This is a genomic window from Arthrobacter sp. StoSoilB22, from assembly GCF_019977315.1.
GTDB lineage: Bacteria > Actinomycetota > Actinomycetes > Actinomycetales > Micrococcaceae > Arthrobacter.
In genome coordinates this window covers 2,116,035-2,346,720 of sequence record NZ_AP024652.1, presented here as the reverse complement: position 1 = coordinate 2,346,720, position 230,686 = coordinate 2,116,035, and the positions used below count along the sequence as shown (strand labels likewise).

200 protein-coding genes (2 of these 200 only partly in view) are annotated in these 230,686 nt (G+C 62.0%); 88 read left to right on the top strand and 112 right to left on the bottom strand.

Annotated elements, in window-relative coordinates:
- Together LDN70_RS10930 and LDN70_RS10925 are read right to left on the bottom strand one after the other, a co-directional pair.
- Positions 1–489 carry the 5' portion of a sulfite exporter TauE/SafE family protein gene (locus tag LDN70_RS10930; protein ID WP_142939206.1) on the bottom strand. 297 nt of this gene lie to the left of the window's left edge, so only the first 489 of its 786 coding nucleotides appear in the window; its start codon is at positions 487–489; its stop codon lies beyond the left edge, outside the window.
- Positions 490–508: 19 nt separating this feature from the next.
- Positions 509–1,294, bottom strand: coding sequence for an ABC transporter ATP-binding protein (locus tag LDN70_RS10925; RefSeq protein WP_142939207.1), 786 nt, complete (start codon positions 1,292–1,294; stop codon positions 509–511).
- A gap of 111 nt (positions 1,295–1,405) precedes the next feature.
- Here LDN70_RS10925 and serB point away from each other — a divergent pair, with 111 nt between their 5' ends.
- Positions 1,406–2,299 carry a phosphoserine phosphatase SerB gene (gene serB / locus LDN70_RS10920; protein WP_223940318.1) on the top strand — a complete coding sequence of 298 codons (894 nt, stop codon included), beginning with the start codon at positions 1,406–1,408 and terminating at the stop codon, positions 2,297–2,299.
- Positions 2,300–2,627: 328 nt separating this feature from the next.
- Complete coding sequence (locus LDN70_RS10915) at positions 2,628–3,197, top strand: hypothetical protein (protein WP_223940317.1); 570 nt, start codon at positions 2,628–2,630, stop codon at positions 3,195–3,197.
- Positions 3,198–3,274: 77 nt separating this feature from the next.
- On the opposite strand, the gene LDN70_RS10910 is transcribed toward LDN70_RS10915, so the two are convergent.
- The 3 genes from LDN70_RS10910 to LDN70_RS10900 form a co-directional block, all read right to left on the bottom strand.
- On the bottom strand, positions 3,275–4,777 hold the full coding sequence (locus tag LDN70_RS10910; RefSeq protein WP_223940316.1) for a sugar ABC transporter ATP-binding protein: 1,503 nt from the start codon (positions 4,775–4,777) through the stop codon (positions 3,275–3,277).
- Positions 4,778–5,102: 325 nt separating this feature from the next.
- Entirely contained in the window at positions 5,103–5,855 is a 753-nt protein-coding gene (locus LDN70_RS10905) for an SDR family oxidoreductase (protein ID WP_142939209.1), read from the bottom strand.
- Between the two features lie 116 nt (positions 5,856–5,971).
- Entirely contained in the window at positions 5,972–6,697 is a 726-nt protein-coding gene (locus LDN70_RS10900) for a beta-ketoacyl-ACP reductase (protein WP_142939210.1), read from the bottom strand.
- A 154-nt stretch (positions 6,698–6,851) separates the two neighbouring features.
- On the opposite strand from LDN70_RS10900, the gene LDN70_RS10895 reads away from it, so the two are divergent.
- Genes LDN70_RS10895 through LDN70_RS10880 form a run of 4 tightly spaced genes read left to right on the top strand, consistent with a single transcriptional unit; the run spans position 6,852 to position 8,957 of the window.
- Positions 6,852–7,349, top strand: coding sequence for a DUF3099 domain-containing protein (locus LDN70_RS10895; RefSeq protein WP_223940315.1), 498 nt, complete (start codon positions 6,852–6,854; stop codon positions 7,347–7,349).
- On the top strand, positions 7,346–7,621 hold the full coding sequence (locus LDN70_RS10890) for a hypothetical protein (RefSeq protein ID WP_142939212.1): 276 nt from the start codon (positions 7,346–7,348) through the stop codon (positions 7,619–7,621). The genes LDN70_RS10895 and LDN70_RS10890 overlap by 4 nt, the downstream gene beginning before the upstream one ends.
- Positions 7,622–8,488: an SURF1 family cytochrome oxidase biogenesis protein gene (locus LDN70_RS10885; protein WP_142939213.1), complete on the top strand. Its 867-nt coding sequence runs from the start codon at positions 7,622–7,624 to the stop codon at positions 8,486–8,488. It abuts the gene before it with no gap.
- Positions 8,472–8,957 (top strand): YbaK/EbsC family protein, encoded by a 486-nt coding sequence (locus tag LDN70_RS10880; protein ID WP_223940314.1) that lies wholly within the window; start codon positions 8,472–8,474, stop codon positions 8,955–8,957. The genes LDN70_RS10885 and LDN70_RS10880 overlap by 17 nt, the downstream gene beginning before the upstream one ends.
- A 177-nt stretch (positions 8,958–9,134) precedes the next feature.
- On the opposite strand, the gene LDN70_RS10875 is transcribed toward LDN70_RS10880, so the two are convergent.
- Positions 9,135–10,733 (bottom strand): ABC-F family ATP-binding cassette domain-containing protein, encoded by a 1,599-nt coding sequence (locus LDN70_RS10875; RefSeq protein WP_062068715.1) that lies wholly within the window; start codon positions 10,731–10,733, stop codon positions 9,135–9,137.
- A 275-nt stretch (positions 10,734–11,008) separates the two neighbouring features.
- On the opposite strand from LDN70_RS10875, the gene LDN70_RS10870 reads away from it, so the two are divergent.
- The 3 genes from LDN70_RS10870 to LDN70_RS10860 are packed head-to-tail and all read left to right on the top strand — an operon-like array spanning position 11,009 to position 13,016.
- Positions 11,009–11,638, top strand: coding sequence for a biotin transporter BioY (locus LDN70_RS10870; protein WP_166840752.1), 630 nt, complete (start codon positions 11,009–11,011; stop codon positions 11,636–11,638).
- A 17-nt stretch (positions 11,639–11,655) separates the two neighbouring features.
- The gene (locus LDN70_RS10865; RefSeq protein WP_142939216.1) at positions 11,656–12,393 is read left to right on the top strand and encodes an energy-coupling factor ABC transporter ATP-binding protein; all 738 of its coding nucleotides are present in this window, start codon (positions 11,656–11,658) and stop codon (positions 12,391–12,393) included.
- The gene (locus LDN70_RS10860; RefSeq protein ID WP_142939217.1) at positions 12,390–13,016 is read left to right on the top strand and encodes an energy-coupling factor transporter transmembrane component T family protein; all 627 of its coding nucleotides are present in this window, start codon (positions 12,390–12,392) and stop codon (positions 13,014–13,016) included. The genes LDN70_RS10865 and LDN70_RS10860 overlap by 4 nt, the downstream gene beginning before the upstream one ends.
- Before the next feature lie 13 nt (positions 13,017–13,029).
- On the opposite strand, the gene LDN70_RS10855 is transcribed toward LDN70_RS10860, so the two are convergent.
- Together LDN70_RS10855 and LDN70_RS10850 are read right to left on the bottom strand one after the other, a co-directional pair.
- On the bottom strand, positions 13,030–14,250 hold the full coding sequence (locus LDN70_RS10855) for a thiolase family protein (protein WP_223940313.1): 1,221 nt from the start codon (positions 14,248–14,250) through the stop codon (positions 13,030–13,032).
- Positions 14,243–15,634, bottom strand: coding sequence for a class I adenylate-forming enzyme family protein (locus tag LDN70_RS10850; protein ID WP_223940312.1), 1,392 nt, complete (start codon positions 15,632–15,634; stop codon positions 14,243–14,245). Before LDN70_RS10850 ends, LDN70_RS10855 begins: the two co-directional genes overlap by 8 nt.
- A gap of 61 nt (positions 15,635–15,695) precedes the next feature.
- On the opposite strand from LDN70_RS10850, the gene ypfJ reads away from it, so the two are divergent.
- The gene (ypfJ, locus tag LDN70_RS10845; RefSeq protein WP_142939220.1) at positions 15,696–16,601 is read left to right on the top strand and encodes a KPN_02809 family neutral zinc metallopeptidase; all 906 of its coding nucleotides are present in this window, start codon (positions 15,696–15,698) and stop codon (positions 16,599–16,601) included.
- An 81-nt stretch (positions 16,602–16,682) separates the two neighbouring features.
- Here the strand turns inward: ypfJ and LDN70_RS10840 are convergent, their stop codons facing one another.
- Genes LDN70_RS10840 through LDN70_RS10815 form a run of 6 tightly spaced genes read right to left on the bottom strand, consistent with a single transcriptional unit; the run spans position 16,683 to position 21,837 of the window.
- Positions 16,683–17,015 carry a metal-sulfur cluster assembly factor gene (locus LDN70_RS10840; protein ID WP_089595078.1) on the bottom strand — a complete coding sequence of 111 codons (333 nt, stop codon included), beginning with the start codon at positions 17,013–17,015 and terminating at the stop codon, positions 16,683–16,685.
- Positions 17,016–17,028: 13 nt separating this feature from the next.
- Positions 17,029–17,814, bottom strand: a complete 786-nt coding sequence (sufC, locus tag LDN70_RS10835; protein ID WP_142939221.1) for a Fe-S cluster assembly ATPase SufC — start codon at positions 17,812–17,814, stop codon at positions 17,029–17,031.
- Positions 17,815–17,857: 43 nt separating this feature from the next.
- On the bottom strand, positions 17,858–18,214 hold the full coding sequence (locus LDN70_RS10830; protein ID WP_166840760.1) for a non-heme iron oxygenase ferredoxin subunit: 357 nt from the start codon (positions 18,212–18,214) through the stop codon (positions 17,858–17,860).
- A gap of 22 nt (positions 18,215–18,236) precedes the next feature.
- Complete coding sequence (sufD, locus tag LDN70_RS10825) at positions 18,237–19,550, bottom strand: Fe-S cluster assembly protein SufD (RefSeq protein ID WP_166840762.1); 1,314 nt, start codon at positions 19,548–19,550, stop codon at positions 18,237–18,239.
- Positions 19,551–19,552: 2 nt separating this feature from the next.
- Complete coding sequence (gene sufB, locus LDN70_RS10820) at positions 19,553–21,016, bottom strand: Fe-S cluster assembly protein SufB (RefSeq protein ID WP_011774792.1); 1,464 nt, start codon at positions 21,014–21,016, stop codon at positions 19,553–19,555.
- Positions 21,016–21,837: a helix-turn-helix transcriptional regulator gene (locus tag LDN70_RS10815; protein WP_502773715.1), complete on the bottom strand. Its 822-nt coding sequence runs from the start codon at positions 21,835–21,837 to the stop codon at positions 21,016–21,018. The genes sufB and LDN70_RS10815 overlap by 1 nt, the downstream gene beginning before the upstream one ends.
- 109 nt (positions 21,838–21,946) lie before the next feature.
- Here LDN70_RS10815 and LDN70_RS10810 point away from each other — a divergent pair, with 109 nt between their 5' ends.
- The 3 genes from LDN70_RS10810 to LDN70_RS10800 are packed head-to-tail and all read left to right on the top strand — an operon-like array spanning position 21,947 to position 24,666.
- Entirely contained in the window at positions 21,947–22,912 is a 966-nt protein-coding gene (locus LDN70_RS10810) for an ABC transporter ATP-binding protein (RefSeq protein WP_223940311.1), read from the top strand.
- Entirely contained in the window at positions 22,909–23,673 is a 765-nt protein-coding gene (locus LDN70_RS10805; RefSeq protein ID WP_142939226.1) for an ABC transporter permease, read from the top strand. Before LDN70_RS10810 ends, LDN70_RS10805 begins: the two co-directional genes overlap by 4 nt.
- A 48-nt stretch (positions 23,674–23,721) precedes the next feature.
- On the top strand, positions 23,722–24,666 hold the full coding sequence (locus LDN70_RS10800) for a COX15/CtaA family protein (protein ID WP_142939227.1): 945 nt from the start codon (positions 23,722–23,724) through the stop codon (positions 24,664–24,666).
- On the opposite strand, the gene LDN70_RS10795 is transcribed toward LDN70_RS10800, so the two are convergent.
- Together LDN70_RS10795 and LDN70_RS10790 are read right to left on the bottom strand one after the other, a co-directional pair.
- A complete protein-coding gene (locus LDN70_RS10795) occupies positions 24,663–25,478 on the bottom strand; it encodes an ABC transporter permease (RefSeq protein WP_223940310.1) in 816 nt (271 codons plus the stop codon). The two genes, LDN70_RS10800 and LDN70_RS10795, sit on opposite strands and share 4 nt — an antisense overlap.
- Before the next feature lie 186 nt (positions 25,479–25,664).
- Positions 25,665–26,627 carry a heme o synthase gene (locus LDN70_RS10790; protein WP_142939229.1) on the bottom strand — a complete coding sequence of 321 codons (963 nt, stop codon included), beginning with the start codon at positions 26,625–26,627 and terminating at the stop codon, positions 25,665–25,667.
- Between the two features lie 428 nt (positions 26,628–27,055).
- Between LDN70_RS10790 and tkt the strand changes: the two genes are divergently transcribed.
- From tkt to pgl, 6 genes are read left to right on the top strand one after another with little or no spacing between them, the layout of a single operon-like run.
- Positions 27,056–29,182, top strand: a complete 2,127-nt coding sequence (gene tkt, locus LDN70_RS10785; RefSeq protein ID WP_223940309.1) for a transketolase — start codon at positions 27,056–27,058, stop codon at positions 29,180–29,182.
- 33 nt (positions 29,183–29,215) lie between these two features.
- On the top strand, positions 29,216–30,334 hold the full coding sequence (gene tal, locus LDN70_RS10780) for a transaldolase (protein WP_142939230.1): 1,119 nt from the start codon (positions 29,216–29,218) through the stop codon (positions 30,332–30,334).
- Positions 30,335–30,340: 6 nt separating this feature from the next.
- On the top strand, positions 30,341–31,972 hold the full coding sequence (locus LDN70_RS10775; RefSeq protein WP_142939231.1) for a phosphoglucose isomerase-related protein: 1,632 nt from the start codon (positions 30,341–30,343) through the stop codon (positions 31,970–31,972).
- 15 nt (positions 31,973–31,987) lie between these two features.
- Positions 31,988–33,532 carry a glucose-6-phosphate dehydrogenase gene (gene zwf, locus LDN70_RS10770; protein ID WP_223940308.1) on the top strand — a complete coding sequence of 515 codons (1,545 nt, stop codon included), beginning with the start codon at positions 31,988–31,990 and terminating at the stop codon, positions 33,530–33,532.
- Entirely contained in the window at positions 33,529–34,470 is a 942-nt protein-coding gene (locus LDN70_RS10765) for a glucose-6-phosphate dehydrogenase assembly protein OpcA (protein WP_142939233.1), read from the top strand. Before zwf ends, LDN70_RS10765 begins: the two co-directional genes overlap by 4 nt.
- 37 nt (positions 34,471–34,507) lie before the next feature.
- The gene (gene pgl / locus LDN70_RS10760; RefSeq protein ID WP_208095884.1) at positions 34,508–35,278 is read left to right on the top strand and encodes a 6-phosphogluconolactonase; all 771 of its coding nucleotides are present in this window, start codon (positions 34,508–34,510) and stop codon (positions 35,276–35,278) included.
- On the opposite strand, the gene LDN70_RS10755 is transcribed toward pgl, so the two are convergent.
- The 15 genes from LDN70_RS10755 to LDN70_RS10685 form a co-directional block, all read right to left on the bottom strand.
- Complete coding sequence (locus LDN70_RS10755) at positions 35,231–35,626, bottom strand: RNA polymerase-binding protein RbpA (protein ID WP_223940307.1); 396 nt, start codon at positions 35,624–35,626, stop codon at positions 35,231–35,233. The genes pgl and LDN70_RS10755 overlap by 48 nt on opposite strands.
- Before the next feature lie 143 nt (positions 35,627–35,769).
- Positions 35,770–36,027, bottom strand: a complete 258-nt coding sequence (secG, locus tag LDN70_RS10750) for a preprotein translocase subunit SecG (protein ID WP_017198454.1) — start codon at positions 36,025–36,027, stop codon at positions 35,770–35,772.
- A gap of 36 nt (positions 36,028–36,063) precedes the next feature.
- On the bottom strand, positions 36,064–36,879 hold the full coding sequence (gene tpiA, locus LDN70_RS10745; RefSeq protein WP_166840771.1) for a triose-phosphate isomerase: 816 nt from the start codon (positions 36,877–36,879) through the stop codon (positions 36,064–36,066).
- Between the two features lie 75 nt (positions 36,880–36,954).
- A complete protein-coding gene (locus LDN70_RS10740; RefSeq protein WP_223940306.1) occupies positions 36,955–38,181 on the bottom strand; it encodes a phosphoglycerate kinase in 1,227 nt (408 codons plus the stop codon).
- A gap of 9 nt (positions 38,182–38,190) precedes the next feature.
- Positions 38,191–39,201 (bottom strand): type I glyceraldehyde-3-phosphate dehydrogenase, encoded by a 1,011-nt coding sequence (gap, locus tag LDN70_RS10735; protein ID WP_089595055.1) that lies wholly within the window; start codon positions 39,199–39,201, stop codon positions 38,191–38,193.
- Positions 39,202–39,472: 271 nt separating this feature from the next.
- Positions 39,473–40,096 (bottom strand): superoxide dismutase, encoded by a 624-nt coding sequence (locus tag LDN70_RS10730; RefSeq protein WP_091467344.1) that lies wholly within the window; start codon positions 40,094–40,096, stop codon positions 39,473–39,475.
- Between the two features lie 173 nt (positions 40,097–40,269).
- Positions 40,270–41,250 carry a DNA-binding protein WhiA gene (gene whiA, locus LDN70_RS10725; RefSeq protein WP_223940305.1) on the bottom strand — a complete coding sequence of 327 codons (981 nt, stop codon included), beginning with the start codon at positions 41,248–41,250 and terminating at the stop codon, positions 40,270–40,272.
- 9 nt (positions 41,251–41,259) lie between these two features.
- Entirely contained in the window at positions 41,260–42,276 is a 1,017-nt protein-coding gene (locus LDN70_RS10720; RefSeq protein WP_223940304.1) for a gluconeogenesis factor YvcK family protein, read from the bottom strand.
- On the bottom strand, positions 42,276–43,199 hold the full coding sequence (gene rapZ / locus LDN70_RS10715) for an RNase adapter RapZ (RefSeq protein WP_142939239.1): 924 nt from the start codon (positions 43,197–43,199) through the stop codon (positions 42,276–42,278). Before rapZ ends, LDN70_RS10720 begins: the two co-directional genes overlap by 1 nt.
- 132 nt (positions 43,200–43,331) lie before the next feature.
- Positions 43,332–45,347: an excinuclease ABC subunit UvrC gene (uvrC, locus tag LDN70_RS10710; protein WP_166840776.1), complete on the bottom strand. Its 2,016-nt coding sequence runs from the start codon at positions 45,345–45,347 to the stop codon at positions 43,332–43,334.
- Positions 45,348–45,405: 58 nt separating this feature from the next.
- Positions 45,406–46,074 carry a lysophospholipid acyltransferase family protein gene (locus LDN70_RS10705; protein ID WP_142939241.1) on the bottom strand — a complete coding sequence of 223 codons (669 nt, stop codon included), beginning with the start codon at positions 46,072–46,074 and terminating at the stop codon, positions 45,406–45,408.
- Complete coding sequence (locus LDN70_RS10700; RefSeq protein WP_166840778.1) at positions 46,061–46,777, bottom strand: HAD hydrolase-like protein; 717 nt, start codon at positions 46,775–46,777, stop codon at positions 46,061–46,063. The genes LDN70_RS10705 and LDN70_RS10700 overlap by 14 nt, the downstream gene beginning before the upstream one ends.
- Before the next feature lie 114 nt (positions 46,778–46,891).
- Positions 46,892–49,816, bottom strand: a complete 2,925-nt coding sequence (gene uvrA, locus LDN70_RS10695) for an excinuclease ABC subunit UvrA (RefSeq protein ID WP_223940303.1) — start codon at positions 49,814–49,816, stop codon at positions 46,892–46,894.
- Between the two features lie 65 nt (positions 49,817–49,881).
- Positions 49,882–50,262 carry a GntR family transcriptional regulator gene (locus LDN70_RS10690; protein WP_142939244.1) on the bottom strand — a complete coding sequence of 127 codons (381 nt, stop codon included), beginning with the start codon at positions 50,260–50,262 and terminating at the stop codon, positions 49,882–49,884.
- Between the two features lie 154 nt (positions 50,263–50,416).
- The gene (locus LDN70_RS10685; RefSeq protein ID WP_223940302.1) at positions 50,417–51,226 is read right to left on the bottom strand and encodes a trans-aconitate 2-methyltransferase; all 810 of its coding nucleotides are present in this window, start codon (positions 51,224–51,226) and stop codon (positions 50,417–50,419) included.
- Positions 51,227–51,297: 71 nt separating this feature from the next.
- Here LDN70_RS10685 and LDN70_RS10680 point away from each other — a divergent pair, with 71 nt between their 5' ends.
- Genes LDN70_RS10680 through LDN70_RS10665 form a run of 4 tightly spaced genes read left to right on the top strand, consistent with a single transcriptional unit; the run spans position 51,298 to position 57,113 of the window.
- A complete protein-coding gene (locus tag LDN70_RS10680; protein WP_223940301.1) occupies positions 51,298–53,832 on the top strand; it encodes a DEAD/DEAH box helicase in 2,535 nt (844 codons plus the stop codon).
- A gap of 26 nt (positions 53,833–53,858) precedes the next feature.
- On the top strand, positions 53,859–55,232 hold the full coding sequence (locus LDN70_RS10675; RefSeq protein ID WP_223940300.1) for a CoA transferase: 1,374 nt from the start codon (positions 53,859–53,861) through the stop codon (positions 55,230–55,232).
- Positions 55,233–55,264: 32 nt separating this feature from the next.
- Complete coding sequence (locus LDN70_RS10670) at positions 55,265–55,777, top strand: GNAT family N-acetyltransferase (protein WP_142939255.1); 513 nt, start codon at positions 55,265–55,267, stop codon at positions 55,775–55,777.
- Complete coding sequence (locus LDN70_RS10665; protein WP_223940299.1) at positions 55,770–57,113, top strand: alpha/beta fold hydrolase; 1,344 nt, start codon at positions 55,770–55,772, stop codon at positions 57,111–57,113. The genes LDN70_RS10670 and LDN70_RS10665 overlap by 8 nt, the downstream gene beginning before the upstream one ends.
- Here LDN70_RS10665 and LDN70_RS10660 read toward each other — a convergent pair.
- The 4 genes from LDN70_RS10660 to coaE all read right to left on the bottom strand — a co-directional run bounded on the left by LDN70_RS10660 (position 57,110) and on the right by coaE (position 63,054).
- Complete coding sequence (locus LDN70_RS10660; RefSeq protein ID WP_223940298.1) at positions 57,110–58,462, bottom strand: MFS transporter; 1,353 nt, start codon at positions 58,460–58,462, stop codon at positions 57,110–57,112. The genes LDN70_RS10665 and LDN70_RS10660 overlap by 4 nt on opposite strands.
- 29 nt (positions 58,463–58,491) lie before the next feature.
- The gene (locus LDN70_RS10655) at positions 58,492–59,520 is read right to left on the bottom strand and encodes a TerC family protein (protein WP_142939258.1); all 1,029 of its coding nucleotides are present in this window, start codon (positions 59,518–59,520) and stop codon (positions 58,492–58,494) included.
- 168 nt (positions 59,521–59,688) lie between these two features.
- Positions 59,689–61,785: an excinuclease ABC subunit UvrB gene (gene uvrB, locus LDN70_RS10650; protein ID WP_142939259.1), complete on the bottom strand. Its 2,097-nt coding sequence runs from the start codon at positions 61,783–61,785 to the stop codon at positions 59,689–59,691.
- 30 nt (positions 61,786–61,815) lie between these two features.
- Positions 61,816–63,054, bottom strand: coding sequence for a dephospho-CoA kinase (gene coaE, locus LDN70_RS10645; protein ID WP_166840789.1), 1,239 nt, complete (start codon positions 63,052–63,054; stop codon positions 61,816–61,818).
- Between the two features lie 22 nt (positions 63,055–63,076).
- Between coaE and LDN70_RS10640 the strand changes: the two genes are divergently transcribed.
- Positions 63,077–63,766, top strand: coding sequence for an IMPACT family protein (locus LDN70_RS10640; RefSeq protein WP_223940297.1), 690 nt, complete (start codon positions 63,077–63,079; stop codon positions 63,764–63,766).
- A 214-nt stretch (positions 63,767–63,980) separates the two neighbouring features.
- Here the strand turns inward: LDN70_RS10640 and rpsA are convergent, their stop codons facing one another.
- The 4 genes from rpsA to polA form a co-directional block, all read right to left on the bottom strand.
- Positions 63,981–65,462 (bottom strand): 30S ribosomal protein S1, encoded by a 1,482-nt coding sequence (gene rpsA / locus LDN70_RS10635; protein ID WP_026540604.1) that lies wholly within the window; start codon positions 65,460–65,462, stop codon positions 63,981–63,983.
- Positions 65,463–65,646: 184 nt separating this feature from the next.
- Positions 65,647–66,609, bottom strand: a complete 963-nt coding sequence (locus LDN70_RS10630) for a polysaccharide deacetylase family protein (RefSeq protein WP_142939262.1) — start codon at positions 66,607–66,609, stop codon at positions 65,647–65,649.
- Positions 66,610–66,671: 62 nt separating this feature from the next.
- Entirely contained in the window at positions 66,672–67,985 is a 1,314-nt protein-coding gene (locus tag LDN70_RS10625; RefSeq protein ID WP_223940296.1) for a GNAT family N-acetyltransferase, read from the bottom strand.
- A 105-nt stretch (positions 67,986–68,090) separates the two neighbouring features.
- Positions 68,091–70,733, bottom strand: a complete 2,643-nt coding sequence (polA, locus tag LDN70_RS10620) for a DNA polymerase I (RefSeq protein ID WP_286198885.1) — start codon at positions 70,731–70,733, stop codon at positions 68,091–68,093.
- Between the two features lie 160 nt (positions 70,734–70,893).
- Here polA and LDN70_RS10615 point away from each other — a divergent pair, with 160 nt between their 5' ends.
- Positions 70,894–71,358 (top strand): hotdog fold thioesterase, encoded by a 465-nt coding sequence (locus LDN70_RS10615; protein ID WP_142939265.1) that lies wholly within the window; start codon positions 70,894–70,896, stop codon positions 71,356–71,358.
- On the opposite strand, the gene LDN70_RS10610 is transcribed toward LDN70_RS10615, so the two are convergent.
- The 5 genes from LDN70_RS10610 to LDN70_RS10590 form a co-directional block, all read right to left on the bottom strand.
- Entirely contained in the window at positions 71,352–71,891 is a 540-nt protein-coding gene (locus LDN70_RS10610; RefSeq protein WP_166840795.1) for a dihydrofolate reductase family protein, read from the bottom strand. The genes LDN70_RS10615 and LDN70_RS10610 overlap by 7 nt on opposite strands.
- Positions 71,892–72,080: 189 nt before the next feature.
- Positions 72,081–73,178 (bottom strand): hypothetical protein, encoded by a 1,098-nt coding sequence (locus LDN70_RS10605; protein ID WP_223942567.1) that lies wholly within the window; start codon positions 73,176–73,178, stop codon positions 72,081–72,083.
- Between the two features lie 98 nt (positions 73,179–73,276).
- Positions 73,277–73,498, bottom strand: a complete 222-nt coding sequence (locus LDN70_RS10600; protein WP_142939268.1) for a hypothetical protein — start codon at positions 73,496–73,498, stop codon at positions 73,277–73,279.
- Positions 73,495–74,700 (bottom strand): inorganic phosphate transporter, encoded by a 1,206-nt coding sequence (locus LDN70_RS10595; protein ID WP_142939269.1) that lies wholly within the window; start codon positions 74,698–74,700, stop codon positions 73,495–73,497. The genes LDN70_RS10600 and LDN70_RS10595 overlap by 4 nt, the downstream gene beginning before the upstream one ends.
- 181 nt (positions 74,701–74,881) lie before the next feature.
- Positions 74,882–75,400 (bottom strand): HAD domain-containing protein, encoded by a 519-nt coding sequence (locus LDN70_RS10590; protein ID WP_223942566.1) that lies wholly within the window; start codon positions 75,398–75,400, stop codon positions 74,882–74,884.
- A gap of 122 nt (positions 75,401–75,522) precedes the next feature.
- Between LDN70_RS10590 and kynA the strand changes: the two genes are divergently transcribed.
- Genes kynA through LDN70_RS10575 form a run of 3 tightly spaced genes read left to right on the top strand, consistent with a single transcriptional unit; the run spans position 75,523 to position 78,546 of the window.
- Positions 75,523–76,392, top strand: a complete 870-nt coding sequence (gene kynA, locus LDN70_RS10585; RefSeq protein WP_142939271.1) for a tryptophan 2,3-dioxygenase — start codon at positions 75,523–75,525, stop codon at positions 76,390–76,392.
- A gap of 44 nt (positions 76,393–76,436) precedes the next feature.
- Positions 76,437–77,675 carry a kynureninase gene (gene kynU / locus LDN70_RS10580; protein ID WP_142939272.1) on the top strand — a complete coding sequence of 413 codons (1,239 nt, stop codon included), beginning with the start codon at positions 76,437–76,439 and terminating at the stop codon, positions 77,673–77,675.
- 7 nt (positions 77,676–77,682) lie between these two features.
- On the top strand, positions 77,683–78,546 hold the full coding sequence (locus LDN70_RS10575; protein ID WP_223942565.1) for a PaaX family transcriptional regulator: 864 nt from the start codon (positions 77,683–77,685) through the stop codon (positions 78,544–78,546).
- A gap of 18 nt (positions 78,547–78,564) precedes the next feature.
- Here the strand turns inward: LDN70_RS10575 and LDN70_RS10570 are convergent, their stop codons facing one another.
- The 6 genes from LDN70_RS10570 to LDN70_RS10545 form a co-directional block, all read right to left on the bottom strand.
- Complete coding sequence (locus tag LDN70_RS10570; RefSeq protein ID WP_223942564.1) at positions 78,565–79,908, bottom strand: MFS transporter; 1,344 nt, start codon at positions 79,906–79,908, stop codon at positions 78,565–78,567.
- Positions 79,909–79,949: 41 nt separating this feature from the next.
- Positions 79,950–80,240 (bottom strand): Dabb family protein, encoded by a 291-nt coding sequence (locus LDN70_RS10565; RefSeq protein ID WP_142939275.1) that lies wholly within the window; start codon positions 80,238–80,240, stop codon positions 79,950–79,952.
- Positions 80,237–81,922: a 4-oxocyclohexanecarboxylate 2-dehydrogenase gene (gene chcC1 / locus LDN70_RS10560; RefSeq protein WP_223942563.1), complete on the bottom strand. Its 1,686-nt coding sequence runs from the start codon at positions 81,920–81,922 to the stop codon at positions 80,237–80,239. Before chcC1 ends, LDN70_RS10565 begins: the two co-directional genes overlap by 4 nt.
- 104 nt (positions 81,923–82,026) lie before the next feature.
- A complete protein-coding gene (locus tag LDN70_RS10555; RefSeq protein ID WP_223942562.1) occupies positions 82,027–82,812 on the bottom strand; it encodes an SDR family NAD(P)-dependent oxidoreductase in 786 nt (261 codons plus the stop codon).
- A 173-nt stretch (positions 82,813–82,985) separates the two neighbouring features.
- The gene (locus LDN70_RS10550; protein ID WP_166840813.1) at positions 82,986–83,780 is read right to left on the bottom strand and encodes an IclR family transcriptional regulator; all 795 of its coding nucleotides are present in this window, start codon (positions 83,778–83,780) and stop codon (positions 82,986–82,988) included.
- A gap of 1 nt (position 83,781) precedes the next feature.
- Positions 83,782–84,504 (bottom strand): GntR family transcriptional regulator, encoded by a 723-nt coding sequence (locus LDN70_RS10545; RefSeq protein ID WP_166840815.1) that lies wholly within the window; start codon positions 84,502–84,504, stop codon positions 83,782–83,784.
- 256 nt (positions 84,505–84,760) lie between these two features.
- On the opposite strand from LDN70_RS10545, the gene LDN70_RS10540 reads away from it, so the two are divergent.
- The 5 genes from LDN70_RS10540 to LDN70_RS10520 all read left to right on the top strand — a co-directional run bounded on the left by LDN70_RS10540 (position 84,761) and on the right by LDN70_RS10520 (position 89,385).
- Positions 84,761–85,669 (top strand): N-acetylglucosamine kinase, encoded by a 909-nt coding sequence (locus LDN70_RS10540; RefSeq protein WP_223942561.1) that lies wholly within the window; start codon positions 84,761–84,763, stop codon positions 85,667–85,669.
- A gap of 87 nt (positions 85,670–85,756) precedes the next feature.
- Positions 85,757–86,875: a LolA family protein gene (locus LDN70_RS10535; protein WP_223942560.1), complete on the top strand. Its 1,119-nt coding sequence runs from the start codon at positions 85,757–85,759 to the stop codon at positions 86,873–86,875.
- A complete protein-coding gene (locus LDN70_RS10530) occupies positions 86,872–87,888 on the top strand; it encodes an ABC transporter ATP-binding protein (protein ID WP_223942559.1) in 1,017 nt (338 codons plus the stop codon). The genes LDN70_RS10535 and LDN70_RS10530 overlap by 4 nt, the downstream gene beginning before the upstream one ends.
- Before the next feature lie 40 nt (positions 87,889–87,928).
- Positions 87,929–88,744, top strand: coding sequence for an ABC transporter permease (locus LDN70_RS10525; RefSeq protein WP_223942632.1), 816 nt, complete (start codon positions 87,929–87,931; stop codon positions 88,742–88,744).
- 20 nt (positions 88,745–88,764) lie between these two features.
- Positions 88,765–89,385 carry an L-threonylcarbamoyladenylate synthase gene (locus tag LDN70_RS10520; protein ID WP_142939283.1) on the top strand — a complete coding sequence of 207 codons (621 nt, stop codon included), beginning with the start codon at positions 88,765–88,767 and terminating at the stop codon, positions 89,383–89,385.
- A 42-nt stretch (positions 89,386–89,427) separates the two neighbouring features.
- Here the strand turns inward: LDN70_RS10520 and LDN70_RS10515 are convergent, their stop codons facing one another.
- Complete coding sequence (locus LDN70_RS10515) at positions 89,428–90,426, bottom strand: serine hydrolase domain-containing protein (RefSeq protein ID WP_223942558.1); 999 nt, start codon at positions 90,424–90,426, stop codon at positions 89,428–89,430.
- A gap of 282 nt (positions 90,427–90,708) precedes the next feature.
- Positions 90,709–91,734, bottom strand: coding sequence for a non-homologous end-joining DNA ligase (ligD, locus tag LDN70_RS10510; protein ID WP_223942557.1), 1,026 nt, complete (start codon positions 91,732–91,734; stop codon positions 90,709–90,711).
- A gap of 76 nt (positions 91,735–91,810) precedes the next feature.
- Between ligD (LDN70_RS10510) and LDN70_RS10505 the strand changes: the two genes are divergently transcribed.
- Positions 91,811–92,476, top strand: a complete 666-nt coding sequence (locus LDN70_RS10505; RefSeq protein WP_223942556.1) for an alpha/beta hydrolase family protein — start codon at positions 91,811–91,813, stop codon at positions 92,474–92,476.
- Here the strand turns inward: LDN70_RS10505 and LDN70_RS10500 are convergent.
- The 3 genes from LDN70_RS10500 to LDN70_RS10490 form a co-directional block, all read right to left on the bottom strand.
- A complete protein-coding gene (locus tag LDN70_RS10500; protein ID WP_223942555.1) occupies positions 92,473–94,596 on the bottom strand; it encodes an elongation factor G-like protein EF-G2 in 2,124 nt (707 codons plus the stop codon). The genes LDN70_RS10505 and LDN70_RS10500 overlap by 4 nt on opposite strands.
- A gap of 156 nt (positions 94,597–94,752) precedes the next feature.
- Positions 94,753–95,487 carry a M50 family metallopeptidase gene (locus tag LDN70_RS10495; protein ID WP_223942554.1) on the bottom strand — a complete coding sequence of 245 codons (735 nt, stop codon included), beginning with the start codon at positions 95,485–95,487 and terminating at the stop codon, positions 94,753–94,755.
- The gene (locus LDN70_RS10490; protein ID WP_166840827.1) at positions 95,488–96,105 is read right to left on the bottom strand and encodes a TetR/AcrR family transcriptional regulator C-terminal domain-containing protein; all 618 of its coding nucleotides are present in this window, start codon (positions 96,103–96,105) and stop codon (positions 95,488–95,490) included.
- Between the two features lie 159 nt (positions 96,106–96,264).
- On the opposite strand from LDN70_RS10490, the gene LDN70_RS10485 reads away from it, so the two are divergent.
- Positions 96,265–97,722, top strand: a complete 1,458-nt coding sequence (locus tag LDN70_RS10485) for an APC family permease (protein WP_223942553.1) — start codon at positions 96,265–96,267, stop codon at positions 97,720–97,722.
- Positions 97,712–99,346 (top strand): amidohydrolase, encoded by a 1,635-nt coding sequence (locus LDN70_RS10480; RefSeq protein WP_223942552.1) that lies wholly within the window; start codon positions 97,712–97,714, stop codon positions 99,344–99,346. Before LDN70_RS10485 ends, LDN70_RS10480 begins: the two co-directional genes overlap by 11 nt.
- 58 nt (positions 99,347–99,404) lie before the next feature.
- Here the strand turns inward: LDN70_RS10480 and hrpB are convergent, their stop codons facing one another.
- Complete coding sequence (gene hrpB, locus LDN70_RS10475; RefSeq protein WP_502773814.1) at positions 99,405–102,182, bottom strand: ATP-dependent helicase HrpB; 2,778 nt, start codon at positions 102,180–102,182, stop codon at positions 99,405–99,407.
- A 56-nt stretch (positions 102,183–102,238) separates the two neighbouring features.
- Positions 102,239–103,282 (bottom strand): NAD(P)-dependent alcohol dehydrogenase, encoded by a 1,044-nt coding sequence (locus LDN70_RS10470; RefSeq protein WP_142939292.1) that lies wholly within the window; start codon positions 103,280–103,282, stop codon positions 102,239–102,241.
- 129 nt (positions 103,283–103,411) lie between these two features.
- On the opposite strand from LDN70_RS10470, the gene LDN70_RS10465 reads away from it, so the two are divergent.
- From LDN70_RS10465 to LDN70_RS10455, 3 genes are all read left to right on the top strand, one after another.
- Positions 103,412–104,302 carry a helix-turn-helix transcriptional regulator gene (locus LDN70_RS10465; RefSeq protein ID WP_223942550.1) on the top strand — a complete coding sequence of 297 codons (891 nt, stop codon included), beginning with the start codon at positions 103,412–103,414 and terminating at the stop codon, positions 104,300–104,302.
- Between the two features lie 144 nt (positions 104,303–104,446).
- Positions 104,447–106,126, top strand: coding sequence for an acyltransferase (locus LDN70_RS10460; RefSeq protein ID WP_223942549.1), 1,680 nt, complete (start codon positions 104,447–104,449; stop codon positions 106,124–106,126).
- Positions 106,127–106,254: 128 nt separating this feature from the next.
- Entirely contained in the window at positions 106,255–108,354 is a 2,100-nt protein-coding gene (locus LDN70_RS10455; RefSeq protein WP_223942548.1) for an HNH endonuclease signature motif containing protein, read from the top strand.
- 523 nt (positions 108,355–108,877) lie between these two features.
- On the opposite strand, the gene LDN70_RS10450 is transcribed toward LDN70_RS10455, so the two are convergent.
- A complete protein-coding gene (locus tag LDN70_RS10450; RefSeq protein WP_031216440.1) occupies positions 108,878–109,267 on the bottom strand; it encodes a heavy metal-responsive transcriptional regulator in 390 nt (129 codons plus the stop codon).
- 172 nt (positions 109,268–109,439) lie between these two features.
- On the opposite strand from LDN70_RS10450, the gene merA reads away from it, so the two are divergent.
- Positions 109,440–110,882, top strand: a complete 1,443-nt coding sequence (gene merA / locus LDN70_RS10445) for a mercury(II) reductase (protein ID WP_011691634.1) — start codon at positions 109,440–109,442, stop codon at positions 110,880–110,882.
- 52 nt (positions 110,883–110,934) lie between these two features.
- Here the strand turns inward: merA and istB are convergent, their stop codons facing one another.
- The 4 genes from istB to LDN70_RS10425 form a co-directional block, all read right to left on the bottom strand.
- The gene (gene istB / locus LDN70_RS10440; RefSeq protein ID WP_011691635.1) at positions 110,935–111,750 is read right to left on the bottom strand and encodes an IS21-like element helper ATPase IstB; all 816 of its coding nucleotides are present in this window, start codon (positions 111,748–111,750) and stop codon (positions 110,935–110,937) included.
- Positions 111,747–113,423, bottom strand: coding sequence for an IS21 family transposase (gene istA, locus LDN70_RS10435; RefSeq protein ID WP_011691636.1), 1,677 nt, complete (start codon positions 113,421–113,423; stop codon positions 111,747–111,749). Before istA ends, istB begins: the two co-directional genes overlap by 4 nt.
- Positions 113,424–113,842: 419 nt before the next feature.
- Positions 113,843–114,400 carry a hypothetical protein gene (locus tag LDN70_RS10430; protein WP_166842127.1) on the bottom strand — a complete coding sequence of 186 codons (558 nt, stop codon included), beginning with the start codon at positions 114,398–114,400 and terminating at the stop codon, positions 113,843–113,845.
- A 201-nt stretch (positions 114,401–114,601) separates the two neighbouring features.
- Positions 114,602–115,552, bottom strand: coding sequence for a 5'-3' exonuclease (locus tag LDN70_RS10425; RefSeq protein ID WP_223942547.1), 951 nt, complete (start codon positions 115,550–115,552; stop codon positions 114,602–114,604).
- A 169-nt stretch (positions 115,553–115,721) separates the two neighbouring features.
- Between LDN70_RS10425 and LDN70_RS10420 the strand changes: the two genes are divergently transcribed.
- From LDN70_RS10420 to LDN70_RS10385, 8 genes are all read left to right on the top strand, one after another.
- The gene (locus LDN70_RS10420; RefSeq protein ID WP_223942546.1) at positions 115,722–117,656 is read left to right on the top strand and encodes an FAD-binding monooxygenase; all 1,935 of its coding nucleotides are present in this window, start codon (positions 115,722–115,724) and stop codon (positions 117,654–117,656) included.
- A gap of 108 nt (positions 117,657–117,764) precedes the next feature.
- Entirely contained in the window at positions 117,765–119,063 is a 1,299-nt protein-coding gene (locus LDN70_RS10415; protein ID WP_223942545.1) for an SWIM zinc finger family protein, read from the top strand.
- Positions 119,060–120,502: a DUF5691 domain-containing protein gene (locus LDN70_RS10410; RefSeq protein ID WP_142939300.1), complete on the top strand. Its 1,443-nt coding sequence runs from the start codon at positions 119,060–119,062 to the stop codon at positions 120,500–120,502. Before LDN70_RS10415 ends, LDN70_RS10410 begins: the two co-directional genes overlap by 4 nt.
- Entirely contained in the window at positions 120,499–121,605 is a 1,107-nt protein-coding gene (locus LDN70_RS10405; protein ID WP_142939301.1) for an ATP-binding protein, read from the top strand. Before LDN70_RS10410 ends, LDN70_RS10405 begins: the two co-directional genes overlap by 4 nt.
- Positions 121,606–121,608: 3 nt before the next feature.
- Positions 121,609–124,014, top strand: a complete 2,406-nt coding sequence (locus tag LDN70_RS10400; RefSeq protein ID WP_223942544.1) for a DUF5682 family protein — start codon at positions 121,609–121,611, stop codon at positions 124,012–124,014.
- On the top strand, positions 124,011–125,237 hold the full coding sequence (locus LDN70_RS10395; RefSeq protein WP_223942543.1) for a VWA domain-containing protein: 1,227 nt from the start codon (positions 124,011–124,013) through the stop codon (positions 125,235–125,237). Before LDN70_RS10400 ends, LDN70_RS10395 begins: the two co-directional genes overlap by 4 nt.
- 55 nt (positions 125,238–125,292) lie before the next feature.
- Positions 125,293–126,600, top strand: a complete 1,308-nt coding sequence (locus LDN70_RS10390) for an MFS transporter (RefSeq protein ID WP_166842121.1) — start codon at positions 125,293–125,295, stop codon at positions 126,598–126,600.
- 99 nt (positions 126,601–126,699) lie between these two features.
- A complete protein-coding gene (locus tag LDN70_RS10385) occupies positions 126,700–126,960 on the top strand; it encodes a hypothetical protein (protein WP_142939305.1) in 261 nt (86 codons plus the stop codon).
- A gap of 17 nt (positions 126,961–126,977) precedes the next feature.
- On the opposite strand, the gene LDN70_RS10380 is transcribed toward LDN70_RS10385, so the two are convergent.
- Positions 126,978–127,334: a TraR/DksA family transcriptional regulator gene (locus LDN70_RS10380; protein ID WP_142939306.1), complete on the bottom strand. Its 357-nt coding sequence runs from the start codon at positions 127,332–127,334 to the stop codon at positions 126,978–126,980.
- A 6-nt stretch (positions 127,335–127,340) separates the two neighbouring features.
- A complete protein-coding gene (locus LDN70_RS10375; protein WP_223942542.1) occupies positions 127,341–127,823 on the bottom strand; it encodes a pyridoxamine 5'-phosphate oxidase family protein in 483 nt (160 codons plus the stop codon).
- A gap of 248 nt (positions 127,824–128,071) precedes the next feature.
- Between LDN70_RS10375 and LDN70_RS10370 the strand changes: the two genes are divergently transcribed.
- A complete protein-coding gene (locus LDN70_RS10370; protein ID WP_223942541.1) occupies positions 128,072–128,512 on the top strand; it encodes a hypothetical protein in 441 nt (146 codons plus the stop codon).
- Positions 128,513–128,579: 67 nt separating this feature from the next.
- On the opposite strand, the gene LDN70_RS10365 is transcribed toward LDN70_RS10370, so the two are convergent.
- On the bottom strand, positions 128,580–129,200 hold the full coding sequence (locus tag LDN70_RS10365) for a dihydrofolate reductase family protein (protein WP_142939308.1): 621 nt from the start codon (positions 129,198–129,200) through the stop codon (positions 128,580–128,582).
- Positions 129,201–129,296: 96 nt separating this feature from the next.
- Entirely contained in the window at positions 129,297–129,692 is a 396-nt protein-coding gene (locus LDN70_RS10360; RefSeq protein WP_142939309.1) for a hypothetical protein, read from the bottom strand.
- 161 nt (positions 129,693–129,853) lie between these two features.
- On the opposite strand from LDN70_RS10360, the gene arfB reads away from it, so the two are divergent.
- Positions 129,854–130,273, top strand: a complete 420-nt coding sequence (gene arfB, locus LDN70_RS10355) for an alternative ribosome rescue aminoacyl-tRNA hydrolase ArfB (RefSeq protein ID WP_142939310.1) — start codon at positions 129,854–129,856, stop codon at positions 130,271–130,273.
- 112 nt (positions 130,274–130,385) lie between these two features.
- Here arfB and LDN70_RS10350 read toward each other — a convergent pair whose 3' ends face one another.
- Positions 130,386–130,820, bottom strand: a complete 435-nt coding sequence (locus tag LDN70_RS10350) for a nuclear transport factor 2 family protein (protein ID WP_223942540.1) — start codon at positions 130,818–130,820, stop codon at positions 130,386–130,388.
- A gap of 92 nt (positions 130,821–130,912) precedes the next feature.
- On the opposite strand from LDN70_RS10350, the gene LDN70_RS10345 reads away from it, so the two are divergent.
- Positions 130,913–133,501, top strand: coding sequence for an ATP-binding cassette domain-containing protein (locus LDN70_RS10345; protein ID WP_223942539.1), 2,589 nt, complete (start codon positions 130,913–130,915; stop codon positions 133,499–133,501).
- A 1-nt stretch (position 133,502) separates the two neighbouring features.
- Here LDN70_RS10345 and LDN70_RS10340 read toward each other — a convergent pair whose 3' ends face one another.
- Positions 133,503–135,251, bottom strand: a complete 1,749-nt coding sequence (locus tag LDN70_RS10340; protein WP_223942538.1) for a pyruvate dehydrogenase — start codon at positions 135,249–135,251, stop codon at positions 133,503–133,505.
- 87 nt (positions 135,252–135,338) lie between these two features.
- On the bottom strand, positions 135,339–135,611 hold the full coding sequence (locus LDN70_RS10335; protein WP_223942537.1) for a DUF3846 domain-containing protein: 273 nt from the start codon (positions 135,609–135,611) through the stop codon (positions 135,339–135,341).
- 501 nt (positions 135,612–136,112) lie between these two features.
- On the opposite strand from LDN70_RS10335, the gene ligD (LDN70_RS10330) reads away from it, so the two are divergent.
- The 3 genes from ligD (LDN70_RS10330) (at position 136,113) to LDN70_RS10320 (ending at position 139,053) form a co-directional block, all read left to right on the top strand.
- The gene (gene ligD, locus LDN70_RS10330) at positions 136,113–137,354 is read left to right on the top strand and encodes a non-homologous end-joining DNA ligase (RefSeq protein ID WP_223942536.1); all 1,242 of its coding nucleotides are present in this window, start codon (positions 136,113–136,115) and stop codon (positions 137,352–137,354) included.
- 81 nt (positions 137,355–137,435) lie between these two features.
- Entirely contained in the window at positions 137,436–138,638 is a 1,203-nt protein-coding gene (locus tag LDN70_RS10325; RefSeq protein WP_142939316.1) for a cation:proton antiporter, read from the top strand.
- A gap of 211 nt (positions 138,639–138,849) precedes the next feature.
- Positions 138,850–139,053, top strand: a complete 204-nt coding sequence (locus LDN70_RS10320; RefSeq protein WP_014921815.1) for a cold-shock protein — start codon at positions 138,850–138,852, stop codon at positions 139,051–139,053.
- Positions 139,054–139,121: 68 nt separating this feature from the next.
- On the opposite strand, the gene LDN70_RS10315 is transcribed toward LDN70_RS10320, so the two are convergent.
- The 7 genes from LDN70_RS10315 to LDN70_RS10285 all read right to left on the bottom strand — a co-directional run bounded on the left by LDN70_RS10315 (position 139,122) and on the right by LDN70_RS10285 (position 147,531).
- Positions 139,122–140,318 carry an NAD(P)/FAD-dependent oxidoreductase gene (locus LDN70_RS10315; protein ID WP_223942535.1) on the bottom strand — a complete coding sequence of 399 codons (1,197 nt, stop codon included), beginning with the start codon at positions 140,316–140,318 and terminating at the stop codon, positions 139,122–139,124.
- A gap of 4 nt (positions 140,319–140,322) precedes the next feature.
- Entirely contained in the window at positions 140,323–140,529 is a 207-nt protein-coding gene (locus LDN70_RS10310) for a hypervirulence associated TUDOR domain-containing protein (protein ID WP_043470236.1), read from the bottom strand.
- A gap of 93 nt (positions 140,530–140,622) precedes the next feature.
- Positions 140,623–142,104: an APC family permease gene (locus LDN70_RS10305; RefSeq protein WP_142939318.1), complete on the bottom strand. Its 1,482-nt coding sequence runs from the start codon at positions 142,102–142,104 to the stop codon at positions 140,623–140,625.
- A 115-nt stretch (positions 142,105–142,219) separates the two neighbouring features.
- Positions 142,220–143,224 carry an NAD-dependent epimerase/dehydratase family protein gene (locus LDN70_RS10300; RefSeq protein WP_142939319.1) on the bottom strand — a complete coding sequence of 335 codons (1,005 nt, stop codon included), beginning with the start codon at positions 143,222–143,224 and terminating at the stop codon, positions 142,220–142,222.
- Entirely contained in the window at positions 143,221–145,941 is a 2,721-nt protein-coding gene (locus LDN70_RS10295) for an alpha/beta fold hydrolase (RefSeq protein WP_166842113.1), read from the bottom strand. The genes LDN70_RS10300 and LDN70_RS10295 overlap by 4 nt, the downstream gene beginning before the upstream one ends.
- Positions 145,935–146,957 carry a 3-oxoacyl-ACP synthase III gene (locus tag LDN70_RS10290; RefSeq protein WP_142939321.1) on the bottom strand — a complete coding sequence of 341 codons (1,023 nt, stop codon included), beginning with the start codon at positions 146,955–146,957 and terminating at the stop codon, positions 145,935–145,937. Before LDN70_RS10290 ends, LDN70_RS10295 begins: the two co-directional genes overlap by 7 nt.
- Positions 146,958–147,105: 148 nt before the next feature.
- Complete coding sequence (locus LDN70_RS10285; protein WP_142939450.1) at positions 147,106–147,531, bottom strand: ChaB family protein; 426 nt, start codon at positions 147,529–147,531, stop codon at positions 147,106–147,108.
- A gap of 191 nt (positions 147,532–147,722) precedes the next feature.
- Between LDN70_RS10285 and LDN70_RS10280 the strand changes: the two genes are divergently transcribed.
- Both LDN70_RS10280 and iolB read left to right on the top strand, forming a co-directional pair.
- Positions 147,723–148,463 carry a GntR family transcriptional regulator gene (locus LDN70_RS10280; protein ID WP_062065541.1) on the top strand — a complete coding sequence of 247 codons (741 nt, stop codon included), beginning with the start codon at positions 147,723–147,725 and terminating at the stop codon, positions 148,461–148,463.
- Positions 148,464–148,491: 28 nt separating this feature from the next.
- The gene (iolB, locus tag LDN70_RS10275) at positions 148,492–149,385 is read left to right on the top strand and encodes a 5-deoxy-glucuronate isomerase (protein WP_142939322.1); all 894 of its coding nucleotides are present in this window, start codon (positions 148,492–148,494) and stop codon (positions 149,383–149,385) included.
- Between the two features lie 67 nt (positions 149,386–149,452).
- Here the strand turns inward: iolB and LDN70_RS10270 are convergent, their stop codons facing one another.
- The 16 genes from LDN70_RS10270 to LDN70_RS10195 form a co-directional block, all read right to left on the bottom strand.
- A complete protein-coding gene (locus LDN70_RS10270; protein ID WP_223942534.1) occupies positions 149,453–150,487 on the bottom strand; it encodes a Gfo/Idh/MocA family oxidoreductase in 1,035 nt (344 codons plus the stop codon).
- Positions 150,484–151,539 carry a Gfo/Idh/MocA family protein gene (locus LDN70_RS10265; protein ID WP_223942533.1) on the bottom strand — a complete coding sequence of 352 codons (1,056 nt, stop codon included), beginning with the start codon at positions 151,537–151,539 and terminating at the stop codon, positions 150,484–150,486. The genes LDN70_RS10270 and LDN70_RS10265 overlap by 4 nt, the downstream gene beginning before the upstream one ends.
- Positions 151,536–152,534: a Gfo/Idh/MocA family oxidoreductase gene (locus LDN70_RS10260; RefSeq protein ID WP_142939325.1), complete on the bottom strand. Its 999-nt coding sequence runs from the start codon at positions 152,532–152,534 to the stop codon at positions 151,536–151,538. Before LDN70_RS10260 ends, LDN70_RS10265 begins: the two co-directional genes overlap by 4 nt.
- Before the next feature lie 92 nt (positions 152,535–152,626).
- Positions 152,627–153,550 (bottom strand): ATP-binding cassette domain-containing protein, encoded by a 924-nt coding sequence (locus tag LDN70_RS10255; RefSeq protein ID WP_223942532.1) that lies wholly within the window; start codon positions 153,548–153,550, stop codon positions 152,627–152,629.
- A 10-nt stretch (positions 153,551–153,560) separates the two neighbouring features.
- Entirely contained in the window at positions 153,561–154,610 is a 1,050-nt protein-coding gene (locus LDN70_RS10250) for an ABC transporter permease (protein WP_105691435.1), read from the bottom strand.
- 63 nt (positions 154,611–154,673) lie between these two features.
- Positions 154,674–155,675 carry a substrate-binding domain-containing protein gene (locus LDN70_RS10245; RefSeq protein WP_166842109.1) on the bottom strand — a complete coding sequence of 334 codons (1,002 nt, stop codon included), beginning with the start codon at positions 155,673–155,675 and terminating at the stop codon, positions 154,674–154,676.
- Between the two features lie 228 nt (positions 155,676–155,903).
- Positions 155,904–157,334 carry a sugar porter family MFS transporter gene (locus tag LDN70_RS10240; protein WP_166842108.1) on the bottom strand — a complete coding sequence of 477 codons (1,431 nt, stop codon included), beginning with the start codon at positions 157,332–157,334 and terminating at the stop codon, positions 155,904–155,906.
- Positions 157,331–158,206, bottom strand: a complete 876-nt coding sequence (locus LDN70_RS10235; protein ID WP_223942531.1) for a sugar phosphate isomerase/epimerase family protein — start codon at positions 158,204–158,206, stop codon at positions 157,331–157,333. The genes LDN70_RS10240 and LDN70_RS10235 overlap by 4 nt, the downstream gene beginning before the upstream one ends.
- A gap of 12 nt (positions 158,207–158,218) precedes the next feature.
- The gene (locus LDN70_RS10230; RefSeq protein WP_223942530.1) at positions 158,219–159,232 is read right to left on the bottom strand and encodes a Gfo/Idh/MocA family protein; all 1,014 of its coding nucleotides are present in this window, start codon (positions 159,230–159,232) and stop codon (positions 158,219–158,221) included.
- Between the two features lie 62 nt (positions 159,233–159,294).
- Positions 159,295–160,212: a sugar phosphate isomerase/epimerase family protein gene (locus LDN70_RS10225; RefSeq protein ID WP_142939334.1), complete on the bottom strand. Its 918-nt coding sequence runs from the start codon at positions 160,210–160,212 to the stop codon at positions 159,295–159,297.
- Between the two features lie 33 nt (positions 160,213–160,245).
- Entirely contained in the window at positions 160,246–161,757 is a 1,512-nt protein-coding gene (locus tag LDN70_RS10220; protein ID WP_223942529.1) for a CoA-acylating methylmalonate-semialdehyde dehydrogenase, read from the bottom strand.
- 45 nt (positions 161,758–161,802) lie between these two features.
- Positions 161,803–163,749, bottom strand: a complete 1,947-nt coding sequence (iolD, locus tag LDN70_RS10215) for a 3D-(3,5/4)-trihydroxycyclohexane-1,2-dione acylhydrolase (decyclizing) (protein WP_223942528.1) — start codon at positions 163,747–163,749, stop codon at positions 161,803–161,805.
- Positions 163,750–163,755: 6 nt separating this feature from the next.
- Positions 163,756–164,718, bottom strand: coding sequence for a Cgl0159 family (beta/alpha)8-fold protein (locus LDN70_RS10210; protein WP_142939336.1), 963 nt, complete (start codon positions 164,716–164,718; stop codon positions 163,756–163,758).
- Positions 164,715–165,749: a 5-dehydro-2-deoxygluconokinase gene (gene iolC, locus LDN70_RS10205; RefSeq protein WP_142939337.1), complete on the bottom strand. Its 1,035-nt coding sequence runs from the start codon at positions 165,747–165,749 to the stop codon at positions 164,715–164,717. The genes LDN70_RS10210 and iolC overlap by 4 nt, the downstream gene beginning before the upstream one ends.
- 162 nt (positions 165,750–165,911) lie before the next feature.
- Entirely contained in the window at positions 165,912–166,316 is a 405-nt protein-coding gene (locus tag LDN70_RS10200; RefSeq protein WP_223942527.1) for a tautomerase family protein, read from the bottom strand.
- 275 nt (positions 166,317–166,591) lie between these two features.
- Positions 166,592–167,530 carry a LysR family transcriptional regulator gene (locus LDN70_RS10195; protein ID WP_223942526.1) on the bottom strand — a complete coding sequence of 313 codons (939 nt, stop codon included), beginning with the start codon at positions 167,528–167,530 and terminating at the stop codon, positions 166,592–166,594.
- Positions 167,531–167,771: 241 nt separating this feature from the next.
- Between LDN70_RS10195 and LDN70_RS10190 the strand changes: the two genes are divergently transcribed.
- Positions 167,772–168,884, top strand: a complete 1,113-nt coding sequence (locus LDN70_RS10190) for a PrpF domain-containing protein (protein ID WP_223942525.1) — start codon at positions 167,772–167,774, stop codon at positions 168,882–168,884.
- Between the two features lie 12 nt (positions 168,885–168,896).
- Positions 168,897–170,342, top strand: coding sequence for an SLC13 family permease (locus tag LDN70_RS10185; RefSeq protein ID WP_223942524.1), 1,446 nt, complete (start codon positions 168,897–168,899; stop codon positions 170,340–170,342).
- A gap of 166 nt (positions 170,343–170,508) precedes the next feature.
- On the opposite strand, the gene LDN70_RS10180 is transcribed toward LDN70_RS10185, so the two are convergent.
- The 8 genes from LDN70_RS10180 to LDN70_RS10145 all read right to left on the bottom strand — a co-directional run bounded on the left by LDN70_RS10180 (position 170,509) and on the right by LDN70_RS10145 (position 180,553).
- On the bottom strand, positions 170,509–171,933 hold the full coding sequence (locus tag LDN70_RS10180) for a glycoside hydrolase family 32 protein (RefSeq protein WP_353618937.1): 1,425 nt from the start codon (positions 171,931–171,933) through the stop codon (positions 170,509–170,511).
- Between the two features lie 133 nt (positions 171,934–172,066).
- Positions 172,067–173,629 (bottom strand): glycoside hydrolase family 32 protein, encoded by a 1,563-nt coding sequence (locus LDN70_RS10175; RefSeq protein WP_223942522.1) that lies wholly within the window; start codon positions 173,627–173,629, stop codon positions 172,067–172,069.
- Positions 173,626–174,720: an ATP-binding cassette domain-containing protein gene (locus LDN70_RS10170; RefSeq protein ID WP_142939343.1), complete on the bottom strand. Its 1,095-nt coding sequence runs from the start codon at positions 174,718–174,720 to the stop codon at positions 173,626–173,628. Before LDN70_RS10170 ends, LDN70_RS10175 begins: the two co-directional genes overlap by 4 nt.
- Positions 174,717–175,679, bottom strand: a complete 963-nt coding sequence (locus LDN70_RS10165; RefSeq protein ID WP_223942521.1) for an ABC transporter ATP-binding protein — start codon at positions 175,677–175,679, stop codon at positions 174,717–174,719. Before LDN70_RS10165 ends, LDN70_RS10170 begins: the two co-directional genes overlap by 4 nt.
- Positions 175,676–176,614, bottom strand: a complete 939-nt coding sequence (locus LDN70_RS10160; RefSeq protein ID WP_142939345.1) for an ABC transporter permease — start codon at positions 176,612–176,614, stop codon at positions 175,676–175,678. The genes LDN70_RS10165 and LDN70_RS10160 overlap by 4 nt, the downstream gene beginning before the upstream one ends.
- A 10-nt stretch (positions 176,615–176,624) precedes the next feature.
- Entirely contained in the window at positions 176,625–177,602 is a 978-nt protein-coding gene (locus LDN70_RS10155; RefSeq protein ID WP_166842098.1) for an ABC transporter permease, read from the bottom strand.
- Positions 177,603–177,733: 131 nt separating this feature from the next.
- Positions 177,734–179,407 carry an ABC transporter substrate-binding protein gene (locus tag LDN70_RS10150; RefSeq protein ID WP_142939347.1) on the bottom strand — a complete coding sequence of 558 codons (1,674 nt, stop codon included), beginning with the start codon at positions 179,405–179,407 and terminating at the stop codon, positions 177,734–177,736.
- Positions 179,408–179,485: 78 nt separating this feature from the next.
- Positions 179,486–180,553 carry a LacI family DNA-binding transcriptional regulator gene (locus LDN70_RS10145; RefSeq protein ID WP_223942520.1) on the bottom strand — a complete coding sequence of 356 codons (1,068 nt, stop codon included), beginning with the start codon at positions 180,551–180,553 and terminating at the stop codon, positions 179,486–179,488.
- Between the two features lie 206 nt (positions 180,554–180,759).
- On the opposite strand from LDN70_RS10145, the gene LDN70_RS10140 reads away from it, so the two are divergent.
- A complete protein-coding gene (locus LDN70_RS10140) occupies positions 180,760–181,536 on the top strand; it encodes a type 1 glutamine amidotransferase domain-containing protein (protein ID WP_223942519.1) in 777 nt (258 codons plus the stop codon).
- An 84-nt stretch (positions 181,537–181,620) separates the two neighbouring features.
- Here the strand turns inward: LDN70_RS10140 and LDN70_RS10135 are convergent, their stop codons facing one another.
- Positions 181,621–182,577, bottom strand: coding sequence for a LysR family transcriptional regulator (locus tag LDN70_RS10135; RefSeq protein WP_142939350.1), 957 nt, complete (start codon positions 182,575–182,577; stop codon positions 181,621–181,623).
- Positions 182,578–182,793: 216 nt separating this feature from the next.
- Here LDN70_RS10135 and LDN70_RS10130 point away from each other — a divergent pair, with 216 nt between their 5' ends.
- The 7 genes from LDN70_RS10130 (at position 182,794) to LDN70_RS10100 (ending at position 190,233) form a co-directional block, all read left to right on the top strand.
- Positions 182,794–183,813, top strand: coding sequence for a VOC family protein (locus LDN70_RS10130; protein ID WP_166842095.1), 1,020 nt, complete (start codon positions 182,794–182,796; stop codon positions 183,811–183,813).
- 4 nt (positions 183,814–183,817) lie between these two features.
- The gene (locus tag LDN70_RS10125) at positions 183,818–184,759 is read left to right on the top strand and encodes a fumarylacetoacetate hydrolase family protein (RefSeq protein ID WP_142939352.1); all 942 of its coding nucleotides are present in this window, start codon (positions 183,818–183,820) and stop codon (positions 184,757–184,759) included.
- 44 nt (positions 184,760–184,803) lie between these two features.
- Positions 184,804–185,763 carry a cyclase family protein gene (locus LDN70_RS10120; RefSeq protein WP_223942631.1) on the top strand — a complete coding sequence of 320 codons (960 nt, stop codon included), beginning with the start codon at positions 184,804–184,806 and terminating at the stop codon, positions 185,761–185,763.
- Positions 185,764–185,869: 106 nt separating this feature from the next.
- Positions 185,870–186,994 carry an FAD-dependent monooxygenase gene (locus LDN70_RS10115; RefSeq protein ID WP_223942518.1) on the top strand — a complete coding sequence of 375 codons (1,125 nt, stop codon included), beginning with the start codon at positions 185,870–185,872 and terminating at the stop codon, positions 186,992–186,994.
- Positions 186,991–188,067, top strand: a complete 1,077-nt coding sequence (locus tag LDN70_RS10110) for an amidohydrolase family protein (protein ID WP_223942517.1) — start codon at positions 186,991–186,993, stop codon at positions 188,065–188,067. Before LDN70_RS10115 ends, LDN70_RS10110 begins: the two co-directional genes overlap by 4 nt.
- Before the next feature lie 8 nt (positions 188,068–188,075).
- Positions 188,076–189,071, top strand: a complete 996-nt coding sequence (locus tag LDN70_RS10105; protein ID WP_223942516.1) for a fumarylacetoacetate hydrolase family protein — start codon at positions 188,076–188,078, stop codon at positions 189,069–189,071.
- 139 nt (positions 189,072–189,210) lie between these two features.
- Positions 189,211–190,233, top strand: coding sequence for a DUF808 domain-containing protein (locus LDN70_RS10100; protein ID WP_142939356.1), 1,023 nt, complete (start codon positions 189,211–189,213; stop codon positions 190,231–190,233).
- Positions 190,234–190,315: 82 nt separating this feature from the next.
- Here LDN70_RS10100 and LDN70_RS10095 read toward each other — a convergent pair whose 3' ends face one another.
- Positions 190,316–191,350, bottom strand: a complete 1,035-nt coding sequence (locus LDN70_RS10095; RefSeq protein ID WP_223942515.1) for an AAA family ATPase — start codon at positions 191,348–191,350, stop codon at positions 190,316–190,318.
- A gap of 124 nt (positions 191,351–191,474) precedes the next feature.
- Here LDN70_RS10095 and LDN70_RS10090 point away from each other — a divergent pair, with 124 nt between their 5' ends.
- The 3 genes from LDN70_RS10090 (at position 191,475) to mtr (ending at position 195,199) form a co-directional block, all read left to right on the top strand.
- A complete protein-coding gene (locus LDN70_RS10090) occupies positions 191,475–192,674 on the top strand; it encodes a pyridoxal phosphate-dependent aminotransferase (RefSeq protein ID WP_223942514.1) in 1,200 nt (399 codons plus the stop codon).
- A complete protein-coding gene (locus LDN70_RS10085) occupies positions 192,671–193,630 on the top strand; it encodes a 2-hydroxyacid dehydrogenase (protein ID WP_223942513.1) in 960 nt (319 codons plus the stop codon). Before LDN70_RS10090 ends, LDN70_RS10085 begins: the two co-directional genes overlap by 4 nt.
- A 159-nt stretch (positions 193,631–193,789) precedes the next feature.
- Positions 193,790–195,199, top strand: a complete 1,410-nt coding sequence (gene mtr / locus LDN70_RS10080) for a mycothione reductase (protein WP_223942512.1) — start codon at positions 193,790–193,792, stop codon at positions 195,197–195,199.
- A 47-nt stretch (positions 195,200–195,246) separates the two neighbouring features.
- Here mtr and LDN70_RS10075 read toward each other — a convergent pair whose 3' ends face one another.
- Both LDN70_RS10075 and LDN70_RS10070 read right to left on the bottom strand, forming a co-directional pair.
- On the bottom strand, positions 195,247–196,407 hold the full coding sequence (locus tag LDN70_RS10075) for a fatty acid desaturase family protein (RefSeq protein WP_223942511.1): 1,161 nt from the start codon (positions 196,405–196,407) through the stop codon (positions 195,247–195,249).
- A 13-nt stretch (positions 196,408–196,420) separates the two neighbouring features.
- The gene (locus LDN70_RS10070) at positions 196,421–197,521 is read right to left on the bottom strand and encodes a ferredoxin reductase (RefSeq protein WP_223942630.1); all 1,101 of its coding nucleotides are present in this window, start codon (positions 197,519–197,521) and stop codon (positions 196,421–196,423) included.
- A 215-nt stretch (positions 197,522–197,736) separates the two neighbouring features.
- Here LDN70_RS10070 and LDN70_RS10065 point away from each other — a divergent pair, with 215 nt between their 5' ends.
- From LDN70_RS10065 to LDN70_RS10050, 4 genes are all read left to right on the top strand, one after another.
- Positions 197,737–199,200 (top strand): MGDG synthase family glycosyltransferase, encoded by a 1,464-nt coding sequence (locus LDN70_RS10065; protein WP_223942510.1) that lies wholly within the window; start codon positions 197,737–197,739, stop codon positions 199,198–199,200.
- Positions 199,201–199,290: 90 nt separating this feature from the next.
- Complete coding sequence (locus tag LDN70_RS10060; protein WP_223942509.1) at positions 199,291–199,983, top strand: histidine phosphatase family protein; 693 nt, start codon at positions 199,291–199,293, stop codon at positions 199,981–199,983.
- Between the two features lie 24 nt (positions 199,984–200,007).
- The gene (locus tag LDN70_RS10055) at positions 200,008–200,556 is read left to right on the top strand and encodes a DUF3090 domain-containing protein (RefSeq protein WP_142939365.1); all 549 of its coding nucleotides are present in this window, start codon (positions 200,008–200,010) and stop codon (positions 200,554–200,556) included.
- Positions 200,556–201,323 carry an SCO1664 family protein gene (locus LDN70_RS10050; RefSeq protein ID WP_223942508.1) on the top strand — a complete coding sequence of 256 codons (768 nt, stop codon included), beginning with the start codon at positions 200,556–200,558 and terminating at the stop codon, positions 201,321–201,323. The genes LDN70_RS10055 and LDN70_RS10050 overlap by 1 nt, the downstream gene beginning before the upstream one ends.
- A gap of 40 nt (positions 201,324–201,363) precedes the next feature.
- Here LDN70_RS10050 and LDN70_RS10045 read toward each other — a convergent pair whose 3' ends face one another.
- Positions 201,364–202,614, bottom strand: coding sequence for an FAD-dependent oxidoreductase (locus LDN70_RS10045; RefSeq protein WP_142939367.1), 1,251 nt, complete (start codon positions 202,612–202,614; stop codon positions 201,364–201,366).
- Positions 202,607–203,911: an MFS transporter gene (locus LDN70_RS10040; RefSeq protein ID WP_223942507.1), complete on the bottom strand. Its 1,305-nt coding sequence runs from the start codon at positions 203,909–203,911 to the stop codon at positions 202,607–202,609. Before LDN70_RS10040 ends, LDN70_RS10045 begins: the two co-directional genes overlap by 8 nt.
- Positions 203,912–203,959: 48 nt before the next feature.
- Between LDN70_RS10040 and LDN70_RS10035 the strand changes: the two genes are divergently transcribed.
- The 4 genes from LDN70_RS10035 (at position 203,960) to LDN70_RS10020 (ending at position 207,704) form a co-directional block, all read left to right on the top strand.
- Positions 203,960–204,802, top strand: coding sequence for an IclR family transcriptional regulator (locus tag LDN70_RS10035; RefSeq protein WP_223942506.1), 843 nt, complete (start codon positions 203,960–203,962; stop codon positions 204,800–204,802).
- A 188-nt stretch (positions 204,803–204,990) separates the two neighbouring features.
- A complete protein-coding gene (locus LDN70_RS10030) occupies positions 204,991–206,118 on the top strand; it encodes a cupin domain-containing protein (RefSeq protein ID WP_223942505.1) in 1,128 nt (375 codons plus the stop codon).
- Positions 206,119–206,955, top strand: coding sequence for a fumarylacetoacetate hydrolase family protein (locus LDN70_RS10025; RefSeq protein WP_223942504.1), 837 nt, complete (start codon positions 206,119–206,121; stop codon positions 206,953–206,955).
- Positions 206,955–207,704 carry a maleylpyruvate isomerase family mycothiol-dependent enzyme gene (locus LDN70_RS10020; protein WP_223942503.1) on the top strand — a complete coding sequence of 250 codons (750 nt, stop codon included), beginning with the start codon at positions 206,955–206,957 and terminating at the stop codon, positions 207,702–207,704. The genes LDN70_RS10025 and LDN70_RS10020 overlap by 1 nt, the downstream gene beginning before the upstream one ends.
- Before the next feature lie 154 nt (positions 207,705–207,858).
- On the opposite strand, the gene LDN70_RS10015 is transcribed toward LDN70_RS10020, so the two are convergent.
- Complete coding sequence (locus LDN70_RS10015; RefSeq protein WP_223942502.1) at positions 207,859–210,792, bottom strand: polysaccharide lyase family 8 super-sandwich domain-containing protein; 2,934 nt, start codon at positions 210,790–210,792, stop codon at positions 207,859–207,861.
- Positions 210,793–211,082: 290 nt separating this feature from the next.
- On the opposite strand from LDN70_RS10015, the gene LDN70_RS10010 reads away from it, so the two are divergent.
- The 7 genes from LDN70_RS10010 to LDN70_RS09980 all read left to right on the top strand — a co-directional run bounded on the left by LDN70_RS10010 (position 211,083) and on the right by LDN70_RS09980 (position 217,282).
- Complete coding sequence (locus LDN70_RS10010; RefSeq protein ID WP_223942501.1) at positions 211,083–212,174, top strand: substrate-binding domain-containing protein; 1,092 nt, start codon at positions 211,083–211,085, stop codon at positions 212,172–212,174.
- Between the two features lie 88 nt (positions 212,175–212,262).
- Positions 212,263–213,567, top strand: coding sequence for an ABC transporter substrate-binding protein (locus LDN70_RS10005; RefSeq protein WP_142939374.1), 1,305 nt, complete (start codon positions 212,263–212,265; stop codon positions 213,565–213,567).
- Positions 213,568–213,629: 62 nt separating this feature from the next.
- Positions 213,630–214,559: a carbohydrate ABC transporter permease gene (locus tag LDN70_RS10000; RefSeq protein ID WP_223942500.1), complete on the top strand. Its 930-nt coding sequence runs from the start codon at positions 213,630–213,632 to the stop codon at positions 214,557–214,559.
- On the top strand, positions 214,556–215,467 hold the full coding sequence (locus tag LDN70_RS09995; RefSeq protein WP_223942499.1) for a carbohydrate ABC transporter permease: 912 nt from the start codon (positions 214,556–214,558) through the stop codon (positions 215,465–215,467). The genes LDN70_RS10000 and LDN70_RS09995 overlap by 4 nt, the downstream gene beginning before the upstream one ends.
- The gene (locus tag LDN70_RS09990) at positions 215,464–216,477 is read left to right on the top strand and encodes a hydroxyacid dehydrogenase (RefSeq protein WP_142939377.1); all 1,014 of its coding nucleotides are present in this window, start codon (positions 215,464–215,466) and stop codon (positions 216,475–216,477) included. The genes LDN70_RS09995 and LDN70_RS09990 overlap by 4 nt, the downstream gene beginning before the upstream one ends.
- Positions 216,478–216,636: 159 nt before the next feature.
- On the top strand, positions 216,637–217,047 hold the full coding sequence (locus LDN70_RS09985; RefSeq protein ID WP_223942498.1) for a multicopper oxidase domain-containing protein: 411 nt from the start codon (positions 216,637–216,639) through the stop codon (positions 217,045–217,047).
- A gap of 139 nt (positions 217,048–217,186) precedes the next feature.
- A complete protein-coding gene (locus LDN70_RS09980; RefSeq protein WP_223942629.1) occupies positions 217,187–217,282 on the top strand; it encodes a multicopper oxidase domain-containing protein in 96 nt (31 codons plus the stop codon).
- 40 nt (positions 217,283–217,322) lie between these two features.
- Here the strand turns inward: LDN70_RS09980 and LDN70_RS09975 are convergent, their stop codons facing one another.
- A complete protein-coding gene (locus LDN70_RS09975; protein WP_223942497.1) occupies positions 217,323–219,728 on the bottom strand; it encodes a phosphoketolase family protein in 2,406 nt (801 codons plus the stop codon).
- Positions 219,729–219,735: 7 nt separating this feature from the next.
- Positions 219,736–220,890, bottom strand: coding sequence for an acetate/propionate family kinase (locus LDN70_RS09970; RefSeq protein WP_223942496.1), 1,155 nt, complete (start codon positions 220,888–220,890; stop codon positions 219,736–219,738).
- A 170-nt stretch (positions 220,891–221,060) separates the two neighbouring features.
- Here LDN70_RS09970 and LDN70_RS09965 point away from each other — a divergent pair, with 170 nt between their 5' ends.
- The 3 genes from LDN70_RS09965 to LDN70_RS09955 all read left to right on the top strand — a co-directional run bounded on the left by LDN70_RS09965 (position 221,061) and on the right by LDN70_RS09955 (position 225,198).
- Complete coding sequence (locus LDN70_RS09965; protein ID WP_223942628.1) at positions 221,061–221,855, top strand: universal stress protein; 795 nt, start codon at positions 221,061–221,063, stop codon at positions 221,853–221,855.
- A gap of 216 nt (positions 221,856–222,071) precedes the next feature.
- Positions 222,072–224,672 (top strand): cation-translocating P-type ATPase, encoded by a 2,601-nt coding sequence (locus LDN70_RS09960; RefSeq protein WP_223942495.1) that lies wholly within the window; start codon positions 222,072–222,074, stop codon positions 224,670–224,672.
- A gap of 67 nt (positions 224,673–224,739) precedes the next feature.
- On the top strand, positions 224,740–225,198 hold the full coding sequence (locus tag LDN70_RS09955) for a universal stress protein (RefSeq protein WP_223942494.1): 459 nt from the start codon (positions 224,740–224,742) through the stop codon (positions 225,196–225,198).
- Here the strand turns inward: LDN70_RS09955 and pta are convergent.
- Positions 225,195–227,270, bottom strand: a complete 2,076-nt coding sequence (pta, locus tag LDN70_RS09950; RefSeq protein ID WP_223942627.1) for a phosphate acetyltransferase — start codon at positions 227,268–227,270, stop codon at positions 225,195–225,197. The two genes, LDN70_RS09955 and pta, sit on opposite strands and share 4 nt — an antisense overlap.
- 209 nt (positions 227,271–227,479) lie before the next feature.
- Between pta and LDN70_RS09945 the strand changes: the two genes are divergently transcribed.
- On the top strand, positions 227,480–227,902 hold the full coding sequence (locus tag LDN70_RS09945; protein WP_142939383.1) for a pyridoxamine 5'-phosphate oxidase family protein: 423 nt from the start codon (positions 227,480–227,482) through the stop codon (positions 227,900–227,902).
- On the opposite strand, the gene LDN70_RS09940 is transcribed toward LDN70_RS09945, so the two are convergent.
- Both LDN70_RS09940 and LDN70_RS09935 read right to left on the bottom strand, forming a co-directional pair.
- Complete coding sequence (locus LDN70_RS09940) at positions 227,841–229,775, bottom strand: heavy metal translocating P-type ATPase (RefSeq protein ID WP_223942493.1); 1,935 nt, start codon at positions 229,773–229,775, stop codon at positions 227,841–227,843. The two genes, LDN70_RS09945 and LDN70_RS09940, sit on opposite strands and share 62 nt — an antisense overlap.
- Before the next feature lie 9 nt (positions 229,776–229,784).
- On the bottom strand, positions 229,785–230,686 hold the 3' portion of the coding sequence (locus tag LDN70_RS09935; protein ID WP_223942492.1) for a zinc-dependent alcohol dehydrogenase family protein. The gene runs 166 nt beyond the window's last position; 902 of the gene's 1,068 nt are visible here — the last part of the coding sequence; its start codon lies beyond the right edge, outside the window; its stop codon occupies positions 229,785–229,787.

Sequence of the window (230,686 nt, the reverse complement as noted above, 5' to 3'; positions counted from 1 at the left end):
CTGTGCTGCCACGAAGTAACCTCCGTATACGCCCGCCAGGTACACGAGGACCACTAAAAGGACGTCGTGATTTCGATCGCGGATGGCATGCTCGGGGTTTTGTTCCCTGTTCTTCACCCAGGACTGCAGCTTGGGCTGGAAGACCACCATCAGCAAAGCCAGTATCAGCAGCACTGGGGCTACGTAGTGGAACACCTTCTCCGGAAGGTGGAGCAGCAGCCAGGCACCGGTAATGCCGCCCAGCAACGAGGCCGGCAAGAGTTTCATCAATTGCCGACCGCGGCCGGCGAGTTCGCGCCGGTAGCCCCAAGCGCCGGCGGCGTTCCCCGCCACCAGGCCCATGGCGTTGCTCATGGAGGCAACCACTGGCGCTGTGCCAATGGCGATGAGAACGGGGAATGTAACAAGGGTGCCGGAGCCGACGACGGCATTGATGGTGCCGGCCCACAAGCCCGCGAAAAAGACCAGGATGCTGCTAAGAATCTCCACAGTAAGTTACAGAACTCCTCTAGCGCCGGGCAGTAGCCGTGTAGCGGCCGGCGTTCTCCGAAACATCCAAGGCCAGGCCGAAGGTGTTGCTGAGGTGCTCGTCGGTAAGTACTTCCTTGATGGGACCAGCAGCTACCACTCCGCCTTCGCGCAGCAGCATGGCGTGAGTGAACCCTGGCGGCACTTCCTCAAGGTGGTGGGTGACAAGGACCATGGCCGGAGCTGCTTCGTCACTGGCGAGTTCGCCCAACTTGTGGACCAGTTCTTCGCGTCCCCCGAGATCAAGGCCGGCCGCGGGCTCGTCCAGCAGAAGCAGTTCGGGGTCCGTCATCAGTGCGCGGGCAATCTGGACACGTTTGCGCTCACCCTCGGACAGGGTGGCGAACGTCCGGTTCAGGAGAGGACCCATCCCCCAGTCGTTGAGCAGGGCAAAGGCGCGGCGTTCGTCGTCGCGCTCATAGCCCTCGCGCCAGCGGCCGGTAACTCCGTAGGCAGCGGTCACCACAACGTTGAGAACGTTCTCGTGTTCGGGAATCTGGGTGGCAAGAGCGGCGGAGGAAAGTCCGATCCGGGGTCGCAGTTCAAAGACGTCCACGCGGCCCAGGGTTTCGTCAAGGATTCCGGCCCTGCCGCTGCTTGGGTGCAGGCGGGCGGCAGCAATCTGGAGGAGGGTGGTCTTGCCGGCTCCATTGGGTCCCAGGATGACCCAGCGTTCGCCTTCGTTGACCTGCCAGTCAACCTTGTCCAGCAGGGTCTTCTTGCCTCGGACAACGCTGACGGAAGCCAATTCCAGAACATCACTCATAGCAGTAGACACTAGGACAAAAATCCATATGACTGATAACCGGCAGTGAAGCAGGCTCTGTGTGGCGAAACGAATTCGGGCGCGTGCAACGCCCTCAGTAGGATTGGGGCCATGACTTCGAACTTGGCTGCAGTCAGCTATGGCGTGAACTTGTCCCCCGAATCCCTCGACAATGTGCGGAAGACGCTGGCCGATGCCGGCGCGGCAGTGTCATCGGAATCACAGGGTGGAGACGAGCGCTTTGGAGTGCACACGGCCGCTCTCTTGGTGGGCGGGGACACGGATGTGGAACTGCGCACCATGCGTCGGCTGGTGGCAGAGGCCGCAGAAGCAGGGGTGGATACTGCCATCGTGCCTGAATCGTTGCGCCAAGCCGCCCGAAAGCTCTTGATCATGGATGTTGATTCCACGCTGATCCAGCAAGAGGTCATTGAACTGCTGGCAGCGCACGCTGGCAAACGCGAGGAAGTCGCTGCCGTCACCGAAGCCGCAATGCGCGGCGAGTTGGACTTTGCCCAGAGCCTCCACGCCCGCGTTGCCGTCCTCGCAGGCCTGCCGGCCGCCGTCGTCGATTCTGTTCGCCAAGAGGTGCGCCTCAGCCTTGGTGCTGCAGAACTTGTGGCGGCTTTCAAGAAGGCGGGCCACGTGGTGGCGGTGGTGTCCGGAGGATTCAACCAGATCCTGGGTCCGATCGCTGATGAACTCGGCTTGGACCATTGGATCGCCAACGAGCTTGAAATCGTCGACGGCGCGTTGACCGGTAAGGTGCTGGGCGCGGTGATCGATCGGGCCGCCAAGGAAAAGTACTTGCGCGAGTGGGCGGCTGCTGAGGGCATCAGCCGTGAGCACACCATCGCAGTGGGCGACGGTGCCAATGACCTTGACATGCTCAGTGCTGCCGGCATTGGAGTTGCTTTCAATGCCAAACCTGCTGTTCGCGCGGTGGCAGACGCCGTGATCACCATGCCGTATTTGGACGCCGTGCGGCACATAGCCAACGTGTGATTGCAGGGGCGCATTTTCCCCGAGCCCCTCTCCAGTCCCCTCGCAAAGCACCGGCGCGGTTATCCCGCCGGTGCTTTGACGTATCTGCGTGCCCGTTATCGACGCTCAAAACGTAAAGACCCGATCTGAAACAGTAAAACCAATTTCGTGACGCAGAAACAGAAACAATTTATACAATTGTCATTCTTTCTGGTGACGGAATACCCTCGATGGTAGCCGAGGGCGTATTTCAGTCTCCGATGCCCCTTAATTGTGTAAAGTGGAGATTCTTATCAATATCTCCGCATTATCAGCGGTTGACCGGAATGACGAAATTCGAGGGTAGGAAGTGGGCCGTTCAGAGCGCACATGGAAATGGTGGAAACGCGGCGAAGGCTACCAATCCAACGCCCATGAACAAGATGGCGCGGAAGGTCCCTTGTCACCCTTGCTTGAGATCCTCCACTTGGATCTTGATGACGACGACGCAAGCCGGTTTGCCGACTTCACAGAAACTCCCGATTACTCAACAGAACAGGAACTACCGGATATGAGCACACTGGACGAAGCCATAAAGCAACTGCTGGCCATCGAAGGATCAACTGGTGCTGCCGTGGTGGACTACTCCAGCGGCATGGCCTTGGCCCAGGGCGGAAGCCCCGGTTTTGACCTCGGAGTTGCAGCAGCCGGCAACTCCAACGTGGTGAGCGCCAAGTTGCGTACCATGGCCGACCTAAGCCTTGACAGCGACATCGAAGACATTCTTATTACCTTGGGAACGCAGTACCACCTCATCAACGTACTGAACTCGAGCGGCTCCAAGGGGCTGTTCGTCTACCTTGTGCTTGACAGGACCTATGCGAACCTGGCGCTTGCCCGGCACAAGCTCAAAAACCTCGCCAAGGACATCACCATCTGATCTTTCGAGGAAAGTCACTAGGGGCGGTGGCGCATCATGCGTCACCGCCCCTATTGCCGTGGCAGGGATCCAACGCGTCAAATTCTCGCGCGCCGGGCCTCGCTGCTGCCTGATTCAAATTTCACGCCCAACATATGGTGCACCAGCACATCTTCGTTGGTGTTGGCATTGGCCTCGATGGTCACGAGTTCGCCGTCTCGCATGACACCCACCCGGTGGCACCAGCTGATCAGTTCGGACAGGTCCGAGGACAGGAGAATAATGGCCACGCCTGTTTGGCTGAGCTCGTTGAGCATCTGGTAGACCGCTTCCTTGGCGCCGATGTCGATTCCGCGGCTCGGATGGCTAAGGATCAAGAGGTCGCAGCCTGTGGTCATCCACTTGGCAAGCTGCACTTTCTGGCGGTCGCCGCCCGAAAGCGTACTGATGTTTCCGTGGATGTTGGTGGTGCTGATGCGCATGCGTTGAATGACTTCCGCAACCCCACGAAGCTGCGTGATCTCATCCCGAAGGCTCGTTTCTCCCCCTTCCACGCCTCGCTGAAGGCCTGCCACTATGGTTCCCGTGGCCTGGTCAGCGTCGAGGGCATCGGACAAGTATCCGATCTTCAACCGCATGGCATCCTCGACCGACCGTATCTGCACTGCTTGTCCATGCATGAGCAGGTGGCCTGAGGTGCCGGGGCGGACGCCCGCCAGCGCTTCGACCAACTCGTAGACGCCGGAACGATGCGTTCCTGCCAAGCCAAGAATCTCGCCCCTGCCCACACTGAAGGTAATGTCCCGAACCCTGTCCCCCACGCTGAGGGACACTACCCGCAGGACTTCATCAACCTCGGCGGGGTCGCTGGGCCTGGCGCTGCCTTCCAGTTCGTGCTGAAGCAACAGGAAGGCCAGTTCGTCGACGTCGGTATGGCTGGCCTCCAGGATTTTGTGCACCCGGCCTTCCCTGAGTACGGCTATGCGGTGGGCAATGGATCGGACCTCGTCCAGGCGATGGGTGATGTAAATGATGGCCCGTCCTTGCCGGACGAGCATGCGCAGAACCTGATGGAGCACGGCGACGTCATGGTCCGGAAGCGATGCAGCAACCTCGTCCATGATGACGAGCTGGGCTTCTTCGGCGACCATCCTCAGGACTTCAACCAGGGCTTGCTCAGCACGGATGAGGGATCCAGCTTTGGTGTCCGGATCCAGGCTGACGCCGATGTCACCGATCAGCTGGCTTGCTTGCTCACGGAGTTCCTCGTGGGGCCTGTCTGCCTGGAACGTACCGCGAAAGATGGCTTGTGCGATGGTTAGCTGGGGGTCGATCCTGAAGTTCTGCGGGATGAGGCCGACTCCGCAGGCTTGCGCTTCATCAAGGGATTCCGGCCCATACTTTTCTCCCGCCAGCGTCATCAGCCCGGCGTCGTGTTGATGCAAGCCGGCCAGTACGCCCATCAGCGTGGTTTTTCCCGCACCGTTGGTTCCGATCAAACCCAGGATCTCGCCTCGTCGTACCGAAAGTGCAACGCCTTTGAGGATTCGCCGCTGATCGTATGATGCATGAATATTATCGGCGTGCAATAACAGGTCCAACGAAAGCTCCTAATGCAAGGGGACAATAATCGCCCTGTGAGTCAACCGAGTAGCTTCCACATGCTGCATGAGGTTGCTGAGTGTATCTAAACTCCCAACCCGGGGTTGTGCGGCCCGTTGATAACCAAGGGCGAGGGCGCCTTTGAGAGTCAATCAGATCAAATCCCATATTGCAAAGCGATTGCCCTAAAACAATAAAGCGCATTTCGTGACGCGAAAATCAAAATAATTGTTGGAATCGTTATTGTTCACACGCCAAGGCGTGTTTAAGCAGCAGAGGCCCGGGACACATGTCCCGGGCCTCTGCTGGAGTGGTGTGCGAAGGCTACTCTGACGTTTTGTCGAAGTAGTCGGCGCCGCCCACATATTCAGTGTGGCCGGATTCGACGTCGGCGGTCACCATCTTTGCCACCTCGGCTGCGAACTCCTCCACGGAGTAGAGCTTGCCGGCTTCCGCGCGGCGCGCTTCGATAGCGCCCGGGTTGGAGCGATCAAGCAACGTGGCAGTCACGGTGCCCTCGATCATATCGCCGGACACAACCACCAGTGAGATGCCCTTGTCCGCAAGGTTGGGCAGGAGGGCGCGCAGGGCATCCTCACCGGCGCGCTTGCTCTTTGCCACAGGCTCATACTCGGGCATAGTGGGCACGGTCTCCACAAAGTGCGCCTGGTGGCTGGTGACGAATACCACGCGAGATCCCTCGGGCATGAGGGGAACAGCCGCATTGAGCATGTTGACCTGGGCATCGCGGTTCAGCTTGAGTGCGTACCCCTCCTCCATGCCGGATTCCATACCGCCGGAGGCATTGAGGACCAGGATATCGAGGGAGCCGAACTCTTCCATCGCGGTGCTGGCCAGTGCGTGAACTCCTTCATCGGTAGTGAGGTCTGCGCCGACGGCGGCGGCACGTCCACCTGCAGCCTGGATCCCGGCCACTACCTTGTTGGCGCGAGGCGCCTTCTGGCGGTAGTTGACCACGACGGCGGCGCCCTCACCTGCGAGGATCTTGGCAACTTCGGCGCCAATTCCGCGGGAGGACCCTGTGACGATCGCGGTCTTGTTATCCAGCATTCCCATTCGTGCTCCTTTTGTTCACTTCATCCAAATTCGGTGGGCTCGGGTTCCATCATGCCAGCGGCACGGGAGAAATCCGTTGTTGCCCTCGAACAAAAACTTATGTGCGGGCTAGTTGCCTAGTGGCCCATCCCCAGGCCGCCATCCACAGGAATCACGGCTCCGGAGATGTACGCGGCCTCGTCACTGGCAACCCAGCGCACCACGTTTGCTACCTCGGAAGCTTCAGCGAAGCGTCCGGCGGGAACGTTGGCCAAATAGGACTTCTGCGTTTCCTCCGGCAATTCAGCAGTCATATCTGTGTTGATGAACCCGGGTGCAACAACGTTGGCCGTAATGCCGCGGCTGCCGAGTTCGCGCGTCAGCGAGCGTGCAATGCCCACCATGCCTGCCTTGGAAGCGGAGTAGTTGATCTGGCCGGGGGCGCCATAGAGACCGGAAACCGACGAGATGAGGACAACGCGGCCTTTCCGCAACCGGATCATGCCTTTGGAGGCCCGCTTGATGACACGGAAGGCGCCGGTGAGATTGGTGTCCAGGACTGACGTAAAGTCGTCCTCGCTCATGCGCAGCAGCAGCGTGTCCTTGGTAATGCCCGCGTTGGCAACCAGTACCTCCACAGGGCCATGCGCCTCTTCGACAATCTTGAACGCAGCGTCAATCGACGCCTCGTCCGTGACGTCGGCCTTCACCCCCAGGATGCCCTCAGGCAATTCTGATTCACTGCGGTAGGTGACAGCCACCTTGTCTCCATTGGCAAGGAAAGATTTGGCAATGGCGAGGCCGATGCCCCGGTTGCCGCCGGTGATCAGGACGCTGCGGCCGGTGGTTACTGCTTCAGACATGGGTTTGCTCCAGGTTCCGCGGCATTTGCCAGGCCGCTATGAGAGAGGGATTTTCTGAGTTGATCCTATCTGGCGGGCGCTGCAACCGGCGGGTAACCGGTCATCAGTGTGGTTTGGGCGAGTACGTCCTTGGTGAGAGAATTGATGAAGGCCTTTGGAGCGTGATGATTCAGTTGTGACACGAGAAAACAGTCCCCTGCAGCAAGTGCCCGGGGAACCGGACGCTTTTTCCGGTGCCCCCGAAGTCCACAGCATCACAGACGCCGCTGCTGCCCACTCCGAAGACATGCGTGATCGCATGGTCAAGTACGCGGTAGCCATGGGTATTCGCATGGTCTGTATCATCCTCATTTTTGTGGTCGATGGCTGGTTCAAGATCATTGCCATTGTGGGCGCCGTCTTCCTGCCGTGGATTGCGGTAGTCATAGCCAATGGCAATGACAAGGCCGAGGACCATAGCGAGTCCTTGTTGGACTACGTCGCCGTCCCTGAATTGGAACGTTCCCCCGAGCCTGAAGAAGCTCCCGTGGACGCCCCAACCGTGCTCCAAGGTGAACTGGTGGATGACGAAACACCTGGCACATCAGGAGGCCCGGCCACGGGCCATTCAAGCGATGCCGGACAGTCCGGCGACGAACGGGCGGCTTCATGAATATCTTCAACCTCGGCGGCCCGGGTGCGGCCAGCGGGGAGTCCGGACGCGCCACGGCTACGGCAACGTGCTCCCGCAAAGGTTGCCGCGCCGGCGCAGAGTGGCAGCTCCTGTGGAACAACCCGCGCATTCACACGCCGGATCGCCGTAAGGTGTGGCTTTCGTGCGGCGAACACCGGGACTGGCTGGAGGATTACCTGCAGACGCGTGGCCTCTGGAAGGAAACACTGCCGTTCAAGGCCAGTGAAGCAACAGCGAATGAGGCTGGCTGAATGTACCGTTTTCTCTTCTCCAGCAAGTGGCTGGGGTACTTCGTGCTGGCTGTTATTTTCGCCACAGCCTGTGTCTTCCTGGGGCGATGGCAGATGGACCGCCGGGCTGAGACGTTGGCAGAAATCAATCGGGTGGTGAGTAACTACTCGGCCACCCCCATCCCCTACGCTCAGATCAAGGACGAGTTCGACTCCCTGGACCCTGAACGGGAATGGACGCAGGTTGAGTTACGGGGCAGTTATGACCTCGACGGGCAGCGGGTTGTGCGCAACCGGCCGCTTAACGGCCAGCCAGGCTACGACGTCGTGGTTCCATTCCGGCTGACTACAGGCGAAGCAGTCGTGATCGACCGCGGCTGGCTACCCATCGGCAACAACACACCAGGCCGGCCTGACGTGATCCCTGCTCCACCCACTGGTGAAGTAACTGTGGTGGCCCGTCTCAAGCCTGCCGAACCCAAGCTGGATCGTGGCGCGGTTGACGGTCAGCTGGCTTCGATTGACCTCGCAAGCTTTGCCGAGGAACTCCCTTATCCAATCGCAACAGGTGCTTACGGGCAGTTGGCCAGTGAATCTCCTGCAGTGCGGCCGATGCCCACGCCTTTCCCCAAGCCGGCCACTGAGGAAGGGACGCACCTCTCCTACTCACTGCAATGGTTCGCCTTCGGCGTCCTGATGTTCATCGGCTTTGGATACGCTGCACGGCAACAGGCCCGGAACGCCGCCATTGATGCCGAAGACGAAGAGGACGAGCAGATCATGGCCGCGGGTGGCACGCCCAGGAAGCGTGCCCCCGCTCCCCGGAAAAACAAGCGACCCACGTCCGAAGAAGAGGAAGACGCCATCCTTGATGCTCAGGGTTACTGATCCGGTTCACGATCCGGTGCTCAATGTCCGGTCCGCTTTGACTGCCGCCGGCGCCGAGGACACCGTCCGGACATTCGAGGAAAAGGTCCCTACAGCTGCCGCCGCTGCTGCTGTGTTGGAATGTGAAGTCGCGGCAATCACCAACAGCCTGGTCTTCGAACTTGATGGCGAGCCGCTGCTCATCCTCGCAAGCGGTGCGGCGAAGGTGGACACGGGGCTTGTGGCGGAGAAGCTGGGGGCCGGCAAAATCCGCCGCGCAAAACCCGACTTCGTGCTGGAACACACAGGCCAGGAAGTAGGCGGAGTAGCGCCCGTAGGCCACCCCAGGAAACTCCGCACCATCCTGGACACCTCGCTCCAAGAACACCCACTTCTCTGGGCAGGAGCCGGAGACCACAACTCCATGTTCTCCATCAGCTACGAAGAACTAGCGCGCATCACCGACGCTGAAGAACTCCGGGTCCGCTAGCTGCATCAGCCTGCGGGGGTGACCCCACCGCGAGCGAAGCGACGAGGTTGATCTGCGTAGCGTGCGTCTAAGCGAGGAACGAGCGAGCACGCGGCAGATCGAGCACGCCGCGCAGCGGAACGCAACCAGACGCGACGCAGCGGACGCAACACGCGCGCAGCCGAACGCAACCAGGGCTTACGCCAGCGTGATCAAGTCCAGGTAGTCCTCGTTCCAGTGGTCTTCAACACCGTCCGGAAGCAGGACAACACGTTCCGGGTTCAGCGCTGACACGGCACCTTCGTCGTGGCTGACCATGACGACGGCGCCACTGTAGTTCTTGAGCGCACCCAGGATCTCTGCGCGGCTGGCCGGGTCCAGGTTGTTGGTGGGCTCATCGAGGAGCAGCACGTTGGCGCTGGAGGCAACAATGGTCGCCAGGGCCAGGCGTGTCTTCTCACCGCCGGAGAGGACGCCGGCGGGCTTGTCCACGTCGTCGCCGGAGAACAGGAACGAGCCCAGGATGCCTCGGACTTCGGCATCCTTCATGTCCGGAGCTGAAGACCGCATGTTTTCCAGGACCGTTCGGTCGACGTCGAGGGTCTCATGCTCCTGGGCGTAGTAGCCCACCTTGAGGCCGTGTCCGGGGATGATGTCGCCGGTGTCAGGCTTATCGACGCCGGCCAGCATGCGCAGAAGAGTGGTCTTGCCCGCACCGTTGAGTCCAAGGATGACCACCTTGGAACCGCGATCGATTGCCAGGTCCACGTCCGTGAAAATCTCCAGCGAACCGTAGGACTTGCTCAATCCCTCCGCAGTCAAGGGGGTCTTGCCGCAAGGAGACGGATCCGGGAACCGCAGAGCTGCCACGCGGTCGTTTTCGCGCACTGCCTCCAAGCCGCTCAGGAGCCGCTCTGCTCGCTTGGCCATGTTTTGGGCAGCGACGGCCTTGGTTGCCTTGGCGCGCATCTTGTTGGCCTGGTCGATCAGGACCTGCGCCTTCTTTTCGGCGTTGGCGCGTTCACGCTTCCGGGCGCGTTCATCCGTTTCGCGCTGGAGCAAGTAGCGCTTCCAGTCCATGTTGTAGTAATCGATCTGGGCGCGGTTGGCGTCCAGGAGGAAGACCTTGTTCACCGTCGCCTCGAGCAGGTCGGTGTCGTGACTGATCACGATCAAGCCACCCTGGTGGTTCTTCAGGAAGTCACGCAGCCAGGTGATGGAGTCGGCGTCAAGGTGGTTGGTGGGTTCGTCGAGGAGCAGGGTCTCCGCATCGGAGTACAGGATGCGCGCCAACTCCACACGGCGGCGCTGGCCACCGGAAAGGGTCTTGAGTGGCTGGTTGAGGAGGCGATCCGGCAACGCAAGGTTGGAGGAGATCGCAGCAGCTTCAGCTTCCGCTGCGTAGCCACCGCCCGAGAGAAACTCAGCCTCCAGGCGGTCATAGCGATTCATGGCTTTACGCTGGACCGCCGCGTCATCGCTTGCCATATCCTCGTGGGCCTTCTTCAGCTTGCCCACCACCACATCCAGGCCGCGGGCCGAAAGGATGCGGTCACGGGCGAGCTGTTCCATGTCCGGAGTCCGCGGATCCTGTGGAAGGTAGCCGATCTCACCGCTGCGGGTGACTTTACCCCCGGCGGGGAGCCCTTCGCCGGCGAGGACCCGGGTGAGTGTGGTCTTGCCGGCACCGTTACGTCCGACGAGTCCAATCTTGTCCCCTTTGTCCACCCTGAAGTTGACCTGGTCCATGAGCAGGCGTGCGCCGGCGCGGAGTTCGAGGTCCTGGACGGTAATCAATTCGGGTGATGCCTTTCAATGGGGAACGCTCGCGGGGACCGGTGGGTCCGATAAGTGCGGCGGGGGCGGCCGTGAGAACAGCCTGTTCAAGTCTACCGGTACCTAGGCCGCTGCCTGACATCGGTCCTCCCAGGAGGAAACTGTGCTGACGGCCAAAGAATTCCGGGTCAGTGTTGTGGAAAGACTCCAAAATCCCGATTCCGTTCCCTCCGTACTCTCGACAACAGGGGAAACAAAAACATCCATCGCATCGCATTACACCCGATAGGACCGTCATGAGCCAGACCAACTCTTCCACTTCCGCTGCCACACTGCAGCGAACCGCGTCCTCCCGAAAACGCTGGACCGCCACAGACCTGGGCCTCATCGCAGTTTTCGCTGCCCTCGTAGCGGCATCGGCAATTGTCCCGGGCATTCCGGTAGGAGCCCTTGGGGTTCCCATCACTTTGGTGACGTTGACGGTGATGCTCAGTGGACTGGTGCTCGGAGCCGGGCGCGGTTTCGCCGCCGTCGGGCTTTACGTGTTGCTCGGCTTCGCCGGTCTGCCGATCTTCAGCGGCGGGCGCAGCGGTTTGGGTATCCTCGCCACGCCCTCCGCCGGTTACATCATCGCGTTCCCGCTGGCGGCAGCCGCGACCGGTTACCTAACATCGGTGGTCATCCGCAGGACAGTCAAGTTCCGTGCACTGTGGCTCTTCGCAGCGACCATGGTGAGCAGCATCGTGGTTATTCACGCCCTCGGCGTCCTGGGCATGATGGTCAATGCCAAGTTGGATTTCACCAAGGCCTTCCTCGCAGACCTCCCTTTCGTCCCCGGCGATATCATTAAGAACGTCCTGGCCGTGATCATCGCCGTGGCAATCCACAAAGCCTTCCCGGATGTCTTGGTACGCCGGGTCAAGTAAGCGGGAACAATCACTCCATGAATTCCATCAGTTTCAGCAGGGTTTCGGTGCGTGTCGCAGTCGATGGCAGCGACACCCCCAAAACCCTGCTGCAAAATTTTTCCCTGGACCTCGCAGAACGCAGGATTGGAGTCATCGGCGCCAACGGCTCCGGAAAGTCCACGCTGCTGCGGCTCGTGAATGGCTTGGTTGAACCGAGCGAAGGCACAGTGGTAGTCCACGGAGATGACACTCTTGCCGATGTCCGCCGTGTCCGGGGCAATGTGGGTTTCGTCTTTACCGATCCCCTGTCACAGTTGGTGATGCCTACCGGGCGGGAAGATGTTGAGCTCTCGTTGCGCCGCTCCGTCAAGAACTCTAAGGAGCGGGCGGCGCGGGCAGAAGCAGTGCTGGATCGCTTCGGCCTGCTGCATCTGGCCGATCAAAGCATCTATGAACTGTCCGGTGGTGAAAGGCAGCTACTGGCCTTGGCCGCAGTCCTTGCGGTGGATCCCACCGTCCTGGTTCTCGACGAACCATCCACCCTCCTGGATCTTCGAAACCGCGAACTGCTGCGCCGCACAGTCGCTGGCCTGGATCAACAAGTCATCATGTCCACGCATGATCTCGACCTGGCCTTGGACATGGACAGGGTGCTGGTAGTTGAGGCCGGGCGTATCGTGTTCGACGGCGGTGCTGCAGACGGCGTCGCCCGGTACCGCGAACTTTGCGCGGCTGCCCTGCCCGGTGCCGGCGTGGGTGATGTGCCGAGATGAGGGGGCATGGCTTCCTTATAGCCAACTACGTGCGAGGGAACTCGATCATCCACCGCACTCCCCTGTGGCTGAAATTTCTGGTTGTAGCGGCCTGCGGAGCGGCGTCCTTCCTTATTGTGGACTGGGCCGTGTCGCTGGTGGTCTTCGCCGTCATGTGTGGCTTATTCATGCTGACGGGGGCAGGCTTCCGCCGCCTCCTGAAGGCCATTTGGTTGGTGGCTCCTATCCTGCTGGTCATCGGTCTCTTCCAATGGTGGCAACTGGGCGGGCCCACCGCGGCACGCATCGTGTTCAATGTGCTGGTCTGCGTAGTGGCAGCTTCGGTCCTCACCGCGACTACTCCCGTGCAGGATCTTCTGGACGGCGTGGTGGCGTTGGCAAAACCGTTCCGGCGTTTCGGTGCCGATCCTGAACGATTCGCTTTGACCATCGCAGTGATGCTCAGGAGCATTCCCTTCATAGCCGGCGCCTTCACTGACGTAAGGGACTCAGCGCGGGCACGCGGGCTTGAACGCAATCCCCGCGCACTGGTGCTCCCTGTCTTCATCACCACTGTTGCGTATGCGCGCCAAACCGGTGATGCTTTGGCGGCCCGCGGGTTGGGCGAACCGGAGAGGGACTAGACCGGCGCAGGGGCTACAGCTTGGCGTACTGAAAGAGAGCTGCGGTTCCCATGCCTCCGGCGATACTGATCATGGCCAATGCCAGCGAACTCTCGCCCCGCACTGCGTAACTGCGGCGTGCTTGAGCCATCAACCTCGTCACCAGGACCGCTCCCGAAGCTCCGTAGCCATGACCCAAGGCAAGCGCGCCGCCATCAAGGTTGGCTTTCTGAGGATCAACGCCCAGATACTCCAGGCATGCGATGGTTTGGGAGGCGAATGCCTCATTGAACTCCACCAGATCAATGTCATCTGCGTCCACTCCATGGCGGTCCAGGAGCCGCTTGGCCGCGTGGGCTGCCCCTATGCCAAGAAATTCCGGATCAACGCCGACGGTCTCGCACCCCAGCACCAGCATCCCGTGCGTCGCGCCCAGGGTGCGGGCTCGTTTAAGGGACGTCATGACGACGGCGGACGCTGCGTCCGCGTCAAAGCATGAGTTTGCTGCCGTGACCGATCCGCCCGCCACGAATGCTGCTGGGAACCTCGCCATCAGCGGGGCCCGCAGTGAAGCTCGGGGGCCATCGTCCAGCGCCACCTGTTTCCCCTTGCTCTTGAGCGGAACAATTTCATCCTCAAAGAGCCCTGTCCTGGCAGCGTCAACGGCACGGTGATGGCTCCGGAGCGCGTACTCGTCCTGCCTCTGACGTGTCACGCCGAATTCGCGGGCGACATTCTCCGCCGCAACACCCATGTCCGGGTCGCCGAACTGCGGCGGCACAAAGCTGGCCCTGGAGTAGAAGTCGAGTTCGCCGTCGTCGTTTCTATTGGCCCGGGCCGGGGCGTTACTGATGCTTTCAACGCCCCCTGCCAAATACAGCGGATCCCCGCCGGCTGCCACCAAGCGGGATGCCAGTGCAATAGCGTCCAAACCTGAGCCGCATTGGCGGTCCACGGTAAGGCCAGGGACGTTGATGGGCAAACCCGCCTGGAGAGCTGCGAATCTGGCAACATTCCCGCCGCCGCCCACAGCATTGCCCACAATGACATCGTCCACCTCCGCCAGGTCCACGCCCGCTCTTTCAACCAGGGAAGCCAGTACGGGTGCCAGGAGGTCCGCGGCACGTAACTGCTTCAACTGACCGTTGGCACGACAAATAGGAGATCGGAGCGCGGCAATAATGACAGGCTGGCGGGATTCGTCAAACCCTCCGGCTGAGCCGGTCCAGCTATCCAGGGGCTTGTGGCTATCCAAGGGCTCGCGCCCGGGGGTCGTGGTTCTTGATCCAGTCCAGGAGCACCTTTCGGCTGACCTTGCCACGGTCCGTCATGGGCAGCTCCGACAACACGTAATACTGCAACGGCCACTTGTCGCGCGCCAGCAGGCCATCCAAGCCTGTGCGGAGCTGGGTGGCGGTGATCGCACCGCAGGCAGGAACGACGCCGGCGATCACCTTGTGACCGCGGATGTCATCCGGTACTCCGGCAGCAACCGCCCCTTCCACGCCCGGCACGGAAGCAACGGCCAGCTCAACCTCATGCGGGTAGACGTTCTTTCCCGAGGTGATGATCATGTCCGAGCGCCGTCCAAGGATGTGAAGGGTGCCGTCCTCCAGAAAGCCCTGATCCCCCACGGTGTACCACCCATCAAGGCACCGCAGGGCCTGCCCGTCGTCGCCCCACAGGTAGCCATTGCTGATCATCCCGCTGCGAACGCTGATATTCCCGTGTTCCCCGTCCCGGAGAGGGCTGCCAGCGTCGTCAAGGATGGTCACTTCAACCCCCGGAAAAGGCAACCCAATGCCGGTACCGCCAGCATCCAACGGCTCGCCGGCGGCCAGGCGGGTACCGGAAACGAAACTCAGCTCCGAGGCACCGTAGTACTCGTAGATGGCTGCACGGGGTGCCCACCGCCGGGCTGCCTCCAGTGTCCGGGCGTCCAACTTGGAACCGGCACAGATGATGCTGCGGATACCGGAAGCATCAACGTCGCCGGCCAGTCCCCGCTCGCTGAGCAACCTCAGGGCAGTGGGCGCCAAAACAAGGCGGGTGATGCCGTCATGGCTGATGGCGGCATGGGCGTCGGCGACATCGAACGACTCAAGCGTATGGAAAGCCGAACCCGCGTACAGGCACTCTGAAAGGGCGAAAAGATTCAGGCTTGCTGACAAAGGACCGGGCGCAAGGGTCCGGTCCTCCTGGGACAAGCCAAAGAACTCGATGGAGGCATCGAAAGACACCTGCCAGGACCGGCGGGACCTGGTGAAGGCCTTGGGCACGGACGTGGTACCGGACGTGAGGCCGATGAGGAAGGTACTGGACGCGTCCCCGTCCACCAGTTCGGCGCCAAACGGTGTGGTGGTTGGCAGGACGCGTGAGGATACTTCTTCGATCATCGGGGCCGGCCATTCGGGGTCCAGAACGGCGCACCGCCGATCCCCCGCCACAGCGGCAGCATAGCGCTCCACGAAGCGCACAGAGTTGGGCTCGGCCAGAACGGTGGTGGCAGGGGCGTCCGCAACCAAGCCAGCTGCGGCGTCGCGGAGTCCCGCCCAGGTGAGCCGGCCGCTGCCCACAACGACGGCGGTGTCGTGGGGGCGCTCCTCGGCCCAGAGCTGAAGTTTATCCAGGAAAGGCATCCAAACAATTTTACGGCAGTGTCTGGCGCCAAGCACCAAAAGTGACGTCTATTCTGACTGTATGAGTTTCAATGACGGCGCGCAGCTTGACCCCTCCCAAGTGGAGGACCGACGTGGCAGTGGCATGGGCCGCGGTACCAAGATCGGTGGTGGAATTGGTGGCGGTATTGTGGTGCTGCTCCTGGCACTCTTCGGCATCAATCCCAACATCCTTGGGGACCTGACCGGGGGCGGAAGCCAGCCACCCGCCGTCGAAGGTGGCAGTGCCGGAGCCGGCGGCGTCCAGGAATGCCAGACCGGCGCCGATGCCGACAAACGCCTGGACTGCCGGATCACCGGTACGGTGAATAGCTTGAATGCTTTCTGGCCTGACTATCTGGCGGATTACAACGTCCAGTACCCGCGGCCCAAGACTGTCATCTTCAGCGAGGCCACAAACACCGGCTGTGGCGCGGCTACCAGCGCTGTTGGCCCCTTCTACTGCCCTGCAGACACCACCGCCTATTTCGATCCCGGCTTCTTCGATGAACTGGTGACCCGTTTTGGCTCTTCTGGAGGCCCGCTGGCACAAGAGTACGTAGTAGCCCACGAGTTCGGGCACCACGTCCAGAACATCCTCGGAAGCCTGGACAAGGCCCAGCAGGATCCACAGGGACCGCAGTCGGGGGCGGTGCGGGTGGAGCTCCAGGCAGACTGCTATGCGGGACTGTGGGTCCGCCATGCCACCACGCAGACGGATGCGAGCGGGAAGCCTTTCCTTGACCCCCTCACCCAGCAGGACCTGCAGGATGCGCTCTCGGCCGCTTCCGCCGTCGGCGATGACCGCATCCAGGAAGCCGCAACCGGCCGCGTCTCACCTGAGTCATGGACCCACGGCTCCAGCGAGCAGCGGCAAAAATGGTTCTATCAGGGGTACACCACGGGCGACATCAACAAGTGCGACACCTTCGGTGTGGCTGCGCCCTAAGGCATGACAACACCAAAAAGGAAGGGTTCCGGGTGATATACCCGGAACCCTTCCTTTGCCCGTTGCACGGGTGAAGGCTGGTTAGATGTTGAAGCCGAGGGCCCTCATCTGGTCCTTGCCGTCGTCGGTGATCCGTTCCGGACCCCATGGCGGCATCCATACCCAGTTCAGGCGCCAGTCGTCAACCACTCCGTCGAGGGACTTGCCCACCTGCTCTTCAAGCACATCCGTCAGCGGGCAAGCCGCCGTGGTCAGTGTCATGTCGATCAGGAGCGCGCCGTCATCGTCGGAGTACTTGAGTCCGTAAAGAAGGCCCAAGTCCACGATGTTGACCCCGAGCTCTGGGTCAATGACGTCCTTGAGCGCTTCCTCGACGTCCTCGAGGCTGGTTCGCGCCGTGTTGATTTCGGTCATGGAACGATCCTAACTAGGCCTGCACAGCAGGAGCAACGGCAACGCCGGCGCCTGGAGCGTAGCGGTCGTAGCCTTCTTCTTCAAGACGGTCTGCGAGCTCGGGGCCGCCCTCTTCAACAACCCTGCCGTCAACGAACACGTGAACGAAGTCCGGCTTGATGTAGCGCAGGATGCGGGTGTAGTGGGTGATGAGCAGCGTGCCCATGTTGCCCTCTTCGTGGGCGCGGTTGACGCCCTCGGAGACAACCTTCAAGGCGTCGACGTCCAAGCCGGAGTCGGTTTCGTCAAGGATGGCGAACTTCGGCTTGAAGAGTTCGAGCTGCAGGATCTCAACACGCTTCTTCTCACCACCGGAGAAGCCCTCGTTGACGTTGCGCTGTGCAAAGTCGGCGTCGATGCGCAGCTGCTGCATGGCAGCCTTGACGTCCTTGGTCCAGGTGCGCAGTGCCGGTGCTTCGCCGTCGATCGCGGTCTTGGCGGTGCGCAGGAAGTTGGTCATGGTCACACCGGGAACCTCTACCGGGTACTGCATGGCCAGGAACATGCCTGCACGGGCGCGCTCGTCGACGCTCATTTCCAGGACGTCTTCGCCGTCCAGCGTAATGGTGCCGCTGGTGACGTTGTAGCGCGGGTGACCGGCGATCGTGGAGGCGAGGGTGGACTTGCCCGAGCCGTTGGGGCCCATGATGGCGTGCGTTTCACCGGTCTTGATGGTGAGGCTGACGCCCTTCAGGATCTCCTTGGTGCCCTGCTCCGTTTCGATGCTGACGTGCAGGTCCTTGATTTCAAGAGTTGACATGCTCTTCTTTCTTTCCGTTCGTAAGTCTGGCGGTACTGGGCGCTCAGTAGTGATCTACCGAGGCACCGTTCACAACGTTGGTCACGTCCACGTAAACGTCGTCTCCATCGATGGTGACGGCAAAAACGGGGACGGGGTCATAAGCAGGCAGCTGGAGCGGTTGTCCGCTGCGGAGGTCGAACTGCGAACCGTGTCCCCAGCACTCGATCGCGCAGCCTTCAACCTCACCCTCGGACAACGAGATGTCCGCGTGCGAGCAGGTATCGGCGATCGCGTGGATCTCGCCCATCGAGTCCCTGACGATGGCTACAGGATAGTCATCGATCAGGACACGCAGCGCTTGCTTGACCTGGATGTCATTGGCGTTGCATACCAGTTCGCCCTTGGTTTCTTCACTCATTGTTTGCTCTGCCTGGCCTGTCTTAGTTGTCGGTCGCGGCGAGTTCGCGCTCAACAGCTGCGGTCAGGCGATCTTCGATTGCCGGGACCTTGATCTGCTGGATGATCTCGTTGAGGAAGCCCCGGACCACCAGGCGGCGGGCAACCTTCTCAGGAATACCGCGGGCCATGAGGTAGAAGAGGTGCTCGTCATCGAAACGGCCGGTGGCGCTGGCGTGGCCTGCACCCTCGATCAAACCGGTTTCGATTTCGAGGTTGGGAACCGAGTCGGCGCGTGCACCGTCCGTGAGGACAAGGTTGCGGTTGGCCTCGTAGGTATCGGTACCTTCTGCTTCCTTACGGATCAGGACGTCGCCCACCCATACGCTGTGGGCATTGCGTCCCTGAAGAGCACCCTTGTAGAGGACGCGGGACTTGCAGTTGGCCACTGCGTGGTCAACAAAGAGGCGCTGCTCAAGGTGCTGGCCGGCGTCGGCGAAGTACAGGCCGAACATTTCGACGTCGGCACCGGGAGCCGTGAAACGCGTGGACGGCGTGACGCGAACGAGGTCGCCGCCAAGGCTGACCACGATGTGCTTGAACTTGGCATCGCGGCCGATCTTTGCCTGCTGCGAAGACGCGTGGACCGCGTCGTCTGCCCATTCCTGCAAGGAGACGACAGTCAGTTCAGCACCGTCCTCCACAATGATCTCCACGTTCTCGGAGACAACCGCGGAGCCCTGGTGATCCAGAACCACAACAGCCTTGGAGAAGCGTTCGGCCACAATCACGATGTGCTGTGCCGACGGCGCCTCACCGGCGCCGGTGACCAGGACGGAAACTTCACTCTCGGCCTGCAGATCGGCGGGCACGGTGATCACGGTGGCCTCGGCGAAGTTCTCCCAGGCATTGGCGGACACGAGGTCCTCGGGGATGCCCGCCTGGCCGATGCGCTTGTCATCGCGGCCAACAGTTTCAACAACGACGCCGGCCGGTGCAGTGACGCTGACAACAGGAGCTGCGCCGTTGAGGACATCGGTGTGGAGGCCGCGGAGGCGCTTCAACGGAGTGAATCGCCAGTCTTCCTCAAGGCCGTTCAGCGGCTTGAAGTCTGCCAGCTTGTACGAGGTGAGGCGGCCGGCGCGGGAGCTGTCCGGGATGCCGACCCCGCCACCGTGCGAGTGGCTCTTGGCCGAAGCGCCGGCGAGCGGACCAGCGGAGGGCTGCTCCGACGTCGTGCTGGTGTTCGTTCCGGTGTTGGCGGGCGAAAGGTTCTCGCCTTCCTCGGTGAAGCCGTTGATGAACGGCTGGGCCGAGGGCGCGCCGATGCGCGCTTTTTCAGTAGTGATATCAGTCATTGTTAACCGACGGACCCTTCCATCTGCAGTTCAATCAGGCGGTTCAGCTCAAGAGCGTATTCCATGGGCAGTTCACGGGCGATCGGCTCGATGAAGCCGCGCACGATCATGGCCATGGCCTCGTCTTCAGGCATGCCGCGGGACATCAGATAGAAGAGCTGCTCTTCGCTGACGCGTGAAACGGTGGCCTCGTGGCCCATGACAACGTCATCCTCGCGGATGTCGATGTACGGGTACGTGTCCGAACGGGAAATGGTGTCCACCAGCAGGGCATCACAGCGGACCGTGTTGGCCGAGTGCTTGGCACCCTCACGGACCTGGACCAGGCCGCGGTACGCTGCACGTCCGCCGCCGCGGGCGACCGACTTGGAAATGATGGAACTCTTGGTGTTCGGTGCAATGTGCACCATCTTGGACCCGGTGTCCTGGTGCTGGCCCTCGCCGGCGAAGGCGATGGACAGCGTCTCGCCCTTGGCGTGCTCGCCAACGAGGTAGACGGCCGGGTACTTCATGGTCACCTTGGAACCGATGTTGCCATCGATCCACTCCATGGTGGCGCCCTCTTCGCAGATAGCGCGCTTGGTCACCAGGTTGTACACGTTGGTGGACCAGTTCTGGATGGTCGTGTAACGGACGCGGGCGCCCTTCTTCACGATGATCTCCACCACGGCCGAGTGCAGTGAGTCCGAGGTGTAGATCGGAGCCGTGCAGCCTTCGATGTAGTGAACGTAGGAGTCTTCATCAGCGATGATCAGCGTGCGCTCGAACTGGCCCATGTTCTCCGTGTTGATGCGGAAGTAGGCCTGCAGCGGGATGTCCACATGAACGCCCTTGGGCACGTACACGAATGATCCGCCGGACCATACGGCCGTGTTCAACGAAGCGAACTTGTTGTCGCCCACCGGGATGATGGTGCCGAAGTACTCCTGGAAGATCTCCGGGTGCTCGCGAAGTGCGGTGTCCGTGTCCAGGAAGATCACGCCCTGGGCTTCCAGGTCCTCGCGGATCTGGTGGTAGACAACCTCGGACTCGTACTGGGCTGCGACGCCAGAGACGAGACGGCTGCGCTCAGCTTCGGGGATACCCAGCTTCTCGTAGGTATTCCGGATGTCTTCCGGAAGGTCTTCCCACGTTGCCGCCTGCTTCTCGGTGGAGCGCACGAAGTATTTGATGTTGTCGAAGTCGATGCCGGAGAGGTCTGCACCCCAGGTAGGCATAGGCTTGCGGTCGAAATACTTGAGGCCCTTGAGCCGCAGATCGAGCATCCATTCGGGCTCGTTCTTCTTCGAGGAGATATCGCGGACGACCTCCTCGTTGAGGCCACGACGGGCGTTGGCGCCAACGTCGTTCTTGTCGGCCCAGCCGTACTCGTAGTTTCCGATACCGTGCAGTTCGGGATTCTTCTCCAGAATCTCCGAGATCACAGTGCCGTCAGCTACCGCTTTCTCTGCTATTTGGTCCGTCATCACGGCCTTTCTTGCTGGTTGTTTGATTCCTGGTACGGGTTCCCGGACTGCACTGCGACATCCGGAGATGCCGTGGCAGCCGGGCGCCCGGTAGGTATATGGGTGGTGCACACATGTCCGCCCTGCGCGAGCGTGGAGAGACGCCGGACATCGACGCCCACCAAGCGCGAGAAGACCTCGGTCTCGGTGTCGCAGAAAACCGGAAACTCCGCAGCCAGGCGCTGGATAGGGCAGTGACCCTGGCACAGCTGGACGCTGGACAGTGCGGCGGGCAACGGGGCCTTGGCCTCAATGGAATGGGCTGATGCAACGAAGCGATCGCGGCTCAGGGCCCTGGAAAGTGCCATGGCCCTGGCAGTGATGTCATCTCCGGCGGCCTCGACCTCGGGAGCGTAGCGCCGTTCCATATCGGAGAAGCGTTCCTCCGCATATGCGCGAACCGCGTCTTCGCCGGCGAGTTCCTGGAGACGGTGGAGCGCCGAGCTGGCAATGTTCAGGTAGTCATCGCCGAGAGTGGACTGTCCCTGCGAGCTCAGGACGTAGCGGCGCGCGGGGCGTCCCGCGCCGGAACCGGCCTTGGTCACACGCTTGACTTCGATTACGCCGTTGCGCTCCAAGTGGTCAAGGTGGCGGCGGACTGCGGCCGGTGTGAAGCCGAGGAGGTCGCCGAGCTCCGCGGCGCTCACTGGACCGTTTTCCAGAACGGCGCTTAGGACCCGGTCCCGTGTGCGATCATCCGCGTCCGGCATCGCGGGCGGGGCAAGGAATGCCTCCGCCGCTGCAGCATGCCGTGTTGAAGGCATGGAAGTTGGACTGCTCATGGAATACACAACATAATCATGTCGTAATTTGTTTCATGCATCCAGTAAGGCAAGGCTGACCTGCGGAAGCCGCCAAGTGTGACCGTACTACTTCCCGTAGAATACTCTGGTGCGATCCCCCAAATCCCCCGTCCTCACTATAGATGGACTCATAAAGGACGTAGGCCCCCTGACCTCCCTTGACGGCAAAATGCTCAGGGTGGTCAGCGGACTGTCGCTGGTGGCCGAACGCGGCCAGGTAACCGCCCTATTGGGGGCTAACGGCGCGGGCAAGACCACCACGCTCGAGTGCGCCCAAGGTTTGCAGAAGCGAACAGGCGGAAATATCTCCCTCCTTGGCGCGGACCCTGATACTGCAGGTGCCGTCTTGAGATCCCGCGTAGGTGTGATGCTCCAGGACGGCGGCCTCCCGCCGTCGGCCCGTCCCATACCCTTGTTGCGGCATGTCGCCGGCATGTACCAAAAGCCCATGAACGTTGACGCGCTGGTGGAACGCCTGGGAATACACCAGTTCAGCCGGACCAGCGTGCGCCGCCTTTCCGGCGGCCAAAAGCAGCGGCTGGCACTCGCGGCGGCGCTGGTGGGTAACCCTGAAATCCTTTTCCTCGACGAGCCCAGTGCCGGCTTGGATCCACAGTCCCGGCAGATGGTTTTTGAGCTCATTGCCGAGCTCAGGGATGCCGGAATGGGCATTGTCCTGACCACCCACCTGATGGACGACGCGGAACGCCTGGCGGACTACGTCTACATCATCGACGGCGGTCACAACGTGGTTGAGGGAACGGTCGCCGAATTGCTTCGGCACGATCACGCAGCGGACTCCGCCATCACGGACCGGACGCTCTACTTCGACGCACCCGGCGGTCTAAGCTTGAACGGTGCTGTGGATGCCGGCCTGCAGATAACAGAGACGCGCTCCGGGAGTTACGCCATCACCGGCGCCATCACCCCGAATGACCTTGCATCCCTGACTGCTTGGTGGGCTGAACGGAACATCATGCCCGCCTCGCTGCGGTTGGAAGCCCGTAGCCTGGAAGACGTGTTCCTGGACATTTCCGGAAGGGACCTCCGATGAGCCCACTTCACTCGCCCAACGCCGGACCGGCATCCCTACCGCGCCGGATCATGCAGCAGGGCCGCTACGAGACCATCACCATGCTGCGCAACGGTGAGCAACTCATCCTCGCTATTGTCCTACCCTTGATGGCCTTGGTGGGACTGGTAGTGACGCCCCTCCTCGATGACATGGGCGGATCACGCGTAGACGTTGCAACGCCGGGAATCCTGGCACTTTGTGCGATGTCCACTGCCTTCACCGGCCAGGGCATCGCTACCGGCTTTGACCGCCGGTACGGAGTGCTCCGTTTCCTGTCCACAACTCCCCTTGGTCGGGGCGGACTCATCGCAGGCAAGATCCTCGCCGTGCTGGTGGTCCTTTTTCTTCAGGTCCTGGTCGTGGCAGCCGTTGCCGGCATGCTGGGATGGCAACCACGCCTGGACGCCTGGCTTCCAGGGCTCGGACTTTTAGTTCTCGGTGCTGCAGCCTTCACTGCGCTGGGGCTGCTGGTGGCCGGTACGGTGCGCCCTGAAGCTACCCTGGCAATCACCAACCTGCTGTGGATTCTCCTGGGGGCCCTGGGCGGGATTGTGGTGCCGGCGGAACGACTACCTTCCCTACTTCAGGGCATCGTGCACTTCCTGCCCTCAGGGGCGCTGGGCCAAGCGCTCCGTGATGCTTTCCTCTCGGGCAGTGTTCCTTTCCCCGCCGTTTTAGTCCTCCTGCTGTGGACCGTACTGGCCGGTGCTGCGGCCATCCGATGGTTCAAATGGAACTAACCCATTCAGGCATTAACCACCAACGCAGAACTGAGAAGTGAGACAACTGTGAGCACGGCATCGCGCCTACCCAATACCGTCCAGCGATTGACGTCCAAGCTGCCCACCGAGGTCAACAACGCCGTGCGCCGCCTGGCACTGTTGTCCCTCATTGGACAGACAGTGCTTGTGGTGACCGGTGGTGCCGTGCGACTTACCGCTTCCGGCCTTGGGTGCCCTACGTGGCCGCGCTGCACCAGCGATTCGTTGGTGAATACGCCGGAGATGGGCATCCACGGTTTCATCGAATTCGGCAACCGGCTCCTGACCTTCGCTCTGGCAGCCGTTGCTGCGCTCATGCTGGTGTACTTGTGGAATCTCCGCAAAGAGCGCCGCGACCTGTTCGTCCTTGCTCTGGGCCTTCTGGCCAGCATTCCGGCGCAGGCTGTGATCGGTGGAATCACGGTTCTGTCCGGCCTCAACCCTTGGGTTGTGGGCCTTCACTTCCTTGTCTCCATGGCTCTGGTGGTCTTCGCCACACTCCTGGTCAACCGCGCTTACGGGCGGACCGGCCGGTTCATGAACCGCACGCTGCCTGTCCTGCCCGCTGTAACCCGTCCGTTGATGACGGCCGTTGCTGTTTTCTCGGCACTTTCGGTGATGCTGGGTGTCGTGGTCACTGGCGCCGGGCCCCACGCAGGCGATGCAGATGCTCCGCGCAATGACCTTGACTGGGACCTCTTCTCACATATCCACGCCGTACCGGCCTACCTGATCACTGCAGGAACACTATTCGCGGTGTACTTGGTTTTCAGGCACAAGCTTTCCGGGCCATTCCGGACGGCGACGTATCTCCTTCTGGGTGTAACCCTGCTGCAGGCCGTCATCGGCTTCACTCAGTATTACAACGGCATTCCCGCACTGCTCGTGGGCGCTCATATGTTCGGTGCTGCCGTGTTGATGAGTGCGGCCACCAACGCCGCTGATGTGGCGAAGTACAGCCCGAAGCGTTAGCTGCGGATGAGCTGCGCCGGATTCGCCCGCGACGCCACCACTGCCGGATAAACCGCTGAGAGGGTGCCACTGAGCAGGTCGGCCGCGATACCCCAAAGGGCCGCATCTGCTGGAATCACCGGGACCCAGCCCTCGTTTGCGGCGTAGGCAAGAGCGGCGCCCATGCCCGCGGCGGCGCCGGCAATGCCACCAAGTGCACCCACTACTGCCCCTTCCACAAGGAACATGGACGCCAGAGCGGTCCGCCGCATTCCGAGGGCCAGCAGAACAACCGAAACTATCGCAACCATACGGCCGAGGTCAGTGTTGATTGCGTGTTTGAGATCCCTGAGGTCAGCGACGGTCTGAACCTCGATTGCCTCCGTTGACGCCGGACTCAGCGCTTTGGGGAGTACTTCCGCTATGGCAGCCGGCGCGCCGGTTTGCGTCCTGAGGACCAAATTCGCGGCCACATTGGTTGACCTTATGGGGTAGGACCGAACGCCAACCACAACGGCGCCATCGAGGATGGGGTCACGCCCCGGTTTATTGATGATTCCCACCACTGGTACTGGCTTGCCATAGAGCCACATCACGACGCCGGGTCCCGGCTTCGCGAGGCCCAGCTGCCGTGCGGCGTCCCCGCCGAGGACGGCGACCGGAGCCCCGAATGAATGATCAAGCAGGGCGACATCACCAAAGGAATCGGTGGCACTTTGCAGACGGACAAATGCGGCGTCTGCGATGCGGACAGCACCTCTGCATGGGGGCGCCTCGGGGATAGAGCCAGCCGGAATGTCGAAGGCTGTGTGTCGCTGGACTGTCCGCGTCACATCACGAACGATAGGGGGCGTTACGGGACCCCTGGAGCGGTTAGGCTCCGGGGGATGTGAGAGAGGGATCGGCTCAAGCCCGCGGGATGTGAGAGAGGGTCAGAGAAGAGCGCCGCAAAACGGCGACGCCGGCACTCTGGCGAGTACCGGCGTCGAGCGTTTGCGGCTTGCAGAGCGTGTGCGGAGCTAGGCGCCAACGATCGCGGAGCCGACGAACGGATCAACGGCCAAGGCAATGAAGAGCAGCGTCAGGTAGCTGATGGAGCCATGGAAGACCTTCATTGCGCCCTTGTTGGAGACGTCGCCACCCTGGGCGCGCTTGTACAAGGCGTGGCTTTCGTAGAGGAACCAGGCGCCGGCGGCAACGGCGACGATGGTGTAGACCCAGCCGGCCCCACCAACGGGCACCATCAGCAACGAGCAGGCCACCATGGCCCACGCGTAGAGGACTACCTGTACAGAGACCACCTTCGCGCCGGCGATGGCGCCGAGCATGGGTACGTTGGCGTTGCGGTAGTCCTCGCCGTATCGCATGGAAAGCGGCCAGTAATGGGGAGGCGTCCAGAGGAAAATCACCATGAACAGGACAATGGCGGGCCACTCGACCGTGTTGGTAACGGCCGCCCAGGCGATGAGAACCGGGAAGCATCCGGCAGCGCCACCCCAGACGATGTTCTGGGCCGTGCGACGCTTCAGGATCATGGTGTAAATGACCACGTAGAAAACGATCGCGCCGAGACCCAGCCACGCAGAAAGCGGGTTGGCACCGAACCACAGGATCGCGATCGAGGCGGCACCCAGTACCCAGGCAAACACCAGGGCCTCGCGCGGCGATACTTCACCAGTGACCAAGGGCCGCTTTTCCGTGCGGTGCATGAGTTTGTCAATGTCGCGGTCGATGTAGCAGTTGAAGACGCCGGCACTGCCGGCAGCGAATGCACCACCAACGAGGGTCGCAAGAATCAGCCCGATGGACGGGAAACCGCGTTGCGCAAAAATCATGGTGGGCAGTGTGCTGACCAGGAGCAGTTCGATGACCCTGGGTTTGGTCAGAGCCAGATACGCCTTGAATTTACGGGACATTCCGATGCTTCCCCGTGCCGGGGACGCGTTAAGGGGCGTATCAGTTGTGCTCACGGCGGCAGTCACTCTGTTCTATGCTCTGGGGTTCTCGCAGCGGCTGCCGTCCCTGTTGTCGAAAGCAACCTCGGGCGCATGAACCGCTGCTGGCCTCCAAATATCATACCGTGGCGGAAAGAGGGCCGATGTCCGCAAAATACGTCAATGTTTCCGAAACTTCACTCCCCCGCGGTGCCATGGTGATTCATATAAGCGAATTTCTGTCCAGTTAGTGGGATTCCCTCAGTTACCTGACACGTTTAGGGCTAAGCTGTTGAGCAGATCAGCACACGTTGACCATCCGGGAAACCGTATTCTCGGATATCCGTGCGTCTGGATGAGAGATCAACGTTTCAATGGTGAACGGCTGGTAGACACATTGCAGCGGGCGCCATCCTGTGCTTCCTGCGTGCCGTGTCCGTACGCCTGCCGTCAGCACAGAGAGGGGCTCGGTTTTCGTGCCACATTTGGAAGAGCAAGAACTGTCATGGACCGATCTGGACAAAAAGGCAGTTGACACCGTTCGCGTGTTGGCCGCCGACGCCGTGGAGAAGGTCGGAAACGGTCACCCTGGTACGGCAATGAGCTTGGCTCCGGCAGCGTACCTGCTGTTCCAGAAGCTGATGCGTCATGACCCGAAGAACCCGGACTGGATTGGCCGCGACCGCTTTGTGTTGTCCCCCGGTCACACGTCATTGACCCTGTACATCCAGTTGTTCCTCTCCGGTTACGGCCTGGAACTGAAGGACCTCGAGGCGCTCCGCACCTGGGGTTCGCTGACCCCGGGTCACCCTGAGTACAAGCACACCGCCGGTGTGGAAATCACCACCGGCCCGCTGGGCCAGGGGCTGGCCTCCGCTGTTGGTTTCGCGTACTCCCAGCGTCGCCAGCGTGGATTGTTCGACGCCGATGCTCCCGCCGGCGAATCGCCGTTCGACCACACCATCTGGGTCATCGCTTCCGACGGCGACCTCCAGGAAGGCGTGACGTCCGAGGCGTCCTCGCTTGCCGGGCACCAGGAACTGGGCAACCTCGTGGTGATCTACGACGAGAACCACATCTCCATCGAAGACGACACCGACATCGCCTTCACCGAAGACGTCCTTAAACGCTACGAGGCGTACGGCTGGCACACCCAGCGCGTTGACTGGACCAAGACCGGTGACTACGTCGAAGACGTCCAGGAGCTCTACTCCGCACTGCAGGCAGCCAAGGCAGAGACGAACAAGCCGTCCATCATCTCGCTGCGCACCATCATCGGCTACCCGGCACCAAAGAAGCAGAACACCGGCAAGATCCACGGTTCCGCTTTGGGTGCCGAGGAAGTCGCGGCACTGAAGACCGTGCTCGGTTTCGATCCGGCCAAGTCCTTCGACGTTGACGAAGAAGTTCTGGCCCACGCCCGCAAGGTCCTGGACCGCGGCGCCGAATCCCGTGCCGCGTGGCAGAAGTCGTTCGAGGCATGGCAGTCCGCCAACCCGGATGCTGCTGCCCTGCTGGAGCGTGTGGAAGCCAAGAAGCTGCCCGTGGGCATCGACGCTGCACTGCCCGTCTTTGAGGCAGGCAAGGACGTTTCCACCCGCGCTGCCTCCGGCAAGGTCCTGAACGCTATCGGCCCGGTCCTGCCCGAGCTCTGGGGCGGTTCGGCCGACCTCGCCGAGTCCAACAACACCACCATTGAAGGCTCGCCGTCGTTTATCCCGACCTCGCGCTCCACGGATGCCTGGAAGGGCAACCCGTACGGACGTGTCCTGCACTTCGGTATCCGTGAGCACGCTGCTGCTTCGATCGTGAACGGCATCTCCTTGCACGGACGCACCCGGGCCTTCTCCGGTACGTTCCTGATCTTCTCCGACTACCAGCGCCCGGCGATCCGCCTTGGCGCTCTGATGGGTGTCCCATCCCTGTACGTGTGGACGCACGACTCCATCGGCCTGGGCGAAGACGGACCTACCCACCAGCCGGTGGAGCAGCTCGCGTCGCTGCGCGCCATCCCGGGCCTGGATGTCGTCCGTCCCGGCGACGCCAACGAGGTCTCGGCTGCATGGAAGGCCATGCTGGAGAACCACGAGAACCCGGCAGGCATTGTCCTGACCCGCCAGAACATCCCCACCTACGCCCGCGGCGAAGGCGAAGCTGCTGGTGACACCTTCGGTTCCACCGCAGGTGTAGCCAAGGGCGGGTACGTCCTTGCCGAAGCCTCCAAGGACGGCGAATCCGTTGACGCGCAGGTCATCCTGATCGGCACCGGCTCCGAGGTTCAGCTCGCAGTCCAGGCCCGCGAAGCCCTGCAGGCCGAAGGCATCGCAGCCCGCGTTGTCTCCATGCCGTGCGTTGAGTGGTTCAACAAGCAGGACGAGGCTTACCGCGAGTCCGTGCTCCCCGCTGCTGTCAAGGCCCGCGTTTCGGTCGAAGCCGGTCTGGCACTGGGCTGGCGCGAATTCGTCGGCGACGCCGGCCGCTCCATCTCCCTGGAACACTTCGGCGCCTCGGCCGACTACAAGCGGCTCTTCAACGAGTTCGGCATCACCGCCGAAGCCGTTGCCGCCGCAGCCAAAGACTCCCTCGCAGACTCCAACGCATAACAGTCTGCTTCCCTCTCACAAGGAGAAACACACATGTCTACAACTCCCACGCAGCAGCTCTCTGACGCCGGCGTTTCGATCTGGCTCGATGACCTCTCCCGCACCCGCCTGGATACCGGCACGCTGCAGAAGCTCATCGACGAGAAGAACGTTGTTGGTGTGACCACCAACCCGTCCATCTTCCACGCCGCCATCACCGCCGGCACGGACTACGACGCCACCATTGCCGCCCAGGCTGCCGCCGGCGCCAGTGTCGAAGAGACGATTTTCGAGATCACCACCACGGACGTCGCTGACGCCTGCGATCTCTTCGCCCCGATCGCCGCCGCCACCAATGGTGTGGATGGCCGAGTCTCCATCGAGGTTGACCCCCGCCTTGCCTGGGACACCGCCGGTACCATTGCCGAGGCCAAGCACCTGCACGCCAAGGTCAACAAGGACAACGTCCACATCAAGATCCCGGCAACCCTGGAAGGCCTGGAGGCCATCACGGCCACCCTCGCCGAGGGCATCAGCGTCAACGTCACGCTGATCTTCTCCTTGGAGCGCTACCGCGCAGTCATCAACGCCTTCCAGTCCGGTCTTGAGCAGGCCAAGGAAAACGGCCACGACCTTTCCAAGATCCACTCGGTGGCATCGTTCTTCGTGTCCCGCGTGGATTCGGAAATCGACAAGCGCCTTGACGCCATCGGCACCGATGAAGCCAAGGCACTCAAGGGCAAGGCCGGCGTGGCGAACGCACGCCTGGCCTACCAGGTCTACGAAGAGCTCTTCTCCACCGAGCGTTGGGCAGTGCTGGCTGAAGCAGGCGCTCTCCCCCAGCGCCCCCTGTGGGCTTCCACCGGCGTGAAGGACCCGGCCTACCCGGACACCCTCTACGTCACCGAACTCGTCGCTGCGGGCGTGGTCAACACCATGCCCGAGAAGACCCTCGACGCCACGTTCGACCACGGAGTAGTCACCGGCGACACCATCACCGGCACCTACGACGAAGCGAACGAGACCCTCAACGCCCTCGAAGCCCTCGGTGTCTCCTACAACGACGTCGTCACCCTCCTTGAGACCGAAGGCCTCGAGAAGTTCGTGGGCTCCTGGAAGGAACTCCTCGCCGACGTTGAAGGCGCACTCGTCACCGCACGGAAGGCTTCCTAACACACCATGAGCACAATCAGCTACGACGCCAGCGGTGCCGCCCAGCAGGCTATTGCCCAGCACATTGACGGCTTGGTCGAGGAAAAGATCGCCACGCGGATTTTCGCCAAGGACCACACTTTGTGGGGCCCTGACGCGGAGTCCGAATCGGCGATACGCCTCGGCTGGGTAGAAGCCGCCACAGTGTCTCAGGCTTTGGTCGGTGACATCCTGGAACTTCGCGATGCCCTTCGCGGTGAAGGGGTCACCCGCATTGTCCTTTGTGGCATGGGTGGGTCTTCCTTGGCGCCTGAGGTTATCGCCGGCACCGCCGGCGTCGAGCTGACGGTGCTGGACAGCACCGACCCCGAACAGGTCAGTGCTGCATTGGCGGACCGGCTGGCGGAGACGGCTATCGTTGTTTCCTCCAAGTCGGGCTCCACCGTTGAAACCGACTCCCAGCGACGAGTGTTCGAGAAGGCGTTCAACGACGCCGGCATCGACGCCAAGAGCCGCATCATCATCGTCACCGATCCCGGTTCGCCGCTGGATAACGCTTCCCGCGAAGCGGGCTACCGCGCAGTGTTCAACGCCGATCCGAATGTGGGTGGACGTTTCTCTGCACTGACAGCTTTTGGCTTGGTCCCGTGTGGGCTGGCCGGTGTCGACATCCAGGCATTCCTGGATGAAGCTGAAGAAGCTGCTGAGATTCTCAATGAGGATTCAGCGGACAACATCGGCCTTGCCCTCGGCATCGCCCTGGGTGGTACCAACCCGCTGCGCAACAAGATCGTGATCGCCGAAGACGGTTCGGGCATTGTCGGCTTCGCTGACTGGGCCGAACAGCTGATCGCGGAATCCACCGGCAAGCTGGGCACCGGTGTTCTGCCGGTCGTTGCCGGTCCGGATTCCCCGGAGGCCCTTGGCGGTGCCGGGGATGTCCTGGTGGTCCGCCTGGTGAGTGCTGATGCCGACGTCGAACTTCGTGAGAACGAGGTTGCCATTGCCGGTGGGCTTCCCTCGCAGATGTTTGCCTGGGAATTCGCCACCGCGGTAGCGGGCCGTCTGCTGGGCATCAACCCGTTTGACCAGCCCGACGTCGAGGCAGCTAAGGTTGCCGCGCGCGGCCTGTTGGACGCCCGCCCTGAACCGACCCCCGCAGCGTTCACCGATGGTGCTGTGGAGGTTCGCGGCGGGGACTGGCTCGGGGACGCCTCGACGGCGAGCGAAGCTGTGCAGGCGCTCCTTGGCCAGCTCGGTGCAGATGGTTATTTGAGCGTTCAGGCCTACCTGGACCGCATTTCCCATGCACCGCTCGAAGGCATCCGTGACGAACTGGCTGCCGTCAGTGGCCGTCCGGTGACGTTCGGTTGGGGCCCGCGTTTCCTGCACTCCACGGGACAGTTCCATAAGGGCGGACCGGCAATCGGAGTGTTCCTGCAGATCACTGCAGCATCAGCTACGGATCTCGAGATCCCGGAGCGTCCCTTCACGTTCGGCCAGCTCATTGCTGCGCAGGCCTCGGGTGATGCCCAGGTCCTGGAAGGTCACGGCCGCCCGGTACTGCGCCTGCACCTCACCGACCGTGCAGCCGGCGTAGCCCAGCTCCAGGAAATCGTCTCTGCGTTGGCTAACCAAGCCAGCGCACTCGAAAGCTAAGGCACAGAACCAAACATGCCAGAAACTAAGAACGGCAGTACCCGGAATCCTTTGCGGGATCCGCGGGACCGTCGCCTGAATCGGATTGCCGGGCCGTCGTCGTTGGTGTTCTTCGGAGTCACCGGGGACCTGGCTCGTAAGAAGCTCATGCCGGCGGTCTATGATCTCGCCAACCGCGGCCTCTTGCCTCCCAGCTTCGCGTTGGTGGGCTTCGGTCGTCGTGAGTGGGATAACACCGAGTTCGCGGCCGAAGTCAAGGAAAACGTCAAGGCGCACGCGCGGACCAAATTTGATGAAGCGGTGTGGGAGCAGCTTGCCTCCGGTATCCGTTTTGTTCAGGGCGAGTTCGACGACGACGACGCTTTCGAACGTCTGGGCGATGTGCTGGACGAGCTGGATGAGACCCGGGGAACCCGTGGGAACCACGGGTTCTACCTGTCCATCCCGCCCAAAGCGTTTGAACAGGTCTGCCGGCAGCTGTCCAAGCATGGCTTGGCGCAGGCGAAGCCGGGGCAATGGCGGCGTGTGGTCATCGAGAAGCCGTTCGGGCACGATCTTGAGTCTGCCCGCCAGCTCAACGACATTGTGGAGTCGGTATTCCCGGCTGACGCCGTGTTCAGGATCGACCACTACTTGGGTAAGGAGACGGTGCAGAACATCCTGGCGTTGCGCTTCGCGAACCAGCTGTTCGAACCGCTCTGGAACGCCAACTACGTAGACCACGTCCAGATCACCATGGCCGAGGACATCGGCACCGGTGGGCGTGCGGGGTATTACGACGGCGTGGGTGCTGCCCGCGATGTTATCCAGAACCACCTGCTCCAGTTGCTCGCGTTGACAGCGATGGAAGAGCCCATCTCCTTCAACGCCGATGACTTGCGGGCGGAGAAGGAAAAGGTCCTCGCAGCGGTCAAGCTGCCCGAGGACCTCTCCACACACTCCGCACGTGGTCAGTTCACCGGAGGCTGGCAGGGCGGCGAGGAAGTCCTGGGCTACCTGGACGAAGACGGAATCCCGGCCGATTCCAAGACCGAGACGTTTGCCGCGATCCGGGTGGACATCAACACGCGTCGGTGGAATGGTGTGCCGTTCTATCTGCGGGCCGGCAAGCGTTTGGGCCGTCGCGTCACGGAGATCGCCGTGGTCTTCAAACGCGCACCCAACCTGCTGTTCCGTGATCACGGCGAGGACGACTTTGGACAGAACGCCGTGGTCATCCGCGTGCAGCCCGACGAGGGCGCAACCATCCGGTTGGGCTCCAAGGTTCCGGGCACGCAGATGGAAGTCCGCGATGTCACCATGGACTTCGGCTACGGCCACTCCTTCACCGAGTCCAGCCCCGAAGCCTATGAACGCCTCATCCTGGACGTACTTCTGGGTGAGCCGCCGCTGTTCCCGCGCCACCAGGAAGTGGAACTGTCCTGGAAGATCCTTGACCCGTTCGAGGAATACTGGGCCGGGCTCGATGAACAACCGCAACCCTACGCACCGGGTAGTTGGGGGCCGGCCTCGGCCGATGCCTTGCTGGCCCGTGACGGACGAACCTGGAGAAGGCCATGATCGTAGATCTTCCCGACACAACCACCTCCAAGATCTCCAAGAAGATCATGTCCCTGCGCGAGCAAGGCGGCGTGATTGCCTTGGGCCGTGTACTGACCCTGGTAGTGGTGACGAAGTCCGGGTATGAAGAAGAAGCCATCGAAGCGGCCAACGAAGCCAGCAGGGAACACCCCTGCCGGATCATTGTCCTCGCCGACGCAGGCGTTGAAGGCCCTGACCGCCTCGACGCGCAGATCCGCGTCGGTGGCGACGCCGGTGCATCTGAAGTCATCGTCCTGCGAGGTCACGGTCACATGGCCCACGAAAGCGAATCCCTTGTGGCCGCTCTCCTGCTGCCGGACGCACCGATCGTGGCGTGGTGGCCTCACGGCGCGCCGGAAAGCGCCTGCGAGACCTCCATCGGCCGCATCGCGCACCGACGCATCACCGACTCCGCCAACGAGCCGGACCCGCGCCTGGCCCTGGAAAACATCCGTGCCACCTACAAGGCCGGCGATACCGATCTGGCATGGACCCGGCTGACCAACTGGCGCATGCAACTCGCGGCTGTCTTTGACCAGGTCGATAGCGACCCTGTCTCCGCCGTTGCCGTTGAAGGCGCTTCCGATTCCCCCAGCACCCTGTTGCTGGCGGCGTGGCTCAGTCTGGCGCTGGAGGCCCCGGTCACAATTGTGGCGGACCCTGCAGGTACCGGTATCCGCCGTGTCCGCCTGACGCGTGCCAGTGGCGACGTCCAGCTCTTCCGTCCCGGCCTCTCTGTTGCCGAGCTGACCCAACCCGGGCAGCCGGCACAACGCATCACGCTCCCCCGCCGAAGCCTCAAGGACTGCCTCGCTGAAGAACTGCGGCGGCTTGATCCGGACGAAGTGTTCGGAGAAGTGATTACGATGGGACTTCCACTTACCAGTCAGAGGAGAGTCCAGACCAGTGCACGCTGAGCCCAGAGTAAGTATCCACCCCGACTCGAAGGTGTTGATGGCCGCCATAGCGGCACGTCTGATCACCAAGCTTGTGGATGTCCAGGACAAGCATGGCGAGGCCACGGTGGTCCTCACCGGCGGAACCGTTGGTATCGGGACCCTGAAGGCTGTGGCTGACTCCGCTGCCGCACCTGCCGTGGATTGGTCGAGGGTGAACTTCTGGTGGGGCGATGAACGGTTCGTCGCTGCCGACAGCGATGACAGGAACACGCGCCAGGCCCACCAAGCACTGCTAGCCCACTTGGCGGTCGACCCGGCCAGGGTTCACGAACCCGGCTCCACCGATGCATATGCCACAGCTGACGAAGCAGCAGCAGCTTACGCCCAGGAGCTCAAGGCAGCTGCTGAGGCTGAGCACGCAGCAGACACATCAGACAACAGGCCTGAGCAACCGGGAATCCTGCCGCGCTTTGACATCCTGCTCTTGGGCGTTGGACCAGATGCACACGTAGCATCGCTCTTTCCTGAGCAAGCCGGAATTCGCGAGAAGACCCGCACTGTGGTGGGCGTGGAGAACTCACCTAAGCCGCCGCCGTCGCGCATCTCGCTGACGCTTCCAGCGATCAATACCGCACAGGAAATCTGGATGGTTGTTGCCGGCGAGGATAAGGCAGGAGCCGTGGGCCTGGCCCTCGCGGGTGCCAACCCTGTTCAGGTCCCCGCAGCGGGTCCGGTGGGGCGGGCGAGGACCCTATGGCTTATCGACGAGAATGCGGCGTCACGTGTCCCCCAGCAGTTGGTCCGGAAGGACCCCGCGGGCGCGTAACCGATCCAGCGCTCCGGCCAGGGCCACTTCGGCATCCTGGCTGGAGCGTCGTTCTTTAACGTAGTCCAGGTGAGATTTGAAAATCTCATCGTCAGGTCTTTCCGGGGCCGGATGCCCGGGGTCACGCGTGGCGGGCGAACCACATTTGGGACAGTCCCACGTCTTGGGAATCTGCTCGTCCGGCAGTTTAAGGAAAACAAGCCGCGTTTCGTGTCCCTTGGCGCACCAGTAGGGAACGCGAATACGCGGCACTTGTTGTCCGGGGCCGTGGTCGCTCTGATGTCGCGGACTGGAACCCTGGGTAACGCCTACGCGTGTGCCCCGATATCCGGACGTGCCATGAACCATTTTCGAACCCCTCGCGACTCGGTGGTGGGCCGTCACGGCCAACAGGGCAAGTCTAGTGCGAGGGGCCCGACGGCGGCAGTAGCGTTGGGTGCCCGGGACAAAAAAGGGAGGCTCCCGTCAGGAGCCTCCCTTTCCTGGTAGGACTAGGAATCGCCACCGGAGGTGAATCGCATGATCAGGCCCAAGCCGATGATCACGACGCCCCACGTGATGCCAAGGATAATGGTGAAGCGGTTCAGGTTACGCTCGGCGACACCGGACGAACTCAATCCGGAGCTCATACCACCACCGAACATGTCGGACAAACCGCCGCCACGTCCCTTGTGCAGGAGGATGAGCAGAGTCAGCAGAAGGCTGGTGATGCCCAGCAGGATCTGCAGAATGACTTGAAGAACGTCCACGACGGCCTTTCGAAGAAGCGGAAATCGGGAGCCGGACTAGTCCGTGACGAGGTGGCTCTCGAACCTGACAATGTTAGCAAACTCAGCGGGGTCCAGGCTGGCGCCACCCACAAGCAATCCGTCAACGTCGCTTTCTGCCATGATGGCTGCAGCATTGTTGGCCTTGACAGAGCCGCCGTAGAGCAGTCGTGTCTTCGCTGCGACGGTTTCGTCGAAGAGTTCGGCGAGCTCAGCACGGATGGCTGCGCACATTTCCTGTGCGTCTTCCGGGCCCGCGACTTCGCCGGTGCCAATGGCCCAGACGGGTTCGTAAGCCACAACGAGTTCAGCAGCTTGCTCAGCCGTGAGGCCTTCCACACCGGCGCGAAGCTGAGCCAGGGTGTGCTCCACGTGCGTGCCCGCCTGACGGATCTCAAGGCCCTCTCCTACGCACAGTACGGGAGTAACTCCGTGACGGAAGCCGGCCTTGACCTTGGCGTTCAGAACATCGTCAGACTCGTTGTGGATAGTGCGGCGTTCACTGTGGCCCACCAGGACGTAGGCACAGCCAAGCTTGCTCAGGAACTGACCGGAGATATCGCCCGTGTAAGCGCCGGAGTCAAACTGGGACAGGTCCTGGCCGCCGTAGACGACTTCCAGCTCGTCACCCTGAACCAGCGTCTGGACACCGCGGAGGTCCGTGAACGGAGGAAACACTGCCACCTCGGTACGGCTGTAGTCGTGCTTGGCGTCGGACAGTGTCCAGGCCAGCTTCTGCAGCAAGGTGATTCCCTGGACGTGGTCCATGTTCATCTTCCAGTTGCCGGCGATGAAGGGTTTGCGGATGAAGTTGCCGTTAGCAGAGGTAGTCACATGAACTCCAAAAAAATGCGTTGAGATATGGAACGACCGGCAGGACGCGGTTGCGCCCTGCCGGTCGGTTGATGCTTAGCGGTCCAGGACGCTCAGACCGGGAAGTTCCTTGCCTTCAAGGTATTCCAGGCTGGCGCCGCCACCGGTGGAAATGTGGCCGAACTGCGAATCCTCGAAGCCGAGGGTGCGGACTGCTGCAGCAGAATCGCCGCCACCAACTACGGTGAACGCAACGGTATCCGTCAGGGCCTGCGCAATGGCGCGCGTGCCGCTGGAGAAGGCCTCGAATTCGAAGACGCCCATGGGGCCGTTCCAGAACACGGTTTTGGCACCCTCGATCTGGGCAGCGAATGCCGATGCAGATTCCGGGCCAATATCAAGCCCAATCCCGGAAGCACCAAAACGGCTGTCCTCAATGGCGTCTGCCTTGACGACCTCGTGCTCAGCGTCTGCAGCGAAACGGCTTGCGACCACCACGTCTGTGGGGATCACGAACGACGTTCCGGCATCGGACGCGCGCTTGAGGTAATCCTGGACGACAGGAATCTGGTCCTCTTCAAGGAGGCTGCCCGCGACCTTGTGTCCGGCTGCGGCCAGGAAGGTGAAGAGCATTCCCCCGCCAACCAGGATGGTGTCAGCCTTGCCCAGGAGGTTGTCGATGACTGCCAGCTTGTCCGAAACCTTGGAGCCACCAAGAACCACAACGTAGGGACGCTGGGTGTCCGTGGTGAGCTTCCGAAGAACCTCTACCTCCGTGTGAACGAGGTCGCCCAGGTACGACGGCAGGCGAGTAGCGACATCGAAGACGCTGGCGTGTTTCCGGTGGACGGCGCCAAAAGCGTCATCGACGAAGGCACCGTTTGTTCCGGTGAGGGCAACCAGTTCGTCAGCAAACGCGCCACGCTCGGCGTCGTCCTTGCTGGTTTCGCGGGCATCGAACCGAACGTTTTCCAAGACGAGAACTTCGCCGTCCTGGAGATTGGCTGCAAGCGCCTTGGCGGAATCTCCCACCGTGTCTTCGGCCAGCTGGACCGTGAAGTCCGCGAGTTCCGCCAGACGGGCTGCAGCGGGCTTCAGGGAGTACTTTTCCTCAGGTGTGCCTTTGGGGCGGCCGAGGTGGGCGGTTACGAGCACACGGGCACCGGCGTCCGACAGCTTCTTGAGGACCGGAAGGGAGGCCTTGATACGGCCGTCGTCGGTCACTGCAGAGCCGTCGAGCGGCACATTCAGGTCACTTCTGACCAGAATGTACCGCCCGCGGACACCTTCAGCGATGAGTTCGTTGAGGGTGTGAGATGTCATGTGTCTACCCTAGCCCAGCTTGGATGCGACGAGCTCCGTGAGGTCTACGAGGCGGTTGGAGTAACCCCACTCGTTGTCATACCAGGAAACAACCTTGACCTGGTTGCCAATGACCTTGGTGAGGCCGGAATCGAAGATGGAAGAGGCGGGGTCTCCGACGATGTCCGAGGACACAATGGGGGCGTCCGTGTAGCTGAGGATTCCAGCGAACTGCTCGGACTCTGCGGCAGCCTTGACGGCAGCGTTGACTTCCTCAACCGTGACTTCGCGGGAAACAGTGACCGTGAGGTCCGTAGCGGAGCCGGTGGGGACGGGCACGCGAATGGCGTAACCATCCAGCTTGCCCTTGAGTTCCGGGAGGACCAGGCCGATTGCCTTGGCAGCACCGGTGGACGTGGGGACCATGTTGATCGCAGCAGCGCGGGCACGGCGGAGATCTCCGTGCGGGCCATCCTGCAGGTTCTGGTCTGCGGTGTAGGCGTGGACCGTGGTCATCAGGCCGCGCTCAATGCCGAAAGCGTCATTGACAACCTTGGCCAGCGGGCCGAGGCAGTTAGTGGTGCAGGATGCGTTGGAGATGATGTTGTGGGCTGCGGGGTCATACAGCTCGTGGTTGACGCCCATGACGATGGTGATGTCTTCGTCGCTGGCAGGTGCAGAGATGAGGACCTTCTTGGCGCCGGCATCAATGTGCTTCTGTGCGGCTGCAGCTTTGGTGAAGAAGCCGGTGGACTCGATGACGATGTCGACACCAAGCTCGCCCCAAGGCAGGTTGGCGGGATCACGCTCAGCAAGGACCTTGATGGACTTACCGTCAACTACCAGGTTTCCATCGACAACTTCCACGGTCTGGGCGAGACGGCCGCCGACGGAGTCGTACTTCAGGAGGTGCGCGAGCGTTTCGGGGCTGGTGAGGTCGTTGACTGCCACGATCTCAAGATCTGCGCCCTGGGCCAGTGCTGCGCGGAAGTAGTTACGGCCGATGCGGCCGAAGCCGTTGATACCAATACGGGTGGTCACTATGTGTCAATCTCCTTGGTGCTCTTGCAAGCACGCCTAGTGAGTCGGATCAAATATTTCCAACTAACAGACCCCGCACGTCTTTGGGCAGAGGTGATTATCAGATCGGAGGGCGACCAGCCACGTTGCTGAAGGCTAACCGCCTTCCGTGATCCATCTTACGTTTAACTAAGCCTGCCCCCGCAACTGCGGAGGCAGGCTTTTGAGCATTTCGCCCGATTTCACGCTAAAGGTGACTTTTATTACATCTGCGTGAACCGGAACTCACCAACTAGAGGACGATGAGGCCCGTGGCGTTGGCGCGGGCGGCTTCGAAGCGCTTGGCGACGTCTGCCCAGTTGACGATGTTCCAGAATGCCTTGACGTAGTCAGCCTTGACGTTGACGTAGTCCAGGTAGAAGGCGTGCTCCCACATGTCCAGCATCAGCAGCGGGGTGGTGCCCACGGCTACGTTGCCCTGCTGATCGTAGAGCTGCTCGATGAGCAGGTTTCCACCGATGGGCTCATAGGCCAGGAAAGCCCAGCCGGAACCCTGCAGGCCCAGGGCAGCTGCGCTGAACTGAGCACGGAAAGCATCAAACGAGCCGAAGGCGTCGTCGATAGCGGCTGCGAGTTCGCCTTCGGGCTTGTCGCCGCCGTCCGGGGAGATGTTGTTCCAGAACACGGAGTGGTTGATGTGGCCGCCGGTGTGGAACGCGAGGTCCTTGGAGAGGCGGTTGATGTTGGCGAAATCATTCTTCTCGCGCGCATCGGCCAGTTGGGAGAGGGCGTTGTTGGCGCCTGCAACGTATGCCGCATGGTGCTTGCTGTGGTGCAGCTCCATGATCTTTGCAGAAATGTGCGGCTCGAGTGCTGCGTAGTCGTAGCCGAGCTCGGGCAGAACGTACTCTGTCACGAAATCCTCCAATGTAGTGGACTCACGTCCGGTTGGTAACTCTCGTTATGTCATCCGGCCAGCGGGCCGGCCGGAAATCCTTGGCGAAGCAAACTGCTCTTGCCTCCATCGGGAACAACCCGCGGTGGCCTTGCAGTATTTCCTCCGCACTTTCTCGATTCTATGGGTGCGCCCTACTCGTCCATCATTTCGGGAGTCACATTTGCCTCAGTCCCGGGAATGCCCAAATCCACCGCACGTTTGTCCGCCATGGCAAGGAGCCGTCGGATACGGCCCGCGATGGCGTCCTTGGTCATGGGCGGATCGGCGAGGCGGCCGAGCTCATCCAGGCTCGCCTGCTTGTGGGCAACACGAAGCTCCCCTGCGTACTTGAGGTGGTCAGGGACGTCGTCTCCCAGGATCTCCAACGCGCGGTCCACCCTGGCGCCCGCTGCCACAGCGGCTTGCGCCGAGCGCCGAAGATTGGCGTCATCAAAGTTGGCCAGCCTGTTGGCGGTGGCCCGTACTTCTTTTCGCATCCGGCGTTCTTCCCAAACCATCAGGGCGTCATGCGCGCCCATGCGGGTCAAGAGAGCAGCGATGGTGTCGCCGTCGCGGATGACCACGCGGTCCACACCGCGAACTTCACGCGCCTTGGACTGAATCCCCAAGCGTCGGGCTGCGCCGACCAGTGCCAGCGCCGATTCAGGGCCGGGGCAGGTCACTTCAAGGGAGGAGGAGCGACCCGGTTCGGTCAGCGAGCCATGAGCAAGGAATGCACCCCTCCACACAGCCTCAGCATCTGCAGCGGAGCCGTTCACGACCGCTGAAGGGAGACCGCGGACAGGGCGCCCACGGCCATCCAGCAAACCGGTTTGGCGGGCCAGCGCCTCGCCGTCACGGACAACGCGGACGACGTAGCGGCTCCCCCGGCGCAAGCCTCCGCCGGAAACAACGATTATTTCACTCTGATGTCCGTAAACTTCGGCGATCGCTGCCCGGAGACGGCGTGCGGTGGAGGCAAGATCCACCTCAGCCTCGATGACGATACGTCCCGAAATGATGTGCAAGCCGCCCGCAAAACGCAGCATTGCCGAAACCTCCGCCTTGCGGACCGAAGATTTCTTGATGTCCAGCCGGGACAGTTCGTCCTTGACCGACGCAGTAAGTGCCATCGCGTGTTCCTAACTGTTCCCGAAAATATCGTGGTACGCCGCTGCCAACAGCAGTGGATCATGGACGGGGCGGCGCCTCGACGCACCTACTCTACCCAACACCACTTCGGCACCGATCATTGCAGCGGCCTTCTCAAAAGCCTTGAGATCCTGCACGGCTGAGGGATCGGCCAGGACCACGTCCACTGTGAACTCAGGCGCATAGCGGCGTAGAACGTCCAAGTGGTCCGCTGCGGTCATGCCGGAAGTTTCCTTGGTTTCCACATCCAGGTTCATGGTGAGGCAGCGTTTGGCGGCGGTGTCACCGAGGGCCCGCCGCAGCTCAGGCAGCAGCAAGTGCGGCAGAACCGAGGTGTACCAGGAGCCGGGGCCGAGGATGACCCAATCAGCAAGCTCGATAGCAGTGAGAGCCTCCACGCAGGCCGGGGCGGCATCGGGAAGGAGCCTGACTTCTTCCAGCTTTCCTGCCACGGCACATTTCGCCTGTCCCCGAACCGTCCTTAGTTCATTGCCGCCATCGGGCAACTCCACGCGGGCCTTGCCCTCAATGGTGAGGGGAACGCTGGACATGGGCAGGACCTGGCCGCGGGCGCCAAGCAGCGCTCCCGCCCACTTGAGGCCGGCAACAGTGTCCCCCAGCAGCTCCCATAACGTGACGATCAGGAGGTTGCCCATGGCGTGGTTATCCAGCGAACCGCCTTTAGCCGAACCGGCTTCGAAGCGGTGTTGCATGACGTCCCGCCACGTCCGCCCCCAGTCCGTATCGTCGCAAAGGGCGCTGAGCGCCATCCGAAGGTCTCCGGGCGGAAGGACACCGTACTCCTCACGCAGACGCCCGGAACTGCCGCCGTCGTCCGCGACTGTGACGATTGCCGTCAGCTCAGAGGTGAGCAGCCGCAGGGCGGACAACGAAGCGGCCAGTCCGTGACCGCCACCCAGGGCGACCACGGAGGGGCTTTTCTTCTGTTGGCTGCCGGGAACGCCCTTGGGCGGAATGAGTGGCAGCGGTCCCGTCAGGACCCCCACTATTCGCGCCCCAGGTCGCGGTGAGTGGTGGTCACAGTGACGCGGGGGTATTGGGCCAGGCGCTTGGACAGTTCCATGGCCACCGCCACTGAGCGATGCTTGCCTCCTGTACAACCAACAGCCAGCGTGGCGTAATGCTTGTTCTCCTGCCGGTAGCCGTCCAGGACAGGCTCCAACGCCCGAACGTAACGATCCACGAACTCCTGGACACCCGCCGCGCCCAGGACATACTCGCTGACGTCCTCATCCAGGCCCGTATGGGGCCGAAGTTGGGGAACCCAGTGCGGGTTGGGAATGAAGCGGGCGTCCGCCACGAAGTTCGCATCCACGGGGAGCCCGTACTTGAAACCAAAGCTCATGACATTGAGCCGAAGTGTCACAGGGCCGGTATCGCTGAATAATTCAGTGATGGCGGTGGCCAGCCCATGGACGTTGAAGTCGGAGGTGTCCAGTACCACATCGGCGTGTTCACGCAGTTCGCGCAGGACCTCACGCTCAATCCCGATGCCGTCCAGGATCCTCCCGCCGCCCTGCAACGGATGCGGGCGGCGACCCTGCTCGAAACGGCGGACCAGGACGTCGTCATTGGCATCCAGGAAGAGGACCCGGAACGTGATGCCGCTTGCGCTCAATGCCCCCAGAGCGGTCTGGATGTCCGTGAAGAGATCCTTGCTGCGAACGTCCACCACTACTGCCAGCTTGGGAATGGACTTGGGCGCATGCGAGACAATTTCGGCCAGGGTACCCAGCATCTGCGGAGGAAGGTTGTCCACCACATACCAGCCGTGATCCTCCAAGGCGTCCGAGGCGGTGCTGCGGCCGGCACCCGACATGCCGGTTACCACCAACAGCTCAGCCTCCGGCGGCTTCACGGGCGTCAGGCCGTCCTGCTCCGTGCCGGACCCTGCCGTAGCCTCATCCATCAGTTGTCCCCGTTTCGTAGGAAGTGGTCAGTGAAAATGATCGTGGTTGCCGCCCGGGGCGCCGTGGTGCAAGCAGCCGGTTACAGGCGTCCGGCAGCTCGATCGCGCCGACCGGACAAGTTCTTACCCTAGCTAAGATTCAAGGATTTCGCCGGTGGTCATGTTCACCGCCGGTGCCGTTTCACCTGAATCCTCAGTAGCACCAAGGTGCTGGACCACCGCGGCTGCAAGCGCCGGTCCGATGCCCTTGGCCGATGTCAGCTCCTCCACTGACGCGGCTTTGATCTTCTTGAGTGAGCCAAAATGCGCCACCAGTGCCTTTCGCTTTGCCTCACCCAGCCCAGGAACGCCATCCAGGGCCGAGACCGTCATCGCCTTGCCGCGCTTCTGCCGGTGGAACGTGATGGCGAATCGGTGGGCTTCGTCGCGAATGCGCTGCAGCAGGTACAGGCCTTGAGATGTTCGGGGAAGGATGACGGGGAAGTCGCTGTCCGGGAGCCAGACTTCCTCAAGTCGCTTTGCCAGCCCCACCACGTAAACGTCATCAATGCCCAACTCCGCTAGGGCGCGGGCCGCGGCGTTGACCTGCGGTTGCCCGCCGTCCACCACCACAAGATTGGGCGGATACGCGAATTTGGCCTTCGGGGCCTGAACTTCAGGGTCCGACGTCGGAAGCTTGGCACTGCTTTTGGCGCCGGTTCGCGTGGGGTTGACGATCTCCCCGGAAACAATGGGGACCTGGGCAGCTTTGTCCGTCAGGTAGTGCCTGAACCGGCGCGTGAGGACGTCGTGCATGGCTGCGGTATCGTCCGTGGCCGCAGCACCCGTGATGGAAAACTTCCGGTAATCCGATTTTTTGGGCAGCCCGTCTTCCACTACCACCATGGACGCGACCACGTTGGTGCCCTGGACGTGGGAAATATCGAAGCATTCAATCCTCAGCAGGGGAACCGGAATCTCCAACGCCTCCTGCAGTTCCTGAAGTGCAACGGACCTAACGGTAATGTCTCCAGCGCGCCGCGTCTTGTGCAGCTTCAGTGCTTGCTCCGCATTCTCGCGCACCGTGGACATCAAGGCAGCCTTGTCACCGCGCTGCGGGACCCGGATGTCCACCCTTGCCCCGCGTAATCCCCCCAGCCATTCAGTCAGTTCCGCATGGTTGCTGGGGTTCTCGGGAACCAGGACTTCCCGTGGGATGCGGCCCTGAACTTCACTGTCTTCTCCATAAACCTGCTGCAGCAGATGTTCGATCAGTTCCGGGGAGGTGGCATCTTCCACCTTTTCCACCACCCAACCGCGCTGGCCCCGGACCCGGCCGCCGCGCACGTGGAACACCTGAACGGACGCTTCAAGTTCATCCTCATGGAGGGCGAAGACGTCTGCGTCAGTGTCCTCGGCAAGGACCACTGCGTTCCGTTCAAAGACCTTACGGAGGGCGATGATGTCGTCCCGCAGGCCCGCCGCGCGCTCGTAGTCCAGTTCAGCAACGGCGGCAGCCATGTCCTTTTCCAGCCGGCCTATAAAACGCTTGGCTTCGCCGCCCATGAAGGAACAGAAGTCCTCAGCCAGTCCACGGTGCTCCTCAGGGGTAACCCGTCCGACACAGGGTGCCGAGCATTTGTCGATATACCCCAGAAGGCAGGGCCGGCCGCTGGACTCAGCCCGCTTGAAGACACCGGCGCTGCAACTCCGCACGGGGAAGACCCGCAGAAGAGTGTCCATGGTCTCCCTGATGGCACCGGCAGTGTAGGGACCGAAATACCGGGTCCCTTTCCTTCTCTCGCCACGCATGACCTGGACCCTGGGATATTTCTCCCCCATGGTGACCGCTAGGTAGGGATAAGTTTTGTCATCCCGGAAGACCACATTGAACCGTGGCTTGAACTCCTTGATCCACGTGTATTCCAACTGCAACGATTCCAGCTCGCTGCCTACCATGGTCCATTCCACGCTACTGGCCGCGTGGACCATTGCATGGGTCTTGGGAAGAAGACCTGCAGGGTTGGCGAAATACGAGTTCAGCCTGGAACGGAGGTTCTTTGCCTTGCCCACATAAATGACCCGACCATGGGGGTCACGGAAACGATAGACGCCGGGGGTGGTGGGAATTTCACCCGTTTGGGGCCGGTAACTTGCTGGATCTGCCACGATTCCAGTCTAGTGAACCGTAACGACACTCTTTGCCACGGAGCCGGTTTACCAGGCCTTAGTCAACAGACTTGCTCTGGTTGTAGCTTGTGGACCGTTCCTGCCCGCTGAGCACCGCAATGGCATCCATGATCTTGTCAGTGACTTCGCGCCTGGCCGGCAACGAATGGTCCGGGCCTGTCTTGTCGAAGTAAAGGGGCTCGCCCACTTTCATGGTGAAGTGCTGGGGACGGACTGCGTTCTTGTCCGCAGGCTGCAGTTTCTCGGTGCCGATCAACCCCACCGGGATCACCGGAGCGCCAGTAGTGAGGGCCAGCCAGCCCACACCCGTCCTGCCCCGGTATAGGATGCCGTCCCGGGACCGGGTGCCTTCAGGATAGATGCCGATGCCCTTACCGGATTCCAGGATGTCCAGCAGCGTCTTGAGCGCCTGCACGCTGGCCGCCTGCTCGCCGCGCTCAACGGGAATGGAACCCACTGCTTCAAAGAACGACTTCATCACCGCGCCCTTGACGCCTTTGGTGGTGAAGTATTCCGCCTTGGCAAAAAAAGCAACAGGCCGGGGCATGAGCGCCTGGACGATGACGCTGTCCAGGAAGGACAGATGATTGGGTGCCACGATGAATGGCCCATCCTTGGGAACGTTCTCCAGTCCAATGACCGTTGGACGGCACGTGGAGGAGATCAGGCCACGGGTTGTCCAGCGGATCGCATCAAAGACTGCCATCGTTTTGTACCTCGCTCAGGGCTGCCGCGCGGACAGCGTCAAGTTCTTCAATTGTGCTGCGAAGCTCCACGGCGGTGCTTACTACTGCGACTGCTCCGGCTTCCTCAAGTTCACCGTCCGGGGCGAAACCCCAACTGACCCCGATGCAGTCCAGTCCATTGGCCAAAGCACCCGCGACGTCCTGATGCCTGTCCCCCACCATGACGGCCGGCTGGGAGTGAAGATCCTTCAAGGCCGCGCCCACGATCTCGACTTTGCCGGGCGCCGTGTTGGCCTTGAGGGATTCGTCGTCCGCAGCACCCCGAATGGAGACGAAAAAGTCTGCGATTCTGTGGTGCTCAAGCACCAGCCGCGCAATTGACTGTGGCTTCTGGGTGGCTACCGCAACGGCCCGGCCGGTCTCCGCGAAATACTCAAGGAGATCGAAGATGCCCGGGTACAGCTTGCTCTGGCCAATACCGGTTTCCCTATAGTGACGCCGGTATCGCTCAATGGTTTCATCCACCAATTCGCCGGGGACGTTGGCCAAATGCAGAAGGGAGTCGCTGAGTTTAGGCCCCACCATTGAATTTAAGACGGCTTGCTCCGGAACAGGGAGCTCCATTTCCCGGAGGGCTGCAGAAATGCCTCCCGTGATACCTCCGGCAGGATCGACAAGGGTGCCGTCCAGATCGAATATTACGGGCACCATTGTTTGAGTCACCGGGTTAGTTTCTCACGAGTAGCGGCATGCCTGAAACTCGCATGCCGCTACAGGAATACTTCCAAGGTCGCGGAGATATTCCCTGACGGCCTTCCGGCCGCCCTTGAGTAGCTATCAGAGAATCTCGGCCAGGAAGGTCGCCGTGTGGCTGTCCGCGGATTTGGCCACCTGTTCCGGCGTTCCTGTGGCCACGATCTTCCCGCCGCCCGAACCACCATTGGGACCAAGGTCCACAATCCAGTCCGCGGATTTGATGACATCCAGGTTGTGTTCGATGGTGATCACGGTGTTGCCCTTATCCACCAAGCCCTGAAGAACCAGGAGCAGCTTACGTATGTCCTCAAAGTGCAGGCCCGTGGTGGGCTCATCGAGGACGTAGATGCTGCGTCCGTTCGACCGCTTCTGAAGCTCGGCTGCCAGCTTCACGCGCTGCGCCTCGCCGCCTGAGAGTGTGGTTGCAGGTTGGCCAAGCCTGACGTAGCCCAAGCCCACATCCACCAAGGTCTTCAAATGCCGTGCGATGGGGGTGAAGGCAGCGAAGAACTCGGCACCTTCTTCAATGGGCATGTTGAGGACGTCCGCAATGGTCTTGCCTTTGTAGTGAACCTCAAGGGTTTCCCGGTTGTACCTGGCGCCGTGGCACACTTCGCAAGGAACATAGACATCCGGCAGGAAGTTCATTTCGATCTTCAGTGTGCCGTCGCCCGAACAAGCCTCGCAGCGCCCGCCCTTGACATTGAAGGAGAAGCGCCCCGGCTGGTAGCCCCGCACCTTGGCTTCGGTGGTCTCAGCAAAGAGTTTCCGGATGTTGTCAAAGACACCGGTGTACGTAGCTGGGTTGGACCGGGGTGTACGGCCGATGGGGCTTTGATCAACGTGGACCACCTTGTCCAGGTGCTCGAGTCCAGCAACTGTGCGGTGGCGGCCTGCAACCTGCTTGGCTCCGTTGAGCTTGTTGGCGAGGACCTTGTAGAGGATTTCGTTCACCAACGTGGACTTGCCGGATCCACTGACACCAGTGACCGCCGTGAAAAGTCCCAGGGGGAACGTGGCGTCAACATTGCTGAGGTTGTTCTCCCGGGCACCTACAACCTTGAGTTCACGCTTTTTGTCGTACTTACGGCGTTTGGTGGGGACATCGATCTTGCGACGACCGGACAGGTAGTCACCGGTCAGTGACTCCGTGTTTTTCAGCAGCTCCTTGTAGGTACCGGAGTGCACTACCTGGCCGCCGTGCTCGCCGGCACCCGGTCCGATGTCCACCACCCAGTCGGCTTCGTGGATGGTGTCTTCGTCGTGCTCCACGACGATCAGGGTGTTACCGAGGTCCCGGAGGCGCGTGAGCGTCTCGATGAGCCGCCGGTTGTCCCGCTGGTGCAAACCAATGGATGGCTCATCCAAAACATAGAGGACACCCACCAGGCCAGAGCCAATTTGGGTGGCAAGACGGATGCGCTGAGCCTCACCGCCCGACAGGGTTCCCGAAGGGCGTTCAAGGTTCAGGTACTCCAGTCCAACGTCCAGGAGGAAGGTCAGGCGGGCCTGGATCTCCTTCAGGACCTGGTTGGCAATCTGGGCTTCCCTGTTGGTCAGGGTAAGGCTGCCCAGGAACTCCGCGCACTCACGCATGGGCAGGGCTGCAACCTCGGCGATCGACTTACCGTTGATGAGCACGGACAGCGAGGCAGGGTTGAGGCGGGCACCGTTGCACTCGGGGCACGGAATCTGACGCATGTACTCTTCGTACCGGTCGCGGGCCCAGTCGGAGTCTGTTTCTCCGTGCTTGCGGTGAACGTACTGTATGGCACCCTCGAAGCCGGTGCTGTACTTACGCTCGCGGCCAAAGCGGTTCTTGTACTGGACAACCACCTTGTGGTCCTTGCCGTGCAGGACCGTATTCCGGATGTCCTTGGGCAGTTTCTCCCAGGAGGTCTTCATGGAGAAGCCCAGCTCGTGCGCCAGCCCCTCAAGGAGACGGTTCCAGTACTCCGTGGTGGCTGTGCCAAGGGCCCAAGGGGCAATGGCACCCTCGCCAAGGGACAACTCGGGATTGGGAACAATCAGTTCTTCATCCACTTCCAGCCTGGTGCCGATGCCGCTGCAGGCAGAGCAGGCGCCAAAGGGGTTGTTGAAGGAGAACGAACGGGGTTCGATCTCATCGATGGCCAGGGGGTGTTCGTTGGGACACGCCAGGTTCTCTGAGAAGGCGCGGATACGGTTGGGGTCCTCGGCCTCGAGGTCCACGAACTCCACCAGCACACGGCCTTCAGCGAGGCCGAGGGCGGTCTCGACGGAATCAGTGAGGCGTTGGCTGATCTCTTCCTTGACCACCAGGCGGTCCACTACAACTTCAATGGTGTGCTTGAACTGCTTGCCGAGTTTGGGCGGATCGCTCAGCTGAACCAGCTCGCCGTCTACGCGGGCGCGGGAATAGCCCTTCGCCGTCAATTCCTTGAAAAGATCGACGAACTCACCCTTGCGTCCTCGCACAACGGGGGCAAGGACCTGGAATCGGGTACCCGGATCCAGTTCCAGGAGCTGATCCACAATCTGTTGAGGTGTCTGCCGGGCGATAGGCTCGCCACAGACAGGGCAGTGCGGACGACCGACGCGCGCCCACAGCAAACGCATGTAGTCGTAAATCTCGGTGATGGTGCCCACCGTGGACCGTGGATTCTTGCTGGTGGACTTCTGGTCGATGGATACCGCCGGAGACAGACCCTCGATGAAGTCGACATCAGGTTTGTCTACCTGGCCAAGGAACTGACGTGCATATGCGGACAATGACTCCACGTAGCGACGCTGGCCTTCGGCGAAGATGGTATCGAAAGCCAGGGAGGACTTGCCGGAACCGGAGAGTCCTGTGAACACGATCATGGCGTCGCGCGGTAGGTCGAGGTCCACGTTGCGCAAATTGTGTTCCCGGGCACCCTTAACCACCAAGCGGGAAAGGTCCGGCTTGGCGGGTTTGGTATCGGAAAGAGCGGGGACGCCGTTCAAGGCGTCCATGGCGGTATCTTCAGCTAAGGCTTTGGGCACCTACCAATGCTAATCGAAAACTTCTTCGAATTTCCATGTCGTGCCTCACATGCTACTGATCGGTATCAGTCGGCGTCGTATGCGGCAGCAAGAAGCTGCACTGCCTCGGCGAATGAAGCTCCCTGGGCCTTCGAGGCGGCGGCGTATTCAGCGGCGACACCTGCCAGCGCGCCCCAACGGTCATCCCGCGCGCAAACCACGGTGCCGTTGCGCCCGCGGGTAGCCACGACGCCTGCTGCTTCCAATTCTTTGTATGCACGGGCCACGGTGTGGGGTGCGACGTCCAAGGCCCCCGCCAGATTGCGAACAGGAGGAAGCTTGGCGCCGACAGCCAGGACTCCTGCATCAATGAGTTCGATGATCCGGAGTCTCAACTGTTCAAAGAGCGCAACAGCACTGCCGGTATTGGGTCGCCAGTTGCCTGGAAAATCTCCGGTGGGAGTCACAGTGAACTCCGGCCTGGTGCCGGGTCCATCCGGGGAATCTGGTGTTCGAAGCGTCCTTGGTCCATGCCGAGAATTAGACCAGCGACGCGGGCAACGGACAAGCCGTCACGGTGCGGGAAGGTGAATACTACCTGCGGCGAAGAGTTCTGCAAGTTCATTCCGGCTTGTGCGCTACGGCAAATATGCGACGAAATGGGTAGACCGTTCCGTGGTTCGTTGAAGGGTAGGCCTGACGCAGAAGGGCGGCATACTGGCCTTCGAAATCAGCAGCCTCTTCCGCCGACAAAGCTGCCAACACAGGACGCAGTCCCGTGCCGCGGACCCACTCCAGTAACGGGTCCTCCCCCTGCAGAACCTGGAGGTATGTGGTCTCCCAAGCGTCAGCCGCACATCCGGCGTCGAGCATGATTCCCAAGTAGTCCGCAGGACTGCCCACTGCGCCATCGTGCCGGAGCACGCCGCCAAGCCGCCCGGACCACTTTGGGGATTCGGCCAATTCCCGCATAAGTGTGTGGGACGGGGACGTAAAGTTGCCCGGCACTTGCATGGCAAACCAAGCCCCGGGTTTAAGAGCGCGAAGCCAGCCGGGCATCAAGTCCAGGTGCCCGGGAACCCATTGGAGGGCAGCATTGGTGACCACCACGTCCGTCTCCGCATCCGGTTCCCAGTCCGCGATGTCACCTTGCTCGAAAGTTAGCCTGGCCGGCGTCTGGTGGTGGGACCGCTGCGGGAGGTACTCCTCCTTCAGGGATTCTGCCCGGAGCAGCATTTCCTCCGACGAATCGACGCCCACAACGTGGGCTTCCGGCCAACGCTCGGCAAGGGTTGCCGTCAGGTTTCCCGGGCCGCAGCCGAGGTCAACCACCCTGCCCGGTTGGACGGACCGCACCCTGGCAACGAGGTCATGGAATGGCCTGTCCCTATGGTTGCCGAACTCCACGTATTTGGACGGATCCCACTTCACTGAAAGCCTCCTCGCCTCTGCCACCCTTGCTGGGCTGAGCCTAAACCGTCCGGGCACTAAGCTGGAAACCAATGAAACTTCTTGAGCAGCTCCCCGGTACCACCTCCACCGGCCGTTTGGACCCGGACGAAATCTACACACGGTTTGTCGAGTGGACCGAGAGCCGCGGGTTGCAGCTCTACCCGGCCCAGGACGAGGCCATCATGGAACTCGCCTCCGGCGCGAACGTCATCCTTGCCACCCCCACGGGCTCCGGCAAATCCTTGGTAGCAATCGCAGCGCACTTCGAAGCCATGGCACGGGGCCAGCGGAGCTACTACACAGCTCCCATCAAGGCCCTGGTCTCCGAAAAGTTCTTTGCACTCTGCGAGATCTTCGGCGCCGAAAACGTTGGCATGATCACCGGTGATTCCGGCGTAAACCAGGATGCCCCCATCATCTGCTGCACAGCGGAAATCCTGGCCAATATCGCGCTCCGCGAAGGATCGGCGGCAGAGCTGGGCTCGGTGATCATGGACGAATTCCACTTCTACTCCGACCCGCAACGCGGTTGGGCGTGGCAGGTACCGCTCTTGGAACTCCCCCAGGCGCAGTTCCTCCTGATGTCCGCAACCTTGGGTGACGTTTCACGGTTCGAGACGGGCCTGACTGAGCTGACGGGCCGGACCACCACGACAGTGAGTTCGGCAGAGCGTCCCATTCCGCTGCACCACTACTACCACCTGACGCCTGTACACGAGACGCTGGAAGAACTCCTCTCAACCAAGCAGGTTCCCGTGTACGTGGTCCACTTCAGCCAGGCTGAAGCCATTGAGCGCGCCCAGAACCTCATGAGTATCAACATGTGCAGCCGGGCAGAGAAGGACCGCATCGCCGAGCTGATCGCGGGATTCAGGTTTGCCGCTGGTTTCGGAAAGACCCTCAACCGGCTGGTCCGCCACGGCATTGGCGTCCACCACGCAGGCATGCTGCCGAAGTACCGCCGGCTAGTGGAACAGCTCGCCCAAGCCGGCCTCCTCAAAGTGATCTGCGGAACCGACACTTTGGGGGTGGGCATCAACGTGCCCATCCGGACAGTGCTGTTGACGGCTTTGAGCAAGTACGACGGCGTACGCACCAGGCCTCTCAACTCCCGTGAGTTCCACCAGATTGCCGGCCGTGCAGGACGGGCAGGCTACGACACCGCAGGCACCGTGGTGGTACAGGCTCCGGACCACGTGGTGGAAAATACGAAAGCCATGGCCAAGGCCACTGCCAAGTTCGGCGATGACCAGAAGAAACTGCGCCAAGTAGTTAAGAAAAAGCCTCCGGAAGGATTTGTGTCCTGGGGCGAGCCCACGTTCAAACGGCTCGTCGAGTCTGTACCCGAGCCCTTGACGTCAAGCTTCACCATTACCCATGCGATGCTGCTGAACCTCATGGAACGTCCGGGCGACCCCTTCCAGGCAACCCGGCGCCTGCTCAGTGAGAACCATGAAAGCCGGCCTGCCCAGCTCAAACTGATGAAAAAAGCCTTGGGGATCTACCGGGAACTTCTGGCGGCGGGTGTAGTGGAACGCATTCCGGAGGAGGAGCAGGAGGCCGAGGGACGCTCAGTCCGGCTGACTGTCCACCTGCAGGCAAACTTTGCCCTCAACCAGCCGCTCTCCCCCTTTGCACTTGCTGCCTTGGAGCTGCTTGATCCGGAGTCTCCCTCCTACGCCCTGGATGTTGTCTCTGTCATTGAGTCAACACTGGAGAAACCTCGACAGATCCTCTCCGCCCAGCAAAAGAAGGCGCGGGGCGAGGCGGTGGCGGCCATGAAGGCTGACGGTATCGAGTATGACCAGCGCATGGCCATGCTGGACGAAGTGACCTATCCCATGCCGTTGGCGGAGATTCTTGGCGAGGCCTTTGAGGTATACCGCAAGGCAGCGCCTTGGGTGGGCGACTTTGAACTTGCTCCGAAATCGATCATCCGGGATATGTACGAGCGCGCCATGAACTTTGGCGAGTTCGTTCAGTTCTATGGCCTGGCCCGATCCGAAGGCATTGTCCTGCGGTATCTTGCCGATGGCTTCCGTGCGCTGAGGCAAACAGTTCCTCAGGATTCCCTTCGTGAGGATCTTGAAGATCTCATCGCTTGGTTGGGCGAGCTGGTGCGCCAAGTGGATTCCAGCCTGCTGGATGAGTGGGAAGAGCTGACGTCCGGGCTCGCCCCCACGCCCCATGACGCTCCCCCGCCCCCGCCGCCGCTGTTGACCGCCAACATCCGGGCCTTCCGGGTGATGGTTCGCAATGAGATGTTCCGCAGGGTTGAACTTTTTGCCGACGAGGACTCCGCCGCGTTGGGCGAACTCGACGCCGATGCCGGCTGGGATGCGGAGCGGTGGGAAGAGGTCTTGGACGACTACTTCGACGAACATGACGACATTGGCACCGGTCCTGACGCGCGGGGTCCTGGTTTGCTCATCATCAATGAGGAAACGGGCACGTGGAAGGTCCGGCAAATTTTCGACGATCCCGCGGGCAACCACGACTGGGGAATCTCTGCCGACATCGACTTGGCGGCGTCCGATGAGACCGGCACCGCCGTGGTCCGGGTGACAGACGTCAACAGGCTCTAGGTACACGTGCAATGGAACCCGGCGCCATGGAATCCGTCCCCGATCTGACCTCCGGCCTGCGCGGGGTGGAAGCCCTGCGCAAGGAACAGCCGGCGGCCTGCAGTGGTTCACGTCGGTGGTGGGGTGGCAGCTTGGACGTCGAGGGTTTGGCGCTCGGTTCGGTTCAAAGCGCCGCCACAGCGCTCAACGCACTGACAGGTTCCCCGGGGAGATACTCGGTTGACTCAGGGCTGACGGCAGCATCCTTCGATTCGCTGGGGCACCTCCGGATTGGGGGCCGCAAGCCCCAGGGCTTCGCGCCCGCATCCGGGTTCCGGCGCACTGCGGACGGCTGGATCCGCCTTCACGCCAACTATCCCCATCATGCAGCCCGGTTGATGGAAGCGCTCTCGGCGACCGTTCCGCAGGACGTGGACAACGCGTTGTTGTCCATGACCTCCTTGGAGGCGGAGACTGCAATCGTGGCACACAAGGGTGCGGCTTCCGCTGTCCGGCGCCGCGATGCATGGGTCTCATCCCCCATGCACTCTGCGGCAAGCTCCGGCCCTTGGGTCAGCCTGTCCCTCTCTGATATTGCGTCCTTGGGTTCGAAGGCCTCGTCATGGGCGCCGTCTGCGGACCCGCTCCGGCCCTTGGACGGGCTGAAAGTGCTCGACCTGACGCGCGTCATCGCCGGGCCCACGTCAACGCGCCTTTTAGGTGCGCTGGGTGCGGACGTTTTGCGTATCGACCCGCCCCTCCTTCCGGAGCTGAGCGAAGCCTTCATCGACGCCGGGTTCGACAAGCGCAGCGCCGAATCGGATCTCAGGAAGTCGGACCACCTGGCAGCTGTCCACGGTCTTGTTGCCTCCGCGGATGTGGTGATCACCGGGTACCGGGCCGGCGGCTTGGACAGATTCGGTTTATCTCCCGCTGCCCTGCTCGCTGCGAGGCCGGAGCTCGTGGTGGGCACCCTGACAGCTTGGGGCACTAGCGGCCATTGGCGGGAAAGGCGGGGCTTTGACAGCCTGGTACAGGCGGCTTGCGGAATAGCGGAGCGGTATGGACAGAAGCACGACGACGGGTGGAAACCCGGGGCGCTCCCGGTACAGGCCCTGGACCACGCCACAGGTTACGGACTCGCGGCGGCGGTGTTGGCTTTGCTGGCGGAGCGATCAAGGACTGGAGCCGGTGGATCTGCGAGTCTCTCTTTGGCACGGACGGCAGAGGAGCTGTTCGCCTTGCCTTCCGGGTATCAGGGCATCCCTGTGAGCTCACTGCGGGAGCCGAACCTCCTGGGAGCAGAGAGCCCCTACGGCCAGCTCACGTTTGTAGGGCCGCCTCTTCTGGTTGAGGGCGCCCCACTCAGGTATCGGCAGCCGCCTGTTCGTTACGGAACGTCAAAGCTTGCCTGGCGGTAGGAAGCCCGCGGGCCCCTAGTAAGCTCGAATGCATGAGTGTAATCCGCCCCGCCACCATTGAAGACGTCCCTGCCATCCTTCGGATGATCCACGACCTTGCGATCTACGAAAAGGAACCGGACGCCGTGAAGAACACCCCGGCCATGCTCACCGAAGTACTCTTTGGCGAGAATCCACGTGTCTACGCCACCATTGCGGAAAACAGTGCGGGCACAGTTCAGGGTTTCGCGCTCTGGTTCCTGAACTACTCCACCTGGGAGGGCGTCCACGGCATCTATCTTGAGGACCTCTACGTGGTTCCGGATGCCCGTGGCGAGGGCCACGGGAAGGCGCTCTTGCAGTATCTGGCCACCACCGCCGTCGAACGCGGTTACGCCCGGGTGGAGTGGAGCGTCCTGAACTGGAACGAACCCTCCATCAACTTCTACAAGAACCTCGGTGCATTCCCAATGGAGGAATGGTCAACGTTCAGGCTGACGGGCGACGCACTCCAGGCGTACGGGACGAGCATCGGTGAGGCGAAAGAGGCTCTCACCCATGGCTGAATCGTCAGTGGCTGACCAGCGGCCCTCCGCCGGCGGGCACCGCATCCAAGCCCGCCACGAATTTCGTGGACTCCGGACGGCGGAGCATTATTTTACGGTTCCCTTGGTGCACCAGGAGCTGGTCCCCGAAGAGACGATCACCATCTTTGCGCGGGAATACTCTTCCACCAGCCATTCGCCGCAAGAGGCCGCCAAGCTGCCGTGGCTGCTGTACCTCCAGGGTGGGCCAGGCGGCCGGGGTAACCGCGTCACGTCACTGTCCGGCTGGATGAAGGCGGCCGCCAAGGACTTCCGCATCCTGATGCTTGATCAACGCGGCACGGGTTTATCCACTCCGATTGAGCGGCAGTCATTGGAGCTCCGTGGCGACGCCGCAGCGCAAGCGGACTACCTGACCCATTTCCGCGCTGATTCCATCGTGGCCGATGCCGAGTACATCCGGGGCGTTCTGGGCTCCGGGCCGTGGTCGGTGCTGGGACAGAGCTTCGGTGGATTCTGTGCGCTGACGTATCTGTCCTTTGCGCCGGAGGGTTTGCGTGAGGTGCTGATCACCGGTGGCCTGGCCCCGCTCCACGGTTCAGCAGACCGCGTTTACCAGGCAACGTTCCGTCGGGTTGCCGCAAGGAACGCCGAGTATTTCTCGTGGTACCCGGAGGACCGGGAAAAGGTCACGCGAATCGCCCGTCATCTGGAGCAGCACCCTGAACTCCTGGCCAGCGGTGAACGGCTGACTCCTGAGCGTTTCCAGATGGTGGGATCCTTCCTGGGCGGAAACACCAGGGTGGATGGGCTCCACTACCTTCTGGAAGACGCGTTCATCAGCACGCTCACCGGTGAGCGGTTGTCCGAATCTTTCCTGGAACAGGTACGGGCACTCGTGAGCCGTGCGGCCAATCCGCTCTATGCCGTCCTGCACGAATCCATCTACGGCCAAGGCGAGGCAACCAATTGGGCTGCTTGGCGTGTTCTTGAGGACTACCCGGAGTTCAAGCCTGAAGTAGTCGAGCCGCTGCTCACGGGAGAAATGGTTTACCCCTGGTACTTCGAACAGGATCCGGCGCTTGTTCCCCTGCGGGAAGTCGCCGAACACCTCGCGGCCCGGAAAGACTGGAAACCGTTGTATGACCCCGCCCGGTTGGCATCCAACAGCGTGCCCGTAGCGGCAGCCGTGTACAAAGACGATATCTACGTGGACCACGATCTCTCGCTGGAGACCGCTGCAGCCGTGCGAGGTCTTCAGGCCTGGGTCACATCGGACTTCCACCATGATGGCATCGGTGAAGACGGTGAGGGCATCTTCAGGAAGCTCTTGGGCATGGTGCGCGCCCAGCGCTAGGTGGATGTGTTCTCCAGTGGTCCGCTCCCCGCGGCCGACGTACGCTGGCGGACAGCAATGACGGCCGTCAAGGCCAACACTGCTGCCGCCAGAAGGCTTGAAGCGATGTTGAGCCCCTGATAGCCGATCCAGGCTAAGAGCAGGCCGGACGTTGCGCCGCCGAGTGCTCCTGCGGCACCCATCAGGGTGTCCGAGACGCCTTGCACAGTGACCCGTTGTTCGGGTTCGACGCTTTCGGCCAAGAGCGTTGACCCGGCAATGGTTGCCGCAGACCATCCCAGTCCGAGGAATATCAGCCCCACAGTGACCAACACAGGTTCACGCTGGCCGAATCCGGCGATGAACACCGCCACCAACAGGAGCCCGTGCCCCATGGCAATGGTCTGGAAGCGGCCGGCCTTGTCCGTCAGCCACCCCCAGAGGGGCGACAGGGCGAACATGCCGGCAATGTGAAGGGAGATCGTTAGCCCAATAACCACCAGGGCATCCGTGCTGTCCGTGGTCCCACCATGGTGTCCATCATGGCTTCCACCCACAAGCTGTTGGAGATGCAGCGGTGTCATGGACATAACGGCCACCATGACGCCATGGGCGGCGACGACTGCCGCCAGCGCCAACACCGCCTGGGGTGATGCACGAACGGCGCGAAGACCGGACCGGATGGTACCCCGGACGGGTTGCGCCCCTGGATCGTCACCAGCCCCAACGTGAGCAGCCAGCCGACGGGACAGCAGTAGTGGATCCGGCCTCAAGCCTGCGAACAACAGTCCGGCTGCCAGGAAAAGTCCCACAGCGGAGAACACGAAGGGACCTGCGATGGGCGGCAGGCCAAGTGCCTCCCCCACTGCGGCTCCGGGCTGGATCAGGTTGGGCCCAGCCACGGCTCCGATGGTGATGGCCCAGACCACGGTGGACAATGATCGGCCCCGGCGCTCCGGTTCAGCGAGGTCGACGGCGGCGAACCGGGCCTGCAGGTTAGCGGCAGTGCCCAGGCCGAGGAAGGCTGCGCCCAGCAAAAGTAGAACGAAAGACTGGCTCATGACTGAGGCGATGATGAGCAGTGCACCGACCATCGCAGCTACCAACCCGGTGACAAGGCCCACGCGCCGTCCGCGGGCCTCAGCCAAGCGAGCCAGCGGCAGTGCTGCGATTGCGGCAGCCAGTGTCAGGACGGTGGTGATGGATCCCGCCCAGGCTTCGGATCCGGACAAATCCACGGCCAGCAAGGACCCAATGGAGAGTGTGGCGCCATTGCCGACGCCGCTGAGCAACTGCGCGGAACTGAGCAGGAAAACAGTACGGCGCTGAACCCGTTGTGGGTCCAGCGCCGTAGTTGAAGTGGTAGTCACTTCACGAGACTACAACTTTTGGAGGTCAGTTACTCTGCCTCGCTCATGCTCTTGCGTGCGTCCTCTTCCAAACGCGCATCCAGCTTCGCCTGGCGTGCTGCGGGGCTCATCAGGCTGGCTACGACAGCAATGATGATGGTACCGACAATGACGGCCAACGATACGTAAGTGGGGATCTCAGGAGCCCACTCAATGTGCTGGCCGCCGTTGATGAACGGGAGCTCATTGACGTGCATGGCGTGCAGGACAAGCTTGACGCCGATGAAGGCCAGGATCACGGATAGGGCGTGCTTGAGGTACACCAGACGTGTCATGAGCCCGCCGAGGAGGAAGTACAGCTGACGCAGGCCCATCAACGCGAAGATGTTCGCCGTAAAGACGATGAAGGCGCTCTGGGTCAGGCCGAAGATAGCGGGGATGGAGTCAACGGCGAACAGGAGGTCGGTCAAGCCAATGGTCACGAAGACGATCAGCATGGGGGTGAAGACCTTCTTGCCGTCCACCACCGTGCGGATTTTGTTGCCGTCGAACTTCTCGGACATCGGCAAGACCTTGCGGAGGCGACCGATCAGCGGGTTCTCGGCGCCCTCTTCTTCGTCTTCACCGGAATCCTTGGCTTGCTTCCACGCAGTCCAGAGGAGGAACGCGCCGAAGATGTAGAAGACCCAGCTGAACTGCTCGATCACTACTGCACCCAGGGCGATGAAGATTCCGCGAAGGATCAGCGCGATGATGATGCCCACCATCAGCACTTCCTGCTGGTACTTACGGGGCACCGAGAAGCGGGCCATGATGATGATGAACACAAAGAGGTTGTCGATGCTGAGGCTGTACTCAGTGACCCACCCTGCGACGAACTGGCCCCCATATTCGGGACCGGCGAATGCGAACATGGCTACTGCGAACAGCAGCGCCAGTCCTACATAGAAGCCGACCCAGAGGCCGGCTTCCTTCATGGAAGGTTCGTGGGGACGCTTGACGACCAACAGGAGGTCGATGAGCAGGATGATTCCGAGAACGACAAAGGAGCCGATCTCAAACCAGACGGGAAGCTGCATTAAAGGTGCCTTTCGCAGGGTACGGGAAAGCGGTGTAAGTCTCTCCGGCCTGCCAGGGTGCGGTGAATGCAAAAATTGGCGGCCCGCTAGATCCGGCGAGGCATCTGTGCCTTGCGTGCTGACGGATGTAGCGCTTGGGATACTCCCCTACGTGACCTAAACCTTACCTTAGGCGTGCCCGGCGGACTGCATCTGGCGTAATTCGCGCTTCAACTCCTTGACTTCGTCACGGATGCGGGCGGCGACTTCGAACTGGAGTTCTGCAGCCGCCCCGTGCATCTGTTCTGTTAGTTGCTCAATGAGGCCCACAAGGTCTTCGGCTGGAGCTGCGGCAAGACCGTCCTGGCGTACGGTGGCGGCACCCTTTGCGGACGTCTTGCGCTTGCCCCCCTTGGCGAGCCGGTTGTTATTGAGCAGTTCCTGGGTGTCTGCGTCTTCCTTAGCCAGCTGATCGGTTATGTCGGCAATCTTTTTGCGCAATGGCTGAGGATCAATGCCATGGTCCGTGTTGTACTGAACCTGGATGGCGCGGCGTCGGTTGGTCTCCTCGATGGCGTGGGCCATGGAGTCGGTGATCCTGTCCGCGTACATATGGACTTGGCCGGACACGTTACGCGCTGCGCGGCCGATGGTCTGGATCAAGGAGGTTGAGGATCGCAGGAACCCTTCTTTGTCAGCGTCGAGGATACTCACGAGGGAAACTTCAGGCAGGTCGAGGCCTTCACGGAGGAGGTTGATGCCAACCAGGACATCGAACACGCCCATCCGGAGTTCGCGGAGCAGTTCCACACGCCGCAGGGTGTCGACGTCGGAGTGCAAATACTCAACCTTCACTCCGTGGCCCACGAGGTAGTCCGTCAGGTCCTCCGCCATGCGCTTGGTGAGCGTGGTGACAAGAACGCGTTCATTCTTCTCCGTCCGGGTCCTGATTTCACCGAGGAGGTCGTCGATTTGACCCTTGGTGGGCTTGACCACGACCTCGGGATCGATAAGGCCGGTGGGGCGGATGATCTGCTGGACGTAGCCGTCGGCTTTGCCGAGCTCGTACTTACCCGGCGTTGCGGACAGATAGACGGTCTGGCCGATGCGCTCCAGGAATTCGTCCCACTTCAGGGGCCGGTTGTCCATGGCCGAGGGAAGGCGGAAGCCGAAGTCCACGAGGTTCCGCTTGCGGGACATGTCGCCCTCGTACATGGCACCGATCTGCGGAATGGTGACGTGTGATTCATCCACTACCAGAAGGAAATCATCAGGGAAGTAGTCGATCAGGCAGTGTGGCGCCGTTCCGGGTTCGCGGCCATCGATATGGACGGAATAGTTCTCGATGCCGTTGCAGAAACCCATCTGCTGCATCATTTCGAGGTCGTATGTTGTGCGCATCCGCAGCCGTTGGGCTTCGACAAGCTTGTTTTGGCCTTCGAGGACCTTCAAACGGTCAGCAAGTTCGTCCTCAATCCGCTTGATGGCGCGGGCCATCCGCTCCGGACCAGCCACGTAGTGTGAGGCCGGGAAAACATACATTTCTTCTTCGTCCCGCAGCACTTCGCCGGTGAGGGGATGGAGCGTTTGAATGTTCTCGATCTCATCGCCGAAGAACTCAATCCTGATGGCGAGTTCTTCATACATGGGAATGATCTCCACGGTGTCGCCGCGGACCCGGAAGGTACCCCGGTGGAAATCCATGTCATTCCGGGCGTACTGCATGGAGACAAACTTCCGGAGAAGGTGGTCGCGGTTCATCTCTGCGCCCTTGCGGAGCGTGACCATGCCGGCGATGTATTCCTCGGGCGTGCCCAGGCCATAAATGCAGGAAACCGTGGCCACCACGATGACGTCGCGTCGGGTCAGCAACGCATTGGTGGCGGAGTGACGGAGTCTTTCCACTTCCTCATTGATGGAGGAATCCTTCTCAATGAAAGTATCCGTCTGCGCTACGTAGGCCTCAGGTTGGTAGTAGTCATAGTAGGACACGAAGTATTCCACCGCGTTGTTGGGCAGCAGTTCCCTGAACTCATTGGCCAGCTGCGCGGCGAGTGTCTTGTTTTGGACCATCACCAGGGTGGGTCGCTGGACCTGTTCGATGAGCCACGCCGTCGTTGCACTCTTACCTGTACCTGTGGCGCCAAGGAGGACAACGTCTTTTTCGCCGTTGTTGATTCGCTCGGTCAGTTCCGCGATAGCGGTGGGCTGATCGCCGGCAGGTTTGAATTCACTGATTACTTCGAAGGGCGCGACCACACGGTTGATCTCCTGGGCAAGACTCATATAAACCAATCTACTCCTGCCCTAGGACAGCTACTGTCCGCGTTTGCCTTCAGCAGAAGAGATATACGACGGCGGCATCCACCCTGTGCGGGTGGCCCACGCATCCATGAGTGGCCAAGCGACCTCTGTGAACCACGGCTCCTTTGCGTCGGCGTAGGCAGCAGTGCCCTGGTCCCCGGCGTGCGTGGCCGCCACTTCATGTTTGTGTGCTTGATACAGTTCCGCCGCAGACTGTTCTGCCCGTAACCAGTCGCGGAACAGCAGTGCGTACCGCCATCCGGGTGAGCCGGCCACCCGGACGTGCAGGTTCACCGCACGGCCCGGATCAGCGTTGGCGTGGAACCGTTTCTGCCATAGCGCGGGATCCAGTTCCGGTGGCTTCGGGGTGTCCTGATGGGAATCGGGCACGGCGGGGAAACCGGCCGCGGCGAGGGCAGGAGCAATGCGGTCTGCTGTCTCAAGGTCAGCCACGGCGAGTTGAAGGTCGATCACGTCCTTTGCCGCCATCCCTGGCACCGAGGTAGAGCCGACGTGATCCACTGCAAGGATCTCGTGGGGAGCTGCAGCGGTGATGCGTTCAGCCAACCGCTGCGCCTGCGCAATCCACTCCGCCTTGGAAGCGTTCATGACCGGCCCGGTTTCGCGCGGGGCCCTGGTGCTCCGTTGGAGGTTCTCCGCGAAGGGCGCCAGGCGGTGCGTCCATAAAGCATCCACCGCGGCGAGCAACTGCTCCCGGGTTCCGGAGTTGTCCAGGACGACGTCGGCAGCGGCGTTGCGTTCTGCTCGCGTAGCCTGTGAGGCCATACGAGCCAACGCGTCCTCCGTGGTCATCTGCCGAAACTCCACCATGCGTTGAACGCGGACGTCATCCGGGGCATCCACCACCACTACCAAATGGAAGTTGCTGCCCTGCCCGGTTTCGACAAGAAGTGGAATGTCCTGGACCACGATGTCACCAGGTCCCGCACTGGCCACGATTGCCGCAGCAACCTCCCGGACCAGCGGATGGATGATGCTGTTGAGAACTTCGCGTTGGGAAGGGTCCTGAAACACCATGGAACCGAGCTTCGGCCGGTCAAGCCTGCCATTGGCGTCGAGGATGCCGGGACCGAAGGCCCCAACAACCCGCTCCAGGCCAGGAGTTCCGGGCTCCACCACCTCACGCGCAATAAGATCTGCGTCCACCAGGATTGCACCAAGTTCCCGCAACCTGGACGCCACCGACGATTTTCCCGAGGCGATGCCGCCAGTCAACCCAATCTTCAACACCCTCCAACACTAGACTGAAGCGGTGGAAAATGAGGATGGCAGCCGCGCTACGACGTATACGACCATCGCGGCCGGTGCGGATTTCCGCAACGAACTGGAGATCCGCAGATCCCGCTTCATCACAGTCCTCCGGCGCGCACCCGATGAGGAAACAGCACGCTCATTGGTCAGTGACCTTCGCCGTGAATTTTACGACGCCCGCCACCATTGCTCAGCTTTCGTCATAGGGCCCGATCGCATGATCCAACGCTCCAGCGATGACGGCGAACCCTCGGGTACGGCAGGTGTCCCCATGCTGGAGGCACTCGTCAAAAGGGAGACCTCACCCAAGGTGACGAACCTTAGCGACGTCAGTGTCGTCGTCGTGCGCTATTTCGGCGGGATCCTCCTGGGCGCAGGCGGCCTGGTCCGCGCGTACTCCGAGTCGGTGTCCGCCGCCTTGGACCTGGCACTGTTGGTTCAGCGGCGAAGACTGCGCCTGTGCTCCATTGACGTCCCCCACGCGGAGGCTGGTCGTTTGGAAAACGAACTTCGCGGCGCCGGGTATGTCATGGCGAAAACCGGATATGAAGCCCGGCACACGGTTCTTCGAGTGGCTTTGCCTGACGATGCAGGTGCCATCTCCGAGGCCCACGCCCGGCTGGCGTCCCTCACCGCAGGAACTCTTGAGCTGCTGCCACAGGGCACCGAATGGGTGGACGTCCCCTACTGAACTGCGTTCGCACCCCTAACGCCGTTTACACCCCCTAACGCCGTTTGCACCTATGCTCATCCCGGCAGCGCGCCCGTTGCCGCCTATTGCACCAGTGGTTAAGGGTGCGTCGGGAGGAAACAGATGCGATGTAGGGGCCGAAAGCAGAAGGACCCCTGCCCGGAGGCAGGGGTCCTTCGTTGGCTATTCAGCTCATCCCGTGAGGGAAGCGGAATTAGTTGCCGGTCAGCTTCTCACGCAGTGCAGCGAGTGCTTCGTCGGACGCCAGGGTACCGCCGCCGGTGTTGGACTCAGCAGCAGCCGGCTCCGAGGAGTAGCTGGTGGTGCCGGAATCGGACTCACCGGACGTTGCAGCAGCAGCGTCGTCAGCAGCGTGCTGGGCAACCTGCTTCTTGTGAGCTTCCCAGCGGGTCTGGGCGTCAGCGTACTGCTGCTCCCAAGCGGCGCGCTGGGTCTCGTAGCCCTCGAGCCATTCGTTCGACTCGGGGTCGAAGCCCTCGGGGTACTTGTAGTTGCCCTCTTCGTCGTACTCAGCGGCCATGCCGTACAGAGCGGGATCGAACTCGGTGCTGTCAGCGTCAACGCCCTCGTTAGCCTGCTTGAGGGAGAGGGAGATGCGGCGACGCTCGAGGTCGATGTCGATGACCTTGACGAACAGTTCGTCGCCAACGGAGACAACCTGCTCTGCAAGCTCCACGTGGCGGACAGCCAGCTCGGAGATGTGCACGAGGCCTTCGATGCCGTCTTCGACGCGAACGAACGCACCGAACGGAACCAGCTTGGTGACCTTACCCGGAACAACCTGGCCGAGGGCGTGGGTGCGGGCGAAGGTCTGCCACGGATCTTCCTGCGTAGCCTTGAGCGACAGGGAGACGCGCTCGCGGTCCAGATCCACTTCGAGGACCTCGACAGTGACTTCCTGGCCAACCTCGACAACCTCGGACGGGTGGTCGATGTGCTTCCAGGACAGCTCGGAAACGTGAACGAGGCCGTCTACGCCGCCCAGGTCCACGAATGCACCGAAGTTGACGATGGAGGAAACAACGCCCGGACGAACCTGGCCCTTTTCCAGCTTGTTGAGGAACGTGGAGCGAACCTCGGACTGGGTCTGCTCGAGCCATGCACGGCGGGACAGCACAACGTTGTTGCGGTTCTTGTCCAGCTCGATGATCTTGGCTTCGATCTGCTGACCGATGTACGGAGCGAGGTCGCGGACACGACGCATCTCCACGAGCGATGCGGGGAGGAAGCCACGCAGGCCGATGTCCAGGATGAGGCCACCCTTGACAACCTCGATGACGGTACCGGTAACGACGCCGTCTTCTTCCTTGACCTTCTCGATGTCGCCCCAGGCGCGCTCGTACTGAGCACGCTTCTTGGAGAGGATCAGACGGCCTTCTTTGTCTTCCTTGGTGAGAACCAAAGCTTCGACCTGATCGCCAACGGCGACAACGTCGCCGGGATCAACATCGTGCTTGATGGAAAGCTCGCGGGAAGGGATGACACCTTCGGTCTTGTAACCGATGTCGAGCAGAACTTCGTCGCGGTCGACCTTGACGACGGTACCTTCGACGAGGTCTCCGTCGTTGAAGTACTTGATGGTGGCGTCGACAGCTGCGAGGAAGTCCTCAGCGGTACCGATGTCGTTAATGGCGACTACGGGGGTACCGGGCTTCTCGGTGGAGGTGATGGTCATGTAGTAGGGGCTCCGTTGTGGATAGTTAGTCGGTCAGGCAAACCGCTGCCGCCCGGGTCCGGACGGCAGAACACGGCAAATTACCGGGTCATCCTGATTTGTGGATTAGTACAAAATGGATGCATGCACGTAGTACACGCCCGTTTATTCTAGTCGCATTGGCAAAGCAGGGTCAAAAGGAGCGTTACACCGTCAGGACGTCCCCGAGGCGGGCAAAGGAGACTCCGTGGTCCAGCAGCTGGGGCAAAGCCCGCGCGTAGCCGCCGGCGGTGCCTGCCGCAGGTCTGTTGAAATGCGAAATGACGATGTCCCCGGCCACCACACGCCCCACTTCACCGGCCACTGTGGCAGCAGAATATGTGGCTCCACCGTCGCCGTTGACTGTGAAGTTGACCGGCAACATACCGAGCCTTCGCGTCATTTCCACCGCAACTTCGTCGTAGAACGCAGTGCCTGGGCGGAAAAACTTCGGGGCCGTTCCGCACAGCTCCTGCAGGATTTGCTGGTTACCCATCAACTCATCGTAAGCGGCTGCCACTGAAGCGGTACCCTGAATGCCGTAGGCGGACTTGCCACTCACTGACAACGGCAGGTGGGCAGTGCCGTGATTGGCGAGTTCGAACAGGGGGTCGGCGGCCAACTCTGCCGAGAGCGCGGGGTTGGCATGGATCCATCGGCTGTTGATGAACAGCGTTGCAGGGACGTTGTGTCTCCGGAGAGTTTGCAGGAGTGCGTGGTCGCATCCTGTGCCGCCGTGACCGCCACACGCATCAAATGTCAAGACCACCTTGGCGGACGCTGTGCGGTTCACCACTCCCGTCACGTGCAGTCCCCATTCCTTGGGGTGCCTTCCGTGGAACTCCGCCATGATGTGTTGCTTCGACGGCACAGTGGATGCGGGCCCTGGCGAAGCGGGAGACGTTGGAGCGAGGGCCGCAACGGCTTGCTCGCGGGACTTGGCGGCTATGGAAGGCGGCGGTGTGGCCGGGCCCGAACGAGGGGACGTTGGGGCAGCAAGGTCTCCGCTCGAGCCGGCGGTATGCGTAGGGCCACTCGCACACGCCGTCAGGGCAGCCGAGGCAAGGCCTGCCATTCCAAGCAGCACTGATCGCCGGCCGGCCAACGGCCGCCGCGTGGAATCCCCCATGGATGTCCTTCTCTGGTTGTAACTATGTGGTTGTGGTGGTGGTCGCGCTTGCTTGACGGCCTCTAGAAGTGCGTCAGGCAGTGCGCGGATCGTTCCACAGCAAACAGTTGCTGTGCTAGGAACGCAGCTCCCGGCGTGTGCTCGCTAATGCGACCAGCGGCCGCCAAGGTAACGGGCGACACAGCCCCAAGATAAATGGAGGCGAGGTCGGCGACGTCCAGGCTGAGGTCGGGCGCCTCGCCTGACGCTTCCGTCACGACGGCGGCAGCACCGCCGTCGGACTCCAGAACCCAGGTGCCACCCGCCAAATCCAGGGAGTCCGTCACCTCCAGCACCAGCCTGCCGGCAACGGGGAAGCTGCGGGCCTGCAAGGCAGCTGGTGTATCCAGGATCCTGAGCCACAGCATGTCGCGGATCTCCGAGGCCTCAATGCACCTCGGATCTTCCAGCGCCCACGCAAGAGGGTCATCCACCGGCGCTTCAACCCACGTCACTTCGTCGATGAGGTCAATGCTGCCCAGAAACCTCCACAGGTCCAGGTAGGCCACATTGCTTGCGGCCACGAGGTCCACGATCTCCATGGTGAACGGCTTGTGGTCCCAGCCCTTGAAGCGGTAGGAAACGTAGCCATCCAATGATCCGGAAAGGTCATAGTGCAGGGCGCAACGAACGGAGGTGTCGGGCTTGCCGTCGTGGCCGATGGAACCGGAAGCGAGAAGCCGGTAGTACTCCTGCCGGTCAACGGAACCCGGCGAGAGCCGCTGGACATGTTCAAAGACCTGCGGTGCCACGTCCAGGAGCACGGACGGATCGGCGACTTCCATGGTGCCTTGCGGCAGCCCCCGGAGCCTGAACCGAGGGCCGGTATCAACCTTGATGCTTCGCTCAAAAGTGGCCACGCCAAAGCCAAAACGGCCGTAGATGGACGCTTCGGACGCCGTGAGGGCGGCCATGGCAAGGCCGTCATCCTTGGCAGCTTCCAGATCGGCGGTCATCATGCCGCGCAGGATTCCGTTCCGCCGGTGCGTGCCGCGGACCGTCACGGCGGTAACGAGGTTGGACTCAAGTTGGCGGCCAAAACCAATGTTCAAGGCCTTGCGCATGGTGGCGTACGTTGCCACGGGAACCTCTGAGCCAAGAGAATGCTCCGGCACGTTGCCGTTGACGTAGACGCCCGTCAGCTCGCGCTGATCTGTTTGATAGGCCGCCAAGGTTTTGGCGAGGTATTCATCGTCGCGCCGTTGTTGGTGGAACCCGTGGGAGACGGCCTGCACCCAGGTGGAGCAGCGGCTGTAGCCGACGTCCTCTGGATCAGCTACGGCAGGGAATCGTTGAACGGTGTACTTTCCGGACTTGTTTTCATTGGGATCGGCCACGCCATTGAGCCTAGCCAGACGTCGGAGGGCGCGCCACCATCTCGGCGGCGCGCCCTCAGGCGTTCGCTTGAATCCTTGGCTGGACTCAACAAATACGTGCCTGGCTTAGTGTCCGGCCTCGTACCAGCTGGAACCGACGCCAATCTGGACATCCAGCGGCACTGACAATTCAGCAGCCGAGCCCATCTGTTCGATGACCAGCTTCTCCACGGCTTCGCGTTCTCCCGGCGCAACTTCCAGCACCAGTTCGTCGTGGACCTGGAGCAGCATGCGGGACTTGAGTCCTTGGCTGGCGAGCTCGGCCGAGACGCCCAGCATGGCGCGCTTGATGAGGTCTGCCGCTGAGCCTTGGATGGGTGAGTTCAAGGCGATGCGCTCGGCTGCTTCGCGGGCTTGCCGGTTGGTGCTGGTCAAGTCCGGGAGGTAGCGGCGGCGGCCCTCGATGGTGGCTGTGTAACCGTCTGTCCGGGCCTGGTCCACTACGCCGCGCAGGTAGTCGCGGACTCCGCCGAAGCGGTCGAAGTAGTCCTTCATGAGAGTCCGGGCTTCATCCACGGAGATTTCCAACTGCTTGGATAATCCGAAGGACGTCAGGCCGTACGCCAGGCCGTAAGACATTGCCTTGACCTTGGAACGCATGGCACTGGTGACTTCGGCCGGCGCAACGTTGAAGATCCGCGATCCCACGAAGCGGTGGAGGTCCTCGCCATCACGGTAGGCCTGGATGAGGGCCTCGTCCCCGGAGAGGTGCGCCATGATGCGCATCTCGATCTGGGAGTAGTCGGCCGACAGCAAGCACTCATAGCCGTCGCTGACGACGAAGATGCCGCGAACGCGACGCCCTTCTTCACTGCGGACCGGGATGTTCTGCAAATTGGGGTTGTTGGAGGAGATGCGGCCTGTTGCTGCAATGTTCTGCGCATACGTGGTGTGGATACGACCATCATCGGCAACGGACTTCTTGAGGGTCTCCACCATCTGGGCGAGCTTGGAAGATTCCCTGTGTGCCATGAGCTGGACCAGGAATTCGTGGCCGGTCTTCTCCAGCAGCCCCTTCAGGGACGCGGCGTCGGTGGTGTAGCCGGACTTGATCTTCTTGGTCTTGGGCAGGCCGAGTTCCTCGAACAGGACGGTCTGCAACTGCTTGGGCGAACCGAGATTGACCTCGTGTCCGATCGCGGCAAAAGCCTGCTCCTGAGCGTTCTCGATGACCTTGGTGAGGTCGGCGAGCTGTTCGTCCATCCGGTCGGTGGATACGTAGATGCCGGTGAGTTCCATCTGGGCCAGCACGCGCGCCACGGGGAGTTCCAGCGTGGTCAAAAGGGCGTCGGCCTTGATGTCGGCAAGTTCGGTTTCGAAGTGTTTGCTGAGTGCATGCACGACGGCGGCATGCTGGACGAGCGCTGCTGCGGCAGCTTCGTCGGTGTCACCGGAAAGGTCCAATTCCAACTGTCCGGATTGGGCCGCAGCAGCGGCCAAGGAGATCTTCAGGTGCACTTGGGCCAGCTCAGCGAGGTCGTAGCTGCGGCGGTCCGGCTGGATCAGGTAGCCGGAGATGGAGGTGTCATCCACCACGCCTTCCAAGCCGAGGCCACGGTTGTGGAGGGCCTTGAGTGCAGACTTGAACTCGTGCAGCACCTTGGCTTCCTCGGGGTCCTGGAGCCACCGGGACAAAACCGACTCAGCTGCGGCGTCCAGGCCCGTTAGGTCGATGTAGGCCGCACCGTTGCTCCTGACGACAGCCAGGGCATTTGCGTCATCACCGACGCGTCCGGGTACCAGTTGGACCGCGAGTGCCGAACGCACGCCGGATCCAGCGGCAAAGAAGGCCTCGAGTCCCGGGGCGTCCTTGAGGACGGTGTATTCCGGGGTTTCAATGGTGTCCGGGGCCGCTCCGGCGGTGTCGTCACCGTAGAGATCGAACAGCCGCGTCCGGAGAGTCCGGAATTCGAGTTCCTCAAAAAGCTCCTCGATCGCCTGGCGGTCCGGACGTGGCTCGTGCAAGTCAGCCAAGGTGAGGGGTAGGTCGAGGTCGGTCAGCAGCTGGTTGAGCCTGCGGTTGCGCTTGACGTTTTCAAGGTTCTCCTTCAGGGCGCCGCCCACTTTGCCGCCGATGGAGTCTAGGTTTTCCAGGATGCCCTCAAGGCCACCGTAGAGATTGATCCATTTGGCCGCGGTCTTGGGGCCGACGCCCGGAACGCCGGGAAGGTTGTCCGCGGTTTCACCCACGAGGGCAGCGAGGTCAGAGTACAAACCGGGCTTGACGAAGTATTTTTCCTCAATGGCCGCAGCATCCATCCGGGGGATATTGCTGACACCCTGCTTGGGGTACAGGACAAAGACGTTGTCATTGATGAGCTGGAACGCATCCCTATCACCGGAAACAAGCAGCACCTCAAAGCCTGCGGCGTCGCCCTGGGCGGCCAGCGTGGCCAGGACGTCATCGGCTTCATATCCGGGCATGGCAATGGTCTTGATGCCCCAGGCTTCCATGACCTTGGCGATGAGGCCGATCTGGCCGGCGAACTCGGCGGGGGTGGCGTTGCGGCCGCCCTTGTATTCGCTGTACTCAGCCTTACGGAACGTGGTGTCGTCAGAAACGTCGAATGCCACGGCAACGTGGGTGGGCTTCTGGTCCTTGATCAGGTTGATCAGCATGGAAGTAAACCCATGGACAGCGTTGGTGTATTGCCCCCTGGCCGTAGAGAAATTCTCCGCAGGAAGGGCATAGAAAGCCCGGAATGCCATGGAGTGGCCGTCCAGGACCAGCAGCCTGGGCCGGCCCTCCCCCGTAGTGCTGGTGGTGGTTGATGCAGAGGGGGTGGGTGCTGTAGCGATGGCAGCAGCTTGGGCCGTTGGAACCTGGTCCGGTTTGGTTGTTTCACTCACAGGTGCCAGCCTAGTTGGCATGATGGACAATTTCACGCCGAACCGGTTTGTCGACGAGCTCAATGAAGCAGGTGTCCCCGAAGAGTTCCACGATTGGCTCTCAGCGCATGGCGTTGGCGCCCTCGTGGTGAAACTGGGTATCCGATTCACGGAAATGGGTGCGGAGCGCACGGTGGCCACTATGCCGGTGGAAGGAAACACGCAGGTGGCAGGTATCCTGCACGGCGGAGCCCACGTTGTCCTTGCAGAGACTTTGGGGTCGTTCGCTGCATCGCTTCACGCCGGCCGGGGACGACACGCCGTAGGCATAGAGGTGGGCGCAACCCACCACCGTTCCGTTGCCAGCGGTATCGTGACGGGCACCTGCACCGCCATCCATCTGGGTGGCACACTGGCAACGCACGAGATTGTTATCACCGATGACAAGGGCCGCCGGCTCTCAACTGCCCGGATCACCAATATGATCCGGGACAACCGTCACTGAAGCCGGTAGTGAAGTTCAGCCGCCGCCCCACCAAGGATCTTGGAAGAGACCAACTCAAGCGGCGCCGTCGGGCCGTTGAGCGGCAGCAGCCGTTTTCCCGCGCCCAGCACCACGGGAATGATGGTGACGATCATCTCGTGGAGCAATCCGGCGTTGGCGAACTGAGCCACGAGGTGGCCTCCGCCCAACAGCCAGACGTTCTTGTCGCCTGCATCCTTGAGTAAGTCCGGTGCGAACTCGCGGACGTCGCCACGGACAAAGGTGATATCCGCTCCGGCCGGTGCTGAGTACTCATGGTGGGTGAAGACCCAGCATGGGGTATCCGGGTACGGCCATTTGCCGGGTTCATGTTCCATGAGCCAGCGGTAGGTGTCGCCGCCCATGGCGATGCATCCAACGCCCGCCATGAAAGATTCGATGCTCTCATTGACTCCCTCAGCTTGGTCGAACTGGAGGAGCCAGCCAAGATCGTCCTCAGGCGAGGCGATGAAGCCATCAATGGTTGACGCTACGTAATACTGGAAAATCGCCATGGCCTCAGACTAGGGCAATCCGAGCGGGCCAGGACAGTGACCGGCTATTACAGTGACCGGACTGGACGGTGACCGGACTGGGCAGCGACCGGACTGGGCAGCGACCCTGACTCATCAGCGGGCTGCGGTATTGGCTGGCTTACCCGGGACGACTTTTTTCGGAGTCGTACGCGGCGATGAACTGGGCGTCTAGGGCTCCTTGGCCGGTTCAGCAGCAGGTGGAAGGGTGCTGCCAGGCACGGCAGGATCCACGTAGAAGAACGTCACCGTTCCGGCAACCTCCACCGTGTCTTTGATGGAGATCCGGATGGATTCCCTGCCTTCAGCGGGCGGCATCCGCAGGTATAACGCTTGGTAGTCCCCTCCCCCGGCCACAATGTCCGGAACTGTGGGGACGCCATCAAACAGGACTTCTCCTACCCGCACGTAGTAGCCGTCCAAGCGAACAATAGTGCCCCCTGAGATGGGTCCCGATGCGCGGGGCATGCCAATCACTGGCCGCAAGTCCTCGTCCACTACGGTCAACCTCAGCAATTGCCGGGGGCACGCTTCGCCGGGACCGGGTTCCGCCTTGAAAACAGATCCGGGGTTACTGCGGTACTGAGCCACCAGAAATGCCGATGTGGCCGCGACCCGGAACTCAAGGCACTGCTTTTGCGGGATTCGCGGGGTCCTGGCCACGGCCACGGACGCTTGCTGCCAGTCGTCCTGCCTTCCGGTTTGCAGGGCCCTGCACACCGCCGCGCCCGCCTGCCAGACGGCAGCATCTGCTGCGCCCTCAACGCTCTGGACCAGCGCATCGCATTGGAACTGCTGCAGCATGAGGTACCGCTGGCCAGGGGCGGGATCATCTGACCCAATGGGCCCGGTTGGCAGCCAACTCACCACGGTGGGCTCCTGCGGGGGCGCCTCTGCGGTTTCCTCGGACTTCGGCGCCCGCTCGGGTTGACTGCCGCTGCGGGGACTGCCGGTTGGTCCGACGCCGGTGGGCTGTTGCGGCGCCGATTCACTTTGCGGCGTTGCGGCCGGCGGTGGGCTGGTCTGGACGGCGTCCGGTGTTGAGGCGGCCTGCGTGGCGGTGGCTTCAGCTGAAGCTTCCTGCGGTGATGTGGCCTCTGGTGAGGCGGCCTGAGCCGTGGACGTCGCCGGGGGTGAGACGGACGTCGAGTTGGGCGTGGAGATGGAGGGGAGGCCGTCGTTTCCGGAAGGAAGGCAGGCAGAAAGTCCCAAGACGACGACGGGAACCAGCACCAGTCCAATGAGCTGGTCCCGGGTAAGGAACGTCATGACGGCCCCACATCTGCCGGTTCAGAATCACGCAGCTATGTGCATAACTGCACTGCTGATTATTCTCCCTGGAGGACCTCACAGCCAGAAAACAGCGGCTACTTTCCGAAATAGGGCACAATCAGGTAGATGCCGAAAAGTACCGCGGCTGCGCAGAACGCGAAGCATACGTAGGCCAATGAGCGCACCAAAACAGGCGACTTTTGCTGGGCGTCACCGGCGATGGCCGTTAGGCGAACGCCCAATGAGTAAAGCACCACCAAGGTAACGGCGGCCACGAGGGTTACTCCCGCCACCTGCAGCAATTCCAACCATTTCATCGCTGCACATCCTCGCTGGGGGTTGTCTTTCGGGATTTCTTCTTCTTGCGGAACCGCACGGCATGGCCGGCTTCTTCAACTTCGACGGCGTTGTGGTGGCCGACGTGCGACTTGCGGGAAACGACGAACATGAACAGTACCGCGGCAGTACCCACCACTGCGGCGATGATGACGCCAACGACGCCGATGCTCACCAGGAGAGCCGTCAGCGCGCCGACGATGGCAGAGGCCGGTAGCGTGAACAACCAGCCCAAGGCAATCTTGCCCGCAGTGCCCCAGCGGACAGATGTCCCCTTGCGGCCAAGGCCTGAGCCGATGACTGAGCCTGATGCTACCTGCGTGGTGGAAAGGGCAAAGCCCAGGTGGGATGAGGCCAGGATGGCAGAGGCGGTGCTGGTTTCCGCGGAGAAACCCTGTGCCGGCTTTACCTCGGTGAGGCCCGAGCCCATGGTGCGGATGATGCGCCAACCACCTGCGTAGGTACCGATGGCGATGGCGAAAGCACAGGCTGCGATGACCCAGAACTGCGGACCACTGCCCGGAGCCTGAGTGCCTCCTGCGATAAGCACCAGGGTGATGATGCCCATGGTCTTCTGGGCGTCGTTGGTTCCGTGTGCCAGGGCCACCAGGCTTGAGGTGAAAATCTGTCCAGTGCGGAAGCCACCACGTTTCTGAGTTAGCTTGTCGCCTGTTTCGGGATCATGCCGGGAGGTGAGGGCATAAGCGAGGCGGGTGCAGATGTACGCGACGAGCCCTGCTATGAGCGGCGCGAAGATGGCAGGCAGGATCACCTTCTGCAGTACTGTCTCAAAGTTGATGGAGTGGAAGCCGATGCCCACTACTGCTGCGCCGATGAGGCCGCCGAACAGTGCATGCGACGAACTCGATGGCAGGCCCTTGAGCCAGGTGATCATGTTCCAGAGAACAGCCCCCATGAGGCCGGCAAAAATGATGTCAGGGGTGATGTGGATTCCCTCTGACCCTTCCCGGATCAATCCACCGGAGATGGTCTTGGCCACTTCCGTAGAGAGGAATGCGCCGACGAGGTTGAGCACGGCAGCCAGGGCGACAGCCGTCTTGGGCTTGATCGCCCCCGTGGCGATAGGCGTAGCCATCGCGTTGGCAGTGTCGTGAAACCCGTTGGTGAAGTCAAAGAATAGGGCCAACGCTATTACCAGCGCGACCATGAAGGTGATATCCACCTGTTGCCCAATCTGCAGAGTCGACGACGTTCAGCAGTTTCACTTCCCCATACCTGCCATCCACAGCATAGTTCAGCAAGTGTTCAACTGACTCGGCTTGCGGTATTCACTCCGGCGGGCTTGAAACCTTAAGAATCCTACGTGCCTTCCGGTGAGCGGACAAACGTGCCGGGGCTCCGGTTCACCCCAGGTAAGCCCTGACAGCCTCGAGGTCGCGACGGGATAGACCTTTGCGCGGATCCGGTGAGATGCAAAGCACACGATCCTGCTGGTATTCGGCCCAGGATCGGGCCTCGGACTCCTGGCTGAGTTGGTCGTCAACCCATATGATCCGCTCACTTCCGGCGCCGGCCAGATCCTTTTGAAGGGCCACCAGTTTCCACCACTCATTGCCCTCATCCCAGCCCAGGCTGGAAAGCACCGGCCAGTCCTGTCCGTTCAGGCCGATGGCGGGGCATAGAAACTCCGGCGCGAGGCCCTCCCAGGTGGTCAGCCACACAAATCGAGCATCGGGGTGACGTGCAAGGACATTGAGTTCAGCGACAACCTCCTGCGCAAAAGCGACATCCAGGATTCCGGCGTCGGCGAAGGTCCATTCACTTCCCCAGTCCGTGGTTCCGAGGGGACTGAAGGGGTTCACCACGCCGTCGACGTCCAGATATATGGACACAGGTGCATGAGTGTCTTGACGGGCATCCATGGCCATTCCCCTTCCCCAACGGTTGAGATTCAGCCTACGCGAGAACTCAGCTACAACCGGAGCTGGATACTATGCTTGAATCAATACCTTGACGTGCGTCATGCAAGTGATATTCTCTGAGCATGGAAAAGCCCACAGTCCATTCCGCCCAAAGCGTCCGCGATATCGAGGACAGTGTCCGCACTGATTTCCGGCATGCAATGTCTTATGGCGGGTATCTGGACCTCGACCGCCTGCTGAGCTCCCAGCACCCCCTCAGTGAGCCAGAGCACCACGACGAGTTGCTGTTCATCATCCAGCACCAGACCAGCGAGCTCTGGTTGAAGCTGGTTTTGCATGAATTGCTGGAAGCCCGGAGGCTTTTCGACGCCGACAATTTGGGCAAGGCGCTCAAGTGCATAGCCCGGGTCAAGGCCATCCAGCGAACCATGACTGAGCAATGGTCCGTCCTTGGGACCCTCACGCCCCGCGAATACGCCCAGTTCCGCGGCTTCCTGGGCAGTTCGTCAGGGTTCCAGTCGTATCAATACCGCGGCGTGGAATTTCTGTTGGGCAACAAGAACCGCGGGATGCTGCGCGTCTTTGAAAGCGAACCCGAGGCTCATGCGTTACTCAGCACGCTCCTGGAGGAGCCCACGTTGTATGACGCTTTCCTGAACGTCCTGGCCCGCGCAGGTTACGACATCCCCGCCGACATCCTGGCCCGGGATACCAGCGAGCCGTGGACCTTCCGTCAAGACCTCGTACCCATCTTCCAGAAGATCTACGAATCGGACGACACTCCCTGGGGCCTTTACGAAGCCTGCGAGGATCTTGTGGATATTGAGGACAACTTCCAAGCCTGGCGGTTCCGCCACCTGAGGACAGTCCAGCGCACCATCGGCTTCAAGGTAGGCACAGGCGGATCGTCGGGAGTGGACTTCCTGAAGCGCGCCCTGGACCTCACGTTCTTCCCCGAGCTTTACGCCGTCCGCACCGAGATTGGCAACTAACCAGACGCCCGGCTCTGCCGCCCAACACTTCCGCAGGAGGAACCATGACAACAGCGCAACAAACCCAAAAACCGACGTCGGCCGAACTGGATGCCGCTGATCCCCTCGCCGCCCAGCGCGAGGCCTTCTACGCGCCCGACGCCGATCAGCTCGTCTCGTATTTGGACGGCAACTCACTGGGCCGCCCGCTGAAGGTCACCTCCGCGAATCTGGCATCCTTTGTCCACGACGCCTGGGGCAGCCGCCTGATCCGCGGATGGGACGAGCAGTGGATGGACGAGCCCACCGCGGTAGGCGACCTCATTGGTGAAGTGACCCTGGGTGCCGCTCCGGGACAGACCACTGTGGGTGACTCCACCTCGGTGATGCTCTATAAAATGATCCGCGCAGCCGTGGACGCCCAGCCGGGCCGCGATGAGATCATCATCGACCGCGACAACTTCCCTACCGACCGATTCATCATTGAGGGCATCGCCAAGGAGCGCGGGGCCAGCATCAAATGGATCGCTGCGAACCCTGCCAGCGGTGTTCGTGCCGAAGACCTGGACGGACTGCTGGGTGAGCGGACGGCAGTGGTGGTCCTCAGCCATGTAGCCTACCGCTCGGGGTTCCTGGCCGACGCCAAGGGGATTACGGAAAAGGTGCACCAAGCCGGAGCACTGATGCTTTGGGACCTTTGCCACTCGGTTGCTTCGGTGCCCATGGAACTTGACGCATGGGGCGTGGACCTCGCCGTCGGTTGCACGTACAAATACCTCAACGGCGGACCAGGCTCACCCGCCTTTGCCTACGTCAACGCCTCTCAGCAGGATCGTTTGCAGCAACCCATCTGGGGTTGGATGGGTGCCGATAATCCCTTCGGAATGACGGAGTCATACAAGCCCGCGCAGGGCATGCGCAGGTTTATCACCGGAACACCTCCGGTGCTGGCCATGCAGCCGATGAAGGACATGCTGGAACTGATCGCCTCGGTAGGCATGGACGCCGTGCGTGAAAAATCGGTCAAACTGACCGAGTACGCAATCGCGCTCTCCGAAGAGCACTTGGTGCCTCTTGGTGCGGAAATCGTAAGCCCCCGGAATCCTGCAGAGCGAGGCTCGCACATTACCGTGGACCACCCGCTGTTCGCCGATGTCACGGCCAAGCTCTGGGAAAAGGGCGTCATCCCGGACTTCCGCCCCCCGCACGGCCTCCGCATTGGCCTGTCGCCCCTGAGCACGAGCTACGCCGAGGTTGAGTTGGGAGTCGCAGCCATCCGCGATGCCCTCTCCGAACTGCTGTGAGCCGGTGATGAGTGCCGTCCTTGACGACATGGACTCCCGCCCCGGGAGTACAACCTCGTTGCTGCGCACAGTCGTTGGCCTGTATCTGCGGGACGCCGGAGGCTGGATGTCCACCAAGGACATTGTGACCCTCATGGAAGCGTTGGGGACTTCCGGAACAGTAACCCGGACTGCCCTGGGCCGGCTTCGCAAGAAAGATGTGGTGTTGCAGGAATCCCGCAATGGTGTGCCCGGGTTTACGCTGACCGAGGGCGCCGCAACCATGCTGGCCCGCGGCGACCGGAGGATCTACAACCCGCGGAGTATGTCGGAATCAGATCCCTGGTGCTTGATTTCCTTCTCCATACCGGAGACCGAACGCGAAAAACGGCATCAATTACGCCGCAGGCTGCACTGGATCGGTTGCGGTACGGTGGCTGCCGGACTGTGGATCTGCCCCGATTCGCTGCGTCCGGAGGTGGAGGAAATCCTCACAGATCTGGAGCTACGGACCATGTCCACCATCTTCGTGACGGAAACTCCGCTGGTGGGCGGCACCCTTCAGGACGCCGCGTCCAAATGGTGGGACCTGGATGCGGTAGCTGCACTGCACAGGGACTTCATCCACGAGCACGGATCAGGCAGCGGAAACGGCGCCGATGCCCAAGGGCAGTCCGGCCAACCTGTGGAGCCTTCACCTGAGGCCTTTGCTACGTATGTGCAGTGCATCGACAGGTGGCGGATCATCCCGTACCTCGACCCCGGACTGCCGTCGGCGTTCCTGCCTGAGGATTGGCCCGGGGCCGAAGGTACTGCCCTGTTCAGCCGGATAGTTGATGCCTACGCGGAACCGAGCGGGGAGTTTGTGCGCAGCATGCTGCGTGCTTCCTGATGCAGTTGCTCCCGAAGCCTACTTCCCGTTCCGGGACGCGACGCCCTGCCAGTACGGCTCCCCGAGGTCCTCAAGGGGTGTCTTGGCGGTCTCCCGGGAAGAGAACGCAGCTACCCCTGCGATAACCATGCACAGGACCCCGAAGCAGGCTACGGGTAGCCAGCCGTCGCTACCTTTGCCGAGGAGCAAACCTGCGATCAACGGCGCGAATCCGGCAACCACCAAGCCCAGCTGGTTGCCCAAAGCCATCCCGGAGTAGCGGACGGGGGCGGCAAAGAGTTCAGCGAAGTAAGCGGGCCAGATCCCGTTGAAACAGGAGTAGAGCAGTGTCATGTTGACGAACGCCGCGGCGAAGACCAAGAAGATGTTGCCGGTGGATAACGCCGCGAAATAGGCGAAGATGGTCACCGAGCAGCCGATGGCCGCCGTCAGGAGCAGCGGCCGCCGGCCCACCCGGTCAGAGATCCTGGCGGTCAAGGGCATCACAAACATGGACAGGCCGATTGCCACGGCATTGACGGTGAGAATGGATGCTTTATCGAATCCCGCCGCACCTGTGGCGTAGGACAGGCCGAAGACAGTGAAGATGGTTTGCATGACCGACATGATGGACATGCCAACCACCCGGACCACATCTGCCGATTGAAAACGCAGGACTTCCCGGAGCGGCATGGGCGTAACTGACTTGCGGTCCTTTGCTTCTTCGAACACCGGGGTTTCGTCCAAGTGCGTCCGCACCCAGTAGGCGATGGCCAGAACCACAATGGAGAGCCAGAACGGTACACGCCATCCCCAGCTCATGAGGGCTTCAGTGGGAAGTGCGGCCACGGGAATGAAAACAAGCGTGGCAAGCACCATCCCTGAGGCGTATCCGGTCATGACAAAGCTGGTGAAAAATCCACGCCGTCCCTCGGGAGAGTGTTCCAGGGTCAAGGTTGAAGCACCCGCAGATTCGGCGCCGGCGGAAAAACCCTGAGCAAGGCGCCCTGCCACCAGGAGGATGGGTGCCCATACCCCGATCTGGCTGTAGCTGGGTAGGAATCCGATGCCCAGGGAAGCAAGGCCCATGACGCTCAACGTGATGAGCAGGACCTTCTTCCGGCCCAGTTTGTCACCGAAGTGGCCCATCACCAGCCCGCCCACCGGACGTGCCACATAAGCCACGCCAAAGGTGGCGAATGCACCGATCAAGCCGACTGCGGGGTCATCCGAAGGGAAGAACAAAGGACCGAACACCAATGCCGCGGCTGAGCCGTAAATAAAGAAGTCGTAGTACTCAAGTGTGCTACCCAGGAAAGAGGCCAAGGCCGCTTTTCCGGGTGTCTTGCGCAGCGCAGTGGGCTGCTGGGTTGTGCTGGACATGCGATTCTCCTTCGAATGGCGCAGGTTCGGGAACGTCGGAGCTAAAGCCGAAAGTCAACGGCGATGATCTGCTCGCTGTTAGGGAACGAGTACTTCTTGAGCGGCTCATGGAGCGGATGCGTGTTGTAAACATCAACGTCTTCCAGAGCACCGAAGTCGGCCACGATCGCGTAATCGAACGATCGATCATGCTGAAGCACATCCGGCCCGTGGGTGAGGCTCAAGAGCCCCGGAATGTTGCCCTCCATCCGGTTCAAGCCTTCAATCCATGCGGCCCGGTCCGCGACGGGAAAATCCGGTGTGAATTTGAAGAGGACCGCATGGCGGATCATGCGCCGGCTCCGGAGTCAGCACCGGATCCGGCCCCCGCGAATTCTGCAGCGAGGTATTCCGCCGGCTGCCCGGCAATGGCACGGCCTGCGAGGTACCCCATGGTCATGATGGGTCCCAGCGTGGCCCCGGCCCCCGGATAGCCTGCAGCGTAGGCATTTTCCGTGGTGTTTCCCGCGGCGAACAGTCCGGGAACTGCTTGCCCGTCAACGTCCAGGACCCTTGCCGAACCATCCGTGGCAACTCCCCCGTTACTTCCAAAGGCGCCGTTGACTACCTCCATGGCGTAAAACGGTCCACTGTGTAGTGGTCCGAGGGAGGGGTTGGGCCAAGGGCAATCGTCGTCGCCCCAGTATTTGTCGTAGGCGCTTTCGCCGCGCCCAAAGTCAGGATCCTCCCCCCTCACTGCGTACTCGTTGAAGCGCGTTACCGTGGCCTGGAGGTTTTCCGCGGGGACACCGATCTTCGCTGCGAGTTCGGCGAGGGACGGAGCTTCCACCAGATAGTCCGGAGTCGGCTGGCCCGCCCGGTGGGCGAGGACGCCGTAGCGTTCCAAGTAACTGTGATCGAAGACCACGTGGGCCGGGGTATTCAGGGGCTGGTTATTGGGCGAATCCCATGACTGCAGGCACCGTGCGAGGTCGTTATAGTTTTGGGATTCGTTGGCGAAGCGGCGGCCGTGGCGATTAACCATCAGCGAACCCGGCCCTTGCCTCTCAAAACGGAGCAGGGTTCCAATAGGTTGGCCATCCCGGGTGTCTCCTGTGATGGACATGGGCGCCCACCAGGCTTCCCGGGTACCGCGGGTTTGGGCACCGATTCGTTGGGCCATCTTCAGGCCGTCGCCCGTGTTCGAAGGAGGCGAGCACATGATGTACAGCCGCGAAGCCAGCAACGAGTCCGCCAAGGCCGTGTCCCACTCGAAACCGCCGGTTGCGAGGACCACACCGTCGTTGGCGTGGAAGGCCTCCCCCGATTCGAGCTCGACGCCCACTACCCTGCTGCCATCACTGAGCAGCCGATGTCCGCGGGCGCCAACTACCAACGCGGCGCCATCACGGACCAGACTGGCCAAGAGCATCGAAACCAGCGCCTGGCCCTTTGCCACCAGGCCCTGCTCTTGGCGCTCGTACAGTTCCTGCCAGGGAAATTTGGTAAAAGCTCCCCAGTTTTCATATTCCTGCATGGTGAAGGGGGCCCGCCCATCAGAGCGGACATGGACAGCGAGATCGCCGAGTGCTTCACGGACGTTGTACAGCTCAGGTTCCACCGTTCTGCCACCCTCAACCGAGCCCGGGAGGTCCTGCCGGTAATCCGGAAAATTGTCCAGGAAGATGAACCGCACGCCGCATTCGTCTTCAGTGAAGCGGAGCATGGTGTCGCCGTAGTTCAGAGCGGCGTCCAGCAACTCTTTACGGCTCCGACCCCGTGCCACCGCGCGGACATACTCCGCGGCCGCCTCCTTGGAATCGCTCAGCCCCGCCTCGCGTGCATGGTGGTTGTCAGCCACCCACAGCATGCCGCCCGAAACAGCAGACGTGCCGCCCAGCAGTTCGGTCTTTTCAAGCACGACGACGGATTTGCCGGCCCGCGCGGCCGTCGCCGCCGCCGTCAAAGCACCTGCGCCGGATCCGACAACTACGACATCGTAGGTATCTGCTTTAGTCCCGTTAATGAATTTCATGGTGGTGTCTCTCTCCGTTGAATGTGGTCACACAAAGAACCTGCAGTACTACGGTGACGTTGATGACGCGGTGTTATGCCCGCGGTGTTTGTCAGCGATACTGCTCAAACCGCCGTGTATCCGCCGTCGATGACGAGCTCTGAACCAGTGGTGAACCGGGACTCATCGGAAGCCAGGTAAAGGACCCCGTACGCGATCTCGTCCGGTTCGCCCTGCCGGGGAAGCGGGTTTCCGCCCACCAGCTGCTTGTAGTAAGCCTCCGCGCCGATGTCCGATTGCTCTGCCGAGCGGCGGCTCATCCGGGTATTCATTGACCCGGGGTGGACCGAGTTGACCCTAATGCCGTGTGCGCCGTAAGCCGCCGCATCAGACTTGCTGAGGAGCCGCACAGCACCCTTGGTGGCGTGGTAAAGAGGCACGTTGCGCCCACCGGTCAGTCCATGGATTGAGGAAAAATTGATGATGCTGCCTGACTGTTTGAGGATCATCCCCGGAACGATGTGCTTGGTCATGAGCCACACGCCCTTGACGTTGACATCGAAGATGAGGTCGAAATCGTCCAGTGTTGCTGTGTGGCTGGCTCCGGCCGGACCGATGATTCCTGCAGCATTGACCAAGACGTCGGGACTGCCGTGATCCGCAGAGACGCGGTGGATTGCTTCGACCACGCTGGTTTCATCTGTGACATCGACGTCGTACTCGGTGATGCCGGCATGTACGCCTGCAACTGCAGTTCCTGCACGGTCCAAGCTGGCCACCGTGGCTCCGTGATCGGCAAGCAACCTGGCCGTTGCGCCGCCTAGGTCTCCCCTACCGCCCGTGACTACGACAATCTTGCCGGCCACCCGCCCGTCCTTGGGCGGATTACCTGCCTGTGTTGCTGTTTCCACCACAACTCCTCCGGCCGCTGCATTGCGGCTGCTGAAACCTCAGTTGGACGCAGGGCAGCACGGAATGAACCCACAAGGGCCTTTAAGTGTGGTGCCCGGGCGAGATGCCCTGCTTGGTTCCACAGTGCCAGCGGCCCTGTGAGTGAAGCCACAGGGTTACCGATGAACGGGAATCAGAGACTTCCATTGCTTTGGCGGAGGGCACCTTTGAGTTCTCCGCGCCATCCCAGCGCTCGGGAGATTCCGCGTGCTGCCGTCATCAGAACAGGCACGCGGGCTGCCGTGTTTTCCTCGTTCCTGGGAACCACAACACTCAGTGCAGCCACCACGGTATTTGCCCGACCAACCACCGGGACCGCGATTCCACTGGACTCAGGGACAATAATGCCGGGCATGGAAGCGAACCCGCGTTGACGGATGCCGGCGAGGTGTCGCCGTAGTTCAGCGGGATCGGTGAGCGTCACGTCAGTGAACTTCTCCAGCGTCCGGGCCAGAAACAAGTCCTGGTAGGCAGGTGGAGAATAGGCCAGCAACACCAGCCCCGAGGACGTTCCATGGACCGGCAGGCGGCCGGCAACCTTGGTGATGTCCACCATGGAATCACGGGAGCCGATGCGCTCAATGTAGAGGACCTCATCGGAATCCAGGATCCCCAACGTAGTGGAGTGCTGAACCACCGATTGGACGTCCTCCATGAACGGCAGGGCAGCTTCGCGGAGGCCGACCATGCGGGAGCTCCTGGACACCAGCTCCCACAAGCGGGTGCCGAGCCGAACCTCGGCATTGGCTTCCCGTTCCAGCAGGCCCTCATTCAAGAGCTCGTCCACCAGGCGATACGTGGTTGTCACGGGTAAGCCGGAGCGCCGGGCCAACGCAGCGACGCTCATGGTGCGATGGGCGTCGTCGAATGCTCCGACCAAGCGGACCACACGGCGGATGACGGACTCACCCGAGGACGAGTTGGCCACCTTAGTTACCTGACCTAACGCGGGAAACGAACCGGAACCTGTCGCCGCGGAATGCGCTCCGGGTCCATTCCACCGGCGCGCCGACTGCATCCCGGGCAAGGCGGTGTACCAGCAGCAAAGGTGCCCCCATCTCTATTCCCAGCAGCCTGACCTCAGCAGGGCCGGCGAGTGCTGTCTCCACTGTGTCCTCGACGTCGGCTATCCGAATCCCGTAAACGTCGGCCAGGGCAGCATACAGCGATCCCGCCTTGGCCAGCTGGGACTTGAACCGGGGCAGCTTTGCTGGAAGCCAAGCAACCTCATGCGCCAGCGGTTCCCCCTCAATCAGGCGGATACGCTCGAGCCGGGTGACGGGCTTGCCTTGGTCAATCCCCAAATGTGCTGCGACCTCCGCATCAGAGCCCAGAACGTCCAGGGCGAGCAACTTGGAGTCAGGCCGCAGACCTTGGGTGCGGGCGTCGTCGGAGAAGGAAGTCAGCTGCCGGACATGGGTCACTTTTGGAGGCGCCACGAACGTGCCGTGCCCTTGGATGCGGCCCAGCTTTCCCTCGGCCACCAGTTCGCTGATCGCCTGCCTGACCGTGGTCCGGGAAGTTGCGTACTTTTCCGCCAAGGCGCGCTCGGTGGGAATGAGTGTGCCCGGACGTTGACCCGCTATAAGCCCTAATACCTCGGTCTTCAGGAGGTAGTACTTGGGAGTTGACGGTGAGACATTGCTGGACATAGTGGAGATCCTACTTATGGACAACGCCATTGGTCTATGCCAATGTAGACCTAATTGTCAATGTAGACCCGATTGCCAATGGAGACCGCGTCGCCACCGTTGACCCCGTCGCCATTGTTGAGCTGTCGGTCTGAACCCACCAGATCCGGTGAACTGGCAACCCCGGGTTTATGTTTGTCCAGTAGTCAGCACTCGAAACGAAGGGCCGTCAGTTGAAGGATTTTCAGCGAAAGAGCAGTGAATCGGCGGGAACCCTGTGACTCCGGCTGTGCTGGGCCTTCACATCGGCGGCTCCAAGACGCACGCCGTTCGCTCCGACGCAGCGCAAGGCGACATCGACGCCAGCAGCGGCACCGGCGTCGAAATCACCGAGGCCAGCGCCAACCTGTCCTCGGTGGGCCACCAGGGGGCTGACGCGGTGCTGCGCCGCATTGCTGCAAAGGTGGGCGGCGGGATCGAGGCCGTCTGTGCCGGAGCCGCCGGAGCAGATACCCCGGCTAGCCGTGCTGTCCTGTCCGCCCTGCTCACGGAGCATTTCCCGGGCGCCAGGATCGAGGTTGTGCACGACACCCGCATAGTCCTTGCAGCAGCAGGGCTCGACGTCGGAGCTGTAGTGGTTGCGGGCACCGGCTCCGTTGCATGGGGTCGGAACCGTGACGGGCGGGAAGCCCGCAGCGGAGGCTATGGGTATCTGCTGGGTGATGAGGGTGGCGGCTACTCCGTGGTGCGCGACGCCGTCCGCGAGGCTTTGCGGGAGTACTACGCAGGTCTGGAACCAGGCACATTGGTCAGAGCCGTGATGGCGGCAACGGCGAGCGCGGACGCATTGCAGCTCATGGACTCGTTCTACGCCAAACCCGAACCTGACCATTGGGCGGGTTTGGCGCCGCTTGTTTTGGATTTGGCAGCCGAGGGTGACCCGGCGGCGTTGCGGATCCAGGCTGAGGCCGCGCATTCGCTGGCAACGCATGCCCGCCAGGTTCTGGGTGAGTTGGGATTGGATCTGCCGTTGGTCATGGCTGGTGCTCTGTTGGTGAATCAGAGTCAGCTGGCCGGGGCCGTGGCGCGCAAGGTTTCCCTGGAGGACCCGTCCTCGATCCGGATTCTGGCGCAGCCTCCGGTTCACGGTGCGGTGGAACTGGCCAGGCAACTCCTTCAGAACTGATCCAGTTACGTCATGCCGGGCGGGTGATCACTGCAGCCAAGCGGAGTAGTCTGGACTCATGCCTCTCACGAGCGGTGGTTGGTAATAATGGCGCGGGCCCGGCAGCGGTGGCTGTCAGCTCTCCTGATTCCCCTTGCCTTGGCGATTGCCGTGGTGTTCGGCTCTGTCCAAGCAGGCGCCAGCGTTTCCCTTCCGCCCAAGAGCGCTGAAGAAATCCTTGCCATGATCGCGCGCACTGAGGTGCGGGCTCTGTCCGGCACTATGGAGCAGAACGCCGAACTGGGACTTCCCGAGCTGCCCTCGTCCGGTTCGGGCAGTGTTCCTGGTGCTGCCTCCGCCGTGGAATTCCTGACTGGTTCGCACACAGCCAGGGTCTACGTGGATGGCCCCCTGAAGGCGCGGTTGCAGATTCTTGACCGCATGGCTGAACGCGACGTTGTCCTCAATGGCCGCGAGCTCTGGTTCTACAACTCGAAGGACAACAGCGCCACACATCTGACAGTGCCGGCGCCGTCCCTTGCTGAACTGAAGGACACCCTGCCCACCAGGCCCACTCCAGACAGGCCCGCGCAGGCGATTCCGACGCCCGAGGCCATGGCCGGACGTTTCCTTGCTTCCCTTGATGCCAGCACTGAGGTCACCGTTGGTGAGGCGGCATCGGTTGCTGGTCGAAGCGTTTATTCCTTGGTCCTCAACCCGCGCAGTTCCGAAACACTGGTTGACTCGGTGAGCATCGACGTCGACTCCGAAACCGGCCTGCCCCTGGGTGTCGAGGTGCGGGCCAAGGGCCAGGCCGAACCTGCCTATTCACTGGCATACACCCAACTGGACCTTTCCACGCCGGATGCCGCGTTGTTTGACTTCACCCCGCCGCAGGGAGCGACAATCACTGAGAAGGTACTTCCGGCCAGGCCCGTGCCCACCATGACCCTTCCGTCAGAGCCGCTACACGACCTTTCGTTGAAGGCACCGGCTCATCGGGAGCAGGTCATGGGTCAAGGCTGGGATTCCGTGATCGCCTTGCCCGCGGGTTCTGCTCCTGCTGAGTTCACGTCCAATCCCCAATTGTCCCAAGCGCTGCTTCCTGTTGACGGTGGCCGGGCGTTGACGACGTCACTGGTGAGCGTGTTGGTTCTCGACGACGGCCGCGTCTTTGCCGGCATGGTGCCTTTGGAACGGCTCCAGACGGCGGCTGCCGCCCAGTGAACGAACCCCGGGAAGCCGCCAATGTTGATGGAAGTGGGCATGCGAATCCCGTCCGCTCATCTGATCTTGTTATCGAAACGCACGCCTTAGTGAAGCGCTTCGGGCGCCGGTCTGCCGTCGACGGAATTGACCTTGCTGTGCCCCGTGGCTCGGTGTTCGGCTTTCTTGGGCCCAATGGTTCGGGGAAGACCACCACTATCAGGGTGCTGCTCGGCCTTGCTTCGGCGACCAGCGGGGACATCCGCGTTCTTGGCAAGGAGATGCCCCAAGGTTTGGCTTCTGTACTCCCGGGCGTTGGCGCTTTGGTGGAGGGGCCGGGCTTCTACCCTTTCCTTTCGGGTACGGGGAATCTGACGCGTCTGGATGCCGCCGACCCCCATGCGTCGTCATCGACCAGAAGTCGGCGCGTCAAGGATGCCCTTGACCGGGTTGGACTCAGCCATGCGGCGGGAAAAAAGGTCCGCGCCTACTCGCTGGGCATGAAGCAGCGCCTTGGTTTGGCCAACGCGATGCTCAGGCCGCGGGAGCTCCTGGTTCTGGACGAACCAACCAACGGCCTGGACCCCCAGGGCACCCGTGAAGTCCGCAATCTGGTTCGCTCCCTCGCTGCAGGCGGGACCACCGTGTTCGTTTCCAGCCACCTGCTCGCCGAGGTGGAGCATATGTGTACCCATGTGGGTGTGATGAGTGCTGGTCGCCTTGTGGCCCAGGGGCGGATTGAGGAGCTCCGGTCCGCCGGACAGGCCCGCGTTGTGGTGCAGACGCCCGACGTCGACGTCGCGTCCCGGGTGTTGGCACGCCTTGGCCTGGTTCCCGGCGAAGCCCCGGGAGTTGTGGGTAGCCGGGGAACCACTGCGGTGTATGCGACCGGGATCAATGGCCGTGAACCCGAGGCGGTAGTGTCAGCGTTGGTTGCCGACGGCGTCCGCATCCGTGGCTTTGCAGTGGAGAACGCGAGTTTGGAAGAGCGGTTCGTGTCCCTGACCGGAGAGGGGTTCGACGTTGTCGGCTGAAACCACTGGCCTGTCCCGCGGTGGTGGCGTACGTCCGGGAATGGGATGGGCGCTCCTGGGCTCGGAGTTGTCCGTGCTCTTCCGTCGGCTCCGCACATGGGCCATGTTGATCGCCCTCGCTGCCGTGCCCATCTTGATCGCCGTGGCCGTCAAGTTATCGTCGCAGCCCACCGCTCCTGGCCGCGGGCCGCTCTTCCTGGACCGCATCACCCAGAACGGCCTCTTCGTCGCCGTCACGGCGTTGGTAGTGTGTGTCCCTCTGTTCCTGCCGCTCACGGTTGGGGTGGTAGCCGGGGATACCATCGCCGGGGAGGCGAACCTTGGAACCCTGCGGTACCTGCTGATCGCTCCCGCAGGGCGGATACGACTCTTGCTGGTGAAGTATGCCGGGGCCGTCGCTTTCTGTTGCGCCGCTACCGCCACCGTAGCTGCAGCCGGCGCCCTGGCCGGCGTCGTGCTTTTTCCTGTGGGTCCGGTGACTTTGCTGTCCGGGGATACCATCAGCGTTGGCGAGTCGGCGTTGAGATCTTTGCTGATCGCCGCCTACATCACGGTTTCCCTGCTGGGACTCTCAGCTATAGGCCTATTGATCTCAACCTTCACGGACGTGCCGGTGGGCGCCATGGCTGCCACCATTGTGCTCTCCGTGGTGTCCCAGGTGCTGGATAACCTGCCACAGCTCGAGTGGCTGCATCCGTGGCTGTTCAGCCACCACTGGCTTGGCTTTGCAGATCTTCTGCGCCAGCCGATCTCCTGGACATCGTTCGGTGAGAACGCCCTCCTCCAAACCGGGTACATCGCGGTGTGCGGCGCGCTGGCTTACGCAAAATTCTCCAACAAGGACGTCTTGTCATAGCTTTGTCGTAGGCTCTTCCCATGGCCAGATTCTTTGATGTGCACCCGGAAGATCCCCAACCACGCGCCATCGGCCAAGTGGTGAACATGCTCCAAGGTGGCGGCCTGATCGCCTACCCTACCGACTCCTGTTATGCGCTTGGCGCACAGATCGGCAACAGGGAAGCCCTGGACCGCATCAGATCCATCAGGCATCTGGATGATAAACACCACTTCACCCTGGTGTGCAAGGACTTTGCACAGATGGGGCAGTTCGTGATGTTGGACAACGACATCTTCAGGAGCATCAAGGCTGTCACCCCCGGCAGCTATACGTTTATCCTCCCCGCCACCCGCGAAGTTCCCAAACGCCTCCTGCACCCCAAGAAGAAGACCGTGGGTGTGCGCATCCCTGATCACCGGGTGGTCCAGGCACTCTTGGCCGAGCTGGGCGAACCACTGCTCTCCAGCACCCTTCTGCTGCCGGACGAGGAAGAACCATTGACCCAGGGCTGGGAGATTAAGGAACGCCTCGACAATCAGGTGGATGGCGTCATTGATGCCGGCGACACCGGCTCGGAACCCACCACCGTGATCGACTTCTCCAGCGGCGTGGCCGAGGTTATCCGCTACGGGACGGGCGATCCCTCGCGCTTCGAATAAAGGTCACTGGACTCCTGTTCGCCGTTCACCGGAGTTGGCCACTCACCGGAACTGGAAGCGGCATCCCGCATTCAGGGCCACCTGGGCGACGCCGGTCATTTCCAGTGCCAAGGCTGAGGGCTGTGTGGACAACTCCTGGGGTGGGTAGGCCATGAAAATGAACAGTTGGCGGTTGCCGTCCGCGCTGCTCATGGCAATGCTTCCATACCCCGGAACGTCGCCGGCGTGGCCGTAGTAGGAGCCGTTGGTGCAACGGTCATCCCAGTGATCCAGGCCAAGGCCATAGTCGTCAAACACCGTCCCCTTCATGGCGATAAGGCCTACCGGGGATAGTAAATGGCCCCTCAGCAGGGCAGCGTAGAACGTGGACATGTCCTCAACGGTGGACACCAGGCCGCCGTTGGCGATCCCGTCTGGGATTCCGGTGCCGGTAACGTCCACGGTTTCTCCCTCCAACTGGACGTATCCATGGATGAGGTCACCGGGGATTGCTGCATCAGCATCCAGCAGCTCCGTGGAAAGAAGGTTCAAGGGCGCCAGGACGTCCGTGCGGAGCACGCCACTCAGCGGCGCGCCTCTGAGCCGCTCCACCACCTGACCGAGCACAGCGTATGCATCCGGCCCTGTCGCAGCCGGCACGTCGCCGGCGTCTCCGAGGAGCTGCCGGATTGTCACCGGACCATCCACAGCGAGGGATCCGGGAAGATACGTCGAAACGGGGACCTCTAATCCGAGCCGGCCCTCCTCCACAAGCTTCATGACTGACAAAGCCACCAGGGTCCGGAACTGCTCGCCCACAGGGAAACGGTGACCCGGCTGGACAGCAGCCCGCCCCTCCCGGCTGAGGACTCCTTGTGCGTGAGTCCACTCTTGCTGGCCGACCCGTGCCTTGATGAGGACAGCTGACGCACCTTCATCCAGCTTCTCCCGCGAGAACAGTTCAAGGGCGGCGCGAAGCTCTTGGAACGCCGGGGTGACTGCGACGCTGTTCGTGGGCGCCGGCGCAGGCTCGAGGGTAGGAACGGAAGGAGAGCCTGACACTGCCGGTTGCGTTGTTGGATTCGGCGTTGTTGGCGTCGGCGTTGACGGGAGTGCTGCAGCGGTGGAGGGCGGGAGCGGACGTGGCTCAGAGCCTTCGGTGCACCCGCCAAGAAACATACAGCCCACAAACAAGCTCAAGAGCAAGCCGCTCGGAAATGGACGGCTCAGGGACGAGCTGCTGAGGGACAAGCTACTGAGGGACAAGCTGCACGCTCGGGCAGTGGCAGGGATACTTATGCCTGGTCGTCTCGGCACACGCTCTCCCGGTGCAATTTTTCCGGCCTACCCTTCCGGCTTGCGTGCCCGGCTGGGCTGTACGCGCATGGGCTCGCCAGGCATCTTGGGGAATTCCGGCGGGAAGGGCATTTCCCCCTGACCGTTTTTGACGTCGCGCTCCCACCACTTCAGTAGAACATCGATGTCACCGGGGTGATCGTGCATGGACGCCCAGGGGTCGCCCACCTTCGCCAGGCGGTCCGGGACCGTCTTAATGGTGTACTTCGAGGGATCGGCATTCTCCAGTTCGTCCCAGGTCAACGGGCAGGACACCTGGGCCGTGGGGACGGCACGTGGGCTGTACGCCCCGGCAATAGTGCGATCCCTGTTTGCCTGGTTGAAGTCCACGAAAATCCTCGTACCGCGCTCCTCTTTCCACCAGGCAGTGGTGACCTTCTCCGGCATGCGGCGCTCCAACTCACGTCCAGCAGCGATCACGGCATGGCGGACATCCAGGAATTCATGCTTCGGATGGATGGGCGCGTACACGTGCAGACCACGGTTTCCGGAGGTCTTGATGAAGGCCGTCAGTCCGGCTTCTTCCAGAACGGTGCGTAGTTCCAGAGCCGCCGGGATGGCGTCGTCGAAGTCCGTGCCGGGTTGGGGATCCAGATCGATCCTGAGCTGATCCGGATTGTCAGGATCGTTGGCCCGGGACGCCCAGGGGTGGAACACCACAGTATTCATTTGCGCGGCCCACACTGCAGCCGCCGGCTCGTCGATCACCAACTGGGGATGCGAACGCGCGCTGGGGTACGTCACCGTCACGGAACGGACATACTCCGGGGCACCCTTGGGGGGATTCTTGGAAAAGAACATATCGCCCTCGATGTTGCCCGAGTAACGCTGGAGGCTGATGGGCCGGTTCCCGTTAGCCAAGACGAAAGCCTCGCCGACGTCGATGAGGTATGTGGCAAGGTCCAGTTTGGTCAGACCGGCCTCAGGCCACATCACCCTGCTTGGACTGGAGATCCTGACCTCGCGCGGGCCCTCGGGACCAGGGACAGTAACGGTGGTTGCTTCGCTCGCCATGGCCACAAGCTACCCCGTTTGTGCCCTGCGCGTCAGCACCTGAGTGCGTTTTGTCGGGATGGGACATGATGGTTGCATGCCAAATACTGAAACATCCTTGAGCGTCGCTGTGGGAGAAACCGAAGTCTCTGCCCTTCACATCCGGCCCACGCAGGCGTTCGCCACCCTGGTAGTGGCGCACGGCGCGGGAGCAGGAATGGAACATCCGTTCCTGCAGGGTTTCGCTGAGGCGATGGGCGAGGAAGGGGTGGCGACGTTGCGCTTCAACTTTCCCTACCGTGAGGCCGGCCGGCGTTTTCCGGATCGCCCTCCTCTAGCCATCGCTACATGGCGGGCTGTGATGGACAAAGCGGCTGAGCTCGGCCAAGGACAGCCCCTCTGGGCGGCCGGTAAATCGTTCGGTGGACGCATGGCATCCATGGCTGTGGCTGACGGGATGCCCGCAGGGGGTCTGGTGTACCTCGGCTACCCTCTCCACGCCCCCGGAAAGCCTGAAAAGCTTAGGGACGAACACCTCTACGGCGTCACGGTGCCGATGCTTTTCCTCCAAGGCACCCGCGATACGTTCGCGACGCCGGAACTACTGGAGCAGGTAGTAGAAAAGATCGGCCCGACGGCGACACTTCAGTGGGTGGAAGGCGGCGACCATTCGTTTGCGGTCAAGGGTATGAAGCGTGGCGCGGCCGAGGTGGGGGCGTCCTTGGCGCCGGCAGTTGCTGCCTTCCTGCGGACAAACGCTTAAACCTGCTTCGGAAGGGGCTCGTGGCGAAGGAAGGACCGGCGGAAACGCCCCGTTCCTGCTGTGAGGGCGCGGAGTTCAATGGCGTATCGCAGGAGCTCCTGGTCCGGGACCTCGGCGCTGATTTCGGTTCCCTCTCCGTCTGCGGCGGTGGTGCCGGTGACCCTGCCCCGGCGTCCGGACAGATCACTCATCACCGCACCCACGTAGTCATCCGGAACGCTGATGACAACGGAGGAAACGGGTTCCAGCAACTGGATTTTGGCAGCTGCCGCAGCTTCCCGTAGCGCCAGCGCACCGGCAGCCTGGAAAGCTGCGTCGGACGAGTCAACGCTGTGCGTTTTTCCGCCCACCAGCGTCACCTTGATGTCCACCACGGGGAATCCCGCTGACACACCCTTAAGCATTTGCGAGCGGACGCCCTTTTCCACTGACGCGACAAACGTAGCGGGGATTGCACCGCCAACGATTTTGTCAGCGAATTCAAAGCCCCCGCCGCGGGCCAGGGGCTCCACCTCGATGTCGCAAATGGCGAACTGCCCGTGGCCACCTGATTGCTTTACATGCCGCCCGTGTCCGGCGGCCTTGCTGGCAAAGGTTTCCCTGAGTGGAGTGATCACGTCCACGGTCTGGAGTTTAACGCCTTGACCACGCAGCCTGTCCAGGACCACCTCTGCGTGGGCCTCCCCCATGCACCACAGGATCAGCTGGTGCGTGTCCTGGTTGCGTTCCAATCGCAGCGTCGGATCGGCGGCCGCCACCTTCCCGATGCTTTTGGCAAGCGCGTCCTCATCACTGCGTGAGGCCCCTTCAATAGCTACAGGCATCAAAGGCTCGGGCATGTTCCAGGTCTCGATTAGCAGCGGTGCCTCACGGCTGGAGACAGTGTCCCCTGTTTCGGCGCTGGCCAGCTTGCTGATGGCGCAGATGTCGCCGGCAATGCACTGTGGAACCGCTTTGAGGCTCGAACCCACAGGCGAGTAGAGATGCGTGATGCGTTCGTCGGCGTCGTGGTCCTCATGGCCCCTGTCTGCCAGGCCCCGTCCGCCGATGTGGATTGACGAATCCTCCCTCAGAGTCCCCGAAAAGACCCTGACCAAACACACCCGGCCGAGGAACGGATCTACAGTGGTCCTTACTACTTCAGCGGCGAGGCGCCCGGCGGGGTTGCATTCCAGAGGCTTCAACGAAGAACCGTCGAGTTTCATCACCGCGGGGGTGATGCGCTCCAAGGGCGATGGCAAAGCATCGGTCAACAGGGCCATGAGTTCCGGGAGGCCAAGACCGGTTTCGGCCGACGTCGGCATGACGGGAAAGAAACTGCCCCGCGCGACAGCCGTTTCAAGGTCGGCGATCAGGTCCACGAGCGGCAGTTCTTCGCCGCCAAGGTACCGGTCCATGAGGGTTTCGTCTTCGCTCTCAGCGATGATTCCTTCGATCAAAGGTCCCCTGGCTGCTTCCACGTTCGCGGTGGGCATCAGATCCTGGCCCCCAGTGCCGTGAAGAGTGCCGTGGAGGACTCCGATGAGTCCGGAGTGGCCCGCAGTCGGGAGATACAGCGGGAGGACCGACTCACCGAACGCTTCCTGGCAACGCACGACGGCGGCACCGAAGTCGGCGCGCGGATGGTCCAGTTTGCTGACTACCACCGCACGCGGCATCCGGATCTTCTCGCACTCGCCCCACAACGCCACAGTGGCACCGTCAATGCCATCAACAGCCGAAACAACAAAAAGGGCCGCGTCGGCGGCCCTCAAACCTGCGCGAAGTTCGCCGGTGAAGTCGGTGTAGCCGGGTGTGTCGACCAGATTGACCTTGATGTCGTCGACCATAATCGGGGCTACGGATAACGTGACTGACCGTTGCTGATGAATCGCTGAGGGGTCGGAGTCACTGACGGTGGTTCCTTCGCTGATGGAGCCCATCCTGGTGATGGCTCCAGTTGCCGCCAGCAACGCCTCCACCAGTGTCGTCTTGCCCGCACCCGAATGCCCCACAAGGGCCACGTTCCGGACTTTCGCTGGATCACTCGCCGCCAAGACAGTGCCGTTGTCGCCTCGCCTGGTATCCGGGGTGCCGGCTCCGGGACCCTTGGTTGTTTCGCGCGTGCCCTTCGCGGACATGGGCACCTCCTGGTGTTGAATCCCGGCACGGAGTCCGAACACCTCCAGTTCGAACCTTATAGAGGATTGGACACCCTAAGCGCCCACAGGGCAAGGCCTGCCAGCAACCAAAGCCGAACAACCGCCGTCGGGCTTCCCACTACGGTCAACCACCGGCTAAACGGTGAGCATACCCCACAGCATCCAGGCGGACGCGAGGGAGCATCCGGTGATCACCACCGTGAACCCGGTCAACCAGACGAACGCCGGGACTCCAGTGTTGCGGCCCAGGATGAAGGCGTCCGATTTCGCCAGCCGGTCGCGGCGGCGGGTGTGCACACCGGCAAGTTTGAACAGGTCCCTGACGCCGCCTACGGAAAGGGCAATGCCGAGAGCCAGCACAACGTAGTTGACGGTTGTGGGTGTGGCGAACAGGATCAGGAGTTGGGCAATCGCGGCGCTCAACACCGCTACGAGGATCCCGGTGAGGTTCCTCAGGAAGATCAGCGAGACCAGCAGGATCAAGGCCCCGATGGACATGGCGGCGCCGGAGCGGCCGGCGGCGAAGGCGGCAATCAGGCACAAACCAACCACGGCGGGTGCAGGGTAGCCCCAGAATCCAGACCACGCTGCCCCGAAAGCGCTCCGGCCGCTGCTGACAAGGCGGCCCGAATGGTCCAGTCCGATCCGGAGCCCATGGACAAAGCGGCCCGTCATGAGCGCGGCGTAGGCATGGCCCAGCTCGTGGACAAAGGTGACGTAAAGGCCGAACCAACGCCAGGTGACACGCGGGATGCTCAGAACGACGGCGCACGCGAGTATGACCAGCAGGGCTGGCAAGGGCACCGCTGTGGTGTGGGTGTCGGTGAAGCCGCGGACCACGGCGTCCCACCAGGTTTGAAGGAGGTTCACTCACAGCACCGTCGACTGAAGACGGGAATGCAGTCCGGCGATGAGGATCTCCAGGCCGAACTCGAAGGCGGCCTCGCCTCGCTCGTCCGCAGGTCCGGCTTGGGCCAAGGCATTGGTGAGGGCGGGGTACCCCTGTGCGGGTGGTGCCCAGACGACGTCCGGTGCCGCCAAGTCCAAAGCGAAGCCCAGGGCGAAGCTGTCAATGGTGGAAATTGCGGACATCACGTCCCGGCCCCGGAACCCTGCGGCTTCGAGGGCCACAGCCAGGTTCTCGTAGAGGGCCATGACCTGGGCATCTTGCACCGTCTGGAGTACCAGCAGCGGCGCGAGTTTTGGATGGCGGGCGAAGGCATCACGATAGCTCCGGACGATGGCGCGAAGCGAAGCCTCCCAATCCTGCTCATCCTCCAGGACGTACGGGCTTTCCGCGATGATCCGGCCCCGCATGAGCTCAAGGATCTCCTCCCGGCCGCTGACGTGGTTGTAGATGGAGGACTGGCTGACCCCGATCCGTTTGGCCAGTTTCGGCAGGCTGAAGTCCCCTGCCTCATCCACCAGCTCCAAGGCAGCGGTGACGAGGGCGTCGATGGATATCAGCGGGACCAGCGGGCGTGCCATACGTGTGTCTCCATTCAAGGTTGTTGTTACGACTCTAGCCAGAACTTTGCGTCGAAGTATTGTGCCGCCGGTCACAAGGACCTACCATAAACGAAAGCCTTTCGCTTTATGTCTGGCTCACCTTTGAATCTTCCCTCCCCAAACACCCAGAGGATCCCCATGTCCGACCTCGAAACCCGACCTCCGGCAGCAGATGCCGGCAACGGGCTCAAAAGAAATGCCATAGGCACCGGCGGTATTGCCTTCCTGGTGATCTCCGCAGCGGCTCCCCTGACAGTGATGGCCGGCGTTGCCCCACTCGCCATTGGCGTCGGGGGCATAGGCGCCCCCATGGGCTACATCATTGCCGGAGCAGTCCTGCTGGTTTTCGCGATCTCCTTCATGGCCATGACCAAGCACGTCAAAGCAGCCGGTGGTTTCTACACCTACATCACCTTGGCCATGGGCAAGACGGTAGGGCTGGCCTCAGCCATCCTGGCGATCGTTTCCTACAACTGCCTACAAATCGGCGTGTACGGGTTGTTCGCCGTCCAAACCCAAGGCATGCTTCGCGCCCTCTTCGGCCTGGATGTTCCCTGGCCCGTAGTTGCACTGGGGGCCATCGCGGCGGTCTGGTTCCTCGGCTACCGCGGGATCGACGTCGGCGCCAAGGTACTCGGCGTCCTGCTCATCGCCGAAACCGCGATCCTGGCCATCATGGGCTTCGGAATCCTGGCATGCGGCGGCGCCCAAGGCATCAGCTTCTCCTCCTTCTCCCCTGAAAACGCCTTCACTCCAGGTGTTCTTGCCATCCTGGCCATCTGCTTTGCTGCCTTCATGGGCTTCGAGTCCACCGTGCTGTACCGGCGCGAGGCCCGGAATCCGGACAAGTCCGTACCCAGGGCAACCTACATCGCGGTGGGTTTTATGTCCGTGTTCTACGCCTTCATTGTGTGGACCGTTATCCAGGCCTACGGCGATGGAAACGTGGTTGTTGCTGCCGGCGAGCTAGCCGACGGCATGTTCTTTGCCACCATCAACCAGTACGTGGGCCCTTGGGCCGAAGTAGTCATGTATGTGCTGATTGTGACCAGCGTTTATGCCTCCCAGCTTGCGTTCCACAACGCCATCAACCGCTACGTGTACATGCTCGCCAATGACGGCGTGCTCCCCGCGTTCCTCGGCAGGACCCACCCCAAGTACAAGTCCCCGCACCGTGCCGGTCAGATGCAGACCATCCTGGCCGCCGTCGTCATTATCGTCTGCGCCATCGCCGGTGCCGACCCGTACAAGCAACTGCTGATCTGGGTCAACACGCCGGGTATCTTCGGGATTGTGGCTCTGCAGGGACTGGTGTCCGTCGCAGCGTTCATCTACCTGCGACGAAACCGAGCTGCAGCCACCAACCGCTTTCTTATTCCCCTGAGCGTGGCCTCAGCTGTCCTACTGTTCGGTGTGGTGGCGTTGATAGCCATCAACATCGAGCTCCTCACCTTCGCCGACGCCCTGACCAACACCATCCTGCTGATGGTCTCCCCCGCTGTTTTCCTTGCAGGCCTGCTGATTGCCCGCAGACTGCGCACCACCCGCCCCCACGTCTTCGCCCGGATCGGAAGCTTCGAAACCCATGACTCCTGACCTCATCATCCTTGCCGACACCATTCACACCATGGACGAGCTACACCCTGGCCAGCCAGTCCAGGCCGTTGCCATCAGCGACGGGTTGATTGCCGCCGTCGGTAGTCGCCAGGATGCCGGCCAGTGGCAGCAAACGGACACCCAAGTGGTGGACCTTGGCAACGCGACACTCACGCCGGGATTGGTGGATTGCCATATTCACCCGGTGTTCGGCTTGGACCTGACGGTAGGCGCTGACCTCAACGGTGCCGCGGCCCTAAAAGACGTCCTCACCGTATTGCGGGCAGAAGCAGGACACGACGGCGGCTGGTTGCGTGGATGGGGACTGAACCCGAACGCTTTCGGCTCAGTACAGCTGCACCGAAGTGTGCTGGACAGGGTTTCAGGCGAGCAGCCCGCGTTCATCCGCTTGTTCGACGGACATTCAGCGCTCGCAAACAGCCGAGCCCTGGAACTGGCCGGAATCCATGGCAGCTATGACTTCGACCAGGCCTCTGAGGTGGTCTGCGACGCAGACGGTGTGCCCACCGGATTATTGCTCGAAGCCGCTGCGATGGAGTTGGTCCAGCGCCATATCCCGCAAGAGTCCTTCGCCCAGCGCAAAGCGCGGCTAGGCGAGCTCTTGAGAGACTTCGCCCGTTCGGGGCTGACCGGCGGTCACATCATGGACCACAGCGCTGAATCTGCCGAGCTCTTCCACGCGTTGGAGGCCGATGGTGATCTCCCACTGAGGCTCCGGGCCGCGCCGTGGTGCATGCCGGGCAGCGGCGAGGGCAGCTGGAAGGAGTTGGCCCGCAGTATCGGTACAGGCGGACGCCGCTGGTCCATTGAAGCCATAAAGCTGTTCGTCGATGGGACCGTGGACAACGGGACGGCCTGGCTCTATGAACCTGATGTTCAAGGACAGTCCACTGCGCCGTTCTGGCCGCGTCCCGAAGAATACTCCGCGGCCGTCCGCTATTTTGCTTCCCGCGGTATTCCGACTGCCACGCACGCAATCGGAGATGCCGGGGTTGATCACGTGTTGGAGGCGATCGAATCCCTGCGCCATGTGGTCCCTGGTGATGTTCTGCGCAGAACTGTTCACAGGATTGAGCACATAGAAACTGTGCCGGATGAGCTGGTGGAGCGTTTCCGTGGTGCAGGAGTAGTGGCGAGCATGCAGCCGACCCATTGCACCCATTACTCCATGGCCGATCACAGCGACAACTGGTCAACCCGCCTTGGCACTGAGCGGGCGGGCAGGGCCTGGCGCTGCAGGGATCTTCGCGATGTGGGTGTGACGCTGGGCATCGGCTCTGACTGGCCGATCGCACCCTTCGAGCCGCTTCCGATCATCGCGGACGCCCAACTGCGCCGGCGATCGGGACATCCGGACCAGCAACCCATCGCACCATCCCAAGCCCTCACCGCGCTTCAGGCGTTGGAGGGATACACCTCCCACGCGGCCAAAGCTGCCGGGCACTGGGATGTATCGGGCTCGATCACGGTAGGCAAGCGGGCAGACTTCACGGCGTTCGAACTCGATCCGCTGACCACGGCTCCGGATGAATTTGCGGCAAGCAGCGTTCTGGGAACGTTCGTGGACGGCGAGATTCAGTTCATGCTGGAGCGGCTCGCTTAGCGTTTCCTGGAGCGTGCTCCGGAGGCCCCCGACGGAGGCTCCCGGAGCACGCGTTGGGCTACATCCTGTTCTTCGTCTTAGCCGTAGCCGGCGCAGTCCACGGGTCTTCGGGCCAGGGATGCCTGGGGTAGCGCCCACGCATCTCGGCCCGAACCTGGGAGTAAGGACCGGACCAGAACGACGCGAGATCGTCCGTGACGGCCAACGGCCTTCCTGCCGGGGATAGCAGGTGAAACAAGACCGGAACCCTGCCATCCACGAGGCGCGGCGTGCTGTCCCAACCGAAACATTCCTGAAGCTTGACCGCCACCACCGGACGGCCGCCGTCGTGATCCGCACCATCGTGATTCGCTCCGCCGCGATGCGTACTGTCCGGAACTTCGGGATAGTCGATCCGGATGCGCGAACCACTTGGCACCATCAGACGCTCCGGCACGAGGTCGTCGAGCCGAGCGGCCTCCGGCCATGGGAGCAGGCGCCTGAGGGGGTCAACAAGGTTTATGGCGCTGACGGGTGTCCCGGTTGCCATCGATTCCATCTCCGGGCCCAGCCACTCATCAAGTGTGGATAGCAGGGCAGCCTCACGGACGTCAGGCCACGGACTCCCGATTTCACGGTGCACCATGGCAAGGCGCCGGCGTAGGGAATCAGCTGCCGTTGACCAGCCGATCATGGACAATCCCGACTTTTCCAACGCTCTGGACACTGCGTGCCGCCCCGATTCCGCGCTGGGGCGAACGGGGGTGGAGGACAACACGATGGCACCCAGACTGCGTTCCAGCCTGGCCATCACCCGACCTTGATCGAACTTTGCCTGCACTTTCTCCGTAAGAAGGCCCGGCGCAGCTTCTACGGCCAGTTCGGCTGACAATGGCGCGGCAGAACGGACCACGGCGCCGGTTCCGGCGGCATCGCGCCCCTGGGCGCGTGACACCTCGGCCACAGCAAGCCAATCATGCCCGGACAGTGAACTCCCCGAGGGAAGCCCGGCCCGCGTCCCGGACGACAGCAAGTACGTGGTGGACCCATCACCGGGTACGCGCCTGGCTATGCGGTCCGGGAAAGCCAGCGCCACCACAAAGCCGGGTGCTTCCCTTGCCGTGACATCGGCGGCCGGTTGGGGAGACCCGACCCCGGCAGCCCCGTCCCCTGACCGCATTTCCTTCTCTGCCAACGACTGCATCCGCCTGACGTCCTCGGCGAAACGACGGGAGCCGGGGTCTGACCCAGAACGCAGCGCAGTAAGCAGCTTTGTTAGGTCGGCAGCGGGCGCTCTGTGGTCACCTGCCACGAGTGCCACCGTCTCAGCGGCCGCGCGTCGCCCCACCACCGCGGCCCCGTCCAACAAGGCGCGGGCAAGCCGGGGGTCCGCAGGGATGCGGGCCAAAGTCTTACCCATGGCGGTGACCGTTCCGTCCTGTCCTACGGCGCCTAGTTCACGCAGAACCTCCACGGCATCTGTCATGGCGGCGGCCGGCGCCGCGTCCGGAAGCTTCAACCCCAAACCGCCCGGCGCACCCCAGCACGCAAGAATCAGCGCCGCACCGGTGAGGTCTGCAACAGAGATTTCGGGGGTCTGATGTGCCGGAGCTGCGCCATAGGCCTGCTGGTCGTAGCAGCGCACCACCGTTCCTGGGCCCTGTCGCGCTGCACGGCCGGCCCGCTGATCGGCCGAGGCACGGGAACAGGAAACGGTCACGAGTCCGGACATGCCGCGGCCGGCATCCCGGCGCGGTTCCCGTGAAAGCCCCGAGTCAATGACCAAACGCACGCCGGGCACCGTGAGGGAGGATTCCGCCAAGGATGTAGACACGATGATCCGCGGTGATCCGCCGGGTCCTCGGCCAGATACCGCCCGGTCCTGGGCTTCCGGACCGATCTGGCCATGCAACTCGAGAACTTCCACGTTGTGGGGCAGCTGCCTGCGAAGACGGGTGGCGACGTCGGAAACTTCCCGGGCTCCCGGAAGGAAAACCAGGGCGTCCGCCGCGGGATTCCGGCTCAGGGCAGCCGAGTAGGCAGCCGCTGCTGTGTTGGCCACATGATCGAGGAAACTCCGGGACACTCCCCTGGTATCCAAACGATGCTCCCGGGCCGGAACCCACTGGACTTCCATCGGGTACAGCGCTGAAGGGCAGTCGACCACCGGAGCCGGCACACCGCCGTCGGGGTCCCCGCCCGCTCCCAATAGTGCTGCAAAGCGCGGTGCGTCGAGAGTTGCCGACATCGCCACCAGGGTCAGGTCACCGCGCAGCTCCCGGACCTCCGCGAGCATACCTACCAGGAGGTCCGTTTCCAGGCCGCGTTCGTGGACTTCGTCCAGGACCACGGCGTGCACGTCCTCAAGTCCGGGGTCAGCCAGAAGCCGCCGCAGGAGAATGCCCGGCGTGACGAATTCCACCACGGTGTCTTTGCTGACCTTGCTTTCACCCCGGACTGTATAGCCCACTCTGTCACCGAGGCGGCTTCCGTCCAACGAGGCCAGGCGGCGTGCGGCTGAGCGGGCTGCCACACGGCGCGGTTGGGTCACGACAACGCGTGGCTGGCCAGGGTTCTGTCCGGACACGAGATTGGCGAGCAACGGCGGGACCAGGGTGGTTTTACCTGTGCCCGGAGGTGCCTGAACCACGGCGATGCCTCCAACCATTACCGCTCCCCCAAACGCCGCCTTTCGCCCACGGAGAGCGCCGGCGTCGGCCTGGATTGTCAGGGCCGTCGTGAGGTCAGCGAGGGACTTAGCAAAAGCCAGCCCCGTGCCGATGGTGTCCAGTCTGAAAGTCACCAGACCATTGTCCCTGCTGCGGGAACCGGAAAGGCCATGCCCGTCAAGGGGCATGGCCTTTCTCATGGTGCGGCGCCTCTATGGTGCGGCACCTTTATGGTGCAGCGACTCTAGCCGATAGTGGAGGCGTCAATGACAAAGCGGTAGCGGACGTCCGAGGCAAGGACGCGCTCGTAAGCGTCGTTGATCTTGCTGGCCGGGATGACCTCGATCTCTGCGCCGAGGCCGTGCTCCGCGCAGAAGTTCAACATTTCCTGAGTTTCGCGGATACCACCGATTGCGGAACCGGCAAAGCGTCGACGACCCGTGATCAGCGAGAAAACGTTGACGGGCAGGGGTTCGGCCGGTGCGCCAACGTTGACCAACGTGCCGTCGAGAGTCAGCAACTGCAGGTACGCGCTGATGTCGATGGAGGCGCTCACGGTGTTGATGATGAGGTCGAAGGTGCCCGCAAGTTCCTCGAACGTGGAGGGATCGCTGGTGGCGTAGTAGTGGTCGGCGCCGAGCTTCAAGCCGTCTTCCATCTTCTTCAGCGACTGCGACAGCACGGTGACCTCAGCACCCATGGCGTCGGCAATCTTCACTGCCATGTGGCCGAGTCCACCTAGACCCACCACGGCAACCTTCTTGCCGGGGCCGGCACCCCAGTGGTGCAGGGGCGAGTAGGTGGTGATGCCGGCGCACAACAGCGGAGCGGCGACGTCAAGGTCCAAACCTTCCGGAATGGTGACCACGAAGTCTTCATTCACCACGACGTTGCTGGAGTAGCCGCCCTGGGTGATGGTGCCGTCACGGTCAACAGCACCGTAGGTGCCCACATTGCCCTTGAGGCAATACTGTTCCTCTCCGGCCAGGCAGTTCTTGCACTCCTTGCAGGAGTTCACCATGCAGCCGACGCCAACACGGTCACCCACCTTGTGCTTGGTGACGTCCGAGCCGACCTCGGTGACAATTCCGGCGATTTCGTGACCAGGGGCCAGAGGGTACTGCTGCGGGCCCCAGTCACCGCGGACCGTGTGGATGTCAGAGTGGCAGATACCCGCAAACTTGATGTCGATGTGGACGTCGTTGGGGCCGACCTCGCGACGTTCAATGGTGGTCAGGGTCAGGTCGCCCGTGGCCGAGGGGGCAGCGTAAGCGTTAGCGGTAGGCATGTTTCTCCTGCGTGGTTCACTTTGTTGGATATCTCTATCTAACCCTGATTCCCTGAGAGGAAGGAGTCACTGCTGTTAGGGGTAATGACAGGGACTCCCTCAGCGGGCCAAAGGATTTACCGTTGAAGCATGGACAATCGGACCGAGACGCGCGACTTCCTCTCCACCCGGAGGGCGAAGATCGCGCCCGAGCAAGCGGGACTGACCGTCTATGGCGGCAACCGCCGTGTACCGGGCCTACGTCGCGGCGAGGTGGCCATGCTGGCCGGCGTAAGCGTGGAGTACTACACCCGACTTGAGCGGGGAAACCTCGCGGGGGTCTCGGAGAGCGTGCTGGAATCCCTGGCGAACGCACTCCAACTCGACGACGCCGAACGAGCCCACCTCTACGATCTCGCCCGGGCGGCGAGCGACGGCGGCAAGTCCCGCCGTCGACCGGTCCGGAAGCAGGCCATCCGGCCGGGCGTACAACTCACCTTGGATGCGATTAGCGGCTCGCCCGCTTTCATCCGCAACGGTCGCTTGGACCTCTTGGCAACGAACGCCCTGGGCCGGGCTTTGTATGCCGACATTTACGACAGCCCCTCCGGACCACCAAACCATGCACGATTCCTGTTCCTGGACCCTCGCAGCCACGATTTCTACACGGATTGGGAACGTGCCGCAAACGACACCGTGGCAATTATGCGGACCGAAGCCGGCAAGGATCCCTACGACCGCGGCCTCAGCGACTTGGTGGGCGAGCTTTCCACCCGCAGCGAGGAGTTCCGGGTCCGCTGGGCATCGCACAATGTCCGCCAGCACTACTCCGGGAAAAAGCATTTCCGCCACCGAATAGTGGGCGACCTTCACTTGCTGTACGAAGCCCTCGACCTGTCTGCCGATGCTGGTTTGACCTTGACGGTTTACAACGCCGAGCCCGGCACCGGCACGGACGACGCTTTGAAATTGCTGGCAAGCTGGGCAGCGACGACTCTCAATGGCACTGATAACTCGGGGCTTGTCCGGGACATTCACTAGAAGTGAATGGGTTACTGACAAGAAGTGTGGACATCCGGAGGGATCGAGGCTGATCGTTTACCGACGCCGCATTGACCGCCCTCCTGTAGCCGCGAATAATGGGGGAAGCGCTTTCCAGCTTCGCCCCACCATGGAGACATCAACGTGAATCCTCAGCACGGCCTCAACTATGACTACTCACCGTGGACCTTCTGGAGTTCTGCTTCGGAAGCTGAACGCCAGGCGCAGGACGCCCACCACAAACGTTTGGTTAAACGTGCTGGAGTCAAAATTGGCGAGCGGGCCTTCCTGTCCCCCTTGGCGAACGTGGATCCCGACACGCTCTCCATCGGTGCTGATTCTTTCATCGCGGCCTACGCTTTCATCACAGGCGCCATCACCCTGGGCGATGATTGCACCGTCAATGCTTTCAGCGTAGTCAGAGGCAACGTCACCATGGGCGACGGCGTGCGGATCGGTGCCCACACGTCCATCCTCGGTTTCAACCACTCCATGGATGCTTCCGAGCCTGTGTTTAAGCAGCCACTCACGAGTAAGGGCATCACCATAGGGGACGATGTCTGGATCGGTTCGAATGTTGTGGTTCTTGACGGCGTTACTGTGGGCTCGCACGCAGTGCTGGCCGCAGGAGCGGTGGTAACCAAGGATGTGCCGGAATGGTCGATTGTGGGTGGAAACCCTGCGCGCCGGATCAGGGACCGGCGAGAGGCAACAATCCCGGCTACGGCTGTTGAGGCGCCGTCCGACGACGCCTTGATGGCTGAGCTGGCTGCCTTCGCCAACGCTGCACGCGCCGATGCATCAGCCCTTCTTGGGCGGAGTTGGACCTCTGAAGCAGGCGGCGCTTACCGCGACCAGCCAGGTGCTGAGCCGACCGTCAGGGCCCATTGCGACGCGATTGAAATCGCGGACTTGCTGCTGGGTTCTGTCCCTCCGCAACTGTCACGGGACGAACACATGGCGCGGCTCCGGAAGCTCCAAGATCCCGTCACGGGCCTGGTTCCAGAGTTCGGGTCCGACGTCCACGGGGATTCAACAATCACCTTCGGCGCCGGTCCTGCCACCTACCATGTGCTTTCTGTCGGTTATGCCCTGGACCTCATCGGAAGTCGCTTCGAGCATCCGATCCACGCCATAGCTGACATGGATCCGGCAGCGGTAAGGTCTTCCCTGGATACTCTCCCGTGGCGTAACGAAGCATGGGGATCCGGTGCTTGGGTGGACGCATGGGGGACGGCTGCGTATTGGAACCTCGCGCAATCCCATCCCAATGCCACGGGTTCCCTCGAGGCTCTCTTCGGTTGGTTGCTGACTAGGGTCAGTTCCGCCTCGGGAACATGGGTCACCCCAACGGACGACAATCGATTGGAGGTAGTCAACGGTTACTACCGACTGACGCGCGGCACCTTCGCCCAATTCGGCGTACCGATTCCTCACGTTGAGCGGCTGGTAGACACTGTTCTGGAGCACGCCGCGGACCCACGATACTTCTCCCCCGGCCGGCAGAACGCCTGCAACGTCCTGGACGTGGTGCACCCACTGTGGCTGGCGCTCAAGCAGACCACGCACCGCCGGGAGGATGCCCGGAATTGGGCACGGACTCAGCTCGGGCAGGCACTTGAACGGTGGGTGCCCGGCGAGGGGATGGCCTTTAGTGCTGAACCCTCAACCGGAGACGGGAACGTCCCCACGCTGCAGGGAACGGAGATGTGGCTGGCAATCATCTGGTACCTGGCCGACCTTCTTGGCTGCGCTGGAACGCTCGGATATCGGCCCCGGGGCGTCCACCGACCTGAACCTGCCCTTTCGCTGCCGACCCTATAGGCATCTGATCACCAGGTTTTCCGCGATCGGCTACCAAACGAGGACCTCTGGTGTGAGCAGTGGTGGGGTTTTCCACATAGCGTCGATTGGGTCTGATGGTGGTGAAGCCTTCGTGACAGGGTTGGGTTATGGAAGGCATTGGGCAGGTCGTGGCGCGGCGGGACGGTTCCCCCGGCGCCGGCGAGGTGCCTGGAATTGTCTCCCCCGTTTCCTCGGACATGCTTTCCCGGCCATCGGTGCGCAAGCCCTCGACGGCGGCAGGACCCGCCGCTGATCCCTCTTGGAACGCTGGGCTGCTTCTTGGATTCGAATCGTTGCATGGGCTTGGGGAACCGGGGCCGGAAGAAGTGCCCGGGTTGTTGCTCAAGCAGTCGTCCGGGCGCGGGGAATCCACCCTGACAGAAGAACCTGTACCCGGGTTGCTGCACAAGCAGTCGTCCGGGCGCGGGGAATACACCCCGACAGGCAAACCAGCGGCCGGGTTGTCCGCGGAGTCCGCGGCGGCCGGTGCGGCGGTCCTGGAGGCCGCGCTCCTTGAGGGTGCTGCCGCAACTGATGCGCTGCGATCAATAGCGGCCGATGAGGTGCGGTTGTTGGGGTTTGTTGAGGCGGCTGATTTCGCGGGCAGGGTCGAGGAGATCTCCCGAAACCTGGAGTACTTGCAAGTTGTTGCTGCACGGGCGGTGGAACGGTCCCGGAAACAAGCACTGCAAGCTCGGCCGGGGGCGTCAGCGGCCGCGCCGGAATGGCGGACCGGCTGGACCGAACACGTCCCGGATTCGAAGGTCACAGCTCCTGCCAGCGTCGTGGATGATGGGTACCGGAACACGGCGGAGTTCCTTCGGGCCCGGTTGCGGATCGGTATCGCTGAGGCCCGGCGCAGGCTCGCCCTCGCCACCGATGCCCTCCCCCAAACCGGGAGGACCGGCCAGGACGTCCCGGCCCGCCGCGAAGCCCTCGCCGACGCCCTCGCCTCCGGAGAGCTGCCCTCACGCTCGGCGTCGATCATCAGCACCGCCCTGGACAAAGTCCGGCACCTCGCCGATGAAGAAATGCTCACCCGGATGGAACACGCCCTCACCGCCACCGCCATCGAAACCGACCCGGACTTCGTCACCAAAATGGCCCGACGCTGGACCGACCTGATAGACCACGACGGCCCCGAACCCACCGAAGAAGCACTCCGCCAACACCAAGGCGCGTTCCTACGCCGCCGACGCCGCTACGGACTCCACCACATCGAAATCTTCGCCACCGACGAACAATACGAAACCCTCACCACCACCATGAACACCGCCACCAACCCACGCCTCACCACCGCACCACCCGACACAGCACCCGCCAGCTCCCCCATTACCGGTGCCGGTCACGGACGAGCCAACGAAACCTCGCACGGTCACGGACCACACGCATCACCCATGCACGCATCAACACCGCACGCATCACCCGTGCACGCATCAGCAGTCTTCAGCCCGGCTTCCACACACTCAGCTGGTAAGGACACCGCTGACGGCCCGGACCTGGACCGGCGTTCGAGGGCCCAGAAACTCCTCAACGGCCTCGTCGGTGCCTGCAGTGTCGCAATGAGCACCGGCAAGCTGCCCTCCAACGGCGGCCTCCGACCCCAACTCACCGTCACCATCGACCACCGCGACCTCTTCACCCAGCTCACCGGGCCCGGCCACGCAGCCCAAAATAGAACAACCCGCCAAGCCGACCAATCCAGCGGCTCCGCCACGGCCCCGAACCAGCCAAACACGCCCAACCAACCCGGCACCGGCGCTCCGCGGTACCGGCCCAGCACAGGCACAGCGACGTACCTGGGCCCGATCCACCCCACCACCATCCGCAAAATCGCCTGCGACGCCGACATCATCCCCGTCCTACTCGGCAGCGACTCCCGAATCCTGGACATCGGCCGCACCACCCGGATCTTCCCACCCCACATCCGCAAAGCCATCACCGCCCGCGACCAAGGCTGCACCTTCCCCGACTGCACCATGCCCGCACCCTGGTGCGAAGCCCACCACACCACCTACTGGTCCCACGGCGGCACCACAGGCACAGACAACGGCACCCTGCTCTGCAGCCACCACCACCACATCATCCACAAAGAACAATGGCGCATCGACATGACAACCGGCGCCCCCTGGTTCATCCCCCCACCCCACATCGACCCCCACCAAAAACCCCGACGCAACCACCACCACACACCCCAACGAACATAAACCCAACCCACAACAGCCCCACGCCAGCGACACAGTCCCGCGCCCGTGGACACATTCCCGCGCTGCGTCGCAGCCCGGCGCCCGTCGGCAGAACCGGGCGTTGGGCGACACATCCGGCGCTGCACACCCCGGCGGTCACTGCACAGCTCCGCGCCCGTTGGTACATACCCGCGCTGGCGGCGCAGCCCGACAAAACTCGGCGTCGGGTCCGCCCGGTTCCGCGCGCAGTGCGTGCCCCTGCCCCGTCGTTACAGGGGCCAGAGCAAAGGGCCGGCCGTACTAGTGTGAGGCCTCGTTCAACATGCCGTCTCCGTCGGGGTCGGAAAGGGATGATTGTGTCAACGTGATCGGAGCCCACTAGGACGGCCCGAACGGTACCCACCCGTCGGACGTCCGGGGATGATGTTGTGAGGGTGTCTAGGGGTTCTTGGCGTGGTTTCTGGGTCTGTGAAAACACTGCCGCGGGTTGGGACGATACCCGGGGTCCCGGTTGTTGGAAGCTGGCGTCTGGCGGAGTAGTGCGTCAGAGGTAGCTGCAGATTTGTTCGGGATCGCAGCTTGCGTCGGTCCCGGACGCGGCGGTGGCGTGAAGGCCGGCGACGATGGATCGCAGCGCCATTAGTTCAGAAATCTGGTGGTCCAGTTCGGCCAGCTGGTTGGAGAGAAGGTCTTGGACGTGGGCGCAGGGGGCTTCTCCGGCGTCACGGAGGCTAAGAATTTCGCGTATTTGGGTCAGGGCGAGGCCTGCGGCCCGTCCGCGGCGGATGAATTCGAGCCTGGCCACGGAGTCGTCATGGTAGTCCCGGTAGCCGTTAGAGGATCTTTTCGCTGCCGGGAGAAGCCCGCTGTCCTCGTAGAAACGCAGCGTCTTGGTTGTCATCCCTGCCGCTGCCGCGGCCTCACCGATACGCATCATGAACTCATTTCTTAGCAGGCGGCCAGGACGGCGATTCCTTGACATTCCAGTGTAGGGGAAGGTTGAGAATGGGATGCAGAGCTGGTCTTCGGTTGAAGGCTGCACATGGCGGTCGGTTGAGCAACAGGTGTGCTGGCGGCTGCTTCCCTTCCATCTTCAGGAGTCCCTCGTGTCGGCAGCATCTTTCGATTATGACCTGGCCATTATCGGTTCCGGCGGGGCTGCTTTCGCTGCGGCCATCCGGGCAACCAGCCGTGGCAAGCGGGTGTTGATGGTGGAGCGCAGCACTGTGGGAGGCACGTGCGTGAACACGGGCTGCATCCCGTCCAAGGCCCTGCTGGCCGCCGCGGAAGCCCGCCATGTCGCCCTCGATGCTTCCGGACGGTTCCCCGGTATCAGCACCTCGGCAGAGCCGGTGGATATGCCCGAACTGGTCGCCGGGAAGCGCTCACTGGTCGAATCCATGCGGTCAGAGAAGTATGTGGATCTCGCCGCGGGCTATGGATGGAACCTGCAGCGGGGGACGGCGGTGTTCGCCGGAACCGCAGCCGCACCGGTTTTGAACATAACCGCCCCGGGCGGAACCACCGAGACAGTCAGCGCGGAACACTACCTGGTCGCGACCGGCTCCACCCCCTGGATCCCTGAAGTGCCGGGAATGGACGAGGTGGATTATCTGACGTCCACGAGTGCGATGGAGCTGCAGGACGTTCCCGCTTCGATGCTGGTGGTGGGCGGCGGGTATGTGGCGCTGGAGCAGGCGCAGCTTTTCGCCCGGCTCGGCACGGAGGTGACCATCCTGGTCCGGTCCAAGCTCGCCTCGGCCGAAGAGCCTGAAGCCGGGCATGCCCTCGCCGGTGTCTTCGCCGATGAGGGCATCCGGGTCGTCCGTCGAGCGACAGCGTCCTCGGTCCGGACCGATGAGGTGTCGGGGGACGTGGTCGTGGATGCTTCCGTCTCAGGAGGAAACGAGGAATTCAGGGCCGCGCGCCTGCTCATGGCAACAGGCCGGCGCCCGGTCACGGAGGATTTGAACCTTTGCATGGTCGGCGTTGAAACCGGGGACCGCGGGGAAGTCCTGGTCGACGGGAGCCTTCGCAGTACTAATCCGAGGATCTGGGCCGCGGGTGATGTGACGGGTCACCCGGAGTTCGTTTATGTCGCCGCCGCGCACGGGGCCCTGATGGTGGAGAACGCCTTTGAGGGTGCCGGGCGTGAGGTCGATTACCGGCACCTGCCCCGGGTCACGTTTACCAGCCCTGCCCTGGCCGCTGTCGGGATGACGGACAAGGAAGCGAACCAGGCAGGGATCCGGTGCATGTGCCGGGTTCTGCCGCTCAAATTTATCCCTCGCGCGCTGGTGAACCGTGATACCCGCGGCTTCATCAAGATCGTTGCCGACGCGGACACGGGTCGGATTGTAGGGATCACTGTCGTGGGTAAGGACGCCGGGGACATCGCCGCCGCAGGGATTTACATTCTGGAGGCCGGGATGACCGTTGATCAGGTCGCGAATCTCTGGAGCCCCTATCTGACCATGGCCGAAGGCATCAAGATAGCAGCCCAGTCCTTCACTACTGACGTCTCCAAACTGTCCTGTTGCGCGGCATGAAGTGGTCAACGACAACCTATGTGTTCGTGGGGCGGGCGGCCGCGGCTACCTTTTAGTGCGCGTTCCTTGTCAGGCTGTGGGCGAGGCGGTAGGAATCGGTGCCGGTTTCGATGATGGTGCCGTTGAACGTCAGCCGGTCAACGATCGCGGCGCAGAGGCGCGGGTCGGTGAATGTCTTGGTCCAGCCGGAGAACGACTCGTTGGAAGCGATGGCGATGGAGTTCTTCTCTTCGCGTTCGGTGAGGACCTGGAAGAGGAGTTCGGCGCCGCGCCGGTCCAGTTCCATATAGCCGAGCTCGTCAATGCAGAGCAGGTCCACTCGGCCGTATCTGGCGATGGTCTTGGCGAGGACTTTGTCGTCGGCGGCTTCGACGAGTTCGTTCACGAGCCGGGTGGCCAAAGTGTATTTGACCCGGTATCCCTTCTCCGCCGCGGCGGTGCCCAGCCCGATAAGCAGGTGGGATTTGCCGGTTCCGGAGTCCCCGATCAGGCATAGCGGTGCACCTTTTCGAATCCATTCGCCGGTAGCGAGGGTATGGATGGTAGCGGGGTTGATGTTCGTGTTCGCGTCGAAATCGAAATCACCGAGCCATTTATCCCGGGGAAAGTTCGCGGCTTTGACGCGTCGGATTGAGGAGCGACGGTCCCGGTCATCGCATTCGGCCAGCAGCAGCTCGGCCAGGAAGCCTTGGTAAGAGAGTTGTTCCTTCCCCGCGACGGTCAGAGCTTCGTCCAGAACCGCCCGGATGGTGGGCAGGCGCAATCGGCGGCATGCTTGGTCCACGGCCGCGACCGCGGCCTGCTCAGTCAGACCGCGGCGCCGTCGCAGGGTTGGGGTGATGGTGGTGGCCGGTGCGGTGGGGCTCATGAGATGTTTTCCTTCGACGCGGTTCCTGCGGAGTGTTCGGTGCGTTTGGCCAGCAGCTCGTCATAGGCGCTGATCGCCGGGAGCGGCCGCTTGTCTGGAGGGAGCCCGGCGATGACCGCCGCCGGGTCCATCAGCCGGCGCTGGGTCAGGCTGACAACTCGTTGCACTTTCGCTTCAGCATGAGCACCGCGATGACGGTCAGGACGGGACCCACCAGCAGGGATGCTGGAGGCATGTCGGCGGCCTTCAACCGCCACGACGTCGGCACTGACGGCACCTACTCCAAGGGCTGCGGTGATCCCTGCCTCGATGTCTTCGGCTTCCATCGATCGGTGCAGCAGCAGGACGTCAATCAGTTCACGGGTCCCCGCGGCATCACCGTTGACCCTGCGCGAGGCAGACCAGAAGGCGTCATGGGCGCTGGTGAAAGCACCCGACTCCCGCGCCCTGGCCAAAGCAGTGGAACCAGGCAAAGCGCCGGGCTTGGTCTTGAGGACCTCCAGATAATGGTCCAACTGGACCGACTGCCCGCCCTTGGCAATAATCCGCTGGTGCCGGGCCGCCACCGCGCGGCCGTCGAACACCACAACTTCGGATGCCCGCAATGAAACCCGGACCCGCCGACCGATGAACCGTGCTGGCACCGAGTACTTCACCATCCGCACGGTGATCATTGAGGACCGGTCCACTCTCGGGTTCAACACCAGACCGGGATCGAACTCGTCGGCCGGCAACGGTGCCAGGAACGGGCGCTCGGCGGCGAAGTCCTGGCCGATAGTGCGGATCCTGCCATCAATCCGCCGCTGATCGTCTTGAACCTCCCGGCTCCGGATCCAGTCGTTGAGCTCATCAAGGGACCTCGCCACGGGCATCGGGGTCAGCCGGTTGCGGCGGAACCAGCCCACCTCGCCCTCGACCCCGCCTTTCTCGTGAGCGCCGGCAAGACCTGGCTGGCAATAAAAGGCATCAAATCCATAGAACGAGCGAAACAACACCCACCGGTCATTCTCCAGGCGGTTCCGCCCCTGACCGAACACCACGGCCCTGACGGCACTGGTGAGGTTGTCATAGCGGATATGTTTGACCGGCACGCCGCCGATCTCGTTGAACGCCTCGACGTGGCCTTCCAGAAACGCTTCCTGGGCCTGGGTGGGGTAAATCCGGTGGATGGCTTTGCCGGAGTGAGAAAGCCGGAAGATGAACATGTGGCATTTCGTCTTTACCCCGTCCAGCACGATCCAGACTTCACCGAAGTCCACTTCCGCTTCCGCGCCCGGGGCGTGCTCCTGAGGAACAAATACCTCAACCCGGCGGCCGGCCTCCACATCGATCTGCGCCCGGCGGACCCGAACGTAGTCACGCACCGTCGAATACGACAACTCGTCCGCTCCATGCTCCTCGATGAGCCGGGCAAGAATCCTCCGGGCAGTGTGACGCTGCTTCCTCGGCGCCGTCGTGTCCTCGACGAGCATGGCGTCGATCGTCGGTTTATAAGGATCAAGCCGCGGCGAGGACCGTACAGGAGTTTTACGCTCTGGCGGGACCGGGGAACTTAACGCCTTACGCACGGTTTTCCGCGCCACCTGGTGCCTGCGGGCAAGCTCCCGGATTGACGCGCCCTCCACCCGGGCATCCCTCCGAATCTGCGCGAACAACTCCACTCTTGACCCCATCCCGGCCCTCCCGTCGTCGATCCAACACTGGATGGATCAACGTTCACAGGTGGGTACCATTCAAGCCGTCATTAGGTTCGGCATGTCCGGCTGGTGGGTACCGTTCGGGCCGTCCTAGTGGGCTCCGATCAGACTGTCATACTCAAGGGAGGTTCACCAGTACCGAAACAGCTTTGCTGCCTCTTATGCGCCAGTGCGGAACTGCCAGGTTGAGGTCCGCTCAGACACCACGACCGCATCTTGTAAAAGAATAAGGGCCTGAGCACGGCTCAATACCGTGCCCAGGCCCTCGCTTCCTGGTATCCCTGCCTACTGGGCAAGTCCAGCTTTCGGGGTCCAGTTCATATCCGAATCCAGTTCATATCCGAGTCCGGTTCATATCCTGGGACCCCTTGGCCGAGATCTCCTTCTCTGTGACGTTAGCGGCCACCTCCTCCGATAACCCCGGCTTCGACTGCTTTGGTTACTGCGTCAGCTTCGGCTTGCGTCAGCTTGCCGTCAGTGACCGCTTTGTCGAGCTTGGTCTTCAGGGCGGCGGAACGTTCTGCCTGGCCTGCGGCCCGGATCTCTTCCAGGGCTGTGGTGACCTTGGATTCGTCAACAGCCAGCGATTCGGCGAGCGACTTCGCCAGGGCAGCGTCCTGTGCTGCGCGGTCCGGCTTGGTTCCTTCCGTTCCTTCTGCAGGAGGCGTGGTGGGCTTGTTCGCCTCACGGAACGCTTTCAAGGCTTCAGCGACTTTGGCTTCGTCCACGCCGAGCTTTGTGGCCAGTTCCGCGGCGATCTGGCCGCCGTCCCGCCCGTGTCCGTGACCGCCGGGCCTACCACCGCGATCTGACGGCGTGGTGGCGTCCGCAGATGACGTGGCACTGGGCGATGGTGTGGTGGCAGCTGTAGCGATGCTGGTTGCACCCAATCCTGCCCCCAGTGCCAGAGCTCCGGCCGCAAGTCCCAGTGTGATTCTCTTGGTTTTTGACATATGCCTCTCCTCAATGAGCCGTTGGTACGGCTTGTGTCTGAGGGACGGTCAATGGTTCCGTCCTCTTAACACGATGGGAGTCCCACCACAGTCCAGGCTGTTCTGAACCTGTCATTCGGCTGTGAAAGTGAACGGGAGTCTGTGAGGGTTGCACCCAACGGAGGTGCCCCTATCGGACGTTGCTCCTATCGGACATTGCCCCTATCGGAAACGGTCCAGAGCGTCCAGCAGTCTCTTGGCGGATCCACCCAGGTTCCATTCTGTGGCCAACTGCTCAAGTTCTGTCCGCGCGTCTCCTGTGACGGGGCGCAGCTCAGCGCCAGCGTCTTGAAGTGTCGGGACGTCCAAGTCACGCACAACATTCACGACGACGGGCGCCACCTTGAGATAGTCAGCCGCCGCGGACAGCTTGGCCTGCACGGTAGCCGACAAACCGCCGTCGGGAGCTTCCGCAGCCTCAAGCAGTCCCTCCAGCGACCCATGGGCAGCAAGCAGCGACGCAGCCGTCTTTTCGCCGATGCCTGCGACGCCGGGGAGGCCGTCGGAGGCATCGCCGCGAAGTGTTGCGAAGTCGGCGTACTGCTGGGGCAGGACACGGTACTTGCCCACGACGACGACTTCGGTGAGAACTTCCAGGTTCTTCATACCGCGTGCTGTGTAAATGACGCGGACCTCTCGGTCATCATCGACAAGCTGGAAGAGGTCCCGGTCACCGGTGACCACGTCCGTCGGGATGGTTGCGTGGCTCGCGTAGGTTCCGATGACGTCGTCGGCCTCGTGTTGGTCGACGCCCACAACGGCGATCCCGGCGAGGTCCAGGACGTGTCGGATCATCGGGATTTGTGCCTCAAGAGGGTCCGGAACAACCTCCACATCCGGACCGTTGGGCACAATCTCCGCCACCCTGTGCTGCTTGTAGCTGGGGATGAGGTCCACGCGCCATTGCGGACGCCAATCATTGTCCCAACAGGCCACCAAGTGCGTGGCTTCGTAGTCGGTAGTGAGGCGGGCAATCATGTCCATCAATCCCCGCACTGCGTTCACAGGCGTCCCATCGGCTCGGCGAATGGAATCTGGCACGCCGTAGAAGGCACGGAAATACAAAGAGGCAGTGTCCAAGAGCATCAGTCGCGGCATACCTGATCCTGACATGCCCGTGACCTGATGCGCAGGAGGCAGCACGAGGTTCTGGCAGAAGAGACGCCAGGGACTTGAACCGGGATGTGAGCCGCATTACGATTATGTGAGCGATAATAGAACAAGTTGTTCTATTATCGAACATTGTTCTCTGTTATTGCCCACAAAGAAGTGAGGAAAGCCCGTGCAGTTTCATCACCACGGTTACGTATCCGGTGACCCGCGAGTTGAGCCGGCCGCCGGCGTAGGGATCGATCGTCCCGCCGAGCTTCCTGACGAGGTAGATGTTTTGATTGTGGGCACTGGCCCCGCGGGTATGCTCACGGCGGCGCAGCTCTCGCAGTTCCCGAACATCACTACGCGCATTATTGAGCGCCGTCCAGGGCGTTTGGCCATCGGTCAGGCGGACGGCATCCAAGCCCGCAGCGTGGAGACGTTCCAAGCGTTCGGATTTGCCGAGCGAATTATCGCGGAGGCCTACCGCATTACGGAGATGGCGTTCTGGAAACCGGACCCGGCCGATCACTCCCGCATTGTCCGGGCTGCCCGGGCCGTGGATGACCCGGCAGGGATCAGCGAGTTCCCGCACTTGATCGTGAACCAAGCCCGTGTCTTGGATTACTTCGCGGAGTTCATGGCCAACTCCCCCACACGAATGAAGCCCGACTATGGCTATGAGTTTCAGGGCCTCAACGTCACCAGCAAAGGTGATTACCCGGTTGAGGTGACCTTGGGTCACACCTCAGGACCCAATGAAGGCCAGGAACGGGTCATCCGTGCCAAGTATGTTGTGGGTGCTGACGGTGCCCGCAGCAAGGTCCGTGAGTCGATCGGATGTCACCTGGCCGGCGATCAGGCGAACCATGCATGGGGTGTCATGGATGTGCTGGCAGTGACGGATTTCCCGGACATCCGCACCAAGTGCGCCATCCAGTCCGGCTCCGGTGGCAGCATCCTGCTGATCCCGCGCGAGGGCGGGCACCTGTTCCGCATGTATGTGGACCTGGGCGAAGTCAACCCTGAGGACAAGGGTGCGGTGCGAAAGACCACCATTGAGCAGATCATTCAGAAAGCCAATGACATCCTCCACCCGTACACTCTTGATGTCCGTAACGTCGCCTGGCATAGCGTTTACGAGGTAGGTCATCGGCTCACGGACAGGTTCGACGACGTTCTGCCGGAGGACCGCGGTACCCGCACCCCGAGGGTGTTCATCACCGGAGATGCGTGTCACACCCACAGTGCCAAAGCCGGGCAAGGCATGAACGTGTCCATGCAGGACGGCTTCAACATCGGCTGGAAACTCGGCCACGTCCTGGAAGGCCGCAGCCCCGAATCTCTTTTGGACACCTACTCGGCTGAACGGCAAGTGGTGGCGAAGAACCTCATTGACTTCGACAAGCAGTGGTCAACGCTGATGGCCAAGAAACCCGAGGAATTCGAAGACCCGGCGGAACTGGAAACCTTTTACACCAGCACTGCCGAGTTCCCTGCCGGTTTCATGACCCAATACGCGCCCTCGATGGTGGTTGCCGACGCACGGTACCAGGACCTTGCCACCGGCTTCCCCGTAGGAAAGCGCTTCAAATCAGCGCCCGTCCTTCGGGTCTGCGACACCAACCCCATGCACCTGGGCCACCACGCCAAAGCGGACGGCCGGTGGCGCATCTACGTTTTCGCCGACACCGCAGAGGCAGGAGCGCCGGGCCCGGTCGCTGACTTTGCCGAGTGGATCGCGAACTCGCCTGCTTCGCCGCTGGCCGCGACGCCGTCGGACGCTGACCGCGACGCCTGGTTCGACGTGAAGGTGGTCTACCAGCAGGACCACACCAAGGTGGACATCAATGCGGTACCCGCGGCCTTTAAGCCTACTGTTGGACCCTTCAGGCTGACCTACCTCGAAAAGGTGTTCGGCACCGACCCCAACAACGACATCTTCGAGCTGCGTGGCCTCAGCCGTGACGGAGTGGTGGTTGTGGTCCGCCCTGATCAGTACGTCGCCAACGTCCTGCCCCTGACCGCGACCAGCGAACTCGGTGAATTCTTCGCATCGCTTTTAGCTGTGGAGCGGAGTAAAGGTGTCCGAACCGAGCCGGGTTTGGTCAGTAACCAGGCCTAGCGAGCGAAGGGCAGTGCCGGGGAGCCGAGTGCCGGCTTCCCGGCAGTTCCGACGCCACACCCTCACCGCTGTTCTATAGTGTCGGAGCCGTCGGGCAGAATGTGAGGCATGGGGCGTTGGAGCGAAGAGACAGTCATTAACGCGGCCCCGGACTCCTCCTCACTGGCAGCAGCACGGAAGCTTGCGCATCCGGGTCCGTGGACGGACTGCGGCAGCAACGACGACCTTGTGTGGGGTAAGTGCCAAGGCAGCGGAAAAACGCCATACCAAGTGAGCGTAGACATTGTGGCGCCCGCCTACCGGTGCTCGTGTCCCAGCCGAAAATTCCCGTGCAAACATGCCTTGGCTCTGCTCCTGCTCTGGGCACGGGGCGAGGCGGCAGAGGCGGGAGCCGAGACCGCTGATTTCGCTAAGGAGTGGGCAGACCAACGGGCTGTTCGCGCCACGGTCAAAGAACGCCGGAATGCGGTGCAGCCCGCCGATCCGGAAGCGCAGGCAAAGCGTCTCACCGCCAGACTCGCCCTGATGGACGCGGGGGTCGACGATTTTTCGCGCTGGCTGACGGACCTTGTCCGCACTGGACTTGCCGCTGCCCGCAACCAGCCCTATTCATGGTGGGATGCCGTTGCAGCACGTTTGGTGGACTCCCAGCTTCCTGGTCTGGCCGAACAGGTACGGGACATGGCTTCCCAAGTCCACGGCAGGACCGACTGGGCTGACCATCTTCTACGCCACGCGGGCCGTTGGTGGGCCTTAACCAAGGCATGGTCAGGCAGGGACAACCTCACGCCGGAAGAATTCGCGGACGTCAAGGCTGCCCTCGGGTGGGCCACGGCGTCTGCCGATGTACAGGGCACTGAATCGCTGCCGGGTCCTTGGCTGGTTCTGGGAGCGCACCGGAGCGATGACGGACGCCTGCAGCAACAACGAACGTGGATACAAGGCCCGGACGGAACGGTAGTAGTGCTCCTCGATTTCGCCGCGCAGGGCCAAGGTTTGGCGGCGCCGCAACTTGCCGGGGCTCTGCTTGATGTCACAGTTGCCCGTTACCCCGGAACAACACCGCAGCGCGGGATGTTCACGGGCCCTGTCACTCCCTTGGACGTGGCTTCAAGCCTCGGCACGGGGCACAGTATTGTGCAAGCCCTTGAGCACGAGTCTGCCGCTGTTGCCCGTTCACCGTGGCGGACCAGGATTCCCGTGCTTTTGGACGAAGTCACGGTCAATTCCGAGGGAACCGGGTGGCTGCACGATCCGCACGGCGACGCACTCCCATTGGTGGACGCCCCGCTCGACTCGTTGCTGGCACTGACCGGTGGCCATGCTGCCAGTATTTTTGGTGAACTGGAAGAAGGTCGAGTGCGTCCCCTGACCGTGGTGGTTGACGGAAGGGTGGTGACCCCATGATGTGGTTGGCGGAGCTGCGAACAGCAGCGCTGGTGGGTACCGGACGGCACGACGCCCCCCAACCGCCCGCCGAGCTGGGATTTCAAGCACCCGATGGACTGAGCCGGGAGGAATCCCTGTTGGATCAGGCCGCGCTGGCTGACATTGTGACCCGGGCGACGCGGACAGCCTCTGCCGCCTCCAGTGCAGGATTTCCTTCACCGGCGCCTGCTGACGCAGTGCCACAAGCCAGCGGAGAGGCCGCACGGCTGTTGGAACTTTTGCTAACCCAGGCACCTGTGGGTCCTGGCCTGAGGACCCAGCTGGTAGTGGATTGGCTGACGTTGGCTGAAGAAGCACGACGACGGGTCCCCCACCGGCTGCTGCCGGCGTTACTGACGTTGGCTGAGACTCAGTCAATTGTCTTCAGGCGTATGGAACCGGCAATTGGAACCCGCGGCCGGTGGATGCAGGAGATCAAAGGCCAGCCTTCTCAAGAGCCCGCAACCCAAAGTACTGGCCTCCGCGGCTCTGATGCTGCGGCAGGCTACGGACCGCTGAGAGGCCGAGATCCAGCAGCTGCACGCATACAACTTAGCGAGTGTTGGACGTCGCTCAGCGCCCGGGAACGGGCAGGCAATCTGGCGTTGTTCGCCGGAAACCTCCATGACAACGACGAAGCTCTGCTGGAGAAGGCCTTGGACGACAAAGCAAAAGGCGTACGGGACGTGGCACTCCGGCTCCTGGACCAGCTTCCCGGAAGTGCGCGTGCTGCTCGGATGGCCGCCAGGCTGAAGCCTTTGCTGCAGCTCAAAGGGCTCCTGAGCAAACGGCTGGAGATAGACCTCCCCCCGGACCCTGACAAGGAGGCTCTGCGGGACGGCGTTCCAGCGGACCCACGCAAGGGCGAACCGGACCGGATGGCACGGTTGGAGGCCATCGTCAGAGGGGCACCGCTGGACGTGTGGACGTCGGTAACAGGCCGTAACCGCCCGGCTACCGTTGCGCTGCTGCAGGACGAGCCCCGCGTCCTGAACGCGATGATCGCTGCAACTGCCGCCCGCAACGATGTTGAATGGGCCCGTGCGCTTCTTGGGGTCCTGACAGACAGGAGGCTGCTCGATTGCCTCCCTCCCGATGAGCGGGCACATTGGCTCGAGCGCCACGTCCGGGAAAGCAGTGACGAGCCACTGACACTGGCTCCACTCCTGCAAGACCTGCCGCAGCCGTGGTCCGTGCCGTTGGCAGAGGCGGTATTGACAGTGATTTCCGGCAAGGATGGGGGCCGTCTGGCCGTCATCCTGTCCGAAGGCCTGCCTACCGCGCTTCCACCGGAGGTCACCGAGCGTTGCCGGCAGCTTTTGGCACAGACTGACAAAGACGCTTCCCGGCGCCGTGTGCTGCGCGACGCTGTCCAATACCAATCATTCAAACAATCCCTGACGGAGGCTTTCCGATGACCGATACCCAGAACGCCACGGAGGTTCTTCGCGCGCACGCCGAAAACGCGTACGCCGATGAACTCAGCGCTTTGGACGCTGTTGACGACCGCCCCCGCCCACCCAGCTGGCGGCTCTCTCCCTGGGCTGTCACCACCTATATCCTGGGGGGTACGTTGGCCAACGGTGTTCAGATCAGCCCAAAGTATCTTGGCTCGGAACGCCTGGTGGAAATCGCCGTGGCGTCACTGGCCACAGACCGGGCCCTGCTGTTGCTGGGTGTGCCGGGAACCGCGAAGACCTGGCTTGGTGAACACCTCGCCGCAGCCATCTCCGGTTCATCCACGCTGGTAGTGCAGGGCACTGCGGGTACCCCTGAAGAGGCTCTGCGGTACGGCTGGAACTATGCCCGGTTGCTGGCCGATGGCCCGTCCCGCGCCGCCATGGTTGCCGGCCCGGTGATGCGCGCCATGGAGACCGGAAGCCTTGTGCGGGTTGAAGAACTGACCCGTATTCCTTCCGACGTGCAGGACTCCCTCATCACTATTCTCAGCGAGAAAACGTTGCCCATTCCTGAGCTCAACGAGGAAGTCCAGGCACGGAAGGGCTTCAACGTGATCGCCACCGCGAACAACCGCGATAAAGGCGTCAACGATCTCTCGTCCGCACTTCGCCGCCGGTTCAACACGGTGATCCTGCCGCTCCCGGACAGCATCGACCAGGAGGTGGAGATCGTGACCACCCGTGTTCGTAGCTTGGGAGAGTCATTGGAGCTGCCCGCCGATTTGGCTGCACTTTCCGAGATCCGCCGAGTGGTTACCGTCATGCGCGAACTTCGGTCGGGGGTGACCCAGGACCAGCGGACCACCATCAAGTCCCCATCTGCCACATTGTCTACAGCAGAGGCCATTTCCGTGATGACCAATGGGTTGTCCCTGGCAGCACACTTCGGTGATGGCACGGTCCGGGCAGAGGATGTAGCCGCCAGTCTGGTGGGCGCGGTGATCAAGGACCCTGTGCAGGACCGTGTGATCTGGCAGGAATATCTGGAGACCGTTGTGCGGAACCGGCCTGACTGGAAAGACCTGTACCGGGCCTGCCGCGACCTCGAATCGTCCAACTGAAAGATGACAGACGTCCACGTTCTGGGGATCCGGCACCATGGTCCGGGCTCGGCCCATTCCGTCGCGGAAGCCCTTGCGACCCTTCGGCCTGATGTGGTGCTGGTGGAAGGGCCACCGGAGCTTGACCAGGTCATCCCGCTGATCACGGACCCGGACATGCTTCCCCCGGTCGCAGGCCTGATCTATGCGGTGGATGAGCCTCGCCTGGCGTCCTTCTACCCCATGGCCGCGTTCTCGCCCGAGTGGGTGGCAATCCGCTGGGCCTTGTCCACGGGTAAGCCCGTGCGTGCCATTGACCTGCCCGCCGCCCACACGTTCGCGCTCCGAGCAGCAGAGGAACGAGCAGCAGAGGAAGGAGCCGCACAGGAACGAACCGCACAGGAACGAACCGCACAGGAGCCAGCCTCGGCGGCTTCGGAGAAGGAAAAACCATTAGTTGCCACTTCCGACGACGGCGGCGAATATGCCGCCGTCGACGGTAAGCCTTCGGATGACATGGAGAACCCCCCGGCCGCCCCGCAGCAGGCGTACAGACCCGATGCGATTGGCATGTTGGCCGAAGCTGCGGGCTACAGCGACGCGGAACGATGGTGGGAAGACTCCGTGGAGCACCGCAACACGGACCCCGTTGAGCGCTTTGAAGCTCTCATCGAGGCGATCACGGAAATCCGGGCCATGGATCAGCGTCCCGCGGACCATCCTGACGTGCTGGAGAATAACCGCCGGGAAGCTGCCATGCGACGCTTCCTGCGGGCAGCCATGCGCGAAGGGCATGAACGCATCGCCGTGGTGTGCGGCGCCTATCACGCACCGGCCTTAGTGCCGTCGGGGTTCCCTTCGGTTTCCGCCGACAACAAAGTCCTCGCCGGTTTGCCGAAGGCCAAAGTGGCTGTCACGTGGGTTCCCTGGACATCGAACAGGCTTAGCTTGGCCAGCGGATACGGAGCAGGGGTCACTGCCCCGGGCTGGTACCAACACCTGTTCGCGCATTGGATGGCCAAGGACCCCGGGCAGGATGTTGCCACCACGTGGCTGGTCCGGGTAGCCCATGCGCTGCGTAAAGAGAATCTGGATGCATCCACGGCGTCCGTGGTGGAGGCCAGCAGGATGGCTACTGCGTTGGCAGCTGTTCGTGGGCGGCCCACCCCTGGCTTGCCGGAGCTGGACGATGCCGCGCAGACAGTCCTGTGCGATGGTTCGCCGCTGCCGCTGGCCTTGGTTCATCGCGAATTGACTGTTGGTCGCGAGCTAGGGAACGTCCCGGACTCCGTGCCCACCCTACCGTTGGCAGCGGACCTCGCCGCTACCCAGCGAAAGCTGCGCATGAAACCCAGTGCCATGGAAGAGGTCATGGTCCTGGACCTGCGCAAGCCGAACCAGTTGGCCCGTTCGGTCCTCCTGCACCGCCTGGAACTGCTGGGTGTGGCCTGGGGTCAGCTGACGGACGCCGGCAGGACTTCCGGCACCTTCAAAGAAGCATGGACCTTGCTGTGGAAACCAGAGTTGGCTGTCTCCTTGGTGGAAGCGAGCCGTTATGGCACCACTGTCGCCTCAGCCGCTGCTGCTTTTGTCTCTGAACAGGCGCAGGCAGCCGAAGGCCTGCCGGTTCTCAGCAGCTTGCTGGAAAGCTGTCTGCTGGCCGAGCTACCCGACGGAATTGCCGGCGTCGTGTCCGCTTTGGCTGAACGCACCGCCCTGCAGCAGGACGTTGCTCCCCTCTTGGAAACCATCGCGCCGTTGGCCCGCACATGCCGGTACGGCAACGTCCGTGGAGTAGACGTCAGTGATGTGGGGAAAATTCTGCAAGCCACGGTGATTCGCTCGTGCGTTGGACTGCCCACCGCCTGCGCCGGCCTTGATGATGAGGCCGCGGGTGTGATGCGCCGCGCGATCGACTCTGCACAGAATGGCTTGAGCTTACTGCCGGAACTGCCACTGGATGACTGGCATACGGCCCTCTCGTCCGTGGCCAACTCTGACTCGATCCATGGCTCGGTGGCGGGCCGGGCCACCAGGCTCCTGTTGGATGCGGGCCTGGTGGAAGGAGACGACGTAGCATCACGCCTTAGCCGGCGCTTATCGATCGCTACACCCGCCACGGAAGCCGCAGCATGGTTGGACGGCCTGCTGTCCGGCGACGCTACCTTGCTCATCCATGATCGGCGGCTTCTGCAGATCGTTGATGAGTGGGTGGAAGGCGTACACGATGATGTTTTCGAGGACGTTTTGCCCTTGATCCGGAGGACTTTTTCCGCCTTCAGCAGGCCTGAGCGGCGCGAAATCGGCGAACAGTTAAGCCGGGTCGGTCCTACCGGCTACGCAGCAGACTCCTCCCCCATTGACCTGTCCGACGCCGGCCCTGCGCTGCAAACCATGGCAAGAATTCTGGGATGGAAGGCAATCGCATGAGCAACGATGCAGCTGTGACAGGTGACTCTGGCGCGCTGGCGGATTCCGCCGGGCCCGGGCGTGACCGGTTGAGCCGTTGGCGTTTGGTGCTGGGCGGGCATGATGCTGACGGCATCTCAACCGAGGAAGGGGTGCCGGTTCAACTGTCGGACGATGATGTCCGCCGTGATGAGGCCTTGGAAGAACTCTATGGTGGCGGGTCGGCCCGGCGCGGAGGTCTAGGCTCGTCCAGTCCGCGGGTGGCCCGATGGCTTGGCGACATCCGCGGCTATTTTCCCTCCTCGGTGGTCCAGGTCATGCAGGCCGATGCCATGGACAGACTCGGCTTGAGGCAGTTGCTTCTGGAACCGGAAATGTTGCGAACTGTCCAACCGGACATCGGTTTGGTGAGCACCTTGGTGGGCCTGGGGCGGGTGATTCCGGAGGAGTCCCGGGAGACAGCCAGATCGGTCATTCGGCAGGTCACCAAAGAGCTGGAAGAACGGCTGCGCGCCAAAACAATTCAGGCAGTCTCCGGGGCGCTCAACCGTTCAGCACGGACCCGCCGTCCACGGCATAGGGATATCGACTGGAACAGGACCATTGCCGCCAACCTTAAGCACTATCAACCCGAGTACCGGACGGTGGTGCCCGAGCGGCTCCATGGACACGCACGGCGCAGCACCGAAATTCAGCGCGAGATCATTCTGTGCATTGACCAATCAGGCTCCATGGCCGAATCAGTGGTGTACTCCAGCGTCTTTGGAGCGGTCCTTAGTTCACTCAAGTCAGTAAGTACCCGGTTGGTGGTCTTTGACACCGAAGTGGTGGATCTGACCGAAGACCTGGACGATCCAGTGGACGTGCTGTTCGGCGTGCAACTGGGCGGTGGCACGGACATCAACCGGGCCCTCGCCTATTGCCAGGACCAGATCACCAAACCCGCCGAGACCATCCTTGTGCTCATCAGCGACCTCTACGAAGGTGGAATAGCAGAAGAGATGCTGCGTCGTGCCGCTTCCATTGTGGGCGGCGGGACCACCATGATCGCCCTGCTGGCTTTGAGCGACAGCGGTCACCCATCCTTCGACTCCAGCCACGCCGCAGCACTTGCGGGGATCGGTGTTCCTGCCTTCGCGTGCACGCCGGATCTGTTCCCGGACATGATGGCGGCAGCCATTGAGCGCCGGGATGTCAGCGAATGGGCAGCCTCCCAGGACATCCCTACGAGTCACGAAAAGTAGCCCGCAACCACTGGTTTCTCTGGCGGCGTGAGGGCAACGGGACGAGAATTAGCTGGTGGTCCATCCTGGCACGGGTGAGGGCGGCGACACCCTCAATGACGCCGCCCGAAAGATCCAGCGCGTCTACCTGACCTTGACGCTGGGCAATACCGTTGCGGCGTCCTTCATCTGGGGCATCAACACCCTTTTCCTGCTGGATGCGGGCCTGAGCAACCTGGAGGCGTTTTCCGCCAACGCCTTCTTCACTGCAGGCATGGTTCTTTTCGAAGTTCCCACGGGCGTGATTGCCGATGGGTGGGGGCGGCGCGTCTCATTCCTCCTGGGCACGGTGACGTTGGGCGTCTCCACCTATTTGTACTTCGTGATGTGGCAGATCTCCGCGCCGTTCTGGATGTGGGCCGTGGTTTCGGTTCTCCTGGGCCTGGGCTTTACGTTCTTCTCCGGCGCTGTTGAGGCATGGCTCGTCGACGCACTGCGCTTCTCCGGCTACGAAGGCGGGTTGGAATCCGTACTTGGCCGAGGGCAAATGGTTCAGGGCGTAGCGATGCTGGTGGGCTCGGTGGCGGGCGGGGTGATAGCCCAAGCCACCAACCTTGGCGTTCCGTTCCTCCTGCGCGTGCTGGTGCTGCTCGCCATGTTTGCTGTTGCGTTTGGGCTCATGCACGACGTCGGCTTCTCGCCGGAGCGTTCGACGCACCCTCTCCGCGCGACCAGAGCGGTTCTGTCCGCATCAATCGAGAACGGTTTGAAGAACCCGCCCGTCCGGTACGTGATGTTGGCAGCCCCGTTTACGGCCGGCGTCAGTTTCTACGTCTTCTACGCACTGCAGCCGTACCTTCTGGACTTGTTTGGCGACCCCAAGGCCTATTCAATAGCCGGTCTGGCCGCTGCGATCGTTGCGGGATCGCAGATCCTGGGCGGCTGGCTGGCCCCACACGCGAGGCGGCTGTTCCATAAGCGCACCACTGTGCTGATCGTCGGTTGCCTGGCAGGCTGCGTCATCCTTCTGGTCCTGGGATTGACGCGTGTCTTCTGGGTGGCTCTGGTCCTGCTCGCCATCTGGGCCGTTGTGGGCTCGGCAGCCATGCCCGTCCGGCAGGCGTACGTGAACGATATGATCCCGTCGAAGCAACGGGCCACCGTCCTGAGCTTTGATTCGCTGATGGGATCCAGCGGCGGCGTCGTCATCCAGCCAGTGCTGGGCCGGGGCGCAGACCTCTACGGCTACCCGGCATCATTAGCCATGGGCGGCGTCCTTGAACTCATTGCCCTACCGTTCCTGCTGGCCAGCCGGAAGCAAGGATCACCAGCCGACAACGCCAGCACCGCGGAAACCACCCCAAACCCTGAACCGCTTCCGTAAGGACGGCGACCAGAAGCTTTGGGGGCAGCGGCCCGTTGCTGCTATTGGGGCCCAAGTACGCCAAACTGGTGGTAACACTACTGAAAGCGCGGTTGCCACGTGATCTCCCTACACCAGGACGCCCAAGGATTCATCCGGATGAAGAGGCACTTTCCCGCCACCGCTGCGGTGTCCGTGGTTTTTTCCGACGGGACCGAGGAAATCTTCACGGCGCAGCGGCTCAACCAGATCTACGACGACGCGCTGGCCGCCTACCGTGCGGCGAACCATCTGGATGCCAAGGGCTTTGACCGGGGCCCCAGGAAGAAGGTCCAGCAGGGCATTGAATTCGTCCCGGTGTCACCGGGCATGTCCAGCTGAACCACCTTCCTGGTACGTCAAGCCCGCTTGCCCGAGGCATGGTGGACGCAGAACGGTGTCCATGGCCTGACCTCGAGTCTTTCTTCGGGAATGTCTACGCCGCACACCGCGCACTGCCCATACGTTCCCTCCTCGATCCTCGCCAGGGCCTCCTCGATCTGTTCCAAGCCCACCCGGCTTTGTCCCATGAGGGCGGATGCCTGGGAAAGCTCGAAGGCGATGGTGCTGCCCTCGGGATCGTGCTCGTCGTCCACATTGGAATCCTGACGGGCAAGACTCACCGAGGTGATGTCGCTTCGCAGCGCCTTCAGCAGCTCGAGTTTACGGTTCCGTTCACTCTCCAAAAGAACCCGAAACCGTTGGATGTCAACCACGGCGGGTCATAGGTCCACGGTGCCGCTCTCGCCCACGCTGAACCGGGAGTTTGTGACCTTGGACTTGACCCACTGTAGGACCGTAGCGGCCGTTCCGCCCGGGCTGGTCCAATACTCTGCCGAGTCCGAGTCAACCCGAAGCAGGCAAACCTCCGGAGTGTGGGGGCCATCGGGGTACCACGCCTCAACTACCTGGTTCCACAGCTCATGGATCTTTTCCCGATCGGTGACGACCTCTGCAGTCCCGGCCACAGAGACCCATTCCGTGTTTTTGCCAAAGGAAACGTTAACCCGTGGGTCCTGGCGAACGTGGGCAACCTGTGAGGTTCCCAGGCCCGTAAAGAACCACATGTCGCCGTCGTCCTTGACTTCCTGAACGGCAAGCGGCCTGCTGACCAGCGCCCCTGTCTCGTTCACAGTGGTTAGCATCCCGATCTTCGAATCGTTGATGATGTCGGTGACCTTCTTAATGGATTGTTCGTCAGTCATAGGGTCCTCACTTCTCCTTTGAGACTCGACTCATCGCCGTGCCCGGGGTACTTCCCATAGCCACCCTATTAGTAAGGCTACTGATTTGCTAGGCGATCGAGAAATGTCGCTGTTGGACTTGGAAACAGGATGCGATTGATGAGGGAATCATGCTGGGGCTTCATCCGTTCACTTCATAGTGACATGCCGACGGCGGTCAGGCTTGCTCCCGGGGGCAAGCGAAAACGACGGGAAGTTTGGGGACTACCATGACGTTGAGTGAAACCATTGACCGCTTGGAAACGGCGCACCTTATGGTCCGCGACGCCGAAGAATGGGACGGACTAACCGCCGCCCTCGCGGACGCGTATCGCACCCGTGATGATGACCTCGTAGAACAGCTGCTGCCGCCTTTTCTTCAGTCCTGGCGTACCGTGACCCACTATGTCCTCCGCGATACCTTCGACTCAGCAGGCATCTCAGTGACTGAACCCAGCCACCCCTGGGGAATTGCCACGTTGACCGCCTTCGGCGTTAGACGCGAACCGGTACTCTGCCAGATGGACCAGGTGGATTCGGCGGATCAGGTAGGTGCAGCTGTCGGAGCACCCACGTTGCTCACTTTTGCCGAAGCCATGAGGTACTACGCCGGGTGCCTGGCATCTCTGCTGGAACACGCTAACGGTCAGCAGGAGCAGTACAGGAACTAGCCTGATCAGCGCGTGTATGGATAAGTACTGCGTAGGAGCCATTGTCCCAGCCCGCGCCTCTATGATCTCAACCCCGTCTTGCTGTTGGCGGCCCGTCAATCACAGTAGGAATGTACTCCAGCAACTGCGACCTGCCGTCGAACGTCCGGCTGTCCACCAGCTCCAGAGAAACATCCGGGTATCCGTCGTAGATCCGCTCCCTGCCGGTCTTGCCCGTGATCACGGGAAAGACAACCAGCCGGTACCTGTCCACCAACCCGGCCGTCAGGAGGGAACGGCAGAGGCTCAGGCTGCCCAGCGTACTGAAGGTTCCGGACCTGCTCCTTTTTAGCTCTCTGACATTCTCCACGGCGTCACCGGAGATGAGCTCACAGTTGGGCCAGGCCAAGGGCCCCTTCAACGTGGACGAGAAGACAATCTTGGGCATGTCCGCCAAACCGCCCAGACTGGCGCCCTCTTCCTCCGAAAACCCGGAACTGTCTGCGGCGGCCTGCTCCGACATACTGGACATCAGTCGATACGTGGTGGCCCCCATGAGCGTAGTGAATTCCTTCTTTCCCTCTTGCTCGAGCCACGCGAGGTATTCCGGGCCTTCCAAACCCCACCAACCTGGCCAACCATCCGCTGAAGCGTAGCCGTCCAGTGAAATGATCAGGTCCACCATCAAGGTTGCGGGGGTCTCACTCATAGCAGTCTCCTCGTTTGACCGCGGGCTTTAGCCGCGCTCATTGCCCGTGCGCGGGAAACGCTAGTCCTGAGCAAGCCTTCATTCAAGAGGTCGGCACTAGAAGAGGAGTAGGACGAATCCCCCGAGCGTGCTGAGTATCCCGACCCCGGTGAGGATCCAGCCCAGAATGAGCACCGTGTTGTCGTGACGCGGTGGCCTGAGCGAGCATCGCGACGGATGGCAGAGGTCATAGTGGACCACCACTGCACCTGAAACAACGTTGTTGTCGTGAGCCGGAATATCCAGCAGGACTTTTTGTTCCTCGTTCGATTGATCGTGCCACCGCAGCCCCAGGAATCCACCTGCGGCGAACTGTTCTCCGTCCGCGGTGGCCCACACGCAACGACGCTTGGCTATGATCCATGCGCTGATCAACAGTGGCACGCCCGGAACGAACCCCACCCACGTCATCATTTCCAGGATGGGGCCAAGGACATCGAGGGAACCGGCCATGACATGATCCTAAGCGCAAGGAATGAAAACGATGTGGGGGGTGACAACTGCAGGGCGACAATGTTGCTTGGCACCAGGCCTACCTGGAAACTGGAACCGTGCCGGCGAACGTCACTGCAATCGCGCCGGACTGGACGTCCGTGACGTGCAAAGCTTGATCCATGGACCTGGATATCCCGCCGTCGCTGACTATCCCCGCCGCGGAACTTAGCTGGCGGTTCTCCCGCTCGTCCGGACCAGGCGGCCAACACGTCAACACTACGGATAGCCGGGCGGAATTGACGTGGAATGTTGCCGGATCCACAACCCTGACTGATGAGCAGCGGCAGTTGCTCCTTAAGCGCCTGGGACGCAAACTCATCGGCGGTTCCATCACCGTGACGGCATCAGAGGAGCGGTCCCAGCTTCGCAATCGGGAGATCGCCATGGCCAAGCTCGCTGAGATCATCAGGGTGGGACTCGTCCCGGAATCAATCCGTCGCGCGTCCAAGCCGACGCGAGGTTCTGCCCGGCGTCACCGTGCAGCAAAAGAAATCAGATCTGCCACCAAACAACAACGACGCCGACCCGCCGCGGAATGAGGTTTCTTCCCCTGTGACTGGAGGACTACTGGCGGGATCATACAGTCATAGCACCCGTCCAACTCACCTGTCCGGACGGGCCAGTGACCGGTGAGGCCCTGGAGCGCCACTCCTATCTGCTACTGATCTCCACCCACTGTGAACGCCATTCCGGAGCCGGAAAGGCCTCACTCCAGTAGGCAGTTTCCCTGGCGATCCTGCCGTCCCGGAACTCGAAGATGAAGACTGTCTGGTACTGAGGTCCGTCGTAGTCAAGCAACGCCTCAGCTACTACCAGATTGCCGCCGCTGAGCAGTCGTCGGGGCGTGATGGTGGGCAACTGCGGAAAGGCATTGTAAATACCCCTGCGGTTCCCGGCCCCGCGCACAACTTCCCCGGACTGCGGCCAATGCATGACGGCATCATCATGGAACAGCTCATCCATGACTTCAATATGGCGTTCGTTGATGCACTCGATCAGCCGCCTGACCACGTTCTCGTTGACGTCCTGTGGTTCGCCGCCCTGTTCCCCGAGGCCGCCCGGGTTCCCGGCGATTTGTTCAGCCATGAACCGCATTGTCCTCCCGGGGACCGCAAAGCACCATGCCTTGCGTCCTCAACGTGACCTTGCCGGGACTGCGGGCCGATAGAGTCATGTCAATGGACAGTAAACTGACAATCCCCGGGCACCCCGCTTCCAAGCAGCCGAAACCACAGTCTGCCGACTCTGAAGATGGCTTCGTCAGAGTCCGTGGAGCGCGCGAAAACAACCTCCACAACGTGGACGTGGACGTACCCCGCGATGCAATTGTCGCGTTCACCGGGGTTTCCGGCTCGGGAAAGTCGTCCCTGGCATTCGGCACCATTTTTGCCGAAGCCCAACGCCGCTACTTCGAATCCGTGGCCCCCTATGCCCGGCGCCTCATCCAACAGGGCCACAACCCCAAGGTTGAATCGATCACCGGGCTGCCGCCCGCCGTCGCACTCCAACAGCGCCGCGGCACGGCAACCGCCCGCTCCAGCGTTGGCACGGTGACCACGTTATCCAACTCAGTCCGCATGCTTTTCTCCCGGGCCGGCAGCTATCCCGAAGGGGCCAGCCAGCTGGACTCAGACGCCTTCTCCCCCAACACTGCTGCTGGAGCTTGCCCCCAATGCCACGGACTGGGTGTCGCCCACACGGTCACGGAAGAGACCTTGGTTCCTGATCCCTCGCTCAGTATCAGGGATGGTGCGATCGCCGCATGGCCCGGCGCCTGGCAAGGAAAGAATCTCCGCGACATCCTGACTCACCTGGGCTACGACGTGGACACACCCTGGCGGAAGCTGCCCAGGAAGGATCGTGACTGGATCCTCTTCACGGAAGAGCAGCCCGTGGTGGAGGTTACGCCCCAACGAGACCGCGTCGCCAAGCCCTACAAGGGCCGCTTCTGGAGCGCCAAAAGCTACGTGCTCCACACTCTGGCCGACTCAAAAAGTTCCACAATGCGTGAGAGGGTGCTGCGATTCATGGAAACCGGCCGGTGCCCCCAATGCAGTGGCAGCGGGCTTCGCCCGGAGGCACTAGCGGTCACCTTCGCCGGAAAAACCATCGCCGAACTCAACTCCCTGCCCATGACCGAACTGGCCGACATCATCCGCCCCACCACTCAAGTGACGGCGGCCAGTACTGCCTCACGGACCCAGACTGACGGTGAAGTCAACGAAGTAGCCCTCGCCATCACCCGCGACCTCCTGAGCCGGGTCACGGTACTCCTGGACCTGGGGCTTGGCTACCTGGCGCTGGGTCGCCCAACACCAACGCTCTCCCCCGGCGAGATGCAACGACTCCGGATAGCCACGCAGCTGCGATCCGGGCTTTTCGGTGTCATCTACGTCCTTGATGAACCTTCTGCCGGACTTCATCCTGCCGATGCCGAGCCGCTTCTGGAGGTGCTGGACCAGCTTAAGCGCTCCGGAAACTCTGTGTTCGTGGTGGAACACAACATGGACCTGGTCAGGGCGGCCGACTGGTTGGTCGATGTTGGCCCGCACGCTGGCGAGGGTGGAGGACATATCCTCTACAGCGGCCCAGTAGCCGGACTGGCGGATGTACAGGACTCCGTGACGCGGCCGTTCCTCTTCCCTGAGCGCGGCGACGGCTTCGCTGGCGTTGAAGCAACCCACGACGCCGGTCTGGTCGCCTCCGGGACCAGGCCCGCGTCTCCCCGGCCACCAAAAGAGTGGCTCACGCTCCAGAACATCAACAGGCACAACCTTCGCGACGTCCAGGTTGAGTTCCCGCTTGGCGTGCTGACAGCGGTGACAGGCGTCTCCGGCTCGGGCAAGTCAACCCTGGTCAGCCACGTTCTGGCCGAGGTGGTGGGGGCAGCGCTACATCCGGAAGCCCCTGACACAAACGCCCCAAGCGCAGACACCCGGCCTATGCAGGACGCTGTGGGTTTGGTGTCCGGACTCCACCAGCTCGATCGTCTGGTGAAAGTCGATCAGAAGCCCATCGGCCGGACCCCCCGTTCCAACCTGGCCACTTACACGGGGCTCTTCGACGGAGTCCGGAAAGAATTCGCGGCCACTCAAGGCGCGCGTTCCCGAGGCTTCGGAGCTGGACGGTTCTCCTTCAACGTGGCCGGAGGCCGCTGCGAAACCTGCCAGGGAGAAGGGTTTGTTGCCGTGGAGCTGCTGTTCCTGCCAGGCAGTTACGGCCCCTGCCCCGAATGCCAGGGTTCGCGATTCAATCCAGAAACCTTGGAGGTTACCTATCGTGGACGCAATATTGCCGAGGTCCTGGGCATGACCGTAAACGCAGCGTCCGACTTCCTGGCTGATCTCCCCGGCGTTGCCCGCAGCCTGCAAACCCTGCGCGAAGTGGGCCTGGGCTACCTCCGGCTAGGCCAGCCCGCCACAGAGCTTTCCGGCGGCGAAGCCCAGCGCATCAAACTCGCCACCGAACTGCAACGCGTCCAACGAGGCCACACCCTGTACTTGCTGGACGAACCAACCACCGGACTGCACCCTGCCGACGTCCAGCTGCTCATGGCCCAATTGCACAAGCTGGTTGACGCCGGCAACACTGTCATCGTGGTGGAGCATGAGATGGACGTCGTGGCCGGCGCCGACTGGGTGATCGACCTGGGTCCAGGTGGTGGCGACGCCGGCGGCGAGATCATGGTCGCAGGCCCGCCGGCCGTCGTCGCGGGTTCGCGAACAAGCCGGACAGCACCCTACCTCGCCGCCGCCCACGGGCGGTAGCCTACCGCCGGGGAATGTTGCGCAGGTTGCTTCGTGCCATGCTGACAGCCTCCCCGGCACCACGGTTCAGGACCACTTTGGACATTGCGGTAGCGAATCCAATGACCTGCGAACCCGAAATCTTCGGCGGAATGGACAGGGCGTTGGGGTCGGTGATGAGTTCCACCAAGGACGGACCTGGATGGGCAAACGCCGCCCGGTACGCCGCCTCGATGTCAGCGGGATCCGTGACCCGGACTGCGTGGAACCCCAAGGCCTTGGCCACCGCCGCATAGTTGGCGTCCGGAACGTCCACGCCGAAGTCGGGTAGCCCGTCCACCAGCATCTCCAGCTTGACCATGCCCAGGGTGGAATTGTTGAAGACCACCACATTCACCGGCAGCTGGTGCGCGGCCACGGTGATCAGCTCGCCCAACAACATGGACAGTCCGCCATCTCCGGACACGGAAATTACCTGGCGTCCGGGATAAGCCACCTGCGCGCCAATAGCGTGCGGGAGTGCGTTGGCCATGGACCCGTGGAGGAAGGAGCCGATCAGCCGACGCGTGCCTAACGGGTTGATGTAGCGCGCGGTCCAGACGTTGCACATGCCGGTATCGGCCGTGAAAATTGCATCCTCGGCCGCAACCTGGTCAACGAGCGACGCCGCGTATTCGGGGTGGATGGGCTGTTTTTTCTCCACCTTGCGCGTGTAGGCGCCCACGGCTTTGTTCATCAGGCGGTCATGCTTCTTTAGCATCTGGTCAAGAAAGCGCCGGTTCTTCTTAGGCGTCACCAGGGGCAGCAGGGCCGTCAAGGTTGGCAACACGTCGCCATGAACTGCAATGTCGACGTCGGTCCGCCGCCCCAGCCGCTGTGCCGCCCGGTCAACCTGGGCCGTCCGGGTGTCCGGCAGGAATTGGTCATAGGGAAAGTCTGTGCCCAGTAGGATCAGCAGGTCCGCGTCCTCAATGCCCTCAGCCGCTGCGCCGTAGCCGAGCAGCCCGGTCATGCCGATGTCGAAGGGGTTGTTGTACTGGACAAAGTCCTTGCCTCGCAAGGAATGGCCGATGGGTGCGTTGACCAGCTCTGCCAGGGCAATGAGCTCGTCATGGGCACCTTCGACGCCAGCGCCGGCGAAAATGGCAACCTTCCCGGCGTCGTTGATGGCGTCAGCAAGTTCCCGGACGCTGGCTGGATGGGGAACCAAAGCGGCCGGACGGAACGTTGCCGGCAGCGGGGTGGGCGCCGTTGCCTCAAGCCCGGCGATGTCACCCGGGAGCGTCACAACAGCCACTCCCCCAAGACCCACTGCATTTTGGATGGCGCTGTGCATGACCCGGGGCGCTTGCTCAGCGGTACTGATCATCTCCGAGTACACCGAGCACTCGTTGAACAGTCGGTCCGGATGGGTCTCCTGGAAAAAGCCACTACCAATCTGCTTACTGGGAATGTGCGATGCGATGGCGAGCACCGGGGCCCCGGTACGGTTGGCGTCGTACAGTCCATTGATCAGGTGGAGATTGCCGGGACCGCAAGAACCCGCGCAAACAGCCAACTTTCCTGTCAATTGGGCCTCTGCAGCAGCAGCAAAAGCGGCAGCTTCCTCGTGGCGGACATGGATCCAGTCGATGCCGCCCTTCGAGGAGCCTCCTGTTTGCCGAACAGCATCCACGATCGGATTAAGGCTGTCGCCAACGATTCCGTAGATCCGCTGCACACCGGCAGCTTGGAGTTGTTCGATGAGTTGGGTGGCAAGTTCCTTGGCCATAGTGTGCAGGCTCCCTCAATGGTGGTGGTGGGCTGACAGGGCCAATATAGTCGGCCCGGCCGGACGTCACCTCCGAATGCCCCCCGCTTAAGCTGCCAGCCGAGTCTCAAACAGGCGCTCCGCCAGCGTCAGCAGATGGCTCGGCACATCCTGGTCATCACCGCTTGTTCCGTGACCGAGGAAAACCGCAGTCCCGCTGACGGTGCCTTCGACAGGAGTGCCTGCTTCACGAATCAAGACCTCAGCCCGAGGGTTCAAAGGCAAAGGAACATGAATTGCCTGGTCATTGACCAGAACGTGCCATCCACGGCCGGTTATTGCCTCAACATTCCCCTCCACCAATGATTGCTGCATTTCCATGACCGGCTCAATCCTTTCCACACGGATACACTCGTGGATACGTGCCGGGATAATGAGTACCGTGATGAGATACCGCATCGCTTTAATTTCCGTTTCTCTACCCTTACCGCCTTTCCAATTCGCAACTGGTGATGCCGGCCGGCGGTACTAGGTGGCCGGCATCACCGAACAGCATCACCGAACGGCGGCAGCAATTCGGCCCTTCCGATGGTTATCGCTGGTTTTTCCTGGGTTTTGAAAAGAGATTCTCACTACCCTCAGCCTTTGCCCTCTTTTCGGCTCTCTTTTCCAGAATAGTCTTGCCGGACTTTTTCGACCTGGCACTATTGGGTGACTTACCGGACATTTTAGGCTCCTTCAATATTTTGGATATGACAACACCATACCCACTTATTTTTTTAAAGCCAGTTACGGAATTTTGGGCTTCATGCCTACGAGGTTTCTCTGCCTTTCTCCACGGCAACTCTGGCTGGGAGGGCCGTTCATTGCTAGCGTGGCCGCATGAACCCGTCGAAGTCCCCGGCAGAGATCCTCGACATCGCCGGCAACGAGGTCCGCATCTCCAACCCGGACAAGGTGGTGTTCCCCGAGCCCGGGCTGACCAAGCTCGATCTCGTGAACTATTACCTCGCAGTCGCGGACGGTGCGCTGCGCGGCGCGGGAGGGCGCCCCATGGTGCTCAAGCGCTTCCCCAAGGGCATCGATGCTGAACCGTTCTTTCAGAAACGCGTGCCCGAGAACCATCCCGACTTCATTGACACGGCAACACTCCACTACTCGTCCGGAACTTCCGCCGAGGAAGCGGTCATCCGTGATGCGGCAGGCCTCGCGTGGGTGGTGAATCTGGGATGTCTGGACCTCAACCCGCACCCCGTACGCGCGGAGGACCTCGACCATCCGGATGAGCTTCGGGTGGACCTGGACCCCATGCCCGGCGTTGACTGGTCCCGGATTGTGGACACCGCGTATGTAGCACAGGAAGTGCTGGACGACGTCGGACTGGTGGGGTGGCCAAAGACGAGTGGCTCCCGCGGCCTTCACATCCTGGTGCGCATCACGCCGCAGTGGTCCTACCGGGATGTGCGCCTTGCCGCCGAGACCCTGGCCCGCGAAGTGGAGAACCGTGCTCCGGGGCTGGCAACGGCCAAATGGTGGAAGGAGGAGCGGGGCGAGAGCGTCTTCGTCGACTTTAACCAGAACGCCAAGGACCGCACCGTAGCCTCCGCGTACTCGGTCCGCTCCCGGCCCGACGCCCGGGTCTCGACGCCGCTCACGTGGGGCGAGGTGCGCTCCGCCCGGCCGGAGCAGTTCACTGTCCGCACTGTGCCCGCGCGCTTCTCGGATGTGGGCGACCCGCACGCAGGAATCGATGAAGCTCCCGGCTCGCTCGATGCCCTTCTGGCTTTGGCTGCCGAGCTCGGCCCCGCCGAGAAGGCCCCCAGAGCAGGCGATGGCTCGGGTCGCCGGGTGTCAATGATGCCACTGGTCGAGGTAGCCCGGACCAAGACCAAGCCCGAAGCCGAAGAAGCACTCGATGCGTGGAAGGAACGGCATGCAGACGTTGTTTCCCTGCTTCGCCCGGCCGACGTCCTGGTGGACGGGATGCGGGGATCGAGCTCGCTCTGGTACCGGGTACGGGTGAATCTTCAACACATCCCGGAAGAGCGACGACCGGCCCAGGAGGTGCTGATCGCAGACTACGACCCGTGGGCGGGCAAGGAGTGGCCGGCATCCGGAGGCTGAGAGTTCTGGCGCGGGCGGTGGCGTGGCGGTAACTTTGGAGTACTTTTCCTTGAAGCTGCCGAGGTACCGGAGGCACTGCCGATGCAAGGCTTGTCCGCGTCACTGGTCCTCATCGCCGTGTTGGCTGTGGTGGCCCCCCTTGCTGCACGGCTCCTGGATCGTTGGGTCAAAGTGCCCATTGTGGTCTTTGAAATTGTTCTTGGCATCCTGTTCGGACCAAGCCTCCTGGGATGGGTCCAGTCCACTCCCTTCACGGACACGCTGGCTGATTTCGGGCTGGCCATGCTGTTCTTCGTTGCCGGCAACGAGATTGACTTCGCGGCAATCCGCGGCCGTCCCCTTTACCGTGCCTCTGCAGGGTGGGCCATCTCCTTGGCCGCAGGCATCGGGGCAGGTTTTGTCCTGGGGCCCTCACCGGAAGCCGCCGTGATCATTGGTGTTGCTTTGTGCTCCACCGCTTTGGGCGCTTTGCTGCCGATCCTCCGGGATGCCGGTGCTTCCAAGTCGCCGATCGGTGTCGCCGCTACCGCACTGGGCGCGGCCGGCGAGTTTGGGCCGCTCATAGCCATTTCCTTGTTCTTCAGCGGCAAGCAACTCGGTGTGGCATCAGGAGTGCTTCTGGGCTTTGTCCTGCTGACCGGCGTGGCAATCTACCTTGCCTCGCAGGCACGGCACACGCTGTTCCACGCCCAGGTCACTGCCACCCTGCACACCAGCAGTCAGTTTGCCATGCGGTCCATCCTGTTGATTCTTAGCTCGCTGGTGGTGCTTAGCATGGTCTTGGGACTCGATATGCTGCTGGGAGCCTTCGCCGCAGGGGTCCTCTGGAAGGTCACCATTGCACGCGCTCCTGTTGCAGACCGGAAAGTCATCGAGACCAAGATCGACGCCGTCGCCTTTGGCTTCCTGGTGCCCATCTTCTTCATAGATACCGGCATCGACTTCGATTTGGGCGCACTGACCTCCAGCCCCCTGACGTTGGCCATGGTCCCGCTGTTCCTGGCGCTTCTGCTGCTCATCCGTGGCGTGCCGTCCTTGCTCGCCACGCCCCCGGGCTCCTCGCGGGCGGACAAACAGGCCCTTCTGCTGTTCGGAGCCACGGCTTTGCCCATCATCGTGGCAGTGACAACCATTGGCCGGGAGCACGGGTACATCACCAGCGGAATATCCTCGGCCCTCGTAGGGGCAGGGATGCTCTCGGTACTCCTGTTTCCGTTGCTGGCGCTTCGCCGGCTGCGCCGCACGGCGGCGCCGGAGGCAACGCTTCGCACGCCAAAAGCCTGATGCTTCGCGGCTGCTCTGAAGCAGCCCCTGCAAACGCAACAAGCGCACGACGGCGGTATCCCGCCGTCGTGCACTCCTCTTACTTAGGTGTACGCGACTCCGCCAAGGTGTTGCCCCCAGCCGAAGTGGCCCATAGGCTCGTAGCGTGAGTGGCAGGGACGGCAAACCGACCAGCGGGACCGACCGGCGACCGGGTGAAGGAAATTAAGGCATGGCAACAGGAACAGTTAAGTGGTTTAACGCTGAAAAGGGTTTCGGATTCATCGCCCCGGACGATGGAGGCCCTGACGTGTTTGCTCACTACTCAGCAATTACGTCGAGCGGATACCGTTCGCTGGAGGAAAACCAGAAGGTCCAATTCGACATCACGCAGGGTCCCAAGGGTCCGCAGGCGGAGAATATTCAGCCCGCCTAAGTTCAGTACATAAATGTCACACCAGGAGACCGGCGGGGCCTAGCGGCCTCACCGGTCTCCTGGTGTTTTTACGCCCGGCCTTTGAGGATCAGGTGCCAGTAGACCTGCGGGAACATATCTCGGTCCACCCACCAGGAGAGCCGGCTTTCCTTCCACGTGGCTACCTTTGGAATGGTCGGCATGGGTTGGTAGTGGTGGTCAAACTCGGCAAAGACCACCGTGTTCCGCGAAACGGTGAACGGGCATACGGAGTAACCATTGTACTTTTGGCTCAGCGGTTCGCCCTTGCGGGCCGAAAGCAGGTTCTTCGCCAGGACCTTGGCCTGCTTGCGCAGCGCACCGCCGGCTTTCGAATTGGCGGTCCCTGCAGCGTCGCCCAGCGACCAGACATTCGGGTACCTGGGGTGCCGCAACGTCCGGGTGTCCACCTCCACGAAGCCGTGCTCGTCCCCTACCGCCGGCAAGTCAGTGGCTTTGAGCCAATCCGGCGCGGACTGGGGCGGGACGGCGTTGAGGACATCATAGGAGAGGTCCTCTGACGTGTTGTCAGCGCTATTCCGAATGGTTGCCGTGCGGCTGGCAGGGTTTACCGCCACCAGCTCGCTGTTTGTCCGCAGTTCTATTCCGTACTCGGCAATCTTGCGGTCCAGCTCCCGGTCAACCTCGGGAATGCCGAACACTGTGGGATAGGGCTGGACCATGACAACCCGGATGTTGTCCAGGACGCCCTGTTCCTTCCAGTAGTCACAGGCCAGATACATCGGCTTCTGACTGGCCCCGGCACATTTAACCGGACCCGAAGGCATGGTAAAGATGACGGTGCCCGACCTCATGGAGCTCAACAGCGTCCAGAGCTTGGGTGCGAGCTCGAACTCGTAGTGAGAGGAGCCATAGGGTGAGTGCACTGCCTCGGCCAGCCCCGGAACGGCGTCCCAGTTGTACTGCAGCCCCGGGCAGAGAACAAGGTGCTCGTAGGTTACCTCGGAGCCGGAAGCCAGCGTCACCGAGTTGGCCTTCGCGTCCACATTCGCTGCCTTGTCCTTGATCCAGGCGACGCCCATTGGGGTTACGGATTCCTGGCTCCGGACGGCTTCCTTGACTTGCGCACGGCCACCGGCGATGTGGGAGAACAAGGGCTGGTATAAATGGTGTTCCTTGGGTTCGATGAGGGCGATGTCCTGGACGCCGTACCGCTTCAACCGGGCGGCCAGGGACACGCCTCCATTGCCGCCGCCGATGATGACGACCTCGTGCCGGCGCGCCATTCCGCTAGCTCTTCTCGGTCAAAGCGGAGCCCTTGTGCGCTGCCCTGGCTCCGGTCTTAGCTGACTCCACCACATACTGCGGCTCGTCTTCGCTGGCCACGTGCTTGTTGCCGTCCAGCACAAAGTCGCTGGTCTTCTTCTCCACGATCTTTCCGTGCGTCTTGCCCTGCGGGGTGTTCCACTCCACGCGTGTTCCCTTGCTCAGTGCCATGTCCGCTCCTAGTGTGGTCTTGGCCGGGGGTGACCCTGGTCAACGTCGACTTCTCCACAATAGTAAGCATGATGATCATCTATGTCTCAAGGTTCACTGCTGTTGTCCCTGGCCATCGGCGTCAACTGCTGCTCCACCTGGTCCTCTCCCCCCGGTGTTGGTCTTCCGGGTGATCAACCAGGTAATGAACCACAGCACCACGCCGATGGCCATCAGCCCGCCCGCCACTTGGTACTGGATGAGGTTCCTTCCCACCCACGGACCAGCGAGGAAGGCACACAAGAGTGCGGCCACCAAAGGCAGCTGACCGGGCGAGGTGAAGAAGACCTTCCGGTGCGGATCGCGCTTTCGGCGGAGAACAACACATGCCACATTAACCAGGGTGAACACGCACAGCAGCAGGAAGGCCGTGGTTCCGGAAAGATTCGCCACGATGTTGCTTGAGGGGTCGCTGCTGACGTACCAGATCAGCCCCAAGGCAAGGACGGTGGAGAACAGAATACCGGCCCACGGCGACCGGCGACCGGGCAATACCCGCCCCAAAGACCGCGGCAGAACGTGTTGGCGCGCCATGCCGTAAATCAGCCGGCTGGCCATCAACATGTTGATCAATGCTGTGTTCGCTACGGCGAAGACGGCGAGGAAGGGAAAGATCTTGTCGATGGGAAAATCAGGTGAACCTTTGTGCACCACTTCAAGGAGTGCCGCTCCTTCGGCTTCCCTGATCTCTCCGAGCTCGGCCGGGGTGAGCACACTGACCACAGACACAGCTACCAGCATGTAGAGGATCACCGCGATACCAAGACCTGTCAGCATGGTGCGGGGAAAAATCCGCTCCGGGTTCCTGGTCTCTTCAACCATGTTGACGGAGTCCTCGAAGCCGACCATGGCGAAAAAGGCAATGGACGTGGCGGCAGTGACAGCCAGGAACAGCCCTTTGTCCTGGTAGTCGGTGAACACGAAGATTTCCTGAACGTTGCCGGTTCCCTGTGCCATGACGAAGAAGCCAACCGCAATGACGATGCAGAGGGCGACTACCTCCACTGCCGTGAGAATGACGTTGAACTTCACGCTCTCCCCCACGCCACGCAGGTTGATCGCTGCCAGCAGCAGCATGAATCCCAAAGCCACCGCGGTGATCACGCCGCGGTCAGGAACCTCCATCCAGCCGTTGATTTGAAGGCCACCAAAGAAGTTCTGGGCAAGGACGTTGGCAGAGGTCGAGGCACTGGTGATGCCGGAGCAGACAACGGCGAACGCCACGAGGAAGGTCACGAAATGGATCCCGAAGGCCTTATGCGTGTAGAGCGCTGCGCCGGCGGCCTGGGGGTACTGCGTCACCAGCTCAAGATAGGAAAACGCGGTAAGAGTGGCCACCACAAAGGCCAGCAGGAACGGCAACCAAACGATCCCACCCACTGTCCCTGCCATTGTGCCGGTGACCGCATAGACCCCGGCCCCCAGAATGTCGCCCACAATAAAGAGGAGGAGCAGTTTGGGTCCAAGCACGCGTTTAAGCTCCGGCTCCTCACCTGCTGGCGTTGCTTCCAAGGCGTCGTCTGACGTGGTGCTCATGGTCCACCCCCGGCCCGTACACGGTCCCTCGAACCGTGTCAGTGATCTGATTTATCTCACTGTGATCCCGAGGCCCGGGTTTGGCAACACCGTCCGGTGAAAAGCCGGAACAGCCCTAGCGAAGTTGCCCTGAGTCCCCGGTCACCGAAGTACGCGAACCGTAATACTCAGTCAGCCTGGCCAGTCCTTCATCAACGGATACATCAGGTGTCCAGTTGAGGAGTTCACGGGTTAAGCGTTGGTCAAACCAGTGGGCGGTGGAGAGCTGCTCGGCCAGGAACCGGGTCATGGGCGGCTCCTCTTTGCGTCCGGCCCAGGTCCACACCCTTTCCACTACTGCCCCGGCAGCCCGTGCCAGCCCACCAGGCACAGACCACGACGGCGGGGCCACGCCGCCAGCTGCACAAATGCCTGACAATAGCTCCCCGATGGGCCGGGGCTCGCCATTACTCACCACCACAGCCTTGCCATGAACGTGCTCCATGCGGTGCAGCGCTGCGACGATGGCCGATGCCGCATTGTCCACGTATGTTGTGTCGATCAGGGCAGCGCCGGAGTCCAACAACGGTAAGCGGCCGTGGCTGGCGCGAGCCAGGACGCGCTCAACCAACTGGGTGTCGCCGGGGCCCCACACAATGTGGGGCCGCACTCCTGCTACCCGCAAGTGGGATCCATCCGCTGCGAGGGCCAGTAATTCAGCCTCAGCCTTGGTGCGGGCATAATCTCCGCGTGCATGCCGCGGGTCAGCCTTCTCCGCACCCGCTCCCATAATGGCTGCTCCGGAATGGGCCACAGATGGCGACGAGACGTAGACAACGTCCCGCACACCGGCCGCCTTGGCATGGTGGAGCAAGCTGCGGGTTCCTTCAACATTTACTGCTTGGAACTGAGCGGGGCGCCCGGTGATGGAAACTTTGGCAGCAAGGTGTATGAGTCCCTCCGCACCGTCCACTGCCCGGCGGAGGGCAGCGTCGTCGTTGATGGATCCGCGGAAATCTTCCACGCCATCCACCCCTGACGAGCGGCGCTGAAACGAAGCCACATCATGGCCTTGATGCACCAACTGCCGGGCCACCTCGCCGCCGAGGAGTCCGCTGGCACCAGTGACGAGGACCCTCACGGCTTCCCCGTGCGGCCGCCGGCCAGCACCTGCGAAGCCCAACGTGCCAGACGCGTCCTGTCGATCTTGGCGTTATGCCTGATATCTGTGGGCTGCGCAGGGACTACGAGCACAGCGCTGACATCAACGCCGGCCTCGGCAGCTGCTCGACGGACGCTCCCTGCGAGTTGCGGCTCAGCCGGGCCGGCTTTGGGAACCGCAGGCACGGTCTCCACCACGGCCACCACAGCCTGTGTGCCTCTCGGACCGACTCCGGCGATGGCGGCCATTCGCACGGCGTCCAGGCGTTCGATGGATTGTTCGGCACCAACTGGAGTCACCGCACCCCCGGGCGCCGTCACCACATGGGCAAGGCGCCCCTCCACCCACAGTCGGCCTGCGGCGTCGAAGTGACCTACATCGCCCGTGGCATGCCACCCGGTCAGGCTGGTGCTCTTCCGTTGCGTCATCCAGAGCCTGTCATAGGCTTCTTTGACGTGCGGCGCGCTGACCAGGATCTCTCCGGTCACCCCGGCCTCAGTGCCACGGTGCTCTCCCGACGCGGTCCCATCGGCCGCCAGCGGAACGATCGCCAACCGGGCTCCGTGGACGGGCACGCCCACACAGACTCCGTTGCCGGCGCCCGGGACGGTCCCGGCGGCAGCATCAGCGCTTGCCGCCTGAATCTCTTCAAAGCTGATGTCAGTGACCGGCAACGCCTCAGTCATCCCATAAGGGGTATGGAGGGAAGCTCCGGGCATCAACACTTGTACCTCCGCAAGGAGGGACTCAGGGACGGGCGCGCCGGCGGATAGAAGCATCTTCACGTTACCAAGAGCCAACGCCTGGGAGCCACTGAGGTTATCCCGGGTGGCAACCACGTTACGCAAAGCCGCCGGGGACGCGAAGACCACGGTGGCGTCAATGGCAGCAACGGCAACCGCCAGTGCCCGGGCTGTCAAAGTCCGGGGGGCTGTAACGTCCATGGCGGGGGTCACCGAGACGGCTCCGAGCGCCGGCCCCAGCAACGCAAAGGGGGCGAAACCAGCCACCAGCCGTGCACCGGCACCGATCCCGAAAGTAGCGGCAACCGTGTCCCGCATCGCGGCAAGCTGCCGGTGCGTGTAGAGGACGCCTTTGGCTGGTCCGGTGGAACCGGAGGTGAAGAGCACGGCAGATGGCGCATCCGGGTCCACGGCTACCACGTGGTGGCCTTCCACGCGCTTCGCACCGCTGGTTGCGCGGCTTAGTGCCCCGGTCTTTGCCAGGGCATCCAGCGACGTCTCGACACCCAGGATTCGACGACGGACCCGCGGGAGGTCCCGAATGCTGATGCGGCGTCCCGGCCACCCAAGCACCGAAGCGGCCGCCAGTGCCTTATCGATGCCGATCAGGAAGTCTGCGGTGGCGCCCTTCACGGCGCGACTCATGCCCTTGGTACCGAGTCCGGCGTCGGCGACGACCACCACCGCCCCCAATCTCAGGCAGGAGTAGAGGGCAACTGTGAGGTCGGTTCCGGGCGGAACCATCAAGCTCACGCGGCTCCCTTGACCCACGCCGGCTTCCCTCAGGCCCTCCACCATGTCCAGAATGCGCTGGTCCAGCTGACGCCAGTTCAGTGTTCGGCTCATGCTTCCATCGGGTGCCATTTCAACGACGGCGACGTCGTCCTTCGATGGTCCAGCGGCCAGTTCGCCGAGCGAGTCCCAGAGGGGTCGGAATGTTGTGGCCCCTCCTTCGGCCGGATCCCTGGGCGGGAGGCCGCGGGTAGCAGAGGGCACCACGTGAGAGCTATCGCCGCTTATGGAGCCACTGTGCGCAGCAAGCCAGTCAAACACCGGCGTGGCGATGTCCCTGTCTTCCGCCACGAGATGTCCGGCACCTTCGAAGCGATGCACATCCGTGTGCGGAAGGCGGCTGATGAGGTCTTTGAGGTACCGGTCGGAGAAGATCGGATCCTTCGGGCCCCAGAGCATCAGGGCCGGCACGTTCAGCCCGCGCAAGCCTTCCGCCACGCGTGTGAGCGCGGGGAAGCTGGGATGGGAGGCGTTTGCGGGAATGTCCGCGACGAAATTCCCCACTCCGGCCCGCCGGCCGGCTCCGCGGTAAGGCGCCATAAATGCCCTGCCCACATCGGAGGGAAGCGGCGGATTGGCCAGTGAATGCGTCACACGCAGGAAGGCGTCGGAGGTCATAGTGCCCCACCGGTGCACGGCAGGGTGCAGGGCCAGCCGAAGAGCCGATGGGATGGGAGTATCGGAAGGATGGTGGACAGCGGTGTTGGTCAGTACCATTCCTGCAAGGAGCTGCGGGTGTTCCAGCGCCCAGCCCGCGCTGATCACTCCACCCCAGTCATGGCCCACCGTAACCACTGGCCCTTCCAGGCCCAGTGCATCCGTGAGGTCACCGAGATCGTTGATCCGGTCCGCCAAGCGCCGGAAGGTGCCGGTGCGTTCTGAGTAGCCCATGTCAAGTTGGTCTACGGCAATTACGCGCCATGGATGGGCCGGGCTTGCTCCCGCACTGACCAGTGTCCGCCACAGATACGACCAAGTGGGGTTGCCGTGTACGCACAGCAAGGTTCCGATCGGTGTCAGTTCACTGCGCGTGAGCTGGTCGCCGTTATCGAGCACATGCCAGCGGCGAATTGCGCCCGGATCGTCCACCTCCGATGTGGACCTTACCCGGATTGTCCGGGACCATTGCGGGTCTACGCCGGGCCACTTGGCGGCTACCAAACGATTTCCACCATTCCTGCGTTCAGTCCGGAACCCACACCCATGCACAGGACCCGGTCGCCGGTCGTCAGAGACTGCGCCTGGGCCGCGAGTGTCATGGGAAGCGATGCAGGACCCACGTTGCCCCAATGCGGGAAGGTGATGGGAACCTTGTCCGCGTCCAGGTCTATGGCGTTGATGATTGCCTGGGTATAGGCGTTGCTGACTTGATGGGTGACGTAGCGGTCCATGCTTGCCCAATCCCACTCGGGCTGCGCCTCATGCCAGGCATCCACCACAAGCTGCAGGCCGCCGTCGAGCAGTCCCTTGGTGTCCGTGGACATGCCATCGATTCCTCCAACGCACAGTTCGTGGTGTTCCGTTCCTGCACGCATGACTCCTCCCACAAGCCGGTGCGCGCCCGGGTGCTCATCGGCAGGGCCCAGCACCGCAGCGGCAGCACCCGATCCCAGCGTCAACGTGGCAAACTCGCGGTTGAAGTCTTCCCGAGTGGTTTCAGGACGCTGGAGCCGGGCCAAGGTGGCTTCCTGAGTACCCTGCGCGTCTTCTCCATTGACGATGACGGCGTACTTGATCTGCCCCGAATCAATCATGTTGGCCGCCAGTATCAAGCCATTCACGAAACCGAGGCAGGCGTTGGCCAGGTCAAAATTCATGGCCGACGACGGCAGGCCAAGCTCGTGGTGGATCTTGACCGCCACAGAGGGTTCGAGGTTGCGCCTCGTCACTGACGTGTTGATCAGCAAGCCGATTTCCGAAGCTTCAACGCCGGCCTCAGCCAGTGCCTTGGCGCCCGCTTCCACTGCAGCATCATCAAACGACGTTCCGGCGGCCCACCAACGGCGGTGGGTGATACCCGCAACCCGCTCAAGCAATCGCGGTGGAAACTTCAGCCTCTGCAGGGTCGAAGCCAATCTCCGGTCGAAATCCGTAGAGCTCACTATCCTCGGAGCCTCTACACTGCTCACCGAGAGCAGCGCGGTGTTGCTGTGCCGGAAGGTCGCATTCCCTGCCAAGTTAAGCCCCTGTTCGTTTCTGTCCTGCCTTCATGCGGTGACTGTACCCATAAAGTGCAACCCCAAGACGTTAACTATGCCGGTGACAACCCGTTCCTGCATATTTGGGCCACCTCGGACCACCTCAAGACCCGGCGTGATGATGGGGCTAGCCTTCCCGGGCCTTCCTGGTTGCGGCGTCGTTGGCCTTCTGCAGCGCTTCCACCAACTCCTTTTTGTTCATGGTTGAACGACCCTTGATGTCCATTTCCTTCGCCCGCCTGTAGAGGTGCTCCTTGGAGGCGTTGGCATCCACTCCGCCGGCCGTGGGCTTGGTGGAGTCCACCCCTTCCTCCGCATGGTTGTCGGAAGGTCCGCGCTCCTCTTTGGGCTCCCAGTGGTCGCCCACTTTCTCGTAACTGTGCTTCAGAGCCGCGAAAGCAGTCCGGGCCGCCCGGCCGGAATCGTTGTCATAGCTTTCCATTGCCGAATCGTAGGTCTTGGCAAAAGTGTCCTGGGCTTTCTGTTCCGAGCGCTGCAGGGTGGATGGCACTTCGTCTTTGCGGGCGTGGTCGTTTTTTCCGGTCTTGGGCATGGTCTCCAACTCCCTGCACTCGTAGATGTCTTCGGTTGATTCAAGTCTGATGTGAAGCGCGGCCATTTGACCACCGGAAGTTGGCTGCTACCATCAAGAGAGAAAGTATGTCCTATCAAGCGAACAAATGGCTACAATCCTCTGCCACCCGCACTGGGGCAAGGGGCGGAGCCTGAAAACCGGGGTATCCAGTGGTGACTAAACTTGGTCTCAACATCGACCGCTCCTCTCCCGTGCCCCTCTATCACCAGGTAGTACAGGGTATCGAGGCCGCCATCCACAGCGGGGTCTTGGAGCCTGGCAGCCGCCTTGAGAACGAGATCGACCTCGCGGCCCAGCTCAACCTTTCCAGGCCCACCATGCGCAAGGCCATGGACGAACTGGTTCGTTCCGGCCTGCTGGTCCGCAAACGCGGCGTCGGAACACAAGTGGTATCCAGTCAGGTTCGCCGCCCCCTGGAACTCTCCAGCCTCTTTGACGATCTGACCAACAACGGCAAGAAGCCCACCACCACCGTGCTGAGCTTTTCCCATGAAGAAGCCGACGCCGCCACCCTCGCGGCGCTTGAGCTGCCTGCCGGTTCCAAGGTGTACCACTTCACCCGACTGCGCAAAGTAGGGGGCAAACCACTGGCCTTGATGGAGAACTGGGTGCGCGATGACATCGCCACCATGGACGAAGCCATGCTGGGAGCAGAGGGCCTGTACTCGATCCTGCGCAGAGGTGGCGTCAACTTCCGCCTAGCGACTCAACGCATCGGTGCCATGATCGCCAATGATTACCAAGCACCTCTCCTGGAGACCGACGTAAATTCCGCTTTGGTCACCATGGAGCGTACCGCGGTGGACGATACCGGCCGCCATGTGGAAACCGGCCACCACGTTTACCGCGCCGATTCCTACAGTTTCGAAATGACACTCGTACAGCGCTAGTACACCTCATACAAAGGATTCAGCTTCCATGACCAATTGGGTTTACCCCTTGGGTTCTGCCGCGCACGGCGTGTGGGACATCTCGCTCGGCACTTCCGATTCCGCCATTGCTGTAGACGGCTGGGCACATACCGGCCTCAAGGTCGCCACCATCGCGTCAGGCGCCGCCGTCGACCTCCCTGGGGTTGCTGAGGAGCGCATTGTGGTGCCGCTCAACGGCGCCTTCACCGTTACTGTCGACGGCGTCGACCACGCCCTTGGAGGCAGGTCCTCCGTGTTCCACGGACCCAGCGACGTCCTGTACTCAGGCACCGGAAAGTCCGTCACCATCAGCTCGTCCGACGGCGGCCGCGTCGCCATCGCAACGGCCCCTGCCGATGTCTCGTACCCCACCCGACTGGTGACCGCTGCTGAGACACCCGTGGAATTGAGGGGCGCCGGCAACTGTTCGCGCCAAGTGCACAACTTCGGCACACCGGCTGCACTGGAGGCGGACCGCTTTATTGTGTGCGAGGTCATTACCCCCGCTGGTAACTGGTCCTCCTATCCCCCTCACAAGCACGATGAGGAAAAGGACGGCGAGACCCACCTCGAGGAGATCTACTACTTCGAAACGCAGGTGGCCGCAGGTTCCGGCGCACCGACCGACGCCGACGCGATCGGATACCAGCGGGTGTACGCCTCCGACGAGCGGCCCATTGACGTTTCAGCTGAAGTACGTACCGGTGACGTTGTTTTGGTCCCCTACGGCTGGCATGGTCCCGCGATGGCAGCACCGGGCTATGACATGTACTACCTCAACGTCATGGCAGGCCCGGGTCCCGTCCGTGAATGGCTGATCAGCGACGACCCCCATCATGGTTGGGTGCGGCAGAGCTGGGAAGGCCAGGACATCGACCCCCGGTTACCCTTCGGCGCCTAGCTATCGTCATAGGAAGGCCCTCCCCGCGTCCACCGGATGCGGGGAGGGCCTTTTTTGGTCAGTGATGTTAGCTGGACACTTTGAGGGCGACTTTCACGGGAACACCTGTTGCCAGTGATTCCTGGGCGGCGTCTGCCACACGGGAGGCTGCCACCGCGTCCTCCGGGGTGCACGGGTTCTCACGCTCACCCATCACCAGCTCCACAAATGCGACCATCTCGGAACGGTACGCCTGGTCAAAGCGCTCTGCGAACGTCTGGTGCGGATCCCCGTCGGGGAAAGCGACCGCGGCCTCAGCCGAAGCCACAGCGGACTTCTCGTCCAAGCCCACCATGACCGTCCTGCGTGAGCCTTGAATCTCCAACCGCACATCATGGCCGGCCCCGTTGTAGCGGCTGGCAGAAACCGTTCCCACCGTGCCGTCGTCGAACGTAATGAGCGCCAAAGCCGTGTCCACGTCGCCTACTTCCCCAATGGCTGGATTACCGTTGTTGGATCCCTTGGCATAGACCTCCACGATTTCGCGGCCCGTCAGCCAGCGAAGAATGTCGAAGTCATGGACGGAACAGTCCCGGAACAACCCACCGGACGTTGCCAGGAAATCGACCGGTGGCGGCGTCATATCGCACGTGACGGCGCGCAGCGAGTGGATCCAACCCAATTCGCCGGCCTGGTACGCGCGCTTGGCTTCCAGATAGCCGGAGTCGAAGCGTCGTTGATGGCCGATTTGCACCACGCCGTTGTTGTCCCTGATGTAATCCAGCACAGGCAGTGCGTCCGAAACGTTCATGGCCACAGGCTTTTCGCAGAAGACCGGGATTCCTGCGTCCACTCCGGCACGGATCAGCTCCGGGTGGGTCGCCGTACCCGTGGCAATGACCAGGCCGTCCACACCGGAGCCCAACAGTTCGGCCACGGAGGGGAAGAACTCAGCGCCCAATCCGACTGCGACTGAGCGGGCATGGTCCGTGGCAACGTCCGTGAGCTTCAGGCGGACATTGACGCCCCTGTCCCGGAGCGTTTCATTGAGAGCGACCATGTTGTTGGCATGCATGACGCCGATGCGTCCCACACCAACGAGACCAAGAATGACATCTTTCATATTTTTCCTTCAAAGGTAGGAGTTTCCGGAGTCGTGAACACCACGCCCAGTTGGCGGCGAATCTCATCGGCCACGTCCAGGGTGCAGATGGAGGCCGCCAGCGTCCGTTGGCTGATCTGCGTGCTGCCCGCCACAACTGCCCGGGCCACCGCTGCGGCCTCAAAGTGAAGGCCCTCGAAGTGTCCGCCGGCTGGTTCTTCGTGACGCAGGCGGGTCCCGTCAGGAAACCTGACCTCGAACGGGCCGGGCATGTTGAACGGGCCCTCGATCGCCAGGGTGGCCTTGGAGCCAACAATCGTGGCTGTGGTGGGCGTGAAGTTGTGCAGGTGAGTGTTCACCACAGCCTGCCCGCCGCCGTCGAACGTCATGACGGCCGATAGTTGGGCGTTGACCCCGGACTCATGTGCCTGACCAATGGCATGGAGCCGGTGCGGACTTCCCAGCACCTCCGTGATCAGGGCCAGGGGGTACGTGCCCAGATCAAGAAGAGGACCACCAGCCAGTTCCGCATCAAAAATGCGGTGCGAGCGATCAAAATGCTCGCCATACTCGGCAACCACGGTGGTGATGGTGCCCAGCGTTCCGGCATCAAGTATCTGCCGGATCACATCGAATTTTGGAAGGAAGAACGTCCACATGGCCTCGGCGGCGAAGACGCCGGCAGCCTCGGCCCGCGCAGCGATATCACGCGCCTGGCCGGCGTCGAGTCCGATCGGCTTTTCAACCAGGACGTGCTTGCCGGCCTCGATGGCCATGACGGCGGCCGCGTGATGGCCGGTATGGGGCGTACACACATAGACGATGTCCACGTCCGGGGCTGCGGCGAGTTCCTGGTAGCTTCCGTAGGCGGCGGGGACGCTAAAGGCCTCCGCGAAGGCCTTGGACCGGTTCAGGGATCGGGATCCGACGGCGGCTATCACCTGCCCGGTATGCGCTTGGATGGATTCGGTGAACCGTTCGGCAATCCATCCCGGGCCCATGATGCCCCATCGCAGGCCGGGAGCATCACGGGATTCGGGCACGCGTGAGTGCGGAAGCGTGGGTTGGGTCACGAGTAACTGACTTTGGTCGACGACCCGTCGCTGTGCAGCGACTGGATCATGGCTTGGGCAACCAGGGCAGCGTTGAGTCCGTCCTGTGCACCGGCGAGGGGCGGCGCTTCTCCGCCTGCAAGTGCTGAGACCCACGCTTGCAGCTGGATCCGGTACGCGTCGGCGAAGCGGGGTCGCCAGTCCGCAGGGATGGAGGCCTGCCGGACTCCATCTTGTTCGATGCCCAGCAAGGACGATTCCTGAAGTGACGTGGTGCCTAGCTCGGAAACCACCTCACAGCGGGTGGTGTACCCGTACTGCGCATTCAGGTAGAGCTCCAGCGTTGTTAGGGTCCCGTCAGCTGTTCGGAGGATCATGAATGACGGGTCTTGCAGTCCGGCTTCGGCACGTCGCGTGCTTTTTCCGGCCTGCCACGAGACTTCCGTGACCGGAGAATCCAGGAGCCAGGGAACGATGTCCAGCTCGTGAATGGCCGAGTTGGTGATGGCCGATTCTGCGGTTGTTCCGGGCCCTGCCGCGGCATTGCGGCTGACGCAGTGAACCATGAGGGGCTCGCCCTGTGCCCGGCCTTGCACGGCGCGCCGAAGTGCCACATAGCCCGGGTCAAAGCGCCGCATGAAGCCGAGGGAAAGCAACGAAGCGCCGGTCGCGGCCACGATGTCGGCATCGGCCGCCACCACTTCGAGGCTTTCAAGAAGCGTGGGCGCCAACGGCTTCTCGCAGAGTACCGGGGTCATTGCTTCGAAGCATTCCAAGATAAGGCCCGCGTGTGTCGAGTCGTGCGAGGCGACGACTACCGCGTCAACGTCGCTGGAGTTGATCAATTCCGTCGGGTCCGTGGTGATGCGTGCCAACGGTGGCGCAGCAGCCGCTGCCCGGCCGGCGTCGAGATCTGCCACGAAGGTGACTTCGGCACCCCCAATACTGGTGGAAAGATTCCTGATGTGGTCTGCGCCCATGATTCCGGCGCCAATAACACCCACCCTGATCGGCATGGTGTTCCCTTCTATTGACGATATGAATGGGCCGTGTGCACAGCTGGCGGGGTCCTTCGAAGAGATCTCCGGAGGACCCCGCCAGTGCACTTTTACGCGTGCTTCGGGCTTCCGGCGTTCACGCTGTCAACGTCCGCTACTTCGGCCTTGACCTCTTTTACGACGTCGCCATGGCCTCCCAGCTGTTCCAGCTCATGGGCGAGTTCAGCAAGCTCAGCGCCACCAGCCATCTGGGCCGTGAGTTCGTCCAAGGTGATGTCCTTCTTGTCGTAGTACCCAATGGACTTGCCGCGCTTGAGCAAAAGGAACCGATCCCCCACCGGGAAAGCATGGTGCGGGTTGTGGGTGATGAAGATGACGCCGAGGCCGCGGTCGCGGGCTTGGAGGATGTAGCGCAGGACCACACCCGACTGCTTCACACCCAGGGCCGCCGTGGGTTCGTCCAGAATGAGGACCTTGGCGCCGAAGTACACGGCGCGGGCAATCGCGACGCACTGGCGTTCACCTCCGGAGAGCTGCCCGATGGGTTGCTCAACATCGCGAAGGTCGATGCCCATCTCCGCCAGTTCCTTGAGCGTGATGGCCTTCATCTGTTCGACGTCCATGTACTTGAACGGGCCGAAGCCTTTGGTGATCTCGGATCCGAGGAAGAAGTTCCGCCAAATAGGCATGAGCGGCACCACTGCAAGGTCCTGGTACACGGTGGCGATGCCGGCGTCCAGGGCATCGCGGGGGGAACCAAATTTCCGGTCCTCACCCATGATGTTCAAGACGCCGTCGTCGTGCTGGTGGAGACCGGCGATGATTTTGATCAGCGTGGACTTGCCCGCGCCGTTATCGCCCAGCACACAGGTAACGCGGCCGTTGTCCACGGCCATGGTGACCTCACTCAGCGCGATGATGTTGCCGTAGTGCTTGCCCACTCCTTCCAAGGAAAGAAGATGGACGGGTGTGTGGGTGAGGGGATCACGCTCATTCTGCAACAGCGTTCCCTGGTCGATCGCTTTGGCATTCATTTCCGGCCCCTTACTTGAGTTCCGCGCGGCGCTTGACGATGAGGTTGACGATGGTGGCGAGCAGCAGCATCAGCCCCAGGAAGAACTTGAACCAGTCCGGGTTCCACTGCGCGTACACAATGCCCTTGTTGGCCATGCCGAAGATGAACGCGCCGATCGCGCCGCCCACTGCTGAACCGTAGCCACCGGTCAGAAGGCAACCGCCAATGACAGCGGCAATGATGTACAGGAATTCGTTGCCCACGCCTTCGCCGGACTGCACTGAGTCGAAGGCGAAAAGGTTGTGCATGCCCAGGATCCAGCCACAGAAGCCCACACCCATGAAGAGTCCGATCTTGGTGGCCTTGACTGGAACGCCCACCGCCCGGGCTGCATTCGCGTCGCCTCCCACTGCGAAGATCCAGTTACCCACTCGGGTACGCATGAGCACCCACGTGGCGACGGCCACGAGGGCAATCCAGATGAAGACGGTGATCTTGACTTCAACTCCACCCAGGTTCACGGACGATGCAAAAACTGCCTGGGCTGACGAAAAGCCATCCATGTCAGAGATAGAGGGCGATGAAACGCCGCCGCCGATCATCCTTGTCAATCCGAGGTTCAGACCCGTCAACATCAGGAACGTGGCCAAGGTGACAATGAAGCTCGGAAGCTTGGTCTTCATCAGGATCCAGCCGTTGATATAGCCGATAGCCAGCGATACCAGCAGGGCCAATCCAACGCCCACCCAGACGTTTGTGCTGAAGTACCAACTGAACATGGATGCCGTGAGGGCTGAACTGATGACCGCAACGCCTGTTGATAGGTCGAACTCTCCGCCGATCATCAGCAAGGAGACGCCTACGGCCATAATCCCGATAGTGGAACTTCCGTAGAGGACGGTAGCGAATGATGCGGGCTGCAAAAACGTAGGGGAAACCAACGAGAAGAAGATAAAGAGGACGATGGCTCCAACGAGTGCGCCAACTTCCGGGCGCCCAAGCATTTTTTGGAGCGGATTGCGCTTGCCGATGCGTTCATCGCGTATGGGGAGGGGGGCTTTGGATAGGGTCTGTGTCATGGCTTTCTCCTGCTAGGGCGGGGTTCCCGGGTTTGAGTCCCGGGAACCCCGCTGGGAGCATCCTTAGCGGATGCCTTCCTTGGCGAACTTGAGGACGTCGGGAGCCGAAGACTGATCGATGATTGATGGTCCGGTCAGAACAGGAAGTCCACCGCCCACGTGGATTCCGCCACGTTTGACCTGCCACAGCGCATCGATTGCACCGTATCCCTGCAGCCACGGCTGCTGGTCAACAGTGAAGGCCACCTTGCCATCTATGATGGCTTGGGCAAGTTCGCCGTTCATGTCGAAAGATGCAACTTTGACTTTGCTTTGAAGTCCCAGCGACTCCACTGCCTTGTTGATGGTCAGAGTGAACGGAGCGCCGAGGCCAATGATGGCGTCCGCGTCGGGCGTTGCCTGAAGCTTTGCCGTGACGGTGGAGGAAACCTGGGTCATATCGGTGCCCTGCACGAAGAGGTTTTCCGTCCCAGGGACTTTGGATTTCACGCCTGCACACCGTGAGTCAAGAGCGACGTTGCCCTGCTCCATGATCACGCAGATTGGATGCTTCACACCCAGTGAAGCGAGCTTCTCACCTACGGCAGCACCGGCCAGGTTCTCATCGGAACCGAAGTGCGTGAAGGCCCCTACCTGCTTCCACACATCTGCGCCGGAGTTCAGGCTGACCACCGGAATACCCGCGTCTTCTGCTTTCTTCAGGACATCCTTCAGCGCGTCCGGTTTAGCCAAAGTGACCGCAATGCCAGCCACTTTCTGATCAATGGCCTGCTGGATCAACTGTGCCTGCCGGCCACCTTCGGGGTCGGACGTGTACAGCAATTCCACGTTGTCCTTCGCGGCAGCTTCCTCGGCACCTTTGCGGAGAATATCCCAGAACGTGTCGCCGGGGGCAGCGTGCGTAATGAGTGCCACCTTGATGCGTTCTGTTGAGGCGACTTGGCCGCCACCGGCACCGCTGCCCGATCCGTCGGTTTTGCCTCCACTGCTGGAACACGCGCTCAACGCGAGCAACGGTACAACTGCCGCCACAAGGGCGGCTTTACGCCAGGAAAATTTACCCACTTTGAATCTCCTTTGATTACAGCTCCGGGCTGCCACCTTGCAGCCACCGGATTGCGCCTACATAGATCATGGTGATCTCCAGCACATAAGTCAATACTTTGTCCTGACATTAGGATGTACATACGTAACTTCTTTGTGGATTCTCGCTTCAGGGCATGCAAAAGGGCAGTCCCGTTCAACTCAGCGGGACTGCCCTTGAGCAGTTGATTTGTGTGGTGGCAGGAAGGTTCAGCGACTTCTGGAGTCCGCTGATGCCGTGCCAGCGATGTTTTTGAAGTAATGCTCCAGATCCTCAAGGCTCTTGTCCTTGGTTTCGGGAATGTACTTCATGGCGAACGCGATGGCCCCGACGCCCAGAACGGCAAAGACGAAGAAGGTGTTGGAAAGGCCAATGGCGGCGAGCAATTGCGGGAATCCGAAGCCGACCAAGAAGTTGACGATCCACAACACGAAGGCAGAAGCGCCCATTCCAAGGCCTCGGATCTTAAGGGGGAAGATCTCCGAGAGCATCAACCACGTGACCGGAGAAATCGCTCCCTGTTGAAAGGAGAGAAACGTGACAGTCAGAGCAAGAATGACAAATCCCCGGGCAGTACCTTCCGGCAGAACCATAGAGAATATTCCGATTAACAGCAACGCACTGGTAGTGCCGACCTGCCCGGTGATGAGCATTTTTCGGCGCCCTACCTTGCCCAGAAGCCAGATGCCCACGAACGTAGCCAGAACGGAGATTACACCGTTGGCGATGTTGGCCGTCAGCGCAGCTTCCCTCCCGAAGCCAGACTCGGCGAGGATCTGCGTGCCGTAGTACATGATGGAGTTCACGCCGGTGATTTGCTGGATCACAGCCAACCCCAGACCCACCATAAATATTCTCCTCAGCCAAGGAATGCCAAGGTCCTTCCAGGAACCCATTTTGGACTTGTAGTCCTCCACGGCCATGGCTTTGACGTCTTCAAACTCAACCCGCGCTTCTTCCTGAGAACGTATGCGACGCAGGACGCTCAACGTCTCACCAAAGTTTCCTATGGAAGCCAGCCATCTAGGACTCTCGGGCATGAAGTTCATGCCAATCCACAGGGCAATGGCCGGAAGGGTTGCGATCACCAGCATCCAGCGCCAGATTCCACCTGCCTCACCGAAGCTGTTTCCCAGATAAGCATTGAAGACAAAGGCCAGCAATTGTCCAGTGACGATCATGAGCTCGTTCTGGGTGACGATCCGACCGCGCCGTGCACTGGGCGAAACCTCGGCAAGGTAGACCGGCACAGTGACTGAGGCGCCGCCGACGGCTAAGCCAAGGACAAACCGCGCCACAACCATCACCTCTGTTGTGGGTGCGAACGTGCAAGCGAGCGTACCTAGCAGGAAGATCATGGCCAGGACCATGATCATCCTGCGGCGACCGTGGCGGTCCGCGAGGCGGCCACCCAGAAGAGCTCCGAACGCTGCGCCGAACAACAGCGAGGAAGTAACCAGTCCCTCAGTGAGGGGTGTGAGACCCAGGTCCTCCTGCATGTAGGGCAAAGCACCGTTGATCACACCGGTGTCGTAACCGAAAAGCAGGCCGCCGAACGTCGAAATGATTGTCACGGTACGGAGCGCCCTCTTGTGCTTAACAGCGCCCGGTTTGGTATCCGCAGGTAGAGGAACACTCATGCGATGACCTTTTGAATATGCTGCTTCATTGTCTCCAACTGGTAAATGGAGACGTCCTCCGCGTTCTCATCCTCGGCGAATACCGAAGAGACCATTACGGTGTTCTCCTTGTCCAGGAAGCCGATCTCCTTCAAACCGCCAAAGAACTCGTCCCAGTTCACGTCGCCGTCGCCGATTTTCAGGTGCTGGTGGACGCGGACGGCGTTGCCGGGAGGGTTGGTGATGTAGCGAAGGCCGTGGGAGGCGTGGTGGTTCATGGTGTCCGAAACATGCACCAGACGGAGCTTGTCCCCCGCGGCCCGCATGATCTCCAACGGCTTGTTGCCCATGTGGAAGCTGTGCGAAGCGACGTAGACCATGCCGATGTTCGGCGAGTTGACGCCCCTGATGACGCGGATCGCGGCCAGGCCGTCCTCCACGAAGTCGTCCGGGTGCGGATCAATCAGGACGTCCAGACCCTCGCGTTCGATGATCGGGAGCAGCTCCTCCATGGAGCGGTAGAACGCCCGCTCGGACTCCTCGGCCTTCTCCGGACGGCCGCTGAACTCCGTGTTCATCGTCTGGACGCCGAGGTCTACTGCAATCTGGATGGCGCGCTTCCAGTAACGGACTGCAGCTTCCCGGGCGTCCTCGTCCGGACCCGACCAGCGCAGGACGGGTAGGACCGAGGCTATTTCGACGCCGGCGTCCTTACAGGCTGCCTTAAGTTTCCCGACGAGTTCGTCATCGGCCTTGGGGTGGTTGAAGAACGGGATGAGGTCCGCATGGGGGGTCATCTGCAGGTACTTGTAGCCAAGATCTGCCGCCACCCTCGGGAATTCCAGGAGTGTGTGGCTGTGATGGAATGGCGTGGGATCCAGTGCAATTTTCATGGTGGCTATCCCCTACTTGTAGAGATCCGGCTTGGTGTTCAGCTGGACCTTAACCTTCTCGCCGGACTTCTGGGCCTCGACGCCTGCCTCGCAGCAGGATGCGGTGGCGTAACCGTCCCAGGCAGTGGGACCGCCGATTTCACTGCGAAGGGCGGCGTCCACCCAAGCCTGCACCTCGACGTCGTACGCCGCTCCAAAACGCTCTTCAAAACCGGGGGTGACGTTGCCGCCCCATTTGCCCGCTGACTGGACGTACGGGCCGTTGTCCCCGCCAATGCTCACAATGCCATCCTCGAAGGACGCCTGCGTGGCCACCTGGTATCCGAACTTGGCGTTGACGTAGATTTCGACGTCGGCCAGCACACCGGATTCGGTTTCCAGCAAAACGTGCTGGGGGTCATGCTGGCCGCTGGGCGCAGTGCGGGTGGGCTTGCCCAGGCGGACCTGGACTGAGGTGATTTCTTCACCGGTGAAGTAGCGGATGGCATCGAACTCGTGGACAACGGAGTCGTTGATCAGCATCTCGTTGGTGAAGCCCTCGGGCGTGCTCGGGTTGCGGTGCTGGTGGTGAAGCATCAAAAGCTCCCCCAATTCGCTGTTGCGGATGATGGCGCCCAAGGCCGAGTACTCGGCATCGAAGCGGCGCATGAACCCCACCTGAATGCGCTTGTGGCCCAAAGCCTGCTCAGCCTGGACCACTTTCCAAGCGCTCTCGGCATCCGGCGTCAGCGGCTTCTCGCAAAGAATCGGGAAGTCCTTCTTCAGTGCCTTATAGAGGATTTCCTCGTGGAGGAAGCCCGGGGTGGCGATCAAGACGGCGTTCACGTCACCGTTGTTGAGCGCTTCGTCGGCACTGGCAAGAGCAACGGCACCGTCGATGCCTTCAATTGCGGCTTGCGCGCGGGCCAGGTCAACGTCGACGACGGCGGCTACTTCAGCGCCGTGGATGCGCGTGCTGAGACGCTTGATGTGGTCCGCACCCATGCGGCCCGCGCCGATGACGGCAACGCGGAGATTCTGTGTCACTGTATCTGTCCTTCGTGAGGTTTTTCTGGGGTGCTGCTGGCAGCCGTTAGTGGACCGCGTTACTACTGAATGCGCGTACGGGAGCCGCAGGAGAGCAGGTAGTTACGGGTTCGTTTAGCGATGGGCATCGGTACATCGAACGCTACCGGGTACATGTCCTGTTCAACGATGCCGAAAATCGGCCGGTTGAGCCCTTCCACCGCTTCGATCACCGCGCGCAGGTCCGGAAGGCCGTTGGGCGGTTCGGTCATGACGCCTGCCAGGTTGGCAGCTGCCCAGGTCATGTTCTTCTCGTTGACCTCGGCAAGGACCTCGGGGTTGATCTGCTTGAGGTGCAGGTAGCCGATGCGGTCCGGGTAGTTCTTGATGAGTTCCAGGCTGGATGCACCACAGTATTCAGCGTGCCCGGTGTCCAGGCACAGGTTCAAGTATTGCGGATCCGTCGCTGCCAGCAGGGTTTCGATGTCCTTCTGCGCACCGACGTGCGAGTCAGCGTGCGAGTGGAACTGCTGGTTCAATCCAAAGTCCTCCAGCAGCACCTTGCCCATGCGGTTGTGGCCGGCGAACAAGTCAGCCCACTGCTCGTCGGTAAGTTCACCGCTCTCCACGGCTTCGCCGGTAACGTCATCGCGCCACATCGCGGGAATGACCACAATGTGTTCGCCGCCCATGGCTGCCGTCAGTTCAGCAACCTTACGGGCCGGCTCCCATGCTTCGTCGTATTGCTTCGCGCCACGGTGGAAAGCAGTGAAGACCGTTCCTGCGGTGACCTTGAGGTCGCGCTGCTTGAGCTCCTCTGCCAAGCGCGTTGGGTCGTTTGGCAGGTAGCCGTACGGACCCAGTTCAATCCACTTGTAACCGGATTCGGCAACCTCATCCAGGAAACGCTCCCACGGTGTTTGCTGGGGATCATCGGCAAACCACACACCCCAGGAGTCGGGGGCGGTGCCGATGATCAGCTTGTTCTCGACATCAGTCATGACGGCTTTGTCTTCCTTTGTGGCGGCGGGGATCTAGTTGGAGGGGAAGTTGTAGGAGGCGCCGGAGGCATGGGTGGGTTCGGGCCAGCGGGAGGTGATGACTTTGCCTCGGGTGTAGAAGGAGACGCCTTCGGGGCCATAGATGTGTTTGTCGCCGAAGAGGGAGTTCTTCCACCCGCCGAAGGAGTGGTAGGCCACCGGGACGGGCAGCGGCACGTTGATGCCCACCATGCCCACGGTCACCGAGCGCTGGAACTTACGAGCGTTCGCTCCCGAGGAGGTGAAGATCGCGGTGCCGTTGCCGTACGGGTTGGAGTTAATAAGCTTGATGCCCTCTTCGAGGTCGGCCACGCGGACCACTACCAGGACGGGTCCGAAGATTTCCTCGGTGTACGCGGTCATTTCGGTCTTGACGTGATCGATCACCGTGGGGCCCACCCAGAAGCCGTCTTCGTGGCCCGGGACCACCAAGTCCCGGCCGTCCACCACCATCGCGGCGCCGGCGGTTTCGGCTTCGGTGACGATCTTGACGATGCGTTCTTTGGAGGCCGGGGTGATGACCGGGCCCATGTCGGCGTCGGGTTCGGTGCCGTTGCTCACCTTGATGGCCAAGGCGCGTTCCTGGACCTTTTTCACGATCAGGTCCGCTGCGTCACCCACAGCAACGGCGACGGAGATCGCCATGCAACGCTCACCGGCGGAACCGAACGCGGCGGCGGCGAGGTGATCGGCAGCGTTGTCCAGGTCAGCGTCGGGCATCACGATGGCGTGGTTCTTCGCCCCGCCCAGGGCCTGCACGCGCTTGCCGTGCTTGGTAGCTGTCTCGTGGACGTACTGCGCGATCGGGGTGGAGCCGACAAACGAGATGCCGTCCACGTCCGGGTGGGTCAGCAGGCCGTCGACGGTTTCTTTGCCGCCGTGCAGGACCTGGAACACGCCATCGGGCAGGCCGGCCTGCTTCCAGAGCTTGGCGAGCAGCATCGGGGCGGACGGATCACGCTCGGAGGGCTTGAGGATGAACGCGTTACCGGTAGCGATGGCCATCGGCGCCATCCACAACGGCACCATGACCGGGAAATTGAACGGGGTAATGCCTGCAACCACACCCAGCGGCTCGCGGAAGGAGAAAACATCGATGCCCGTGGAGACCTGGTCCGAGTAGTCGCCCTTGAGCAGCTGCGGGATGCCACAGGCGAACTCGATGACTTCCAGGCCGCGGCCGATCTCGCCCTTAGCGTCGGAGAGGACCTTGCCGTGCTCCGCGGTGATCAGCTCGGCCAAGTCATCGACATGTGCGGCGACGAGTTCACGGAACTTGAACAACACCGCGGTGCGCTTGGCAAGGGAAATATCGCCCCAGGACTCCGTGGCCTTCTTCGCGGCAGCCACCGTGGTGTTCAGATCGGCTTCGTTGGCCAGACGCAGCTCCGCGGAAACCTGACCGGTGGCCGGATTGTAGACGGGCTGGGTGCGGTCGCCTTCGCCGGTGGTTTCAGCGCCGTTGATGAAGTGGTGGATGGTGGTCAGTGTGGTCGTCGTCGACATGTGCGGACTTCCTTGTGGTCTGTGGCTTTTAGGGCGGGGCTGTGACTAGCCGAGCAGCTTACGCTGGCGGTTCTTGTGGTCTGTATACGTCTTGTAGGCCTGCTGGGTGGATTCCAGGTTTGAGACCTGCGAGACGGGAACATCCCACCAGGACTCGGAGCTCGGGGCATCCAGCAAAGGATCGGACTCAACGTGGATCACGATGGGGCCCGTTTCCGGGGCTGCTTTGGCTTCCTTGATGGCGGCGCCGAGGGCCTCAATGACGTTCTCACCAGGTTCGATCCGGATGACCTTGGCTCCCAGCGACTCAGCGTTGGTGGCGAGGTCGATGGGAAGGTTCTCGCCGGCGTCGAAGCTGTGCTGTTCCTTGTCCAGGACCCGGTACTGCGTGCCGAAGCGCTGGGAACCGAGTGATTCGGACAGTGAACCGATGGAGGCGTAGCCGTGGTTCTGGATGAGGACCACGATCAGTTTGATGCGTTCGGCGACGGCGGTGACCAGTTCGGTGTGCATCATCAGGTAGGAGCCGTCCCCCACCATGACCACCACATCCCTGTCCGGACCACCGGCAGCGGCTTCGGCCAGGGCTGCGCGCTTCACGCCCAGCCCTCCCGGAATTTCGTAGCCCATGCAGGAGTACGCGTACTCCACGTGGTAGCCGAAGGGGTCGCGGACTCGCCACATCTTGTGCAGGTCACCGGGCAGCGAACCGGCGGCGCAGATGACAACGTCGTGGTCATCCATGGCCTTGTTGGTGGCCCCGATGATCTCGTTCTGGGCCGGCAGCGGCGTGTAGCGGGTCTCGAAGGCCTCGTCCACGGTTGCGTTCCAGCGTTTCTTCTCCGCTGCGACCTTGTCTTCCAGATCGGCACCCACCCGGTAACCACTCAGTGCTTGGTTGAGCTTCACCAGTGCCTTGCGGGCATCGGCGACGATCGGCAGTGTGGTTCCATGCTTGTAGGCGTCAATCGCTGCAACGTTGATGTTCACGAACTTCACGTCCGGGTTCTGGAACGCCGTGCGGGACGCGGTAGTGAAGTCCTCGTAGCGGGTCCCGATGCCAATGATGAGGTCCGCTTCGGCAGCGATGGCGTTGGCCGCCGTCGTGCCTGTGGAGCCGACCGCACCGAGCGAGTGCTGGTGGTCCCACGGCAGGACACCGACACCGGCCTGCGTGTTACCCACCGGAATGCCCGTCAGCTCAGCAAATGTGGCGAGTTCATCATTGGCGTAGGCGTAAAGGACTCCGCCGCCGGCGATGATCAGCGGTCGTTTAGCTGCCCGGATGGCCTCCACGGCGCGGCGGATGTCGTCATCCTCGGCCTCGGGACGGCGGATCCGCCACTCCCGCTCGGCCAGGAACTCTTCGGGAACGTCGAAAGCCTCGGCCTGGACATCTTGCGGCAGTGAAATCGTGACCGCGCCGGTCTCCGCGGGGTCCGTGAGAACGCGGAGTCCGTGGTGGAACGCTGAGAAGAGCTGTTCCGGGCGGGAGACCCGGTCGAAGAACTTGGACAGCGGACGGAAGGCATCGTTGACCGTGATGTCATACGCGTACGGGAGCTCCAGCTGCTGCAGTACGGGATCAGCGGCGCGCGTGGCGAACGTGTCACTGGGCAGCAGGAGTACAGGCAAACGGTTGGTGGTGGCCAATGCGGCGCCGGTCAGCAGGTTCGAGGAACCCGGGCCAATGGAAGTGCTGATGGCGAACGTCTGGCGGCGGCGGGTGTGGCGTGCGTAGCCCACGGCCTGGTGGACCTGGGCCTGCTCATTGCGGCCCTGGTAGTACGGCATGATCGTGGGGTCCGCGGCCTGGTACTGCTTCAACGCCTGGCCCACGCCGGCCACGTTGCCGTGTCCGAAGATGCCGAACGTGCCCGGAATCAGCCGCTCACGGTACTCCACACCATTAATGGAATCCACCGTGTACTGCTTGGAAAGGAACTCGACCACAGCCTGGGCCACGGTCATCCGACGGGTTGCTGTACCCATTACTAGCTACTCCGATACTTTCACTGGAATACGGTCTGCCAAGGTGCGCTTGTCCGCAGCGGCGGCCACGGGCGCAGTGTTGTTCAGCAGCGAGGCCGCAGTCGCAACGGCACCCGCCACATCGCCGTCGTGCGGGTAAAGCAACGTCCTGCCCACCGTGAGGCCGCGGACGCCTGGCAATGCCAGAGCTGCCTGCCAGCTGGCGAACACCTCGTCCTGACTTCCGTCAGGGTCACCACCCAACAACACAGTGGGCATGGTGGTGGACGCCATGACGCGTTCCATCTCAGCCACCACCGGGAGCTTCATCCAGGTATAGGCGCTAGTGGAACCAAGGCCCTCGGCAATACCCACAGACTTGATCACGGCATCTGCACGGAGGTCGTTGCGGACCTTTCCGTGCGCATCACGGACAGAGAGGAACGGCTCAACCATAGCGATGAGCTTGCGCTCGGCCAGCGAATCGATGGCTTTCGCCGTGGCTTCAAGAGTGGCCACAGTGTCCGGGTCGCCGAGGCAGATGCGTGTGAGCATTTTGCCGCCATCGGCACCGAGCGCTTCCAGCGCAGCGGCAGTATGGCCGGTGAAACGGTCATCGAACTCGTTGACCAGGCCGGCCAGTCCACCACGGTTCATGGAACCGAAGACGAGTTTGCCTTCCAAGGCCCCCAGCAACAGGAGGTCGTCCATGATGTCCGGCGAGGCGAGGATGCCATCAACGGCAGGGTTCGCCAAGGCAATCTGCAGACGGTCCAGGAGGTCCCTGCGATCCGCCATGGCCATGGGCTGTGGACCAACGGCGAGGGCGCCGCGGGCAGGATGGTCTGCAGCGACGATGAAGTTCTGCGTGTTGTGTTTCAGGCCGGGGTGACGGCGGCGGGTGGCTGCAGCGCGGGCCACGGCCTCGGGGTCCTCCAACCTGATACGGCTCAAATGCTCGTAACGGCGGGGGTCATCGTTGGCGCTCAACGAACTGCTCCTTCTGCAAGGGTGGAGGCTCCGACTGTGGCAGCTGCCGAAGCCGCACCGGGGATGGGGCGGCCTCGTTCAGTGAGCAGCGAGGTGACCTCGTCCGGCGTCGGCATGGCATCAGCGCAGGAGAGGCGTGAGGCGACGATCGCACCGGAGGCGTTCGCGTAGTCCAGGACCTCGGACAGCGGCCAACCGGACAGCAGCCCGTGACAGAAGGCGCCGCCAAAGGAGTCGCCGGCACCCAGGCCATTGACGGTTTCCACCGGGACAGGGGCGGAGACCACGCGCTCGGTGCGGGTTTTGGCCATCACGCCTTCCGCGCCAAGCTTCACGACGGCAATTTCGACGCCGGCATCCAGTAGGCGGTCCGCCTGCTCGTCAGGGGTGCCCTCACCTACGGCAACTGCACATTCCTTATCGTTTCCAATGGCAACAGTGACGTGAGGGAGGACCTTGGCAACTTCGGTGCGGGCTTCGGCTTCGGAGGCCCAGAACATGGGACGGTAGTCCAGATCCAAGATGGTGAACTGACCTTGCTTCAGTCCGGCACGGGGCCGGGCCTGATGGGCTTTGATGTGGGCTTCGCGGCTGGGTTCCTGGCACAGGCCGGTGACGGTGGACCAGAAAATGCCGGCGTCACGGATGGCCGCCAGGTCCAGCTCTGCAGCCTTGATCTGCAGGTCCGGTGCCGAGGGAAAACGGCCGTAAAAGTAGAGTGGGAATTCGTCCGTGGCCGGTTTGATCGCGCAGAAGGTCACCGCCGTGGGGTATTCCTTGACCGCGGAGACGAAAGAATCGTCCACATTGAACTTGTGCAGTTCCCGGTGCAGGTAGTTTCCGAAGGCGTCATCGCCGGTACGGGTGATGACGCCCGCGCGTCGGCCGTGACGCGCCGCGGCGACGGCTACGTTGGAGGGCGAACCTCCAAGGTATTTCCCAAAGGACGTTACGTCCTCAAGGTCCACTCCGATGTCGTTCGGGTAGATATCAACGCTGATGCGCCCGATCGTAAGCAGTTCGTGGGTCACGATGATCGTTGACCTTTCTCTTGTGAACTCTAAACCTTTGAGCGCTGGGCCCCAATGCCTTGCCACCCCTCAGTGAGCGGGGCCACAGGACTACTTTGCACCAGATTCAATGTCCTGTCAAAGGTTTGTACTGACATATTTACAACATGACACCGGGTGCCATTACCTGCTCGGCACGGCCAGCTCGCCTGTGACATACTGACTGCGGCCAAAGCCGAACGACCAGTCACCTGGCGAGTTCTCCACATAGCCCACAAAGACGTCCTCACCCGGCACTCCCACCTCAGCCAGACTGCTGGCGATTGCCGCAAATAACGAACTCTTGGCATCCTGGCTGCGGCCACCCTGCGTAAAGATCTGGATCATCACCATCCCGGAAGTGCGCTCAAACCCGAGGCCGGCGTCCTGGGCAATAATCTGACCCTGGGGATGCTCGGTGAGAATGTGGAAGTAATCGCGCTCCGGTATCCCATATTCCGCAAGGATGGCATCGTGAACAGCGCGGCTCAGCGCGGTCAATTCCTCCGGGGTGCGGCCTTGATTGACGTCGATTCGAACAAGCGGCATGTTTTTCTCTCCTAGTTTGTCCTGTCATACTAACAAACTGCATCTTCGAAATTCAAGGGTGCCGTGATTCCCTTGGTGCCAACAACAAACAACCCCCCGGCCGCGGGGCGGCAAGGGGGGTGGCGGTAATCGAAGGTGGGTGGACGACTGCCACCCAATGGCACATGCGCCTCACCAAGGCCACTTGATAGGTGATAACCACCAGGGTCAGCGAACGCTACGCCTGTACCAAGGGTCGACCCACTGCCCTAGCGCGTCCGATGCCATGCACCACCTCAGAGATAGTCGTTGCCTCGTTCACGGGCTATTTCCAACAGGGTGGAGTGGAACGCCACCTCCGCAGGCGCATAGACCTTGTCCTGGCGTTGGGCCAAGAGAACCCGGCGCAGGGGTGCCTCGGCCCCTAGGCTGAGGACCCTGACATCCGGATGCTGCAAGGCCACCGCTGTCTTGGGGACCATCGCCACCCCCATGCCGACGCTGACCATGGCTTGAGCCTCTTGGTAATCGTTGGCAAGGAATCCGATGTTTGGTTCAAAGCCGGCGTCGTGGGCGGAGCGTTGAAGTACCTCCACTACCGGGTGCGCCTCTGCGCGGACTATCCACGATTCCTTTCGGAGGTCTTTCATGGTCACCTCGTCGCGATCGGCCAAAGGGTGCCCCTTGGCCACAAGGATCACCGTGCTCTCTTGGAAGACTTCCGTGACCCGAATGGATTCGTCGTTGAAGCGGTTCCAGGGGTAGTCCCAGAGCAAGCACAACCCGGTCACTCCGGATTCGAGGTCCGAGACCAATTCATCGAAGCGGGCGCTGCGCACTGAGAGACCAATCGCCGGGTAGCGCTTCTTGAAGGCGCGGATCACTAAGGGCAAAAATGAACCGGCCAGTGTAGGGAACGTGCCAACCGTCAATGAGCCGCGGTTCAAACCGGCAATCTGGCCAAGGTCGGACCGGGCGGCGCGCATCTGTCCCACGATCTTCCGCGCATGTCCTGCCAGCACCTGCCCCGCCTCCGTGGGGACAACACCGCGGGACCGCCGGTTGAGCAGGGGCTGCCCCACTTCCTGCTCCAATTTGCGCAGCTGCTGCGAGACAGCCGATGGCGAATACATCATGATGTCCGCCGCCGCGGTGATCGATCCCTGTTCCACCACCTCCACCAGGAGGGCAAGTCGCCGGATATCAAATAAATCCAAACTTTCATCGTTAAGCATCGCTTCACCCTTCTCCATACTTGGTTCATTCTAAGCAGTTGCACGGCATTCAGCGCCTGCAGCAGGGTGGAAACCAGGGTTTTCGCAATCTTCAAGCTCTGCCTAACCCTGCCTACACAGTGAATGAAGGATCACTACACTCCCCCTCATTTATCCAACATTGTCTTCATATGTGATTCGGATCATCCTCGTAACAGGCAAACAAACTTTGCAGGATTGCCACGAGAGGCAGGGAAGCACAATGAAGATCGAAGCTGAATGGATGCGCGGAGGAACCAGCAAGTGCTGGGTCTTTGAAACTGAACACCTGGATACGGCCAACGCCAACCTGGACGATCTCCTGCCACGACTCTTTGGAAGCCCCGATACCCGGCAAATCGATGGGGTGGGCGGGGCTACATCGACTACCAGTAAGGCAATGATCCTCAGCCGACCGGCGAACCCGGGGGTGGACGTCGAATTCACCTTCGCCCAGGTGGGCATCGAGGAGGCCACCGTTGACTGGGGCAGCAACTGCGGGAACTGCTCCGCCGTCGTCGGCCTCTACGCCATCGAGAAAGGCTGGGTCGTGCCCGACGCCGATTCCACCCGCATCGTCACCCGTAACACCAACACGGGCCAGATCATCATCCAGCGGGTTTCCACACCTGCCGGCGCGCTGCCGATCACCCCGGACGCGCACATGCCCGGCGTCGTGTTTCCCGGCTACAAAGTCGGTCTTGGCTTCCAAGATCCGGCCGGCAAGACCACCGGACATCTGCTCCCCACGGGTGAGGCGTCAGACACGATCATGGCCGGCGGAACCCGCTGGACCGTATCGATGGTGGATGCCGGCGCCCCGGTAGTCATCGTCCGGGCCGAGGAACTTGGACTGGACACAGCCCGCTACGAGACGTGGAAGGCCAGCGTGGAATTGCACCTGGATACCCTGGACGTCATCCGTCGTCAGGCAGCGGTCCGAATGGGAATGGCAGCAACTCCAGCCGAAGCCGCACGCGCCGTTCCCAAGCTCGCAATCGTCGGCCCACCCACCGGGCCGGAGTGCGACGTCAACGTCATGATGCTGTCGATGGGCAAGCCCCATCCGGCGTTGGCCATCACCGGCAGCATCGCCCTCACACTCGCCACCCGCACCCCGGGCACGGTAATGAACGACATCACCGGCGACGCACCCCAGGCAGTCCTGAAACTGCGGACACCTGCCGGCGTCATCGAAACCTGGAGCGAGGAACTAGATGGGTCCCTTCTGGTGGGCGTAGACCGAACAGCGCGCACCATCGCCTCCAGCATCATTCACCTCCCGGAGACTCTCGGCAACGTCGTCGAAGCCTCACTAGCAACAGCCACTCGATGAGGAGAAACAACCATGGCTAAGACTATTTCCACACCAGCTCCCGAGGCTGAGAGCGACATCCGGGAAGAGCGTTCCCAGCGACCCGGCAACCGCCGCCGTATCCTGCTGATAACGGTTGCCGCTTCAGTCATCCTGGGTCTGTTTGCCATCCTGTTCGGGGGTGCCATCTTCAACCCGGCGGCCACCCCTGAATCGGAGCCGACCATGACTGCCATCCAGATCATCCCGCTGGTAATCCTTGTGGTGATGTTCGTCGTCGCCACCAAGTGGCCACTGAACATCGGTGTCATGGGACTCGTGGCATCCTTCGGGGTTGGCTACTTCATGCTGGGTATGACCGACAAGGAGATCCTGGCCGATTTCCCGGCGAACATCGTGATCACCATCATCGGTGTTACCTACTTCTTCAGCATGGCCCAGCGAAACGGGACCATCGACATCATCGTCCAAAACTGCGTCAGGCTTGTTCGTGGAAAGACTCTGCTGCTGCCGTGGGTATTCTTCCTGCTCGCAGCATCACTGACCGCCCTGGGCACGTTCTCCCCCGCCGCCGTGGCTCTGCTGGCACCGGCTGCGATCGGCCTGGCCTACGAGTCACGCATCCACCCGGTTCTTATGGGCGCATTCATCATCAACGGAGCCCACGCAGGCGGCTTCTCCCCGCTGTCCGTGGCGGGTGTCCTGGTGCATGACATTGCTGTCAAGAACGGCTTCCCGATCTCCCAGGGCGCACTTTTCGGAGCGAGCTTCGCACTGAATCTGATCCTGTCCGTACTCACTGTGGTGCTGTTCGCCCTTTTGGGTAAACTCCGCGACGGCGCCGCAGGCCAGCACGCCGAGCTCGAGGCACGACCCACCCGCCCGCACGGCCAGCAGATCCTGACGCTGGGGCTCATCGTGGCCATGCTTGTCTGCGCCTTGGGCTTCCACATGCCCATCGGCTTCGTCGCCCTCTCGGCGGGACTCCTGCTGGCGCTGGTCAACATCAGGGAGCACCAAACCTTCATCGGCGGAGTCTCCTGGTCCACCGTGCTGCTCGTCGCCGGAATGATCACTTACGTTTCCCTCCTGCAGCACGTTGGCGTCATCGACACCCTCGCAGAGCAAGCCCTGGCCCTCGGAGCACCTCTCCTCATTGCCCTGGTACTCTGCTACGTCATCGGCGTCGGCTCCGCTTTCGCCTCCTCCACCGCACTGCTGACAGCTTTCATCCCTCTGGCTGGTCCTTTGCTGGCAACGAGTTCGCTCAGTGCATCGGGAACCGTTGCGGCCCTGGCGACCGCCGCCACCGTGGTGGACGTATCGCCGTTCTCCACCGACGGCGCGTTGGTGGTGGCCAACGCTCGCGAAGATGACCGTCAGCGCGTCTATAAGCAGCTGATGATGTACGCCGGCGGAGTGGTTTTGGTGGCACCCGCACTCGCCTGGGCATTGCTTGTACCAACGGGCATCATGTAGCTCAACGTATTACTAAACGCCGAAGAACAGGTTCGGTACGCGTAGGAACCGCTCCGGCACACCATCGCAACAGGTAACCCGACCTCCGGGCGCAAGGGCGCGACCCATCGCACCAAGGGCAGGACCACCCACCAGTGGTCCTGCCCTTCGTTATTTTTGGGTGGGGCTAGGGCGTGACCTTGAGCTCACGGATGGTCAGGTCCTGGAATGTGGCCGATCCTTCATGGGCGTAAAGGCGGATGCCGTCATCACCTTCAAGGGGGAAAACCCGGTGCGAGTGCACCACGCGCCCATCGCCGACGAACACTTCGACGCTGGTGCGATCCACAAGGATGCGGAGCGTAAGTCTGCCAGTGGTGGGATCCATCGCGGTTTGGGTTTCCCCCGCAGTGGGGTTAACGGTGGGGCGGCGGTTGACGTACGTAAACGAGCCACGCAGGAACGCACCGGCGGCCACATGCCTGCCTCCACCTGGCGCGCGGCATACCTCCAACCCGAGATTGGCCGGCGGCGCGGCCGGATCCCACACCACCTCGCAGCTCAGATCGTAAGCATTCGAGCGGATCTTCAGGTCATGAGTACCGGCAACCGCCACATCACCTAGTCGATGTGTGCGCTTCACGTGATCGCTCAGGGCAGATGTGGGCGCTGAGGCGAGGTAATAGGCGTCGCTTCCACGCTTGAGCCGGACATCGCGGACAATCATGTCATCGCCGTTGTAGCCGTCAGTGGAAAGGGTTGGCGTGTTGTGGGGGTAATCCCAGAAATTGGCCCAGCCGATTGCCCGTCGGAGGGTTGGGTCCTCCGCACCCGTCGCATCGTGATGCGGGTAGGTCACTGCGCCATAAAAGTCGAAGCCATAATCAAGCCATTCCGGCTCGGCGTGGTCGGGGGTGAAGGAGCTGCCGTCAAAAGCTCCAGTCCAATACGCATACGTCGCAGGCAACCCGCGCCCCTTGCCATTGGCACTGGTACCAAGGACCCAGTGCGAGGTGCCGTCGTCGGCAGTCATCTTGAAGAGGTCAGGGCACTCCAGCAGCCCCAGGTCGCTGCGAAGAAATTCGCCAACACGTTTCCAGGACCGAAGGTCCGGGGAAGTGTAAAAACCCAGCTTCTGCCCCTCGGCATTGGCCATGAACCACCGGCCGCGGTCTGCGTCCCAGATCACCTTGGGGTCTCGGAAATCGTGCACCCCCGGGTTGGGCAGTACCGGCGCCTCGCCGCCGGGCGTGAAAGAGCGCCCCCTGTCCGTGGAGTACCAGAGGTATTGTGCCTGCCGGCCTTCCGGAGCCTGGGTAACTAGGGCTATGACGGCTCCAGCACCATATCCGGCAGTATTGGCATCATCAACCACCAGACATCCGGACCAACAATCGCCGTTGCCGTTGCGGAACTTGGGTATCGCCACTCCGCGATCCCGGAATGCGACGTGATCCGTGGTGGTGGCCCTGCGCCAGGACGTGCCTCCACCGCCCTTGATGTAGTCAGCGTTGTACAGGTAGTAGTAGTGGTACTCCCCGTCAAGGTAGATGGGTCGTTGGGGATCGTTCTTCCAGTTGTCGGTCACGCTGAAGTGATAGACAGGGCGCATCCGCGATGATCCTTTCGAGGCTGGGCCACCCACCGCCATAGCGGGTCCTCCAGGAGTGGAGAGCGCGATGGACCCGCCCAGCGCAACAGCGCCAGCGCCGGTCAGAAGTCCGCGGCGGGAGACTGACAGTGATTCATCCATGGGTTTTCTTCCGTTCCGGCTGCAGGCTACGGGTCTCTTCAAAGACCCCGGCCATGGTCCAGGCATCGAAGGAGAGGATCCGCACCGAACCTTCGGTGGCTGCCAGCGTCACGCGCTCGCCGCCGAGGGTTGGGTAAATACGGGCCGTGAGCGGCTTGCCATTGGCGAAAATTTCGACGGCGGACCGGTCCACCAGAACGCGCAGGCGAACTCGCCCATTAGTCATGGGAATGGGGCCGGACTTGTCCTCAACGTCAACGGCAGGGTTGAGGCTGCTGCGGGTCCGGTCAAGGCGAAGAGTGCCTGTTGGGGTTTCGTCAGCAGCCCGGCTCAGCATGATGAGCGTTTCCTCAGCACCATCCGTGGACACGAGCACGCCGAGGCGAACCTCCGCACCAGGGGCAAGGTGTAGGTCCAGCTCAAGGTCCAGCTGGTTGCCGGACACACGGGTATCCAGTGGCGTTCCAGCCCCCACCAAAACCTGGGCCGGCACGCTGACGTGGTTGCGACGGAGTTTCGCGATTTCGGGAACCGGTGCAAACTCCAGGGTTCCGTCGTTGGCCACCGTGGTGAGCCGCGGCAAGCTCATCACCCCGGACCAGCCGGCCTCCACCATGGCTGCGTCGCTGCGACCTTCCTGCATCCAGCCGAACATGACACGTCGACCGGACTCATCCTGGAAAGACTGCGGGGCGTAGAAGAAGCGACCCCCAAGGTCCAGCCGGTGCAAAGCCTCCGGTTCGAAGGAATTTCCGGCGTAGCGACCGGTCCAGTACAGCGGGTGGCGGGTTTCGCCGTCGTTCCACGCGGAGAAAACCAGCACATCCGGCGAGTCGTCAGCAGGTGCGGATCCTAAAGAACCTTGTCCTGCCCGGAACAGGTCAACGCATTCCCACATGGTCCCGGTCCAGTCAGTGTCCGCCGGGTCACCCTGTGAGGCATCTCCGATGAACAGCGGCCCCACGTAGTCCCACGATCTCAAGTCCGAAGACTCGTACAAGAACGCCGTACCGCCGCGATGACGAATTCCTGAGCCTACCAACTGCCTCCACACGGTCCCCTCGCGCCATACGCAGTGATCGCGGTAGGCAGTGATGTCCACCCCTGCAGGCGGCGCTGCGATCACGGGGTTCCCGGGATCCTTGGTCCAGTCCAGAAGGTCAGGGGATCCTATGGCGACGCAGGGCAACTCCTTGTCCGCGAACCGTCCGGAGTACACCAAGGTGGGTGTGCCGTCGTCGTTCACCAACACCCCGGACCAGCAGCCCTCGGCATCCGGTCCCGCGGATGGCTCCAAAGCCACGGGCTGATCAGTCCAGGTGACCAGGTCCGAGCTAGTGGCATGGCCCCACTGAATCCGGTGATGAAAAGCACCCTCAGGGTTGTATTGGTAGAACAAGTGGTACGTGCCGTTCCACTGGCTGACCCCGTTGGGATCGTTGAGCCAACCGGCCGGTGAAACGAAGTGGAATCGCGGGCGAAGGGGGTCGGCCTCGGCGCGGGACAGCAGTTCGTCGCGCGGAACGGTGGCGAGCGGGTGGGTAAGTTCAGTCATGCGGAAGCCTCTTCGTGAGCGTTCGACGCCGGGTGGCTGGTTTGGGTTGGTTCACTGACCAAGGCATGACTGCCGGCAGCAGCCCACGGCCGGTAGAGGTGGCAGCGAACCCAGTGACGGTTTTCGGGGTCACCCACCTGATGGCGCACAGGTTCCTCGGACGAGCATGCTTGGTTCGGATCGCCGTGGAACGCGCAGTGCGTTGAGGCCATGACCGCTTGCCGCAGTTCAGCCCTGCGTACCGGATCATAGGAGCCTGCACGGGCCGGGTCAGGGACAGCTGAAACCAGTAGTTGCGTGTAGGGGTGGGCAGGATTGGCCAGAAGGTCCAAGGACTCGCCTTCTTCAACCAGTTCACCGGCGAACATGACCGCGGTCCTGTCTGCCAAGTACCGTGCGGACGCGAGGTCGTGGGTGATGTAGAGCATGGAGATGCCCTGCTCGTCGCGGAGCTTGCGCATCAGGTTCAGCACGCCGATCCGGACAGAAACGTCCAGCATGGACGTGGGCTCATCAGCCAGGATGACCTGCGGTTCAACGGCGAGGGCCCGGGCGATCGCAACGCGTTGGCGCTGGCCGCCGGAGAGCTCGTGCGGATACGAGTTCAGCATGTCAGCCTGAAGGCCAACGGTGGTCATGAGTTCTTCGAGCCGCCGCTGGGTCTCCCGCTCGCTTCCGCCGCTCCTGCCGTGGATCGCCAACGAGCGCCGCAGGAAGTGATCCATCCTGTGGGCCGGGTTCAGTGAACCGAAGGGGTCTTGGAACACCATCTGCAGTTTTGATCGGAACGCACGCGATGCTTGGAACCGGTCGCGTTTGAGGACGTCGACGCCGTCAATCAGGATTTCCCCTGAACTAGGCTTTTCGAGCCGCGCCACACAGCGGGCCAAGGTGCTCTTGCCGGAACCGGACTCCCCCACGAGCGCTACGATTTCGCCTTTGGCGATGCTCAGGTCGATCCCGTGGAGGGCGCGGACAGAATCGCGGGAGAACAAACCGCCAATGGGGAAAGTCTTTCCAAGGCCGCGAATTTCCAAGGCAGGGGTGCCGGTGGTGGACACGGCCGCCGGGGTCATCAGTGAGTGGCTCATCGTGCGGCTCCTTCCAGGTTGACGGAATTGACCACCGAAGTGTCGGCGTCAAACGGGGCTACAAAGTGGCCGGGTGCCACCTCAGCGAGGTCCGGGATGTTGCGGAACTTCACGCCGTCGGGCAGTCCCGTCAATGGGACGCGGGGGCCGGTGAGCGGCGGGAACGCGCCCATCAGGGCTTGGGTGTACGGGTGACGGGGGTTGGCGTAGACGTCATGGGCCTTGGCGGTTTCCACCATCCGCCCGCCATACATCACGGCCATGCGGTGCGAGAGTTCCACCATGAGGGACATGTCGTGCGTAATGAACAGGACAGAAAAACCGAGCTCGCGCTGGAGCTCCTTGATCTGGGCCATAATTTCCTGCTGAACCACCACATCCAGAGCGGTAGTTGGCTCGTCCAGTATCAAGAGTGACGGCTTGAGCGCTACAGCCATGGCAATCACGGCTCGTTGACGCATGCCGCCTGAGAGCTGGTGCGGGTAGGACTTGAGCCGGGAGGGTTCGATCCTCACCAGTTCCAGTAGTTCCCCAGCTCGCCGCATTGATTCCTTGCGGGAATAGCCGGCATGGGTCGTGAAGATATCAACGATCTGTTCGCCGATGGTCAGCACCGGATTGAGCGAGTTCATGGCCGATTGGAAAACCATGGCCACGTCCTGCCAGCGGAAGCGCCGCAGCTCCTCCGGAGTCATGGCCAGGACGTCCTTGCCGCCAAAGGAAATGCTGCCGCCGGCGATCTTCGCGGGATCCTTCAGGAGCCTCATGATCGAGTTGGCGATGGTGGATTTTCCGCATCCGGACTCCCCCGCGAGACCGAACACCTCGCCGGTGCCGATGCTGAAGGAAACGTGATCGACGGCGGTGGTGGAGCGGGTATCGCCGACGTACTGCACCGTGAGGTTCTTGACCTCCAGGACAGGTTGGTGGGAGCCGAAGGAAACCTGGGAGATGGTCATTTGGCGGCGCTCCTTTCGGCTTTCGCGGGTGTTGTTTTGGGCGTTTTGATCTTTCGGAGCCGCGGGTTGGTGACTTCGTCCACCGCGTAGTTGATCAGTGCAAGGGCGAAGGCCACCAGCGCGATGCACACGCCGGAGGGTACAAAGACCCACCAACTGCCGGTCAGCAGGGCACCTTCGTTACCGGCCCAGAAGAGGTTGTTTCCCCAGGAGACCGTGCTGACATCGCCCAGTCCCAGGAACTCCAGGCCCGCTTGGGCGCCGATTCCATAAATCACGCAGGCCAGGAGGGTGCCCATGACGATCGAGGCCATGTTGGGCAGGATCTCGCGGAACATGATCCGGCCTGCCCGTTCGCCGGAAACTACGGCCGCGGCCACAAAGTCCTTGGAGCGGATGGATAGTGCTTGTGAGCGCAGGACGCGGGCTGACCCGGCCCACCCGGTGACCACAAGAACCAGGATCACTGTGCCCAGGCCCGGCGGGAGGAAGGCGGCCAGGATGACCAGCAATGGCAGGCCGGGCAGCAACAGAAAAACGTTGGTGACCAGGGACAGTGCTTCGTCAATGAATTTGCCGAAGTACGCCGAGGCCAGACCCACCAGGATGCCGATGAAAGTGGACGCCACGCCCACAGTCAGTCCCACGAACAGCGAACTACGTGAGCCGTGGACGGTCAGGGCGAGCACGTCCTGTCCTTTGGCGGTAGTGCCAAGCCAGTGCTCGGCCGATGGTTCCAGGGAGGCCATCGCGGTGATCCTTGATGGGTCACCCGGGAACAGCACCGGCGCCAGCAGTGCCAGTGCAAGGAAGATGACCATCACGGCCATGCCCGTCAGCGCTTTCTTGTTGCTGATGAGGCCGTGGACGAAGCTGCGGTTGGGCTTGCGGACAGCCTGTGTTGGTGTTGGCTGCTTCAGAAGTGCGGTAGTCATGATCGGTCCTCTAGTTGCTGCGCACGCGCGGGTCGAGGCGGACGTAGAGGATGTCCACCAGGAAGTTGGCCAGCAGCACAGCGGCGGTGATGGTCAGGAACAGGCCCTGCATAAGCGGATAGTCGAGGCCTTGGACAGCGTTGAGGAGCTGGTAGCCAACGCCGGGGTAGGCGAACACCACCTCTGTGAGCAGCGCACCACCCACCACGAATCCCAGTCCCATGCCAAAACTGGTCACCGACGGGAGCATGGCGTTGCGGGCTGCGTAGCGGAGCATGATGCGGCCAGGGCGCAGTCCCTTGGCTTCGGCCATGGTGATGTAGTCCTCGGAATTGGTGGCAATCATGGTGTTCCGCATGCCGAGCATCCAGCCGCCGATCGAAACCAGCACGATCGTCAGCGCGGGCAACACAAGGTGGGCGCCGACGTCGCCGATGAACTCCGACGTAAATGCCGGTTCCAATCCGTCCGTGAAAGCGTGCCTGATGGGGAACCATCCCAGCACCACGCCGAAGAGGTACAGCGCACCCATGGCCAGCCAGAAGTAGGGGAACGAGCCGATGAAAACCAGCACGGGCGGGAGCGCGGAGTCGATCGCGCCGCCACGGCGCCAAGCCGCCAGGATTCCCAGCAGGTTACCAACGACGGCGGCGATCACCAGTGCGGTTCCGCCCAGCAGGAGTGTCCAGCCGATTTGGGACGAGATGACCTCGGTGACCGGGGTGGGGAAACGCGAGATGGAGACACCCATCTGCCCAGTGAAAATGTTGTGAATGTAGTCGATGTACTGCTCCCAAATGGGCCGGTCATCAACACCCAGCAGCTTGCGCAGGGCCTCGATCTGTTCGGGCTGCATTCGGTCCTGGGAGCGGGCGAACATACGGGACACGGGGTCGCCGGGCATGAATCGCGGGAGCAGGAAATTTAGGGTGATGGATGCCCAGAAGGCGATCAGGTAGAAACCCAGGCGGCGCAGGATGAAGCGCACGGTTTCCCTCCATTCGGGAATTGCGGGGATTGCGGAAAGTGAAGCGGCACGCCCGGCGGGGAGGCCGGGTCAGCGGCAAGGTGCCGCCGGGCGTGCCAGCGCTGATGCGGCGGCGTGAGGCCTGCCAGGAATTACTTGCGCGGTTCCAGCGTGGTCAGGACGAGCACCGTTGTGGGTGAACGGACGGAGAGGGTGGCGTACGGGTTGTCCTCCGTTGGCCATCCGGTGAATCGGGTGTCATTGAAGGCACCCCATTCAGGGCCGGAGAACAGCGGCACCAACGGTGCGACGTCGTTGTATTCTTCCTGCAGCTTGTTGGCGATGTCCTTTTGCTTGGACTCGTCAGCTTCCGCAGCGAAGTCGGCCAGGAGGGCATCGGCCTTTGTGTCGCCGAAGCGGTGGTAGTTATCAAAGGTCTTGGTGCCTACCGGCTTCACCGTGGCGGTGCCCATGGAGGTGTTGAAGTACTTGTACGGGCTGGGGTCGTTGGCGCTCCAGACGATCCCGGAATCGAAGTCGCCTGTCTCGTAACCGGCAACCACTGCCGCCCAGTCAGGGGACTCCACCTTGGCAGTAACGCCCACCTCGGCCAGGTTCTGCGCGATCACGTTGGCCACGGACAGCCAATCAGAGGACGTCGCACCCACGGAGATCTTGAACTCGAAGGGCTTCCCGTCCTTGAGCGTGCGCTTCCCGTCAGCTCCCTTGGGGTAGCCCGCCTTATCCAGTAGCTCGTTGGCTTTTTGCACATCGTGGTTGGTCCACGTGCAGTTGTCCTTGACCGCGGCGTTCTTCCACGTCTCATAGTTACCGGAGAGTCCAGTGCAGTCCGCCGGCTTGGCATAGCCGCTCATACCGATCTTGGTGACCTGATCGCGGTCCACGGCCATGCTCAGCGCCTTGCGGACATCAACATCGTTGAACGGCGCTTTGGTGGTGTTCAGCTGCCAGTTGATCATGGCACCGGTGGCCGGGAACCAGTACTGGCGGTGTTCCTTGTCCTTGGAGACAAACGTCTTTTCAATGTTGGGAATGTACTGCGGAGCCCAGTCCACGTCCCCGTTTGCGGCGGCGAGGTTGGCGCCGTCGTTTCCTGCAAAAGCGAGCATCTTGATGCCGGCGATCTTCTGCTTTTCCGGCTGCCAGTAATTGGGGTTCTTCTTGAGCACGAAGGACTGCGCCTGGAAAGTATCAACCTCGGTGTATGGTCCAGTGCCCACGGGCTTGGCGTTTGCATCCTTCTCCGGGTCCGGCAATGCGGACCATACGTGCTTGGGCAGGATGATCAGCTGACCCACATCATAGAGGGCCGGAGACCACGGCTTGTTGAAGTTGAACGTGACCTTATTGCCCTCGGCCGTGACGGTGTCCAGGTATTCAAAACCGCCCTTGATCTTCTTCTGAAGTTCGAACGTGAAAGCAACATCGTCAGCCACGAACGGCTGCCCGTCAGACCACTTCACACCGTCACGAAGGGTGAAGGTGACCGATTTGCCGTCCTCCGCCGACTTCCACTCAGTGGCCAGCCACGGCACCGTATCTCCCTTTGCCGGGTTGAAGATCAGGAGGGATTCGTAGATGGACTGCTGAACCATCGGGTTCACCGTGGGGGCGAACGGGTTGAAGTTCTGCACGAACGTTCCCATGTCCTCACGCGGAATGGTGAGAAACGCGCTGGCGTTCGCTCCGGCGTCGGAAGTGCTTGTCTTGGTGACATTTGCCGTGCAGCCGGTGAGCAGCATCGCGCCCACTGCAAGGCTTGCCGCCGTCATCCGGGCAGCCCGGAAGTATCGGGGTTGTGTCATGATGGTTGTCTCTTTCCTATCTTCATCGTGCAAGGTGAAGGGGTGGGTAAGGGTTGCTCTTCGACGTTGATTTCGCGGTCAGACCGAAGAGCGTTCTAGCAGCGGACAGTCGACCAATTGCTGGTCGGCAAGGATCGGCTGTCCTGCTGTGAGAGCGGCGAGCGTTTGGACGCCCAAGGCGCCCATTTTCTCGAATGGCAACGCAACCGTGGTCAATTTTGGCCGCAGGTAGGCCGCAATAAGTTCCTGGTTGTCGAAGCCGATCACGGCGATGTCCCCGGGGATGGTCAGGCCCCGTTCCTTGATGGCGTCATAGGCGCCCATCGCCATCCGGTCATTGAGGCAGAACAGGGCCGTTGGCCTGCCGCTTTCCGGGTAGCGATCCAGGATGTGGCAGGCAGCTTCGTAGCCGCCGTCAGCCGTTGCATATCCGGACACCACCAATTCCGGGTCAAGCTCCAGTCCGGCTGCGGCGAGTGCTTCGCGTGCACCCTCCAAACGCCCCACTGAAGCAGGAATAACCGGGTCAAGATTGATGACTCCAATCCGCGCATGGCCGGCTTGGAGCAACCGTTCGACGGCCACCCGGCCGCCCCCACGCTCGTCAGGGACGATCGAGGGCAGCTTTCCATCCGCATCGAAGCAATTGATCAACACGGTGGGTACTTCATTGGCGCTCGCCGGAACATGGACGCCCCGGTGAAACGTGGCTGCGTACAGGAGTCCTTCCACTCGTTGTTCCAACAGCTGTTCAGTTGCAGCATCTTCCAAGCCCTGGTTGGGTCCTACGGCATCGGCCTGGTCGGAGGGCGCGATGAGTAGGAACCGGCGGTCAAGCCAGGCTTGGTCTTGGGCTCCCTTAATGATGTCGACAGCGAACGGTGCCGTGACGATCTCTGTCACGATGCCGTACCAGTCACTGCGCCGGGATGCCAAAGCACGTGCACCGGCGTTGGGCCGGTAACCCAGCTCCTGCACGGCCTGGTTGATCCGGGTGCGGGTTTCCTCGGAAATGCTTGCGTTTTCGCGGTTGCTCAGCACAAACGAGACTGCAGTCCGGGAGACGCCGGCGTGGTTGGCAACGTCCTTCATGGTGACTCCCCGCTGCCGCACGGGCACGGCCTCGTCAGGGGTGGTTTTCGCCATTGAATGCTCCGGGTGCTCTTGTTCGATCCGAGGGTGTGCCAGAGCTTCATGATCTGGCTGCTCACCGGTAACCCTGTTGGTAACGCGCGTTACCCGGTGAACATGTGACTTAGGTTACCCGCGTTACTTCCCGTCTGTCAACAGGCTGCCCGGAGGGCTAAAAACGGAAGGGGCGTAGGGTGGACGTTGGACGAAAGGAGCACTTCATGAAGAAAATCCTCATGGTACTGACCAGCGTTTCCGAGCTCGGCGATACGGGAGAGAAGACCGGTTACAACGTCGCCGAGGCCGCACATCCTTGGAAAGTCTTCAAAGATTCAGGCCACTTCGTCGACTTCGCCTCCATCAAGGGCGGCCAGCCTCCCAGCGACGAGGTAGATACAGATGACCCCATCCAGGTTGCCTTTACCCAGGATGAGACCACGCGCGCCGGGCTGTACAACACCGCCCGCGTGGACGTCGTGGATCCCGGCCAATACGATGCCGTCTACCTCGTAGGCGGGCACGGCACTATGTGGGACTTCCCGGACAGCGAAGGACTGCAGCGGCTGGTAGCCAGCGTCTACGACGCCGGAGGTCTGGTAGGAGCTGTGTGCCACGGTCCTGCCGGTCTGCTGAATGTGGAACTAAAAAACGGGTTCCGACTCGTCCAAGGACGCGACGTAGCCGCGTTTACCAATGACGAGGAAGTAGCTGCCGGCAAGGACAAGGTTATTCCGTTCTTCCTGGCCGACCGCTTGGAGGAGCAGGGTGCCCGCCATGTTTCCGCAGGTGTCTTTGAAGAGAAAGTTGCGGTGGACGAGCGCCTGGTAACAGGCCAGAATCCAGCCTCAGCGGCAGGTGTCGCCAAGGAGATGGAGAAGCTCTTCGCCCAGGTCATCCATCAGGAAAAGGCCGACGAGCAACACGAGTCCGAGGCATTGCGCGCAGAGAAGGACGCGGAAAAGTCCGCCAATAAAGATGCGGCGGACGCCGATCACTAGTCCCATGGGGTTACGTACCCTGCGCTAGGACGCCAACTCTGATCCGGGCGCCCCCATCCATGGGGGCGCCCGACCGTTCCCGGGCTAACTGGCCTGATCCGCCGTGATGGTGACCGGATGAGCCGTCACATGAAAGATCTCATGGAGCTGTGAGCAGGCGCGCTGCACCACGGAACGGAGCCACGCATTTGCGGGATCCTCTGTCAGGGATGGATGCCAATACATGGCTTCCACCAAGGCCGCTTCCAACTCCCCTGCGAACTCCAGGACCTCGATGCTCGCCCCCCGCTGCGCCCTGGATGCCAGCATGCGCGGAACCAGCGCAACAAGGTCCGTCCCCTCCACCATTAAAGGCAGGGACAGGAAGCCGGCCACCACAGCGGCCACGCGTCGCCGAACACCGCGCTTTTCAAAGAGTTTGTCCGCCGGCGTGCTGATGCCCTCGCCGAAATACCCCACGGCGTGCGGCACCCCCACGATGTCCTCCAAGGTCAGCCGCGGCAACTGCAGAAGAGGGTTTCCTGCATCGGCCACGGCCACAAAACTGTCCCGGAACAGTTGTTTCGTGGTTCCTTGCATCTTGTAGCCCATCGGCCCCACCAGCAGGTCCATTCTGGAATAGTCAGCCAAGGCGCCCTGAACCCCGGACGTGGGGACGATGTCCACCACCACATGCGGAGCCTCCTGCCGCAGGATTCCCCTCAGGGGCCCCACGATGAGTGCCGCGGCATAATCGGATGCGGCAATCACGAACTCACGTTCACTGGTGGTGGGATCGAATCCGGACCTGACGCGCGTGGCCCGCTGAATGTGAAGCATGGCTTCGTCAACCAGCGGGACCAAAGACTGCGCGAAGGGAGTGAGCTCGTAGCTGCGGCCGTTACGGACCAAAAGTTCGTCGTCGAAATGCCTCCGCAGCCTGGCCATCGCCGCACTTGTGGCCGGCTGGCTGAGCTGGAGCCGTTCCGCAGCCCGGGAAACGTTCCGCAGCTCCAGCAGAACCTGGAGTTGTGGCAAGAGGTTCAGATCCAGGTTCTTCATGCCCCTAGGTTATCCACAGGAGAAGGACATTAGCTTGCGTGCCCACGAGCCGCGGTCCCCGGACAAGGACCATGACGGCGAGCCATGCCAGTATTTGCCGAACAGATAGTTGCTATCAGATACTTGCTCTTCTCCGAATACGTGATGTGGCTCATGGTTGTTACAGGACCTGCAGATAACTGTCCCAGCAATCAAGCACTCAGAAGGAAATTCATCGTGGAAACTCCCCTCTCCCATCTTGCCCACCTCGAGATCACCACTCCGGACGTTGAAGCCTCGGCACGGTTCTACGAGGAGAAATTCGGCATGCGCATCATTGATCGCGTGGATGGCAATGTGTACCTGCGCTGCTGGGGCGACTACTACCGCTACAGCCTGGTCATCACTGAAGGCCCCGAGGCATCGCTCGGCCGGATGGCGTGGCGCACCAACTCCCAAGCAGCACTGGAAGCCGCAGCAGCCCGTGTTGAAGCAACAGGTGTGCAGGGCACCTGGACGGCCGGTGGCCACGGCTTCGGCAAGGCCTACGAATTCACCGGCCCCTACGGCCACCACATGCGCTTGTTCTATGACGTGGAGAAGTTCGTTGCCGAGCCCGGCTTCGAATCCACGTACCCCGACCGTCCCGAACGCCGTAGCAGCCACGCAGCCGCTCCCCGTTTCCTGGACCACGTCACGGTGGCTTCCTCCGATGTCCGCGGATTCGCCAAGTGGTACAACGAGGCACTGGGCTTCCGCGTCATGGCGTTCGTTGACCTGGACGAAGCACCCATCACCGTCTTCTCAGTACTGACCACCAACGAGAAGTCCCACGACCTCGGCGTCGTCAAAGATACTTCCCAGCGCGCCGGCCGCGTCAACCACATCGCGTTCTGGGTGGACGCCACCGAGGACCTTCTCCGCACTGCTGACGTCATGATGGAAAACGGCACCCCCATGGAATACGGCCCCTCCATCCACGGCGTGGGCGAACAGAACTTCCTGTACTTCCGCGACCCCTCAGGCCTGCGCGTTGAGCTCAACTCGGGCGGCTACCGGAACTACGTGCCGGACTGGGACGCCAACACCTGGAAGCCCTCGGAAGGTTCCAACAACTTCTACAAGAACGGCGCCATGCCGCACTCCATGACAGAATCCTTCCCGCCGGCGGAAGGCTTCACCGCCACGGAAGAAGGTGCATCCGCCGAAATGAAGGAAGCCCTCCTGAACCCCTACGCAAAGCAGGGTCGGGGCTAGGAACATGGCTGACGCAACGTACTCGCTGATCCGCTTCCAGGAACCCGGCGACACAAAGGCCAGGGCAGGATTGCTGGTAGGCGAACGTGTCCTCCCCCTGGACAGTGACATCAATGGCCTGATCCACCACTGGGAGACCACCGAAAACGAACTTGACAAGCTCGCAGCCTCGGCCGGTGAAGAGGCGGGCCTTGCCTTGTCCGCCGTCGAGGTCCTTGCTCCAGTGGAACCGGCGCAGGTCCTACAGACCGGCGCCAACTACCGCAAGCACGTGATCGATCTGGCCGTGGCCCACCGGGAAGCCGGCCAGGATGCCGAAGAGGTGCGCGCCAAGACAGCAGCCATGATGGATGAGCGCGCCGGCCAGGGAACACCCTATTTCTTCATCGGCCTCCCCACGGCTATCGCTTCAGCCACGGACGATCTCACCCTCCCGGCATACAGCAAGTCCCACGATTGGGAACTCGAGCTAGCAGCCGTGATCGGTAAGGAAGCTTTCCGGGTAACCCCGGAAGAAGCTCTCGAGTATGTCTTTGGGTACACCATGGTCAACGACATCACCACGCGCGAGTATGTGTTCCGCAAGGACATGCCCGCCATCGGTTCGGACTGGTACCGCGCCAAGAACGCACCGGGCTTCCTGCCCACCGGTCCCCTGCTGGTGCCCGCCAAGTTCTTCGGCGACCCTCAGGATGTCCAAGTGACACTGGAGCTCAACGGGAAGGCCATGCAGGACGAGTCAACGCAGGACATGATCTTCGGTGTCGCCAAACTGGTCAGCGAAGCATCCCAAATCATGCCTCTTCGGCCCGGCGACCTGGTTCTGACCGGAAGCCCCGCGGGCAACGGCCAGCACTGGGGGCGGCTCCTGCAGGACGGCGACGTCATGGAGGGCACCATCACCGGCCTGGGAACCCAACGCATTCACTGCAAGGACGAACAGTGACCGCCGACGCCGTTGAGACGAACCTGATCCGGCCCTCTGACCCGATGGGCAGCATCGCCGCCGCGGCTCAGCTATACAACAACTGGGGACGCTGGGGCGACGACGACGTCCTCGGTACCCTCAACTTCATAGACAACGGCAAGCGCGTGGAGGCGGCATCGTTGGTGAAGTCTGGCGATGCGTTCTCCTTGTCCCAGCCCTTCGACACTAATGGCCCCCAGAAGGGGTGGCGTCGACGCACCAACCCGGTTCACACCATGACCGACACCGGGGTGGACGCGGAGCGCGGCAACCAGGGGTTCCCGCACGGCTTCGGTGGGGCTGATGACGTGATCGCCATGCCCTTGCAGTGCTCTACTCAGTGGGACGGGCTTGGGCACATCTTCGATCGCGGCAAAGCCTGGAACGGCCGGGCCGCGGGAGATGTTGTCACCTCTGAGGGCGACCTCTTCACCGGGATAGAAACCGCCGCCGCCAAAATCGTCACCCGTGGTGTTTTGTTGGATGTTGGCCGCGCCATGGGGCCGGAGCTTGGACGTACTGACGGGGAATTGCCCGATGGCTTCGCCATCACCCCGGAGCACCTGGAGCGCACCATTGAACGCCAGGGTCCAAGCTCGGTAGTTCGCCGCGGCGACATCGTGGTGCTCCGCACCGGGCAGTACACGCGTGTTCGCCGCGAAGGCTGGGGTGATTACGCCGGAGGGTCCGCTCCCGGGTTGTCGTTCAGCACGGCACCATGGCTGCACGCCTCGGAGATCGCCGGAATCGCCACAGACACCTGGGGATTCGAAGTCCGGCCCAACGAGTTTGAAGGTGCTTTCCAGCCACTCCACCAGATCGCCATTCCCAATCTGGGGCTGTTCCTCGGCGAAATGTGGGATCTGGATGAATTGGCGGAAGCATGCGCCCGGGACGGCAGGTATGAGTTCATGCTGACAGCCGCTCCGCTTCCCATCACCGGAGCGGTCGGTTCCCCGGTCAACCCCGTAGCCGTGCGATAGCTGGTCCGCCCTCCGGTGTCACAGCCGAAGTAGCCCAGGGCAGAAACAGCCTCGCGCGAGAAGCAGCACAATAGGCAGTATGGCCGTCACCACAAAGGAGTCTAAGATGGCAGCAGTACAGAAGGTCGGAATCGTCGGAGCAGGGGCTGCAGGCCTCACTGCGGCGATCCTCCTGGCAGATGCCGGGATCGAGGTGGAGGTTCTGGAGAAGGCCACCGAGCCACAAACCCTTGGCTCCGGTATCACACTGCAGGGAAATGCCCTGCGCGTCCTGCGCGATCTTGGCGTCTGGGAAGACGTGGAGGCGAAAGGGTACGCGTTCAGCACCCTCGGCCTGCGCGCCCCCGATCCCGCAGGTACCGTGATTGCCGTCCTGGACGACATCCGGACCGGTGGCGACGACCTTCCGGCGACGCTCGGTATGTACCGTCCGGACCTGACTGCCATCCTGCGTGAACGCGCCGTGCAGGCAGGTGCCCGCATCAGTTACGGCAAGACCGTCACCGACATAGAGGACGACGGCGGCAGCGTCACCGTCCGCACCGGCGACGGCGGCACCTCGGGCTACGACCTCCTGATCGGCGCAGATGGACTGCACTCCGCAGTCCGCAAAGCGATCGGCATCGAGGTGGAGCCCAAGCCTACGGGAATGGGTATTTGGCGCGCCTTCGTCGAACGGCCTGGGGAAGTGGTCCGGACCGACCTCACTTACGGAGGGCCGTGTTTCATAGCCGGCTACTGCCCCACCGGCCCGGACACCATTTATGCCTACCTCGTGGAGAAGGCCCAGGAACGCAAGCAGGAAGACGGCCCCAAGGTGATGGCCGAACTCGCCGCCGCCTACGGCGGCCCGTGGAACGAGATCCGCTCAAACCTGGACCACAGTGCGCGAATCAACTACACGTGGTTCACTTCGCACCTGGTGGAAGGACCGTGGAACCGCGGCCGTACCGTCATCATTGGCGACGCGGCGCACAGTTGCCCTCCAACAGTGGCGCAAGGCGCGGCCATGGCCTTGGAAGACGCCGCGGTACTTGCGGAGCTGTTGATCGCCGCGGACCACGTCACGGAAACCCTCTGGAAGGAGTTCGCGGACCGCCGCCTGGACAGGGCAACGGCCGTCGTCAAAGCCTCAGTCCACCTTGGTCAATGGATGCTGGACGGTGTCAGGGACGCAAATGTTCCGGGCCTGATGAACTCGCTCTCCACCATGCTTAAGGAACCCGCATGAACCACATCGAAACAGCCCAACAGCCCACTGTGGATGTCCATGCCCACGTTCTGATTCCGGCCTTGCAGCAGCTGGTGGCCACCGCTGACCCTGAAGGTTTCGCAGAACTGCAGGCGTTGGAAGTCAGGCGGAACGGTCCCGAGTCCATGGCGAACTCCGGCCTCATGATCAAAGAACGGTGGCCGCAGCTCACTGATCTTGACCGCCGGCTGGCGGACATGGACGCCCAAGGAGTGGACGTACAACTGGTGTCACCGTCGCCGTCGCATTTCTACTATTTTGCCGGGGAAGAGCTCGCACTGCGGCTTGCCATGCAAACAAACGAGGCAGTCCGGGATCTTGTCCAGCAGGCACCGGAACGGTTGAACGGGCTGGGCTTGGTTCCGTTGCAACATCCGCAGCTAATGGTGGAGGCCTTGGAACATGCTGTTCTTGACTGCGGCTTGCTGGGCGTGGAGATCGGCTCTTTTGCTGCCACGCCCGGGGACCCGGAGCGCAGCACTGTTGAGCTCTCCGATCCGCGGCTGGAACCTTTCTGGAACCGGGCTGCGGAACTGGACGCAATCGTGTTCCTCCACCCCTTTGGCTGCTCCCTGGACGAACGACTGGACCGCTTCTACCTGTCCAATACGGTCTCCCAGCCCGCAGAGAACGCCGTCGCGCTGTCCCACGTGATTTTCAGCGGGGTCCTGGACCGTCACCCGGACCTCAAGATCCTCGCCGCGCACGGGGGTGGTTACCTGCCCACCACCATTGGCCGATCGGACCACGCTTGGAAGGTTCGCCCCGAGGCGCAGCGGTGCGCCGAACCGCCGTCGACGTATCTTCAGAGGATCTTCTTCGATTCCCTGGTGCACAGCCCCCGCGAGCTGCGCGCCCTCGTTGAGGTGGCGGGCGCCGGGCAAGTCCTGCTCGGCTCGGATTATCCATTCGACATGGGCTCCAGCGATCCCGTCGGGGCAGTTAGCGAAGCAGGATTCACCGCGGCCGATGCCGCCAAAGTTCTTGCCGGCAACGCTTCCGGCCTCGGCATCAGCGCTGCGGCCAGCCTCGCCGTCCGCCCCACCACCTAAGGAAACACATGGTCAAGATCGCCCGCTGGAATCACGATGGCGGTACATACTCCGGGTTCGTGGATGACGGCAGTTGCTTCGGGTTGCCGGAGGGACAAACCGTTAACCACTTGTTGAGTGCCGGTTTGGCAAGAACGCTGGAGATCGCCGCGGAAACGCTTCGCGGCGCACCTTCGGTTGCCCTTGCGGACGTAGAGTTGCTGGCGCCGCTGGTACCTGCCACCATCAGGGACTTCGTGGCCTTTGAAGAGCATGTGGAAGGTGTGAGGAAGAGCATCGACGGCGTGGCCGGCGTTGTTGCGGAATGGTACGAGGCACCCACGTTCTACTTCACCAACCCCCACACGGTGACAGGCACAGGCGATGTGATCAGTATTCCGGCGGGATGCAGCGAACTGGACTTCGAGACCGAGGTAGCCGCCGTCGTCGGGCATGTACCGGGCAGCGACGGCAGTAACCTGTCAGCGGCAGATGCCCACCGGCACATCTTTGGCTACACCGTGCTCAATGACTGGTCCGCCAGGGACCTTCAGCGCCGCGAAATGAAAGTCAGCCTGGGTCCCTGCAAGGGCAAAGATTTCGCAAATACTTTGGGCCCCTGGATCGTGACTGCTGATGAGTTCGAACACCTGCATGACGATGAGGGCTTTCTCCCCATCTCCATGGCTGTGGAAGTCAACGGGCAGCCCATAGGCCAGGATCTGCTGTCCAACATGGGTTGGCCGTTCGCTGAGCTGGTTGCCTACGCGTCCCAGGACTCGGTAGTGCGACCGGGGGACGTCCTCGGCTCCGGAACCTGCGGCAGCGGCTGCCTCGCTGAACTCTGGGGACGGAACGGGTCCAAGACACCCCCACCTCTGAAGACCGGCGACGTTGTGCGGATGGCTGTGGAGGGAATCGGCAGCATCGAGAACACCGTGGGTGAAAGGCGAAACGGCGTGACCAGGGTCCCGGCCCGGAACCGTCCCCGGAACCGCACCGTCAGTGTGGCCTTCCGCACCTAGGACTGACATTGTCCCTTTGCGCGCGTTTTGGCCATCTGCTCTTTGTCACCGCAACATATAATCCGATCATGCCCATTACGCGTTTTTCCTTAGGTTGCCATACTCTCTTGTCCACCCCTCAGCAGGACGGGGCGGTTCTATGAGCGGCGGTCTGGTAGCGCTTCTGGACGATGTTGCCGCCTTGGCCCGCATTGCGGCTGCATCCGTCGACGACATCGCCGCAGGGGCAGCCAAAGCAGGGGCCAAAGCCGCCGGCGTGGTCATTGACGACGCCGCCGTGACTCCGCAGTACGTGTCCGGGGCGGACCCGTCCCGCGAACTGCCCATGATCAAGCGGATCTTCTGGGGTTCACTGCGGAACAAGCTGGTGATCATCCTCCCGGCGTTGCTGCTGATCAGCGCCTTCATTCCGGGAGTTATTCCGTTCATCCTCATGTTGGGCGGCACTTACCTCTGCTACGAGGGCGCCGAGAAGGTCTGGCACAAACTTCGTGGCCACTCCGAGCATGAGAAAGCGCCGGCCGTTCAACGCGGACCCGAGGCCGAGGCCAAGGTGACCAAGGGCGCCATCACCACGGACTTCATCCTGTCCTGCGAGATCATGGTCATCGCCATGAATGAGGTAGCAGCTGAGTCATTGTGGGTCAGGGCTTTCATCCTGGTGGTCGTAGCAGTAATCATCACCGTCCTCGTTTACGGTGCGGTAGGGCTCATCGTCAAAATGGATGACATCGGCCTGCACCTGACCACCAAGGACTCCGCGGGTTCCCAGCGCTTCGGCCGCCTGCTCGTCAAGGGCATGCCGGCCGTCCTGGGTGCCATCACGCTCATCGGGACCATCGCCATGCTGTGGGTTGGCGGTCACATCATGTTGCAGGGCGCCTACGATCTCGGCTGGCACGCTCCCTACGACTTGGTTCATGTACTTGAGTCACCCTTCGCCGGGATCCCTGTAGTGGGCGGCTTCCTCGCCTGGCTGGTGAACACGCTGTGCTCGGCCATTCTGGGAGCCATCTGGGGCCTCGTCATCATGCTCATCCTGCATCCGCTGCTGAAGGTGCTGCCGTTCGGCAAGAAGGAGGAGGGGCACGAAGAAGGCGACGTCCGTTCCGCGATCGCCGGACACAAGCCCGCGAAAAACCACGAGGATCCGGTCTCCTAGAACTGTTGCGGCGTCCGGTAGAGGTGAGCCTGGACGCCGCAGCTGCGGCCGGATATTACGCGGACCGACCGCCCGAAAACACTCAGACCAGCCAGCTCCACCAGCGCGACCGCTCCGGTTCCGGCGTCGGCTCAGGTTCCGGTTCTTCACCCAACGCCAGCGCTGCCTCGACGAGGTCTACTCCGGTGAGGGTCATGACGGCCTCCCGATCGAGTGCATCCAGACTTTGAGCCTCATCAAGCGAGAGCCGCAGGGCCTGTCGGTTGAGTGCCTGCTCGAACAACGTGCGGGCAAAGCGTGCGTTACCGGAGTCCTCCCCGGCATGGAGCCCGGCAAGGATTCGACGCAACATCTGGTCCGCGCCGGGTTCCAAAATGTACTCATGCTGGGCCAGCATACGGTGGAATATGGTCTGCAACTCATCAACGGAGTAGTTGGGGAAAGTGATCTCCCGGGCGAAACGTGAACGGAGTCCGGGGTTGGAAAGCAGAAAAGCTTCCATCAGGCGCGGGTAGCCGGCCACAATCACCACAAGCCGATGGCGGTGATCCTCCATTCGCTTGAGCAAGACCTCGATTGCCTCGGGGCCGAAGTCCATTCGGCCATCTTCCGGTGCCAGCGCGTAGGCCTCGTCGATGAACAAGACACCATCGAGCGCTCGTCGGATCACGCGGTCCGTCTTGATGGCAGTCGCCCCGACATACTGCCCTACCAGGCCCGAGCGATCCACCTCAACCAAATGCCCTTTTTGCAATAAACCCACCGCGCGGTACATCTCGGCCAGGAGCCGGGCCACGGTGGTCTTGCCCGTCCCCGGGTTTCCCAAAAACACCAAATGCTGAGACGTGGCAACTTCCGGGAGGCCGTGAGCCTTACGGCGGGCCTGGACTTGGAGCAAGGCGACCAGGGCTCGCACCTGTTCCTTCACGGTCTCCAGGCCCACCAGCGAGTCCAGTTCGGACTGCACCTCCGAAAGTGGCCGGGCCGGCCCGGGCCTTGCGCCCGTGACATCACCTATCAGATCGTCCACGCGTTCCGAGCCGGACAACCTGAGCTGATTGGCCAAGTGGCCAATGGTTTCACGCAGGTCATCAAGCGGATTGCGGCTGGCTGCCATACATCCACTGTAGGGCAGAAGTGGCTGGAGGGTCCGGTGTACCTAAGTTATATCAAGCGCTACTGATATATTAGTTTAGTATTAGCGTCTACGAAAGACCCTTACTCAACGAGGAGTACACAGCATGCAGCAACTCGCGCATCGACTCGACCGGCTTGGCACCGAAACCGCCTTTAGCGTCGCCCAAGCGGCAGCGGCTTGGAAGGCCAAAGGAAACCTGGTTTTCCCCTTCCACCTCGGCGACATCAACATCCCCACCGCCCCGCACATCATCGAAGCTATGACCAAAGCCATCGCTGACGGCTACACGGGCTACTGCCCCGGCCCCGGCATCCCTCAACTGCGCGAAGCCCTCGCCGAGGACCTCGGTTCACGCCGCGGCATCAGCCTCTCCCCCGACAACGTCGTGGTGATGACCGGCGGCAAACCCGTCATCACCAAGTTCCTGCAGGCAGTGATGAACCCCGGACAGGAAGTGCTCTACCCGAACCCTGGATTCCCGATCTACGAGTCTCAGATCGAATACCTCGGCGGCACGGCGGTACCGTACCGCTACCTCCCCACCAGCCAGGGCTTCTCGATTGACCTCGATCAGGTACGTGCCTCCATCACCCCGAACACCGTAGCGATCATCTACAACGATCTACAGAACCCCATCTCTGCAGAGTCCACCACGGCCGAACGTGAAGCCATCGCCCACATCGCACAAGAGCACAACCTCTGGGTGCTCTCCGACGAGGCCTACTTCGAAACCCGCTACGAGGGTGTCTCCAGCTCAATCGCATCCATCCCGGGAATGGCCGAGCGAACCGTCATCCTCTACACCTTCAGCAAGAAGTTCGCCATGACAGGCTCACGCCTCGGCTGCGCCGTCGCGCCCCTCGAAATCGCCAAAGTACTCAGCACCCTCAACACCAACGACGAATCCTGCACCACTCACTACGTACAGTGGGCGGGTATCGAAGCACTCCGCGGCACCCAGGAACCCGTCCAGCAGATGTTGGACATCCTGCGTGAACGCCGGGATGCTGCCTGTGAGCTCGTGAACTCCGTCCCCGGGATGCACGTCGCAGTGCCGCAGTCCACGTTCTACCTGTTCCCGGACGTCACCGACGTCATGGAGAAGATGGGATACACGGCAGTGGGCGACTTCGCCAGCGACGCCCTCTACAAAACCGGAGTTTCCTTCTGCACCCGTGAGCACTTCGGCCGACGCCAACCCGGAGAAGAGCGGCAGTACATCCGCCTCGCCTACTCAGGCATCGACGTCGCTGACATCCGTGACGGCCTTGGCCGCCTCCGCGACTGGATGGTGACCGCATGAGCCGCGTCGTCGTCACGGGACGCATCCCCGACGCTGCCATCGAAAAGCTCCGCGCAGAACACGAAGTAGATGCCTGGAGTGGCCCGGAGTCCATTGGGCGAGACGAGCTCCTACGCCGGGTCGCCAGAGCCGATGCCATAGTGTCCCTGCTTACCGAGCGCGTCGACGCAGAACTGCTCGACGCCGCCGGCCCGCAACTCAAAGTCGTCGCGAACGTCGCCGTCGGCTATGACAACATCGACGTGCCCGCCTGCACCGAACGGGGCGTCGTGGCCACCAACACGCCAGGCGTACTCATCGAAGCAACAGCGGACATCGCCTTCGGTCTCATCCTCATGGCAACCCGACGACTCGGCGAGGGCGAACGACTCATCCGCTCCGGCCAAGCTTGGAAGTGGGGCATGTTCTTCCTCCTCGGGTCCAGCCTGCAAGGCAAGACCCTCGGCATCGTAGGCATGGGCGGCATCGGCCAAGCAACCGCGCGGAGGGCCAAAGCCTTCGGCATGGAGATCGTCTACCAGTCCCGCAGCGAAGTCGATCCTCAAATCGCCGCCGAACTGGACGCCCGACGCGTCGATCTCGACGAGCTGCTGGCCGTTGCCGACGTCGTCTCCCTGCACTGCCCGTACGGTCCCGCCACTCATCACCTGATCGGGGCCGAACAACTCGCTGCAATGAAGAATTCTGCATTCCTCATCAACACTGCGCGCGGACCCATCGTGAATGAAGATGCGCTGGCAACAGCCCTCCGAGAGGGTGTAATTGCCGGTGCCGGGCTCGACGTCTTCGAGAAAGAGCCAAGCGTTCACCCCGAACTTCTTGGGCTGGACAATGTTGCGCTCGTGCCACACCTCGGCTCAGCCACCGTGGAGACACGCACAGCCATGGCCATGCTCGCCGCTGATAACGCACTGGCAGTGTTGAGCGGAGAACAACCACCCGCGCCCATCGCATAGGGCGTCGGGGCCAACATAGATGTGGTCGCCAGTCAGTTCCGGTTAACCCGCCAGGGGTGTTCGAGCTTCGCGGACGCGCGAAGCTACCGGCCAAGGCTGCGCTAACCGTGAGGTTGGAGTTCAGTAGGGTTGGAACAACCAAGAGCGAGGACAACCCTTATGAACACCCCTGCCAGCAAGACTGCCGTAGACCGACACTACGACCTGGTGATCATCGGCACCGGGTCCGGGAATTCCATTCCCGGACCCGGGTTCGAGGACCAATCGATCGCGATCATCGAGAAGGCTTCCTTCGGCGGGACCTGCCTGAACGTAGGCTGCATCCCCACGAAGATGTACGTTCACACCGCCGACGTCGCACTGCAGACCGCGGAGTCCGGAAGGCTGGGCTTGGAGGCTGAGGTCAACTCCGTTGACTGGCCAGGCATGGTGAGCCGCATCTTCGGGAACCGGATCGATGCCATCTCCGCTGCCGGTGAAGAGTATCGCCGCGGACCGCAGACCCCAAACATCGACGTCTATGACCAGCACGCCGTTTTCGTTGGTGATCGTACGTTGCGAACCGGCCAAGGGGTCCACCAGCGAACCATCTCGGGCGACCGGATCGTCGTCGCGGCCGGCTCCCGACCCGTTATTCCCGGGGCCATCGCCGACTCCGGCGTGCGGTACCACACCAATGAGGACATCATGCGGATTCCGCAGCTGCCCAAATCCCTGGTGATCATTGGCGGAGGCTACATTGCCATGGAGTTCGCCCACGTCTTCGACGCCCTTGGCACGGACGTCACAATCATCGCCCGCTCCACGCTCCTGAAGAACCTCGATGAGGACCTTCACGATCGTTTCAACACCCTGGCCGCCAAACGCTTCGATGTCCGGTTCGGCAGGACCACCGTTGGCGCCGATCAGAGCGATGACGGTATTTCCGTCAGGCTCGACGACGGCTCCACCGCCACCGGGGAGGTACTGCTGGTAGCCGCCGGGCGCACCCCCAACGGAGACCTGCTGGACCTACCTTCCGGCGGGATCGACATGACCAATGACGGGCGCATCAAGGTCGATGAGTACGGCCGGTCGAGCTCCGCCGACGGCGTGTGGGCTCTTGGCGACGTCTCCTCGCCCTACATGCTCAAGCATGTAGCCAACGCAGAGATGCGCGCCGTCCGCCACAATCTGTTGAACCCGAACAAGCTTCAGGAAATGCCTCACCGCCATGTCCCCGCCGCCGTTTTCACGCATCCCCAGATTGCCACGGTAGGCATGACCGAATCCCAAGCCCGCGAACACGGCCATAACGTCACCGTCAAAGTCCAGGACTACGGGGACGTGGCCTTTGGGTGGGCCCTGGAAGACACAACCGGCATCTGCAAGCTGATAGCCGATCAGGACACCGGCAAACTCCTCGGCGCCCACTACATGGGCCCACAAGCATCCACCCTGATCCAGCAAATGATCACTGTCCTGGCCTTCGACCTCGACGTACGTCAATTCGCCGCCCATCAATACTGGATTCACCCCGCGCTGCCCGAAGTCACCGAAAACGCCCTGCTTGGTCTCACCTTCAACTGACCAGAACACCACGTCACACGTCCGCGCACACCGAAGCTAAGCAGACACTAACTCCTTGTGGGCAGGGCGAGCTTGAAAACTTTAGCCCACGCAGATCCCACCTGTTTCAGCAGCGGCCCCGTGGTGTACTTCAGACCGTAGCGACCGCAGATCTCACGGACCTTGGGTGCGATCTCGGCGTAACGGTTGGACGGCAGATCCGGGAAGAGGTGGTGCTCGATTTGATGCGACAGGTTTCCGGTCATCAGGTGCATGAACCGGGGCCCTGAGATGTTGGCCGATCCGATCATCTGACGTACGTACCAGTCGCCGCGGGTTTCACCTTCCACCATTTCCTCGGTGAACGTGTCGGTTCCCTCGGGAAAGTGGCCACAGAAAATGACAGCGTGGGCCCAGACATTACGGATAGCGTTGGCAGTCAGTGTGCCGTAGAGGGCTTGCTTCCCGGAGCCTGTAAGCATGGCCAAGGCAGGAGTGGCGGCGTAGTCCTTAGCGAACTGTTTGACCGCCTTTCGCCCCAGCGCTTTGAGATCCTTGTTCATGGCCTCCTTGGATTTCAGGCCTTCTTTGTACTCGGGGATCTCCAAGTCGTAAATGGCTATGCCCCATTCGAAGACGGGCGCGAGCAAGGCGTTATACAGGGGATTGCCCAGGTTAAAAGGCTTCCATTCCTGATCGGGATCCATCCGCAGAAGGTTGTACCCGACGTCGCGATCCTTGCCCACCACGTTGGTCCAGCGGTGGTGAAGATCGTTATGAGTGTGCTGCCACGAGCGCGAGGGGGTAACGAAGTCCCATTCCCACGTGGTGGAGTGGATGTCCGGGTCTCTCATCCAATCCCACTGCCCGTGGAGGATGTTGTGGCCTAGTTCCATATTCTCCAGAATTTTTGCCACGCTGAGGAGCGTTGTGCCGGTGAACCAGGCTGCCTTGTTCCTACCCACCAGCAGCGCGGCACGACCGGAGATTTCCAACCCCCGTTGGATCTTGATCATGCGCCTGATGTAGGCGGCGTCGCTGGAGCCTCGCTTGCCAAGGATTTCGTCACGGATGGCATCGAGCTCACGGCCCAGCTGGGCTACTTGTTCGTCGCTCAGGTGGGCTGCCGCAGGTGGCCGCACTGTCGGCCTGCCGGCCTCGGCAAGGGCACCGGGCCGGGTCTTGGGCCCGACGGCGGTGGCGGAGCTCTTGGCTGAAACTACTGACATGCGGTGGTACTCCTCAAATTCCGAGGTTGACGGGTCCGGCAGCTGCCGAGACGCACGTTTGGATGAGTTCCCCAGGTGCCCCGCGGACCTCACCGGTACGAAGATCGCGGACCCTTCCGGCGAGCAGCGGGGTGAGGCAGCTGTGACAAATGCCCATGCGACATCCGCTGGGCATCAGCAACCCTGCGTCCTCCCCGACGTCGAGAATGGGAACGTTGCCGCCTGCAAGGACCTCGCGGTCGGAAGCCTCAAATGTCACTATGCCACCTTCGCCTCCGTCCCCTCCCCGGAGTTCAGTGCTGAACCGCTCAATCGTCAGCGAACCCACTTCTTTTACACCCTTGGATTCGTTCGCGGAAGCAGCGGCACCGGCCAGCGCCGCCTGGTTCCACATGGCTTCCGCGTCATCTAGGAAGGACTCGGGGCCGCACGCATACGCCGCCCTGGCCCGCCAGTCCGGGCAAACCTCCTCCAACACGGCCGTGGACGTGAAGTTCATGCGGCCACGGCCTTCGGTGTGCCATTGGACAAGCCGGAAGTTAGGAAATTGATCAGCAAGTTCAGCCAGTTCCTCCCGGAAGATACTGTCGCCTTGCCCGCGGGAAGAGTGGATCAGCACAACGTTCGCATCGGGCCGGCTTGGGACAAGCGTCCGGATCATTGACATGACGGGCGTGATGCCGCTTCCCGCCGTGAGCATCAGGAGTGAACGGGGGTGCTCAGGGAGGACAAAGTCGCCCTGAGGTGGAGCCAAAAAGAGGACATCACCCACCTTCGTTTTGCGGACCAGAGTTCCTGACACGGATCCAACGTCAGTGACAGTAATAGCCGGGTCCTTGCCGGCCGGTGAACTCAGGGAATAGGACCGCCAATGGCGAACCCCGTTGAGCTCTACACCTATCCGCGCCCACTGACCGGCCAGGTGGGCATGCCAGCCGCGGCCGGGCCGAAAGAAAATAGTGGCCGATTGGGCCGTCTCATGGACAACCTCCGTGACCACCCCGCGCAACTGACGGGACGAAAAGACAGGGTTGAAGAGCGCCAGGACATCCTCCGGCGCAAGCGGGGTGGTCAAAACCGAGGCTATGCGGGCCAGTGGTCTGAAGCGGACGATGAGCTGCTCCTCGCAACGACAGAGAACAAGAATCCGACCACTTCGGCCGGAAGAGGCTTATGTGGCCCATGCCGGTTCAGTAGGACTGAGAGTATTATCATCACCGGATTCTGCGCAAACCGCCACTTGGAGACCCAACGCCTCCCTGAGGTCGAACCGACATCAAGCCACGGCCACCGGGTCATCAAGGGGATGCAGACTGCTAGCCTCACCTCATGCGCACAACGTCTGCACGAGACAAACGCACCGCCAGCGGACAGCGCGTACTAATCCTGACCGCTGGTGTGGGATCCGGGCATAACAGCGCCGCGGCGGCGGTGCAGCAAGCATGCGCCGCGCGCGCTGACATCGCCGAGGTGCAGGTGCTGGACGTGCTGCAGGTGAGCAGCGTCCTCTACCGCGCACTCTTGAGCCGGGGCTACTTCGTCCTCGTGGAAGGCCTGCCGTGGCTCGTCGAATGGGGCTACGACATCAGCAACCCGCCGTTCCGTCGCCGTGGCCCGATTGACCCCTGGACGCGGGTCAACGCCAGTCCGGTTGTTGGTGCGATCAAGCGGTTCCGGCCCACCGCGATTGTGTGCACACATTTCCTTCCGGCCCAGCTGTTGGCCGCACTGCTTCTCCGCGGCCTGATCGATGCGAAGACAGCTGTGGTCACCACCGATTACGACTTTCAAGGCTTGTGGCTCTCCGGGGCATTCCACAAGATCTTTGTGGCCCGGGAAGAAGGAAAGGTGGAGCTGATGGCGCTTGGTCTTCCTTCCGACCGTGTGACTGCCACGGGGATCCCCATCAAGAAACAGCTCAGTCCGGGGCCCGTACGCGATTCCAACAAGCCACCCATGCTGCTCATCTCTGCGGGTGCGACCGGTGGCGACTACGCTGTCTCGGTGGTTCGGCAGACACTGCATATGCGCTCAGCCTTCACGGTCACAGTGGTGTGCGGCCACAATGATGCGCTGCGGCAGCGCATCGGGGCACTCGTGGCGTCGGCCGGCGACCGCTACAGCGTTCTTGGCTTCACAGCGGAAATGCCGCAGCTGCTGCAGCGGGCGGACCTGTTCGTGGGCAAACCGGGCGGGCTGTCGGCGTCGGAATGCATGGCCGCGGGTCTCCCCATGGTCCTTGTGAACCCGATCCCTGGTCAGGAAGTACGCAACGGCGATTACCTCATGGAGCAGGGGGCAGCCGTACGCTGCAACACCGCCGCAACGATCGGCTGGAAGATCGACCAGGTACTGCGCGATCCCGGCCGGTTGCAGAAGATGCAGGCGGCGGCGCAGAGAACAGGCCGCCCTGACGCCGCAGCCGACGTACTAAGCGAGCTGCTGGACGGGCCCTCCAGGCCGCTGGTAGTGACGCGCGCGGCACAAAGGACCATCCTTGCCGCCAGCGAGAACCGCTTTGTCGCAACCGACCTCACGGGACCTTCCTCTTTGGTGCGCTTGGTCGACCAGGCTTCGGGCAGCACGGTTGCACTTCTTCAGGAAGATGAGCTGCCGGATCTGCAGAAGCGGTACTCGACGCCGGACGGAGACTTGGTGCTCCGGCGCGGCCGGGCGTCCCTGCTTCTCCGTTGGGAGCAACGGAGGTTGCTCCGCGCCTTGTTGAGGGGCGACGACGCACTTCCTGTCCGTGTCGAAGGGCCGTTGGCGCCGTTCCGCGACCTCCATGGGTAGCTGGCAAAACCCCATCGGTGGACCTGCCCACCAGCTGCTTCCCCGCTGCACCAGCTCTGTCCCCAAGCATCCGGTGGTTAGGCTTGGTCAATGGCAACAGTTATTCTTGTGCGGCACGGCCGCACCACGGCCAATGCAACTGGACTGCTGGCCGGGCGGGCCCTTGGTGTCGACCTGGACCAGGTGGGCCGCGAACAGGCGGCTCAGACAGCTGACCGGCTCGCGGCCGTCCCGGTAGTCGCGGTCGTATCGAGCCCCCTTGAGCGCTGCCAACAGACGGCCCGGCTCATCATCGACCGCCAGGCCGGCACGCCGTACGCGCCGGTCGACCCGGATCTCACCGAGTGCGATTACGGCCAGTGGCAGGGCCGCTCCCTCAGCGACCTGGCCACCGAGAATTTGTGGCCGGTTGTGCAATCGCAACCAGCCGCCGTCGTGTTTCCCGGTGGTGAATCCATGGCGGCAATGCAGGCTCGTTCCGTGGCAGCGATTCGACGTCACGATGCGGCCTTCGAAGCCGAGCACGGGCCAGGTGCCGTATGGGTTGCCGTAAGTCATGGCGACGTTATCAAGTCGATCCTCGCCGACGCGCTCGGCATGCACCTTGACCTGTTTCAGCGAATCAACGTGGGCCCTGCCTCTGTTTCGATCGTGCGCTACGGCCCTAGCCGGCCGAGCGTATACGCGACCAACACAGACGCGGGTGATCTGTCATGGCTTACAAATATTGTCCCCGCCGGGGATGCGCCAGTGGGCGGCGGTGTGGGGCACAACGCTCTGTGAACCTTATGTGCCTAAAATACAGACATGCCTACACTTGTTCACGAGTTTGCCTGGCCTGATCGGGTCGTTGTTGGCACCATCGGCCTTCCCGGGTCGCGGACCTTCTACCTGCAGGTGCGTACGGGAAAGCAAATGGTGAGTGTTGCTTTGGAGAAGCAGCAGTCGGCTCTGCTCGCGGATAAGATCGACGAAATCCTCGATCAGCTCATCACCGTCCAAGGCAACCCGTTCAGCGTTCCCACAAGTACTCCCCCTGAACTTGTAGACAATGACCCTCTGGAAGCCGTTGAAGAACAGTTCCGCACAGGCGCCATGAGCTTGGGCTGGGATCCAACCACTGCGCAGGTTGTCATCGAGGCGTACCCCATCGCTGACCTCGATGACGACGACGAACCACGTGATGAGGACGGCTCCAACGCGGCCGAAATGTTGCTGGTGCGCATGCCCGTAGGCACCGCCCGCGCTTTCGCCAAACGCACCCGGGAGATCGTCGGGGCCGGACGACCCGCGTGCCCGCTGTGCGGTCTCCCCATGGACGCCGACGGGCACGTCTGCGCCCTTCCCGAGGCCTGATGCCCGCGCCGGAGCTCATGACCGCCGAGCTGACACTCACCGGCCGCATTACGACGGCGTCGAACGCTACCTTCCTGGGCAGCATCGCCGACGTCGACGTCGTCTACAAGCCCATAGCAGGCGAAAGCCCGCTATGGGATTTTCCGCACGGATGCCTGGCTCACCGCGAAGTAGCCGCCTACCTGGTCTCGCAGGTTTTCGACTGGGACATCGTGCCACGCACCTGGCTACGCGATGGTCCCCTGGGTGCTGGAATGGTGCAGCTCTGGCAGGAGCAAGACCCCACCCAGCGCGCAGTGAACCTGCTCGCGACGGAGCACGTACCGGAGACGGGATGGAAACACGTCCTCGAAGGACAGGATGAGAACGGACGGATGGTTTCCCTCGTTCACGAAGACTCGGCCGCGCTCAGGCGAATGGCTGTGTTCGATGCGGTGGTCAACAACGCCGACCGGAAAGGCGACCACATCCTCGCCATGACGGACGGCGTCCGGCACGGCGTGGACCATGGACTGACCTTCCACCAGGACCACAAGCTGCGCACGGTGCTGTGGGGCTGGCTGGGCGATGCTCTTACGGACGAGGAACTCGAAGGCATCGATCGTGTGACCGAAGGACTGCAGGGTGGACTCGGCCGGGACCTGGCCGACTTGCTCAGCGCCGAAGAAATCGCATCGCTCACCACTCGGTGCGAGCGGTTGCGCGCGGCAGGGTGCTTTCCGGCTCCGAGCGGGGAGATGCCGGCCGTGCCCTGGCCCCTGTTTTAGGGAACCAGGTCCGGCTGGCCCCCTCAACAAACGCCCAACATCAGGCAGGCTGCTTGCTGGTTACCAAGGCCGCCTCCAGTGCAGGCACGCCTTGGCCCGCCGCCTCATAAAGCCAATCGTTGTACTGGAAGTCGTTGTCCTTGCGGCTCTTGAACAGCAAGTTGCGCAGTGTCCGCGCGAGGCCGGAAACGTGCCAGGACTCGCCCCAGACGCGGGCGGTGCGCTGGACCCGGGCTGTCCTGGTGGCGCGGGCGGAATTGAACGCGGCAAGCGCTTCATCCCACGCGGCCGGGTTGACGCCGTCAGCGGTGAAGACGGTGCCTGCGGTGACGTCTTGCAGCACGGCGGCGTCTTCGAGGGCCTGGCAGGCACCTTGGGCAAGGTACTGGAGCATGGGGTGGGCGGCGTCGCCCATCAGAACCATACGGCCGGCGACCCAGTTTTCAATGGGGTCGCGATCGTACATGGGCCAGCGGATGCCCGTGCCGAGGTTCGCAAGAGCCGCCTGCACCGCCGGAACACAGTCCTGGTAGGCGGCCTGCAGCTCGTCCACTCCGCCGTATTGTTCTTCACCGCGCTCGAAGGACGGCGATTTGAAAACGGCCACAGTGTTCAGCAGCTCCCCCTTGCGCAGGGGGTACTGCACCAGGTGACAGTCCGGGCCGAGATAAACCACGACGTCTTCGAGGTCCGCAGCAGGGGTTTCCGACGTAATGGGCACGGTTCCCCTGTATGCCACGTAAGCGGAGGAAACGGGTTCATCCGAGGCCACCAGCGGGCGCAGCGTGGACTTCAATCCGTCGGCAGCGATCACCACATCGGCTTCATAGTCCACACCCGACTCGGTGTGCACTACTCCCCTGCCGTTCACCGTTTCCACGCCGTTCACCATGACATCGTTGATGAGCTTCACCCCGGCAGCTTCACAGCCTTCAAGGAGAACCCGGTGCAGGTCGCTGCGGTGGATCACCACGTACGGTGCGCCGTACCGGTCCTTGAACTCCCCCTGAAGCGACTGCCTCGTCAGCTCTTCTCCGGTAACAGCATCCCGGAACACCAAGTGCTTGGGCTGGACACCGATTTCCAGTGCCTTCTCCAGCAAGCCCCAGCGCTTTAGGACACGGGATGCATTCGGTGCCATTTGCAGGCCGGCGCCTACCTCGCCGAACTCGGGCGCCCGCTCTACCAGCGTGACGTTGGCGCCGTTTTCGCGGAGGGCCAGGGCGCCTGCAAGGCCGGCCATGCCTCCTCCCACAACCAGGACGTCAGTGGAATTGAGGTACTCAGACATTGTGTGCTCCTTGGGAGATGGTGAGTTTGATTTTGAGTCCGACGCCGGCCAGGAGGACCGCGGCAATCGCTGCGGCTCCGGCAAACGCGAGGAAGTTTGAGTTGACGCCCATTCCGGCTGCCAGAAGGAGGCCACCCACTTGGGGTGCGATGACAGCTCCGATCCGGCCGGTGCCCAACGCCCAGCCAAGCGCTGTCCCCCGCAGGTGGTCGGGATAGTGGCTGGCCACCGCGGCGATGATGAGGCACTGGGTGCCATGGGTTCCGACGCCGGCAAGCACCAGTGCGGCATAGACGACGCTAACGGGCGGGCTGGCCAGGAGGACCGCCAGTCCGACGGCGGCGACGGCGGCTGCCGTTATGGCCGTAGGAATCGGCCCGAAGCGTGTGCCCGCCCATGCCGTAAGGACCGATCCGGCAACGGCACCGAGGTTCAGTGCCAGTGCAAAGGTGAGAGCCGATCCCAGGTTGTAGCCCGCCAACTGCATCAGATTGGGCAGCCACGTGCCCAAGCCATACCAAGCGAACAAGGTGGCGATGGTGGCGAGGGCAAAGAGCATGCTGATACCCAGGTAAGGGGCGCGGAGCAGAGTACCGAAACCAGCGGAGTTCTTGGACTTAGTACGCTTCATCGAGCCCGGCGTCAGCGTCTCCGGGATGTACTTCAAGCCCAGCGGCACCACGATCACCAGCGCCAGGACAGCCACCAGGAACATCACTTCCCACCCGAAAGCGGGGATCAGGGGAATTCCCACCAGCGCGGCCAGAGAGCCGCCGATCGGGACGCCGGACATCATGAGCGTGGCGATGGTGGAGCGCCATTTTGTGGGGACCAACTCGGCCACCAGGGCATTGGCCGAGGGCACCAGCCCGCCAAGCCCGACGCCGGCCAGGAGGCGAAGTGCACCAAAGACCGCCGCATTGGGAGCAAACGCACACAGGATGGTGAAGATCGAAAAGACGATCGCGCACCCGAGGATTGTCTTGCGCCGTCCCCAGGAGTCGGCCATCCGGCCTGCAAAGATCGCTCCGATCATCATGCCGAGGAATGCCATGGACCCAATGGTCCCGGCGGTGGCTTTGGTCAGGCCCCAGCCGGTCTCGGAGATCAGGGAGGCCTGGACGGTGCCGTAGACAATGAGGTCGTAGCCGTCGAAAACCACCAGAAGCCAGCACACCAGGACGGCTAGTGCCGAGCCTTTGGAAAACCGCGGACCGGCCTCAGTGCTGGGAACAGCAGCGGCGACGATTCTGGAGGATGCCTCTTGCGACGCTGCAGCGGGAAGTGAGTGATTCATCCCACCACTTTCGGATGGGTCAGGCAAACAAGGTTATAGAATTCTGTTGTGCAGAACAACTCAGCCTCGAAGCAGCGCGGGATACCGGCCCAGAACCGGAAACCTGTCCAGAAACGGCCCACGTATTCCATCGAGGCTGTGGACAATGCTTTACAGCTCCTCCAGCTTCTTCGCGACGGCGGTGCCCTTCGACTCAAGGACGCAGCAGCCGAGCTGGGTGTTGCACCTTCTACTGCCCACAGGCTTCTGGCAATGCTCGTGTATCGCGGCTTCGCCGTCCAGGACGAAAACCGCCGGTACGTCCCCGGGCCGGCCATGGGCGTGGGCCCGGCAGGACTGAGCTGGACCCGGCTCCTGAGGGGCCTGGCACAGCCTCACATGGAGCTCTTGTCTTCGCGGCTCGATGAGACAGTTAACTTGATGGTGCGCGTGGGCACGAAAGTGAGGTTCCTCGCTACCGTGGAAGGCAGCAACGTCCTGCGCATCGGTGACCGGCAAGGAACCGTGATGCCTGCCAACAGAACATCAGGTGGCAAGGTGATGCTGGCAGAACTGGAACCTGGCATGATCGAGCAACTGTTCCGAAGCCAGAATGCCGAAATCGGCGGCGACACCATTCCCGACGCCGAGTATCCGGCGTTTCTGCGGGAGCTGGACACTATCCGCGGCAACGGATTCGCGGCCAACTTCGAGGGCACGGAGGAAGGCGTTAGCGCACTCGGGATGGCACTCCACAACCGGCATGGGCACGTGGTGGGCGCGCTCAGCGTCGCCACGCCTGCCACCCGGTTCCGTAAAGTGTTCGACGCCGGATTGGTCGCCGCCCTGCGCGAGACCTGCCGACAACTTGAAGTGGACATCGCGGCTAACCCGGCCGACGGAGCCGAATAGATCCACAACGCGACCACCCCCGAGTTGCGAGGCCCGCTCTGCGCCTAAAACGAGCTCCATTCCCCGCAGAGCGGGCCCCGCAACGCGCATGGTTATTCTGCACAGCAGAAACTTCTCTGATTCCCGCCCGGGCCCTCCGTAGGGTCGAACTACGCCAACACCGTTCGGACCCTATCGAGGAGGCCCCCGTGTCCATCAGCGCCGAGAACACGACTCATGAATCAGTGGCCGCCAGCCACGCCTTGCCTGAGCCCACACCGGAGGAAGCTGCCCAGTTGGAGCAGTTGTATAAGGACTTCGCTGCCGGGAACATGGTTCCGTTATGGACGGAGATCGGCGATCTGATGCCGATGGTTCCTACGCCGAAGGCTGTGCCCCACGTATGGCGGTGGAACGACCTGTATCCACTGGCCGCACGTGCGGGTGATCTGGTTCCCGTGGGCCGCGGTGGAGAACGGCGGGCCATAGCGCTGGCGAACCCCGGCCTCGCCGGCACCCCATATGCCACGCCGACGTTGTGGGCCGCGATCCAGTACCTGGGCGCCCATGAGGTTGCTCCGGAGCACCGCCATTCGCAGAACGCGTTCCGTTTCGTCGTCGAGGGCGAGGGTGTGTGGACTGTGGTGAACGGGGATCCGGTGGCGATGCGTCGCGGCGATTTCCTGCTCACCCCGGGCTGGAACTTCCACGGCCACCACAATGACACCGGTCAACCCATGGCGTGGATCGATGGCCTGGACATACCGTTCGTGCACTACGCCGATGCCGGGTTCTTTGAGTTCGGCACCGAACGTGTCACCGACGAAGCCACCCCGGACCTTTCCCGTTCCGAACGGCTCTGGGCCCACCCCGGCCTGCGCCCCCTCTCCGGCCTTGATGACACCACCAACTCCCCCATTGCCGCGTACCGCTGGGAACACACGGACGCAGCCCTCCGCGAGCAGCTCCTCCTCGAAGACGAGGGCCACCCTGCCACGGTGTCCCAGGGCCATGCCGCCATCCGGTACTCAAACCCCACCACCGGCGGGGACGTGATGCCCACCATCCGGGCCGAGTTCCACCGCCTCCGCGCCGGCGCCGCCACCGAGCCGCTCCGCGAGGTCGGATCCAGTGTCTGGCAGGTCTTTGAGGGCACCGGCACCGTCGTGTTGAACGGCGAGACCAAGCAGCTGGCCAAGGGCGACTTGTTCGTGGTCCCGTCCTGGCAGGAGTGGTCCTTGCAGTCCGAAACAGAGTTTGATCTGTTCCGCTTCAGTGACGCCCCCATCTTTGAACGACTGAACTTCAACCGCAGCTACACCGAAGGACGCAAGTAAATGAGACTCCTCACCCTCCGCACCGAAAACGCCGCCGGCAAAGGCACCGTGGCCGTCCGCCAGGACGGCGACACCCTCACGGAGATCACCGGCTTCGCCGATGTCGGCGCGCTGCTGCAGGATCCCGCTTGGGCAACCACTGCTGCGGCGGCCAACGGCGCAACGCACGCGCTCGACGGCGCCGACCTCGCCGCCGTCGTGCCCACACCGGGGAAGATCATCTGCGTGGGTCACAACTACCGCAACCACATCAAGGAAATGGGCCGGGAAATCCCGGAGCACCCCACCTTGTTTGCGAAGTACACCGAATCGCTGATCGGCCCGAACGATGACCTGGCGCTGCCGCAGGAATCGGACACCGTGGACTGGGAAGCCGAACTCGCCGTGATCATTGGCAAGAAGGGCCGCCGCATCGCCGAGGCCGACGCCGCGGACCACATTGCCGGGTACGCGGTCCTGAACGACGTCTCCATGCGCGACTACCAGTTCCGCACCATCCAGTGGCTGCAGGGCAAAACGTGGGAGAACTCCACACCGTTCGGCCCGGCCCTGGTCACCAAGGACGAGTTCACCGCCGGCCCACTCATGACCTCGGCCGTGGACGGCGAGATCCAGCAGTCCACCCCCACCGGCGACCTCGTGTTCACCCCCGAATTCCTGGTCTCCTACATCTCCACCATCATCACCCTGAACCCGGGCGACGTGATCGCCACTGGCACCCCCGGCGGAGTGGGCCATGCCCAGGACCCCAAGCGGTACCTGCAGGAAGGCCAGCTCCTGGTCACCACCATCGAGGGCCTGGGCCAGCTAAACAACCGAGTGGTCAAGGAAGCCTGATGGTCGCCCGCCACGATCTCGCCACCGATCCGCGCTTGCAGGAAGATCTCCTGCAGGCGCGGCGGGGCACCGCCTTCTTCGCCCGCAAACTGAACGAACTCTCCGATGCAGAACTCGACGGCGGCACCCTCCTTCCGGACTGGACCCGCCGCCATGTGGTGGCGCACGTGGGATACAACGCCCGCGCGATCGCGCGCTTGGTGGAGTGGGCTGCCACAGGGGTGGAGACGCCCATGTACCCCTCCGCCGAGGCACGGAACCACGAGATCGATTTCGGCGCGACCCTATCCCCGATTGCACTGCGGAACCTGTTCGACCATTCCGCGGTGCACCTGTCCGTGGAATGGCGCGACCTGCCCGACTTGAACTGGGAAAACGAGGTCCGCACCGCCCAAGGCAGAACAGTCCCCGCCTCCGAAACCGTATGGATGCGCACCCGCGAAGTCTGGACCCACGCTGTGGACCTGGACAACGGAGCCACCTTCAACGACATCCCCGCCCCGGTCCTCGAACGTTTGCTCAAAGACATCACCGGCGCATGGAAAACCCGCGGTACCGACACCGGACTCCTCATCACAGTAGATGACACGGAGTTGACGTTCGGCGACACTGCCGCCGCAGACCCGACGCTCATCACCGGCACCCTGCCCGCCGTCGTCGAATGGGCCACCGGCCGCGGCACCAACGGCGTCAATGCCGACGGGCCACTCACCCAAGGAACGACGCCAGCTGCCCCGAAGTGGATTTAGCCGCGGCCGATGCCATTAGTAGCCACAAACCCCCGATGCTACTCATAAATCAGGATGAGGTATGCCTATTGGACAGATAAGCAGTCAGGGCTTCACACCCGGCCGAACGTAGTCAACAGGGACCCTGACATCCCGCCCGGTCCCGGGAGCTAGGTCATTTGGTGATCAACTGGAGTTGAGGCGGCTGCAGCCCGAGTCTGGTATCGAGCACGGCCGCCAGTCCCACCGCCCCCAACGGCTCATAGACTGCGAGGGAAACGGCTCCCGATGCTGCTGCAACGGCGCTGGTCACATCGAGCGCAACCCAGTCCCTGGCGGTGCCCAGGAGACCGCTGCTGAGGGCGGCACCGAGTGCTGGCGCATTGTTCCAGGTGACCGTTGACTCGGACCACGGGGCCGCGCCCTGTGCGAATGCCTGGAGGGTGGTCTGAACTCCAGCCGAGTCCTGCACGTTGCCGTGTACCCAGAGCACAGCACGCTGTACGGTGCCTGTGATTCCGGTCAGGTCAAATTTGGTCAGGGATCGGCGGGTGTAACCGCTGGCAGTCGAGTTGGTGTTCTTCACAACCATTGTGCTGAGGCCGCCGTAGTTGGTGCCCGCGTACGACCCGTCGCGGATGTAGGCGGTAGCCGTGGGGGCCAGCTGAATGGCTGTTGTGGGAATGATCGTTGTCCCGGTACTGGAAAGGCTTATTGTGCGGCTAGCGCCAAGCGTTCCACCAACTTCTGCCAGCAATACGACTTTGCCCGTGGCGGTCAATGCGGTGATGCCTATTGGCGCGCCAGCAACCTTCGTGTAGGCGGTGCTTGCAATCGTGACCTGTACTGTTGTGGTGGTCCGGGTCGGATCGGAGATATGGACCACCATCGCTCCATTTTGCTCGCGGACCAGCACCGAACAGGGTTTGTCCACTGTGATCGGTCCGGCCGTGCCGGCGGCGAAGAAGTTTGCCATCGTCAGGCCAAGGAGCGGCACCTTGATCGCCTGCACTGTCGCCGTGTTGGACAGTACAGTTACGTTTGGCGTTGTTGCACGCGCCGCCGCCTGCGCCGCCGTTGCCCCTGGCATGAGTTGGTAGCAATAACTCGCTCCCGATGGGTTGGTGCCGTGCTCGAAGGACATTGTCACGTAATTGCGGGTGAGCGGCGTGGTGGCGCCGCCGGTGTTGATGTCGGACCATTTGCCGCTGCGGGCAGTCCGCTTTGCTGTGACCGAACCGCCCTGTGGGAAAACCCAAGAACCCACGCCACTGGCCGTCATGTATTGCGGGTCAGTAAACGTGTCGACCCAGCCGAGGTTCGTCGGTTGTGTTGTGCCGTTGACCGAAAAGGTGAAGGTGTTCGTAGCACCCATATTTCTGTTATCGATCGTGGTGCGGACGCCTGCACCGTCGCTGGCCGTGATTCCAGCCCCTAGGCAGAAAATCGAATCGTCCAGGCAGAACCACGACTTTTTCCCGGCAAGAGTCGACTGAAGGCCGCGGACGTCCTGACCGAGGACGGCGAACGTCCCATCGGTTGTCCCACCTGCCCACGCCGCGTTCGGACGGTCCTTGCCCCACGCCTGACCTGCACCATCTGCTAGTGCCTTCGTGGAGACGGTCGTTCCGGGGAGGGAATATGGGTCGACGGTAGGCCAAAATTCATCGGAGAACTGCCCATTACTGTGATTATCGCCCCACCAATAGAGCATGCCGCTGTTGGTATGCCAGCCGCGTAGATTCTCGCCGTTGCCATATTCATAGAAACCGGTCCTTGTTGAGCACATGCTGATGGCTGCCGCCCACGTGGCGCGACGGTGCACGGCGCGGTCCATACCGAATAGTCGGTGTTCGACGGGTTCAGCCGAAGCCGTGATGCTTGAGTCGCTCAAGAGCGCCTGTGCACGTGCCAGCTCGGGAATTTCCAGGTTAGTGTCGTTCAGCAACGGCTCATAATATTCGCGCTCCAGCCACCCTTTGACCATGGCTTTCCACGCCGCCGCCTGCGCCGCGGGCACTGCTCCGGTGTGTGCCAGCCGCAGGATGTGGGAAACGAGGAGATGGCCTCGTGCGTGGTCGCTGGAGCGGCCCAAACCGTTGGCTCGAAGGCCCCTGCTGCTTCCACGTCCGCACACGCCGTCCATGACCAGACCGTTGAATATGAAGGGTGCGTACGCGTCAGTAACCGAGTCGTAGAAGTTTTGTGCCTGGGGGTCAGTGATCATCCATGGTGTACCCGCCAGCAGCGCTGTCAGCCTGCTGAGGTTGTTGAGCAGCACTTCACCGTAGGTTCCGGTGTACGGAATCCACGTGTGCTGCACGAAGCTTCCATCGGCGTAAAGTCCATCGCCGGCGAGCACGTACGGGAAGATTGGTGAAAGTCCGGCCTGCGCGACCGCGATAGGGGTGGGGTCCTTGGCAAGTACTCCTCGCAGCGCCAGTACCTTGCAGAGATCCGCACGATTCGCCCCGGTACTGTTTCCGGTGTAACTCGACACCACCGCTGCCGGGACGAAGTGATCAATTGCGGCGCAGTAGTTCGCGATCTGGGCCCCTGTCAGTTGTCCGTACATCAGCAGGACCGTGTCCAGCATGTTAGATGGTGCCCCGATTTGCCAATCCCACCAGTTGTTGAAGGTGGCGGTGGTCGGTGAGTACGCGTTTGTGTGCATCCAATCCAGCCCGGCTGCGATGCTTGCTGCCAATGAGGGGTCGCCAGTTATTCCACTGCCCTGTTGACCGTAGGCAAGCGCCATGGTTCGCAGCCGCTTATAGCAGGCCGTGACGTTGGCAGAGACCGAACCAACGGGCAGATCAGGCCACAGAGCTGCTCCGCCGGCGGTCATGGAGTTGCGATAGGCTGCCGCGTCGCTGCCCAGCGTTGCCAGCGCTGTGGAAAACGGGGCCGCAGCAGGGTTGAATCCGTTTCCCGTCAGGTTAGCGACCCACGTTGCCCGCATAGCATCATAGGTGTCGCCGGCCCACGCGCTTTGAGGCCGCATGACAGAGCCGATGGCCGCCACTGCGGCCGCAGCACCTGACAAACGTAAAACGCCCCGCCTGCTGATTCCGGGCATGGCCAGCGTGAATGGATCCTCACGATTCATCTGTCCTCCTTGACAGTACTGCGCACTACACGGCCTGGTCTCAGGCCGAGGTAGGAACAAGCAGTACACCGATGCGATGAGGAGATCCGGAAAACGATCACACTCGCACAGCCGAGAAAACTCCCGCGACGAGACTGAAAAGTAATGTCTGCGGCCTTGTTCAAGGAAAGGTCGTAGGACAAGCCCTCAACTCACTAGTTACTCCAGGGTTGTAAGCGGGCCGACGTCGAGACTTGATTGAGCTTGATGGATTGTTGACTCGAACACGATCAAACAGCAAGACTGGGCTGATGTTCCAGGAAACAAGGCAGGCGGCCATACTCCGCGAGATTGAGATCAGGGGTGAAATCAAGGTCACCGAGTATGCCCGGAGGACAGGACTGTCGCCGATGACAATTCGCAGGGATCTGGCGTCACTCAGGGAAAAGGGCCTGGTCGATCGCATCCATGGCGGAGCCATCTCCCCTGGAACGGCCGCACTGCAGCCGGATGTCGGGAACAAGAGGAAGATTTCCATCGCGACCATCGGGATGATTGTGCCGGCCTCTACGTACTATTTCCCTGCGATCATCCGCGGAGCCGAGGCCGCAGCCTCGGAGAGAGGCGTCCGCCTTATCCTGGGAGTCTCCGACTATTCGCAGGAAGAGGAGTGCCGTCAGATACAACGGATGCTCTCCAATGATTTTGATGGCTTGATCGTGACCCCGAGCGATTCGTTCGAGCCGGGGTCCTTGACCTACAAAATGCTCGGGGAAGTGGATATCCCCGTAGTCATCATGGAACGACTCTTGGACGGCGCATCAGCGCAGACTCCCTTCCAAGCCGTTCGGACCGACCACGCCCATGGGGCTGAAATCAGTGTCCGTCACTTGCTCGCCCTCGGGCATCGCCGGCTGGCCTTGGCCGCCAGGCCGAGCCCTACCGAGCCACTTGTGCACCAAGGGTTTGAACGCGCACTCCGAGCGGCCGCGACCGGAACGGCACGTTATGTTCACGGACGGATAGCGCCAACTGGTGACGGTCTCGCGGCCGTCCGCGGGTCCCTAGAGCACTTCTTGAAACGTTGCGTTGATGAGCGCGTCACCGCCGCCCTCGTCCTGCCCGATGAGGCAGCAGTGACACTGATGGAACTGACCCAGGATTCGAGTTTGGAGCTTCCAGAGGGGTTCACGATCGTCGCTTATGACGACGAGATTGCTTCCCTGGCGCCGGTTCCGTTGACGGCCGTGGCTCCTCCGAAGTGGCAAGTCGGTTATACGGCCTTGAAGATGTGTTTCGATGACATCTCCTCGTCCACCGCAGTCCCACGTCCTGCGCGGGTAAGGGCAGCCCTCCTACCTGAACTGATTGTTAGGGAGTCCAGCCTTCTGCAGAATGGTTGATTATGTGCGATTGACCGTCTAAGTCTTGTTTTGAGGTTCAATCAAACATTTCATGATGTTATCCGTTTCACATTTCCAAGGAGACATCATGCGCTTTACTAGAGTTTCCACGCTCGGCGCTGCGGCGTTGGCAGGCGCCCTGGCCCTGACAGGTTGCGGCTCATCAAATACCGTTACCGCCACCGCATCTTCAGCTCCTGCTGAAGCCACAGGGGACATCACATTCTGGTCAGCTTTGCCGAACATGGATAAAGTGGCTCAGGCTTTCAACAACTCCCAAGACAAAATCAAAGTCAAGTTCGAAACCGTCCCCACCGGCGCCAACGGCGGCTACGCGAAACTGGCGGCCGCCATCGGTGCGGGAACTGCTCCAGATGTGGCGACCGTCGAGTATTACGCACTCCCCCAGTTCGCCAGTTCGGATCAGCTCCAGCCGCTGGACGGCGTCGTCGCGAAGGAAACACTGGAGAAATACAACGACTCCAGCAAGAGTCTGGTTCAGCTGGGCGGTAAGACGTGGGCCCTGCCCTACGACGCACCGCCCATGCTGATGTGGTACCGCGAAGACCTCCTTGCCGGGGCAGGATCCAGTGTCCCCCAGACCTGGAAGGAATTCGAGGCAGCCGGTAAAGCTGTGCAGGCGAAATACCCTGGCACGTACCTGGCGTCGTTCAACCCCAATGAACCAACGTGGTTCGCAGGCCTCGCTTGGCAGAACGACGCACGATGGTTCTCAGCCCAGGACACTACCTGGAATGTTGGGGTTAATGACGCCGCCAGCAAAGAAGTCGCGGACCTGTGGCAGCGGATGATCAATGACAAGACTGTGAAAGTGGTCAACTCCTACAGCGACGAGTGGACTGCCGACATTGCCACGGGCAAGGCAGCCGGCATCGCCGGAGCGAGCTGGAGCGCTACCTCTATCCAGGCTCGGGCCAAAGGCCAGGAGAAAAAGTGGATAGCGGCCAAACTCCCTCAATGGAATACCCCCGCAACGTCGCTCTATGGCGGATCAACGTTCGCCGTTCCGAAGACCAGCAAAAATCCCGCAGCTGCCGCCAAATTCGCAGAGTTCCTGACTACCGATCCGCGCGCCATCGCGGCCCGAGGAAATACCGGTTCAGCGTACTTGGCGGACCCGGAACTGACGGCCACCGCCAAGAAGGCCTTCGACGCCAGCTTCTTCGCCAATGACATCTGGTCCGTCTTTGACGAGGCGGCCGGAACTGTCCGCAAGGACTGGCAATGGGGCCCGAACTTCGATGTCACCAATTCAGCGGCCAAAGACGCCTTCGGAACACTCAGCGCCGGGGGAAATCTCGCTACAAGTCTCGACAGTATCCAGGACAAAACCATTACTGGGCTCAAGCAATCAGGGCTTTCGGTCAAGTAGACCTACCCCACCCACTGAGCACTAAGCACTACGCACTGAGCAGGACGAAGAAGGAGCACCCCATGTCAACCATTAGCGGCACTTTGCGCCCGAAGAGTAAGAGGGACAAGGGCGGCGGCGGGCGAACCGCCGCGATCTTCCTAACTCCCTTCTTTGTCCTGTTCATGCTGTGCATGATCGGCCCAGTTGTTTACTCCGTAGTTCTGAGCCTCTTCTCCGAGCAGAAATCAGGGTTGGGATTCGGAGGTGCCCCGCAAACGACGTTTGTAGGCATCACGAACTACCTTCAAGTCCTCTCTTCGGAGTCGTTCCTCCAAGGATTCGGCCGGATCGGACTTTACGTCGTCATGTACATCCCAGTCATGATTGGAGGAGCGATTGTTCTGGCACTGCTGCTCGACGCTCTTGCCGCCCGCGCCAAACGGCTTTTCCAGCTGCTGCTGTTCCTGCCTCACGCCGTTCCGGGGGTCATTGCGGCCCTGATCTGGACCTACCTCTACACCCCCGGCGTCAGCCCGGTCGTGCAGGCACTGGAGAACGGCGGCATCTCGCTGAACTTCTTCTCCTCCGAACTCGTACTACCCGCCATGGTCAACATCGCTGTCTGGCAGTGGACCGGTTACAACGTCATCATCATTTACACCGCTCTTCAGGCGATACCCCAGGAAGTCCTCGAAGCTGCCGTTGTCGATGGGGCGGGACAGATCCGTGCAGCCATCAGCATCAAACTTCCCTTGGTTCTTCCCGCGCTCGGTGTCATCGTGCTCTTCACCAGCATCGGTGCCTTGCAGCTGTTCACCGAACCCTCCATCCTGTACAAGGCCGCATCCAGCGTCACTCCCGGCTACGTGCCCAACATGTGGGCCTATGACGCAGCCTTCAACCGGTTGGACCTTAACCAGGCAGCAGCAGCCTCAATTATCATCGCTGCGCTGGCCGCCGTGGTGTCCTACTTTGTCACCCGGTTCAACTCTAGGAACGTCAACGCATGAGCATTCTCGAGAAACCCCGTTCCGAAGCGCGCCAAACAAATGCTGCCAACAGCCGGCCCCGGAAAAAGCTAAGGGTCAGCGCCAGAAGCACCGTAGCCGTCAACGGGCTCCTGGTCCTCGGAAGCCTCTATATGATCCTGCCGATCTTGTGGCTTGTCCTGGCATCGCTAAAGAATGTTCAGGACCTGTACTCCAGCGGCATATTGGAACTAGGCAACATCGCCCTCCTGGACAACCTCATCGCACTATTCCAAGAGAACGACGGCATCTTTGCCAAATGGATGCTCAACAGTTTCCTCTATGCCGGCATCGGCGCTGTCGTCGGCGGCTTGATCTCCGTGATGGCCGGCTACGCTTTCGACAAGTTCAAGTTCAGGGGTCGCAGCAAACTGTTCGGGTTCGTGCTTGTGGGTGTCCTGATTCCCAACACAGCTACAGTTCTCCCGCTCTACATGCTTTTCTCCACTATGAACCTCACGAACAGCATCTGGTCGATCATTCTTCCGGCACTGTGCAATCCCTTCAGCGTTTACCTTGCCCGGATCTTCAGCCAGTCCTACATTCCTGACGAGACCCTAGAGGCTTCCCGTATGGACGGCGCCGGGCCGATCAGGACGTTTGTCTCGATTGCCGTCCCGATGATTGGTCCCGGCTTCGTCACCATCGCGTTGTTCCAGTTCGTTGCGATCTGGAACAACTACATGCTCCCCTTGGTAATGCTCAACACCCAGGAGCTGTTCCCCGTCTCCTTGGGCATGGCTTTGTGGCAGGGGTACACCAGCGGCAACCCGGAATACAGCGTCCTGGTCATAACCGGGGCCCTCATGTCCGTGATACCCCTCTTACTGGCATTCACCATGCTCCAACGATTCTGGAAGTCAGGCCTCTCAGCAGGAGCGGTGAAGTGAACAGGCCACTCGCCGCGGCCTTCGCCATGTCCGCAGATGTAGCCGGCAGGCTTTTCACCTCCACCCTGCTTGGTTCAATTGACCCAAGCAAGATTCGGGTGCTGGACAGCCAACCGATGACGACCTTCACGGATGCCAGGGCCAACGGAATACTCGCCCGCACGGAGATCCTCATTACGGGCTGGGGTTGCCCGCCCCTCACCGCTGAAGTCCTGGACCAAGCACCTATGCTGCAATACGTGCTGCACGCCGCCGGCACTGTCAAGGATCACATCACCGAAGAAGTATGGGACAGAGGCATCCAAGTCAGCTCAGCCGCCGTCGCAAATTCGATACCAGTAGCTGAATACACACTCGCCATGATCCTGCTGGCCAACAAGAAGGTCCTGCAGCTCTCAGCTGCCTATGCCAAGGAGCAAGGCGCACTGCCAGCCGAGGACTTGTTCCCTTCCCTTGGCAATTACAGGAAAACAGTCGGGGTCATCGGAGCCTCAAAGATCGGTCGCTTGGTCCTGCAGAAACTCCACGGTTTCGACTTCCACATTCTCATAACGGACCCTTACCTCACCCCCGCAGAAGCCGAAAGTCTTGGCGCTGAACTGACGGATTTGGAAACGCTCCTGGCCAACAGCGACGTTATCTCCCTTAATGCACCCGATCTCCCCGATACGCAGAACCTGCTGAACAAAGAAAGACTCGGACTGATCCGCCCCGGCGCCACCCTGATCAACACTGCCAGAGGCGCCCTGGTGGACCACGAGGCCCTGCGTGCCCGGATCCTTAACGGCGACTTGTACGCCATTCTCGACGTGACCACGCCTTGGGTCCTCCCGCCCGGCGATCTTCTCTACAACCATCCCAACGTGCTGATGTCGCCACACATCGCAGGGTCCATGGGCACGGAATTGGAACGCCTCGCAGCAGCCGCACTTGACGAAGCTGCCCGCGCGGCCGCACATCTGGACCTGCGCTACCCAGTAGCCGCATCGGACCTGGCCAGGACGGCCTGACGGAGCCTGTGCAGCAATAAGCAGGGCGGAAATACGGCGCATACTGGAAGTACTAGAAAGAAGCAGCCAGTGAAACCGTTGACGCGCCCCTCCTGCTGGTGCTGAGTGCAGCAGGAGCGGGCGCCACAGCCGCGGTCAGTGCCGGGCTGTGCGTGAACAGTGGCCCGGTGCCAACCCCTTCGTCAGCGTAGCCCGGGCGAAACATTCGACTACGAGTGCACACTCCCTGCTGACCACCCACCGGGCACTTACTGGTACCACCCCCGTCACCACGGCCATGCTGCCGACCAAGTGGCCGGTTGTCTCTGCGGCGCGATAGTGGTGGAGGACACCGAACCGATTCCAGTCACGAAGGAAAGGGTGATGGTGATCTCCGATTTGTCCCTCGACGCCGACGGCAACCTTGCCCGGCCGGACCGATCATCAATGCCTGCCCCTCCCGGTACCTGCGATTGTCCCTTGACGGACAGCAGGTCCGCCTGCTCAGCCGTGACATCGGCTATTTGCCGGAGCCTGAGGAAGTTACAGAGGTGGTTCTCGCACCGGGCAACCGGGTGGAACTGCTCGTGAAAACCCGGGAAGCGTATGCCACGCTCACGGCTGCCCCTGTGAACCGTGGCAGCATGAGTCCCATGATGGGGGACCCGGCCATCGGACGTGGCGGCCCGGCCGGTGAAGGCACACTGGACATTTGTTCTCTGGAATCCGGGTGGCATTCGATGACTTCCCCGGCCGCACCGTTTTCCATTGCCACATCCTCGATCACGAAGACCAAGGCATGCTGACCACTGTCCAAGCGACCTGAGCGGCAGGTCAGGCCGTTGAGGAATACGCCGTTTGGAAGCCTACTGCTGCGTCCACACCCAGTCCCTGATTTCAGGGAGGTCCTCAAAGTGCTCGCGGATATACCTGGCGTGGTCCTCCAACTGCGACCTGCAATGCTGCAGCAGTTGGTCTGCCCCGGCAAACTGCCCATGTGCCCGGCGTAGTGCTTCCATCACCAAGTGGTACCGGCTGACCTTATTAAGGACCACCATGTCGAACGGAGTGGTGGTGGTGCCTTGCTCGTTGTAACCACGAACATGGAACCGCTCGGGGTGCGGGCGGCCGTGCAGGAGTTGATGCAGGGCCCTCGCGTAACCATGCCACGCCATCACAACGTCCACGTCGGCGGTGAAGAGTTCCTCGAACTTTTCCCCTGCCAGCCCATGCGGATGCGTGTCCGGAGGTGGCAGGACCATGGCATCCATGACGTTGACTACCCGGACGGACATGTCGGGGACATACTTCCTCAGCAACCATGACGCCGCCAATGTTTCCTGTGTGGGAACATCACCGGCACATGCGAGGACAATGTCCGGTCTCTGGGCGGCCGGAGTTCCAGAAGCTTCATTTCCAGCCCAATCCCAGGTGGATGCACCCACAGCTGCGTGCTTCCGTGCCTCCTCGAGGGTCAGGTACTGAAGATGTTCCTGTTTATCGATGACCACCAGATTCACGTAGTCCTTGCTGTTCAGCATGTGTTCCGCGGTGACCAGCAGAGTGTTCGCATCGGGAGGGAAATAGACGCGGATGACTGTACTGGACAGGGACAGGACGGTGTCGATGAGACCCGGGCCTTGATGACTGAAGCCGTTGTGATCGTTCCGCCAGCAAGTGGAGGTCAGCAGGATGTTCAGACTCGGAACGGGCTTCCGCCACTCCAGTTCCCGTGCATGTTGGAGCCATTTGGCGTGCTGGATGGTCATGGAAGCACTTACCATCGCAAACGCCTCGTAGCTGGCAAACAGTCCGTGGCGTCCGGTCAGCACATATCCTTCCAGCCACCCTTGGCAAAGGTGTTCGGAGAGGACTTCCATCACGCGTCCGCTGGCGGACACATGATCGTCGGCGAGCGCGGCTACCGGTTCCAGGAGGCACCTGTCGGTGGCTTCGAATACTGCGCCGAGCCTGTTGCTGTTGGTTTCGTCGGGGCAGAAGAGGCGGAACCTTGGGTCCTCGGCCGTACCGGTGTAGATATCCCGGAGCATTTCCCCCAACGGTCTGGTGCTCTCATGCATCACGGCACCGCGGGGAACGGCCTCTATGGCGTACTGATCGAGCCCTGGAATCACCAGATCATGGCCTCCATCGCCACGGCTGGCCGGCAACGCCCCCATGCGCAGATCGCCTTCAGGGGCGAGTTGCGCGAGTTCGGGAATCAGCCGGCCGTCGGCGTCGAACAGTTCTTCCGGCCGGTACGAACGCATCCACGCCTCAAGTTGCTTGAGGTGATCGGGGTTTTTGCTGACGCCCGCCAGGGGGACTTGGTGGGAGCGGTGTGTTCCTTCTACGGGCTTTCCGTCCACTGTCACCGGTCCTGTCCACCCTTTGGGGGTGCGTAGGATGATGGCCGGCCATCGTGCGGGACCGGCGACTCCTTCTGTGCGGGCGCGGGACTGGATTGTCCGGATCGATGCGTAGGCTGCGTCCAACGCTGAGGCGAGGGCGGGGTGGACGCGGTCTGGGTCGTCGCCGGAGACGATGACGGGATCCCAGCCGTGGGCCTCCAGCAGTGATGCTACCTCCAGGTTCGTATGAAGGCCCAGCACGGTGGGGCCGGAGATCTTGTACCCGTTGAGGTGGAGTATTGGAAGCACAGCACCATCCCTGCATGGATTGATGAACGAGGGCGCCTTCCACGAGCCCTCCAGAGGACCGGTTTCGGCCTCCCCGTCACCCACCACGCAGGCAATGATCAGGTCCGGATTGTCCATGGCCGCTCCGGTGGCATGCATCAGGGAGTAGCCCAACTCGCCGCCTTCATGAATGGAACCGGGGGTGGCGGGGCCGACGTGGCTGGCGATGCCTCCCGGGGTCGAGAACTGCCGGACCAGCCTCCGCAACCCTTCGACGTCTTTGCCAACGGCGGGATAAACCTCCGAGTAGCTGCCCTCCAGATAGGTATTGGCGACGACGGCGGGTCCCCCGTGGCCGGGACCGGCCACGAACAGAACTTCCGCATTTGTGCGACGGATAAGGCGGTTGAGGTGCGCGTAGATCAGAGACAATCCGGGACTTGTTCCCCAGTGACCCAGTAGTCTGGGTTTGATGTGCTGTACTTGCAGCGGTTCCCGGAGCAGGGGGTTTTCCTGCAGGTAGATCTGGCCAACGGTCAGATAATTGGCCGCGGACCAATACCGGTGCAGGAGGTCAAAGTTCTCTTCTTTGGACTCAGCATGGGTAGCGGTGGCGTTCTCTTCCAGGCTCATGGTGCAATCACCTTTCCTTCGGGGGCATGGCGAGCAAAGCCGCCGTCGATTCTGCTATGGCGCGTTCTTCATCGCTGGGCACTACCAGCACAGGAAATGCGGAGTCCGTGGCGCTGATTTTTCGGATGCCGTCCTTACTGGCCGTATTCGTTTCCTCATCAAGCCAAAGCCGCAGTGGTCCCAACCATGCCACCACCTTGTCCCTGAAGAGTGCAGAGTTCTCACCCACGCCTCCGGTGAACACCAGAGCGTTGGGCCGGCCAACCACCATGGAATAGGAAGCAATGTATTTGGCCAGACGGTAGGCAGCCATATCCAAGGCGAGAATCGCACCAGGTTCTCCCTGAAGAGCAGCAAGGCCAATTTCACGCATGTCAGCGGTTCCCGCCACCGCAAGTAAGCCCGAGCGGTGGTTCAGAATATGGTCAACTTCTTCGGCAGTTGCACCGCCGCGCTGGATCAACAAGACAATTGAGGGATCCAGGTCTCCCGAGCGCGTACCCATGACCAGGCCCTCCAGTGGGGTCATTCCCATGGAGGTGTCCACGCTGAGCCCCTGTCTTAGGGCGGTGACGGATGCGCCATTGCCAACATGCGCCACGATCCCATTCAAAGACGCAATCGGAATCCCGAGAAACTCTGCAGTGTCGCGGCAGGCCATCTCCACCGAGATCCCGTGGAACCCGTAGCGCCTCACAGGATGCGCCAAGTAGGCGTCCTCCGGTATGGCGTAGCGCGCAGCGAAGTCCGGAATGGAGCGATGGAAAGCCGTGTCGAAGACGGCCACCTGTGGGAGGTCGGGCCAACGCTTACCGGCGGCGTCCATGCAGGCAATACTGGCCGGGTTGTGCAGTGGCGCCAAGGGACTGAGGTCTTCAATGGCGGTTATTACGTCCGCTGTGACACGTACCGGGCTGCTGAACCGTGGGCCGCCGTGGACTACGCGGTGACCAATCGCCTCCGGCCCTGCGGATCCGAGGCTCTTTACGGTGACATCGAGTTCTTCAAAGGCAGAGTGCAGGCCGTCCTGAGTAGAACGCTCATCAGGTGGCCAGTCCACCTGTCCGGACGCCAGGATGTCCGTTCCAGGGTGGGAAGCTGAGGTGTCCCGCACATGGTATTTCAGCGATGAGGAGCCGGGGTTCAGCACAAGGACGCGCATATTCTCCTTTCACGTCCGCCGGGAAGGGGAAGGTGGATGCCTCTCCTCTGGACCCTAGTGCACTGAGCTATTAAGCGGGAGGGCCTTCCGGCCCTTGCGACGACGGACCGGCCGGCAGATAGTGGAGAGCACCACCGTTGGCCATCCGAAGGGAACATCGGTTCGTGAAGATGCAGATTCTGGTTGCCCTCGACGGCTCACGGGCGAGGTCTCCTGTGGCCGACTGGGCTGCGGCCCGCGCGGAGTCCCTTGACCTTGGCCTGGCCTTGGTCCATGTAATCCCCGATCGGTGGGCTTACCCCCGGGAGAGCGACCGTCAACTGGCGCTACGCCGCGCTGAGGATCTGCTCACCGAGGAAGCGGAACGGCTGGCGGCAGCCTTTCCCCTTCTGGCCATCACGACTCACCGGTTGTCAGGCGAACCTGCCACAACGATCGCTTCCATGTCATCGGCCTACTCGATGGTGGCGGTGGGCACAGACCGCGGACCCGGTACGGAGGGGCAGGGATACGGTTCGGTCAGTTTCCAAGTTGCTGTTACCAGCAAGTGCGACGTCGCCGTTGTTCCCGACCTTGCCCGCCAAGAGCGTTCCGGCGTAGTGGTTGGCGTCGACGGCTCCCCTGAGTCAGTGGATGCCCTGGATCAAGGGGCCAGGGAGGCCCAACGTTTGGATGATGAATTGACCATTGTCCACGTAACGGGTCCCGGGGTTGACCCTGCCGAGGGCAGGAACGTCCTTGACGCGGCTGTCCGGCGGGTCAAGAACGAGTTCCCGTCCGTCGTGGTGAAGGAAGTCCTGGATACCAGCCGTGGCCCCGGAGAAGCGCTGATAACTGCTGCAGCAGAAGCACAGCTGCTGGTCATGGGTTGCAAAGGGCGAGGCGGTTTGAGCGTACTGGTGGGCTCCGTTGCCCAGCATGTGCTCCTGCAGGTGCAGTGTCCCACTATACTGACCCGAAGCTAGCCTGAGATGCCGGTGGGCTACCTCTGAGGGACAACTCCAGGCGGCTCTCCCGTAACGGTTGAACCCATCGGCTTCCACGGCAATCACCCCCTCACCCGAAGAACGTCGAGCTTGATTCATGGTCCGGCCCCTCCCGACCATGCCTTTCGACCCTAGACGCGGGCAGTTCCCCGATGGAGTCTTTCATCGAACAGGCATTCCTGCATTGGAGAGAAGATGTCCCTTGGGAACACACCTTCGGCCTCACTGTCCGAGACCCCGGGCGCCGAGGGCCTGAGCTCGCAGGCGGCCGGCGATCTGTTGCGACGAACCGGACCAAACGTTCTACCCACCGCCAGAAAGGTCCCCCCATGGCGGAAGCTGCTCGGGGAACTGACCCACTTCTTCGCCCTGATGCTATGGGTTGCAGCTGGGCTCGCTTACGTGGCAGGCATGCCACAACTGGGCATCGCAATCATCATCGTGGTGATCGTCAACGGCGTTTTCGCCCACATCCAGCAGGAACGGGCCCAACACGCAGCCGAACGATTGCAAGGACTGCTCCCGGCCGACGTCACTGTCCGGCGGGATGGGCGGCTTCAGAGGGTGCATGCGAATGCCTTGGTACCGGGAGATGTGGTGGTTCTGGCCGCAGGCGACAGGTTGCCGGCAGACGTGCAGTTCATTTCGGCGTCAGCATGCAGCGTCGATGAATCGATGCTCACCGGTGAGAGCGAGTCCGTACCCAAATCCGCGACGGACACTGCATGGGGCGGCACGTTCCTGGTCAACGGCGAAGCGGAAGGGTTGGTCACGGCCACCGGAGCCAACACCAAGCTAGCCGCCATCGCAGCGCTGACCAGCGGCACCAAGTCTCCGCCCACTCCGCTGACCATGGAGCTGCGCAGAATAGTCCGCTTGGTTGCCATGGTGGCCCTCACCGTCGCCGGGCTGTTCTTCGTGGTCTCACTTCTGGTCGGAATTGTGTGGCGTGATTCCTTCCTGTTTGCCATTGGAGTTGCGGTTGCGCTGATCCCCGAGGGCTTGCTGCCAACGGTTACCCTGTCCTTGGCCATGGGCGCACAGCGTATGGCGTCGAGAAACGCACTCGTCCGCAATCTTGAAGCCGTGGAGACCCTTGGCTCCACCACCTTCATTTGCACCGACAAAACCGGAACGCTGACGCAAAACCGGATGAACGCCGTCGAGGTCTTCACGCTGGAAGGGCCGCTACATATCAGCGGTGACGGCTATACGCCTGAGGCCCGGGTTGATGGGCCAGGCCGTCCCTCTGCCCTCCGGGTGGCCAGTGCGGCCCGCGCCGCGTCGCAGGGCCGCGCCGTGCTCCACGGCGAGGAATGGGTGGCCAGCGGAGATCCAATGGAAGCGGCGATCGATGTTTTGGCCCGACGCCTTGTGGGGAATGCACCTGAGGAACTTCAGCCAGAGGTACGGTTCGCCTTCGACGCCGATCGTCGGAGGGAATCGGTCATTGTGGGCAACACACTATATGTGAAAGGAGCTCCGGAATCCGTCCTTCCCCTCTGCGGAGTCGAAGCCACTCAACTGTCCCGGGAAGTAGAAACCATGGCTGCCAAAGGCCTCCGCGTCATTGCTGTCGCCACGAGGGAACTGCCTGGAGCAGCCGGCAGTTGGCGTGAGCGGGCCGCAGAAGAGGCTGAGCTGAACCTCGAAGGAATAGGCCTCATTGGCCTCCATGACCCACCCCGTCCGGACGTGGCAGATGTCATCAAAACCGCCCGGGGTGCAGGAATCCGTATTGCGATGATCACCGGCGACCACCCCTCCACCGCAGCGGCAATTGCACGGGAAATCGGCCTCCTGGGGCAACCGGACATGGTCTTTCAAGGCGCTGAACTCCCCCATGACGAACAAGTCCTCGGGGCACTGCTGGACCGTGATGGAGTGGTGGTGAGCCGGGTTTCTCCCGAACAGAAACTGAGGGTGGCCAAAGCCCTGCAGAGCCGCGGGCACGTTGTTGCCATGACCGGCGACGGCGTCAACGACGGTCCCGCTTTACGTCAAGCCGATATCGGCGTGGCCATGGGACTCAGTGGCACCGATGTGGCCCGCGAGGCAGCAGACCTAGTGCTCCTGGATGACCACTTCGCCACCATCGTTGCCGCCATAGAACAGGGCCGGGCCACCTACTCAAATATTCATCGGTTCCTCACTTACCACTTGACTGACAACGTCGCTGAACTGACGCCCTTCGTGATCTGGGCACTTTCCGGTGGTCAATTCCCCTTGGCCCTCGGCGTTCTCCAGATCCTGGCCTTGGACATCGGAACCGATCTGCTTCCCGCATTGGCCCTCGGGGCGGAACCACCAGGCAAGCGGGTGTTGAGCAGGCCTCCCGAAAAACGGCATCTCCTGGATCGGCAACTCATGCTCAGGGTGTTTGCTGTCATGGGTCCCACGGAGGCGTTGTTCGCCATGGGGGCTTTCTCCGTGGTTCTCTTTGGCAGCGGTTGGGGCCGTGGGGACCCGCTGGACCCCGTTGTGCTGATGGGCGCATCAGGGGCCGCGTTCACAGCGGTGGTCCTTGGCCAGTTGGCAACTGCCTTCGCTTGCCGCAGTGCTACCGTTCCCGCGTGGAAGCAGGGATGGTTTACCAATACGTTGCTGCTGTGGGCTGTAGGGGTGGAACTGGCGGCGTTAGCACTGTTCCTCTATGTACCACCCGTAGCCGGCATCCTGGGCCAGGCTCCTCCTCCCCTCCCTGGCTTCGCCGTTGCCCTCCTCGCGATTCCAGGCGTTCTGGGGGCGGATTGGCTCTACAAACGGCTGCGTCACGGAGGGACCCACACCCATTAGGGCAGTCTGCCGGATCCGTGCCCTTCGACCCTAGTGGCGCGGACCGGTGGAAGAGCAGGCTGGTCCCATGAATACACACTCGCGCTCAGATCGGATCGTTGTCGGCGTCGATGGATCCGAATATTCCTCCAATACCCTGCAGATGGCCGGCCGCATGGCAGCTGCGTTGGGAGGCCCCTTGGAGGTAATCACCTGTATTGGTATGTCCGACTACTACTTAGCCTCGCGTTTTGAGCCCGAGTTGACACGCTTCACCACGGAATTGGAAGACACCGCCGAGCGGCTGGTCGAGGAGGCCTTGGAGCGAGCCTTCGGCGCAGACCGCCCCAAGGATCTAACGGTGACGGTCAAATTCGGTGAACCAGCCAAAGTCCTTGTCGAAGAAAGCCATGGGGCACAACTGCTCGTGGTGGGGAGGCGGGGCTCCGGTGGCTTCTTCAATCAGCCAATGGGATCCGTCAGCAGGGCTTGCTCGGCCCATGCGCAGTGCCCCGTCCTGGTGGTCACTCAGGATAAAAAGGGCTAGCTAGGCGACTGCGCCTGGACAGCGGCAATGGCGACAGTGTTGATGATGTCCTCGATCGTCGATCCCCTGGACAGGTCATTGATGGGTTTGCGGAGCCCCTGAAGGATGGGCCCGACGGCGACAGCACCGGAAGACTGCTCCACGGCCTTATAGGTGTTGTTGCCTGTGTTCAGGTCAGGGAAGACGAAGACTGTGGCCCTGCCCGCCACAGCAGATGACGGCAACTTTGAACTCGCGATAGCTGCATCCACCGCGGCGTCGTACTGTATGGGGCCGTCCACCGCGAGGTCCGGCCGGGCAGCGGCGACCATATCCGTAGCTCGCTTGACCTTGTCCACGGCCGTTCCGCCGCCGGATACGCCTGTGGAGTATGACAACATTGCAACCCTCGGTTCAACGCCGAACTGCGCCGCCGTCGTCGCCGATGCGAGCGCGATGTCCGCCAGTTGCCGGTCCGTTGGATCCGGCACTACGGCGCAATCTCCGTACACGAGTACGCGGTCCGGAAACAGCATGAAGAACACCGAGGACACCAGTCCGTTGCCATGCTGGCTTTTCATGAACTCCAGCGCCGGGCGAATCGTGTTGGCCGTGGTGTGCGCCGCTCCGGAGACCATCCCGTCGGCCTCCCCCAGGTGGACCATCATGGTGCCAAAGTAGGCGCCATCGAGCATGACTTCCCTGGCACGTTCCAGGATCACGCCTTTGTGGGCGCGCAAGCGCTGATATTCCAGGGCGAATCGCTCTCGTAATGGCGAATGGGCGGGGTCCACGATGGTGATGCCACCCAACTCGATGCCCTCGGCTTCGGCAAGCTCGCGGACCGCAGACGGATTCCCTAGAAGCGTCACGTGGCACACATCCCGGCGACGCAGAATCTCCGCCGCACGCAAGACCCGGCTATCTTTGCCCTCAGCCAGAACGATGCGTTTCTTCTGCTGGCGGGCGCGTTCTACGAGGTCATTGAGGAATCGCAACGGCGTCATGGTCGCCGGACGCGGCAGCGCCAGACGTTCCAGCAACTCCTTTTCGTCGATGGAGCGAGCCCAGATGCCCAATGCTGCTGCCACCCTGCGGCTTTCTCCGGTGTGGATCTCGCTGCGGACGTGCGAAACACGTTGAGCCGTAGTGGAGGCATCCGCGGATTCTGCGAATACAGGAAATGGCGCATGTGCCATCAATGGCAGCACGTAGCTGGCAGGGACCAGGCCATCAGTCAGGATGACTCCGGACGGCGTGGGCAGCTCCGGTGACAACGCCGAGGCCATGCAAGCCATGACGATGTCAGTGCGATCCCCGGGAACAATCACCAGGTTCCCGGGCTCAAGTATCCGCAGGAAGTTCTCCGCGTTCATAGCGGCCACTTGCACGCCGCCCACGTCCCGGTCCAGCTCTGATCTGCCCGAGAACCATTCAAGAGACAATGTCATCGCCACATCGGCCACGGTGGGCGCCGATATCTCAGGAACCTCGGGAATCACGTAGCTTGGAAGGCCTCCCGTGGCCGCCCTAACAGCTCCCCGAACTGTGTCGATGTCTGCTGGCCGGACGCGGTTGACCACAACGGATAACACCGGGCATCTGGCTGCCTCCAGCTGCTGTGACGCGTCGGCCACCGCCTGGGTGGTCTCCTCCGGGCCCAATCCCTGGGCCCCGATGACCGCAAGGACCGGCAGTCCCAGATTGTTGGCCAGTTGGGCGTTCAGGTCGAACTCCCTCCCGGCGTCCGGGCCTGAGAGGTCCGAACCGTCCACAACAACAACGTCACATTCTTCGGCGATGCGTCCGTACTCCTCCAGTGCCTGGGAAGAAACCTCGTCCTCGCGGCCTGCCGCCAGCGCTGCCCGGGCATCAGCCAACGTCATTCCTGCCCTGCAGCGGACTGACTCCACCTTGTATCGCCTGCGAAGCATCCGAAGCAGTGGGTCGTCGGCCGGATCTGTTCCGTTCACAATTGGCCGGTAGATTCCCATTCGGCCCGTTCTGCGGTGCAGCGCGTCAGCCAGCCCCAAGACCACCAGTGACTTCCCGGCTTCGGGTGCGCCGGACACAACATATACGCCGTGGACCATGGTGTTTCCCTCCGGGCCGATCATCCGATGCTTCACAGTTGCACCCCGCAGGGCCTCACCGCCAGAGTCGAAGGTCATGATGGCTGCTCCCGCCCCCGGGACCTTGGACTCTACTGGGGACGGGAAGCCAGCCATAGGCTCGGGAGCATCGAATCACCGGCGACGTGGCGATCCGCCAGCAGCCATCACCCACCCAGGAGACCGAGATCATGGAAACCGATGAACGCCCCGGAACGGTCCTATCCGAAGCCGACTCATGGAAGGTCCTGGAACGTAACCAGCATGGTCGCTTGGCTGTCAGCGTCCTGGGTGAACCGGACATCTACCCACTGAACTTCATCGCCCACAACCAGCGGCTGCTGCTGCGGACAAACCCCGGAACTAAGCTCGCCGAGCTGACAGTGAATGAGAAGGTCGCCTTCGAAGTGGAGGAGATCGCCGACGCCGAAGCATGGAGTGTTGTCCTTAAGGGCACTGCCAGGGTGATCGAGTCGCAGTCGGAGATCGACGAAGCGGACAAGCTGCCCCTGAAGCCGTGGATTCCGACGCGTAAATACACCTACGTGGAGATCACTCCCACCCGGGTCCATGGCCGCCACTTTGAACTCGGTGATGAGCCGGAGCGGTATTGACCCCACGGGCATCCGCTGACGGCACCGACGCAACAGACCGTCCAGGGCCCAGGGCCCTGAGGGCATTGAGAATGGTGGCAAGATCCACCAGCTCCTGCAGCAGCGCCCCGGCGACGGCTGGAATCATGCCCAGCGAGGCCATCACCATCAGGCCGAGGCTCAGCAGTATCCCGGTCCAAATGCTGGTCCGGGCGATTCGAAGGGTACGCTGCCCGATGCCAACCGCCAGCGCGGCCTTGGACAGGTCATCGACCATAATCACCACGTCCGCCGACTCGCTGGCCGCAGTGGCGCCTTTGGCACCCATGGCGATGCCGACGTCGGCCGCTGCCAGTACCGGAGCGTCGTTGACGCCGTCGCCCACCATCATCACGGGCCTGTGCGGAAGCGCGGCTACGGCGGCAACTTTGTCAGCAGGCAGGCATTCGGCCAGGACGTTGCTGATGCCCGCATCCCTGGCGATGTGTTCGGCTGTGGTTGCAGCGTCTCCGGTGAGGAGCATCGTTTCCCCGACCCCGAGACTCCGAAGTTCCGTCAGGGTGTCCTTTGCGTTTGGGCGCAATGGATCGCTCATGATCAGAGTGCCGGCAAACCGACCATCCACGCCGACGTAAATCCCCAGATGGCCTGCAGGCAGTGTGGTCATATCGAAGCCGCTCACCAAGGAACCGACGTAAGCGGGTTTACCTACCACGACGTGGTGGCTTCCGCAGTCGGCCGTGACACCGTTGGTTGCCTGTTCGCTCGCGCCCGTTGCCGGTACCAGCGCCAAGCCGCGCGCTCGGGCTTCTGCCATGACTGACGCCGCCAGGACGTGGGTGGAATACTGCTCGGCGGAGGCGGCCAATTGCAGGAGGGCGTCTTCGGACAGATCTGAGGCGGGGGCCACCCGGATTTCAGCCAAAGAAGGGTTGCCTTGAGTGAGGGTCCCCGTCTTGTCGAAGACGGCGGTCTTGACTCTACTGAGTTGCTCGAGCGTGCCGGCGTTTTTGATGATGATGCCGGCATGTGCGGCCCTGCTGGTCCCCGCGAGGAACGCGACAGGTGCAGCTATCAGCAAAGGGCACGGGGTGGCTACCACCAGCACCTCAGCGAACCGACCCGGGTCCTGGCTGAAGAACCACGCAGCGCCGGCCAGCACCAAGGCGACCAGCGTGAACGGCACCGCATATTTGTCGGCAAGCCGTACCGTCGGAGCGCGGCTTGCCGCGGCTTCCTGAACCAAGGCAACTATTTGGCTGTACTGCGAATCCGCTGCGGTGGCTGTGGCCTCCATACGCACGGCATCGGCCCCGTTGACAGTGCCGCTGAGCAGCAGGTCGCCCCTGGTTCGCTCAGCAGGTAGGCTTTCGCCTGTCAGCGCTGACTCATCAAATATTCCGACGTCGGAGAGCAAGGTACCGTCCACCGGAACCAACTCTGCGGGCCTGACCAGCAGTACGTCTCCGGGGACCACGGCATCCACCAAGATTTCCTCCACGGGCATTCCGGGACGTTCGCGGTGCGCGTTCCGCGGGGACCGGTCCAGGAGCGCACGGAGCTCTCTGGTGGCGCGGCCTTGGGCAAATTGTTCCAGCGCTTCGCCGCCTGTCAGCATCAGAACCACGATCAGGGATGCCAGGTATTCCCCCACCGCAACTGTTGAGCAAATGGCCATCACGGCCAGGAGGTCTATGCCCCAGCGTCCGCGCAGGAGCCCTTTGATCATGGTGCCGGCCCGGTAGAGGGCAACGCTGAGGGCAAAGATGCTTGCGAGCCCCTGGGCCGCAGGTACTTGTCCGCTGACGGCGAGGATCAGGACGGCGACGAGCACCACCAAGGTTCCTGTCACTAACGGAAAGCGCAGGGCCGAGTTCAGCAGCCGTTGTCTCATGTTCGCGGATCAGTCATGAGGTTTTCGGCTCAGAACCACTTTCAGGGCCCCTGTTTCCGCGGCACGCGAGAACGTGTCATAGGCATCCATGATCTGTTCCAGGCCGAAGTGGTGGGTGGCAAACCTATCAGCGGGGAGCTTATGCTGGGCCACCAGGCGAAGCAGCATCGGGGTGGTGTTGGTGTTGACCAATCCCATGCTGATGTTGATGTTTTGGATCCACAGGTCCTGAAGCGGAAGTTGGACGGGTTTTCCGTGGACCCCAATGTTGGCCACGTGCCCGCCGGGGCGGACCAGGCGCAAGGCCATGTCAAAGGTCTCCGGTATTCCCACGGCTTCCATGGACACGTCCACACCAGCCCCGTCGGTGAGGGCGAGAACGTCCGCAATCCACTCGGGCTTGGTGGGGTTGACCGTGTGCGTGGCTCCGAAGTCACGGGACTTGGCCAGCCGGCTCTCGTCGGGATCTATGGCCACTACCGTGGCTGCACCGTGGAGCCCGGCCGTGGCCATGGCCGCAAGGCCGATGGGTCCAGCCCCTACAATGGCCACGACGTCTCCCGGGGCCACGTGTCCGGCTTGGACTCCGATTTCGAAGGCCGTGGGAAGTATGTCGGAAAGCATCACGGCTTCGTCGTCGGTGACGCCGTGGGGCAGTTTGTGCAGGGAATTTTCTGCATAGGGAACACGGACGAACTCGGCCTGCGTCCCGTCGATGAGGTGGCCGAAGATCCAGCCGGTTCCGGCTTGTCCTTCGTCCCCGAGGCAGTGGGAGAACAGGCCCTTCCTGCAATTTCCGCAGTGTCCGCAGGACTTGATGCAGGAGATGATCACCCTGTCTCCTGGGCGGAGCGCACTGATTGAACTCCCCACATCGGTGACAGTCCCCACCCCTTCGTGCCCCAGGATGC

What these genes read in the sequence shown, in the direction of transcription:
- iolD (WP_223942528.1), bottom strand. Translation starts at nt 163,749, where the DNA reads ATGGGTACAGCAACCCGTCGGATGACCGTGGCCCAGGCTGTGGTCGAG.
- zwf (WP_223940308.1), top strand. Translation starts at nt 31,988, where the DNA reads ATGCCAGAAACTAAGAACGGCAGTACCCGGAATCCTTTGCGGGATCCG.
- LDN70_RS10535 (WP_223942560.1), top strand. Translation starts at nt 85,757, where the DNA reads ATGGCGCGGGCCCGGCAGCGGTGGCTGTCAGCTCTCCTGATTCCCCTT.
- LDN70_RS09960 (WP_223942495.1), top strand. Translation starts at nt 222,072, where the DNA reads ATGTCCCTTGGGAACACACCTTCGGCCTCACTGTCCGAGACCCCGGGC.
- LDN70_RS09955 (WP_223942494.1), top strand. Translation starts at nt 224,740, where the DNA reads ATGAATACACACTCGCGCTCAGATCGGATCGTTGTCGGCGTCGATGGA.
- LDN70_RS10465 (WP_223942550.1), top strand. Translation starts at nt 103,412, where the DNA reads ATGGACAATCGGACCGAGACGCGCGACTTCCTCTCCACCCGGAGGGCG.
- LDN70_RS10220 (WP_223942529.1), bottom strand. Translation starts at nt 161,757, where the DNA reads ATGTCGACGACGACCACACTGACCACCATCCACCACTTCATCAACGGC.
- LDN70_RS10160 (WP_142939345.1), bottom strand. Translation starts at nt 176,614, where the DNA reads ATGACTACCGCACTTCTGAAGCAGCCAACACCAACACAGGCTGTCCGC.
- LDN70_RS10680 (WP_223940301.1), top strand. Translation starts at nt 51,298, where the DNA reads ATGAAACTTCTTGAGCAGCTCCCCGGTACCACCTCCACCGGCCGTTTG.
- LDN70_RS10865 (WP_142939216.1), top strand. Translation starts at nt 11,656, where the DNA reads ATGAATTCCATCAGTTTCAGCAGGGTTTCGGTGCGTGTCGCAGTCGAT.
- LDN70_RS10615 (WP_142939265.1), top strand. Translation starts at nt 70,894, where the DNA reads ATGATGGACAATTTCACGCCGAACCGGTTTGTCGACGAGCTCAATGAA.
- LDN70_RS10775 (WP_142939231.1), top strand. Translation starts at nt 30,341, where the DNA reads ATGAGCACAATCAGCTACGACGCCAGCGGTGCCGCCCAGCAGGCTATT.
- istB (WP_011691635.1), bottom strand. Translation starts at nt 111,750, where the DNA reads ATGAGCCCCACCGCACCGGCCACCACCATCACCCCAACCCTGCGACGG.
- LDN70_RS10565 (WP_142939275.1), bottom strand. Translation starts at nt 80,240, where the DNA reads ATGATCCGCCATGCGGTCCTCTTCAAATTCACACCGGATTTTCCCGTC.
- LDN70_RS09965 (WP_223942628.1), top strand. Translation starts at nt 221,061, where the DNA reads ATGCAGATTCTGGTTGCCCTCGACGGCTCACGGGCGAGGTCTCCTGTG.
- LDN70_RS10365 (WP_142939308.1), bottom strand. Translation starts at nt 129,200, where the DNA reads ATGAGTGAGACCCCCGCAACCTTGATGGTGGACCTGATCATTTCACTG.
- LDN70_RS10870 (WP_166840752.1), top strand. Translation starts at nt 11,009, where the DNA reads ATGAGCCAGACCAACTCTTCCACTTCCGCTGCCACACTGCAGCGAACC.
- LDN70_RS10025 (WP_223942504.1), top strand. Translation starts at nt 206,119, where the DNA reads ATGAGACTCCTCACCCTCCGCACCGAAAACGCCGCCGGCAAAGGCACC.
- LDN70_RS10120 (WP_223942631.1), top strand. Translation starts at nt 184,804, where the DNA reads ATGGGCAGCATCGCCGCCGCGGCTCAGCTATACAACAACTGGGGACGC.
- ligD (WP_223942557.1), bottom strand. Translation starts at nt 91,734, where the DNA reads ATGGCGAGCGAAGCAACCACCGTTACTGTCCCTGGTCCCGAGGGCCCG.
- LDN70_RS10545 (WP_166840815.1), bottom strand. Translation starts at nt 84,504, where the DNA reads ATGTCCAGCAATGTCTCACCGTCAACTCCCAAGTACTACCTCCTGAAG.
- LDN70_RS10765 (WP_142939233.1), top strand. Translation starts at nt 33,529, where the DNA reads ATGATCGTAGATCTTCCCGACACAACCACCTCCAAGATCTCCAAGAAG.
- LDN70_RS10095 (WP_223942515.1), bottom strand. Translation starts at nt 191,350, where the DNA reads ATGGCAGCCAGCCGCAATCCGCTTGATGACCTGCGTGAAACCATTGGC.
- LDN70_RS10840 (WP_089595078.1), bottom strand. Translation starts at nt 17,015, where the DNA reads ATGACCGAAATCAACACGGCGCGAACCAGCCTCGAGGACGTCGAGGAA.
- LDN70_RS10045 (WP_142939367.1), bottom strand. Translation starts at nt 202,614, where the DNA reads ATGTCTGAGTACCTCAATTCCACTGACGTCCTGGTTGTGGGAGGAGGC.
- LDN70_RS10665 (WP_223940299.1), top strand. Translation starts at nt 55,770, where the DNA reads ATGGCTGAATCGTCAGTGGCTGACCAGCGGCCCTCCGCCGGCGGGCAC.
- LDN70_RS10270 (WP_223942534.1), bottom strand. Translation starts at nt 150,487, where the DNA reads ATGAAAGATGTCATTCTTGGTCTCGTTGGTGTGGGACGCATCGGCGTC.
- LDN70_RS10340 (WP_223942538.1), bottom strand. Translation starts at nt 135,251, where the DNA reads ATGGCCAAGGAACTTGCCACCCAACTCATCGAACAACTCCAAGCTGCC.
- LDN70_RS10570 (WP_223942564.1), bottom strand. Translation starts at nt 79,908, where the DNA reads ATGTCCAGCACAACCCAGCAGCCCACTGCGCTGCGCAAGACACCCGGA.
- LDN70_RS10100 (WP_142939356.1), top strand. Translation starts at nt 189,211, where the DNA reads ATGAGCGGCGGTCTGGTAGCGCTTCTGGACGATGTTGCCGCCTTGGCC.
- LDN70_RS10015 (WP_223942502.1), bottom strand. Translation starts at nt 210,792, where the DNA reads ATGAATCGTGAGGATCCATTCACGCTGGCCATGCCCGGAATCAGCAGG.
- LDN70_RS10415 (WP_223942545.1), top strand. Translation starts at nt 117,765, where the DNA reads ATGGGGCGTTGGAGCGAAGAGACAGTCATTAACGCGGCCCCGGACTCC.
- LDN70_RS10755 (WP_223940307.1), bottom strand. Translation starts at nt 35,626, where the DNA reads ATGGTTCATGGCACGTCCGGATATCGGGGCACACGCGTAGGCGTTACC.
- LDN70_RS10350 (WP_223942540.1), bottom strand. Translation starts at nt 130,820, where the DNA reads ATGGCTGAACAAATCGCCGGGAACCCGGGCGGCCTCGGGGAACAGGGC.
- LDN70_RS10175 (WP_223942522.1), bottom strand. Translation starts at nt 173,629, where the DNA reads ATGACTGAACTTACCCACCCGCTCGCCACCGTTCCGCGCGACGAACTG.
- sufD (WP_166840762.1), bottom strand. Translation starts at nt 19,550, where the DNA reads ATGACTGATATCACTACTGAAAAAGCGCGCATCGGCGCGCCCTCGGCC.
- LDN70_RS10345 (WP_223942539.1), top strand. Translation starts at nt 130,913, where the DNA reads ATGGACAGTAAACTGACAATCCCCGGGCACCCCGCTTCCAAGCAGCCG.
- LDN70_RS10305 (WP_142939318.1), bottom strand. Translation starts at nt 142,104, where the DNA reads ATGAGCACCACGTCAGACGACGCCTTGGAAGCAACGCCAGCAGGTGAG.
- LDN70_RS10675 (WP_223940300.1), top strand. Translation starts at nt 53,859, where the DNA reads ATGGAATCCGTCCCCGATCTGACCTCCGGCCTGCGCGGGGTGGAAGCC.
- LDN70_RS10670 (WP_142939255.1), top strand. Translation starts at nt 55,265, where the DNA reads ATGAGTGTAATCCGCCCCGCCACCATTGAAGACGTCCCTGCCATCCTT.
- LDN70_RS10060 (WP_223942509.1), top strand. Translation starts at nt 199,291, where the DNA reads ATGGCAACAGTTATTCTTGTGCGGCACGGCCGCACCACGGCCAATGCA.
- LDN70_RS09940 (WP_223942493.1), bottom strand. Translation starts at nt 229,775, where the DNA reads ATGAGACAACGGCTGCTGAACTCGGCCCTGCGCTTTCCGTTAGTGACA.
- arfB (WP_142939310.1), top strand. Translation starts at nt 129,854, where the DNA reads ATGGACCTGGATATCCCGCCGTCGCTGACTATCCCCGCCGCGGAACTT.
- chcC1 (WP_223942563.1), bottom strand. Translation starts at nt 81,922, where the DNA reads ATGAAATTCATTAACGGGACTAAAGCAGATACCTACGATGTCGTAGTT.
- kynA (WP_142939271.1), top strand. Translation starts at nt 75,523, where the DNA reads ATGGAAAAGCCCACAGTCCATTCCGCCCAAAGCGTCCGCGATATCGAG.
- LDN70_RS10925 (WP_142939207.1), bottom strand. Translation starts at nt 1,294, where the DNA reads ATGAGTGATGTTCTGGAATTGGCTTCCGTCAGCGTTGTCCGAGGCAAG.
- sufC (WP_142939221.1), bottom strand. Translation starts at nt 17,814, where the DNA reads ATGTCAACTCTTGAAATCAAGGACCTGCACGTCAGCATCGAAACGGAG.
- LDN70_RS10655 (WP_142939258.1), bottom strand. Translation starts at nt 59,520, where the DNA reads ATGCAGCTTCCCGTCTGGTTTGAGATCGGCTCCTTTGTCGTTCTCGGA.
- LDN70_RS10010 (WP_223942501.1), top strand. Translation starts at nt 211,083, where the DNA reads ATGTTCCAGGAAACAAGGCAGGCGGCCATACTCCGCGAGATTGAGATC.
- LDN70_RS10320 (WP_014921815.1), top strand. Translation starts at nt 138,850, where the DNA reads ATGGCAACAGGAACAGTTAAGTGGTTTAACGCTGAAAAGGGTTTCGGA.
- LDN70_RS10150 (WP_142939347.1), bottom strand. Translation starts at nt 179,407, where the DNA reads ATGACACAACCCCGATACTTCCGGGCTGCCCGGATGACGGCGGCAAGC.
- LDN70_RS10005 (WP_142939374.1), top strand. Translation starts at nt 212,263, where the DNA reads ATGCGCTTTACTAGAGTTTCCACGCTCGGCGCTGCGGCGTTGGCAGGC.
- LDN70_RS10020 (WP_223942503.1), top strand. Translation starts at nt 206,955, where the DNA reads ATGGTCGCCCGCCACGATCTCGCCACCGATCCGCGCTTGCAGGAAGAT.
- LDN70_RS10485 (WP_223942553.1), top strand. Translation starts at nt 96,265, where the DNA reads ATGTCCGACCTCGAAACCCGACCTCCGGCAGCAGATGCCGGCAACGGG.
- LDN70_RS10480 (WP_223942552.1), top strand. Translation starts at nt 97,712, where the DNA reads ATGACTCCTGACCTCATCATCCTTGCCGACACCATTCACACCATGGAC.
- LDN70_RS10145 (WP_223942520.1), bottom strand. Translation starts at nt 180,553, where the DNA reads ATGGCGAAAACCACCCCTGACGAGGCCGTGCCCGTGCGGCAGCGGGGA.
- LDN70_RS10505 (WP_223942556.1), top strand. Translation starts at nt 91,811, where the DNA reads ATGCCAAATACTGAAACATCCTTGAGCGTCGCTGTGGGAGAAACCGAA.
- LDN70_RS10905 (WP_142939209.1), bottom strand. Translation starts at nt 5,855, where the DNA reads ATGGGAATGCTGGATAACAAGACCGCGATCGTCACAGGGTCCTCCCGC.
- tal (WP_142939230.1), top strand. Translation starts at nt 29,216, where the DNA reads ATGTCTACAACTCCCACGCAGCAGCTCTCTGACGCCGGCGTTTCGATC.
- LDN70_RS10165 (WP_223942521.1), bottom strand. Translation starts at nt 175,679, where the DNA reads ATGACCATCTCCCAGGTTTCCTTCGGCTCCCACCAACCTGTCCTGGAG.
- LDN70_RS10490 (WP_166840827.1), bottom strand. Translation starts at nt 96,105, where the DNA reads ATGGCACGCCCGCTGGTCCCGCTGATATCCATCGACGCCCTCGTCACC.
- LDN70_RS10055 (WP_142939365.1), top strand. Translation starts at nt 200,008, where the DNA reads ATGCCTACACTTGTTCACGAGTTTGCCTGGCCTGATCGGGTCGTTGTT.
- LDN70_RS10815 (WP_502773715.1), bottom strand. Translation starts at nt 21,837, where the DNA reads ATGAGCAGTCCAACTTCCATGCCTTCAACACGGCATGCTGCAGCGGCG.
- LDN70_RS10575 (WP_223942565.1), top strand. Translation starts at nt 77,683, where the DNA reads ATGAGTGCCGTCCTTGACGACATGGACTCCCGCCCCGGGAGTACAACC.
- serB (WP_223940318.1), top strand. Translation starts at nt 1,406, where the DNA reads ATGACTTCGAACTTGGCTGCAGTCAGCTATGGCGTGAACTTGTCCCCC.
- LDN70_RS10085 (WP_223942513.1), top strand. Translation starts at nt 192,671, where the DNA reads ATGAGCCGCGTCGTCGTCACGGGACGCATCCCCGACGCTGCCATCGAA.
- LDN70_RS10335 (WP_223942537.1), bottom strand. Translation starts at nt 135,611, where the DNA reads ATGGAAATGCAGCAATCATTGGTGGAGGGGAATGTTGAGGCAATAACC.
- ypfJ (WP_142939220.1), top strand. Translation starts at nt 15,696, where the DNA reads ATGAGTTTCAATGACGGCGCGCAGCTTGACCCCTCCCAAGTGGAGGAC.
- LDN70_RS10135 (WP_142939350.1), bottom strand. Translation starts at nt 182,577, where the DNA reads ATGAAGAACCTGGATCTGAACCTCTTGCCACAACTCCAGGTTCTGCTG.
- LDN70_RS10115 (WP_223942518.1), top strand. Translation starts at nt 185,870, where the DNA reads ATGGCAGCAGTACAGAAGGTCGGAATCGTCGGAGCAGGGGCTGCAGGC.
- polA (WP_286198885.1), bottom strand. Translation starts at nt 70,733, where the DNA reads ATGGCATTCCGGGCTTTCTATGCCCTTCCTGCGGAGAATTTCTCTACG.
- LDN70_RS10520 (WP_142939283.1), top strand. Translation starts at nt 88,765, where the DNA reads ATGGCCAGATTCTTTGATGTGCACCCGGAAGATCCCCAACCACGCGCC.
- LDN70_RS10185 (WP_223942524.1), top strand. Translation starts at nt 168,897, where the DNA reads ATGGCTAAGACTATTTCCACACCAGCTCCCGAGGCTGAGAGCGACATC.
- istA (WP_011691636.1), bottom strand. Translation starts at nt 113,423, where the DNA reads ATGGGGTCAAGAGTGGAGTTGTTCGCGCAGATTCGGAGGGATGCCCGG.
- LDN70_RS10360 (WP_142939309.1), bottom strand. Translation starts at nt 129,692, where the DNA reads ATGGCCGGTTCCCTCGATGTCCTTGGCCCCATCCTGGAAATGATGACG.
- LDN70_RS10600 (WP_142939268.1), bottom strand. Translation starts at nt 73,498, where the DNA reads ATGAAATGGTTGGAATTGCTGCAGGTGGCGGGAGTAACCCTCGTGGCC.
- LDN70_RS10830 (WP_166840760.1), bottom strand. Translation starts at nt 18,214, where the DNA reads ATGAGTGAAGAAACCAAGGGCGAACTGGTATGCAACGCCAATGACATC.
- LDN70_RS10260 (WP_142939325.1), bottom strand. Translation starts at nt 152,534, where the DNA reads ATGCCGATCAGGGTGGGTGTTATTGGCGCCGGAATCATGGGCGCAGAC.
- LDN70_RS09945 (WP_142939383.1), top strand. Translation starts at nt 227,480, where the DNA reads ATGGAAACCGATGAACGCCCCGGAACGGTCCTATCCGAAGCCGACTCA.
- rpsA (WP_026540604.1), bottom strand. Translation starts at nt 65,462, where the DNA reads ATGACCATCACCTCCACCGAGAAGCCCGGTACCCCCGTAGTCGCCATT.
- LDN70_RS10850 (WP_223940312.1), bottom strand. Translation starts at nt 15,634, where the DNA reads ATGCCTTTCCTGGATAAACTTCAGCTCTGGGCCGAGGAGCGCCCCCAC.
- LDN70_RS10705 (WP_142939241.1), bottom strand. Translation starts at nt 46,074, where the DNA reads ATGGCAGTCTTTGATGCGATCCGCTGGACAACCCGTGGCCTGATCTCC.
- LDN70_RS10285 (WP_142939450.1), bottom strand. Translation starts at nt 147,531, where the DNA reads ATGCCCAAGACCGGAAAAAACGACCACGCCCGCAAAGACGAAGTGCCA.
- LDN70_RS10885 (WP_142939213.1), top strand. Translation starts at nt 7,622, where the DNA reads ATGTACCGTTTTCTCTTCTCCAGCAAGTGGCTGGGGTACTTCGTGCTG.
- LDN70_RS10860 (WP_142939217.1), top strand. Translation starts at nt 12,390, where the DNA reads ATGAGGGGGCATGGCTTCCTTATAGCCAACTACGTGCGAGGGAACTCG.
- LDN70_RS10450 (WP_031216440.1), bottom strand. Translation starts at nt 109,267, where the DNA reads ATGCGTATCGGTGAGGCCGCGGCAGCGGCAGGGATGACAACCAAGACG.
- LDN70_RS10430 (WP_166842127.1), bottom strand. Translation starts at nt 114,400, where the DNA reads ATGTCAAAAACCAAGAGAATCACACTGGGACTTGCGGCCGGAGCTCTG.
- kynU (WP_142939272.1), top strand. Translation starts at nt 76,437, where the DNA reads ATGACAACAGCGCAACAAACCCAAAAACCGACGTCGGCCGAACTGGAT.
- ligD (WP_223942536.1), top strand. Translation starts at nt 136,113, where the DNA reads ATGAACCCGTCGAAGTCCCCGGCAGAGATCCTCGACATCGCCGGCAAC.
- uvrB (WP_142939259.1), bottom strand. Translation starts at nt 61,785, where the DNA reads ATGAGTCTTGCCCAGGAGATCAACCGTGTGGTCGCGCCCTTCGAAGTA.
- LDN70_RS09975 (WP_223942497.1), bottom strand. Translation starts at nt 219,728, where the DNA reads ATGAGCCTGGAAGAGAACGCCACCGCTACCCATGCTGAGTCCAAAGAA.
- LDN70_RS09995 (WP_223942499.1), top strand. Translation starts at nt 214,556, where the DNA reads ATGAGCATTCTCGAGAAACCCCGTTCCGAAGCGCGCCAAACAAATGCT.
- LDN70_RS10605 (WP_223942567.1), bottom strand. Translation starts at nt 73,178, where the DNA reads ATGACGTTCCTTACCCGGGACCAGCTCATTGGACTGGTGCTGGTTCCC.
- LDN70_RS10110 (WP_223942517.1), top strand. Translation starts at nt 186,991, where the DNA reads ATGAACCACATCGAAACAGCCCAACAGCCCACTGTGGATGTCCATGCC.
- LDN70_RS10590 (WP_223942566.1), bottom strand. Translation starts at nt 75,400, where the DNA reads ATGGATGCCCGTCAAGACACTCATGCACCTGTGTCCATATATCTGGAC.
- hrpB (WP_502773814.1), bottom strand. Translation starts at nt 102,182, where the DNA reads ATGCCCCTTGACGGGCATGGCCTTTCCGGTTCCCGCAGCAGGGACAAT.
- LDN70_RS10075 (WP_223942511.1), bottom strand. Translation starts at nt 196,407, where the DNA reads ATGTCAGTAGTTTCAGCCAAGAGCTCCGCCACCGCCGTCGGGCCCAAG.
- mtr (WP_223942512.1), top strand. Translation starts at nt 193,790, where the DNA reads ATGAACACCCCTGCCAGCAAGACTGCCGTAGACCGACACTACGACCTG.
- LDN70_RS10000 (WP_223942500.1), top strand. Translation starts at nt 213,630, where the DNA reads ATGTCAACCATTAGCGGCACTTTGCGCCCGAAGAGTAAGAGGGACAAG.
- LDN70_RS10250 (WP_105691435.1), bottom strand. Translation starts at nt 154,610, where the DNA reads ATGACACAGACCCTATCCAAAGCCCCCCTCCCCATACGCGATGAACGC.
- LDN70_RS10065 (WP_223942510.1), top strand. Translation starts at nt 197,737, where the DNA reads ATGCGCACAACGTCTGCACGAGACAAACGCACCGCCAGCGGACAGCGC.
- LDN70_RS10310 (WP_043470236.1), bottom strand. Translation starts at nt 140,529, where the DNA reads ATGGCACTGAGCAAGGGAACACGCGTGGAGTGGAACACCCCGCAGGGC.
- LDN70_RS10040 (WP_223942507.1), bottom strand. Translation starts at nt 203,911, where the DNA reads ATGAATCACTCACTTCCCGCTGCAGCGTCGCAAGAGGCATCCTCCAGA.
- LDN70_RS10400 (WP_223942544.1), top strand. Translation starts at nt 121,609, where the DNA reads ATGACAGACGTCCACGTTCTGGGGATCCGGCACCATGGTCCGGGCTCG.
- whiA (WP_223940305.1), bottom strand. Translation starts at nt 41,250, where the DNA reads ATGGCACTTACTGCGTCGGTCAAGGACGAACTGTCCCGGCTGGACATC.
- LDN70_RS10235 (WP_223942531.1), bottom strand. Translation starts at nt 158,206, where the DNA reads ATGAAAATTGCACTGGATCCCACGCCATTCCATCACAGCCACACACTC.
- LDN70_RS10805 (WP_142939226.1), top strand. Translation starts at nt 22,909, where the DNA reads ATGAGCCCACTTCACTCGCCCAACGCCGGACCGGCATCCCTACCGCGC.
- LDN70_RS10195 (WP_223942526.1), bottom strand. Translation starts at nt 167,530, where the DNA reads ATGCTTAACGATGAAAGTTTGGATTTATTTGATATCCGGCGACTTGCC.
- sufB (WP_011774792.1), bottom strand. Translation starts at nt 21,016, where the DNA reads ATGACGGACCAAATAGCAGAGAAAGCGGTAGCTGACGGCACTGTGATC.
- LDN70_RS10170 (WP_142939343.1), bottom strand. Translation starts at nt 174,720, where the DNA reads ATGAGCCACTCACTGATGACCCCGGCGGCCGTGTCCACCACCGGCACC.
- LDN70_RS10180 (WP_353618937.1), bottom strand. Translation starts at nt 171,933, where the DNA reads ATGCGCCCTGTCTATCACTTCAGCGTGACCGACAACTGGAAGAACGAT.
- LDN70_RS10900 (WP_142939210.1), bottom strand. Translation starts at nt 6,697, where the DNA reads ATGTCTGAAGCAGTAACCACCGGCCGCAGCGTCCTGATCACCGGCGGC.
- LDN70_RS10125 (WP_142939352.1), top strand. Translation starts at nt 183,818, where the DNA reads ATGGCTGACGCAACGTACTCGCTGATCCGCTTCCAGGAACCCGGCGAC.
- LDN70_RS10880 (WP_223940314.1), top strand. Translation starts at nt 8,472, where the DNA reads ATGCTCAGGGTTACTGATCCGGTTCACGATCCGGTGCTCAATGTCCGG.
- pgl (WP_208095884.1), top strand. Translation starts at nt 34,508, where the DNA reads ATGGCCGCCATAGCGGCACGTCTGATCACCAAGCTTGTGGATGTCCAG.
- LDN70_RS10225 (WP_142939334.1), bottom strand. Translation starts at nt 160,212, where the DNA reads ATGACTGATGTCGAGAACAAGCTGATCATCGGCACCGCCCCCGACTCC.
- rapZ (WP_142939239.1), bottom strand. Translation starts at nt 43,199, where the DNA reads ATGGATGAGGCTACGGCAGGGTCCGGCACGGAGCAGGACGGCCTGACG.
- LDN70_RS09970 (WP_223942496.1), bottom strand. Translation starts at nt 220,890, where the DNA reads ATGCGCGTCCTTGTGCTGAACCCCGGCTCCTCATCGCTGAAATACCAT.
- LDN70_RS10890 (WP_142939212.1), top strand. Translation starts at nt 7,346, where the DNA reads ATGAATATCTTCAACCTCGGCGGCCCGGGTGCGGCCAGCGGGGAGTCC.
- LDN70_RS10470 (WP_142939292.1), bottom strand. Translation starts at nt 103,282, where the DNA reads ATGCCTACCGCTAACGCTTACGCTGCCCCCTCGGCCACGGGCGACCTG.
- pta (WP_223942627.1), bottom strand. Translation starts at nt 227,270, where the DNA reads ATGGTCCACGGCGTATATGTTGTGTCCGGCGCACCCGAAGCCGGGAAG.
- LDN70_RS10740 (WP_223940306.1), bottom strand. Translation starts at nt 38,181, where the DNA reads ATGACATCTCACACCCTCAACGAACTCATCGCTGAAGGTGTCCGCGGG.
- LDN70_RS10105 (WP_223942516.1), top strand. Translation starts at nt 188,076, where the DNA reads ATGGTCAAGATCGCCCGCTGGAATCACGATGGCGGTACATACTCCGGG.
- LDN70_RS10410 (WP_142939300.1), top strand. Translation starts at nt 119,060, where the DNA reads ATGATGTGGTTGGCGGAGCTGCGAACAGCAGCGCTGGTGGGTACCGGA.
- LDN70_RS10200 (WP_223942527.1), bottom strand. Translation starts at nt 166,316, where the DNA reads ATGCCGCTTGTTCGAATCGACGTCAATCAAGGCCGCACCCCGGAGGAA.
- iolB (WP_142939322.1), top strand. Translation starts at nt 148,492, where the DNA reads ATGACCAATTGGGTTTACCCCTTGGGTTCTGCCGCGCACGGCGTGTGG.
- LDN70_RS10455 (WP_223942548.1), top strand. Translation starts at nt 106,255, where the DNA reads ATGGAAGGCATTGGGCAGGTCGTGGCGCGGCGGGACGGTTCCCCCGGC.
- LDN70_RS10525 (WP_223942632.1), top strand. Translation starts at nt 87,929, where the DNA reads ATGGGATGGGCGCTCCTGGGCTCGGAGTTGTCCGTGCTCTTCCGTCGG.
- LDN70_RS10370 (WP_223942541.1), top strand. Translation starts at nt 128,072, where the DNA reads ATGACGTTGAGTGAAACCATTGACCGCTTGGAAACGGCGCACCTTATG.
- LDN70_RS10405 (WP_142939301.1), top strand. Translation starts at nt 120,499, where the DNA reads ATGACCGATACCCAGAACGCCACGGAGGTTCTTCGCGCGCACGCCGAA.
- LDN70_RS10630 (WP_142939262.1), bottom strand. Translation starts at nt 66,609, where the DNA reads ATGGGGGATTCCACGCGGCGGCCGTTGGCCGGCCGGCGATCAGTGCTG.
- LDN70_RS10395 (WP_223942543.1), top strand. Translation starts at nt 124,011, where the DNA reads ATGAGCAACGATGCAGCTGTGACAGGTGACTCTGGCGCGCTGGCGGAT.
- LDN70_RS10500 (WP_223942555.1), bottom strand. Translation starts at nt 94,596, where the DNA reads ATGTCCGCGAAGGGCACGCGCGAAACAACCAAGGGTCCCGGAGCCGGC.
- LDN70_RS10240 (WP_166842108.1), bottom strand. Translation starts at nt 157,334, where the DNA reads ATGAGTGTTCCTCTACCTGCGGATACCAAACCGGGCGCTGTTAAGCAC.
- LDN70_RS10090 (WP_223942514.1), top strand. Translation starts at nt 191,475, where the DNA reads ATGCAGCAACTCGCGCATCGACTCGACCGGCTTGGCACCGAAACCGCC.
- LDN70_RS10375 (WP_223942542.1), bottom strand. Translation starts at nt 127,823, where the DNA reads ATGACTGACGAACAATCCATTAAGAAGGTCACCGACATCATCAACGAT.
- LDN70_RS10325 (WP_142939316.1), top strand. Translation starts at nt 137,436, where the DNA reads ATGCAAGGCTTGTCCGCGTCACTGGTCCTCATCGCCGTGTTGGCTGTG.
- LDN70_RS10610 (WP_166840795.1), bottom strand. Translation starts at nt 71,891, where the DNA reads ATGGCGATTTTCCAGTATTACGTAGCGTCAACCATTGATGGCTTCATC.
- LDN70_RS10425 (WP_223942547.1), bottom strand. Translation starts at nt 115,552, where the DNA reads ATGTCAGGATCAGGTATGCCGCGACTGATGCTCTTGGACACTGCCTCT.
- LDN70_RS10190 (WP_223942525.1), top strand. Translation starts at nt 167,772, where the DNA reads ATGAAGATCGAAGCTGAATGGATGCGCGGAGGAACCAGCAAGTGCTGG.
- LDN70_RS10255 (WP_223942532.1), bottom strand. Translation starts at nt 153,550, where the DNA reads ATGAATGCCAAAGCGATCGACCAGGGAACGCTGTTGCAGAATGAGCGT.
- LDN70_RS10050 (WP_223942508.1), top strand. Translation starts at nt 200,556, where the DNA reads ATGCCCGCGCCGGAGCTCATGACCGCCGAGCTGACACTCACCGGCCGC.
- LDN70_RS10315 (WP_223942535.1), bottom strand. Translation starts at nt 140,318, where the DNA reads ATGGCGCGCCGGCACGAGGTCGTCATCATCGGCGGCGGCAATGGAGGC.
- LDN70_RS10140 (WP_223942519.1), top strand. Translation starts at nt 180,760, where the DNA reads ATGAAGAAAATCCTCATGGTACTGACCAGCGTTTCCGAGCTCGGCGAT.